The sequence below is a fragment of the Enterobacteriaceae endosymbiont of Donacia cinerea genome, assembly GCF_012569925.1.
Classification (GTDB): Bacteria; Pseudomonadota; Gammaproteobacteria; order Enterobacterales; family Enterobacteriaceae.
The window spans coordinates 175,328-354,720 of the sequence record NZ_CP046204.1 but is presented as its reverse complement, the minus strand read 5'-3'; the positions used below and the strand labels follow the sequence as shown (position 1 = coordinate 354,720).

Annotated in this window: 160 protein-coding genes, 18 tRNA genes, 2 rRNA genes, 1 other RNA gene and 1 pseudogene (1 of these 182 cut by a window edge); 136 read left to right on the top strand and 46 right to left on the bottom strand. The window is 20.9% G+C overall.

Going from position 1 to position 179,393, the window contains the following annotated elements; genetic code table 11:
• The first annotated feature begins 98 nt into the window (after positions 1-98).
• From GJT94_RS01755 to crp, 7 genes are all read left to right on the top strand, one after another.
• Positions 99-3,035, top strand: a 23S ribosomal RNA gene (locus GJT94_RS01755).
• A gap of 61 nt (positions 3,036-3,096) precedes the next feature.
• Positions 3,097-3,213 (top strand): 5S ribosomal RNA (gene rrf, locus GJT94_RS01750).
• A gap of 50 nt (positions 3,214-3,263) precedes the next feature.
• Positions 3,264-3,336, top strand: a tRNA-Thr gene (locus GJT94_RS01745).
• 51 nt (positions 3,337-3,387) lie between these two features.
• Positions 3,388-3,469: transfer RNA gene (locus tag GJT94_RS01740), tRNA-Tyr, on the top strand.
• A gap of 47 nt (positions 3,470-3,516) precedes the next feature.
• Positions 3,517-3,587, top strand: a tRNA-Gly gene (locus GJT94_RS01735).
• Positions 3,588-3,637: 50 nt separating this feature from the next.
• Positions 3,638-3,711 (top strand) — tRNA-Thr (locus GJT94_RS01730).
• A gap of 56 nt (positions 3,712-3,767) precedes the next feature.
• Positions 3,768-4,397, top strand: coding sequence for a cAMP-activated global transcriptional regulator CRP (gene crp, locus GJT94_RS01725; RefSeq protein WP_168894415.1), 630 nt, complete (start codon positions 3,768-3,770; stop codon positions 4,395-4,397).
• Positions 4,398-4,428: 31 nt separating this feature from the next.
• Here crp and trpS read toward each other — a convergent pair whose 3' ends face one another.
• The 10 genes from trpS to rpsF form a co-directional block, all read right to left on the bottom strand.
• On the bottom strand, positions 4,429-5,424 hold the full coding sequence (trpS, locus tag GJT94_RS01720) for a tryptophan--tRNA ligase (RefSeq protein ID WP_168894414.1): 996 nt from the start codon (positions 5,422-5,424) through the stop codon (positions 4,429-4,431).
• A gap of 48 nt (positions 5,425-5,472) precedes the next feature.
• A complete protein-coding gene (gene rpe / locus GJT94_RS01715) occupies positions 5,473-6,141 on the bottom strand; it encodes a ribulose-phosphate 3-epimerase (RefSeq protein ID WP_168894413.1) in 669 nt (222 codons plus the stop codon).
• A 44-nt stretch (positions 6,142-6,185) separates the two neighbouring features.
• A complete protein-coding gene (gene aroB / locus GJT94_RS01710; protein ID WP_168894412.1) occupies positions 6,186-7,283 on the bottom strand; it encodes a 3-dehydroquinate synthase in 1,098 nt (365 codons plus the stop codon).
• Positions 7,284-7,301: 18 nt separating this feature from the next.
• A complete protein-coding gene (gene aroK, locus GJT94_RS01705) occupies positions 7,302-7,826 on the bottom strand; it encodes a shikimate kinase AroK (RefSeq protein ID WP_168894411.1) in 525 nt (174 codons plus the stop codon).
• Between the two features lie 262 nt (positions 7,827-8,088).
• A complete protein-coding gene (gene htpG / locus GJT94_RS01700) occupies positions 8,089-9,972 on the bottom strand; it encodes a molecular chaperone HtpG (protein ID WP_168894410.1) in 1,884 nt (627 codons plus the stop codon).
• Between the two features lie 76 nt (positions 9,973-10,048).
• The gene (gene dnaX / locus GJT94_RS01695; protein ID WP_168894409.1) at positions 10,049-11,152 is read right to left on the bottom strand and encodes a DNA polymerase III subunit gamma/tau; all 1,104 of its coding nucleotides are present in this window, start codon (positions 11,150-11,152) and stop codon (positions 10,049-10,051) included.
• A gap of 37 nt (positions 11,153-11,189) precedes the next feature.
• Positions 11,190-11,284: signal recognition particle sRNA small type (gene ffs / locus GJT94_RS01690), an RNA gene on the bottom strand.
• 74 nt (positions 11,285-11,358) lie between these two features.
• Positions 11,359-11,811 (bottom strand): 50S ribosomal protein L9, encoded by a 453-nt coding sequence (rplI, locus tag GJT94_RS01685; RefSeq protein WP_168894408.1) that lies wholly within the window; start codon positions 11,809-11,811, stop codon positions 11,359-11,361.
• Between the two features lie 58 nt (positions 11,812-11,869).
• On the bottom strand, positions 11,870-12,097 hold the full coding sequence (gene rpsR / locus GJT94_RS01680) for a 30S ribosomal protein S18 (RefSeq protein ID WP_168894407.1): 228 nt from the start codon (positions 12,095-12,097) through the stop codon (positions 11,870-11,872).
• Between the two features lie 52 nt (positions 12,098-12,149).
• Complete coding sequence (rpsF, locus tag GJT94_RS01675) at positions 12,150-12,515, bottom strand: 30S ribosomal protein S6 (protein ID WP_168894406.1); 366 nt, start codon at positions 12,513-12,515, stop codon at positions 12,150-12,152.
• Between the two features lie 141 nt (positions 12,516-12,656).
• On the opposite strand from rpsF, the gene ung reads away from it, so the two are divergent.
• The 30 genes and pseudogenes from ung (at position 12,657) to GJT94_RS01525 (ending at position 46,338) form a co-directional block, all read left to right on the top strand.
• On the top strand, positions 12,657-13,328 hold the full coding sequence (gene ung / locus GJT94_RS01670; RefSeq protein ID WP_168894405.1) for a uracil-DNA glycosylase: 672 nt from the start codon (positions 12,657-12,659) through the stop codon (positions 13,326-13,328).
• 210 nt (positions 13,329-13,538) lie between these two features.
• Positions 13,539-14,657: an aspartate-semialdehyde dehydrogenase gene (gene asd / locus GJT94_RS01665; protein ID WP_168894404.1), complete on the top strand. Its 1,119-nt coding sequence runs from the start codon at positions 13,539-13,541 to the stop codon at positions 14,655-14,657.
• Between the two features lie 149 nt (positions 14,658-14,806).
• The gene (fkpA, locus tag GJT94_RS01660) at positions 14,807-15,661 is read left to right on the top strand and encodes an FKBP-type peptidyl-prolyl cis-trans isomerase (protein ID WP_168894403.1); all 855 of its coding nucleotides are present in this window, start codon (positions 14,807-14,809) and stop codon (positions 15,659-15,661) included.
• 61 nt (positions 15,662-15,722) lie between these two features.
• Positions 15,723-16,133, top strand: coding sequence for a sulfurtransferase complex subunit TusD (gene tusD / locus GJT94_RS01655; protein WP_168894402.1), 411 nt, complete (start codon positions 15,723-15,725; stop codon positions 16,131-16,133).
• The gene (gene tusC, locus GJT94_RS01650; RefSeq protein ID WP_168894401.1) at positions 16,133-16,489 is read left to right on the top strand and encodes a sulfurtransferase complex subunit TusC; all 357 of its coding nucleotides are present in this window, start codon (positions 16,133-16,135) and stop codon (positions 16,487-16,489) included. Before tusD ends, tusC begins: the two co-directional genes overlap by 1 nt.
• Positions 16,490-16,510: 21 nt before the next feature.
• A complete protein-coding gene (tusB, locus tag GJT94_RS01645) occupies positions 16,511-16,810 on the top strand; it encodes a sulfurtransferase complex subunit TusB (protein WP_168894400.1) in 300 nt (99 codons plus the stop codon).
• 56 nt (positions 16,811-16,866) lie between these two features.
• Positions 16,867-17,238 (top strand): 30S ribosomal protein S12, encoded by a 372-nt coding sequence (gene rpsL / locus GJT94_RS01640; RefSeq protein ID WP_168894399.1) that lies wholly within the window; start codon positions 16,867-16,869, stop codon positions 17,236-17,238.
• Positions 17,239-17,303: 65 nt separating this feature from the next.
• Positions 17,304-17,774, top strand: coding sequence for a 30S ribosomal protein S7 (gene rpsG / locus GJT94_RS01635; protein ID WP_168894515.1), 471 nt, complete (start codon positions 17,304-17,306; stop codon positions 17,772-17,774).
• 167 nt (positions 17,775-17,941) lie between these two features.
• Positions 17,942-20,059: an elongation factor G gene (gene fusA / locus GJT94_RS01630; RefSeq protein ID WP_168894398.1), complete on the top strand. Its 2,118-nt coding sequence runs from the start codon at positions 17,942-17,944 to the stop codon at positions 20,057-20,059.
• A gap of 49 nt (positions 20,060-20,108) precedes the next feature.
• On the top strand, positions 20,109-21,293 hold the full coding sequence (gene tuf, locus GJT94_RS01625) for an elongation factor Tu (RefSeq protein ID WP_168894397.1): 1,185 nt from the start codon (positions 20,109-20,111) through the stop codon (positions 21,291-21,293).
• Positions 21,294-21,433: 140 nt separating this feature from the next.
• On the top strand, positions 21,434-21,820 hold the full coding sequence (gene secE, locus GJT94_RS01620; protein WP_168894396.1) for a preprotein translocase subunit SecE: 387 nt from the start codon (positions 21,434-21,436) through the stop codon (positions 21,818-21,820).
• Positions 21,821-21,822: 2 nt separating this feature from the next.
• Positions 21,823-22,368, top strand: a complete 546-nt coding sequence (gene nusG, locus GJT94_RS01615; protein ID WP_168894395.1) for a transcription termination/antitermination protein NusG — start codon at positions 21,823-21,825, stop codon at positions 22,366-22,368.
• 24 nt (positions 22,369-22,392) lie between these two features.
• Positions 22,393-22,821 (top strand): 50S ribosomal protein L11, encoded by a 429-nt coding sequence (gene rplK, locus GJT94_RS01610; protein WP_168894394.1) that lies wholly within the window; start codon positions 22,393-22,395, stop codon positions 22,819-22,821.
• A gap of 3 nt (positions 22,822-22,824) precedes the next feature.
• A complete protein-coding gene (rplA, locus tag GJT94_RS01605) occupies positions 22,825-23,526 on the top strand; it encodes a 50S ribosomal protein L1 (RefSeq protein WP_168894393.1) in 702 nt (233 codons plus the stop codon).
• 76 nt (positions 23,527-23,602) lie between these two features.
• On the top strand, positions 23,603-24,091 hold the full coding sequence (rplJ, locus tag GJT94_RS01600) for a 50S ribosomal protein L10 (RefSeq protein ID WP_168894392.1): 489 nt from the start codon (positions 23,603-23,605) through the stop codon (positions 24,089-24,091).
• 48 nt (positions 24,092-24,139) lie between these two features.
• Positions 24,140-24,505, top strand: a complete 366-nt coding sequence (gene rplL, locus GJT94_RS01595; RefSeq protein WP_168894391.1) for a 50S ribosomal protein L7/L12 — start codon at positions 24,140-24,142, stop codon at positions 24,503-24,505.
• 104 nt (positions 24,506-24,609) lie between these two features.
• On the top strand, positions 24,610-28,635 hold the full coding sequence (gene rpoB / locus GJT94_RS01590; RefSeq protein WP_168894390.1) for a DNA-directed RNA polymerase subunit beta: 4,026 nt from the start codon (positions 24,610-24,612) through the stop codon (positions 28,633-28,635).
• 53 nt (positions 28,636-28,688) lie between these two features.
• Complete coding sequence (gene rpoC, locus GJT94_RS01585; protein WP_168894389.1) at positions 28,689-32,894, top strand: DNA-directed RNA polymerase subunit beta'; 4,206 nt, start codon at positions 28,689-28,691, stop codon at positions 32,892-32,894.
• A 265-nt stretch (positions 32,895-33,159) separates the two neighbouring features.
• On the top strand, positions 33,160-33,792 hold the full coding sequence (locus tag GJT94_RS01580) for an RlmE family RNA methyltransferase (protein ID WP_168894388.1): 633 nt from the start codon (positions 33,160-33,162) through the stop codon (positions 33,790-33,792).
• A gap of 45 nt (positions 33,793-33,837) precedes the next feature.
• A pseudogene (gene ftsH, locus GJT94_RS01575) lies at positions 33,838-35,640 on the top strand (ATP-dependent zinc metalloprotease FtsH); the annotation flags it as partial.
• Positions 35,641-35,882: 242 nt separating this feature from the next.
• Entirely contained in the window at positions 35,883-36,152 is a 270-nt protein-coding gene (gene secG, locus GJT94_RS01570) for a preprotein translocase subunit SecG (RefSeq protein WP_168894386.1), read from the top strand.
• Positions 36,153-36,162: 10 nt separating this feature from the next.
• Positions 36,163-36,250 (top strand) — tRNA-Leu (locus GJT94_RS01565).
• 54 nt (positions 36,251-36,304) lie between these two features.
• Positions 36,305-36,381 (top strand) — tRNA-Met (locus GJT94_RS01560).
• A gap of 249 nt (positions 36,382-36,630) precedes the next feature.
• Positions 36,631-38,133: a transcription termination factor NusA gene (gene nusA / locus GJT94_RS01555; protein WP_168894385.1), complete on the top strand. Its 1,503-nt coding sequence runs from the start codon at positions 36,631-36,633 to the stop codon at positions 38,131-38,133.
• Between the two features lie 29 nt (positions 38,134-38,162).
• The gene (gene infB / locus GJT94_RS01550) at positions 38,163-40,496 is read left to right on the top strand and encodes a translation initiation factor IF-2 (RefSeq protein ID WP_168894384.1); all 2,334 of its coding nucleotides are present in this window, start codon (positions 38,163-38,165) and stop codon (positions 40,494-40,496) included.
• A 63-nt stretch (positions 40,497-40,559) separates the two neighbouring features.
• Complete coding sequence (gene rbfA, locus GJT94_RS01545; RefSeq protein ID WP_168894383.1) at positions 40,560-40,916, top strand: 30S ribosome-binding factor RbfA; 357 nt, start codon at positions 40,560-40,562, stop codon at positions 40,914-40,916.
• A gap of 30 nt (positions 40,917-40,946) precedes the next feature.
• A complete protein-coding gene (gene truB, locus GJT94_RS01540) occupies positions 40,947-41,891 on the top strand; it encodes a tRNA pseudouridine(55) synthase TruB (protein ID WP_168894382.1) in 945 nt (314 codons plus the stop codon).
• A 30-nt stretch (positions 41,892-41,921) separates the two neighbouring features.
• The gene (gene rpsO / locus GJT94_RS01535) at positions 41,922-42,191 is read left to right on the top strand and encodes a 30S ribosomal protein S15 (protein ID WP_168894381.1); all 270 of its coding nucleotides are present in this window, start codon (positions 41,922-41,924) and stop codon (positions 42,189-42,191) included.
• 94 nt (positions 42,192-42,285) lie between these two features.
• Complete coding sequence (gene pnp, locus GJT94_RS01530) at positions 42,286-44,382, top strand: polyribonucleotide nucleotidyltransferase (protein ID WP_168894380.1); 2,097 nt, start codon at positions 42,286-42,288, stop codon at positions 44,380-44,382.
• 264 nt (positions 44,383-44,646) lie between these two features.
• The gene (locus GJT94_RS01525) at positions 44,647-46,338 is read left to right on the top strand and encodes a DEAD/DEAH box helicase (protein ID WP_168894379.1); all 1,692 of its coding nucleotides are present in this window, start codon (positions 44,647-44,649) and stop codon (positions 46,336-46,338) included.
• A 49-nt stretch (positions 46,339-46,387) separates the two neighbouring features.
• Here GJT94_RS01525 and pgi read toward each other — a convergent pair whose 3' ends face one another.
• Positions 46,388-48,010 (bottom strand): glucose-6-phosphate isomerase, encoded by a 1,623-nt coding sequence (pgi, locus tag GJT94_RS01520; protein WP_168894378.1) that lies wholly within the window; start codon positions 48,008-48,010, stop codon positions 46,388-46,390.
• 155 nt (positions 48,011-48,165) lie between these two features.
• Here pgi and GJT94_RS01515 point away from each other — a divergent pair, with 155 nt between their 5' ends.
• A complete protein-coding gene (locus GJT94_RS01515) occupies positions 48,166-48,954 on the top strand; it encodes an alpha/beta fold hydrolase (protein ID WP_168894377.1) in 789 nt (262 codons plus the stop codon).
• A 15-nt stretch (positions 48,955-48,969) separates the two neighbouring features.
• Positions 48,970-49,482 carry a flavodoxin FldA gene (gene fldA / locus GJT94_RS01510; protein WP_168894376.1) on the top strand — a complete coding sequence of 171 codons (513 nt, stop codon included), beginning with the start codon at positions 48,970-48,972 and terminating at the stop codon, positions 49,480-49,482.
• A gap of 48 nt (positions 49,483-49,530) precedes the next feature.
• Here fldA and glnS read toward each other — a convergent pair whose 3' ends face one another.
• Entirely contained in the window at positions 49,531-51,192 is a 1,662-nt protein-coding gene (gene glnS, locus GJT94_RS01505) for a glutamine--tRNA ligase (protein ID WP_168894375.1), read from the bottom strand.
• 99 nt (positions 51,193-51,291) lie between these two features.
• Between glnS and GJT94_RS01500 the strand changes: the two genes are divergently transcribed.
• The 13 genes from GJT94_RS01500 (at position 51,292) to GJT94_RS01440 (ending at position 65,257) form a co-directional block, all read left to right on the top strand.
• Positions 51,292-51,367, top strand: a tRNA-Met gene (locus GJT94_RS01500).
• A 15-nt stretch (positions 51,368-51,382) separates the two neighbouring features.
• Positions 51,383-51,468, top strand: a tRNA-Leu gene (locus tag GJT94_RS01495).
• Between the two features lie 12 nt (positions 51,469-51,480).
• Positions 51,481-51,552 (top strand) — tRNA-Gln (locus tag GJT94_RS01490).
• A gap of 52 nt (positions 51,553-51,604) precedes the next feature.
• Positions 51,605-52,945, top strand: coding sequence for a tRNA (N6-isopentenyl adenosine(37)-C2)-methylthiotransferase MiaB (gene miaB, locus GJT94_RS01485; RefSeq protein WP_168894374.1), 1,341 nt, complete (start codon positions 51,605-51,607; stop codon positions 52,943-52,945).
• 17 nt (positions 52,946-52,962) lie between these two features.
• Positions 52,963-53,421, top strand: coding sequence for an rRNA maturation RNase YbeY (gene ybeY / locus GJT94_RS01480; RefSeq protein ID WP_168894373.1), 459 nt, complete (start codon positions 52,963-52,965; stop codon positions 53,419-53,421).
• Between the two features lie 103 nt (positions 53,422-53,524).
• Entirely contained in the window at positions 53,525-56,074 is a 2,550-nt protein-coding gene (leuS, locus tag GJT94_RS01475) for a leucine--tRNA ligase (RefSeq protein ID WP_168894372.1), read from the top strand.
• Between the two features lie 62 nt (positions 56,075-56,136).
• Entirely contained in the window at positions 56,137-57,129 is a 993-nt protein-coding gene (gene holA, locus GJT94_RS01470) for a DNA polymerase III subunit delta (protein WP_168894371.1), read from the top strand.
• 33 nt (positions 57,130-57,162) lie between these two features.
• On the top strand, positions 57,163-59,037 hold the full coding sequence (mrdA, locus tag GJT94_RS01465) for a penicillin-binding protein 2 (RefSeq protein ID WP_168894370.1): 1,875 nt from the start codon (positions 57,163-57,165) through the stop codon (positions 59,035-59,037).
• A gap of 23 nt (positions 59,038-59,060) precedes the next feature.
• Positions 59,061-60,167, top strand: coding sequence for a rod shape-determining protein RodA (gene rodA / locus GJT94_RS01460; RefSeq protein ID WP_168894369.1), 1,107 nt, complete (start codon positions 59,061-59,063; stop codon positions 60,165-60,167).
• 42 nt (positions 60,168-60,209) lie between these two features.
• Complete coding sequence (serC, locus tag GJT94_RS01455) at positions 60,210-61,304, top strand: 3-phosphoserine/phosphohydroxythreonine transaminase (protein ID WP_168894368.1); 1,095 nt, start codon at positions 60,210-60,212, stop codon at positions 61,302-61,304.
• 48 nt (positions 61,305-61,352) lie between these two features.
• Entirely contained in the window at positions 61,353-62,645 is a 1,293-nt protein-coding gene (gene aroA, locus GJT94_RS01450; protein WP_168894367.1) for a 3-phosphoshikimate 1-carboxyvinyltransferase, read from the top strand.
• 257 nt (positions 62,646-62,902) lie between these two features.
• Entirely contained in the window at positions 62,903-64,558 is a 1,656-nt protein-coding gene (rpsA, locus tag GJT94_RS01445; RefSeq protein WP_168894366.1) for a 30S ribosomal protein S1, read from the top strand.
• 54 nt (positions 64,559-64,612) lie between these two features.
• Positions 64,613-65,257, top strand: coding sequence for an MBL fold metallo-hydrolase (locus GJT94_RS01440; RefSeq protein WP_168894365.1), 645 nt, complete (start codon positions 64,613-64,615; stop codon positions 65,255-65,257).
• 60 nt (positions 65,258-65,317) lie between these two features.
• Here the strand turns inward: GJT94_RS01440 and GJT94_RS01435 are convergent, their stop codons facing one another.
• From GJT94_RS01435 to rmuC, 3 genes are all read right to left on the bottom strand, one after another.
• Positions 65,318-66,532 (bottom strand): porin, encoded by a 1,215-nt coding sequence (locus GJT94_RS01435; RefSeq protein WP_168894364.1) that lies wholly within the window; start codon positions 66,530-66,532, stop codon positions 65,318-65,320.
• 96 nt (positions 66,533-66,628) lie between these two features.
• Positions 66,629-68,029 (bottom strand): asparagine--tRNA ligase, encoded by a 1,401-nt coding sequence (gene asnS / locus GJT94_RS01430; RefSeq protein ID WP_168894363.1) that lies wholly within the window; start codon positions 68,027-68,029, stop codon positions 66,629-66,631.
• Between the two features lie 842 nt (positions 68,030-68,871).
• Complete coding sequence (rmuC, locus tag GJT94_RS01425) at positions 68,872-70,212, bottom strand: DNA recombination protein RmuC (RefSeq protein WP_168894362.1); 1,341 nt, start codon at positions 70,210-70,212, stop codon at positions 68,872-68,874.
• Positions 70,213-70,344: 132 nt separating this feature from the next.
• On the opposite strand from rmuC, the gene GJT94_RS01420 reads away from it, so the two are divergent.
• Positions 70,345-70,418 (top strand) — tRNA-Ile (locus GJT94_RS01420).
• Between the two features lie 11 nt (positions 70,419-70,429).
• Positions 70,430-70,502: transfer RNA gene (locus GJT94_RS01415), tRNA-Ala, on the top strand.
• Here GJT94_RS01415 and GJT94_RS01410 read toward each other — a convergent pair.
• Positions 70,484-70,765, bottom strand: coding sequence for an oxidative damage protection protein (locus GJT94_RS01410; protein WP_168894361.1), 282 nt, complete (start codon positions 70,763-70,765; stop codon positions 70,484-70,486). The genes GJT94_RS01415 and GJT94_RS01410 overlap by 19 nt on opposite strands.
• A gap of 77 nt (positions 70,766-70,842) precedes the next feature.
• On the opposite strand from GJT94_RS01410, the gene trmB reads away from it, so the two are divergent.
• Entirely contained in the window at positions 70,843-71,544 is a 702-nt protein-coding gene (gene trmB, locus GJT94_RS01405) for a tRNA (guanosine(46)-N7)-methyltransferase TrmB (RefSeq protein WP_168894360.1), read from the top strand.
• On the opposite strand, the gene hemW is transcribed toward trmB, so the two are convergent.
• The 3 genes from hemW to ruvX are packed head-to-tail and all read right to left on the bottom strand — an operon-like array spanning position 71,537 to position 73,724.
• Positions 71,537-72,685 (bottom strand): radical SAM family heme chaperone HemW, encoded by a 1,149-nt coding sequence (hemW, locus tag GJT94_RS01400; protein ID WP_168894359.1) that lies wholly within the window; start codon positions 72,683-72,685, stop codon positions 71,537-71,539. The two genes, trmB and hemW, sit on opposite strands and share 8 nt — an antisense overlap.
• Before the next feature lie 11 nt (positions 72,686-72,696).
• Complete coding sequence (locus GJT94_RS01395; RefSeq protein WP_168894358.1) at positions 72,697-73,257, bottom strand: hypothetical protein; 561 nt, start codon at positions 73,255-73,257, stop codon at positions 72,697-72,699.
• Between the two features lie 32 nt (positions 73,258-73,289).
• Positions 73,290-73,724 carry a Holliday junction resolvase RuvX gene (ruvX, locus tag GJT94_RS01390; protein WP_168894357.1) on the bottom strand — a complete coding sequence of 145 codons (435 nt, stop codon included), beginning with the start codon at positions 73,722-73,724 and terminating at the stop codon, positions 73,290-73,292.
• A gap of 221 nt (positions 73,725-73,945) precedes the next feature.
• On the opposite strand from ruvX, the gene rpsJ reads away from it, so the two are divergent.
• Genes rpsJ through rplQ form a run of 28 tightly spaced genes read left to right on the top strand, consistent with a single transcriptional unit; the run spans position 73,946 to position 87,574 of the window.
• A complete protein-coding gene (rpsJ, locus tag GJT94_RS01385; protein ID WP_168821827.1) occupies positions 73,946-74,257 on the top strand; it encodes a 30S ribosomal protein S10 in 312 nt (103 codons plus the stop codon).
• 53 nt (positions 74,258-74,310) lie between these two features.
• Positions 74,311-74,946, top strand: a complete 636-nt coding sequence (gene rplC / locus GJT94_RS01380; protein WP_168894356.1) for a 50S ribosomal protein L3 — start codon at positions 74,311-74,313, stop codon at positions 74,944-74,946.
• Between the two features lie 39 nt (positions 74,947-74,985).
• Positions 74,986-75,591, top strand: a complete 606-nt coding sequence (gene rplD, locus GJT94_RS01375) for a 50S ribosomal protein L4 (RefSeq protein ID WP_168894355.1) — start codon at positions 74,986-74,988, stop codon at positions 75,589-75,591.
• On the top strand, positions 75,588-75,893 hold the full coding sequence (gene rplW / locus GJT94_RS01370) for a 50S ribosomal protein L23 (protein WP_168894354.1): 306 nt from the start codon (positions 75,588-75,590) through the stop codon (positions 75,891-75,893). Before rplD ends, rplW begins: the two co-directional genes overlap by 4 nt.
• 18 nt (positions 75,894-75,911) lie before the next feature.
• Positions 75,912-76,733 carry a 50S ribosomal protein L2 gene (gene rplB / locus GJT94_RS01365; protein WP_168894353.1) on the top strand — a complete coding sequence of 274 codons (822 nt, stop codon included), beginning with the start codon at positions 75,912-75,914 and terminating at the stop codon, positions 76,731-76,733.
• Positions 76,734-76,758: 25 nt separating this feature from the next.
• Positions 76,759-77,046: a 30S ribosomal protein S19 gene (gene rpsS / locus GJT94_RS01360; RefSeq protein WP_168894352.1), complete on the top strand. Its 288-nt coding sequence runs from the start codon at positions 76,759-76,761 to the stop codon at positions 77,044-77,046.
• A 46-nt stretch (positions 77,047-77,092) separates the two neighbouring features.
• The gene (rplV, locus tag GJT94_RS01355) at positions 77,093-77,428 is read left to right on the top strand and encodes a 50S ribosomal protein L22 (RefSeq protein ID WP_168894351.1); all 336 of its coding nucleotides are present in this window, start codon (positions 77,093-77,095) and stop codon (positions 77,426-77,428) included.
• Between the two features lie 17 nt (positions 77,429-77,445).
• Complete coding sequence (rpsC, locus tag GJT94_RS01350; protein ID WP_168894350.1) at positions 77,446-78,156, top strand: 30S ribosomal protein S3; 711 nt, start codon at positions 77,446-77,448, stop codon at positions 78,154-78,156.
• Between the two features lie 19 nt (positions 78,157-78,175).
• Complete coding sequence (gene rplP, locus GJT94_RS01345) at positions 78,176-78,577, top strand: 50S ribosomal protein L16 (RefSeq protein ID WP_168894349.1); 402 nt, start codon at positions 78,176-78,178, stop codon at positions 78,575-78,577.
• A gap of 12 nt (positions 78,578-78,589) precedes the next feature.
• Positions 78,590-78,784, top strand: coding sequence for a 50S ribosomal protein L29 (gene rpmC / locus GJT94_RS01340; RefSeq protein ID WP_168894348.1), 195 nt, complete (start codon positions 78,590-78,592; stop codon positions 78,782-78,784).
• A 4-nt stretch (positions 78,785-78,788) separates the two neighbouring features.
• Entirely contained in the window at positions 78,789-79,043 is a 255-nt protein-coding gene (gene rpsQ / locus GJT94_RS01335) for a 30S ribosomal protein S17 (protein ID WP_168894347.1), read from the top strand.
• A 38-nt stretch (positions 79,044-79,081) separates the two neighbouring features.
• Positions 79,082-79,453 (top strand): 50S ribosomal protein L14, encoded by a 372-nt coding sequence (gene rplN, locus GJT94_RS01330; RefSeq protein ID WP_168894346.1) that lies wholly within the window; start codon positions 79,082-79,084, stop codon positions 79,451-79,453.
• A 25-nt stretch (positions 79,454-79,478) separates the two neighbouring features.
• Complete coding sequence (rplX, locus tag GJT94_RS01325; protein ID WP_168894514.1) at positions 79,479-79,796, top strand: 50S ribosomal protein L24; 318 nt, start codon at positions 79,479-79,481, stop codon at positions 79,794-79,796.
• Between the two features lie 20 nt (positions 79,797-79,816).
• On the top strand, positions 79,817-80,356 hold the full coding sequence (rplE, locus tag GJT94_RS01320) for a 50S ribosomal protein L5 (protein ID WP_168894345.1): 540 nt from the start codon (positions 79,817-79,819) through the stop codon (positions 80,354-80,356).
• Positions 80,357-80,369: 13 nt separating this feature from the next.
• The gene (gene rpsN / locus GJT94_RS01315) at positions 80,370-80,675 is read left to right on the top strand and encodes a 30S ribosomal protein S14 (protein WP_168894344.1); all 306 of its coding nucleotides are present in this window, start codon (positions 80,370-80,372) and stop codon (positions 80,673-80,675) included.
• Positions 80,676-80,706: 31 nt separating this feature from the next.
• Positions 80,707-81,099, top strand: a complete 393-nt coding sequence (gene rpsH, locus GJT94_RS01310; RefSeq protein WP_168894343.1) for a 30S ribosomal protein S8 — start codon at positions 80,707-80,709, stop codon at positions 81,097-81,099.
• A gap of 16 nt (positions 81,100-81,115) precedes the next feature.
• Positions 81,116-81,649 carry a 50S ribosomal protein L6 gene (rplF, locus tag GJT94_RS01305; protein ID WP_168894342.1) on the top strand — a complete coding sequence of 178 codons (534 nt, stop codon included), beginning with the start codon at positions 81,116-81,118 and terminating at the stop codon, positions 81,647-81,649.
• A gap of 29 nt (positions 81,650-81,678) precedes the next feature.
• Complete coding sequence (gene rplR / locus GJT94_RS01300; protein WP_168894341.1) at positions 81,679-82,032, top strand: 50S ribosomal protein L18; 354 nt, start codon at positions 81,679-81,681, stop codon at positions 82,030-82,032.
• Between the two features lie 20 nt (positions 82,033-82,052).
• Complete coding sequence (rpsE, locus tag GJT94_RS01295; protein WP_168894340.1) at positions 82,053-82,583, top strand: 30S ribosomal protein S5; 531 nt, start codon at positions 82,053-82,055, stop codon at positions 82,581-82,583.
• On the top strand, positions 82,567-82,746 hold the full coding sequence (gene rpmD, locus GJT94_RS01290; RefSeq protein ID WP_168894339.1) for a 50S ribosomal protein L30: 180 nt from the start codon (positions 82,567-82,569) through the stop codon (positions 82,744-82,746). The genes rpsE and rpmD overlap by 17 nt, the downstream gene beginning before the upstream one ends.
• Before the next feature lies 1 nt (position 82,747).
• Positions 82,748-83,176, top strand: coding sequence for a 50S ribosomal protein L15 (rplO, locus tag GJT94_RS01285; RefSeq protein WP_168894338.1), 429 nt, complete (start codon positions 82,748-82,750; stop codon positions 83,174-83,176).
• 7 nt (positions 83,177-83,183) lie between these two features.
• A complete protein-coding gene (gene secY, locus GJT94_RS01280) occupies positions 83,184-84,512 on the top strand; it encodes a preprotein translocase subunit SecY (RefSeq protein ID WP_168894337.1) in 1,329 nt (442 codons plus the stop codon).
• A gap of 32 nt (positions 84,513-84,544) precedes the next feature.
• Positions 84,545-84,661, top strand: a complete 117-nt coding sequence (gene rpmJ, locus GJT94_RS01275) for a 50S ribosomal protein L36 (protein WP_168894336.1) — start codon at positions 84,545-84,547, stop codon at positions 84,659-84,661.
• Positions 84,662-84,712: 51 nt separating this feature from the next.
• Positions 84,713-85,069, top strand: coding sequence for a 30S ribosomal protein S13 (gene rpsM / locus GJT94_RS01270; RefSeq protein ID WP_168894335.1), 357 nt, complete (start codon positions 84,713-84,715; stop codon positions 85,067-85,069).
• 25 nt (positions 85,070-85,094) lie between these two features.
• Positions 85,095-85,463 carry a 30S ribosomal protein S11 gene (rpsK, locus tag GJT94_RS01265; RefSeq protein ID WP_168894334.1) on the top strand — a complete coding sequence of 123 codons (369 nt, stop codon included), beginning with the start codon at positions 85,095-85,097 and terminating at the stop codon, positions 85,461-85,463.
• A gap of 41 nt (positions 85,464-85,504) precedes the next feature.
• Positions 85,505-86,125 (top strand): 30S ribosomal protein S4, encoded by a 621-nt coding sequence (gene rpsD, locus GJT94_RS01260; protein WP_168894333.1) that lies wholly within the window; start codon positions 85,505-85,507, stop codon positions 86,123-86,125.
• 22 nt (positions 86,126-86,147) lie between these two features.
• Positions 86,148-87,167: a DNA-directed RNA polymerase subunit alpha gene (locus tag GJT94_RS01255; RefSeq protein WP_168894332.1), complete on the top strand. Its 1,020-nt coding sequence runs from the start codon at positions 86,148-86,150 to the stop codon at positions 87,165-87,167.
• Positions 87,168-87,187: 20 nt separating this feature from the next.
• Positions 87,188-87,574, top strand: coding sequence for a 50S ribosomal protein L17 (gene rplQ, locus GJT94_RS01250; protein ID WP_168894331.1), 387 nt, complete (start codon positions 87,188-87,190; stop codon positions 87,572-87,574).
• Here the strand turns inward: rplQ and fmt are convergent.
• Positions 87,567-88,544, bottom strand: a complete 978-nt coding sequence (gene fmt / locus GJT94_RS01245) for a methionyl-tRNA formyltransferase (protein ID WP_168894330.1) — start codon at positions 88,542-88,544, stop codon at positions 87,567-87,569. The genes rplQ and fmt overlap by 8 nt on opposite strands.
• Positions 88,541-89,077, bottom strand: coding sequence for a peptide deformylase (def, locus tag GJT94_RS01240; RefSeq protein WP_168894329.1), 537 nt, complete (start codon positions 89,075-89,077; stop codon positions 88,541-88,543). The genes fmt and def overlap by 4 nt, the downstream gene beginning before the upstream one ends.
• A 122-nt stretch (positions 89,078-89,199) precedes the next feature.
• On the opposite strand from def, the gene tsaC reads away from it, so the two are divergent.
• The 5 genes from tsaC (at position 89,200) to GJT94_RS01215 (ending at position 93,078) form a co-directional block, all read left to right on the top strand.
• Complete coding sequence (gene tsaC, locus GJT94_RS01235) at positions 89,200-89,760, top strand: L-threonylcarbamoyladenylate synthase type 1 TsaC (RefSeq protein ID WP_168894328.1); 561 nt, start codon at positions 89,200-89,202, stop codon at positions 89,758-89,760.
• A gap of 2 nt (positions 89,761-89,762) precedes the next feature.
• Complete coding sequence (gene aroE, locus GJT94_RS01230; RefSeq protein ID WP_168894327.1) at positions 89,763-90,587, top strand: shikimate dehydrogenase; 825 nt, start codon at positions 89,763-89,765, stop codon at positions 90,585-90,587.
• A gap of 28 nt (positions 90,588-90,615) precedes the next feature.
• Complete coding sequence (locus tag GJT94_RS01225) at positions 90,616-91,227, top strand: Fe-Mn family superoxide dismutase (RefSeq protein ID WP_168894326.1); 612 nt, start codon at positions 90,616-90,618, stop codon at positions 91,225-91,227.
• 136 nt (positions 91,228-91,363) lie between these two features.
• Complete coding sequence (locus GJT94_RS01220; RefSeq protein WP_168894325.1) at positions 91,364-92,278, top strand: ABC transporter ATP-binding protein; 915 nt, start codon at positions 91,364-91,366, stop codon at positions 92,276-92,278.
• Positions 92,279-92,304: 26 nt separating this feature from the next.
• Positions 92,305-93,078 carry an ABC transporter permease gene (locus tag GJT94_RS01215; RefSeq protein WP_168894324.1) on the top strand — a complete coding sequence of 258 codons (774 nt, stop codon included), beginning with the start codon at positions 92,305-92,307 and terminating at the stop codon, positions 93,076-93,078.
• A gap of 45 nt (positions 93,079-93,123) precedes the next feature.
• Here GJT94_RS01215 and dksA read toward each other — a convergent pair whose 3' ends face one another.
• The gene (gene dksA / locus GJT94_RS01210) at positions 93,124-93,576 is read right to left on the bottom strand and encodes an RNA polymerase-binding protein DksA (protein ID WP_168894323.1); all 453 of its coding nucleotides are present in this window, start codon (positions 93,574-93,576) and stop codon (positions 93,124-93,126) included.
• A gap of 297 nt (positions 93,577-93,873) precedes the next feature.
• On the opposite strand from dksA, the gene trxA reads away from it, so the two are divergent.
• The 5 genes from trxA (at position 93,874) to GJT94_RS01185 (ending at position 96,083) form a co-directional block, all read left to right on the top strand.
• Positions 93,874-94,206 carry a thioredoxin gene (gene trxA, locus GJT94_RS01205; RefSeq protein WP_168894322.1) on the top strand — a complete coding sequence of 111 codons (333 nt, stop codon included), beginning with the start codon at positions 93,874-93,876 and terminating at the stop codon, positions 94,204-94,206.
• A gap of 186 nt (positions 94,207-94,392) precedes the next feature.
• Positions 94,393-95,652: a transcription termination factor Rho gene (gene rho / locus GJT94_RS01200; protein ID WP_168894321.1), complete on the top strand. Its 1,260-nt coding sequence runs from the start codon at positions 94,393-94,395 to the stop codon at positions 95,650-95,652.
• A 148-nt stretch (positions 95,653-95,800) separates the two neighbouring features.
• Positions 95,801-95,874 (top strand) — tRNA-Arg (locus GJT94_RS01195).
• A 49-nt stretch (positions 95,875-95,923) separates the two neighbouring features.
• Positions 95,924-95,996, top strand: a tRNA-His gene (locus GJT94_RS01190).
• Between the two features lie 13 nt (positions 95,997-96,009).
• Positions 96,010-96,083, top strand: a tRNA-Pro gene (locus tag GJT94_RS01185).
• Between the two features lie 24 nt (positions 96,084-96,107).
• On the opposite strand, the gene ribB is transcribed toward GJT94_RS01185, so the two are convergent.
• Complete coding sequence (ribB, locus tag GJT94_RS01180) at positions 96,108-96,755, bottom strand: 3,4-dihydroxy-2-butanone-4-phosphate synthase (protein WP_168894320.1); 648 nt, start codon at positions 96,753-96,755, stop codon at positions 96,108-96,110.
• 186 nt (positions 96,756-96,941) lie between these two features.
• On the opposite strand from ribB, the gene GJT94_RS01175 reads away from it, so the two are divergent.
• Positions 96,942-98,165, top strand: a complete 1,224-nt coding sequence (locus GJT94_RS01175) for a multifunctional CCA addition/repair protein (RefSeq protein WP_168894319.1) — start codon at positions 96,942-96,944, stop codon at positions 98,163-98,165.
• Between the two features lie 23 nt (positions 98,166-98,188).
• Here the strand turns inward: GJT94_RS01175 and GJT94_RS01170 are convergent, their stop codons facing one another.
• Positions 98,189-98,995, bottom strand: a complete 807-nt coding sequence (locus GJT94_RS01170; protein ID WP_168894318.1) for an undecaprenyl-diphosphate phosphatase — start codon at positions 98,993-98,995, stop codon at positions 98,189-98,191.
• A gap of 54 nt (positions 98,996-99,049) precedes the next feature.
• On the bottom strand, positions 99,050-100,066 hold the full coding sequence (gene tsaD, locus GJT94_RS01165; protein ID WP_168894317.1) for a tRNA (adenosine(37)-N6)-threonylcarbamoyltransferase complex transferase subunit TsaD: 1,017 nt from the start codon (positions 100,064-100,066) through the stop codon (positions 99,050-99,052).
• Positions 100,067-100,203: 137 nt separating this feature from the next.
• Here tsaD and rpsU point away from each other — a divergent pair, with 137 nt between their 5' ends.
• The 3 genes from rpsU to rpoD all read left to right on the top strand — a co-directional run bounded on the left by rpsU (position 100,204) and on the right by rpoD (position 104,147).
• Positions 100,204-100,419, top strand: a complete 216-nt coding sequence (gene rpsU, locus GJT94_RS01160; RefSeq protein ID WP_168894316.1) for a 30S ribosomal protein S21 — start codon at positions 100,204-100,206, stop codon at positions 100,417-100,419.
• A 51-nt stretch (positions 100,420-100,470) separates the two neighbouring features.
• Positions 100,471-102,201, top strand: coding sequence for a DNA primase (gene dnaG / locus GJT94_RS01155; RefSeq protein ID WP_168894315.1), 1,731 nt, complete (start codon positions 100,471-100,473; stop codon positions 102,199-102,201).
• Between the two features lie 143 nt (positions 102,202-102,344).
• On the top strand, positions 102,345-104,147 hold the full coding sequence (rpoD, locus tag GJT94_RS01150; RefSeq protein WP_168894314.1) for an RNA polymerase sigma factor RpoD: 1,803 nt from the start codon (positions 102,345-102,347) through the stop codon (positions 104,145-104,147).
• A gap of 53 nt (positions 104,148-104,200) precedes the next feature.
• Here the strand turns inward: rpoD and map are convergent, their stop codons facing one another.
• Complete coding sequence (gene map / locus GJT94_RS01145; protein ID WP_168894313.1) at positions 104,201-104,989, bottom strand: type I methionyl aminopeptidase; 789 nt, start codon at positions 104,987-104,989, stop codon at positions 104,201-104,203.
• A gap of 176 nt (positions 104,990-105,165) precedes the next feature.
• Here map and rpsB point away from each other — a divergent pair, with 176 nt between their 5' ends.
• The 11 genes from rpsB to tilS all read left to right on the top strand — a co-directional run bounded on the left by rpsB (position 105,166) and on the right by tilS (position 118,831).
• Positions 105,166-105,876: a 30S ribosomal protein S2 gene (gene rpsB / locus GJT94_RS01140; RefSeq protein ID WP_425482913.1), complete on the top strand. Its 711-nt coding sequence runs from the start codon at positions 105,166-105,168 to the stop codon at positions 105,874-105,876.
• A 9-nt stretch (positions 105,877-105,885) separates the two neighbouring features.
• Positions 105,886-106,692 (top strand): translation elongation factor Ts, encoded by an 807-nt coding sequence (gene tsf / locus GJT94_RS01135; protein ID WP_168894312.1) that lies wholly within the window; start codon positions 105,886-105,888, stop codon positions 106,690-106,692.
• A gap of 60 nt (positions 106,693-106,752) precedes the next feature.
• Positions 106,753-107,481, top strand: a complete 729-nt coding sequence (pyrH, locus tag GJT94_RS01130) for a UMP kinase (RefSeq protein WP_168894311.1) — start codon at positions 106,753-106,755, stop codon at positions 107,479-107,481.
• A gap of 28 nt (positions 107,482-107,509) precedes the next feature.
• Complete coding sequence (locus GJT94_RS01125; protein ID WP_168894310.1) at positions 107,510-108,064, top strand: ribosome-recycling factor; 555 nt, start codon at positions 107,510-107,512, stop codon at positions 108,062-108,064.
• 77 nt (positions 108,065-108,141) lie between these two features.
• Positions 108,142-108,879, top strand: coding sequence for a polyprenyl diphosphate synthase (gene uppS / locus GJT94_RS01120; RefSeq protein WP_168894309.1), 738 nt, complete (start codon positions 108,142-108,144; stop codon positions 108,877-108,879).
• Positions 108,880-109,022: 143 nt separating this feature from the next.
• Complete coding sequence (gene rseP, locus GJT94_RS01115; RefSeq protein ID WP_168894308.1) at positions 109,023-110,375, top strand: RIP metalloprotease RseP; 1,353 nt, start codon at positions 109,023-109,025, stop codon at positions 110,373-110,375.
• Complete coding sequence (gene bamA, locus GJT94_RS01110) at positions 110,356-112,842, top strand: outer membrane protein assembly factor BamA (RefSeq protein WP_168894307.1); 2,487 nt, start codon at positions 110,356-110,358, stop codon at positions 112,840-112,842. The genes rseP and bamA overlap by 20 nt, the downstream gene beginning before the upstream one ends.
• 41 nt (positions 112,843-112,883) lie before the next feature.
• A complete protein-coding gene (locus GJT94_RS01105; RefSeq protein WP_168894306.1) occupies positions 112,884-113,402 on the top strand; it encodes an OmpH family outer membrane protein in 519 nt (172 codons plus the stop codon).
• 79 nt (positions 113,403-113,481) lie between these two features.
• Positions 113,482-113,922, top strand: a complete 441-nt coding sequence (gene fabZ, locus GJT94_RS01100; protein ID WP_168894305.1) for a 3-hydroxyacyl-ACP dehydratase FabZ — start codon at positions 113,482-113,484, stop codon at positions 113,920-113,922.
• A 5-nt stretch (positions 113,923-113,927) separates the two neighbouring features.
• Positions 113,928-117,458: a DNA polymerase III subunit alpha gene (gene dnaE / locus GJT94_RS01095; RefSeq protein ID WP_168894304.1), complete on the top strand. Its 3,531-nt coding sequence runs from the start codon at positions 113,928-113,930 to the stop codon at positions 117,456-117,458.
• A 41-nt stretch (positions 117,459-117,499) separates the two neighbouring features.
• A complete protein-coding gene (tilS, locus tag GJT94_RS01090; RefSeq protein ID WP_168894303.1) occupies positions 117,500-118,831 on the top strand; it encodes a tRNA lysidine(34) synthetase TilS in 1,332 nt (443 codons plus the stop codon).
• Here the strand turns inward: tilS and GJT94_RS01085 are convergent.
• The 3 genes from GJT94_RS01085 to GJT94_RS01075 form a co-directional block, all read right to left on the bottom strand.
• A complete protein-coding gene (locus GJT94_RS01085) occupies positions 118,806-120,560 on the bottom strand; it encodes a proline--tRNA ligase (RefSeq protein ID WP_168894302.1) in 1,755 nt (584 codons plus the stop codon). The genes tilS and GJT94_RS01085 overlap by 26 nt on opposite strands.
• 53 nt (positions 120,561-120,613) lie before the next feature.
• On the bottom strand, positions 120,614-121,504 hold the full coding sequence (locus GJT94_RS01080; RefSeq protein ID WP_168894301.1) for a homoserine O-succinyltransferase: 891 nt from the start codon (positions 121,502-121,504) through the stop codon (positions 120,614-120,616).
• 121 nt (positions 121,505-121,625) lie between these two features.
• Positions 121,626-122,201 carry a NifU family protein gene (locus tag GJT94_RS01075; RefSeq protein WP_168894300.1) on the bottom strand — a complete coding sequence of 192 codons (576 nt, stop codon included), beginning with the start codon at positions 122,199-122,201 and terminating at the stop codon, positions 121,626-121,628.
• 186 nt (positions 122,202-122,387) lie between these two features.
• Between GJT94_RS01075 and GJT94_RS01070 the strand changes: the two genes are divergently transcribed.
• From GJT94_RS01070 to dapE, 6 genes are all read left to right on the top strand, one after another.
• The gene (locus tag GJT94_RS01070) at positions 122,388-123,170 is read left to right on the top strand and encodes an inositol monophosphatase family protein (protein ID WP_168894299.1); all 783 of its coding nucleotides are present in this window, start codon (positions 122,388-122,390) and stop codon (positions 123,168-123,170) included.
• A gap of 59 nt (positions 123,171-123,229) precedes the next feature.
• Positions 123,230-123,514, top strand: coding sequence for a BolA/IbaG family iron-sulfur metabolism protein (locus tag GJT94_RS01065; RefSeq protein ID WP_168894298.1), 285 nt, complete (start codon positions 123,230-123,232; stop codon positions 123,512-123,514).
• A gap of 53 nt (positions 123,515-123,567) precedes the next feature.
• Positions 123,568-124,206: an ATP-dependent Clp endopeptidase proteolytic subunit ClpP gene (clpP, locus tag GJT94_RS01060; RefSeq protein ID WP_168894297.1), complete on the top strand. Its 639-nt coding sequence runs from the start codon at positions 123,568-123,570 to the stop codon at positions 124,204-124,206.
• A 57-nt stretch (positions 124,207-124,263) separates the two neighbouring features.
• Positions 124,264-125,523, top strand: a complete 1,260-nt coding sequence (clpX, locus tag GJT94_RS01055; RefSeq protein WP_168894296.1) for an ATP-dependent Clp protease ATP-binding subunit ClpX — start codon at positions 124,264-124,266, stop codon at positions 125,521-125,523.
• A gap of 76 nt (positions 125,524-125,599) precedes the next feature.
• Positions 125,600-127,933, top strand: a complete 2,334-nt coding sequence (gene lon / locus GJT94_RS01050) for an endopeptidase La (RefSeq protein WP_168894295.1) — start codon at positions 125,600-125,602, stop codon at positions 127,931-127,933.
• 24 nt (positions 127,934-127,957) lie between these two features.
• The gene (gene dapE, locus GJT94_RS01045) at positions 127,958-129,115 is read left to right on the top strand and encodes a succinyl-diaminopimelate desuccinylase (protein WP_168894294.1); all 1,158 of its coding nucleotides are present in this window, start codon (positions 127,958-127,960) and stop codon (positions 129,113-129,115) included.
• Between the two features lie 98 nt (positions 129,116-129,213).
• Here the strand turns inward: dapE and lpdA are convergent, their stop codons facing one another.
• From lpdA to rpiA, 12 genes are all read right to left on the bottom strand, one after another.
• Positions 129,214-130,626 (bottom strand): dihydrolipoyl dehydrogenase, encoded by a 1,413-nt coding sequence (lpdA, locus tag GJT94_RS01040; protein WP_168894293.1) that lies wholly within the window; start codon positions 130,624-130,626, stop codon positions 129,214-129,216.
• Positions 130,627-130,682: 56 nt separating this feature from the next.
• Positions 130,683-132,155, bottom strand: a complete 1,473-nt coding sequence (locus tag GJT94_RS01035; RefSeq protein ID WP_168894292.1) for a 2-oxo acid dehydrogenase subunit E2 — start codon at positions 132,153-132,155, stop codon at positions 130,683-130,685.
• Positions 132,156-132,168: 13 nt separating this feature from the next.
• Entirely contained in the window at positions 132,169-134,832 is a 2,664-nt protein-coding gene (gene aceE, locus GJT94_RS01030; protein ID WP_168894291.1) for a pyruvate dehydrogenase (acetyl-transferring), homodimeric type, read from the bottom strand.
• 122 nt (positions 134,833-134,954) lie between these two features.
• Complete coding sequence (gene parE / locus GJT94_RS01025) at positions 134,955-136,874, bottom strand: DNA topoisomerase IV subunit B (protein ID WP_168894290.1); 1,920 nt, start codon at positions 136,872-136,874, stop codon at positions 134,955-134,957.
• A gap of 354 nt (positions 136,875-137,228) precedes the next feature.
• Positions 137,229-138,371 (bottom strand): cytochrome d ubiquinol oxidase subunit II, encoded by a 1,143-nt coding sequence (cydB, locus tag GJT94_RS01020; protein WP_168894289.1) that lies wholly within the window; start codon positions 138,369-138,371, stop codon positions 137,229-137,231.
• Positions 138,372-138,380: 9 nt separating this feature from the next.
• Positions 138,381-139,949, bottom strand: coding sequence for a cytochrome ubiquinol oxidase subunit I (locus tag GJT94_RS01015; protein WP_168894288.1), 1,569 nt, complete (start codon positions 139,947-139,949; stop codon positions 138,381-138,383).
• Positions 139,950-140,059: 110 nt separating this feature from the next.
• Entirely contained in the window at positions 140,060-141,235 is a 1,176-nt protein-coding gene (gene sucB / locus GJT94_RS01010; protein ID WP_168894287.1) for a dihydrolipoyllysine-residue succinyltransferase, read from the bottom strand.
• Between the two features lie 9 nt (positions 141,236-141,244).
• Complete coding sequence (locus tag GJT94_RS01005) at positions 141,245-143,956, bottom strand: 2-oxoglutarate dehydrogenase E1 component (RefSeq protein WP_168894286.1); 2,712 nt, start codon at positions 143,954-143,956, stop codon at positions 141,245-141,247.
• A gap of 721 nt (positions 143,957-144,677) precedes the next feature.
• The gene (gene corA / locus GJT94_RS01000; protein ID WP_168894285.1) at positions 144,678-145,634 is read right to left on the bottom strand and encodes a magnesium/cobalt transporter CorA; all 957 of its coding nucleotides are present in this window, start codon (positions 145,632-145,634) and stop codon (positions 144,678-144,680) included.
• Between the two features lie 88 nt (positions 145,635-145,722).
• The gene (locus GJT94_RS00995) at positions 145,723-147,915 is read right to left on the bottom strand and encodes a UvrD-helicase domain-containing protein (RefSeq protein WP_168894284.1); all 2,193 of its coding nucleotides are present in this window, start codon (positions 147,913-147,915) and stop codon (positions 145,723-145,725) included.
• A 32-nt stretch (positions 147,916-147,947) separates the two neighbouring features.
• Positions 147,948-148,772, bottom strand: a complete 825-nt coding sequence (dapF, locus tag GJT94_RS00990) for a diaminopimelate epimerase (RefSeq protein WP_211080456.1) — start codon at positions 148,770-148,772, stop codon at positions 147,948-147,950.
• A 42-nt stretch (positions 148,773-148,814) separates the two neighbouring features.
• The gene (gene rpiA / locus GJT94_RS00985; RefSeq protein ID WP_168894282.1) at positions 148,815-149,480 is read right to left on the bottom strand and encodes a ribose-5-phosphate isomerase RpiA; all 666 of its coding nucleotides are present in this window, start codon (positions 149,478-149,480) and stop codon (positions 148,815-148,817) included.
• A 195-nt stretch (positions 149,481-149,675) separates the two neighbouring features.
• Between rpiA and GJT94_RS00980 the strand changes: the two genes are divergently transcribed.
• From GJT94_RS00980 to lysS, 4 genes are all read left to right on the top strand, one after another.
• Positions 149,676-151,127: a Do family serine endopeptidase gene (locus GJT94_RS00980; RefSeq protein WP_168894281.1), complete on the top strand. Its 1,452-nt coding sequence runs from the start codon at positions 149,676-149,678 to the stop codon at positions 151,125-151,127.
• A 62-nt stretch (positions 151,128-151,189) separates the two neighbouring features.
• Positions 151,190-151,262: transfer RNA gene (locus GJT94_RS00975), tRNA-Ile, on the top strand.
• Positions 151,263-151,392: 130 nt separating this feature from the next.
• Positions 151,393-152,494 (top strand): peptide chain release factor 2 gene (gene prfB, locus GJT94_RS00970; RefSeq protein WP_168894280.1). Its coding sequence is split into 2 segments (ribosomal slippage): positions 151,393-151,467 and positions 151,469-152,494, totalling 1,101 coding nucleotides; the frame shifts between segments, so codons are not numbered across the junction.
• A 22-nt stretch (positions 152,495-152,516) separates the two neighbouring features.
• A complete protein-coding gene (gene lysS, locus GJT94_RS00965) occupies positions 152,517-154,037 on the top strand; it encodes a lysine--tRNA ligase (protein ID WP_168894279.1) in 1,521 nt (506 codons plus the stop codon).
• Here the strand turns inward: lysS and tpiA are convergent.
• Together tpiA and GJT94_RS00955 are read right to left on the bottom strand one after the other, a co-directional pair.
• On the bottom strand, positions 154,023-154,805 hold the full coding sequence (gene tpiA / locus GJT94_RS00960; RefSeq protein ID WP_168894278.1) for a triose-phosphate isomerase: 783 nt from the start codon (positions 154,803-154,805) through the stop codon (positions 154,023-154,025). The genes lysS and tpiA overlap by 15 nt on opposite strands.
• Before the next feature lie 26 nt (positions 154,806-154,831).
• Entirely contained in the window at positions 154,832-155,581 is a 750-nt protein-coding gene (locus GJT94_RS00955) for an FAD-binding oxidoreductase (RefSeq protein ID WP_168894277.1), read from the bottom strand.
• Positions 155,582-155,846: 265 nt separating this feature from the next.
• On the opposite strand from GJT94_RS00955, the gene GJT94_RS00950 reads away from it, so the two are divergent.
• From GJT94_RS00950 to GJT94_RS00905, 10 genes are all read left to right on the top strand, one after another.
• Positions 155,847-155,919, top strand: a tRNA-Trp gene (locus GJT94_RS00950).
• A gap of 157 nt (positions 155,920-156,076) precedes the next feature.
• Positions 156,077-157,738 carry an acetolactate synthase 2 catalytic subunit gene (ilvG, locus tag GJT94_RS00945; protein ID WP_168894276.1) on the top strand — a complete coding sequence of 554 codons (1,662 nt, stop codon included), beginning with the start codon at positions 156,077-156,079 and terminating at the stop codon, positions 157,736-157,738.
• Entirely contained in the window at positions 157,739-157,972 is a 234-nt protein-coding gene (ilvM, locus tag GJT94_RS00940) for an acetolactate synthase 2 small subunit (protein WP_168894275.1), read from the top strand.
• Between the two features lie 44 nt (positions 157,973-158,016).
• Positions 158,017-158,946, top strand: a complete 930-nt coding sequence (locus tag GJT94_RS00935) for a branched-chain amino acid transaminase (protein ID WP_168894274.1) — start codon at positions 158,017-158,019, stop codon at positions 158,944-158,946.
• A gap of 35 nt (positions 158,947-158,981) precedes the next feature.
• Entirely contained in the window at positions 158,982-160,838 is a 1,857-nt protein-coding gene (gene ilvD, locus GJT94_RS00930) for a dihydroxy-acid dehydratase (protein WP_168894273.1), read from the top strand.
• 288 nt (positions 160,839-161,126) lie between these two features.
• Positions 161,127-162,623, top strand: a complete 1,497-nt coding sequence (gene ilvC, locus GJT94_RS00925) for a ketol-acid reductoisomerase (protein ID WP_168894272.1) — start codon at positions 161,127-161,129, stop codon at positions 162,621-162,623.
• 220 nt (positions 162,624-162,843) lie between these two features.
• Positions 162,844-163,989, top strand: a complete 1,146-nt coding sequence (carA, locus tag GJT94_RS00920) for a glutamine-hydrolyzing carbamoyl-phosphate synthase small subunit (protein WP_246208900.1) — start codon at positions 162,844-162,846, stop codon at positions 163,987-163,989.
• 2 nt (positions 163,990-163,991) lie between these two features.
• Positions 163,992-167,216 carry a carbamoyl-phosphate synthase large subunit gene (carB, locus tag GJT94_RS00915; protein ID WP_168894270.1) on the top strand — a complete coding sequence of 1,075 codons (3,225 nt, stop codon included), beginning with the start codon at positions 163,992-163,994 and terminating at the stop codon, positions 167,214-167,216.
• A gap of 64 nt (positions 167,217-167,280) precedes the next feature.
• Positions 167,281-168,291 (top strand): CAF17-like 4Fe-4S cluster assembly/insertion protein YgfZ, encoded by a 1,011-nt coding sequence (gene ygfZ / locus GJT94_RS00910; protein WP_168894269.1) that lies wholly within the window; start codon positions 167,281-167,283, stop codon positions 168,289-168,291.
• A gap of 154 nt (positions 168,292-168,445) precedes the next feature.
• Positions 168,446-169,777 (top strand): OmpA family protein, encoded by a 1,332-nt coding sequence (locus GJT94_RS00905; protein WP_168894268.1) that lies wholly within the window; start codon positions 168,446-168,448, stop codon positions 169,775-169,777.
• Between the two features lie 94 nt (positions 169,778-169,871).
• Here the strand turns inward: GJT94_RS00905 and GJT94_RS00900 are convergent.
• A tRNA-Phe gene (locus GJT94_RS00900) sits at positions 169,872-169,944 on the bottom strand.
• A gap of 298 nt (positions 169,945-170,242) precedes the next feature.
• Here GJT94_RS00900 and GJT94_RS00895 point away from each other — a divergent pair.
• Together GJT94_RS00895 and groL are read left to right on the top strand one after the other, a co-directional pair.
• Entirely contained in the window at positions 170,243-170,533 is a 291-nt protein-coding gene (locus tag GJT94_RS00895) for a co-chaperone GroES (RefSeq protein ID WP_168894267.1), read from the top strand.
• 74 nt (positions 170,534-170,607) lie between these two features.
• Complete coding sequence (groL, locus tag GJT94_RS00890) at positions 170,608-172,251, top strand: chaperonin GroEL (RefSeq protein WP_168894266.1); 1,644 nt, start codon at positions 170,608-170,610, stop codon at positions 172,249-172,251.
• A 118-nt stretch (positions 172,252-172,369) separates the two neighbouring features.
• Here the strand turns inward: groL and GJT94_RS00885 are convergent, their stop codons facing one another.
• The gene (locus tag GJT94_RS00885) at positions 172,370-173,347 is read right to left on the bottom strand and encodes a KamA family radical SAM protein (RefSeq protein WP_168894265.1); all 978 of its coding nucleotides are present in this window, start codon (positions 173,345-173,347) and stop codon (positions 172,370-172,372) included.
• Positions 173,348-173,412: 65 nt separating this feature from the next.
• Between GJT94_RS00885 and efp the strand changes: the two genes are divergently transcribed.
• Positions 173,413-173,979 carry an elongation factor P gene (gene efp, locus GJT94_RS00880; protein ID WP_168894264.1) on the top strand — a complete coding sequence of 189 codons (567 nt, stop codon included), beginning with the start codon at positions 173,413-173,415 and terminating at the stop codon, positions 173,977-173,979.
• A gap of 18 nt (positions 173,980-173,997) precedes the next feature.
• Positions 173,998-174,972 (top strand): elongation factor P--(R)-beta-lysine ligase, encoded by a 975-nt coding sequence (gene epmA, locus GJT94_RS00875; protein WP_168894263.1) that lies wholly within the window; start codon positions 173,998-174,000, stop codon positions 174,970-174,972.
• A 19-nt stretch (positions 174,973-174,991) separates the two neighbouring features.
• Here the strand turns inward: epmA and asd (GJT94_RS00870) are convergent, their stop codons facing one another.
• A complete protein-coding gene (asd, locus tag GJT94_RS00870) occupies positions 174,992-175,864 on the bottom strand; it encodes an archaetidylserine decarboxylase (protein ID WP_168894262.1) in 873 nt (290 codons plus the stop codon).
• 108 nt (positions 175,865-175,972) lie between these two features.
• Here asd (GJT94_RS00870) and orn point away from each other — a divergent pair, with 108 nt between their 5' ends.
• From orn to miaA, 4 genes are all read left to right on the top strand, one after another.
• Positions 175,973-176,518, top strand: a complete 546-nt coding sequence (gene orn, locus GJT94_RS00865; RefSeq protein WP_168894261.1) for an oligoribonuclease — start codon at positions 175,973-175,975, stop codon at positions 176,516-176,518.
• A gap of 74 nt (positions 176,519-176,592) precedes the next feature.
• Positions 176,593-176,666, top strand: a tRNA-Gly gene (locus GJT94_RS00860).
• A 37-nt stretch (positions 176,667-176,703) separates the two neighbouring features.
• Positions 176,704-178,425, top strand: a complete 1,722-nt coding sequence (gene mutL / locus GJT94_RS00855; protein WP_168894260.1) for a DNA mismatch repair endonuclease MutL — start codon at positions 176,704-176,706, stop codon at positions 178,423-178,425.
• Positions 178,426-178,433: 8 nt separating this feature from the next.
• On the top strand, positions 178,434-179,393 hold the 5' portion of the coding sequence (gene miaA, locus GJT94_RS00850; protein ID WP_168894259.1) for a tRNA (adenosine(37)-N6)-dimethylallyltransferase MiaA. It continues 9 nt past the right edge of the window; 960 of the gene's 969 nt are visible here — the first part of the coding sequence; it begins with the start codon at positions 178,434-178,436; the stop codon falls past the right edge of the window.

The following is a 179,393-nucleotide window of genomic DNA, read 5'->3' as shown; positions in this document are numbered from 1 at the left end:
ATGTTCTTTCAAAATTAGGTAAAATAATAATTTAATAAAAAATAATATTTTAATTATTTAATTAATATTAAATTTATTTAAACGATTGTGGGTTGTAAGGTTAAGTAAATAAGCGTATATGACGGATGCCTTGGCAGTCAGAGGCGATGAAGGACGTGTTAATCTGCGAAAAGCATCGATAAGTTGATTTAAAGCATTATTAGTCGGTGATATCCGAATGGGGAAACCTAATATATATAATTATATATTATCGTTATTTGAATACATAGAATAACGAAGCAAACCAGGAGAACTGAAACATCTAAGTATCCTGAGGAAAAGAAATCAATAGAGATTTCCTTAGTAGTGGCGAGCGAAAAGGAAAAAGCCCAGAGATATACATATTTGTTATATTAATAGAAATAACTGGAAAGTTATACAATATAGGGTGATAGTCCCGTATACTAAAATATAATAATTATATTCTCGAAGAGTAGAACGAAACACGTGAAATTTTGTTTGAATATAGGGGGATCATCCTCTAAGGCTAAATACTACTGACTGACCGATAGTGAACTAGTACCGTGAGGGAAAGGTGAAAAGAACCCCGGTTAGGGGAGTGAAATAGAACCTGAAATCATATACGTACAAGCAGTAGGAGCATTTTGAAAAAAATGTGACTGCGTACCTTTTGTATAATGGGTCAGCGAGTTATATTTTGTAGCAAGGTTAACTGTATAAGGAAGCCGTAGGGAAACCGAGTCTTAAAAGGGCGTTTTAGTTGCAAGATATAGACCCGAAACCCGGTGATCTAACCATGGGCAGGTTGAAGGTTTGGTAATGCTTACTGGAGGACCGAACCGACTAATGTTGAAAAATTAGCGGATGACTTGTGGTTAGGGGTGAAAGGCCAATCAAACCGGGAGATAGCTGGTTCTCCCCGAAAGCTATTTAGGTAGCGCCTCGTGTAATTCATATTCGGGGGTAGAGCTCTGTTTCGGTTAGGGAATCTTCCAGATTTACCAATCCGATGCAAACTTCAAATACCGAATAATGTTATCACGGGAGACACACAGCGGGTGCTAACGTCCGTTGTGGAGAGGGAAACAACCCAGATCGCTAGCTAAGGTCCCTAAGTTATAATTAAGTGGGAAACGAAGTGGGAAGGCATAAACAGCCAGGATGTTGGCTTAGAAGCAGCCATCATTTAAAGAAAGCGTAATAGCTCACTGGTCTAGTCGTCCTGCGCGGAAGATATAACGGGGCTAAATTATACACCGAAGCTGCGACAATAAAGAATTTATTTATTGGGTAGGGGAGCGTTCTGTAAATTGTTGAAGATAAATTGTGAAGTTTGTTGGAAAGATCAGAAGTGCGAATGCTGACATGAGTAACGATAAAATAGGTGAAAAACCTATTCGCCGAAAGACTAAGGGTTCCTATCCAACGGTAATCGAGGTAGGGTAAGTCGAAACCTAAGATGAGGCTGAAAAGCGTAATCGATGGACAACAGGTTAATATTCCTGTACTCATTATTATTGCGAAGGGGGGACGAAGAAGGTTAGGTTAGCCAAGTGATGGTAGTCTTGGTTTAAGCGTTTAGATGAATTATTTAGGAAAATCCGAATAATTATAAACATTAAGGCGTAATGACGAGATACTTTATTGTATTGAAGTAATTGATACCCTGCTTACAAGAAAATCCTCTAAGCTTTAAATAATATTGAATCGTACTCCAAACCGACACAGGTAGTCAGGTAGAGAATACTAAGGCGCTTGAGAGAACTCAGGTGAAGGAACTAGGCAAAATAGTGCCGTAACTTCGGGAGAAGGCACGCTGATTGTAAGTAGAGAAATTTACTTTCAAAGCTGAAATCAGTCTAAGATAATAGCTGACTGCAACTGTTTATTAAAAACACAGCACTGTGCAAACACGTAAGTGGACGTATACGGTGTGACGCCTGCCCGGTGCCGGAAGGTTAATTGATGGGGTTATTATTTTTAAATAAGAAGCTCTTGATCGAAGCCCCGGTAAACGGCGGCCGTAACTATAACGGTCCTAAGGTAGCGAAATTCCTTGTCGGGTAAGTTCCGACCTGCACGAATGGCGTAATGATGGTCAGACTGTCTCCACCTGAGACTCAGTGAAATTGAAATTGCTGTGAAGATGCAGTATACCCGCGGCAAGACGGAAAGACCCCGTGAACCTTTACTATAGCTTGATATTGAATAATAAATATTAATGTGTAGGATAGGTGGGAGACAATGAAATATTAACGCTAGTTAATATGGAGTCAATCTTGAAATACCACCCTTTAATATTTATTATTCTAACCTTGGCCCGTTATCCGGGTCAGAGACAGTGTCTGGTGGGTAGTTTGACTGGGGCGGTCTCCTCCTAAAGAGTAACGGAGGAGTACTAAGGTCAGCTAATCACGGTCGGAAATCGTGAGGTTAGTACAAAGGCAAAAGCTGGCTTAACTGTGAGAATGACAATTCAAACAGATGCGAAAGCAGGTCTTAGTGATCCGGTGGTCCTGTATGATAAGGCCATCGCTCAACGGATAAAAGGTACTCCGGGGATAACAGGCTAATACCGCCCAAGAGTTCATATCGACGGCGGTGTTTGGCACCTCGATGTCGGCTCATCACATCCTGGGGCTGTAGTAGGTCCCAAGGGTATGGCTGTTCGCCATTTAAAGTGGTACGCGAGCTGGGTTTAGAACGTCGTGAGACAGTTCGGTCCCTATCTGCCGTGGGCGTTGGAAGATTGAAAGAATTTGCTCCTAGTACGAGAGGACCGGAGTGAACGTATCTCTGGTGTTCGGGTTGTTATGCCAATAGCATTGCCCGGTAGCTAAATACGGAAAAGATAAGCGCTGAAAGCATATAAGCGCGAAACTTATCTTAAGATTAATCTTCCCTGAATTTTTGTTAATTATTTACAAAAATTCCTTAAGGGACGTTAAAGACTATGACGTTGATAGGCTGGATGTGTAAGCATAGTAATATGTTAAGCTAACCAGTACTAATAAACACCCGTGAGTCTTAACCTTACAACACCAGAATCGTTTAGATTTAATTGTTAATTAATTATTTATAATTTAATAAAATATTCCTGGTATAAATAACGCAATGGTACCACCTGAATCCATTCCGAACTCAGAAGTGAAACGTTGTAGTGCCAATGGTAGTGTGAGGTTTTCCTCATGTAAGAGTAGGTAAATACCAGGATAAAATCTTCAAAGTTTTTGTAAAATATTTAGTTTTTTATAAAAGATAATGCCGGCTTAGCTCAGATGGTAGAGCAACTGACTTGTAATCAGTAGGTCACCAGTTCAACTCCGGTAGCCGGCAATGTATATCTTTTAATATATATTAAAATTTTATTTATTAAAATATTAAAATGGTGGGATACCCAAGTGGTTAACGGGAGCAGACTGTAAATCTGTCGTCAAAGACTTCGAAGGTTCGAATCCTTCTCCCACCATAATTTTTTGTATATAATAATTATAAATATTATATATATTTATAGCAGCAGACATCGTATAATGGTATTACTTCAGCCTTCCAAGCTGGTAATACGGGTTCGATTCCCGTTGTCTGCTTGAATAATTTTTAATTTGTAAAATATTAATAATAATTCACATATATTTTAGCTGATATAGCTTAGAAGGTTAGAGCACATCCTTGGTAAGGATGAGGTCCCCAGTTCAATTCTGGGTATCAGCATATTTTTTATATTATTTTATTTTTAAATAAAAGATAATAGAGGGAGATAATTATTAATGTTTCTTAAGTTACAAAGAGATGCTACTTTAGAATGGTTTCTTTCTTATTGTCATATTAATAAATATCCAGCAAAAATGATTTTAATAAAACAAGGAGATATTTCTAAAAATTTATATTATATATTAAAAGGAATTGTTATTGTTTCTATTAAAAATAAAAATGGAAAAGAAATAATAATTAATTATTTAAGTTCAGGTCATTTTATTGGAGAAATTGGAATTTTTAATAATTCTTATAAAGAAATTACATTAATAAAATTAAAAACAGAATGTGAATTAGCAAAAATTTCATATAAAAAATTTTTTAATTTAATTAAAATTAATAATAATATTATTATGAAAATTTCTTCACAAATTGCTGATAATTTAAAAATTACATTTAAAAAAATTAATAATTTAGTTTTTTTAGATGTTACACATAGAATTTCTAAAACATTATTAAATTTAGCTAAATCTCCAGAAGCAATAACTCATCCAGATGGTATGCAAATTAAAATAACTAGACAAGAAATAGGAAAAATTGTTGGTTGTTCGAGAGAAACAGTAGGTCGTACTCTTAAAATTTTAAAAAAACGTAATTTAATTTATGCTCATGGTAAAACAATTGTTATTTATGGTACTAGATAAATAAAATATGTGATTTTTTATAAAGATGTATTTAAATATCTAAACCAATAACATTGTATACTTTTTTTAATGTAATATTAGCATATTTTTTCGCTTTTTCTGCCCCATTAGTAATAATACTTTTTAAGTATTTTTCATTTTTTCTATAAAAAAAATATTTTTTTCTTAATTTATTTAAAAATAAACATAAATTAATAACAATTGATTCTTTAAAAGAATTATAATTCTTGTTTTGAAAATCTTTTTCTAATTTTTCTATAGAAAATTCAGTTATATTAGATAATATAACTAATAAATTAGAAATACCTGGTTTATTTTTAAAATCATATTTTATAATAGGGGGATAATTAGAATCGGTAACTGCATTTTTAATTTTTTGTTTAATTATAGAATCATTATCAAATAAACTAATAATATTATTATTATTAGTATCAGATTTAGACATTTTTTTATTAGGATTTATTAATGACATAATACATGAACCATTATAATTAAGTATTTTTTCAGGAATAGTAAATATATTTCCATAAATTTTGTTAAATCGATAAGCAATATCTCTAGCTAATTCGATATGTTGAATTTGATCTTTACCTACTGGAACCTTATTTGTTTGATATAATAATATATCTGCTGCCATTAATATTGGATAATTAAATAAACCAACGTTAATATTTTTATTTAAAAATATTTTTTCTTTAAATTGTGTCATTCTTTTAATTTCCCCGAAATTAGTAAAACAATTTAAAATCCAATTTAATTGAGAATGTTGAGGAACATGAGATTGTATAAAAATAATACTTTTTTCAGGATTAATTCCACATGCTAAACACATAGCTAAAACATCTAATATATTTTTATTTAAAATATTTTTTTTTTGATGTATAGTTAAAGAATGTAAATCAGCTATGCAATAAATGCAAAAGTATTTTTTTTGTAATTTTTTCCATTGTTTTAAAGCTCCAATATAGTTACCTAAAGTTAATAATCCTGTTGGTTGTATTCCACTAAATACTATTTTTTTTTTCATAATGTTTTTTACAATTTTTCTATATTTTAAAGAAATTAAATATTTATTTTAAAATATAGTATTTAACTTTAATCTTATATTTTTTATAGTTTTATAATATGGCATTTTATTTTTAAATATAGCTGAACCTATTACAAACACATTTGCTCCAGAAATAGCTATTTTTTTTATATTATTAATATTTATGCCTCCATCTACTTCTAATAAAATGTTTTTTTTATTAATAATTTTTTTAATTTGAAAAATTTTTTCATAAATATGATTTAAAAATTTTTGTCCTTCAAAACCAGGATTAACAGACATAACTAATATTAAATCTAATTTATGTATTAAATATTCTAAACAATTTAAAGAAGTAGAAGGATTTAATGCTAAGCCTGCTTTACATCCATAATTTTTTATTAACGAAATACTTTTATCTAAATGATATGAACTTTCTGGATGTATAATAATACTACTTGCTCCTGATTTTATAAAATCAATTATTAAATTATCTATATTTTTTGTCATTAAATGAACATCAATTAGACATTTAATTCCATTTTCTCGTAAAGATCTTAAAACTAAAGGACCAATAGTTAAATTAGGTACATAATGATTATCCATAACATCAAAATGTATTATATCAACACCAGCTTTAAGAACATCTTCAATTTCTTTACCTAAATATGTAAAATTAGCAGATAAAATAGATGCGGCAATCAAATTATTTTTCATTTTATTTAAATTTATTATTATAAATAATTGTTTTTAAAATTATACTAGAAAATTAAATTTTTATTTGCGTTAATAGCGCTAGAAATAATTTTTTCAGAAATATTTTTACATATAATTGCTTTACCAATTTTAACTGGAATAATAATATTAATTTGATTTTTATTTATTTTTTTATCCCTATAAATATGTTTAAAATATTGTTCTATATTCATATTATTTGGACTTTGAATTGGTAAATTACATTTTTTAAATAAATTAATAATTCTTATTATATCTTTATTGTTTATTAAATTAAGTTTTTTAGATGTTAAAGAAGCAATAACAATACCGACTGAGATAGCTTCTCCATGTAACCATTTACCATATCCTAATTCAGACTCAATAGCGTGTCCATAAGTATGTCCTAAATTTAATAATGCTCTTTTATTCTTTTCATATTCATCTTCATAAATAATTTGAGCTTTTAATTTACAGCATTTATTTATACAAAAAATTATAGATTCTTTATCTAAATTAAATAATTTAGTAATATTATTTTCTAGCCAAGAAAAAAATTTTTTATCAAAAATAATACTATATTTTATTACTTCAGCTAAACCTGCAGAAAATTCTCTTCTGGATAAAGTATATAAACAACTTAAATTAATTAATACAATATTAGGTTGATAAAAACTACCTATCATATTTTTTCCTAAAATATGATTAACAGCTGTTTTACCACCTACAGAAGAATCTACTTGTGCTAATAATGTTGTAGGTATATGTATAAGTTTTACCCCTCTTTGATAACTAGATGCAACAAATCCTGTTATATCACCTATTACGCCTCCTCCTAAAGAAATTAAAGTAGTATCTCTATTATGTAAATTTTGAAGTAATGCTGTAAAAATAATATTTGCAGTAATTAACGTTTTATGTTTTTCACCATCAGGAACAATAACATAATTTATTCTTACACCTATATTATTAAGTTGATTAGATATTTTTTTAAAATATAAAGAAAAAATTATTTTATTAGTTACAATCATAACACTATCTCCCTTTTTTAAAAAAGGTAAAGATAATGGCTTATCAAATAAATTGAAATCTATAATAATAGAATATTTTTTTTTTTCTGTTGAAACTAAAATAGTTTTTCCCATATATAATATTATGTCCTTTTAATTTTTTTCTAATAAGTTAATTAATTGATTAGCAACAACTTTAGCACTTTGTTCATCTGTTTTAATTATAATATCAGCAATTTCATTATATAAACGGTTTCTCTTTTTAGCTAATTCTTCTAATATTTCTTTAGCTGATTTATTTTTATTTTTTAATAAAGGACGTTTTTTATCTCTTTTGGTACGATTTAATTGTTTTTCTATCGTAGTTTGTAGGTATACTACAATACCTCTAGAGGAGAGAAATTTTCTTGTTTCTTTTGATTGAATAGAACCTCCTCCAGTTGCTAATATAATGCCTTGTTTTTTAGTTATTTCATCAATAATTTTTTTTTCACGTTTTCTGAAACCTTTTTCTCCCTCTACATCAAATACCCAATTTATATCGGCTCCTGTACGATTTTCAATTTCTTGATCTGAATCAAAAAAATCCATTTTTAATAAATTTGAAAGATGACGTCCAATTGTACTTTTTCCTGCTCCCATAGGGCCTATTAAAAATATGTTTCTTTTTTCTGCCATTTTTTTATATTATTAATTTATTAAAATTGTAAATAGAATTCTTATTTTTTTAAAAAAAATAAGATATATATTTTTATATAAAATTTTTTAAAAAAATTTTATATATTTTTATTAAATCATAAAATGATTTTTCGAAATAGTAAATAGTTTATTATAAATAAAATATTATTTTAAATAAAGAAACTAAAAAACGAATTAAAAATTATTTCTTTTCTTATTAAAAGATAAGATAATTATTAAGATAATTATCTTATCTAAATATTTATATTTTAGATAAAAAAGTATTTATACGATTAATAAATTTATGTGGATTATCTAAAGTACCCTTTTCTGCTAAAATTGCTTCTTCTAATAATAAAAAAATAAATTCAGAAAAATACTTTTCGTCTTCTATTTTTAATATTTTTTTTATTAAAACATGATTTGGATTTAATTCAAAATTATATTTTATTTCTGGAGTTTCTTGTCCTGCTGCAGCAAATAGTTTTGCCATTTGAGTACTCATTTCATTTATATCTGTAGTAACAATAGCAGGTGTATTAATTAATTTATTTGTTAATTTTACTTTTTTTATTTTATTTCCTAATATTTTTTGTATTTTTTTTAAAAAAGGTTTAAACTCTTCTTTTGTTTCATTTTTTATAATGTTATCTTTATTTTTAATAAATTCATCTAATGAATCATCTTGTTTACTAATAGATTGAAAATTTTTTCCTTCAAAATCTGTAATATAACTCATCATCCATTCATCAATATGATCTACTAATAATAATACTTCAATACCTTTTTTAGAAAAAAATTCTAAATGAGGACTATTTTTTGCAGATATATAATTATCTGATGTTAAAAAATATATTTTATTTTGTCCTTTTATCATTCTTTTTGAATATTCTTCTAAAGATACATTTTGTTCTGAATTATTATTATATGTTGAAGAAAAACGTAATAATTTTATAATAATATTTTTATTACTTATATCTTCTGCAGGACCTTCTTTAAAAACTAAACCAAATTTTTTCCAGAAATTATTATAATCATTTTGATTTTTACTAAGATTCATTAACATATTAAGAACTTTTTTTGTTAATGTTATCTTCATATTACGAATAATATTATTTTTTTGTAAAATTTCTCTTGAAATATTCAAAGGTAAGTCATTAGAATCAACTAAACCCCTTACAAATCTCAAATACTTAGGTAATAATTGTTCTGCATCTTCCATAATAAATACTCTTTGAACATATAATTTTAATCCATTTTTATAATCTCGATTACGTATGTCCCATGGAATATTTGAAGGGATATATAATAAACTAATATATTCTTGTTTACCTTCTACATGATTATGACTCCAAGTAATTGGATCAATATTATCATATGTTAACTGTTTATAAAATTCTTTATATTCTTTTGTACTAATTTCTGATTTATTACGTAACCAGAGTGCTTGTGCTTTATTAATTTGTTCCCAATAATATTTTTTTTCTTTCTCATTATACATTTCTATTTCTATAGGTAAATTTATATGTTCTGAATATTTATTAATTATTGTTTTTATACGCCACGTATCTAAAAACTCATCATATTTAGGACGTATATGTAATATAATTGTAGTACCTCTTATTTTTTTATTAATATTAACTATAGAATATTTTCCTTCACCTGTAGATTCCCAAAATACTCCTTCATTTACAGGAGTACCTGCTAATCTAGTTTTAACTGAAACTTTATCTGCAACTATAAAAGCAGAATAAAATCCTACTCCAAATTGACCAATTAATTGGGAATTTGTTTCTGATTTTTTATCAGAAGATAAATTTAAAGATTTTATAAAATCTTTAGTACCAGATTTTGCAATTGTCCCTAAATTTTCAATTACTTCTTTACGAGACATACCAATACCATTATCTTTAATACTAATTAATCTTTTTTCTTTATTTATAGTAATTTGTACTTTTAATATTGAATTATTCTCATATAAATTAGGATTAGATAAAGTTTTAAATTTTAATTTGTCAACAGCATCAGAAGAATTAGAAATTAATTCTCTTAAAAATATTTCTTTATTAGAATAGAGTGAATGAATCATTAAATGTAATAATTGTTTTACTTCAGATTGAAAGCTTTTAATTTCTTTTTTTTGCATAAATAATTTTCTCTTTTTTATATAAAAAATCAAAATAATCTTAAATAAATATTTATCTTTTATATTTTAAATACAATTAATATTTATTAAAATATATTAATATTTCTAATATAATCATTTCAAAACCTATTTTAGGGTTTGGTGCTAAGTACAAATTTTTTTTACCTGTGTTAAAAAATTTATATAGGAATTTTAATTCATTTTCTGAGAAATTATTAAATATTTTTTGATAAAATCTTACTACATTTTTTTCAAAATTTGAATTTTTAAAAAAATCGTCAGAATTACAATTTAAAATTTTAATTTTTAAAATATTATGTAATAATATCATTATTTCTGTAATAATATTATCCCAATTAACATTAAACATAGAAATTTTATCAATTAAATTAAAAATAAAATTATTTTTTTTTGTTTTAAAATTACATATTAATAAAAATAAATATTTTTTTTTTACTAACCCTAACATCAAATAAGTATTATCTACAGTTAATGAACCCATAGAGATTAATTGATCTGTTAAACTTAATGCATCACGCATACTACCATATGATACATTTGATAATATATCTAATGCTTTTTCATTATATATAATTTTTTCTTTATTTAAAATTTTTTTTAATTGATTTAAAATAATATTTTTTTTTATTAATTTTAAATTAAATTGCATGCATCTAGATATAATAGTCATTGGTATTTTTTGTAATTCTGTTGTTGCAAATATAAATTTTATATATTCTGGTGGTTCTTCTAATATCTTTAATAAGGCATTAAAACTATGCTTTGATAACATATGAAATTCATCAAAAATATATATTTTATATTTTCCTTTAACAGGAGGATAATTAATAATTTCTAAAATTTCTCTAATATCTTCTACTTTAGTTTTAGATGCAGAATCTAATTCAATTAAATCTAAAAAAGAATTTTGTTTTATAGACATACAATTATCGCATGATCCACATGGATTTTGTGTTATACCTTGTAAACAACTTAAACCCATTGCAAAAATGCGTGCTATTGTCGTTTTTCCAACTCCTCTACTTCCAGATAAAATCCAAGCAGGATGAATTCTTTTTGTAGATAAACTATATTTGATAGCTTGTATTACATGATCTTGACCAATAACATCATCAAAAGATTGGGGGCGCCATTTTATGGCTAAAACGTGAGAATTCATTTTTATGACATATATTTTTAAAAAATTAATTTAATAGAACATGACCATTTTTTTACACATATTATATTTACTACAGCTGCTTCCTTCCAGACCTGACTGGATTCATAAAATAATATTGTTTAAAATAATCATGTTCCATATGTAGTGATTATACATAAAAAATTATTAATTAGTCAATAATTTAATTTTAAATTAAATAAAATTTATTATTCATCATTTACAATATAAATTGTTTTTTGAACTGAAACTTTTTCATGAAATTGAAAAAGAATATTATATTCTCCTATTTTTTTTAAACTTCCTTTCGGTAATTTTATTTCTTTTTTTAAAATATTAAATCCAATTTCTTTTAATTTTTTTATAATATCATTTTTATTAATTGATCCAAATAATTTTCCATTTTTCCCTGATTTAGCTTTAATTATTATTTTATTTATACGATTAAATTTTTTTAGTTTTAATTCTGCTTTATTAAAAATATCTAATAATTTAGATTTTTTTTCTAAAAGTTTATTTTTTAAAAAACTAATATTATTTTTTGTAGCAATAATACATTTATTTTTAGGTATTAAAAAATTACGTGCATATCCAGGTTTAACATTTATAATTTGAGATTTTTTACCTAAACCTAAAATAGAATCTAATAAAATTATTTTCATTATTTAATACTCTTTATCATTTATACTTTTATTAAAACAAAATAATAATTTTTTAAATTTATTTATGATGATCAGTATAAGATATTAAAGATAAATATCTTGCTAATTTTATAGCTTTAGTTAATTGACGTTGATATTTTGCTTTAGTACCAGTAATTCTACTAGGTACAATTTTACCACTTTCAGTAATAAAATTTTTTAAAATATATATATTTTTATAATCAATTTCTTTAATACCTTCTGCTGTAAAACGACAAAATTTACGACGACGAAAATAACGTATCATTAATTAATAACCTCTAATATTTATATTATTAGTATGTTTATAAAAATTTATATTATATTGTTTTTATAACATCATGACGTTTTTCTTGAAATTCATCTCTTGATTTTAAAATACAAGATATATTTTTTCTTTCTGTTTTGGTTCTTATTATGAGATATCTTATAATATATTCATTAATTCTTAAACTTTTTTCAAGATTTTTTATTATATTAATATTATTTAATGTAATATTCATTAGTATATAATGAGCTTTATGTAATTTTAGTATAGGATAAGATAATTGTCTTCTCCCCCAATCTTCAAATCTTGAAATAAAACCATCATTTTTTAAAATAAATTTTTTATAATATTTAATAATATTATTTATTTGATCACTTTGATTTGGATTAATCATTAAAACTATTTCATAATAGTTCATTTTATACTCCTTAAAATTATAATTTTTAATAAAATATTAAAAACAAGGATTAAAATATAAAAAATTTGTTTTTTACAAAAATATTATATAATATTTTTGTAGAATTACATAAATTTATATTTTTACAAATTAAATATTATTATGAATAATAAAATTTTTATATGGAAAAATTTTTTTCAACAAGAAAAAAAAAAACATTATTTTATAAAATTAATTCAAAAAATTAATAAAGATATTAAAAATAATAAAATTATTTATCCTAAAAAAAAATATATTTTTAATATTTTTAAAAAAATAAATTTTAATAATTTAAAAGTAGTAATTATAGGTCAAGATCCTTATTATGGTTTTAATCAAGCTAATGGTTTTGCTTTTTCAGTTATGCCTAATATAACTATTCCTCCTACATTAAAAAATATTTATAGAGCTTTAAAATTAGACATACCTGAATTTATAATTCCTAATCATGGATATTTAATAAATTGGGTTAATGAGGGAGTAATGTTATTAAATTCAATACTAACTGTAGAAAAAAATAAACCTCAATCTCATGCTAATATTGGTTGGGAAATTTTTACAAATAATGTAATAAAAATAATAGATATGAATTACAATAACATTGTTTTCTTATTATGGGGGACATATGCTAAAAAAAAAATAAGTTTTATAACATCAAAAAATTTAGTTTTAACTACGTCACATCCATCTCCTTTATCATTCTATAAAGGGTTTTATTTTTGTAAACATTTTTCTAAAACAAACAAATATCTTATTTTAAAAAAAAAAAAACCAATTAATTGGAAGATAAATTAAATAATTTTAGTTTAATAAAAAAATTTATTATAAATTTTTTAAATATTTATTTTTTTAAAATAAATTTAACAAATTAAAAAAAATACTTATTTATATTACATATTTCTTTTAATGTTTTATTATATTTAATATTCTAATATTAGAGAATATTTTTATATAACATTAACATAATAAATTAAACAACAAAATATGATTTTATAAGAGGGAATAATGAAAAAAGTTGGGTTTATTGGTTGGAGAGGGATGGTAGGATCAGTTCTTATAAATAGAATGTTAAAAAAAAAAGATTTTAATAATATTAATGCTATTTTTTTTAGTACTTCTCAATATGGAGAATATATTAATCATTTTAATATAAAAAATAAAAATATTAAATTAGAAAATGCTTATGATTTTGAAAAATTATTTGAATTAGATATAATTGTAACATGTCAAGGAAGTGAATATACAAATAAAATTTATTTTAAATTACGTCAAATAGGATGGAATGGTTATTGGATAGATGCGGCTTCTAATTTAAGAACCTTAGAAGATGCCGTTATTATTTTAGATCCTGTTAATTTAGAACATATACAACAAAAATTAAATATGGGAGTAAAAACTTTTGTAGGAGGAAATTGTACTGTTAGTTTAATGTTAATGGCTCTAGGAGGGTTATTTAAAAATAATTTAGTTGATTGGATTTCTGTATCTACATATCAAGCAGCATCAGGAGCTGGTGCAAAATTTATGAAAGAGCTTATTTTACAAATGCAATATATATCTAAAAATATAACTAATTTAATTAAAAAAAATTCTTTTAATGATAATATTCTAAGTATAGAACAAGAAATTTCAAAACAAATGTATTCTTCTAAATTTCCTAAAAATTATTTTCATGTTCCTTTAATTAATAATGTAATTCCATGGATAGATAAAAAAATAAATAATAGTGGACAAACAAAAGAAGAATGGAAAGGACAATTTGAAACTAACAAAATTTTAAACACAACAAAAATCATTCCAATTGATGGATTATGTGTTAGAGTTGCTACTTTACGCTCACATAGTCAATCATTTACAATTAAATTAAATAAAAATTTATCTATAGATAATATTCATTATCTTATTAATTCTCATAATAAATGGATTAAAATTATATCAAATAATTTTGATGATACTATTAATTATCTTACTCCTTCTTTTATTAATGGTAAATTAGATATACTTGTTGGCAGAATAAAAAAATTAAATATAGATAAAAATTGTTTCTCAATTTTTTCAGTAGGTGATCAATTACTTTGGGGGGCATCAGAACCATTAAGAAGAATGTTAAAATTATTAATTTAATTTTTTATAAAAATTAATATTTTAACTTGTTTTTTAATTCTATTAAAAGTAATATTTATATAAAATAAGATAATTTATTATCTTATTTTATATATATATATTATAATGTACTATTATTTTTAATCTTACCAAAAAATTTTGGAGAAAAAATGAAATTTTTTACTAAAAAAGTATCAATATTTATTATATTGCTTTTAAGTATCGGATTAAATATATCTACTACAAATGCAAATGCATTTACATTAAATAATGTGTCATGGTGGAATAAAAATAAATCTAAAAATATTATTAAAAAAAAAATAAAAAATCAAAAAAAAAAACAAAATATAAAAAAGAAAAAAAAAGAAATCTTTTTTAAAGATGATAATGATAAAATTTCCTATGCTCTAGGAGTTATAATAGGAAAACATTTAACTAATACATATCAAACACAAAAAATATTAAAAATAATATTAAATAGAAAACTAATTCTTCAAGGTGTATCTGATTCTTTAGATGGAAAATATAAACTTTCTGATAATGAAATTGATATAGCCTTACAATTATATGATTCACATACAAAAGATGTTATGACTCCAGATGAAACTCAAGATGAATCTAAAATAAATGAAAAAATAGGTCAAAAATATATTAAAAAATTTTTAAAAAGAAAAAATGTAAAAAAAAGTAAAAGTGGATTAGTATATAAAATTAATAAAATGGGTTCTGGTAAAAAAATTACAAATAATAATCAAATTATTGTTATTAAATATACAGGAAAATTAATTGATGGCACTGAATTTGATAATACAGAACCAAACAAACCTTTATTTATTATTTTACAACAAGTAATAGATGGTTGGAAAGAAGGTTTAAAATATATTAAAAAAGGTGGTAAAATAACATTAGTTGTACCTCCAAAATTAGCTTATGGTTCAGAAATAATTTCTGGAATACCAACTAATTCTACCTTAATATTTGAAATTGAACTTTTAGATATTAAAGATTCAATATCTAAAAAATAAATATTTTAATATTTATTTAAAATAAATTTTAATATAAAAATATTTTTGGATTTTTAATAACATGATCTTTGTAATATTAGTTACAGAAGCTCCATATAGTAATCAGAATGCTTATTCTGCATATTTATTTACTAAAGCAGTAATACAAACAAAGAATATAGTAAAAAATATTTTTTTTTATCGAAATGGAGTATGTAATGCTAATAAAAATATAAAATTTAATAATGATGAATTCAATTTAATTAATTCTTGGAAAAAATTAAGTATAAAACATCATATTAATTTATATATATGTATTACTTCTGCTAAAAAAAGAGGTTTAATTTTAGAAGAAAAAAATAGTTTTTATAAAAATAATTTTTTTGGTTTTAAAAAAGAAATCAATAATATTATTGATACTAACTTTAAAATAACTACTTTAAGTACATTTACAAAATTAATATTAACTTGTGATCACTTAGTTCAATTTTAATGAATAAAATAGCATTTATATTTTCAACATCTCCTTATGGAAATAGTCTTGGTAAAGAAGGACTTGATACTGTAATTTCTATATCCTCATTAACTGAGGATATAGCTTTATTTTTTATAGGAGATGGGATTTTACAAATAAAAAAACAACAAAAACCAAAAGAATTTTTATTAAAAAATTATAATATTAGTTTTAGTATTTTAAAATTATGTAATATTAAAAAATATTTTGTTTGTTCAAAATCTTTAAAAATATTAGGATTAAAAAATAATAACTGGATTATACCAGTTAAAATTATAGATCCATTAATATGGTACAAAAAAATTAATAATTATAATATAATTCTTAACTTTTAGTTCAATAAAATCTTTTTTTATATGTTATATACCTTATTTAGTTCACCAGCATCTTGTAATTTTTCTTTATTATTAAATATTCTAAATAAAAATGATAACTTATTATTAATTCAAGATGGAGTATTAGCTGGATTAAAAAATAGTATTTTTATGAAAGAAATCATTAAAAAAAAACAAAAAATTAAAATATTAATATTTGCAATAAATGATGATATATTGGCCAGAGGTTTGAGTTTAAATATTTCAGAAAAAATTATAAGAATAAATTATATAAAATTTGTTAGTTTAATTATAAAAAACAAAAAACAAATAATATGGTAATTATTTATAATAAAATATTTAATATTAAATATAATATTTTAAATTTAGGAAAAAATATGGCAACAATTAATCAATTAGTTAGAAAAAATAGAAAACGAAAAATAGTTAAAACAAATGTACCTGCTTTAAATTCTGCACCTCAAAAAAGAGGTGTATGTACAAAAGTATACACAACAACTCCCAAAAAACCAAATTCTGCTTTACGAAAAGTATGTAGAGTAAGATTAACAAATGGTTTTGAAGTAACTTCTTATATTTCAGGAGAAGGACATAACTTACAAGAACACTCTGTAATTTTAATAAGAGGAGGTAGAGTAAAAGATTTACCTGGAGTTAGATATCATACTGTTAGAGGCGCTTTAGATTGTACTGGAGTAAAAGATCGAAAACAAGGTAGATCAAAATATGGAGCAAAAAAACCTAAATAAAATTATTAAATATCATTTTTTATTTATATTTATTCAAGTGTTATTAAAAAATGGAGTCAATTTCTATGCCTCGTAGAAGAATAATTAGTCAGAGAAAAATATTACCAGATCCTCAATTTGAATCAGATTTATTAGCTAAATTTATTAATATACTTATGATAAATGGTAAAAAATCTATTGCAGAGTCTATTGTTTATTCTGCATTAAGTATAATAAAAAAAAAAATAGGTAAAAAAGAAATAGATGTTTTTCTAAATGTATTAGAAAATGTAAAACCTATAGTTGAAGTAAAATCCAGAAGAGTAGGTGGATCAACATATCAAGTACCTGTTGAGATTAGACCAATAAGAAGAAATACTTTAGCTATGCGTTGGTTAGTTAATGCTGCAAGGAAAAGACATGAAAAATCTATGATTTTAAAATTAACTAATGAATTATTAGATGCTTTAGAAAATAAAGGAAATGCTGTTAAAAAACGTGAAGAAATACATAAAATGGCAGAAGCTAATAAAGCTTTTGCTCATTATCGTTGGTAAAACATTAATTTAAAAGAAAATTTAAATAATTTAAATTTAAAATAAAATGAATCAATTAATCAATAGAATATGCGTAGCTAAATCAATATTTAACATTTAATATTTTATTAAAATAATATTATTATAATTTTAAATTTTTTTATATAATAAAATAGAGGAATAAATATATGGGTCGAAAAACTCCTATAACAAGATACCGTAATATTGGTATTAGCGCACATATTGATGCTGGAAAAACAACTACAACAGAAAGAATTTTATTCTATACAGGAGTAAATCATAAAATAGGAGAAGTTCATGATGGTGCCGCTACAATGGATTGGATGGAACAAGAACAAGAAAGAGGTATTACAATTACTTCAGCTGCTACCACAACTTTTTGGTCAGGAATGTTTAATCAATATAAATCACATAGAATTAACATCATTGATACACCGGGACATGTAGATTTTACAATTGAAGTAGAACGCTCTATGAGAATATTAGATGGAGTTGTTATGATTTATTGTGCTGTAGGAGGAGTACAACCTCAATCAGAAACAGTATGGAGGCAAGCTAATAAATATAAAGTACCTAGAATTGCTTTTATAAATAAAATGGATAGAATGGGGGCAAATTTTACAAAAGTAATTCAACAAATAGAAAATAATTTATTAACAGAAACTGTTCTACTACAATTACCTATAGGTTCTGAACAAAAATTTACCGGTATAATTGATTTAATACAAATGAAAGCTCTAAATTGGAATGAAAAAGACAAAGGAATAAGTTGTAATTATACAAATATACCTTTAAATATGAAAAAAGAAGCTGAATTTTGGAATCAAAAATTAATAGAAACAGCTGTAGAATCTAATGAAATATTATTAGAAAAATATTTTAATGGAAATCAAATTTCCATACAAGAAATTAAATCTTCTTTAAGAAAAAGAGTTTTAAATAATGAAATTACTTTAATAACATGTGGTTCTGCTTTTAAAAACAAAGGAGTACAAGCATTATTAGATGCAATAATTGATTATTTACCATCCCCTAAAGATATTCCTCCAATTCAAGGAATATCTAATAATGAAAAAAAAATTCTTGTAACTCGTGATACTGATGATAACGAACTATTTTCTGCATTAGCTTTTAAAATTGCTAATGATCCTTTTGTTGGAAATTTAACTTTTTTTAGAGTATATTCTGGAACTATTAGTAGTGGAGAAACTATATATAATTCTATAAAAAAACAAAAAGAACGTATTGGTAGAATTGTTCAAATGCATGCTAATAAAAGAGAAGAAATAAAAAAAGTATATGCTGGAGATATTGCGGCAGCAATTGGATTAAAAAATGTAACAACAGGAGATACATTATGTGATATTAATAAATGTATTATTTTAGAAACTATGGAATTTCCAGAACCTGTTATTTCTATTGCAATAGAACCTAAAACTAAAATAGATCAAGAAAAAATGGGTCTAGCTTTAAATCGTCTTATTAAAGAAGATCCTTCATTAAAAAGTTGGACAAATGAAGAAACAAATCAAACAATTATTGCTGGTATGGGTGAATTACATTTAGAAATTATTGTAGATAGAATGAGAAGAGAATTTAATGTATCTGCCAATATTGGAAAACCACAAGTTTCTTATCGTGAAACTATACAAAATAACATAAATAATATAGAAGGAAAATATATTAAACAAACTGGAGGAAGAGGACAATATGGTCATGTAGTAATAGATATTGCTCCATTAAAATCCCAAAAAAATAATATAGGTTATTTATTTACTAATGATATAAAAGGTGGTGTAATACCTAGTGAATACATTTCAGCAATAGATAAAAGTATTCAAGAACAATTAAAATCTGGTCCTATGGCAAGTTATCCTGTGGTAAATATTTCAGTAAGACTTCATTATGGTTCCTATCATGATGTAGATTCTTCTGAATTAGCTTTTAAATTAGCTGCTGCAATTGCATTCAAAAATGCATTTAAAAAAGCTAATCCTATTCTACTTGAACCTATAATGAAAGTAGAAGTTGAAACTCCTGAAGAATATATGGGAGATGTTATTGGAGATTTAAATCGTAGAAGAGGAATTATAGAGGGTATGAATAATATTCCTACTGGAAAAACTATACGTGCTTGTGTCCCTTTATCAGAAATGTTTGGTTATGCTACTGATTTACGTTCTTATAGTCAAGGAAGAGCATCATATACTATGGAATTTTTAAAATATACTAAAGCACCTGATAGTATTGCAAAAATAATTATTGAATCTAGATCTAAATCATAAAATTTTAATAATATTTAATATATTAATTTATTTAGAAGGATATTAATCTGTGTCTAAAAAAAAATTTGAACGTTCTAAACCACATATTAATGTTGGTACTATAGGACATGTTGATCATGGAAAAACAACTTTAACAGCAGCAATAACCACTGTTTTATCTAAAAAATATGGTGGATCAGCAAAAGCTTTTGATCAAATTGATAATGCTCCAGAAGAAAAAGCAAGAGGTATAACAATCAATACATCCCATGTTGAATATGATACTAAAAATAGACATTATGCTCATGTAGATTGTCCAGGACATGCTGATTATGTAAAAAACATGATTACTGGAGCAGCACAAATGGATGGGGCTATATTAGTAGTTGCAGCAACAGATGGTCCTATGCCACAAACTAGAGAACATATTTTATTAGCAAGACAAGTAGGAGTCCCCTATATTATAGTTTTTCTTAATAAATGTGATATGGTTGATGATGAAGAATTATTAGAATTAGTAGAAATGGAAGTACGTGATTTATTAACACAATATAATTTCCCCGGAGACACTACTCCTATTATTCAAGGATCAGCTTTGAAAGCTCTTGAGGGTGATAAAAAATGGGAAGAAAAAATTATTGAATTAACAAATTCTTTAGATACTTATATTCCTAATCCTATAAGAGCAATTGATAAACCTTTTTTATTACCCATAGAAGATGTTTTTTCAATATCAGGTAGAGGAACAGTAGTAACAGGAAGAGTAGAAAGAGGTATTATAAAAGTAGGAGAAGAAGTAGAAATTATAGGTATTAGAAATACTATAAAATCTATTTGTACTGGTGTAGAGATGTTTCGTAAATTATTAGATGAAGGACGTGCAGGTGAAAATGTGGGGATTCTTCTTAGGGGTATTAAAAGAGAAGATATAGAAAGAGGACAAGTTTTAGCTAAACCAGGATCAATTACCCCACATATTAAATTTGAAGCAGAAGTTTATATTTTATCTAAAGATGAAGGTGGAAGACATACAGCCTTTTTTAAAGGATATCGTCCTCAATTTTATTTTAGAACTACAGACGTAACAGGAACTATAGAGTTATCTTCTAATATAGAAATGGTTATGCCTGGGGATAATATTAATATGATTGTTACATTAATTTATCCTATAGCAATGACTAATGGTTTACGTTTTGCTATTCGTGAAGGAGGTCGTACAGTTGGTGCTGGAGTTGTTACTAAAGTTTTACAATAAATAATAAATATAAAAGAAGATAAGGGAAAATACTCCCTTTGATTCTTTTTTTTAAATGTTAAAATAATTAATAAATTATTAGTAAAGTTTCTTTATAATTTATATATTATTCTATATTAGTTTTTTTTGGTTAATATATAATGAATATTATAGAATTTAAAAAAAATGTAAATAAATATGTTACAGATACCATAAAATGGTTTATTAGTATAATTTTATTAATTACTATTTTAGTATTAAATTATAATTATCAAAATATAAATTTATCTATTCGTTTAGTTTGGGTTTTTTCTATATTAACATTAATAATATTTATTATATCATTTACAAATACAGGTAAAAAATTATTTTCTTTTATATATTATGCACGAATAGAAGCTCGTAAAGTTATATGGCCTTCTTATAAAAATACCTGGAATACATCATTAGTAATAATATTAATTATTACAATAATTTCTATTATTTTTTTTATATTAGATAATTTTTTAATTTATTTAATATCATTTTTAACTGGAACGAGGTTATAATAATGAATAAATCTTTAAAAAAAAAATGGTATGTTATTCAAGCTCGTTCTGGTTTTGAACATCGTATAGTTCAATCATTAAAAGAATATATTAAAATTCATAATATGGATAATTATTTTGGTAAAATTTTAGTTCCTACTGAGGCTATAGTTGAAATACGTGGAGGTCAAAAATATAAAAGTGATCGAAAATTTTTCCCAGGATATATATTAATTCATATGATGATGCAAGAATTAAGTTGGCATTTAGTACGTAGTATACCTAAAGTTTTAGGTTTTATTGGAGGAAAATCTGATAACCCTTTACCTATTAGTGATAAAGAAGTAAATATAATTATAAGCCGTTTACAAAAAATTGGAGATAAACCTAGACCAAAAACAATATTTGATCCAGGAGAAATAATTAGAGTAAAAGATGGACCTTTTTCTGATTTTAATGGAACAGTAGAAGAAGTAGATTATGAGAAAAGTAGATTAAAAGTTTCTGTATCAATTTTTGGAAGATCTACTCCTGTAGAATTAGATTTTCGTCAAGTAGAAAAAGGATAAATATTAATTAACTGAGAAAAATCTATGGCAAAAAAAATTAAAACTTATGTAAGATTACAAGTACCAGCTGGTAACGCTAATCCTAGTCCACCTATTGGGCCTGCATTAGGACAACATGGTGTGAATATTATGAATTTTTGTAAAATTTTTAATTCAAAAACTAGTAATTTAGAAAAAGGTATGCCTATACCAGTAGTAATTACAATTTATGTTGATAAAACTTTTACATTTATTACTAAAACTCCTCCAGTATCTGCAATAATAAAAAAAATACTTGGAATTAAAAAAGGATCAAATAAACCAAAAATAGAAAAAATTGGTGTAATTACACAAGATCAAATTCGTAAAATTGCTGAAATTAAATATATTGATATGAATGGAGTAAATATTAAATCTATGATGTCTTCTATAAAAGGTACCGCACTTTCTATGGGATTAATTATTGAGGATTAAATAATGGGAAAATTAACAAAACGTATGGATTTAATGTTAAAAAATATAAATTTAAAAAATCAATTTTCTATTGAAGATGCTATTAATAATTTAAAAACTTTAAGTAAAGTAAAATTTATTGAAAGTATTGATATTTCTATTAATTTAGGTATAAATACAAAAAAGACAGAACAAAATATTAGAGGGAATGTTAGTTTACCTTATGGTAATGGTAAAAAAATAAAATTTGCAGTTTTTGCTAGTGGTAAAGAAGCAATTAAGGCAAAAGAATTAGGAATAGAATTAATTGGAATGAATGATTTATCAAAAAAGATTACTAATGGTGAAAAGAATTTTGATATAGTAATATCAACACCAGAAGCTATGGATATTGTTAGTAAATTAGGACCTATTTTAGGACCTAAGGGTTTAATGCCTAATCCTAAATTAGGAACAATAACAAATAATGTATCTAAAATAATAAAAAAAATATGTAATGGACAAATTAATTTTCGTAATGATAAAAATGGTATTATTCATGTAAGTATAGGAAGAATTAATTTTGAAAATAATAAGATTAAGGAAAATTTACAAACTTTATTAAAAATCTTAAAGAAATATAAACCAACACAATTAAAAGGTAATTATATTAAAAAAATATATATATCATCAACTATGGGTATTTCTATGGAAATTACTAAAGATTGTATGAATTTAATCAATTAATATTTTACTTTACAAAAATTTTTTTTATATTACAATCATAGTTTTTACTAAAAAATAGGAGTGCAATAATTTTAGAATGTCATTAAATATTACAAAAAAAAAAATGATTATTGCAAAAATAAGTAAAATAAATAAACATGCTTTATCAGCTGTAATTGCTGATTTTTGTGGTGTTAATAGTAATAATTTAAATGAATTAAGGAAAAAAAGTAGAAAAAATGATATTATCATAATTATTGTAAGAAATAAATTATTAAAATTAATTATTAAAAATAGTAATTTTCAATGTTTAGAACCTTTAATAAGTGGTCCTATATTAATTGCATATTCACTTAAACACCCTGGAGCTGCTGCTCGTTTATTTAATGATTTTTGTAAATTAAATGAAAATTTTAAAATTAAAGCAGCAGCATTTGAAAATAAAATAATAAATAGTGAAGATATTAATCTTTTAGCTAATTTACCTACATATAAAGAAGCTATAACACGTTTTATAATAATTATAAAAGATATTTCTATAGGGAAATTTCTTCGAATTTTAATTGCAATTAAAAAGATTAAATAAATTTATTTTATTTTAAAAAATATTATTATTATTTTTAGGAAAGTATTTATGTCAATAACTAAAGAACAAATTATAAAAGCTATAGAATCTATGTCAATTATGGATTTAATGGAATTAATAAGTTCTATAGAAAAAAAATTTGGTGTTTCTAGTATAATAAATGAAAAAAACAATAATCAAGAAAAAGAAGAAAAAGAAGAACAAACAGAATTTAATATCTACCTAAAAAGTATAGGAAAGAATAAAATTTCTGTTATTAAGGCGGTTAGAAGTATCATGGGTTTAGGATTAAAAGAAGCTAAAGATTTAGTTGAATCTGCTCCTGTAATATTAAAAGAATCTATTAATAAAACAGAAGCATTAGATTTAGAATCTAAATTAAAAATTTCTGGAGCAGAAATAGAAATTAAATAATTTTTTAATAATCTAAATAAAATTTATTTATATAAAATAATATTTAATAACATAAATATTAATTTAATTAAATTGTTTAATTGATCAGATAACTGAGGAACCATATGGTTTATTCTCAAACTGAAAAAAAACGTATTCGTAAAGATTTTGGAAAAAGACCTCAAGTTTTAAATATTCCATATTTATTATCTATTCAAATTGATTCATTTAAAAAATTTATAAAAAAAGATCTTACAGGACAATATGGTTTAGAAGCTGCATTTAAAAGTATATTTCCTATAACTAGTTATAGTGGTCATGCTAAATTAGAATATGTAGATTACCGTTTAGAAAAATCTCTTTTTAGTGTAAAAGAATGTCATACAAGAGGAATGACTTATTCTGCTCCTATAAAAGTAATATTACGATTAATTATTTATGATAAAGAAAAACCTGGATTATTAGTTAAAAATATAAGAGAACAAGAAGTATATATGGGGGAAATACCATTAATGACAAAAAATGGTACTTTTATAGTTAATGGTATCGAACGTGTTGTTGTTTCACAATTACATAGAAGTCCAGGTGTTTTTTTTGATAGTGATAAAGGTAAGACACATTCTTCAGGAAAAATATTATATAATGCTCGTATCATTCCTTATAGGGGTTCTTGGCTAGATTTCGAATTTGATCCTAAAGATAATATTTTTGTACGGATAGATAGAAGAAAAAAATTACCGGTTACAGTTATTTTACGTGCTTTGGATTATGATATAGAAGAAATATTAAATATTTTTTTTGAAAAAGATACTTATAGAAAAAAAAATAATCAAATAGAAATGATATTAATACCAGATAGATTAAGAGGAGAAACAGCATTTTTTGATATTAAATTTAATAATATTATTTATGTAAAAAAAGGTAAAAGAATTACAATACGGCATATTAATATGCTAAAGAAAAAAAATATAAAATATATAAATATTCCTATAGAATATATGATAGGAAAGAGAGTTGTAAAAGATTATATTAATCCAATAACAGGAGAAGTAATTATTTCTGCAAATTATCCTTTATCGATAGATATAATTAATCAAATTTTTAAAAATGATAATGTTATTGAAACTATTTTTACTAATGATTTAGATTATGGTAATTATATTTCAGAAACTTTAAAAATAGATGATACAGTTACACGTCTAGATGCTTTAGTTGAAATTTATAGAATGATGCGTCCTGGAGAACCTCCTACAAAGGAGGCTGCAGAAATCTTATTTAAAAAATTATTTTTTATGGAAGATCGATATGATTTATCTCCTGTCGGAAGGATGAAAATTAATCTTTCATTATCAAGAACATCTATTCTTGGTACTGGAATTTTAAGTAAAGAAGATATTGTTGATGTTATTAAAAAATTAATTAATATTCGTAATGGTACTGGAAATATTGATGATATTGATCATTTAGGAAATAGAAGAATTCGTTCAATTGGAGAAATGGCAGAAAATCAATTTCGTATAGGTTTAATACGTGTTGAAAGAGCAGTAAGAGAAAGATTATCTTTAGGGGAAATAGAAACTTTAAAACCTCAAGATATGATTAATGCTAAACCAATTTCTGCAGCTTTAAAAGAATTTTTTTGTTCTAGTCAATTATCACAATTTATGGACCAAAATAATCCATTATCAGAAATTACACATAAACGTCGTATTTCTGCTTTAGGTCCAGGGGGATTAACTAGAGAAAGAGCTGGTTTTGAAGTTAGAGATGTACATCCTACTCATTATGGTAGAATATGTCCTATTGAAACTCCAGAAGGACCTAATATAGGATTAATAAATTCTTTATCAGTATATGCGAGAACAAATCAATACGGATTTTTAGAATCACCATATAGATTAGTAAAAAATGGATTTGTTACTAATAAAATTAAATATTTATCTTCAATAGAAGAAGGTAATTTTATTATTGCTCAAGCTAATACTAATATTGATAAAAAAAAATATATTATAGATAAATTTATTACATGTCGCTATAAAGGAGAATCAGGTTTATTTAAAAAAGAACAAGTCCATTATATGGATGTTTCTACACAACAAATTGTTTCTATAGGTGCTTCTTTAATTCCTTTTTTGGAGCATGATGATGCTAATCGTGCTTTAATGGGTGCAAATATGCAGAGGCAAGCTGTTCCTACATTAAAAACAGAAAAACCTTTAGTAGGAACTGGAATGGAAAGAATTGTAGCAGTTGATTCAGGTGTTACCATAATTGCAAAACATTCTGGAATAATACAATATGTAGATGCTTCTCGTATTATAATAAAAAGAGATAGTAATAATATAATTAATACTAAAAATGATATAGAGATATATCATTTAGAAAAATATATAAGGTCTAATCAAAATACATGTATTAATCAAATTCCATCTGTAAATTTAGGAGAATTAGTAAAAAAAGGAGATGTTTTAGCTGACGGTCCTGCTACAGATTTAGGAGAATTAGCATTAGGTCAAAATATGAGAGTAGCTTTTATGCCATGGAATGGTTATAATTTTGAAGATTCTATTTTATTATCAGAAAAAGTAGTTCAAGAAGATAAATTTACTACTATACATATCCAAGAATTATCTTGTATATCTCGTGATACTAAATTAGGTCAAGAAGAAATTACATCTGATATACCAAATGTAAGTGAATCTTCTTTATCTAAATTAGATGAATCTGGTATTGTATATGTTGGAGCTGAAGTAAAAAATGGAGATATCCTTGTAGGAAAAGTAACTCCTAAAGGAGAAACACAATTATCACCAGAAGAAAAATTATTACGTGCTATTTTTGGTGAAAAAGCTTCTGATGTAAAAGATACTTCTTTACGAGTTCCTAATGGTGTATATGGCACTGTTATTGATGTACAAATTTTTACAAGAGAAGGTGTAAAAAAAGATAAAAGAACTATAGAAATTGAAGAAATGCAATTAAAGCAAGTAAAAGAAGATTTTTTTTCTGAACAAAAAATTTTTGAACAAAATATATTGTTAAATACAAAAAATTTTTTATTAAAAAATAATTTTCTTAAAAAAGAAAATATTAAAAATTTTGATATAAATTTTATTATTTCATTGCAAGAAACACTTAAACATCCTCAATTAAACTATTTTATTAAACAATATAAAGAAATAAAAGATACTTTTAAAAAAAAAATTAAATTGCAAAAGAATAAAATCGTACAAGGAAATGATTTAGCTCCTGGTATTTTAAAAATTATTAAAGTAAATTTAGCTGTAAAAAGACAAATCCAATCAGGTGATAAAATGGCAGGAAGACATGGAAATAAAGGAGTTATTTCTAAAATTTGTCCTGTAGAAGATATGCCTTATGATAAAAATGGGGTTCCAATTGATATTATTTTAAATCCGTTAGGAGTCCCATCTAGAATGAATATAGGACAAATTTTAGAAACCCATTTAGGTATGGCCGCAAAAGGAATTGGAAATAAAATTAATATTTTATTAAAAGAAAAAAAAAAAATAGATAGAATACGTAATTTTCTTTATAAAGCGTATAATCTCGGTGATAATATATACCAAAAAATAGATTTAGAGAATTTTACTGATAATGAAATAATTACATTAGCAAATAATTTAAAAAAAGGAATGCCTATTGCTACTCCAGTTTTTGATGGTGCTCAAGAAAAAGAAATAAAAGAATTATTAAAATTATCAGGTTTACCAACATCTGGACAAATTAAATTATATGATGGGCGTACAGGAGAAGCTTTTGAAAGACCAGTTACTGTAGGGTATATGTATATGTTAAAATTAAATCATTTAGTAGATGATAAAATGCATGCTAGATCTACAGGTTCATATAGTCTTGTAACGCAACAACCATTAGGTGGAAAAGCTCAATTTGGTGGACAAAGATTTGGGGAAATGGAAGTTTGGGCCTTAGAAGCATACGGAGCAGCATATACTTTACAAGAAATGTTAACCATTAAATCTGATGATGTAAATGGTAGAACTAAAATGTATAAAAATATTGTTGATGGGAATCATCAAATGGAAGCTGGTATTCCAGAATCTTTTAATGTTTTATTGAAAGAAATACGATCATTAGGTATAAATATTAGTTTAGAAAATACAGAATAATTATTTTATATTAAAATTTTGCTAATTTATAATATAATTGAGGTAATAAATTTGTGAAATATTTATTTAATTTTTTAAAATCACAAAAAAAAATAGAAGAATTTGATTCAATAAAACTTTCTTTAGCTTCTTCAGATATGATAAAATCTTGGTCTTTTGGAGAAGTTAAAAAACCTGAAACAATTAATTACCGTACTTTCAAGCCAGAAAGAGATGGTTTATTTTGTGCTCGTATTTTTGGACCTATAAAAGATTATGAATGTTTATGTGGTAAATATAAACGTTTAAAACATAGAGGTGTTGTTTGTGAAAAATGTGGTGTTGAGGTTACACAAACTAAAGTTAGACGAGATAGAATGGGGCATATTGAATTAGCGTCTCCGATTGCTCATATATGGTTTTTAAAATCTTTACCTTCTAGAATAGGTTTATTACTTAATATGCCTTTAAGAGATATAGAAAAAGTTTTATATTTTGAATCTTATGTAGTAATTAAAGAAGGTATGTCTTCATTAAGAAAAAAACAAATTTTATCTGAAGAACAGTATTTTGATTTATTAGAAGAATTTGGAAATGAATTTGAAGCTAAAATAGGAGCTGAAGCAATACAATATTTATTAAAAAATATTAATTTAAAACAAGAATGTAAGTTATTACGTCATGAATTATATAATACAAATTCGGAAACTAAAAGAAAAAAAATAGCTAAAAGAATTAAATTATTAGAATCTTTTATACGTTCAGGAAATAAACCTGAATGGATGATAATGACTATATTACCTGTTTTACCTCCTGATTTAAGACCTTTAGTTCCTTTAGATGGAGGTAGATTTGCAACATCAGATTTAAATGATTTGTATCGTCGTGTTATTAATCGTAATAATAGATTAAAACGTTTATTAGAATTATCAGCTCCTGATATTATAGTAAAAAATGAAAAAAGAATGTTGCAAGAAGCTGTTGATGCGTTATTAGATAATGGTAGAAGAGGAAAAGCTATTACAGGTTCTAATAAACGTCCTTTAAAATCATTAGCAGATATGATTAAAGGCAAGCAAGGAAGATTTAGACAAAATTTGCTAGGTAAAAGAGTTGATTATTCTGGGAGATCTGTTATAACAGTAGGTCCTTATTTACATTTACATCAATGTGGTTTACCTAAAAAAATGGCATTAGAATTATTTAAACCATTTATATATGGTAAATTAGAAATTAAAGGCTTTGCAAATACCATTAAAGCTGCAAAAAAAATGGTAGAAAAAGAAGAATCAATAGTATGGGATATACTGGATGAGGTAATTAAAGAACATCCTGTATTATTAAATAGAGCACCTACTTTACATAGATTAGGAATACAAGCTTTTGAACCTATTTTAATCGAAGGTAAAGCAATACAATTACATCCTTTAGTTTGTGCAGCTTATAATGCTGATTTTGATGGTGATCAAATGGCTGTTCATATTCCTTTGACATTAGAAGCTCAACTAGAAGCAAGAATTTTAATGATGTCTACTAATAATATTTTATCACCAGCAAATGGAGAACCAATTATTGTTCCATCACAAGATGTAGTATTAGGAATATATTATATGACTAAAGATAAAATTAATGCATATGGTGAAGGAATGATATTAACAGGTCCTAAAGAAGCAGAACGTGTCTATAATGTAGGACAAGTAGATTTACATGCTCTTGTTAAAGTTAAAATTAAAGAATATACAAAAAATTTATTAACAAATCAATGGATTAAAAATCATATTATTGTAGATACTACAATTGGCAGAGCTATTTTTTGGAACCAAGTACCTAAAGGTATACCATATCATATGATAAATAAAACTTTAGGTAAAAAAGATATTTCTAATATTCTTAATATATGCTATAGAATTTTAGGATTAAAAGCTACAGTTATTTTTGCTGATCAAATAATGTATACTGGATTTAAATATGCTACTAAATCAGGTTCTTCTGTTGGTATAGATGATATAGTTATTCCTAAGAATAAAACTGAAATTATTAATGAAGCAAAATTAGAGGTTAATGAAATTCAAGAACAATTTCAATCAGGTCTTGTTACTTCTGGTGAAAGATATAATAAAGTTATTGATATTTGGGCTGCTGCTAATGAAAAAATAGCTAAGTCTATGATGAAAAATTTATCAGTAGAAAAAATAATTAATAAAAAAGGTAATTTAATTAAACAAAGTTCTTTTAATAATATTTTTATGATGGCAGATTCTGGTGCTAGAGGTTCTGCAGCACAAATTAGGCAATTAGCTGGAATGAGAGGTTTAATGGCAAAACCTGATGGTTCTATTATTGAAACTCCAATCATTGCTAATTTTAGGGAAGGTTTAAATGTTTTACAATATTTTATTTCTACTCATGGTGCTAGAAAAGGATTAGCAGATACTGCTTTAAAAACAGCTAATTCTGGATATTTAACTAGAAGATTAGTAGATGTAGCACAAGATTTAGTTATAACAGAAAATGATTGTCATACTCTAGGAGGAATAAGAATTTCTTCTGTTATTACAGGAGGAGACATAAAGGAATCATTAAGAGAAAGAGTTTTAGGTAGAGTAACAGCAGAAGATGTAGTAAAAACAGATGGTAAAACAATTTTAATTAGTAAAAATACCTTATTAAATGAAAAATATTGTGATATTTTAGAAAAAAATTCAATTGATAATATTAAAGTAAGATCTGTAGTTAGTTGTGAAACTTCTTTTGGAGTATGTTCATATTGTTATGGTCGTGATTTAGCCAGAGGTCATATTATAAATAAAGGAGAAGCAATAGGGGTTATTGCTGCCCAATCTATAGGAGAACCTGGTACACAATTAACAATGAGAACATTCCATATTGGAGGAGCTGCTTCAAGATCTGCGGCAGAATCTAGTATACAAGTTAAAGATAATGGAATTATTAAATTAATAAATACAAAATCAGTTATAAATACAACTAATAAATTAGTAGTAATTTCTAGAAATGCTGAATTAAAAGTTATTGATCACTTAAATAAAATTATAGAAAGTTATAAAATACCATATGGTGCTATTATAACAAAAAAAAATGGATCTCATATTATTGCTGGTGAAATAGTATCATATTGGGATCCTCATACTATGCCAATTATTACTGAAGTTAGTGGAAAAATAAAATTTATTGATATGTTAGAAGGACAAACTGTTATAAAACAAACTGATGATTTAACAGGATTAATATCTATTGTTGTATTAGATACTTCAGAAAGACCTTCTCTAGGTAGAGATCTTAGACCTATGATTAAAATTTTAAATGAGAATAATGAAGATATAATTATACCTGGTACAGATATGCCAGCACATTATTTTTTACCTAATAAATCTATAATTCATTTAAAAGATGGAAGTATAATTAGTATAGGTGATGTTTTAGCAAAAGTACCTCAAGAATCTGGAGGAACTAAAGATATTACTGGAGGACTTCCAAGAGTAGCAGATTTGTTTGAAGCAAGAAAACCTAAAGATGCAGCTATTTTAGCCGAAATTAGTGGTATTATTTCATTTGGTAAAGAAACAAAAGGAAAAAGAAGAATAATAATTACTCCTATGAATTCAGATATAGAACCATATGAAGAGATGATCCCGAAATGGAGACAATTAAATATTTTTGAAGGTGAAATAATTAATAAAGGAGATATTATTTCAGATGGGCCAGAATCTCCACATGATATCTTAAGATTAAGAGGTGTAAATGCTGTTACTAATTATATAATTAATGAAGTACAAGATGTTTATCGATTACAAGGTGTAAAAATAAATGATAAACATATAGAAGTAATTATACGTCAAATGTTACGTAAAGCTACTATAACAAAAATGGGAGATTCTAGTTTTTTAGAAGGTGAACAAGTAGAAGTTTTTAAAATTATTATGGAAAATAAAAAATTAAAAGATCATGGAAAAACCATAGCGTTATATAATCGTGATCTATTAGGTATTACTAAAGCATCTTTAGCAACTTCTTCTTTTATTTCAGCTGCTTCTTTTCAAGAAACCACAAGAGTTTTAACAGAATCTTCTGTAGCAGGAAAAAGTGATAAATTAAAAGGATTAAAAGAAAATGTAATTGTAGGTAGATTAATTCCTGCAGGAACTGGATATTCTTATCATACAAATCGTATTAATAAAAAGAACATTGATAAAAAAACAAATAATATTTCTTCGGCAGATTCTGCAGCTGCTAATTTAACTGAATTATTAAATGCTAATTAAAAATTGTATTTAAAAAAAAAAATTTATTTTTTATATTTAATCCATACAAAATTTTAAAAAAAGTTTTAATATTTTTTTATATAAATAATTCTGTCAAAAAATTTTTTTTAAAAAAATATTATTCTTAAAATATAAATAAAATTTTAAAAGTGAATAATATTTTTAAGTTTATTTATTACAAATTGTAAAATTTAAAATTTTTTGATATTATTATTAACAATTATTTCATGAAATGAATATTTAATTTTTTAAAATAAATAATTTTATGAATTACAAAAAAAATAAAAAATCTAAAATATGGTTAAAACATAATTTTAAAGATTTTTATATAAAAAAAGTTCAAAAAAATATTAATAAATATAGATCAAGATCATGGTTTAAATTAGCAGAAATAGAAAAAATAGATAAAATTTTTAAAAAAGGTATGACTATAATTGATTTAGGATCTTCTCCTGGAGGGTGGTCCAGTTTTGCTTCATTAAAAATTGGTAATAAAGGAAAAATTATAGCATGTGACATATTACCAATGAATAATATTAAAAATGTTAAATTTTATCAAGGTAATATATGTAATTCTATTTTTTTAAATAAAATTTTAACAAAACTTAATAAAATAAAAGTACATATGATAATGTCAGATATATCTCCTAATATTTCTGGTATAAAAGAAATAGATATACCTCAAATTATTTATTTAAATGAACTAACATTAAAATTATGTTATTCTTATTTAAAATATAATGGAGTTTTTTTAGTAAAAACTTTTCAAAATAAGGAATTAATCCGGTATTTTAATAAAATTAAATCTATATTTAAAGTAGTTAAGATTAGAAAACCTAATGCTTCAAGATATAAATCGAGTGAAATTTATATTGTGGCAAAAGAATATAAAAATTAATATATAATATACTATAAAGTTACAAGGGGTTACTTTTTGAAAGATATGGCAAAAAATCTAATTTTCTGGTTAGCAATTACAGTCATATTCATATCTGTTTTCCAGAGTTTAAATCCAAATAAATTTTATAAAAAAAATCAAATTTCATATTCAACTTTTTTATCTGAAATTAAACAAAATAAAATAATTAAAACAAGTATTAATGGTAGAAAAATTCATGTTTTTAGAAAAAATAATAGTAATTATACTACTTATTTACCAATGAATGATCCTAATTTATTAAAAGTATTATTTTTAAAAAAAATTAAAATATTAGGAGAACCTCTTCCAAAACCTAGTATACTATTATCTATTTTTATTTCATGGTTTCCAATGTTCTTATTAATTGGAATTTGGATTTTTTTTATTCGTCAATTGCAAAATAGTAGTAAAGGAGCTTTGTCTTTTGGTAAAAGTAAAGCACAGATTTTAACAGTAGATCAAATAAAAATTACATTTAATGATGTTGCAGGATGTGATGAAGCAAAAGAAGAAGTTAGAGAATTAGTAGATTATTTAAAAGAACCTAAAAAATTTCAAAAATTAGGAGGTAAAATCCCTAAAGGTATTTTAATGGTTGGTCCTCCAGGAACCGGAAAAACTTTATTAGCTAAAGCTATTGCAGGAGAATCAAAAGTACCATTTTTTATTATTTCAGGTTCTGATTTTGTAGAAATGTTCGTAGGTGTAGGTGCTTCAAGAGTTAGAGATATGTTTAATAAAGCTAAAAAATTAGCTCCATGTATTATTTTCATAGATGAAATAGATGCAGTAGGAAGACAAAGAGGAGCAGGATTAGGAGGAGGACATGACGAAAGAGAGCAAACATTAAACCAAATGTTAGTCGAAATGGATGGTTTTAATAATAATGAAAGTATTATAGTAATTGCAGCAACTAATCGTCCTGATGTATTAGATCCTGCTCTTTTAAGACCTGGACGTTTTGATCGTCAAGTTATAGTAGGTCTACCAGATATAAGAGGAAGAGAACAAGTTTTAAAAATACATATTAAAAATATACCTATTTCTAAAGAAGTTGATTTAAAAATTTTAGCTAGAGGTACTCCAGGTTTTTCAGGAGCTGACTTAGCAAATTTAATAAATGAAGCAGCTTTATTAGCAGCTCGTCAAAATTATAATTTTGTTTCTATGTTAGAATTAGAAAAAGCAAAAGATAAAATTATGATGGGGGCAGAAAGACGTTCTTTAGTAATGACAGAAAAACAAAAAGAAGCAACTGCTTATCATGAGGCAGGTCATGCAATTATAGGGAGATTAGTTCCAGATCATGATCCAGTACATAAAGTTACAATTATTCCTAGAGGGAGAGCTTTAGGAGTTACATTTTTCTTACCTGAAATTGATATTATTAGTATTAGTCGTCAAAGGTTAGAAAGTAAAATATCTACATTATATGGAGGTAGAATTGCTGAAGAAATAATTTACGGAGAAAAATATGTATCAACAGGATCATCAAATGATATTAAAGTTGCAACTAATATTGCAAGAAATATGGTAACACAATGGGGTTTTTCTAAAAAATTAGGACCTTTACTATATACAGAAGAAGAAGAAGAAATTTTTTTAGGAAGATCAGTTGCTAAAGCTAAACATATGTCTGACGATACAGCTAAAATTATTGATCAGGAAGTAAAATATTTAATAGAAGAAAATTATAATAGAGCATTTAAAATTTTAAAAAATAATATTGATATTTTACATAAAATGAAAAATATATTAATAAAATATGAAACAATAGGTTCAATTCAAATTGATGATTTAATGAATAGAAAAGAAGTTAGACCTCCAGAATATGATAAAAAAGAATAAAATTTTAAAAATCAATAATTTATGATATTTTATAAAAAAAACAAGGAAATTTTATAATATGAAATATCATAAATATTTTGGAGTAGATTTAAAATATTTGAAGTAAACCTCAGATACTAATAATTTTATTATAAAATTAAAAATTATATTGCAATTATTATTAATTCATATATAATTAGATAATCAATATTTAATTAAAAAGATGTTTTGTTAACTTTTTTATGTATAAATTATTATTAGTTTTGTTTATTTTTATTTCAACAATCTTAGTCGGTATTATCATGTTTCAAAATAATGATGATATAGATATTAGTGCATCATCAAGTAATACAAAATCACCTTTTAATACAAATATGTCTAATAAAATACTAACTAGAAGTATTATTCTACTTGCATCTTTATTTTTTATTATTAGTTTATTACTTAGTAATATTAATGTAAAAAAATATATAAGAAATATTAAATTACATAATATAAAAAATAAAATATAAGTATAATTTTACCGAGGTGGTGAAATTGGTAAACACGCTACCTTGAGGTGGTAGTGCCCTGTAATTTGGGTTTACGGGTTCAAATCCCGTCTTCGGTAGTAAAATTGTTATTGCATTATTTATATTTTTAGCATATCATATCATTAAGTAGACGCGGGGTGGAGCAGTTTGGTAGCTCGTCGGGCTCATAACCCGAAGGTCGTTGGTTCAAATCCAACTCCCGCAACCAAATACCACATTATATTTAATCCTAAATTATATTTTATATATAAATAATTAAATTTATAATATCCAAAATAATTTTTTATATATAATTATAAATTATATAAAAAAGTATTAATAAATTAATTTTATTAAAATAATTATATTTATATTTAAATAATAAAATATTTATTTAAAAAATAAACATACTAATATTAATGTTTTAATATAATCTAGTTTTCTAATTTTAAGAATTAAATATTTAAGGATAACTAGGATGAATAAAGAAATATTAGCTGTTATTGAAGCCGTTTCTAATGAAAAATCTTTACCTCGTGAAAAAATATTTGAAGCTATGGAAAGTGCTTTAGCTAGTGCTACAAAAAAAAAATATGAACAAGACGTAGAAGTATTAGTAAATATCGATCGTAAAAATGGAAATTTTAATACTTTTAGAAGATGGTTAGTTGTAAAAAAAGTTCATTATCCTACAAAAGAAATTACATTAGATGCAGCACGTATTGAAGATAATACTCTAAATTTAGGAGATTATATTTATGATAAAATTAAATCTATTGACTTTAATCGTATAACAACACAAACTGCTAAACAGGTTATTGTACATAAAGTCAGAGAAGCAGAAAAAGCTATTACTATTGCTCAATTTAAAAAGCAAGAAGGAAAAATTTTAAGTGGTATTGTTAAAAAAGTAAATAGAGGACATCTAAATTTAGATTTAGGACATGGTGCTAATGCTGTTATCTTACGTTCTGATATGCTACCAAGAGAAAATTTTAGATTAGGAGATAGAATAAGAGGTTTATTATTTTATATAAAAGAAGATATTAAAGAAACACAATTATTTATAAGTAGATCTAAAATACAAATGTTAATTGAATTATTTAACATTGAAGTACCTGAAATAGGAGAAGGATTAATTGAAATTAAAGGTGTTGCACGAGATCCAGGATCTAGATCAAAAATTGCTGTTAAGACAAATGATAAAAGAATTGATCCAGTAGGTGCCTGTGTTGGAATGAGAGGAGCTAGAGTCCAAGCAATTTCTAATGAATTAAATGGAGAACGAATCGATATTGTCTTATGGAATTCGAATCCTGAAAAATTTGTTATTAATGCTATGTCACCTGCTGATATATCAACAATTATTTTAAATGAAAAAAAACATATTATAGATATTGCTGTTGAAGAAAATAATTTAGCTCAAGCTATTGGAAGAAATGGGCAGAATATTCGTTTAGCATCACAATTAAGTGGTTGGGAATTAAATGTTATGACTAAACATGATTTACATTATAAATATAAAAAAGAAAAAGATAATATCATAAATATGTTTATAAAATATTTAAATATTAAATATGAACTATCAAAAAAGATAGTTGAAGATGGAAAAATATCTTCTTTTAAAGAATTAATATCAATGACAGATGAGAAATTAAATAAAATAACTAATATTTTTAGTATAAAAATTAATGATTTAAAAAAAATAAAAAAATTAGCAGAAAATATTTATAAAAATTTATCTCTAAAAAAGAGAAATAATATTAATTATAAATTTAAAAAAAAATTATTAAAATTAAAAGGAATGAATCATGAATTATCTGAGTCTTTAATAAATAAAGGAATTTTGACTATTGAGAAATTAGCAGAACAAAGTATTGAAGATTTATCTGATATAGATAATCTAAATAGAATAAGAGCAGGAAAAATAATTATGTCTGCACGTAATATTTGTTGGTTTAATAAAAAAAATGATAATTAATTAATTTTGACAATAGAGGAGTAGACAGCATGATAGATGCTGTTATAACTATAAAATTATTAGCTAGTAAAATTAAAATTTCAGTAAAAAATATAATTAAATATTTTTCTGATATAGGTATTTCTAAATTAGAAAATGATACAGTTAATAAAGAAGAAAAAAAAAAATTTTTAATATATTTAAAAAATAAAAAAATAAAAAATTTTAAATTATTAAATATAAATAATAAATCTAATATGTTAGATAACAAGAAAAATCTTTTATTTAAAGATAAAAAAAATAATTTAAAACAAAAACCATTAAAAATTAATAATTATCTTGTATCTAAAAAAAAAAAATTGAAAAAATTCAAAACATTTATTAAAAATAATGATAAAAAAATATATAATATAGATTATAAAAAAAATATAGAATTAAATAAAAAAAAAATAAATAAAAAATACTATAAAAAAAAAATAAACAATAAAAAATTTAATCATGATTTTTTTAATAAAAAAAAATATAAAAATAATAAAGAAAATAAAAAAAAAATTATTAATAATAAATATAAGAAAAAATTTTCTAAATTATATCAAAATTTTAAAAAACCAATTAAAAATATTAATCGTAATATCGTTATCAACGATACTATCAGTATAATTGAATTATCAAATAAAATGGCTGTTAAAAGTTCAGAACTTATAAAAATTATAATTAATATGGGAGAAAAGTTTACTAATATTAATCAACTTTTAAATCAGGAAACAGCTCAATTAATAGCAGAAGAAATGGGACATAAAGTTATCTTACGTTGTGAAAATGATATAGAAAAATCATTAATTAATAATGAAGATAAAATTAATAAAATACCTGTCATAAGACCTCCAATAGTAACAATTATGGGACATGTAGATCATGGTAAAACTTCATTGTTAGATTATATTTTTTCAAGTAATATAATTTCAACAGAAGTTGGAGGTATTACTCAATATATCAATGCATATCAAATAAAATTTAATAATAAAAAAATTACATTTTTGGATACTCCAGGACATGAATCTTTTACCTCAATGAGGTTAAGGGGTATTCAAATTACAGATATAATAGTTTTAGTTATTGCAATTGATGATGGAGTAATGCCACAAACGATAGAAGCAATTAAACATGCTACAAAAACAAAACTATCAATAATAGTTGCAATTAATAAAATTGATAAAAAAATTTCAAATCTTGAACAAATAAAAAATGAATTAAGTAGATATGATATTATTTCTGAAGAATGGGGGGGAAATAATATTTTTGTTAAAGTTTCAGCTAAAACAGGAGAAGGAATAAATGATTTATTAAATGCTATTTTATTACAAGCTGAAATATTAGAATTAAAAGCTATTAATAAAGGTGTTGCAAAAGGAGTTGTGATTGAATCTTATTTAGATAAAGGTCAAGGACCTATAGCTAACATTTTAATTAAAGAAGGTATGTTAAAAAAAGGTAATATAGCACTTTGTGGATATACTTATGGAAAAATAAAAAGATTAATAAATTATAAAGGTTTAAATATTTTACAAGCAGGTCCATCGACTCCTATTAAAATAATAGGTTTATCAGAAATTCCACATACTGGAGATGATTTAATAGTAGTAAAGAATGAAAAACAAGCTAAAGAAATAGCATTATATAGAAAAAACAAATACCGAGAAATAAATTTATCCAATAAACAAAAACAATTCAAAAAAATTTTCTTAAATTTAAATAATAAAAATATTTATGAAATAAATATTTTATTAAAAGCTGATGTACAAGGTTCTTTAGAAGCTATTAAAACTACATTAATTAATTTATCTAATAATAAAGTAAATATCAAAATTATTTATTCTGGTGTTGGAGAAATTACTGAAACAGATATTTCAATGGCAATTGCTAATTCTGAAAAACATGTAATTATTATTGGTTTTAATGTTAAAGCAAGTAAGAATGTGAAAAATATAATAAAAATAGAAAATATAAAAATTAAATTTTTTATGATTATTTATGATTTAATTAATTATATGAAAAAACATATACAAAAAATCTTAGTTCCTGAATATAAAGAATTTATTTTAGGATTAGCTGATGTTAGAAGTATTTTTACTATTCCTAAAATTGGGGTGATAGCTGGATGTATAGTTACATATGGAGTAATTAAACGTAATAATTTAATTAAATTATTTAGAAAAAATAAAATTTTTTATAAAGGCATTATAGATTCTTTAAGAAGATTTAAAGAAAGTGTTAATGAAGTACGTAATGGTATGGAATGTGGTATTAGTATTAAAAATTTTAATGATATTCATATAGGAGATAAAATAGAAATTTTTGAAAAAAATGAACTTATAAAAAAATAACTATATAAAAATAATTTAATATTAATAATAAAATTATTAAATATATAAAAAAGGAGTACTTTATTGTATCGAAATCTACGTATTTCATATGAATTAAAAAAACAAATAGCAAAAATATTACAAAATAATATTAATGATAAAAGAATAAATAAATTTAGTAATATTACTGACTTAGTAATATCTAAGGATTTTTCATATGCAAAAGTCTTTATAATTTTATCATATAAAGAAGAAAAATTAGAAAATAAAAAAAATTCACTTTTTTATTTAAATAAAACTACAGAATATATTAGATATATTCTTAGAAAAAAAATAAATTTACGTAAAATACCAAAAATAAAATTTTTTTTAGATTATTCTTTTAAAAAAGGTAAATATATTAGTAATATTTTAAATAATTTAAAAATTAAAAAAAAATAATTATTATTTAAATTATAACTGTTTAAAAAAATGTTAAAAATCAAAAAACAAGAAACAAATGGTTTATTATTACTTGATAAATCTATCGGATTAACATCTAATCAAATTCTTCAATATATTAAAAATATTTTTAATGTAAAAAAAGCAGGACATACAGGTACTTTAGATCCTTTAGCTAGTGGTTTATTACCAATATGTTTAGGACAATGTACTAAATTTAGTCAATACTTAATAAATTCAAATAAAATTTATTTAGTTACTGCTATTTTAGGTGAAAAAACAAATACTGCTGATAAATATGGTTTCCTTATTAAAAAAAAAAATGTTAATATATCAATAAAAGATCTCATTAGAGTAATAAATTTATTTAAAGGAAAAATTAAACAAAATCCTCCTATGTATTCTGCAATAAAATATAAAGGAATACCTCTTTATAAATATGCTAGATCAGGTATCATGTTTTCTCATTTAAAAAAAAGAAAAATTACAGTTTATCAAATTAAATTATTAAAATTTTATGAAAATAAAATCAAGTTAAAAATTAATTGTTCTAAGGGAACATATATTCGTAGTATTATTGATGAATTAGGAGATAAATTAAATTGTGGAGCTCACGTAATTAAATTACGAAGAATACATATATCACATATTTCTATTTTACATAAAAATGTAATAACTATTGAACAATTAAAAACATTAATTATAAATTATCAAAATAATAAACTAAATATTTTTTTAATAAAAAAATTATTATTACCTATTCATTATATAATGAAGAACATACCAAAACTATATTTATCTAATTTTATAATAAAAAAAATAATAAATGGTGAAAAAATAAAAATAACATCTATAATAGATAAAAAAATATTCTGTATATTTGAAAAAATATTTCATAATTTTATTGGTGTTTGTCATCTTAATGATAAAGGTTATATAATTAAATGTAAATTATTAAATTTTATTAATTTATAAATTTATAAATGATTTAATGGAGTTAAAGTTATGTATTTTAATACAGAAAGAAAAATAAAAATTATAAAACAGTATAAAATAAATCCTAAAGATAAAGGATCAACAAGAGTACAGATCGCTTTACTAACATTTAAAATTAATTATCTACATAAACATTTCGCTATTCATAAAAAAGATCATCATAGTCGTCGAGGCCTTCTTCATATGATATCACAACGTAGAAAATTATTGAATTATTTAAAAAAAAAAAAATTACATGATTATAATATATTAATTGAAAATTTAGGATTAAGAAGATAAAAATATTTTAATGTAACATATATTAATTATAGATTTTCAAATAAATTTATTTTTTTAATATAAAAAAAAGTTTTTTATTTAAAGGATATTTATTTTGTTAAACCCGATTATTCATAGATTTTGTTATGGTAATAATACTGTAACTATTGAAACAGGAATGATAGCTAGACAAGCAACATCTTCTGTAATGGTTAGTATTGATGATACAGCTGTTTTTGTAACCTTAGTAGTAAATAATGAAGTAAAATTAGAACAAAATTTTTTCCCTTTATCAGTACATTATCAAGAAAAATTATATGCTGCTGGTCGTATTCCTGGAAATTTTTTTCGAAGAGAAGGACGTCCAAGTGAAAATGAAATATTAATTTCTCGTTTAATTGATCGTCCTATAAGGCCTTTATTTAAAAAAGGTTTTTTAAATGAAACTCAAATTATTGCAACTGTAATGTCTTTAAATCCTGAAATAAACCCAGATATCGTAGCTATTATTGGGGCATCTACTGTTTTAAATTTATCTGGCATTCCTTGTAATGGTCCCTTTGGAACTGCACGTGTTGGATATATTAATAATAAATATATATTAAATCCTAGTATAAAAGAAATGGAAAATAGTGAATTAGATTTAATTGTTACTAGTACTAAAAAAGCGATTCTAATGGTAGAAGCTAAATCTAATTTATTAACTGAAGATAAAATTTTAGATGCAATAATGTATGGACATAATCAACAACAAATTTTAATTAATAATATTATTAAATTATCAGAAAAAGTAAAACAAGAATCTCGTGAATGGATTTTATATCCTTTAAACGAGAAACTTAAAGAAAAAATATTTTTTTTATCATATAAAAAATTAATAAAAGCATATAATATAAAAAAAAAACAAGATAGAGTTAATATAATTAATTCTTTAAAATTAAAAATTCTTGAAGTAATTAAAGAAGAAAAAGAATATGAAAATATTTCAATTTATTATTTAAATGAAATTTTTTATGACTTAGAAAAAAAAATAGTTCGTAAAAATATTACAGAAAAAAATCTTAGAATTGATGGACGTGAACATGATATGATACGTAATTTAGATGTACGTATAGGAATCCTGCCTAGAACTCATGGTTCGGCTTTATTTACAAGAGGAGAAACACAATCTTTAGTTACTGCTACATTAGGAACAACTAGAGATGCTCAATTATTAGATGATTTAGTCAATAATAAAACAGATAATTTTTTATTTCATTATAATTTTCCTCCTTATTCTGTTGGAGAAACTGGGATAATCAGTTCTCCTAAAAGACGTGAAATTGGTCATGGTAATTTAGCTAAAAAATCTCTAATACCAGTAATGCCTAATTTAGATATTTTTCCTTATACAATTCGTATTGTATCTGAAATTACAGAATCTAATGGTTCATCATCTATGGCTTCAGTATGTGGAGCATCTTTAGCAATGATGGATGCAGGAATTCCAATTAAAAATGCTGTGGCAGGGATAGCAATGGGATTAATTAAAGAAAATAATGATTTTATAGTATTATCAGATATTTTAGGTGATGAAGATCATTTAGGTGATATGGATTTTAAAGTAGCAGGCACTAAAAATGGCATTACTGCTTTACAAATGGATATGAAAATAGAAGGAATTACATATAAAATAATAAAATTAGCTTTATTTCAAGCAAAATTAGCTAGATTACATATTTTAAAAGTAATGAAACAAGCTATTGCCTTCCCTAGAAGGAATATTTCAGAATTTGCACCAAGAATTCATACAATAAAAATAAATCCAGAAAAAATTAAAGATATGATAGGTAAAGGAGGATCTGTTATTAGAGCTTTAACAGAAGAAACTGATACAATTATTGAAATAGAAGATAATGGAATTGTAAAAATTGCAGCGAAAAATAATGAAAAAATTAGATTTGCAATTAGACGTATAGAAGAAATTACTGCAGATATTATTGTGGGACAAATATATAATGGTAAAGTTGTACGTATTGTTGATTTTGGTGCTTTTATTTCCATAGGAAACGGTAAAGAAGGATTAGTACATATTTCTCAAATTACACATAAACATGTAAGTAAAGTTAGTGACTATTTACAATTATTACAAAATGTACTTGTTAAAGTCATGGAAATTGATAAACAGGGAAGAATTAGATTAAGCATAAAAGCTGTTATTGAGAAAAGTTAATTTTTCAAAATTTATTTTTATAAAAAATTATTTACAAATAATTATATAAATTATTTTAATAAATAATATTTTAAAAATATAAATATTTACTAATATAGTAATTTATAAAAAATTAATTGTAAAATTATTATTTATATTAAATAATTTTTATTATTTGTAATTATGTTTATAATAAAACATAATTACAATTTAATTTTATAATCCCATCTAATAATTATTACATAATTAATTATATTTTACATTTTAAATAGGCATATATATTATATGATAAATCTTACTTTCACTAAATTTGGTCTAAATAAGTTTCTTTTAAAAGCACTAGATGATATAGGATATGTGAAACCATCTCCTATTCAGAAAAAATGTATTCCATATTTATTATTAGGGAAAGATGTATTAGGTATAGCACAAACAGGTAGTGGTAAAACTGCTGCATTTATGTTACCATTATTAAATAATTTAAATTTATCTATTAAAAAAACTCAAATTTTAGTTTTAACACCTACAAGAGAATTAGCAATACAGGTAACTAAAGAAACTTCAATCTTTTCAAAATATATAAATGGAATTAGTGTTTTAGCGTTATATGGAGGTCAATCTTATAACATACAATTTAAACGTTTACATTTGGGAGTTCAAATCATCGTAGCTACTCCAGGACGTTTATTAGATCATATTCAAAGAAAAACTGTTAATTTGTCGAAATTAACTAGTTTAGTAATAGATGAAGCAGATGAAATGTTAAGAATGGGATTTATTGAAGATGTAGAAAAAATATTATCTACAATACCTAAAAAATACCAAACTTCATTATTTTCGGCAACTATGCCTAAAAGAATTAAAAATATAACTAAAAAATTTATGATTCATCCATATGAAATATTTATTAAAACAGATGTTAAAACAGTTCCAGATATTAATCAAAATTACTGGTTAGTACATGGTAAAAAAATAAATGCTTTAATGAAATTTCTAGAAACGGAAGATTTTAATGCAGTTTTAATTTTTGTAAAAACTAAAACTTCAACTATAGAAATAGCTGATATATTAAAAAAATTTAATTATAATAGTGCAGCGTTAAATGGAGATATGAATCAAAATAATAGAGAACAAACATTAGAAAAATTTAGAAATGGGAAATTAGATATTTTAATTGCCACTGATATTGCTGCAAGAGGATTAGATGTAACTAGGATAAATTTAGTTATAAATTATGATTTACCTATGGATATAGACTCATATATTCATCGTATTGGAAGAACAGGAAGAGCAGGAAGACAAGGTAAATCTTTAACATTTATTGAATATAGGGAAAAAAGATTACTTAAAAACATTGAACGTAGAATAAAATGTAATATTCAGGAAATATTATTACCTAATAATAAAATTTTATGTCAAAAAAGACTAGAAAATTTAACTAAAAAAATACAAAAAGAATTATATTTAATAAATAATACAGATTTAATTAAATATAAAAATATTATATCAACACTAATTATTAAAAGTAATATTAGTGAAGAAAAATTAACAATAATCTTATTAAAATTATCTCAAAATAAAAAACCTTTGATTTTATCCCCAGATCCTATTAAAAAAAAATTATATAATAAAAAATTAAATTTTTTTAAAAATAAATATATTAAAAAATACAAAAAAATAAAAAAATATATGGATACATATCGTATTAATATAGGTAAAAATGATAAAGTAGAAGTACGTCATATTGTTGGAACTATTATTAACGAATTTAAAATAAATAGTAATACTATAGGTAATATAAAATTATTTACTAATTACTCTACGATTGAATTATCTCCTACAATAAAAAAAATTATGACAAAATATTCTAAAAATATTAAAATTTTAAATAAAAACATTAACTTTGAACTAATATTTAAATATCAAAAATCTTATAAAAAATTATATTCAAAATCTAAAAAAAATAATTATATATGATCAAATATTTTAATATAAAATATATTATAAAAATTTTTAAAAATTAACTTTAATTAAAAGATTTATAAAAATTAATTAATCCTTGAGATGAGCAATCATATTGAGTTAAATTTTGAATATTTCTATCTATATTTTTAACTAAAAAATTAGCTATTTTTTTTCCTAATTCAACCCCCCATTGATCAAAAGAAAATATATTTAAAATTACTCCTTGTATAAAAATTTTATGTTCATAATATGAAATTAATAATCCTAAACTATAAGGAGTTATTTTTTTTAAAAAAATAGAATTACTTGGTTTATTTCCAAAACAACATTGATATAAGTTTTCTTTACAAGAAAAAGTATCGAGATTACCAAAAGCTAATGCTTTTGTTTGTGCAATATAATTTGCAATAAGTTTAGTATGATGATCTTTATAATTTTTATTATCAGATATAGCAGTAGCTATAAAATCACACGGTATTAATTTAGTTCCTTGATGTAACATTTGAAAAAAAGAATGTTGTCCATTAGTTCCTACGTCTCCCCATATAATAGAACTAGTTTGATATTTTATTTTATTACCATTTCTATCTATAGATTTACCATTAGATTCCATATTTAATTGTTGTAAATATAATGGTAAAAAACACATATTATCACAATAGGGAATTATTGCCTCTGTTTCTGTATTCCAAAAATTATTATACCAGATACTAATTAAGGCCATAATAATAGGAATATTTGTATTTATAGGAGTAGAAAAAAAATGATGATCCATTTTATTTGCTCCTTGTAATAATTTTTTAAAATTATTAAATCCAATAGATAAAGATATTACTAATCCAATAGATGACCATAAAGAAAAACGTCCTCCTATTTCAGATAATAATGGTAAAATATTTTTTTCATCTATACCAAAATTTATTGCGGCATTTATATTATTTGTAACTGCAATAAAATGTTTTGAAAAAATATTTTTATTAAAAGTTGTATTTATATTTTTTATAAACCATTTTTTTATACTTAAAGCATTAGATATTGTTTCTTGTGTACTAAAAGTTTTTGATGCAATAATAAATAAACTTTCTTCTGGTTTGATTTTATTAATAATATTTATTAATTTATTTGAATCAATATTAGATAAAAAAAATAAATTTAATTTATTTTTATATGATTGTAATGATTTTGTAATCATTAAAGGTCCTAAATGAGAACCTCCTATTCCTATATTTACTATGTTTTTAATTTTTTTATTTGTATAACCTTTCCATTTTTCTAAAATTATATTATTAGAAATATTTTCAATTTTTTTTAAAATCTTATCTATATTATTATAAATTTCTTGATTTTTTAAAAAATAATTATCATAATTACGATTATATCTTAATGCTGTATGTAAAACAGCCTGTTTTTCTGTAATATTAATTTTTTTACCATAAAACATTGAATGAATGGCATCAATACATTTAGTTTCCTTGGCTAAATTTATTAAATAATGTAGAGTTTTTTTATTAATAAAATTTTTTGAATAGTCAAAAAGAATTATATTTTCAAAATTAATTGAAAAATTTTTAAATCTATTTTTATCAATTTTAAATAAATCATTAATAGTAATTTTTTTCATTTCCTTTAAATGATTTTTTAAATATTTCCAAGAAATAGTTTTTGTAGGATTAATATTTTTCATATAATATCATTAGTTAATATTTAATAAAAAAATTTTAAAATATTTTTAAAAAAATATATTATTTAAATTAATTATATCATAATTTTAAATTATATTAAAAATTCAATTTTTTATTTTATGTGATAAAATATTTTTTTTAAATAAATTTATTTTATATGATTCTTAATTATTTAATTATTCCAAATAATAATTTTCTTATTAAAAAAAAATATACAATTATTATATTACATGGATTATTTGGAAATAAAAAAAGTTTATATTCAATGGGAAAATTTTTAAATAAATATTTAAAATATCAAATTATATTATTAGATATTAGAAATCATGGTTTATCACCACAAAATAAAAAGATGAATTATATTTCCTTATCTAAGGATGTATTAGATACCTTATATTTTTTAAATATAAAAAAAAATATTATCCTGATTGGACATTCTATGGGTGGTAAAATAGCTATGAATATCACTCAATTTAAATTATTAAATAATATTAAAACTATTATTATATTAGATATTGCTCCTGTAAAATATCAATTTTCTAATAAAAATATATTTTTTGCATTAGAACAAATTTATAAAAAAAAATTTTTGACCAGAAAAAATGCATTTTATATAATGAATTTATATATTAAAAATAAATATATAATCAATACATTATTAAAAACGTTTATAAATGGTAAATGGGAATTTAATTGGCCAATATTAAAAAATGAATATCAAAAACTTTTAGATTGGGATTTAATTCCTAAATGGTATGGAAATATTTTTTTTTTCAAAGGAGAAACATCAAGTTATATAAATAAAAATTATTATAAAAATATTTTTTCTCAATTTCCTAATGCTAAAATATATAATATTAAAAATGTTGGTCATTTATTACATATTGAAAATACGAAATTAGTATTTAATTTAATATTGAAAATATGTTATAAACAATATTTTTAGAGAAAAATAATAAAAATGTCAAAAATTGGTATCTTTTTTGGTAGTGATACAGGAAATACTGAAAATGTTGCTTTTAATATACAAAAAAAATTAAGTAAACAAATTTCTTCAGTATTTAATATTTCTGAAGTAGAAAAACAGGATATTGAAAAATATAATATTATTTTATTAGGAGTACCAACATGGTATTATGGTGAAGTACAATGTGATTGGGAAAATTTTCTACCTATTTTACAAAAAATAAATTTTAAAAACAAATATTTAGGTTTATTTGGTTGTGGTGATCAAGAAGATTATGGAGAATATTTTTGTGATGCTATAAAAGTACTTTATGATATTGTTAAAACTAATAAAGCTCAAATTATAGGATATTGGCCTACTAAAGGTTATTATTTTAATGATACTAAAAGTTTAAAAAATAAGAAATATTTTTTAGGATTAACTATAGATGAAGATAGACAACCAGAATTAACTAATTTACGTATTAATACTTGGACTAAACAAATATCTAAAGAATTAAAAATTTAATACTTATTATAAAATCAATTATATTTAAATATAATTGATTTTATCTATTTATTTATTTTTTTTTTTTAATGATAAAATTCTATTAAAAATTATTTTATTTTTATTTGAATATTTTTTATCAAAATAAAAATATCCTTCTCTTTCAAATTGAAAATGTAGATTTTGATTATTTTTTAGTAAATTTTTTTCTATAAAACCATCATATATTAATAATGATTTTGGATTTAAAAATTGTAAAATATTATCATTATTATTAATATTTTTTTTTATAAATAAATTATCATATAAATAAAATTTAGCTGGTTGAGCATATGCACAAGATATCCAATGAATTATTCCTTTTATATTATTTTCTTTTTTATTTATTTTAATTCCTAATGTGTCTTTGTAATATATACAATGTATACAAAAAATATTATTCTTTTTATCTTTTACAATTTTTTTTGCTTTAATAACAAAAGAATATCTTAATCTTACTTTACTTCCTAAAATAAGCCTTTTAAAATCTTTTTTTTCTAATTCAGAAAAATCTAAAACATCTATATATATTTCTTTAGTAAAATAAATATTTTTATATCCCATTTCCTGATTTTTAGGATGATTAGGAACTATTAATTTTATTTTTTTCTTTAAGGGAAAATTATCAATAATAATTTTTAAAGGTCGTAATACCGCCATTGCTCTAGGAGCTGATTTATTTAACTCTAATTTTATACAAGATTCTAAAAAAGATATTTCTATAATATTACTTTGTTTAGTTACTCCTATTTGATAACAAAAATTTTTTAAAGATAAAGCTGTATATCCTTTTCTACGTAATCCAGAAATAGTTAATAAACGAGGATCATCCCATCCACTAACTATTTTATTTTTTATTAACGTATTAATATTGCGTTTTGAAGTTATTCCATATTCTATATTTAATTTTGAAAATTCATATTGTTTAGGACGATTTTTTATACTGATATTATCAAGTATCCAATTATATAATATTCTATTATCTTGAAATTCTAATGTACATAAAGAATGTGTAATTCCTTCAACTGCATCAGATATACAATGGCTAAAATCATAAGTTGGATATATACACCATTTCTTATTAGTTTGATGATGTTTTTGAAATTTAATTCTATATAATACAGGATCTCTCATTATAATTATTTTTGATTTCATATTTATTTTTGCTCGTAAAGATAAACTACCTTCCGAAAATTTACCTAAACGCATTTTTTCAAATAATTCTAAATTTTCTTTTATTGAACGATTTCTATATGGACTATCTATACCAGATACTAATAATGTACCTCTATAATTTCGAATATCTTTTATACTTAATTCATCAACATAAGCTAAATTTTTGTTAATTAATTCAATAGCATATTTATATATTATATTAAAATAATCAGATGTATATTTTATATTTTGATCCCATTTAAATCCTAACCACATTAAATCTTTTTTTATAGATTTAATATATTTTATATTTTCTGTTGAAGGATTAGTATCATCAATTCTTAAAAAAAATTTTCCCTTATAAAATTTTGCAATTGAAAAATTTAAACAAATAGATTTTATATGTCCTATATGTAAATAACCATTTGGTTCTGGGGGGAATCTAGTACATATCAGATTATATTTTTTATTTTCTATATCATGTTCAATAATTTTAAAAATAAAATTTTTTTTATAAAAATTACTATACTTATACATATTTTTTACTCTTTTCACAAATTTAATTTAAATATAAAATTAAATAAATAAATTAGTTGACGTTGCAATTTATTATTTACATAATATATAATAATTATTAGCTACGTAGCTCAGTTTTGGTTAGAGCACAGCACTCATAACGCTGAGGTCATGGGTTCAATCCCCATCGTAGCTAAATGAAGAATAATTTGCGGGAGTGGCGGAATTTGGTAGACGCACCAGATTTAGGTTCTGGTTATTTTATTTATAATACGAGTTCAAATCTCGTCTTCCGCAAAATTATAATAATGGGGTATAGCCAAGTGGTTAAGGCACCGGTTTTTGATACCGGCATCCCTGGTTCAAATCCAGGTACCCCAGTTTTACTTTTTTTACAAAAATTAATAGAAGATACATTATCAGTTACTTAAATATGTTAAATGATAAATTATATATTAAAACTTGGGGCTGTCAAATGAATGAATATGATTCTTCTAAGATAGCTGATATTCTGGAAAGTAAATTAAATTGTAAAATTACTAAATCTATAAAAAACGCAAATATTTTAATATTAAATACCTGTTCTGTTAGAGAAAAAGCACAAGAAAAATTATTTCATCAATTAGGAAGATGGAAAATTTTAAAAAAAAATAATCCAGAAATTATCATTGGAGTAGGAGGCTGTGTTGCTACCCAAGAAGGTAAAAAAATATTAAATAGAGCAAATTATGTAGATATTATTTTTGGTCCTCAAACTTTTCATAGATTACCTCAAATGATATATAAAATACGTAAGTTTAAAAAATATTTAATTGATATTAGTTTTCCTAAAATTGAAAAATTTAAGTTTTTTCCTATAACAAAAAAAAAAAATATAAGTTCTTTTATTTCAATAATAGAAGGTTGTAATAAATATTGTACCTATTGTATAGTACCTCATACTAGAGGAAAAGAAATTAGTAGACCCTATCAAGATATACTTTTAGAAATTAAAAACTTATCTATTCAAGGAGTTAAAGAAATACATTTATTAGGACAAAATGTTAATTCTTATAATTATTTTGATAATAAAAATAAAAAATATTATAATTTTACAAAATTATTAATATTAATTTCTAAAATAGAGAATATAAAAAGAATTAGATTTACCACAAGTCATCCAAAAGATTTTTCTGATGATTTAATTAATATATATAAAAAAATTCCTAAATTAGTAAATTATGTACATTTACCAGTACAAAGTGGTTCTGATAAGATTTTATCTTTAATGAAAAGAAGATATACTATATCTGAATATAGTAAAATTATAAATAAACTTAGAATTGTTAGACCTAATATTCACATTAGTTCTGATTTTATAGTTGGATTTCCCGGAGAAACTGAAAAAGATTTTAAAAATACTCTTTCTCTGATTTTAGATCTAGATTTAGATATGGGTTTTAGTTTTATTTATTCTCCTAGACCCAAAACTCCTGCTAGTAAAATAAAAGATAATATAAATATTTTAGAAAAAAAAAGAAGATTATATTTATTACAATATTATATAAAACAACAGACTAAAAAATTTAGTTCAAGAATGTTAAATACAATACAAATTATTTTAGTAGAAGGTGTATCGACACAAAATAATAAGTATTTTGGAAAAACAGAGAATAATAGAATAGTTTTTTTTATAAGTGAAAAAAATTATATTGGTAAATTTATTAATGTAAAAATTATTGATTCTTATATATATTCTTTATATGGAAAATTTATATCTCTTTATAAAAATTAGTTTTATTCCAGGATTTTATGAAATTAAATATACTTTTAAATTATTATAATTTTTGTAAAAATAATAATAATTTACCTTTAAAAAATGATATTTTATATTGGCTATATAAAGTTTTTTATAAAAAAAATATTTACAAAATTGAATTAAATATTTCTATTGTAGAAAAAGAATTTATTTTAAAATTAAATAAAAAATATTTAAATATTTCTAAACCAACTAATGTTTTATCTTTTTTATTAGAAAAAAATTTTTTTAAAAAAACATTATTAGGTGATATTATTTTATGTAAAGAAATTATTGAATATGAATCTTTTTTACAAAAAAAAATATTAAAATCTCATTGGGCACATATTATTATACATTCATGCTTACATTTATTAACATATAATCATAAAAATATAAAAGAAACATGTATAATGCAATTAAAAGAAATAAAAATACTTAAATTACTTGGATATAAAAATCCATATTTTTAAGTAAATTTTATATAAAATTATAATTAATAAAAATTTTTTGTAATATAATTAATTATTTTAAATAAACAAAATATTAAATAATATATTCAGGAATTATTTTTGTATGAAAAAAGAATACTTTCCTAAAAAAATAGAATCTTATGTACAAAAAAAATGGGAACTTAAAAAAACTTTTAAGGTAATTGAAAATTATAAAAAACAAAAATTTTACTGTCTTTCAATGTTACCATATCCTTCAGGAAAATTACATATGGGACATGTACGTAATTATACTATAGGAGATGTTATTGCAAGATATCAACGTATGTTAGGTAAAAATGTTTTACATCCTATTGGATGGGATGCTTTTGGATTACCAGCCGAAATAGCTGCTCATAATCATAATATATCTCCTAATATATGGACTAAAAATAATATTTTATATATGAAAAAACAATTAAAATTATTAGGATTTAGTTTTGATTGGAATAGAGAAATTACAACATGTGATCCTAATTATTATCGTTGGGAACAATGGTTTTTTTTAAAATTATATAAATTAGGCTTAGCATATAAAAAAGATGATATAGTTAATTGGTGTCCTATAGATAAAACTATATTAGCTAACGAACAAGTAATTAATAAATGTTGTTGGAGATGTAATAGTACTGTTACAAAAAAAATAGTTCAACAGTGGTTTTTAAAAATTACTAATTATGCTGAAGAATTACTTAATGATTTAAAATTTTTAGATGGTTGGCCTAAAAAAGTAAAAAATATGCAAAAAAATTGGATTGGTAAAATAGAAGGAATAGAAATAATTTTTAAAATTTATAATATTAATTATACATTTAGTGTATTTATAGAAAAAAAATATTATTATATTATTAATAATATTTCTTTTATTAAAATTTTATACAATCATCCAATATGTAAAAAATTTATAGATAATAAAAAAATTAAAAAATATATTAATAAATATTCATCTAAATCTTATTTAGAAAATAATAATTTTTTAATTAATAATATAAAATATATTAATAGTGAATTATTTGCACAGAATACTATTTTAAAAAAAAAAATACCAATAATAATTGTAAATTATTTGTCTAATTATAATGAAATTAAAGCTACTATTAGTAATCCAAAAAATAATAAACAAGACTATAATTTTATAAATAAATATAATATATCGGTTATAAAAAATAAAATATTAAATTTATCTAATAATATTAAAAATAATAATGAATTAATTATTAAATATTTAATTTTAAAAAAACAAGCATTTTATAAAAAATATTTTAATTTAAAAGATTGGAGTATTTCAAGGCAACGTATATGGGGAACACCAATTCCTATAATTATTCAAAAAAATAAAAAATTTATACCATTAAAACAAAAAGATTTACCGCTTATTTTTCCAGAAAAATTATTCAATAAAAATATTAAAGAAAGTTATAGTAAAAAAATTAAAAATAATTTAGATTGGTTTCAATATAATCATAACGGAATAATAGGTCAAATAGAAACAGATACATTTGATACTTTTATAGAATCCTCATGGTATTACGCAAGATATACTTGTACTAATGAAAAAAACAATATGATAAATAAAAAAACTGCTAAATATTGGTTACCTGTAGATCAATATATTGGTGGCATAGAACATGCTACTATGCATTTAATATATTTTCGTTTTTTTCATAAATTAATGAGAGATATAGGATTATTACATACTAATGAACCAGTTAAAAAATTATTATGTCAAGGAATGGTATTAGCTAATTCTTATTATTATATAGATGAAAAAAAAAAATATCATTGGATTAACGAAAAAAATATTTTTTTTGATAAAAAAAATAATATTTTTATTAATAATGAAGGAAGAAAAGTAATTAATAATGGTATGATTAAAATGTCTAAATCTAAAAATAATGGTATTGATCCTCAAAATATTATTGAAAAATATGGAGCAGATTCTTTACGTCTTTTTATTATGTTTGCAGCTCCTCCAACAATGGATTTAGAATGGCAAGAAACGGGAATTAAAGGAATGTATAGATTTTTAAAAAAAATATGGAAATTTATTTATAAATATAGAAAATTATCTAATAATTATCAAAAAATTAAAAAAACTAAATTATCTTTTTCTTATAATAAAAAACAACTAATAATACAAAATTATATAAATGAAATTATTATTAAAGTAACAAATAATTTTGAAAAAAATCAATCTTTTAATACAGCAATATCATCAATTATGATTTTATTTAATAAAATTTTAAAATATAAAATATATAATAATATTGATTATACTATTATTTTTAATAGTATATTATCTATATTAAAAATGCTTTATCCTTTTACTCCACATATTTGTTTTGTCTTATGGAAATATATGGGTAATAAAAATAATATAGATTATGAGTTATGGCCTATAATTTCAAAAATTGATACTAAAAAAATAAATAATAAATTTAACATTGTAATTCAAATAGATGGAAAAAAAAAATATATTATATCTATGCTAAATAAATATAAAGATAATCAAAATTATATTAAAGAATATATATTACTACATAATAAAATATCTAAACTTTTAATAAATACTAAAATTTTAAAAATAATATATATACCACAAAAGATATTTAATATAGTAACAAAAAAAAAATAATAATATTTTTTTATGTTTATAAAATAAAAATATTCTTTAAATAAATAATTTTAAATAAAAAAATGAATAAAATATTATTAAATAATTTTAATAAAAATATTTATAACAAAAAATATTTTTGTTATATTCTCACAGGAGATGAAATTTTTTTTATTAAAAAAAGTATAAATCTGTTATTTAAAAAATTAATAAAATTAGGTTATCTTAAAAATAAGATAATTATCATTGATAATGATACTATCTGGGATGATATTTTTTCTAAATTTATTATAACTGATTTTTTTTATAAAAAACAAATAATACATTTAATTTGTTTAAATAAAAAAATTTTCTTTAAATTTAAAAATAATATTATTAATTTAATTTATTATATAAATATCAATAATATTCTAATTTTAGAAATTCATGATTATTTCAATTTATATACAGAAAAAATTATAAAAAATTTTATAAATAATAAATATTTAATATTTTTAAAATTTAATAAATTAAATAATAAACAACTAACTAATTGGATTTATTATCGTTTTAAAAAATTAAATTTAATTATAAATAAAAAAAATTGTAGTTTTTTAAAAAATTTATATTCAAAAAATTTAATGTTATTAAATCAAATTATAGAAGATATTTATATACATGATAAAAACCAAAACTATTTAAGTAATATTTCTTATATAAAAGATAATAATTTAATTAATTCTATTTTATTAGGTAATGTAAAAAATAGTTTTGAAATTATTAAACAAATGAAAAATAACAAACAAAATATTTTTTTAGTTTTTAATAAATTACAAAAAACTATTTTTTTAATTTTTAAAATATATAGAAATTTAAAAAAATATCCTTTAAATATAATTTTAAAAAAATTTCTAATACCTTTATCTAAAGAATATTTTTATAAACAAATATTAAAGAAAATAAATAATAAAAAATTATATTTAATATTTAAATTATTATTAGAAATTGAAATAAACATGAAAAGTTTTATAATAAATGATTATACAGAAAAATATTTTTGGATTGATTTAGAAAAATTAATTTTTTTAATTTCATAAAATATTTTGAATAATATAGGTATAAAAATAATAATGAGTATAAAATATAATTTTTTACAAAATTATACAATAACATTAAAAATTTTTTTACAAAGGATAAAATTTTTAATTAAAGTATCTTTAATATTACTGTCTATTCTAATATATAATTTATATTATTTACAAATAAAATCTTATAAAGCATATAAATTACAATCTGAAAAAAATTATTCTAGTTTTTTTTTTTTAAAACCAAATAGGGGATTAATTTATGATAGAAATGGGATAATCTTAGCTAAAAATAAAAGTTTTTATCAAATTAAAATTAAACTTAATAATAATGATACTTTTTTAACAAAAATTATAAATTTAAAAAAATTATTAAACTTAAAAATTGATAAATATAATTTGATAAATTTAATAAAAAAAAGAATAAAAAATAATTCATTAAAAAATATTATTTTAAAAATAGATTTAAATAATATTCAAGTATCCAAATTTTTAGTAAATAAATATAAATTTCCTAAAATATCTCTTAAAATTTATCAAAAACGTTTTTATCCACAAGGAAGTTTATTTGCACATATAATTGGATATATTAATTATCATAATATAAAAAAGAAAATTATCTTTAGGAATAAAAATTCTGTAAAAAATTTTACTGACAAATCATCAATAGGAATGAATGGTATTGAAAAATATTATCAAAAAAAAATATATGGTATTCCTGGTTATCAAAAAATAGCTATAGATAATAAAGGTTTTTATAAATATAATATTTGTAAAAAAGAAGCATATACAGGGAGTGATCTTTATTTAACAATTGATTATAATTTACAAAAATATATTTATTTATTAATGAAAGATAAAAAAGGAGTTGTTATCATTAGTAATCCTAGAAATGGTGAAATTTTAGCTATGGTTTCTACCCCAAGTTTTAATCCTAATTTATTTATTAATAATAATGAAAAAAAAAAATTAATTTTTTTATTAAAAAATAATAATAAACCTCTAATAAATAGAGCTATTCAAGGTATTTATCCCCCGGCTTCTACTATTAAGCCATATATAGCTTTGTTAGCATTAAATTTAAATTTAATCAATAAAAATACAATATTATTTGATCCAGGATGGTGGAAAATTCCTAAATTTAACCAAATTTATAAAGATTGGAAAAAAAATGGACATGGTTATCTTAATATTAATAAAGCATTACAAGAATCATCAGATTCTTTTTTTTATCAATTAGCCTATAATATAGGTATTAATAAAATTCATAAATGGATGAACAAATTTGGTTATGGGAAATTAACAAATATAGATCTTTTTAATGAACAATTAGGTAATATGCCTACAAAAAAATGGAAATTACAAAATATAGAAAATCCTTGGTATATAGGAGATACTATTTCAGTTGGGATAGGACAAAGTTATTGGAACGCTACTCCTATACAAATACATAACGCCTTAACTATATTAATTAATAATGGTGTTACTAAAACTCTTCATCTTTATAAAATGGAAAAATTAGACAATATTTTTAAATATTATTCTTTTCCAAAATATAAAAAAATAGTAAATTTACCTTTCCAATATTGGAATATAGTAAAAAAAGGAATGTTTAATGTAGTAAATAAAAAAAATGGTACTTTATATAAATATTTTTCTAATGTAAAAAATTATAATGTAGCAGCAAAAACTGGAACTGCACAAGTTTTTAACTTAAAAAATAAAAAAAAATATAATATAAATACAATAGAAGAAAAATTAAGAGATCATAAGCTTATAATAGCTTTTGCTCCCTTTAATGATCCTAAAATAGCTATTACTATTATTATAGAAAATAGTAATAAAAATATATTAATTGGAGATATTTTAAGAAAAATTTTAGATTATATTTTTGCTAACCAAAAAAAATTTTTAACGTAAAAATTTAATTATACGATTTTATTATGAAAAAAAAAAATTTAAATTATTTTATTCATTCTGTATTACATATAGATTTAATCTTATTATTATTAATTATATTAATTTTAATAATTAGTTTATTTATAACATGGAGTGTAACAGATATACAAAATCATATTTTTTTTAAAAATAAATTAATACAAATTGGTATAGGTTTTACAATTATGTTGATAGCAGTACAAATTCCTCCAAATATTTATAAAAAATATTCTTTTTTATTTTATGTATTTTCTATCTTTTTATTAATTGCTGTAGAATTTGCTGGTCATACAACAAAAGGAGCTAAAAGATGGTTAAATCTTAATTTTTTTAAATTTCAACCATCTGAAATAGCTAAAATATCAGTTCCTTTAGTTGTTGCAAGTATTATAGATGATGCTAATTATTATATTACTACAAAAGTCTTCTTAAAAGCAATGATTCTTATATTAATACCTACTATATTAGTTGCGAAACAACCAGATTTAGGTACTGCTATATTAATTGGTTTATCTGGTTCTATTATCCTATTTTTAGCAGGACTATCTTGGAAAAAAATTTTGAATAGTATTATCTTATTTATAATGTTTCTTCCTTTTGCATGGGTTTTTTTATTACATGATTATCAAAGAGAAAGAATGTTAATGTTATTAAAAACTCATTATGATTTATTAGGTAAAGGATATCATATTTTTCAGTCTAAAACAGCAATCGGGTCTGGAGGTTTATTTGGTAAAGGATGGCTACATGGAACGCAATCACAATTAAATTTTTTACCAGAAAAACATACTGATTTTATATTTTCTGTATTTGCCGAAGAATTTGGTTTTGTAGGAGTATTATTATTAATTATTTTATATATATTATTAATAGGAAGAAGTTTATTTCTATCATTAGAATGTCATGCTCTTTTTAATAAAATAATAATTGGAGGTATAATATCAGTATTTTTTCTATGTACATTTATTAATATGAGTATGGTAAGTGGTTTATTACCTATTGTTGGAATCCCGTTACCATTAATTAGTTATGGTGGAACATCTCTTGTAGTTATTATGACCAATTTTGGTATTATAATGTCTATGTATACTAACAATACACAATTGAAATAAAACTATTATATTTTAACTTCAATTTTTTAGGATTATATAATCATGCAAAATATATTTAATTTTAGTCCTGGTCCTGCTTCATTACCTCATGAAGTTTTAAAAAAAGCACAAAATGAGTTAATAAATTGGAATAATTTAAATGTTTCTGTTATGGAAATTAGTCATCGTAGTGATGATTTTATAAATTTAATTGAAAATATAAAAAAAGATTTACGTGAATTAATTAATATTCCATCACAGTATACAATATTATTTTGTCAAGGAGGAGCTAGAACACAATTTTCAGCTATACCAATGAATTTATTATATTATAATGAAACAGCCGATTATGCAAATATTGGTCACTGGTCTTATAAAGCAATAGAAGAAGCTACAAAATATTGTAAACCCAATATTATTAATCCAGTAAAAAAAAAAAATGGAATATATTATATTCAAAAAATGCAATATTGGAAATTAAATAATAATTCAAAATATATACATTATTGTCCTAATGAAACAATAGAAGGTATTGCAATAAATGAAAAACCTATATTCAACAATAAAACTATTATTGCAGATTTATCATCTTCTATTCTTGCAAAAGAAATTAATATTAAAGATTATGGAATGATATATGCAAGTGCACAAAAAAATATTGGTCCAGCAGGATTAACTATTTTAATTATAAAAAAAGATTTAATTTTAAATAAAAATAAAAAAAGAAAAGAAATACCTTCAGTATTAGATTATACAGTTATATTTAAACATAATTCAATGTTTAATACTCCTCCTACTTTTTCTTTATATTTATCAGGATTAGTTTTAAAATGGTTAAAAAAAAAAGGGGGTGTTAAATATATTAGTAAAATAAATAAAAAAAAAGCAGAATTACTCTATTCTACTATAGATAAAAGTGAATTTTATATAAATAAAATTAAACATTGTAATAGATCTATAACAAATGTTGTTTTTCATTTAAAAAATCCAGAAAAAGAAAATTTATTTTTACAAAAATCACAAGAAAATGGATTATTTTATCTTAAAGGTCATAAAATTATAGGAGGTATAAGAGCTTCTATATATAATGCAATGCCTATAGAAGGTGTTAAAAAATTAATAAATTTTATGAATGATTTTGAAAAAATATATGCATAAATGATATGATTATTTTAAAATTTAATAAAAATAAGAAATAATATATATATGAAAAATATTTTAACCATAAAACCTATTCATAAAATTCAAGGTTCTATATTTTTACCTGGATCTAAAAGTATTTCTAATAGAGTACTTTTATTATCAGCTTTAGCTAAAGGTAATACTAAAGTAATAAATTTACTTGATAGTGATGATATTAATCATATGTTAAATGCATTAAAAAAATTAAATACTAAATTTATTTTATCAAAAAATAAAAAAGAATGTTTAATTATAGGAAATAATGGAATTTTTAAACCTAAAAAAAAATTAAAATTATTTCTTGGAAATGCAGGAACAGTGATCAGACCACTAACAGCTATATTATCATTAAGTAATAAATGTGATATTATTTTAACTGGTGAACCAAGAATGAAAGAAAGACCGATAAAACATCTTGTAGATTCATTAAAAAATGGTGGAGCTATTATAAAATATTTAGAAAAAAAAAATTTTCCTCCTATCCATATAAAAGGAGGTTTTCAAGGTACTAATTTTCTTAAAATAGAAGGTTCTATTTCTAGTCAATTTTTAACATCATTACTAATGATAAGTCCTTTAATAAAAAAAAATACCTTAATTAATATTACAAATAATTTAGTATCAAAACCATATATTGATATAACTATTAAATTAATGAAAATTTTCGGTATTCATGTAGATAATTATAATTATCAGCAATTTAAAATTTCTGGACAACAAAATTATATTTCTCCTGGAGAATATATTATAGAAGGAGATGCATCTTCTGCATCATATTTTTTATCTGCTGCAGCAATTAAAGGAGGTACAGTAAAATTAAAGAATATAAATAAAAATAGTATTCAAGGTGATGTTAAATATGTTAATATTTTACAGAAAATGGGGGCGATAATAAATTATGGTAAAAATTATATTAGTTGTACAAAGAATACTTTAAAATCAGTAAATATGGATTTAAATGATATCCCAGATGTAGCTATGACTCTAGCCGTTACTAGTTTATTTGCAAAAGGAATTACAACTATAAAAAATATATATAATTGGAGAGTTAAAGAAACTGATCGTTTAAAAGCAATGTCTAATGAATTAAAAAAAACTGGTGCAAAAATTATTACTGGTTATGATTATATTATTATTTCTCCTCCTAAATATATAAAAGAAGTTATAATTGAAACATATAACGATCATCGTATAGCTATGTGTTTTTCATTATTATCATTATCTAATAACTCAGTAAATATTATTAATCCTAATTGTACTAGTAAAACATATCCAAATTTTTTTAAAGAATTTGAAAAAATTAGTATTTATAATTAAATCAGTTATAATTATTTATTTTAATAATTAAAAAATTTTATTTTTTAAAAAATAGAATTAAATAGATTGACGATATATATATTATATAGTTGCAGAAAATTTTTATTAATGTTAATTTTATATGAATATTTATATTCAATATAATATAATATTATATTTAAATTTCTCTCATAAAAGGAATATATGAGTTTTTTAAAAAATAATACTTAATATGATTTAAGTGGATATTTATTATAAAATATTTCAAAGTTACTAATATGAATGAATGTTTTGCAGAGTTATTTGAAAAATCATTAAAAAATAAAATTATTAATTTAGGATCCATAATTTCCGGAATTATTATTTCTATTGAAAAAGATATTGTTTTAGTAGATGCTGGATTAAAATCAGAATCTTGTATTCCTATTTCACAGTTTAAAAATTCTCAAGGAAATATTGAAATTAAAGTAGGAGATATTGTAGATGTATCATTAGATTCAATAGAAGATGGATTTGGTGAAACTATTTTATCTAGAGAAAAAGCTAAAAGACATGAATCTTGGTTAATTTTAGAAAAAGCTAATCTAAATAATAATAATATTAAAGGAATTATTACTGGTAAAGTAAAAGGAGGTTTTACCGTAGAACTTAATAGTATTAGAGCTTTTTTACCCGGATCTTTGGTAGATATTAGACCAATTAGAGATACTTCTCATTTAGAAGGTAAAGAATTAGATTTTAAAGTTATAAAATTAGATAAAAAAAGAAATAATGTTGTTGTATCTAGAAAAGCTGTTATTGAATTAGAAAATAGTGCAGAAAGAAATCATTTACTTAATACTATATATGAAGGGATGGAAATTAAAGGATTAGTTAAAAATCTTACTGACTATGGTGCTTTTGTTGATTTAGGTGGAGTAGATGGATTATTACACATTACAGATATGGCTTGGAAAAGAGTTAAACATCCAAGCGAAATTGTTAATATTGGTGAAGAAATTAAAATTAAAATATTAAAATTTGATAAAGATAAAACTCGTGTTTCATTAGGATTAAAACAATTAGGAGAAGATCCTTGGAAGTCTATATCAACACGTTATCCTGAAAATAGTAAATTATTAGGAAGAGTAACAAATTTAACAGATTATGGTTGTTTTGTTGAAATTGAAGAAGGAGTAGAAGGATTAGTTCATGTATCAGAGATGGATTGGACAAATAAAAATATACATCCTACAAAAATAGTAAATGTTAATGATAAAGTTGAAGTTATGGTTTTAGATATTGATGAAGAAAGAAGAAGAATTTCTTTAGGTATTAAACAATGTACAATTAATCCTTGGTTAGAATTTTCAAAAAATTATGATAAAGGTGATCATGTTCAAGGTAAAATAAAATCCATAACAGATTTTGGTATTTTTATTGGTTTAACTGGTGGTATAGATGGATTAGTTCATTTATCTGATTTATCATGGATAAATAACGGAGAAAATGAAGTTAATAAATATAAAAAAGGTAATGATATTACAACTATAGTTTTACAAGTAGATTCTGAAAGAGAAAGAATTTCTTTAGGTATTAAACAATTAACAGAAGATCCTTTAAATACATATTTAGTAGAACAAAAAAAAAATAATATCGTAACAGGTATTATTACCGATATAGATAAAAAAAATATTAAATTAAAATTTAAAGATGGCATATTAGGAAATGTTAAATTAACTGAATATAAAAATCATAAAATTGATAACATTTTAAAATATTTTAAAAAAGGACAAAATATAGCAGGTAAAATTAGTAATATTGATCGTAAAAATAGAATAGTTTATATAACTATTAATTTAAATATTATAGAAAATAAAATTATTAAAAAAAGTAAAAAAAATAATTTTTCTAATGTAATGACAGAAGCTTTTAAAGCAGCAAAATGTGAATAATATACATTATTATATTAATTAAATAATACAAAGAAGTTAATAAATATTATTATTATGAACTATATTATTATTACTGTTACAAATTTTAATCAAAATTGTTATATTATATGGTGTAAAAAAACATTAAATGCAGCTCTTATTGATCCTGGCGGGGAATATTTAAAAATTTTAAAAATTTTAAATAGATATAATTTAAATATAACAAAAATTTTAATAACTCATGGTCATTTAGACCATATCGGTGCAGCCTATAATTTATCTAAAATTTTAAATATTCCTATATTAGGTCCTCACAAAAAAGATATTTTTTGGATAAAAAATATAGAATTACAAAATAAATTATTTCAACTTCCATATTGTATATTTAAAAATAATATATGGTTGAAAAATAATCAAAATATTTATATAGGAGAAATTATTTTACAAACTTATCATTGTCCCGGTCATACTCCAGGTCATGTAATTTTTTTTAATAAATTAAATAATATTTTAATATCAGGAGATACTATTTTTAAAAATAGTATAGGTAGAACAGATTTACCAAAAAGTAATTTTAACATTTTACTTTATTCTATAAAAAAAAAAATTTTTTCTTTAAATAAAAATACTATAATTTTACCAGGTCATGGAGAAAAAACTAATATTAATGATGAAATTATAAATAATCCTTGGTTACAAAAAAAAACTAACTATTTCTAAGATTTATTTTTTATAAAATTATTAAATTTAAGAAATAGCTAGCAAGTAATAATTTATTATTTAAAAATTATAAATTATACCTATCCCAAAAAGATTTTTTGTAAAAATATCATTTGATTTTATGTATCTATCTTTTTTGTTTAATAAGTTAATACGATAATCAAAATAAGCAGATAAATTTTTACTAAATTTATAAATTGTATTAATTGATATATATTTTAAAAAATTTATATTTCCACCTAAATAATGATATCCAGCAGGAATATTATTTCCTTCTGTTTGAACATAAGAAATAGTAGCTTTTAAATTATTATCAAATTTATATTGTCCAATAATTTCTAATTTTTTAATTTTATGAGCAAAAGAATAACTATGTTTATCTAAATATGTTAATGAATTTTTTGCTTTACTAAATACAGTAGCTAAATAAATATTATTTTTTTCATATTTAGCTCCAATTGAAAAAGCATTTATATTATCATCATTTTTATGATTTGTATTTTTTATAGAAAAAACTTTTTTTAATTCATCATTTTTATCAATTATTTTGGAAGAATTAAAATAAGATCCTGTAATACTTACTCCAGAATTTCCTATTTTATATCCAATTGAAGCACCCCATCCTTTTTTATTTTTTTCTTTTTCTACAAAAATATCACGATTTTCATCATTATTATGTTCATCATAAAACACATTATCTTCAGTATAAAAATGAGGACTTTTATACTGCAATGCAATTTCTAATCCTTTAATTAAACCAAAAAAATTTTTATTTCTATATGTTAAGAGATTATTTGTTCTTCCAAACATAAATTTATCATTATAATTATACATTAAATCATCTGTAAAAAAAGAATCTTTTTTAATATAGGAAGTTGTATCATACAATATTCCATAATTTCTACCAAAATCTAAAGAACTGTTACCATGATTAAAATTTAAACCTATTAAACCTAAACGTATAGACGGAAAAATATTTTTATCTATTTCAGTATTTTGATTTATTGGTAAACTAAATTCAAATTGAGTATAACCATACACATCATTAAAAATATTAGTTTTTCCTTTAAGACCAATAATCATATTTGATATAATATTTTCATATTTTTTAGGAATATCTTCTCTATCTTTAGAATATGCTTTTTTAATATCTAAAAATCCATATAAATCTATCTTTTCTCCATTTTTATTATAAATTTCACTAGCATTAGTAATATTAATATTACTAATTATTAGTAAAAAAGGTATTAAAAATTTTAATATATTATATTTCATAATTTTTTATCCTTACCTTTGATAATAATTAATATTTATATAAAATATATAATAAAACTTATAAAAAAATTATTTTTCGATATTTATAGAAAATTTTTAAAATTTTGCATTATAAGGAGTTCTTGGAAATGGAATTACATCTTTAATATTATATATTCCTGTAATATATGATATTAATCTTTCAAAACCTAAACCAAATCCAGAATGAGGAATTGTACCATATTTTCTTAAATCACGATACCACCAATAATCATTTTTATTAAGTTTAAATTCTTTTAATCTTTTATCTAATATATTTATTCTATTTTCTCTTTGAGAGCCTCCTGCAATTTCACCTATATCAGGTAACAAAACATCCATAGATGCTACAGTATTTTTATCATTATTTAAATACATATAGAATGCTTTAATATTTTTAGGATAATTATATATTATTACTATATTATTAAAATATTTATTTGTTAAATATTTTTCATGTTCTATTGAAAGATCTTCACCCCATATAATTAAATGAGAAAATTTTTCTTTACAATTTTTTAAAATATTTATAGCTTCAGTATATTCAATTACATTAAATTTATTTAATAAAACTTTATTAATTTTATTAAATAGATTTTTATCAATTTTTTTAGATAAAAAAGAAATTTCGTTTTCATGAAAATTTAAAACGTATTGAAAAATATTTTTTAACATTTTTTCTATAAAATTAATAATATATTTTAAATCAGAAAAAGCTATTTCTACTTCTAACATCCAAAATTCAGCTAAATGACGTTTAGTATTTGAATTTTCAGCTCTAAAAGTAGGTCCAAAAGTATAAACTCTAGACATAGAACAAGCATATGTTTCTAAATTTAATTGTCCAGAAACAGTTAAAAATGCTTCTTTACCAAAAAAATCTTTTTTAAAAATATTTGTATGTTTTTTATATTCAAGTTTTGATAAATCTAAAGTTGATACTCTAAACATTTTTCCTGATCCTTCTGTATCTAATGTAGTGATTAAAGGTGTATTTATCCAGAAAAAATTTTTTTTATGTAAAAAATTATGTATATGTAACGCTATATTATGTTTAATTCTTGTAATACAACTAATTATTTTTGTTCTAGATCTTAAATGAGAAACTTCTCTTAAATATTTTAAACTATGTTTTTTGGGAGAGATAGGATATTTCCCAGGATTATTAATCCAACCTAAAATTTCTATTTTTAATGCATAAATTTCATAAATTTGTAAATTTTTAGGTGAATATTTAAATATTCCTTTAACTTTTAAAGAACATCCACTAGTAATGGATAAAATTTCTTTTTTATAATTATTTAATTTATTATTTGCAATAATTTGTATATCATGTATACATGAACCATCATATAAATTAATAAAAGAAATACCTAATTTAGAATGTCTTCTATTACGAACCCATCCTCCTATAGATATTTTACTATTAATTTTTATTTTTCCAGTCATTAATTGAGATATACTAGAAACTAAATACATTATTTTTTTCTCTTAATTAAAATTATAAAAATATTATTTTGAATTTCATAACTAATATTTATTTAATAATAAATAAAGTTTATTCTAATTTATAAAATTAATAATTTCAATTATTTTATTTAAATTTAAAATATTAAACTAGTTTTTTTATTTACATATTTAAGAATGAATATTTTTTTAAAAAATTAGGTAATAATAAAAGTTTATTTTCCCCTCTTTAATTTTTTATAGATTTTATTATATGTTTCTTTAAAAAAGAAAAATGGAGAATCAGTTCCAATTAATAATTTTTTTTAGGAATTAATCTTATTGTTTTTAATTAGAGCATTTTCTATATTTTTTATTAAAAAATAATTTTGTTATACTGATTGATTAAAATATTTATATCTAAACATTTTTTTAATTCATATTAATTTCCAGAAAAACAATATATTATAATTAATTTTAAAAATTTTATTCTTCTAAACTTTTAATATTTTAAAAAAGTTTTAAAAGAATTACTGTAATGTAAACATACAGGAAGAGAATAATATGATGTTAATATAAGTTGTTTATGAAAAGATAATAATTTTTTTATTATATTAACATGTAATTATTCCTAAGTTAGCATAATAATAAAAAATATATATTTATTATAAACCAACAAACAGTTATTTCTATATTTTTTAATTATTTTATAAGTATTTATACTATCTTGAATAGTAATATTCTGTAAATAATATTTTATATATATTATTTTTAATAACTTTAGTAATAAAATTACTATATATATCTTTTTTAAATTTTTTGTTTGTTAAATATTCAGATTAAAAATAAATAAAGTATTCTTTATATATTTTATTTTAATTTTTATTTATAATATTTTTATTAATTTTATTTATTACTTCTATACCTAAATCACGAAAATGTTCAGCTTGAGAAATTATATTTCCTTTTCCTTTAAATAATTTTTTAATAGCTGAATTATAACTAATTTGTAGTTTATTAAGATGTTTTTCTAAAGTATATATGTCTTCTACGAATAAACGAATTTTATTATATAATTTTGTAGCTTTATTAGCAATAACTAAAGAATTTTTATTTTGCTTATCAAAACGCCATAAATTTTCTATAGTTCTTAAAGAGATCATTAATGTTGTAGGACTAACTAACATAATATTTAATTTTAATGCTTCATATAATAAAGAAGGTTTAAAATTCATTGCTAATGAAAAAGCAGATTCAATTGGAATAAACATTATAATATAATCTAATAATTTTAATCTGAATGCATACTGATATTTTTTACTACTTAATATTTTTAAATGATTACGAATAGCTAATATATGATCATTTAATGCTTTTTTTTGTTTGTTTTTATCATTAGTATTAAAATAACGTTCATATGCTATTAAAGTCATTTTAGAATCTATAATTATTTTTTTATTATAAGGTAAATTAATAATGACGTCTGGTTGTATTTTTTTTTCATTTTTTAGTTCAATCTTTTTTTGTGTTTCATATTCATATCCATTCCTTAATCCAGAAGATTCTAAAATTTTATTTAATACTAATTCTCCCCAAATACCTTGAATTTTATTATTTCCTTTTAAAGCATTAGTAAGATTTATAGCTTCTTTAGAAATATGTATATTTAATTTTTTTAAATTTTTAATTTCATTAGTTAATATATTTCGTTCTAATGATTCTTGATTTAAATTTTTTTGTAATTGTTCTTTTAAAGATTCTAATTTTATATTTAGAGGAGAAATAATATTTTTTATGTTTTGATTATTATATTGATTTATTCTTTTTTCACTTTTTTCTAAAATTTTATTAGCTAAATTTTGAAATTCTATATTTAAATAATGATTATTATTTATAATTAATTTTTCTTTTTTACTAAAAAAAACAATATTATCATTTAATTTTGTTTTAATTTCTTTAACTTTTATTTTTAAATTAAGAATAACTTCCATTTGATTAGATATTATTTTATTTAAATTTTTATTTTCTATTTTTAAATTTTGTAAAAATTCTATTTGTTCTGTTTTTTTTATTAATTTAATTTCTAGTTGTATATTTTCTTTTATTTTTTTTGTTAAATATTTTTTAATTTTTTCTATTTTTTTATAATAAAAAAATAAAATAATAATTAATAAAAACTGTGTAAAAAAATAAATGAAATTTTTATAAAAAGACATAATATTTATAACCTTTTGAAAAAATTAAAATTATAATTTAAAAAAAAAGAAAATTTATATTTTAAATATATAATAGTTGACATTTATTCTAAAATATGAATTAATTAAAATATATTTTCTTTTATATATAAAAGGCTTGTAGCTCAGATGGTTAGAGCACACCCCTGATAAGGGTGAGGTCGGTGGTTCAAATCCACTCAAGCCTATAAAATTTTTAGGGGCTATAGCTCAGATGGTAGAGCATCTGCTTTGCACGCAGAGGGTCAGCGGTTCAATTCCGCTTAGCTCCATAGTTTTTTTTATTAAAAAATAAAGTTTTATTATTTTTAAATAAAAAATTAATCATTTCTCTTTCTAAAAAGAGAATATGTTTTTCTTTTATCATATTTAATTTTCTTTCATTAATTAATTTAGTTTGATAAATTAACCATTTACTCCATGCTTCATAAGAAATATGATTATAAATAATTTCTCCTATATCACCTGGATATACTTTATAATTTAATTTAATCATTTTACATTGAAAATAAATACAAAAAATTTTTTTTGACATAAATTTCTTCTATATTTTATTTTTAATTATATAATATATAATTACTATTTTAAAAATTATTTACTTATATATAAAGTATGAATAACAATATAAAAAGTTTTACTTGTCGTTATAGAAAATTAAAGAAATCTAAACAAATAATTTTTAATAAATATTTTAATCTTTTTAATATTAATTATGAAAATAAATATTTAAATTTTTCAGATATTTTTGATAATAAATTATCAATTATTATTGATATTGGTTTTGGAATAGATAACAATATTATTAATTTTGCAATGAAAAATGTTAAATATAATTTTATTGGGATAGAAGTATATTTACCAGGAATTATAAATTGTCTTCAAAAAATTATAGAAAATAAAATTAAAAATTTAAAATTAATTTATTATGATGCTTTTTTTGTTTTAAAAAATATGATACCTGATTATTCAATTAAATTAATTCAATTTTATTTTCCAGACCCTTGGCCAAAAAAAAAACATAAAAAAAGAAGACTACTAAAACAAGATTTTTTAAAAATTATTTTTTTAAAATTAAAAAATAATGGATTATTATATATAATAACTGATTGTCAAGATTATAAAAATAATATTATTTTAAATATAAAAAATATTAATAATAATAATAAATTTATGATTTTAGAATCTAATCAATATAATAACATATATAAAAATTTAAATTTTTATTTAAAAAAAACTAAATTCTTAAATAAAGCTCAAATTAAGAAAAAGAAAATATATTATATAGAATATAAAAAAATTATAATTTCTAAATAAAAATTTCTAATAAGTCGTTTAGATATAAATAACCTTGATTAGTTATAATCCAATAATCATTAATTTTCTTTAAATAACCTATTTTTAATGCTTTTTGAATTAAAGGTATAATTTTTATTACTTTTATTCCTGTTACTTTTTGAAATTCCTTTTTATGTATTTTTTTATATAATCTAAAACGATTTAAGAAAAATTCAAATATTATATCCTTATGTGAAATTATTTTTATAGAATTAAAAAAATTACCATTTATATATTGTTGAATATTATTATTTTTAATAATTCTAATAATTTTATTATTTAATAAAGTAATTTTACTATGAGAATTACAACCAATACCTATATAATTACCAAAATACCAATAATTTAAATTATGTTGACATATAAATTTTTTGTTTTTAACAAAGGAAGAAATTTCATATTGTAAATATTTATTTTTAAAAAGTATTTTTTTACCTTGCAAGAATATTTTCCATAATAAATCATCATTTAACCAATTTTTTGGTTTAAATTTTTCAAAAATTGTATTTTTTTCAATAGTTAATTGGTACCATGAAATATGATTAGGTTTAAATGAAATTGCTTTATATAAATCATTATAAGAATCTTGTAAAGTTTGCCCAGGTATACCATAAATTATATCTAAATTAAAATTTGATATTTTTTGTTTAATTAAAATATTAATAGCATTAATAGCTTCTTTAGAATTATGTATTCTTCCTAAAATTTTTAAACTTTTATCATTAAAACTTTGAATTCCAATTGAAAAACGGTTAATACCACTATTTAAATAACTTTTGATTTTTTTTTCAGAAATGGAAGATGGATTAATCTCAATAGTAATTTCAGCTGATTTCAAAACATAAATTTTTTTTTTTATTTCATGTAAAAGGAAAAATATTAATTTTTCATCTAGTAAGCTTGGAGTACCTCCTCCTAAAAAAATACTTTTAATATAAATTTTCTTTTTAATAAAAAATAGAGTTTTTTTTAAATCTAATAATAAATTTTTTATATATTGTTCTTGTATTTGTTTATTATTTTTTATAAAAATAGTTGAATAAAAGTCACAGTAAGGACATTTTTTTAAACACCAAGGAATATGAATATATAAACTATAATACTTATTAAAAGCAATCATGTAATTTATTTTTATATTAAACACCAAAATTGTGGAAATAAATCCATAAATAGATTATTTAAAAAATATAAAATTATATTAATAATAAATAAAATAATATTTATATTATAAAAATCCTTAAAAAAAATTTTTATAATTTTGAGAATTTGATTTATAAAAATTTCTAAAATATTATTTAAATCATTATTCATTATACGAAAAATATTAAATATTAAATATATTGTAATTAACCAAAAAAATAAGTATCCAAAAAACTTTAATAAAGTTAATATACTAACAAATATAAAAAAAAATAAACTATGAAAAAATAAATTTTTACTTTGTATTAAAATTAATATTGGATATTTTAAAAATATTAATATTAATATTAAAATAAATGATAAAATTTCATTTTTATTGTTTTTAAAAAAAAATTTTTTAATATTATTTAAAATAATATTTGTTAATAAAATAACATATTTTACAAAAAAATTATAATAATTATGAATAGAAAAATATATCCATAATCTCAATAAAAAAATTAGAATAAAAACATCTATTAAATGTTTTAAAAAACATATAATTGTTACCATAAAAAATAACCTCAAATTATATAAAAATTATTTTATTTATTATGTTCAAACCAACTTTGCAAAATAATACATGCTGATAAAGAATTAATATCACCTTTTTGTAATTTTTGCCATCCTCCTTTTGAAAATAAAATATATTTAGCTTCAACTGTACTTAATCTTTCATCATGGAGAATTGTTTCTATATTAAATTTTTTTTTTATATGAAAAGCAAAATTCTTAGCTAAAATAGTTGTACATTGTTGACTACCATCCATTTTAAGTGGTAACCCAATTATAATTTTTTTAGGTTCCCATTTCTTAATTAATTTATAGAATTTTAACCAATTAATGCCTCCTGATTTTTTATTTTTAATAACTTTTAAGGTATATGCTATACCTATAAAACTTTGACCAATAGCAACTCCTATATTTTTAGTTCCATAATCGAAAGCTAATAAAGTTATATTATTATTTTTTTTTATCATTTGATTTATATAAAAATACTTAAAAAATTAAAATTTTAAATTTTATAATCAATATTATATAGTTTTCAAAGTTTTATATATATAAATATATTGCTTTATTTATACTTTATAAGTCATAATAATATGATTTTTATTTTTTTATCTAATTAAATAAATTCAGGTTCTCTTAATATATATTTTATAGAGAGTTATTTCAATTTTAAATAAGAGGTTCTAGTCAAATGCAGAACCAAAGAATACGTATTCGTTTAAAAGCTTTTGATCATCGTTTAATTGATCAATCAACAGCAGAAATTGTTGAAACAGCTAAACGTACTGGAGCTCAAGTTCGTGGTCCAATACCTTTACCTACTCGTAAAGAAAAGTTTACAATATTAATATCACCTCATGTTGATAAAGATGCTAGAGATCAATATGAAATCCGTACTCATAAACGATTGGTTGATATCATAGAACCAACAGAAAAAACTGTAGATGCATTAATGAGATTAGATTTAGCAGCAGGAGTTGATGTACAAATAAGTTTAGGTTAATAAAATTTATTATATTTTTAACATAATTAATTAAGTAGAGTATATATAAATATATGATTGGATTAATAGGAAAAAAAATGGGTATGACTAGAATCTTTACCGAAGATGGTATATCCATACCAATAACTGTTATACATTTTAATACTATTCGTATTACTCAAATTAAAACTGTTTTACATGATGGATATAATGCTATTCAAATGACTACCGGATTTAAAAAAACAAGTCGTATGAATAAAGCTGAAATAGGACATTTTAAAAAAGCAAAAACAGAAGGAGGATATATTTTATGGGAATATCGTCTTAAAAATTCTAATCCTGAAAATTTTCATATAGGACAAAAAATAAATATTGATATTTTTAAACAAATAGTTAAGGTAGATATAACAGGTATATCAAAAGGAAAAGGATTTTCAGGAACAGTAAAAAGATGGAATTTTAAAACTCAAGATGCTAGTCATGGAAACTCACTCTCACATAGAGTACCTGGATCTATTGGGCAAAATCAAACTCCCGGTAAAGTATTTAAAGGTAAAAAAATGGCTGGACAATTAGGTAATAAAAAAATTACTATTCAAAATTTACATATAGTAAAATTAGATTTTATAAAAAATTTATTGTTAATAAAAGGAGCTGTTCCAGGATATACTGGAAGTAATGTAATTGTTAAACCAGCAATAAAAATTTAATTTTAATATAAATAAACATATTATTAGTTAGGGATTATAATGGAAATTATAACAGAAGATACTAAAGATATAGTTATAGTTTCAGATATTGTTTTTAATAGGAATTATAACAAACCATTAATACATCAATTAATAGAATCTTATAGAACAATAGGAAGGCAAGGTACTAAAGCACAAAAAACAAGAGGAGAAGTAAAAGGATCAGGTAAAAAACCATGGAAACAAAAAGGTACAGGAAAAGCTAGAGCAGGGTCTTTTAAAAGCCCAATTTGGCGCTCTGGAGGAGTTACTTTTGCAGCAAAAAATAAAATATATAATAAAAAAATTAATAAAAAAATGTTTCGTAATGCATTAAAAAGTATTTTTTCAAAATTAATTAAAGAAAAAAGATTAATTTTAGTTAAAAAATTTAATATTAGTAAACCAAAAACTAAAATTTTAATTGAAAAACTAAAAAAATATTTATCAAAAAAAATAATGATTATTACAACATTGATTGATAGAAACTTATTCTTAGCGTCTAGAAATTTATATAATATAAAAATTAAAAATTCAATTAATATAAATCCTATTTATTTAATTAATGCTAACAAAATTATTATAACTGTCAATGCTATCAAACATATAGAAGAGATCTTAACATGATTCAAAAAGAATATAATTTTAAAATTATAAAAGGACCACATATTTCTGAAAAATCTTCTTTTGTTGCAGAAAAAACAAATACTTTGATTATAAAAGTTTTAAAAAAAGCAACTAAAATAGATATAAAAAAAGCAATAAAAAAAATTTTTAATATAAAAGTTAAAAATATTAATACTTTAATTATAAAAGGTAAAAAAAAAAAAAATAAGAAATATAATTTCCAACGTAGTAATTGGAAAAAAGCATATATAATTTTAGAAAAAAATCAAAAAATTGATTTTAATATAAACAAAAATTTATAAGGATTAAATTTATAAAAAATGACAATTAAAAAATATAATCCCACTTCTCCTGGAAGACGTCATATGGTTAAAACCCTCAATTATTCCTTATTTAAAGGTAGACCTCTTTCTTCTAAAATAGAAAAAAAAAATAAATCAGGAGGTAGAAATAATAAAGGTCGTATTACAACTCGTCATATTGGAGGAGGACATAAAAGATTATACCGTATTATAGATTTTAAAAGAAATAAAGATAATATTCCTGCTACAGTAGAAAGAATAGAATATGATCCAAATCGTTCTGCTCATATTGCATTAATAAAATATAAAGATGGAGTTAAAAAATATATTTTATCTCCTAAAGATCTTAAAATTGGTGATACTGTAGAATCAGGAATTAATGTAAATATAAAAATTGGTAATACACTACCATTAAATAATATTCCTATTGGAACTATATTACATAATATAGAAATGAAACCGGGTAAAGGTGGACAAATTGCTAGATCAGCTGGAACATATGTGCAATTAATTTCAAAAGAAAAATCATATACAATCTTAAGATTAAAATCAGGAGAAATACGAAAAATTCAATCTAATTGTAGAGCTACATTAGGAGAAATCGGAAATAATGAACATATGTTAAAATCTTTTGGTAAAGCGGGAGCAAAAAGATGGAAAGGAATTAGACCAACAGTTAGAGGTACCGCAATGAATCCTATAGACCATCCTCATGGTGGTGGAGAAGGAAAAAATTTTGGAAAACATCCAGTAACCCCATGGGGGGTACAAACTAAAGGGAAAAAAACAAGAAATAATAAAAGAACAGATAAATATATTATTAAACATCGTAATAAGTAATTTTATTAATCAAAGGTAATAAAATATGCCACGTTCTTTGAAAAAAGGTCCGTTTATTGATCAACATTTATTAAAAAAAGTTGAAAAATCAATAAAAAATAAAGATAAAAAACCATTACGTACTTGGTCTAGACGTTCAACTATTTTCCCTAATATGATCGGATTAACTATTTCTGTACATAATGGTAGACAACATATTCCAATATATATTTTAGATGAAATGGTAGGTCATAAATTAGGTGAATTTTCTCCGACACGTACGTATAGAGGACATACAGCAGATAAAAAAATTAAAAAAACTTTAAAAAAATAAATATATATTTATTAATAAAATATAATATATTTAATTAAGGATAAAAATGGAAATTATAGCAAAACATAAATATGCCCCTTCCTCTGCACAAAAATTAAGATTAGTAGCTAATATTATTAGAGGATATAAAATATCTAAAGCATTAGATATTTTAAATTTTTCTAATAAAAAATCTTCTTTTTTAATTAAAAAAGTATTAAATTCTGCTATAGCTAATGCTGAACATAATTACGGATTAAATATAGATAATTTATTTATATTTAAAATTTTTATAGATTTAGGAACAAATATGAAACGTATTATGCCTAGAGCTAAAGGCAGATCAGATCGAATTTTAAAATATACCAGTCATATTACTATAATATTATCAGATAATATATAAAATTGGAGAAAAAATTAATGGGTCAAAAAACACATCCAAATGGATTAAGATTAGGAATTACAAAGGTATGGAATTCTATTTGGTTTGCAAATACAAAAAATTATGCAAATTATTTGCATAGTGATTTTCAAGTAAGAGAATTTTTAAATAAAAAATTAAAAAAAGCTTCTGTTTCTAAAATAACAATAGAAAGACCTTCAAAAAGTATTAGAGTTAATATTCATACATCACGTCCTGGTATAGTTATAGGTAAAAAAGGGGAAGATGTTGAAAAACTTAGAAAAAAAATATCTGAAATTACAGGAGTTCCAGCTCAAGTTAATATAACAGAAGTTAGAAAACCAGAATTGGAAGCAAAATTAGTAGCTGATATTATATCAGCACAATTAGAAAAACGAATAATGTTTAGAAGAGCGATGAAAAGAGCAGTACAAAATGCTATGAGATTAGGTGCCAAAGGGATAAAAGTAGAAGTAAGTGGTCGTTTAGGTGGTACAGAAATTGCACGTACAGAATGGTATAGAGAGGGTAGAGTACCACTACATACTTTAAGAGCAGATATTGATTTTAGTTTATCAAAAGCACATACTACATATGGCATAATAGGAGTAAAAGTATGGATTTTTAAAGGAGAAATATTAAAGAATAATTTTAAAAAAAAACTAATTTTTACCAAACCTATTACTAATCATCCTTATCGATTACAACGTAATAAGGGACGTAAATAAAAAAAGAGGTTTTTATATAATGTTACAACCAAAACGTACGAAATTTAAAAAAATGCATAAGGGAAGGAATGGTGGTGTCATTATTGGAATGAATATTAATTTTGGAACTTATGGAATAAAAGCAATAAATAGAGGAAGAATTACTTCTAAACAAATAGAATCAGCAAGAAGAGCTATTAGTCATTTTATTAAAAGACAAGGAAAAATATGGATTAGAATTTTCCCAGATAAACCTATAACAAAAAAACCTTTAGAAGTTAGAATGGGAAAAGGAAAAGGTAATGTAGAATATTGGGTTGCTTTAGTACAACCTGGAAGAATTTTATATGAAATTGATGGAGTTTCTGAATTAATAGCTCGCAGAGCATTTAAGTTAGGTGTAGCTAAATTACCTATTAAAACTATTTTTTTAAAAAAGTAAAATATATATTATATGAAAATAAGTGAAATTATAAAAAAAAATAATACAGATTTAGAAAATGAATTATTAAGTTTATCTAGAGAACAATTTAATTTAAAAATACAATTAACAGCAAGAAATTTAAAACAAACTCATTTACTTAAAAAATCAAGAAAAAATATTGCAAGAATAAAAACAATTTTATCACAAAGAAAAAAAAGGTCATAAAATTATGCAAAAAAAAACAAAGCTCTTGAAAGGAAAAGTAATCAGTAATAAAATGGAAAAATCAATAATTGTAAGTATTAATAGGTTAATAAAACATCCTATTTATGGTAAATATATCAATCGTACTACGAAATTACATGTTCATGATGAAAAAAATATATGTAATATTGGAGACATGGTTGAAATTAAAGAATGTCGTCCATTATCCAAAACTAAATCTTGGATTCTAGTTAAGATTATAAAAAAAATAGTAATTTAATTATAAAATTTAATATTTATTTTTAAATAGAGATATATATGATACAGGAACATACAAAACTAAATATAGCAGATAATTCTGGCGCAAAAAATGTTATGTGTATTAAAGTTTTAGGCGGATCGAGACGTCGTTATGCTAATATTGGAGATATTATTAAAGTAACCGTAAAAGATGCTATTCCTCGAGGAAAAGTAAAAAAAGGTGATGTATTAAAAGCTGTTATAGTTAGAACTAAAAAGGGTATAAGACGTTCTGATGGTTCTATAATAAAATTTGATCATAATTCATGTGTTTTATTAAATGATACTAATGAACAATTAATAGGCACAAGAATTTTTGGTCCTATTACTAGAGAATTAAGAAATGAAAAATTTATGAAAATTATTTCATTAGCTCCAGAAGTTATTTAATAAAGAAAAGAGATATAAATATATGATACATAAAAAATTACATCTTAATGATGAAATAATAGTTTTAACAGGAAAAGATAAAGGTAAAAAAGGAAAAATTAAATCTTTTATAAAAAAAGAATTCGTAAGAATTAAAGGAATAAATATTGTTAAAAAACATAGTAAACCTAATCCTAGAATATCACATACAGGTGGTATTATAGAACAAGAAGCAAATATTCATATTTCTAATATTGCTATTTTTAATAAAAATACAGGTAAATCTGACCGTATTGGCATTAGATATAATGATAAAGGAATAAAAAAAAGATTTTTCAAGTCTAATGGTAAAAATATAAAATAAATTAATAGAGATAGTATTTAATGTCAAAATTATATAATTTTTATAAAAATAAAATAATAAAAAAATTAATGTTAAAATTTAAATATACTTCCATAATGCAGGTTCCTTGTATAAAAAAAATTACCTTAAATATGGGAGTAGGTAAAGTTATTTCTGATAAAAAATATTTAGATAATGCTATAAATGATTTAACTATTATTAGTGGTCAAAAACCAATAATAACAAAATCACATAAATCAATAGCTGCTTTTAAAATAAGAAAAGGATATCCAATTGGATGTAAAGTTACTTTAAGAAAAAAAAAAATGTGGAATTTTTTTGAACGTTTATTATGGATAGTAATACCAAGAATTAGAGATTTTAGAGGTTTATCTAAAAAATCCTTTGATAAGGATGGTAATTATAGTATAGGAATAAAAGAACAAATAATTTTTCCTGAAATTGATTTTGACAAAATAAATTATATACGTGGATTAGATATTACAATAACAACTAATCAAATATCGAATGAAGAAAGTTATGCTTTATTTAAAGCTTTTAAATTTCCGTTTAAATCATAAAAAGGTTGTAGAAATGGCAAAAGAATCTATTAAAGCACGAGAATTAAAAAGAATAAAATTAGGAAAAAAATTCTTTTTAAAAAGAATAAAATTAAAAAAAATTATTTCTGACATAAACACTTCTGATAAATTAAGGTGGAATGCTGTATTTAAATTACAATCTTTACCAAGAGATTCTAGTTTATCACGACAAAGAAATAGATGTAAATTAACTGGTAGACCACATGCATTTTTAAGAAAATTTGGATTAAGTAGAATTAAATTAAGAGAAGCTGCAATGAAAGGAGATATTCCAGGATTAAAAAAATCTAGTTGGTAATTTATTATAAAATTATATAGGAAATGTTAATATGAGTATACAAAATCCAATTGCGGATATGTTAACACGTATACGTAATGGACAATCATCACGTAAATCAAAAATTTTAATGCAATATTCAAAAATAAAAAAATCTATTGCTAATATTTTAAAAAATGAAGGATATATTAATAATTTTAATCTTATTAAAGGAAAAAAAATTTTATTAGAAATTACTCTAAAATATTTTAAAGGCAAGGGAGTTATAGAAAAAATACATTGTGTTAGTCGTCCTGGATTAAGAATTTACAAAAAAAAAAAGTTTTTACCTAAAGTTATGGCTGGTTTAGGTATTGCTATTATTTCTACATCTAAAGGGATAATAACAGATTACACTGCACGTTATTATGGAATAGGTGGAGAAATCATATGTTATGTATCCTAAAAAAGGTATATGAATAATGTCTAGAATAGCTAAAAAATTTATTATTATTCCAAATAATATTAAAATCACTATTAGTAAACAAAAAATAAATATAAAAGGTAATAATGGAATACTAGAAAATACGTTTAATAAAAAAGTTAAAATAATTTTTGAAAAAAATAAATTATTATTTAAACCAAAAAAAAAATGTAGAGAAAATTGGGCTCAAGCTGGTACTGCTAGTTCTCTTATGAGATCTATGATTATTGGAGTTACAATAGGTTTTACAAAAAAATTAATATTATTTGGTGTAGGATATAAATTTTCCATAAAAAATAATATACTTAACCTCATATTAGGTTTTTCACATCCAATAAATTTTAATTTACCTAAAGATATTACAGGAAAATGTTTAAATCCAAATGAAATAATTTTAACAAGCACAAATAAACAACTCTTAGGTCAAGTAGCTGCTAAGATCAGATCTTATCGTCCTCCGGAACCATATAAAGGTAAAGGTATTCGTTATAGTAATGAAATAATTAAAATTAAAGAAACAAAAAAAAAATAAGATAAATAAAAAGGTTTCAAGAAAAAATTATGAATATTAAAAAAATCGCCCGTATACGTAGAGCAACTAAATTTCGAAAAAATTTAAAAAAATTTAAAATAATACGTTTGTCAATACATCGTACTTCTCGTCATATATATGCACAAATAATTTCTATAAACAATAAAATTTTAGTAACAGCTTCTACTTTAGAAAAAAAAATAAAAAAAAAATTAACATATACTGGAAATATAAAAGCTGCTATTTTCATAGGAAATAAAATAGCTAATAGATCTATTAAAAAAGGTATTTTAAATATTTCATTTGATCGTTCAGGTTTTAAATATCATGGACGTATTCAAGCATTAGCAGATGCTGCACGCAAAACAGGTTTAAACTTTTAACATTTTTTTAAAAGAAAATTATGAATATTTATAGTATTAAACATCAAAACAATGAATTAAAAGAAAAATTAATTTCTGTTAATAGAGTATCTAAAACTGTTAAAGGAGGACGTGTTTTTTCTTTTACAGCTTTAACTGTAGTTGGTAATGGAAAAGGGAAAATTGGTTTTGGATATGGTAAAGCTAAAGAAGTTCCTAATGCAATACAAAAAGCTATGGAAAAAGCTAAAAAAAACATGATAAATATTATTCTTAATAATAATACAATTCAGTACCCTATTAAAGGGTATCATACTGGATCTTTTGTATTTATACAACCTGCTTATGAAGGAACAGGTATTATTGCTGGTGGAGCTATGAGAGCTGTACTAGAAGTTGTAGGTATATATAATGTTTTAGCTAAAGCTTATGGTTCTACTAATCCTATTAATATAGTTAAAGCAACTATAAAAGGATTATCAAGCATCCATTCATTAAAAATGATTGCAGCTAAAAGAAATAAAACTATAGAAGAAATAAAAAGGAACATGAATAGTGTTAAAAAATATTAAGATTAAACAAATTAAAAGTTCTATAGGTAGATTACCCAAACATAAAGCAATTTTAATTAGTTTAGGATTGAGACATATTGGACATACTGTTATTAAAAAAAATACACCTAGTATTTTAGGAATGATTAAAAAAATATCTTATATGATAAAGGTTATATATTAATATGAATTTAAATAATTTATTTTCTAAGATTACAAATAATAAAAAAAGATTAGGTAGAGGTATTGGATCAGGAAAAGGTAAAACAAGTGGTAGAGGTCATAAAGGACAAAAATCTCGGTCTGGTTATAATATTAATAAATCATTTGAAGGAGGGCAAAGTCCTTTACATAGAAGATTACCTAAATTTGGATTTAAATCAAAAAAAAAAAAAATTTTTAAAGAAATTAGATTAAGAGATTTAGAAAAAATAAATAGTAATTACATTAATTTAGATGTTTTAAAATCTTCTAAAATAATTAGTAAAAAAATTAAATATGTTAAAATTATTAATAAAGGAAATATTATTTCTTCAAAAAAAATTATTAAATTAAAATGTACAGAAAGTGTTAAATTAATTATAAAAAAATTAGGTGGTATAATTGAGGAATAAATAATACATGATTAAATCACTTAAACAATTAAATTTTCAAAGTACTAAAAAAGGTTTTATTGAATTAAAAGAGAGATTTATATTTTTAATAACTTCTATAGTTATTTTTCGTATAGGTTCATTTATACCTATTCCAGGAGTTAATATTAGTATTTTACATTCTTTAATTGTAAAACAACATGGCACAATTATTGATATGTTTAATATGTTTTCTGGAGGTGCGTTAAGTAGAGCATCAATTTTTGCATTAGGTGTTATGCCGTATATATCTTCATCAATTATCATGCAACTTTTAACAGTAGTTCACCCATTTTTTATTTCTTTAAAAAAAGAAGGAGAAGAAGGTAAAAAAAAAATTAACAAATATACTAAATATAGTACATTAATTTTAGCTTTTATTCAATCTATAGGAATAACTACTGGATTACCTAATCTACCAGGTATGAATAATTTAGTACTAAATCCTGGTATTAGTTTTTTTATAATTTCTAATTTAAGTTTAATTACAGGTACTACATTTTTAATGTGGTTAGGAAGACAAATAACAAAAAGAGGTATTGGAAATGGAGTTTCTATTATAATAGTGATTGGTATAATTACTACTCTACCTTATAACATAGGTCAAATTATTGGGCAAATAAAACAAGGAGATTTAAGTTATTTTATTTTTTTTATTTTATTATTTTTAGTATTTTTAATAACTTTATTTATTATATTTATTGAAAAAGGACAAAGAAAAATTAATGTTCAATATGCTAGAAGATATTATGGAAAACAAATATATCATACACAACAAAATACTCATTTACCATTAAAAGTTAATATGTCTGGAGTTATCCCCGCAATATTTTCTTCTAGTATTATTTTATTTATTTCTACTATATTTTCATGGTGTAGTAATATTTCCAATTGGAATTGGGTTAAAAATATTGCTATATCTTTACAACCTAGACAGCCAATATATATTGGTTTATATATTTTAGCAATTATATTTTTTTGTTTTTTTTATACTCTTTTAGTTTTTAATCCTCAAGAAACTGCAGATAATTTAAAAAAATCTGGTGCATATATCTCAGGTATTAGACCTGGAGAACAAACTGCTAAATATATAAAAAAAATAATTATGAGATTAACATTTACTGGAAGTTTATATATTACATTTATTTGTCTTGTACCAGAATTTTTACGTAATATAATTAATGTCCCATTTTATTTAAGTGGTACATCATTACTTATAGTAATTGTTGTCATTATGGATTTTATTACACAAATTCAAACATTAATTATGTCTACTCAATATGAGTCTATACTTAAAAAAATTAATTTTAAAGGATAATATTTATTAAATAATTTTGGAGATATAATATAATGAAAGTTCGTACTTCAATAAAAAAATTATGTCGTCATTGTAAAATTATTCGTAGAAATAGAGTAATATATGTGTTTTGTAAAATAGATCCTAAACATAAACAACGTCAAGGATAATTATTTTATTTATTTAAAGAATATATTATAAAAATTAAGAAAGGATTTAAAATGGTTCGTATAGCTGGAGTTAATATTCCTGATAATAAGCGTATAATAATAGCATTAAAATATATTTATGGGATAGGTACATCTCATGCAATTCGTATATGTAAAATAACTAATATTTCTCAAAATATCAAGATTAATAAACTTACAGAAAAAAAAATAGATTTATTAAGAAATATTATATCAAGATTTAAAGTAGAAGGAGATTTAAGAAGGGATATTAATTTAAATATTAAAAGATTAATTGATCTTGGTTGTTATCGAGGATTACGTCATAAGAAAGGATTACCTGTTAGAGGACAACGTACAAAAACTAATGCACATACTAGAAAAAAATTATATAAATATTTTAAAAAATAATATTCTAATTAACGGTTGGTACATAATGAAAAAAAAATCTAAAAAACAAATTATAGATGGTATTGCTCATATACATGCTTCTTTCAATAATACAATTGTAACTATTACTGATAGACAAGGTAATTCTCTAGGATGTGCAACAGCAGGAGGTTCTGGTTTTAGAGGATCAAGAAAATCTACTCCATTCGCCGCACAAATAGCCGCAGAAAAATGTGCTGAAATTGTTAAAAATTATGGTATTAAAAATTTAGAAGTTATGGTAAAAGGACCAGGTCCTGGTAGAGAATCTACTATTAGAGCATTAAATAATGCTGGTTTTAAAATAACAAATATTACAGATATTACTCCTATTCCTCATAATGGATGTAGACCTCCTAAAAAAAGAAGAGTATAAAGAATTTTTTTTATTAATTTAAATATTTCAGGATTAAATCAATGGCAAAATATTTAGGCCCAAAATTAAAATTATCTCGAAGAGAGGGAACTGATTTATTTTTAAAATCTAATGTACGTTCTATTGATACAAAATGTAAATTAGAACAAGCACCAGGAGAACATGGTATAAAAAAATCTAGATTATCAGATTATGGAATTCAATTAAGAGAAAAACAAAAAATACGTAGATTATACGGTATATTAGAACGACAATTTCATAATTATTATAAAAAAGCATCACGTATAAAAGGTAATACTGGATTTAATTTATTATGTTTATTGGAAAAAAGATTAGATAATGTTGTTTATAGAATGGGTTTTGGTGTTACAAGAGCAGAAGCTAGACAATTAATTTCTCATAAATCAATAAAAATTAATAATTTTATTGTAAATATAGCTTCTTATCAAGTATCTTTAAATGATAAAATTTCTGTATGTGAAAAATCTAAAAAACAATTAAGAATTAATGCTTCAATTGATTTATATTCGCAAAGAGAAAAATCAAATTGGTTAGAAGTAAATAGTAAAAAAATGGAAGGTATTTTTAAAAAACTTCCTGAACGTTCTGATTTACCTGCAGATATTAATGAACATTTAATTATTGAGTTATATTCAAAATAATTTTTTATAAGAGAGTATATAAATGGATCAAAATTCTGTTACAGAATTTTTAAAACCTCGATTAGTAAATATAGAACATACCAACATCAATACTATAAAGGTTACTTTAGAACCTTTAGAACGTGGTTTTGGCCATACTTTAGGTAATGCATTAAGACGTATTTTATTATCTTCAATACCTGGTTATGCAGTAACAGAAGTAGAAATAGAAGGAATATTACATGAATATAGTATTAAAGAAGGTATTAAAGAAGATATTATTGAAATACTATTAAATTTAAAAAAATTAGCTGTAAAAATAGAAAATAATAAAAAAGAGGTAAATTTAACTTTAAAAAAAACTGGTATTGGAATTGTAAAAGCTTCTGATATTGATCATGGTAATGATGTAGAAATTATAAATAAAGAACATATTATTTGTAATATTACTAATGTAAATACATCGATTAATATGAAAATAAAGATAGAATTAGGAAGAGGATATGTAGCTGCCCATACAAAAATAAATAATAATAATTTTCAAAATGATCATAAAATAGGTAGATTACTAGTAGATGCATCTTATAGTCCTATAAAAAAAATTATATATAATGTCGAAGCAGCAAGAGTAGCACAAAGGACTGATTTAGATAAGTTAATAATAGAAATGGAAACAAATGGAACAATTGATCCAGAACAAGCCATTAGAAAAGCAGCTACTATTTTATCTGAACAATTAGCATCTTTTGTTAATTTACAGGATATTAAACAAGAAAAAGTAATTAAAGAAGAAAAACCAGAATTTGATCCTATTTTACTACATTCAGTAGATGATTTAGAATTAACTGTACGTTCTGCAAATTGTTTAAAAACTGAATTAATTCATTTAATAGGTGATTTAGTACAACGAACTGAAGTAGAATTATTAAAAACTCCAAATTTAGGAAAAAAATCATTAACAGAAATAAAAGATATATTAGCTTCAAGAGGATTATCATTAGGAATGAGATTAGATAATTGGCCTCCAGTTATAAATAACAATAAAAAAACAATAAATAATTAATTTTAAATTAGGTAAAAAAAATGCGTCATCGTAAAACAGGTCGTTATTTAAATAAAAATAGCACTCATCGTAGTGCAATGTTATTTAATATGGTTAATTCATTAATTAATAATGAAATTATTAAAACTACTTTAGTAAAAGCTAAAGAACTTAGAAAGATAATAGAACCAATAATTACTATTGCTAAAAAAAATACTATTTCTAATAAAAGATTAATAAGATCTAAATTAAATAATAAAAATAATATTATAAAACTTTTTAATATTATTGCTCCTAAATTTAAAAATAGATTAGGAGGATATACACGTATAATAAAATGTGGTTTTCGTAATGGGGATAAAGCACCTATGGCATATATAGAATTAATAGAAAGAAAAATAGTTTTAAGTGATAAAAAAATTAATTAATTATATTATTTTTTTTAAATATAATTTTATATTGGTTAAAATTTAAAAAATTTTGAATATTCATTTGTTTTTTCCCACTAGGTTGAATAATTTGAATATTTAAAATTCCATTTATAGTATTTATTTGTATACCATATTTATTAATAGATAAGATTGTTCCAGGTGTTTTATTTATGTAATCATTATTAAACTTATTAATTACTTCTGCTTGCCAAATTTTGAATCTTTTATTTTTTAATATAAAAAAAGCCCCTGGTCGAGGATTAAAAGCACGAACCATACATTCTAATTTTTGAGCTGGTAAATTCCAGTTTAATTTACATTCTATTTTAGATATTTTTTTTGCATATGTAGGTTTTATCATGTTTATATTTTGAGATTTAAATTTTATTTGTTCTCCCTTAGAAATTTTTTTTATTATTAATAATAAACCTTCTAAACCTAATATAGCTAACTTTTTATATAATGATCCGTATGTATCATATAATAAAATATTATATTCTATTTGATAAATAATATCACCTTGATCTAAAAAATTATTTATTCTTATAATACTAATACCTGTTTTTAAATCATTTGCTAATAAGGCTCTTTGTATAGGAGCAGCACCTCTCCATCTAGGTAATAATGAAGCGTGTATATTCATACAGAATAATTTAGGTATATTTAATATTTTATTTGGTATTAATAAACCATAGTCTACAACTACTATAATATCGCATTGATAACTAATAATATTTTTAATTAATTTTAAAGAATTTAACGATTCTGGTTGTAATATATTAATTTTATATTTTACTGCTATTTTTTTTATAGAATTAAAAGTTAATTTATATCCTCTATTAGCATAAGTATCTGGTTTAGTTATCACACAGGATACTATATTATCATTATTATTTATTAAACCTTTTAAATGATAAGCTGCAAATTTTGAAGTACCCATAAAAATAATTTTTATTTTTTTTTTCATTTTATATAATTCTGTTTTTTTAATAATATTATTTTATGATTAAGTTTATTTATTTTATCACAAATTCTTTGATATTTTAAATTTGATAAATAGTCAATAAATAGAATACCATTTAAATGATCAATTTCATGTTGTATACAAAAAGATAATAAATTATATGCTTTAAATTCAATAAATTCATTCATTAAATTTTGAGCTTTAATTTTTATTCTTTTAGATCTTAAAACAAAATATCTTTGTTTAATAGGTATAGAAAGACAACCTTCATTACTATTAATTTTTAATTTATCAAATTGTATTATTACAGGATTAATAAGAATAAGAGGATTATTTTGTTTTTTAGTTATATCAATAACAATAATTCTTTTATTTATTCCTATTTGTGTTGCTGCTAATCCAATACCATTATAAGAATACATTATTTCAAGCATATTATTTCCTAATAATTTAATATCATTATTAATATTTTTAATGGATTTAGCTATATTTCTTAATTTTTTATTAGGAAAATATAATAATTTAATTATAGACATAATAGATATCTTTTTTTAAAACAATCTTTGTAATAAAATAGAATTTTTTTTAATCTTTAAAATACTCATATTATTAATATATAATTCATTTATAATTATATCAAACTATTTATAAAAAAATTATGGATATAAAAATTTTTATTAATGCATTAAAAATGGGTAAAATTATAGCTTATCCTACTGAATCTGTATTTGGATTAGGATGTGATCCAGATAATAGTAAAGCAGTAAATGATTTACTAAAAATAAAAAAACGTAGTATAAAAAAAGGATTAATTTTAATTGCTTCTAAATATACTCAATTATTAAAATATATAAATGAAAAAAAAATTCTTAAAAGTCAAAAAAAAAAAATTTTATCTACCTGGCCTGGTATGATCACATGGATTATGCCTATTTCAGTAAATACTCCTTATTGGTTAACTGGAAATTTTAAATCTATAGCTGTTCGTGTAACTAATCATTATTTAATGAGTAAATTATGTAATTATTTTGGAAAACCTATTGTTTCTACTAGTGCAAATATTTCAGGAATGAAACCATGTTTAACTTATCAAGAAGTATTATATCAATTTAATAATATAAAAGAACATATTTTTATTTTAAATGGGGAAACAGGTGGATATTTAAAACCATCAGAAATTAGAGATAGTTTTACAAATCTAGTTATTCGTAAAGGATAAATATGAAAACATTTGCTGTATTTGGTAATCCTATAAAACAGAGTAAGTCTCCAATTATACATAAATTATTTGCAAAACAAACAGGAATATTACAAAATTATATAAAAATTTATGTTGAAAAAAATAATTTTAATAAAAAAATTTTTAATTTTATTCAAAATGGAGGTATAGGTGCAAACATTACAATTCCTTTTAAGCATGAAGCATATAAATTATGTAATATTTTAACAAAAAGAGCACAACAAGCTGGTGTAGTTAATACAATAAAAGTTATTAATTCTAAAAAAATTTTAGGTGATAATACTGATGGTATTGGTTTATTAAAAGATTTAAGAAATTTAAAATTTATAAATCCTACAAGTAATATTTTATTAATAGGTGCTGGTGGAGCTGCACAAGGAATTATACTTCCATTAATTAAATTTGGTTGTAATATTACAATTATTAATCGTACTTATGAACGTGGTAAAAATCTTATTAAATATTTTAATAATATAAAAAATCTTAATTGTCTTAAATTAGAAGATTTATTTAAAAAATATGATAAAATTAAGTATAATTTAATTATTAATGCTACATCTACTAGTCTTATGGGGAATATATTTAATATTCCTGTATCAATTATTAATCCTGATGTTTTTTGTTATGATCTTTATTATAATTTTAATATCACACCATTTTTAAAATGGTGTACTCTCCATGGAGCTAGAAAAATATCAGATGGTATAGGTATGTTAATTGAACAAGCAGCATATTCTTTTTATTTATGGCATGGTATTATGCCTAATACTAAAAAAATAATTAAAAAATATAAAAAATATAATTAATATTTAATATTATTTTTAAAGGATTTATATGACTTATAAATTACCAGATTTATTATATAAATATTCTGATTTAGAACCATTTTTTGATACAAAAACAATGGAAATACACCACCAAAAACATCATCAAAATTATATTAATAATACAAATTTAATACTTGAAAAAAATAATATACAAAGCATTAAAATTAATACATTAATATCTAATTTAGATAATTTATCCATATCTAAATCACAAAAAATTTTTTTACGTAATAATGCAGGAGGACATGCTAATCATAGTTTTTTTTGGAAAATTTTAAAAAAAAATACTCAACCTAATAATATTGTCTTAAATTTTTTAAAAAAAGATTTCGACAGTTTAAAAAATTTTAAACAAGTTTTTGAGAATATAGCTTTAAATTTTTTTGGATCTGGATGGATCTGGGTAATTAAAAAGAAAAATTTATTAAAAATAATTACTACAATAAATCAAGATAATCCGTTAATGAATAATAAATCAATTGGATATCCTATAATAGGATTAGATTTATGGGAACATTCATATTATTTAAAATATCAGAATCAAAAAAATTTATATATTAAAGCTTTTTGGAATGTTATAAATTGGGATAAAGTCGCACAATTATTATTGAATAAATAATTATTTATGATGTATTTTATTTTAAAATAAAGTACATCATGTGTTAAAAATTTTATTTTTTAATTTATATAATAAAATATGCAATATTATAAAATTAAAAAATATTTAACAATTTTAATTTGAAAAAAATATTATTATGTCTTATGCACTAGAAATTAAAAATTTATCTAAAATTTATCCTAATAACTATCAAGTTTTAAAAAATTTTAATTTAAAAATTAAAAAAGGAGATTTTTATGCTTTATTAGGACCAAATGGAGCTGGTAAAACAACAATTATAGGTATAATTACTTCTTTAATTAATAAATCTTCAGGAAAAATAAAAATTTTTGGATTAAATATTCAAAAAAATACATTTAAAGCTAAAAAACAAATAGGGTTAGTTCCTCAAGAATTTAATTTTAATCCATTTGAAACAGTATTACAAATATTAGTCAATCAAGCTGGATACTATGGTATAAAAAAAAAAAAGGTTATTACAAAAATTAAAAAATATTTAAAAATATTAAAATTATGGAAAGAAAGAAATCAAAAAGCAAAAAATTTATCAGGAGGGATGAAACGTTGTCTTATGATAATAAGAGCATTGATACACAGTCCAAAATTATTAATTTTAGATGAACCTACTACTGGTATTGATATTAAATTACGTTATTATATATGGTCTTTTTTTAAAAAAATAAATCTTAAAAAGAAAATTACAATTATTTTAACAACTCATTATCTGGAAGAAGCTGAATTTTTATGTCGACATATTGGTATTATAAATAATGGAATATTAATAGAAAATTGTGCTATAAATCAATTATTAAATAAATTAAAATTTGAAGTTTTTATTTTAGATTATATAAAAATAAATAATATTATTCCTCAGATAAGTGGATATAAATATAAAATTATTAATAATTCTCAATTAGAAATTAAAATAAAACAAAATCAAAATTTAAATAATATTTTTATACAATTAATAAAACAAAATATTAAAATTATAAGTATAAAAAATAAATATAATAAATTAGAAAAATTATTTATGGATTTTACTAAAAATTAAAATTTTTTATAGTAAGGATTATTAATATGAAATTACATCCATATTTAATTATATTATATACAATCTGTAAAAAAGAAATAAATAGATTTCTGCGTATTTGGATACAAACTATACTACCTCCTATTATGAACATATCTTTATATTTTATAATATTTGGTAAATTAATTAATTTACATGTTAATAAAATATTAGGATTTAGTTATATACAATTTATTATACCTGGATTAATTATGATGAGTATTATTAATAATTCATATTCTAATGTAGCTTCATCTTTTTTTGGATCAAAATTTCAACATTATATAGAAGAACTATTAATAGCTCCAGTACCAACTAACCTAATTATATTAGGTTATATTAGTGGGGGTATAATGAGAAGTCTTATTATTTGTATTATTTTAACTTTAATTTCTACATTTTTTATTTCTTTACATGTATATTCATGGTTATTTTTTATAATTATTGTAATATTAACATCTATTTTGTTTTCTCTCGCTGGATTATTAAATGCTATCTTTGCTAAAGATTTTGATGATATTAATTTTATACCTACATTTATATTAACGCCTTTAACATCTTTAAGTGGTGTATTTTATTCAACATTAAGTTTACCTATTTTTTGGCAAAAAATATTAAAAATAAATCCTATTTATTATATTATTTCTGGATTTCGTTATAGTTTTTTAGGTATAAAAACAGTATCATTATTTACAACTATAAATATTTTATTTTGTTTTATTATTATTTTATATTTATTTATTTTTATTTTGCTTACAAAAGGTATAGGAATACGTAAATAAAAAATTTTTAAAAAAATTAATAATAATATATATATTTAATGAATTTTATTCAGCTATTTGTTTTGCTCTGATTTCTGCTAAAGTTTTACAGTCAATACATAAATTTGCTGTTGGATGTGCTTCTAGTCTTTTTAATCCAATTTTAATTTCGCAACAGTCACAATAACCAAAATTTTTTGTATTAATTTTATTTAATGTTATTTCTATTTTTTTTATTAATTTTCTTTCTCTATCTCTATTACGTAATTCTAAATTAAACTCTTCTTCTTGTGAAGCTCTATCTATTAGATCAGGAAAATTAGATGCTTCATCTTTTATATAAGATGACATATTATTAATTTTACTATTTATTTTATTTTTCCATGATTCTAAAATTTTTTTAAAATGTGATAATTGTTTTTTATTCATATATTTTTCATTAATTTTTAATTTATATGGAGATACTCCTGCAAGAGATAAAATATTTAAAGATGATAAAAAATCATTACTTTTTTTCATTAGTTCTCCTAATAATCTGTTAATAAGAAAAAAATTTGTTATATTATAAATAATAATAAAATTGATTTAATAGATAAACAATATTAACATATTAATAATAATATTATTATTTATATTTATAAAACATTATTTATTATCTTGTAATATAATTACTATTAATATATAATAAAAATAAGATTTTATTTAAGTGTTTTTGAAAATTAATTTATTCAAAAAATTTATTTTAAAGTTAAGATATTTATAAATTTTTTGTAAAAAATAATTAGATAATAATATTCATATAGGAATGTTAAATTCATGCAATATAAAACCAATGTTCTAATAAATTTAAATAATGAAAATTTTCAATCTGAAATAAAAAAAAATGATTTAGTTTTAGTTGATTTTTGGGCTGAATGGTGCAACCCATGTAAAATGTTTTCTAAAGTATTAGAAGAAGTATCTTTAAAATATAAAAATATAATTTTTACTAAATTAAATATTGAAAAATATAAAATTATTGCAGAACAGTATAATATTCGCAGTATACCTACAATTATATTATTTAAAAACGGTAATATTATAGATAAAATAATTGGTTCTATAAATAAAATACAATTAGAAAATTTTTTAAATAAGAATTTAAAATAATTTATTTTTATATTTTATTATTATGTTTTTTTTACAAAAGGAAAAAATATGATTATTAGTGTTATATTGTTAAATAATAAAAGTAATTAAGTAATTTTATTATTTTTTTAAATATAAATGTTATTATATTTTTTAAAATTTTATACAAATATTTAAGAATTATTCAAAGTTTAAGACCTCACCATTATGAATCTTACCGAATTAAAAAATAAACCAATATCAGAACTTATAGATTTGGGTGAAAATATTTATCTAGAAAATTTAGCTAGAATGCGTAAACAAGATATTATTTTTACTATATTAAAACAACATTCCAAAAGTGGAGAAGATATTTTTGGTGATGGAGTATTAGAAATATTACAAGATGGATTTGGATTTTTACGTTCTTCTGATAGTTCTTATTTAGCAGGACCTGATGATATATATGTATCTCCAAGTCAAATTAGGCGTTTTAATTTACGTACAGGAGATACTATTTCTGGAAAAATACGTCCTCCAAAAGAAGGAGAAAGATATTTCGCATTATTAAAAGTTAATCAAGTAAATTTTGATAAACCAGAAAATGCAAGAAATAAGATTCTTTTTGAAAATTTAACTCCATTACATGCTAACTCTAGATTAAGTATGGAAAGAGGAAACGGTTCTACAGAAGATTTAACAGCTCGCGTTTTAGATTTAGCTTCACCAATAGGAAGAGGACAAAGAGGACTAATAGTCGCTCCACCAAAAGCGGGAAAAACTATGTTATTACAAAACATAGCACAAAGTATAGCATATAATCATCCTGATTGTGTACTAATAGTATTACTCATTGATGAACGTCCAGAAGAAGTTACTGAGATGCAAAGATTAGTAAAAGGTGAAGTGATAGCATCTACTTTTGATGAACCTCCATCTAGACATGTACAAGTATCTGAAATGGTTATTGAAAAAGCTAAAAGATTAGTAGAACATAAAAAAGATGTTATAATTTTATTAGATTCCGTAACACGTCTAGCTAGAGCATATAATACTGTTGCCCCTGCATCTGGAAAAGTTTTAACTGGAGGTGTTGATGCTAATGCATTACATCGACCTAAACGTTTTTTCGGAGCAGCAAGAAATGTTGAAGAAGGAGGTAGTTTAACTATTATAGCAACAGCATTAATTGATACAGGATCTAAAATGGACGATGTTATTTATGAAGAATTTAAGGGTACTGGTAATATGGAATTACATTTATCACGTAAAATAGCTGAAAAAAGAGTATTTCCTGCTATAGATTATAATAGATCTGGGACAAGAAAAGAAGAATTATTAAGTTCACAAGAAGAACTTCAAAAAATGTGGATTTTAAGAAAAATAATACACCCTATGAATGAAATAGATGCAATGGAATTTTTAATAAATAAATTGTCAATGACAAAGACTAATAATGATTTTTTTGTTATGATGAAAAGATCTTAACATTATTATATTTATATTTTTTATCAAAAATTATATTGAATTAAATTATTTAATATGTGTTATTTTTTATAAATATAAAAATTATTAAGAATTTTTTATAAAAAAACTAGACATTAAAGATATGAATTTGTAATATAATATATTAATTACACCCGTAGCTCAGTAGGATAGAGTGCTGTTTTCCGAAAACAGAGGTCTCAGGTTCAATTCCTGTCGGGTGTAAACATAAAAGTTATAAATTATTGTAACTTTAAATTAATTAATTTTAATGGTGGTTATAGCTCAGTTGGTAGAGCACTGGATTGTGATTCCAGTTGTCATGGGTTCAATTCCCATTAACCACCCATAAGTTTTATGCGGCGAGTAGCGCAGTTTGGTAGCGCAACTGGTTTGGGACCAGTGGGTCGGAGGTTCAAATCCTCTCTCGCCGATAAAATTTTAAAATTTATAAAAAATTAAATATTAATATTATTTTTAATAATATATTTTTTTAAATCATTAATAGTAATTACAACCATTTTATTTTTTTTTGCAAAAGATATTGTATCAAATATTTTTGCCATAGATCCATCTTCATTAGTTAGTTCACATAATACTCCAGTGGGTTTAATATTTGCAATTTTTAATAAATCTATTGTAGCTTCAGTATGTCCTGGCCTCTTAAAAACTCCTCCATTAACAGCTCTTAACGGAAATACATGTCCTGGTCTATTTAAATCTTCAGGAACAACATTATTAGCAATAGCTGTTTTAATTGTTGTAAATCTATCTTTTGCTGATACTCCAGTAGATATACCTTTAGCTGCTTCAATAGTAATTGTAAATCCAGTTTTATAAAAACTAGTATTTTTTTTTACCATCATAGGTAATTTTAATTTTTTACGTAAATCTTCTGTAATACATAAACATACAATACCACTACCGTATCTAATTGCGAAAGCTATATCTAATATGGATACATTTTCTGCTGAAAATACTATATCACTTTCATTTTCTCTATTTTTATCATCTAAAATTAAAATTCCATATCCTTTTTGTAAAGAAAAAATAGCATTTTTAATACGTACTTCATAATTACCAAATTCTATATCAAGTATATTCATAAAATAATATTTATATTATAATTTAATAATATTATATATTAATATATTAATATTTCTTATTTATAAAAAAAATAAATAATTTAAATATTTTAAAAATTTTGTAAAAATTTTTTTCAAAAATATTAATATATAATATTATGATAATTTATCATTTAAATATATTATTAATTTTATGGAGTAATAAAGTTGAAAACTTATTTAGTTGGTGGAGCTATACGTGATTACCTTTTAAATATAAAAGTAACAGATAAAGACTGGGTTGTTGTAGGATCAAATATTAATTCAATGTTAAAATTAGGTTTTAAATTAGTTGGTAAAGATTTTCCTGTTTTTTTACACCCTAAAACTCATGAAGAGTATGCTTTAGCTAGAACAGAATATAAATTTGGACATGGATATAAAGGATTTAAATATTGTGCATCTTCTAAGATTTCTCTTAAAGAAGATTTATTGCGTAGAGATCTTACTATTAATGCTATTGCACAAGATGAATTAGGAAATTTTTATGATCCATATAATGGATTAAAAGATCTTAAAAATCGTTTATTAAAACATGTTTCATCATCATTTAAAGATGATCCTTTAAGAGTTTTACGTGTAGCTAGATTTGCAGCTAAATTAAAATATTTAAATTTTCGTATTCATGATACGACATTAAAATTAATGAAAATTATGAGTCATTCAGGAGAATTATTATATTTAAAACCAGAAAGAATTTGGAAAGAAACACATAATGCTCTTCAATCAACACATCCACATGTATTTTTTCAAATTTTAAAAAAATGTAATGCTTTATCTATTATTTTTCCAGAAATAAATAAATTATACGGCATACCAGCTCCTTTAAAATGGCATCCAGAAAAAGATACAGGTATACATACTATGCTTACATTAAAAATAATATCTAAACTTACAAAAAATGTATCAACAAGATTTGCAGCATTATGTCATGATTTTGGTAAAGGATTAACTCCACGTAAATTATGGCCAAGACATCCAGGACATGGTAAAGCAGGCATACCTTTAATTAAGAATTTATGTAAAAAATTAAAAATTCCTAATAATATAAAAAATTTATCTGTATTAGCTGCTAAAATACATGATATTATTCATGATATATATAATCAAAAACCACAAGATATATTAAATATATATAATATAATTGATGCTTGGAGAAAACCAGAAAGAGTAAAACAAATAGCATTAATTAGTGAAGCTGATGCAAGAGGAAGATTAACATTAGATGATATAGAATATAAACAAGGAAAATATTTTATTAAAATGTATAAATATATTTCTAAATTAAATATCAAAAATATAGTTAATAATTTAGAAGGTAGTGATATATCTCAAAAAATTAAGTGGGAAAGATTAAAACTAATAAAATGTTTTTTAAAATTAAAAAATTAAAATTTTATTTATAGAATACATTATTAATTAAAAATTAGTAATAATAATATTATTATGAATAAACGATATAAGGTAAACCATTGTAAAGAAATATTATTTATTATATAAATAAATTTTTTAATAAAAATGAAACTTATAATAAATGAAATAAAAAAACCGATAAAAAATATTTTTATATTATTAAAATTTATTACCGAATAATTTTTATATATTTCTAATAAATTTGCTCCAAAAATAACAGGTATAGATATTATAAAACATAATTCAGTTGCAATAATACGTTTAATTCCTATTAATAAACTTATTGATAATGTTGATCCTAATCTTGAAATTCCTGGTAATAAGGCTAAACATTGAAAACATCCAATAAGGAAAATATTAATAAATGATATATCATTCATACTATTAATAGTATATTTTTTAGGTTTGAATTTTTCTGAAAAAAATAATAATATTCCTCCAAAAAATAATCCAAAAATAATAAATTGAATATTATTTATTATTTTAATTTTATCATAAAAAATTAATCCAATAACTACTACTGGTAGTACGGATACTACCATATGTAATAAATTTATTTTTTTATAATAAAAAAAATTATATTTAATTGTATTAAATATAATTTTTTTTAGTTTTTTCCAAAAAAATATTATTATTGCTAATGTAGATCCTAATTGAATAATTATTTTAAAAGTTTGTAAATTATCATTTTTTATAATATTTAATATTTTAGAAAAAATAATAATATGAGCACTTGAAGATATAGGTAAAAATTCAGTTAAACCTTGAACTATGCTTAATATTATATAAGAAAAATAATTTAATAACATTATTAAATATCTCAATTATTAAAAATTATTTTAAAATAATTTTTTTAAAAAAATTTAAATCTTATCTTCTAAAGATAGTTTAGAATTTATATAAATATTTTTTAATATATATTTTTTATTTTTTGGAGAAAAATTTTTTGCTCCAATGTAAGCAATCATAGCTGCATTATCAGTACATAATTTTTTATTACTATAAAATAATTTTATATTATGTTTTTTTAATTTTTTATGTAAAAATATTCTTAATTTTATATTTGCACTAACTCCTCCTGCAATTATCAATTGATTAATATTATATTTTTTTAAAGCTCTTAAACTTTTAATATAAAGAGTTTCTATTACTGCATCTTCTAATGCACATGCAATATCTGCTCTAATTTTAAAATTTTTTAAATTTTGTTTTTTTATAAAATTTATTACGAAAGTTTTTAATCCAGAAAAACTAAAATTTAAATTATTTTTTTTTAGTATCATAGGTCTGGGAAACACAAATTTTTTGGGAGTACCATATTTAGATAATTTAAATAAATTTTTACCACCAGGGTAATCTAATCCTAAGAGTTTAGATATTTTATCTAAAGTTTCCCCTACAGCATCATCTATATTTTTTCCTAATATTTTATATTCTCCAAATTTAGATGTATAAATTAACTGAGTATGTCCACCAGAAATTAATAAACCTATAAAAGGATAGGTAGGTTTATTTTTTTGTAACATTATAGAAAACAAATGTCCTTCCATATGATTTACTGGAATAATAGGAATATTTAAAGAAAAAGCTAATGTATGTGAAATAATTGCTCCTATTATTAAAGAATTTATTTGTCCTGGTCCTGATGTATAAGCTATTGCATTGATATCACTTAAATTTTTTTTTATTTTAAATAAAGTTTTTTTAATTAGAGGAATAATTATTTTTAAATGATTTCTAGCTGCTAATTCAGGTACTACACCTCCATATTTAGAATGTATTTTTTGAGTATAAATATTATTACATAATATTCCTAAATTATTGTCATAAATTGCTACTGATGTATCATCACATGATGTTTCTATTCCCATAAAAAGCATATTTAACCTTAAAAAATTAATTATTTTTTAATATAAAGTAATATAAAAAATTTATTTATATATTTTATATTATATACTATAATATATAAATTATTATTAAAAATTAAATAAATATAAAATAGGGGAATTTTTATATTATGCCTATTATAAAAGTACGTGATAATGAACCATTTGACTTAGCTTTAAGACGTTTCAAACGTTCATGTGAAAAAGCAGGAATTTTAGCAGAAGTAAGACGTAGGGAATTTTATGAAAAACCAACAACAGAGAGAAAAAGAGCGAAAGCGTCTGCAATAAAAAGACATATAAAAAAAATATCTAGAGAAAATGCTAAAAGAATACGTTTATATTAAAAAAATTATTATTTATTTATAAAAAGTAATAAATTATGAAAAATTATTTTTATGATTAAATATGTATCTCGTATATTTATTAATAATTTATTAGATCAAATAGACATTGTATATCTAATTAAAAATAAAATCAAATTAAAAAAAAAAGGAAAAAATTTTTTTGGAATTTGTCCCTTTCATTTAGAAAAAAATCCTTCTTTTGTAGTTAATTCTGAAAAACAATTATATCATTGTTTTGGATGTGGTGTACATGGTAATATTATTGATTTTATTATGTATTACGATAATTTATCTTTTCTTGAAAGTATAGAATTACTATCAAATATGTTTAGTATACCAATTATAGATAATAATTCAAATACATTAAAAAAAGTATCTAAAAAAAATAATATTTATTATAAATTAATTTTTAGTTTAAGTACTTTTTATACAAATGCTTTATTTAATATTTCAGGAAAAAAAGCTTATAAGTATTTATTAAATAGAGGATTTAATTTATATATTATAAAATATTTTGCTATTGGTTTTTCTCCTTTATATTGGACCAATAAAATTTTAAACAATACTAAAACTATCAAAATTTTATATGAAAAACTAGGTATTTTAAGAATAAATGAAAAAAATAATAATTTTTATGATATTTTTTATAATAGAATTATATTTCCAATTAAAAATATAAAAGGTTTTGTAGTTGGTTTTGGTGGAAGAGTTCTAAAAAATAAACCTCCTAAATATTTAAATTCTTCAGAAAATGATATTTTTCATAAAAGTAGTGAATTATATGGATTATATGAAACAAAAAAAGAAAATAATATTATAAAAAAAATATTAATAGTAGAAGGATATATTGATGTAATTAGTTTATTTCAATTTAATATAAAATATGCAGTAGCTATATTAGGAACTTCTATTACTAATAAACATATGAAAAAATTATTTAGTATAACAAACAAAATTATTTATTGTTATGATGGAGATAAATCAGGTATAGATGCACAATGGAAATCTTTAAAAATGAGTTTACCTTATTTAATTAATGGTAAAGAAGTTAAATTTATGATTTTACCAAATAAAGAAGATCCAGATAGTTTAATTAGAAAAGAAGGACAAATGTTTTTTGAAAAAAGAATTAATAATTCTTTATCATTTTCAAAATTTTTTTTTAAACAATTATTTTTAAAAAATTTATTTACTTCTTGTGAAGAAAAAACTTATTTTATTCATAAAGCTTTGTCATATATTAAATTAATTCCTAATTATCTTTTTAGAATAAATTTAATTCAACAATTAGGAGAAAAAATAGGTATTATTAATTTTCTTGATATATATAATCCAATAAAATATAAAAAAAAAACAATTATAAATAATAATTTTAAAAAAACTACTATTCGTATATTATTAAGTTTATTAATACAATATCCAAAATTAATAAAATTTGTTCCAAAATTAAAATTTTTTAAAAGTTCAAATATAGATGGTTTATTTTTTTTTATAAAATTTGTAAATTTTTATAAAAATAAAAATACAACAACAGTGAAAATATTAGAACAATATAGAGGTACTAAATTAAAGAAAATTCTTGAAATTTTAGTAACATGGAACCATATGATTCCTGATAATAAAATAGAAAAATTTTTTATAAATTTAATAAAAAAATTAAAAATAAATATATTAGAAAATAGAATAGAATATTTAATATCATTAGATAGAAGAGAAGGATTAAATTATAAAAAAAAACAAGAATTATGGTCTTTAAATAAAATATTAATTCAAAAAAAATAATTTAAAAAATTTGATAAAATATATTTAAAATATTATTAATAATATATATGTAAAAATTTTATTTATTTAATAAATAATTTGTGTGAAATGTTATTTAATTAAAATTTATTTAAATATTAATAAATAAAAGTATGGAATTGTTTATGGATCATAACTCAAAATCACAACTTAAATTTCTTATAAAACGTGGAAAAGAAAAGGGTTATTTAACTTACTCAGAAATTAATGATCATTTACCTGATAATATTATAAGTTCTAATCAAATAAAAAATATTATTCAAATGATAAATGATGTGGGTATTCAAGTAATGGAAGAAGCTCCTGATAATGATGATTTAATATTAAATAATAATACAAATAATTTAACAGAAGTAGAAGATGAAGTACAAGTATTATCTAATGTAGAATCAGAAATGGGGAGAACTACAGATCCAGTACGTATTTACATGAGAGAAATGGGTACTGTAGAACTTCTAACAAGAGAGGGGGAAATTCATATAGCTAAACGTATAGAAGAAGGTATTAATCAAGTACAATCTTCAATAGCAGAATATCCTAATTCTATTAAATATTTATTAAAAAAATATGATAAAGTTCAATCTGGTAATCTTCGTTTATCAGATTTAATACGTGGTATTATTAATTTTAATATTAAAGAAAAAATTATAATTTCTAATCATCAAGAATTATCTAATAATATTCAGACAGAAAATAATGAGAATATTATAGATAATAATTTAGCAAAAAAAAAATTTTTAGAATTAAAAAAACAATATTATATAACATCAATTTTTATTAAAAAAAAAGGTAGAAATCATCATAAATCATTAATTAAATTAAAAAATCTTAAAAATATTTTTAAACAATTTCGGTTAGTATCTAAAGAATTTAATTATTTAGTATCTAAGATGCGTTCTATAATGTTTCGTATACGTACAGAAGAATATAATATATTAAAAATATGTATTAAAAAATATAATATATCAAAAAAAAAATTTACATATATATTTTATAATCATGAAACTAATAAAAATTTATTTTTAAAAAAATTAAAAAAACTTAAATTAAAAAATAAAAATTATTTACATAATGATGATATTTTTTTTAATAAAATAAATAAAAGTTTTATAAAATTAATTAATATTGAAAAAGAAACAGGATTAACAATAAAAAAAATTAAAAATATTAATAAAAATATCTCTATAGGTGAACTAAAAACTCAAAAAGCAAAAAAAGAAATGATTGAAGCTAATTTAAGATTAGTTATTTCTATTGCAAAAAAATATACAAATAGAGGATTACAATTTCTTGATTTAATCCAAGAAGGTAATATAGGTTTGATGAAAGCAGTAGATAAATTTGAATATAGAAGAGGTTATAAATTTTCTACATATGCCACATGGTGGATTAGACAAGCAATAACAAGATCTATTGCAGATCAAGCTAGAACAATAAGAATACCTGTTCATATGATTGAAACTATAAATAAACTTAATAGAGTTTCTAGAAAAATTTTACAAGAATTAGGAAGAGAACCTACCCCAGAAGAACTATCAGAGTACATGCTTATACCTGAAGATAAAATTAGAAAAGTTTTAAAAATAGCTAAAGAACCAATTTCTATGGAAACACCTATAGGTGATGATGAAGAATCACATTTAAGTGATTTTATCGAAGATAATACTTTAGAATTACCATTAGATTCAGCAACTTCAGAAAGTTTAAAAACAGCAACATATAATATTTTATCTAGTTTAACTCCAAGAGAAGCTAAGGTATTAAGAATGAGATTTGGTATTGACATGAATTCTGATCATACTTTAGAAGAAGTAGGAAAACAATTTGATGTAACTAGAGAAAGAATTAGACAAATAGAAGCAAAAGCATTAAGAAAATTAAGACATCCTAGTCGATCAGAAATTTTAAAAAGTTTTTTAGATAATTAAATTTTGATATAGTTAAGTAATTAAAAATTTTTAATTACTTAACTATATCAAATTTATATATATTTAAAATGTATTTTTTCTTCTTTTCTTAAAGTTAAAATTTTTCTTCCAAAATTAGTAATAAGTACAGTATGTTCATATTGTGCTGAATTAGTTTTATCTTTAGTTTTGACAGTCCAATTATCTCTTGTTAAATATACATCATGATGTCCTATATTTATCATAGGTTCAATAGTAAATATCATACCAGGTTTTAATAAAATACCATAATCATATGATTTATAATGTAAAATTTGTGGATCTTCATGAAAATTTTTACCTATACCATGTCCACAATAATTTCTTACAACAGAAAATTTTTTTGATTCTACATAATTTTGTATTACTTTCCCAATTTTATATAATCTAATACCTGGTTTTAAAATATTAATAGCTTTATATAAACTTTTTTGAGCAGTTAAACATAATAATTTAGATTTTTTAGAAATTTTATTACCTACAAAAAACATTTTTGATGTATCACCATAATAATTATTATATAAAATAGTTACATCTATATTAACAATATCACCATTTTTTAATATATCATTTTTATTTGAAATTCCATGACATACAATATCATTTTTAGAAATGCATACAGATTTTGGAAAACCATTATATCCTAAAGTAGCAGGTATAGCTTTTTGATTTTTTGTAATATAATTATGACATATATTATTTATTTCTTCAGTACTAACTCCAGGTAATATATATTTTTTAATCATTTCTAATACTTCTACTGCTAATTGACAAGATTTATAAATTTTTTTTATTTCTTCCGTATTTTTAATTATAATTTTCATTATTTTCTTTCTATAAATTTATTAATTATATAATAATAAATGTTATATTATAAATAGTTAAATTAAATTTAAATAATATCTAAATTAATTTAATATAATTAATCAAATACTTTTTTGTATATATAATAATTATATAATATTATTTCTATAATATAAAAAATAAGGATAAATAAATTATGTCTATTTCTATTAATGAAATGTTCAAAGTAGGAGCTCATTTTGGACATCAAACTCGTTATTGGAATCCGAAAATGAAAAAATTTATTTTTAAATATAAAAATAAAATACATATTATAAATTTAGATAAAACTATTATTATGTTTAATAATGCTTTAAAAGAATTAAAAAAAATAAGTTCTCGTAAAGGTAAAATCTTGTTTATTGGAACTAAAAAAGCAGCATCTAATCTTATAAAAGAAACTGCAATTAATTGTAATCAATTTTTTGTAAATCATCGTTGGTTAGGAGGTATGTTAACTAATTGGAAAACTGTAAAAAAATCTATTAAAAAATTAAAAGAATTAGAATTACAAAAAAAAAATGGAATCTTTAAACAATTAATAAAAAAAGAAATTCTAACACGTAATAGAGAATTATTAAATTTAGAAAAAAGTTTAGGTGGTATAAAAAATATGGGAGGATTACCTGATGCAGTATTTGTTATTGATGTAAATCATGAAAAAATTGCTATTAATGAAGCTAAAAAATTAAATATTCCTATTTTTGCTATAGTAGATACTAATTCAAATCCTGAAGGAATTAATTTTGTTATACCTGCTAACGATGATGCTATTCGTGCAATTAAATTATATTTATATTATGTAACTAAAACTATTATTAATAATAATTTAAAAATTAATAATAAAGATAATTTAAAAATTAATTAGGAGATAATATTGAAAATTGATATTAATAAAATTAAAAAATTAAGAAATATAACAAATATTAGTATTATTGAATGTAAAAAAGCATTAACAAAAACAAAGGGAGATATTAATCAAGCTCTAGCTTATATAAAAAAATATGAAAAAATAGAATCTATTAAAAAATCTAAAAATAAAACAAAAGAAGGAGTAATTTTAGATTATCTTGTTGAAGATTTTGGAATATTATTAGAAATAAATTGTCAAACTGATTTTGTAACAAAATCAGTACAAATCATAAATTTTGGAAATAAAATTTTAAAATATATAATTAAAAATCACCAAACAGATATATCTTTTATAAGAAAAATTTTTAATAAAGAAAGAATAGAATTAATTGGAATATTAAAGGAAAATATATATATTAATCGCTTAAATTATATTAAAGGAAAATTTATAGGAAAATATATACATCATAACAAACGTATTGGTGTAATGATTAAATCTAATGTAAATAATAATTTATTAATGAAACAAATTGCAATGCATATAGCAATGTTAAAACCTAATTATATTAATGAAAAAGACATTCCGATAAATATTATAAAAAATGAATATCAACTACAAAAAAAAATTGCATTACAACATAATAAATCTAAAATAATTGTTAAAAAAATAATAGAAGGACGTTTAAGAAAATTTATAAATAACATTACTTTATATAATCAAAAATTTTTATTAGATAATAACAAAACGGTATTTAATTTTTTAAATGAAAATAATATGCAAATTTTAAAATTTATATGTTTAGAATTAGGTACAAATATTGTTAAAAATTAATTGTTTTATTTATTTATTTTAATAAAATATATTTTATATAAAAAATATAATAAGTGTTATATGAATATTCAATCAAAAATAATTTATAATCGTATTATATTAAAAATCAGTGGAGAATTTTTACAAGGTAAAAATTTATCCGGTATAGATAATAAATTATTAGATTATCTTATAAAAGAAATAAAAAGTATTTTACCATTAGGTATTGAATTAGCTATAGTAATAGGAGGAGGAAATCTATTTAGAGGTAAATATTGTGAAGGTAATAATAATTTAAAAAGAGTATTAGGTGATCAAATTGGTATGTTATCAACTATAATTAATGGTTTATTATTATATCAATCAATTAAAAATAAATTAATTAACGTTTATTTAATGTCATCTTTTCCAATTCAGGGTATATGTCAAGGATATAATGCTTTTAAAGCAATTGATTTAATTAAAAATAATATAATTATATTAACAGGGGGAATAGGAAATCCTTTATTTACTACAGATACTACGGCATGTTTAAGAGGAATTGAATTAGAAGCTGATGCCGTATTAAAAGCAACAAAAGTTAATGGAGTATACTCAAAAGATCCTTTAATTTATCCTGATGCTAAATTTTTTAATAAAATAGAATATGATTATGTAATAAAGAAAAAAATAAAAATTATGGATAATACAGCTTTTATCTTAGCACGTGATTATAATATACCTATACATATTTTTAACATTCAAAAACCAGGATCACTTTATAGAATATTGACAGGTAAAATAGAAGGAACAATAATTAAAAATAATTAAATAAAATAATATAATTTAAGGAATTTATATGTATAATTCTATTATAGATAATAATAAAAAAAATATGCAAAAATGTTTAAATATATTTATTGATAAAATTAATATTTTATCAAGTAATAGATTATCTCCTCATTTATTAAATAATATTTTTTTAAAATTAAATAATAAATTAATATTAATTAATCATATATCTTCTATAATTGTAGAAAATTATTCTACTTTAAAAGTAACTCCATTTGATTCTACAATACTAAAAAATATAGAAAAAAGTATTGTACTTTCAAATCTAGATGTAACAACAAAAATAATAGGTGATAGTATTTATGTAAATATACCTCCTATTACGGAATTTAGAAAAATAAAAATTTTAAAGAATATTAAAATAGAAGCAGAATTAAATAAAATTAGTATTCGTAATATACGTAGGAAAACAAATAATAAAATTAAGTTTTTTTTTAAAAAAAAACAAATAAGTGAAGACCAAGAGAAAAAATTATATAATCTTATTCAAAAACAAACAATATTATATATTAGTCATATAAAAGATTTTTTAAAAAAAAAAGAAAAAGAATTGTTTAATTAAATAATTATTTTTTAAAAAAATTTATAATTTTTTTATACTTAATTTTTAGTTAAAATTTAAGATTTAAATTTTAAAAAATGAAAGCAAATAACATTAGTAAAAAAAAAAATAATATTACTATTAAACCTAATCATATTGCTATTATTATGGATGGTAATAGAAGATGGGCAAAAAAAAACAAAAAATTAAATTTTTTAGGTCATAAAGAAGGTGTAAAAACGGTCAAAAAAATAATCGGTCTATCACTAAAATATAATATAAAAGCATTAACTTTATATGCTTTTAGTAGTGAAAATTGGAAAAGATCTAGTGATGAGATAAAATTTTTGATGAATTTATTTAAAAAAATTTTAGATGTTGAAACAATCAATTTGAAAAAAAAAAAAATACGTTTAAAAATTATTGGTAATAAAAACAAATTTAATTTTTCTTTACAAAAAGCAATTATTAAAGCAGAAAATTTAACAAAAAATAATAATAAATTATTATTAAATATAGCAGCTAATTATGGTGGTCGTTGGGATATTGTAAATAGTATAAAAAAAATTGCTTTAAAAGTTTATAAAGGACTTTTAAATCCTAAAAATATTAACGAAAATATTGTAAATAATCATATTTGCTTAAATGATATTTTTCCTGTAGATTTAGTAATAAGAACAGGTGGTGAATATCGTATAAGTAATTTTTTGATTTGGCAGATTGCATATTCAGAATTATATTTTACTAAAAAATTATGGCCTGATTTTAATAAAAAAGATTTTCAAAAAGCATTAAATTCCTTTACAAAAAGACATCGTCGTTTTGGTGGAGATTGAATAAATTTTTAATAAAATTTATTTATTTAATTTTTTTTACAAAAAATTTTTTTTAAATAAAATAAATTATTTATTTTACAGATAAATTTTAATTTAATATTATTTATATTAATTAATTAATAATAATTTTAGGAGTTCAAATTTTGTTGAGTATTTTATATGATATAATAATATTTATTATAACTATAAGTAGTTTAGTTATAGTTCATGAATATGGACATTTTTATATAGCAAGATTATTTAATATTTATATAGAATGTTTTTCTTTAGGTTTTGGTAAAAAAATTTTTCAATATCGTGACAAATACGGAACTAATTATATATTAAGATTAATTCCATTTGGAGGTTACGTTAAAATTCCTGATTATATTCACAATAGTAATATTAAATACGTAAAAAAATTTAAATTATTATTTTTTGATCAAATAAATTTTTTAAAACAAATATTAATTATTTTAGGTGGACCAATTGCGAACATTATTTTTGCAATAATAATTTATTGGATCATTTTTTTTATTGGTTTACCAATAAAAAAAAATATTATTAATGAAATTAATTATATTTCAATTGCTAATTTAATTGGTTTAAAACCTAATTTTGAAATTAAAAAAATCAATGGTATGAATATTAATAATTGGAATTTTTTAAATATATCATTAATTAAAAATATTAATACACATCATAAAATAAATTTGGAATTAAATTCTAATTTTATTAAAAGTAAAAAATTAAATATTGATAACAATTTTTTAAAATTTTCAAAAGAAAAAAATTTAATATTAATGTTAGGAATTTTACCTAAAGGATTAAAAATTAATCCTACTATTACATACATAATACCTGGATCACCTGCAGAAAAATCAAAACTACATGTAGGAGATAAAATTATAAGTGTAGAAGGAAAAAAATTTATTAATTGGTATAATTTTCAAAAATTTATTTATAAAAACCCAAATAAAATTATTCATATAAATATAAAAAGAAAACAAAAAAATATAGATTTTAAGATCTTAAGTTCTTTTAGAAAATCAAAAAAAATAGGTTTTTTAGGTTTTTTACCCAAAATAATAAATATTAAAAATGATTCAAAAAGCATATATAGGTTAAATTTTATAAAATCATTTAAAAAATCAATTAGTGAAACATTTAAATCAATTAAATTAATCTTAAATTCATTTATTTATTTATTAAATAGTAAAAAAAATATTTACAAATTAAATGGCCCTCTTTCAATAGGACATATTGCAAGTATATTAATGCGTAATAACTTTATTTATTATTTTATGTTTTTATCTTTAATAAATATTAATTTATGTATAATTAATTTATTACCTATTCCAATTTTAGATGGTGGACAATTATTACTTTTAATTTTTGAAAAAATTATTGGTAAAAAATTATCATATAAAATTAAGCAAATAATATATACTATTAGTATTATTATTTTAATTATAATTATGGGGTTTACATTAATAAATGATTTTAAACAATTTTAAAAAAAAATATTTTATAAAAAGTATTAAATATTTTAAATATATATTTATTTTTTTATTAATTTTTCATACAAATATTATTTGTTATGCAACTCTTTTAAAGAAAAATAATTATTGTATTAAAAATATAATATTTTTTGGTCTTAATAAAATTAAGTTACAAAACCTTAATATATCTTCTTATATAAATAAAAAAAATTGTCTTTCTTTAAAAGAAATATCTAAAATAATATATATTTTATATAATACTAATATGGTTAATAGTGTTAATGTTTTTCAAAAAAAAAATTATTTTTTTGTAGAAGTTATAGAAAAACCAATTATTAATAATATAATAATTAAAGGGAATAAAATATTCAATAGTAATGATATTAATTTTTTATTAAATAAATTACAAATAAAAAAGGGTCAAATATTGAATAACAATTCATTATTTTTTTTTCGGAAAAATATAGAATTAGTTTTTTTAAAATACTCAATGTTGTCTTCATTTATTAAAATAAAAGTTCAAAAAGATGTAAATAATAAAGTAAATATTTTAATAGTTTTTAAGGAAGATAATTTTACCAAAATTAAACAAATTAATATTATAGGTAATAATGTTTATACAACAAATTTTTTATTAAATTATTTAAAAATAAATAATAATTTTTTATTTATTTTTTCAAAAAAAAATAAATATGAAATTAATTTCATTTTAAAAGTTTTAAATAATTTAAAAAATTTTTATATAAATAAAGGATATGTAAATTTTAAAATTAAAAATGTTACACAATATTTATCACTTAATAAAAAAAATATTTATTTAGTAATTAAAATTGAAGAAAATAAAAAATTTTTTTATAATGAAATTTTAATAAATATTGATAAAAAAAAATATTTTAAATATATTAAAAATATAATTAATATTATTCCTGGGGAAGTTTATCAAAATAATAAAATTCTTACTTTAAGAAATAAAATAAAGAAAATTTTAGAAAAAAATGGATTTTTAAAACCTGAAATTATAATAAAAACAATTTTAGATCAAAAAAATAATAAAATAAATATAATCTTTAATATAAAAACTAATAAAAGATATTTTGTAAGAAAAATAAATTTTTTAGGGAATAATTTTACTAAAGATTATATTTTAAGAAATGAATTATTACAAATAGAAGGTAATCCGCTTAATATTGAATTAATAAAAAAAACTAGAGAAAGATTATATTCTTTAGGATATTTTAATACAGTGGAAATATTTTTACATAAAAATAATGATCCAAATAATACATTAGATATTACATATCAAGTAGATGAAAAAAATCAAGGATCTTTAAAATCAGGATTAGGAATGATTAAAGGAGGTTTATTAGGATTTAATACTGTTTTACAACAAAATAATTTTATAGGTACTGGGTATGATATAGATCTTAATTTTAATAAAGATTTTTACCATTCTTATTTAGAATTTTTTATAATGAAAAATCATGTTTTTTTTAAAAAAATTAATGCTGGTATAAAAATATTTTTAAATACAATAAATGACGATAATAATTTTTTTTATAATTATATAAATAAGAATAAAGGCTTTTTTGGAATTTTAAAATTACCAATTAATAATAATTTTATTATTACAAATAATATTGGATTTATACAAAATCAAATTAGTAATATTGAACCACAATTATCTTTATGGAATTATCTTAAATATGTAGGATATCAAAGATATAAAAAATCACATAATAGTTATTTATTAGATGAATTTATAATTAATTATACTTTTTCATATAGTAATTTAGATAATTCAAATATTCCATCAGATGGTATTTTTAGTTTTCTAAATACATATTTTTCCATACCCTGGTATAGTAAAAATCGTAATTATAAAATTAATTTTAATTATTCAAGATATATTCCTTTAAATTTACAAATATTTAAAAATTTTTTACAATATTCTCCAGTATTTTTATTTAAAAGTAATTTTGGTTATGGTAATGGTTTTTTAGGTGGTAAATATCCTTTTTATAAAAATTTTTATTTAGGAGGGTCTGATACAATTAGAGGTTTTAAAAATAATAGTATTGGTCCTAAAGGAATTTACTATAATTCAAAAAAATATCATTGTGATAATGGAAAAACTATTTGTTTATCTGATAATCCAATTGGAGGTAATTTTTTATTTAATTTAAATAATGAGTTAATTTTTCCTATTTCATTTTTAGATAATAATTATATAAAACAAATAAAAACTTCTATTTTTTTAGATATTGGTAATCTAATAGATACTTCATGGAAAAATAATTATTTATTTAAATTATATAAAATTCCTAATTTTAATTTTTTTTCTCAAATAAGATCTTCAATAGGTTTATCTTTTCAATTTCATACACCATTTGGAGATATTACTATATCTTTAGCATATCCATTTAAAACTTATAAAACAGATAAAATTCAATTTCTTCAATTTAATTTTTCAAAAGAATGGTAAATTTTATTTAAAATTAAAATAAAAAGGGAGATATATTTAATATGAAATATTTTTTAAAAGTAACATTATTAATAATGATATTAATCACACCATTTAATGGTGCTTATTGTTGTTCAAAAATAGTAGTAATAAATATTGCAAAAATTTTTAATGCAATACCTCAAAAAGAAAAAATATCTAAAGAATTAGAAAAAGAATTACATTCAGATTTTTTAGTAATAGAAAAAATGAAAAAATCATTTTTATATAAAATACAAAAATTAAAAAATACAAAATTGTCAGAAAAAGCTAAAGAAGAAATAAAAAAAGAAATTATATATGAAAAAAAAATATTATTAAAAAAAATAGAATATTTTACAAAAAAAAATAATCAAAGACAAGAAAAAGCACGTAATAAAATATTATTTTTTATAAGTAAATTAGTTAATATTATTGCAGAAAAAGGAAATTATAACCTTGTTTTAGATATTTCTACTATAGCTTATATAAAAGATGTTAAAGATATAACAAATGATGTTATTGATTTAGCAATACAACAGAATAATATTTTATTTATATAACATGATTAATAAATTTTATTTAATAATTTTAAAATTATATAATAAATTTATTTTTATAATTTGAAATTATTAAAATAATATGTTAAATATAAATGAAATTTTATCTGTCTTACCACATAGATATCCATTTATTTTAGTAGATAGAATCGTAGCATTTAAAAAATTTAAATTTTTAAATGCTATAAAAAATATTTCTATGAATGAACCTTGTTTTCAAGGTCATTTTCCTGGAAACCCAATTTACCCTGGAGTATTATTATTAGAATCTATGATACAAACTACAAGTATTTTAATATATAAAAGTATAAATAATATAAAATTAGAAAAAAAAATATTTTATTACCTTGTAGGTATTGATCAAGCTCGTTTTAAAAAACCAGCTTTTCCTGGAGATCAAATAATAATAAAAAGTACTTTAGAAAAAGAAAAAAATCTTTTACTCTATTTTAGTAGTAAAGCAATTATTAATAAGAAAATTATTTGTAAATCAAAAATTATGTGTATGAAAATTTTAAAATAAAAAACATGAATGATCCAAAATTTATTCATCTACATGTACATAGTGATTATTCCATTAAAGATGGTCTTGCTAAAATTAAACAACTTGTACAAAAAAGTGTATTATTAAATATGCCCGCAATGGCTATTACTGATCTTAATAATATATTTGGTCTTGTAAAATTTTATAAAATATCTCATAAATTAGGGTTAAAACCTATAATTGGAGTAGATTTTAAAATAAAAAATTTAAGTAATATTAATTCGAATAAATATTCTACATTAACTATATTAGCTAAGAATAATATTGGTTTACAAAATATTAAATTATTAATTTTTTATGCTTATAAAAATGGATATAATAATAATTTAGGACCTATCATAACATATGATTTATTAAAAAAATATAATAAAGGATTAATTATATTATCTGGTGGTTTACAAGGTGAAATTGGTACAAATATTTTACAAAAAAATATTTTTTTAGTAAAAAAAATAATTTGTTTTTTTAAAAAATATTTTTATAATTGTTTTTATTTAGAAATTACTAGAATTAATTATATTTATGAAGAAACTTACATTAGTTTAATATTAAATTTATCTAGTCATTTTTCTATTCCTGTAGTTGCTACAAATAATGTACGTTTTTTAAATAGGGAAGATTTTTATACACATGAAATTCGATTAGCGATTAATAAAGGATATAATTTAAATAAAAATTATAAAAAGTCTAATTATAGTGAAGAACAATTTTTAAAAAACACAAAAGAAATGTGTTCTTTATTTAAAGATATACCTGAAGCACTATATAATAGCGTAGAAATAGCTAAAAGATGTAATGTTTTTTTATTACTTAATAAACATTTTTTACCTAAATTTTATATAAAAAAAAATATAACACCAGAGCAATATATTATTAAAAAATCTTATATAGGTTTAGAAAAAAAATTAAAAATTTTATATCCAGAATTAAATTTATTTAAAATAAAAAAAAAAATATACAAAAAAAGATTAGATGAAGAATTAAATATTATTAATAAAATGGGTTTTCCTAGTTATTTTCTTATAGTTATGGAATTTGTACAATGGGCAAAAAATAATAATATTCCTGTAGGTCCAGGTAGAGGATCTGGAGCTGGTTCTTTAGTATCTTATGTTCTAAATATTACTAATCTAGATCCTATAAAATTTGATTTAATTTTTGAAAGATTTTTAAATATAGAAAGAATATCATTACCAGACTTTGATATTGATTTTTGTATGGAAAAACGTGATTTAGTAATTAATCATGTGAAAAAAATATATGGTCAAGAATCAGTATTTCAAATTATAACATTTGGAACTATGACAGCAAAATCTGTAATAAGAGATGTAGGTAGAGTTTTAGGTTATCCATACGATTTTATTAATCGTATTTCAAAGTTAATTCCTTTTGATTTAGGTATTAATTTAAAAAAAGCATTTATGAATAATAAAAAATTATCTGATTTATATAAATCAGATATTAATATTAAAGAATTAGTACTTACTTCTTTAAAATTAGAAGGAACAATAAAAAATATTGGTAAACATGCTGGAGGAATTGTTATATCTCCTAATAATATTATTAAATACACAACAATATATTGCGATTATAATGGAGAAAATATAGTTACTCAATTTGATAAAAATGATATTGAAGATATTGGTTTAGTTAAATTTGATTTTTTAGGTTTGAGAACATTAACCGTTATAAATCATACTTTACATATGATTAATAAAAAACTTATTAAAAATAATAAAAAATTAGTTAATATTAATAATATTAAATTAAATGATAAATTAATTTTTGATTTTTTAAAAACTGCAAAAACTACAGGTATATTCCAATTAGAATCAAAAGGTATTAAAGAATTAATTAAACAATTAAAACCAGATAATTTTGAAGATTTAATAGCATTATTAGCTTTATTTAGACCAGGACCTTTACAATCAGGTATGGTCGAAAATTTTATTAATCGAAAACATGGGAAAGAAATTATTTCATATCCTGTTAAAAATTGGCAGCATAAAAAATTAAAACCAATATTACAATCTACATATGGAATTATTTTATACCAAGAACAAGTAATGAAAATAGCTCAAGTATTAGCAGGATATAGTTTAGGAGAAGCAGATATTTTAAGAAGAGTAATAAGTAAAAAACAACATAAAGAAATGGGAGAACAAAGAAAACGTTTTTTACAAGGAGCAAAAAAATTAAAAATTAGTAATACTTTATCTATGAAAATTTTTGATTATTTAGAAAAATTTGCTTCTTATGGATTTAATAAATCTCATTCTGCTGGATATGCTTTAATATCTTATCAAACTTTATGGTTAAAAAGATATTATCCTGCAGAATTTATGGCAGCAGTTTTAACATCAGAAATGGACAATACAAATAAAATTATTCATTTGATAAATGAATGTAAAAATATGAAAATTAACGTTTTACCACCTAATATTAATAATAGTTTATATAAATTTCATGTTGATAAATATAATAATATTATATATGGATTAGGAGCAATTAAAGGTATTGGTGAACAACAATCCCATAATATACTTGATGCTAGAAATAGAATAGGTTATTTTAAATCTATATTTACTTTTTTTACTGAAATAAATTTTAAAAAGATAAATAAAAAAATTATAGAAGTATTAATATTATCTGGATCATTAGATTGTTTTAATTTTAATAGAGGATTATTAATCAATAATTTAGAAAAAATTATTAAAATTATTAATAAATATTTAGAAGAAAAAAAAACAGGTCAAATAGATTTCTTTAATAAAGATAATAAAATTTTATTACAAGATAAAAAATATATTTATAATGATATAAATTTAATGTGGACTAAAAAAGATATTCTTATAAAAGAAAAAAATATTTTGGGTTGTTATTTGACAGGACACCCAGTAAGTATTTTTTTAAAAGAAATTTTATTTTATACACAAGAAAATACTATAAATAATATTTTAATAAAATATAAAAAAAATTCTAAATTACCTATAAAAGTAACAATAGGAGGAATTATTAGTAATATACGTACTTTTTATGACAAAAAAAAACAAAAATTTTTATTTTTTAATTTAGATGATAGTTCTGGTATTATTGAAATACATTTATCATTAGATATTCTAAATAATAAAAAAAATATTATTACAATAAATAATATTATTATAATAAATGGGATGTTATATTTTAATAATTTATTAAAATTATTTATATGTGATGTTAATCATATAATGGATATTGTTACTTATAGAGAAAAATACTTAAATAGTTTAAATATTATTTTTATACATAAGAAAATTTTAAAAAATAAAATTTTTTTTAAATTTTTAAAAACTTTTTTATTTTTTAAAAAAGATAAAAAGAAAAAAAATATACAAATATATTTCTTTTATAAAAATTCAAATATTAAAAATAGAATTTATGCTACTAAATCTTATTTTATTTCTACTGATACAAATAATTTTAATAAGTTTATTAATTTATTAGATAATAATAATATTAAATTAGAATTTAATTAATAATTTTATCATTTAAATTTTAAAATAAAAAATATTTAAATATGTTAATAGAAAAAAAAATACAATTAATGTTACAAAAATTTAAAAAAATATTAATAGCATATAGTGGGGGAATAGATTCTACTGTGTTATTATATAATTTATTTAAATTAAGGAAAAGATATCCTTTATTATTAAGAGCCATTTATATTAATCATAATTTGCATTATAAATCAAATAATTGGATGAAAAACTGTTTTTTACAATGTAAAAAATGGAATATATTATTTATACATAAAAATATAAATATTAAAGAAAAGAATAATGTAGAACAATGTGCTAGAAAAAAAAGATATCAAATTTTTCAAAATATTATTAAAAAAAATGAAGTATTATTAACCGCTCATCATTTAGATGATCAATGTGAAAATTTTTTTTTATTTTTAAAAAGAGGTAGTGGACCAAAAGGTTTATCTGGAATATCTAAAATCAAAATTTTTAAGAAAATTATATTATTTCGTCCATTAATTAAAATAAGTAAAAAAAAAATAATTGATTATGCTATAAAGAAAAAATTAAAATGGATAGAAGATCCTAGTAATAAAAACATAAAATATGATCGTAATTTTTTACGTCATATTATTTTACCAAAAATAACTCATAGATGGCCTTTTTTTAAAAATTCAATTATGAGATCAATTAAAAACTGCCAAGAACAAGAAGAATTACTAACAGATTTAATAAATCCAATATTAATAAAATTAATACAAAAAGACAAGAGTTTATTTATTAAACCTTTACATAATTATAGTATTTCAAAAAGAAATTTTATTATTAGAAAATGGATAGAATATAATAAATATTATTATATGCCTTCTAGAAAAATATTACTCATTATTTGGAATGAAATTATATGCTGTAAAAATAATAACAATCCTCAAGTTAAAATAGGAAAATATATTATTCGAAAACATAAAAATTATTTATTTTGTATAAAATATTTTCCTTATTTAAAAAATATTATTTTAACTTGGAATAATTTTAAAGTTCCTCTTTTATTACCTAATAAATTAGGAAAATTAATAATATTATATATAAATTTAAATTATAAAAATAAATCGATATATATTAGAAAACCTAAGTATAATGAAATTATATATATAAAATTTAATATTTCAGAAAAATATTATTTAAATAATATTAAAAATTTAATAAATATTAATAATATATGGAAAAAATTATCTATTCCTAAATGGAAAAGAGAACAAATCCCATTACTATTTTATAACAATACATTAATTGCTGAACTAGAAAACAAATTAGTTACTAAAGAAGGTAAAGCAACCTTGTTAAAAAAAGATAATTTTTTTATTTTTTGGAATAAAATATTTTAGAAAATTTATTTAATTTAATTTTATGAAAAATAAAATCAATAATTAAATTTATAGAGATAATATTTTTAAATCCTGTTTTTCTATTTTTATATTCAACGTTATTATTAATTATATTATTATTATTAATAATAATTATATGTGGTACCCCAATTAAATCTATATCTGCAAACATAACTCCAGGAGTTTCATTACGATTATCAAAAATAACATTTATTCCCAATAATTTAAATTTTTTATAAATTAAAAAAGAATATTTTTCAACCATAGAATATTTATACATATTAATTGGAATAATAGCTACTAAGAAAGGAGCTAAAAACTGATTTGGCCAAAAAATACCCTTTGAATCATAATTTTGTTCTATTATAGCAGCAATTAGTCTTGATATTCCAATCCCATAACAGCCCATATGTATAAATTTTTTAATTTTATTTTTATCATATATATATGTATTCATTATTTTTGAATATTTTTTACCAATTTGAAAAATATGAGCTATTTCTATAGTACGTTTAATTTTTATTAAATTATTACTATCTGAAGTTAAATCATCGTTAATAATATAACGAATATCCTGAATATTATCAGGAATAGGTAAATTAATTTTCCAATTTGTATTAATAAAATATTTATCTTTAATATTAGCTCCTATAACAAAATTATACATATTAATTATAGAATAATCTCCTATAATAGGGATTTTTAAATTAAAAGGTCCTATCGAATTTGTATTTATTTTAAAAATTTGTTCTATTTCTATATTTGATAAAATTTTTGTTATTTTATTATTAATTTTCTTAATTTTATGCAAATTTAATTCATAATCAGCTCTAATTAATAAAGCGATAAAAGGATTTTTTTTATCTAATGTTTGAACAATAATTGTTTTAATAATATTTTTTATTGATAAATTACAGTTTTGAGCTAATTTTTTATAATTTAAACAATCTTTAAAAATTAGAATTCTTCTTGTAAGAAATTTTTTTTTATTTAAATTATATTTTTTATAAAAAAAATATTCTCTTAATTCTTTATTTGAAATATATTTTTTATCTTTAGATAAAACAATTGAATTTTCTCCATTTTTAGATAAAATATGAAATTCATGAGAAATATCACCACCAATAATATTATTATCAGCTTTTACAATTAAATATTTTATATTCATAAAATCAAATATTTTTTTATAAGTTCTTAACACAATATTATAAGTTTTTTTTAAAGAAATATCATTAATATGAAAAGAATAACTATCTTTCATTAAAAATTCTTTAGATCGTATAACACCTAAACGAGATCTTATTTCATCTCTAAATTTGGTTTGTATTTGATATAAATGAATAGGTAAAGATTTATATGATTTTATTTCATTATTTATTAAATAGTTAATAACTTCCTCATGTGTAGGTGCTAAAACAAAATTATGTTTTTTACGATCTAAAATTTTTAATAATTCATTACCGTATTCATTTATACGGCCACTAGTTTCCCAAACTTTACTAGGATGTAAAATAGGTAATAATAATTCTATTGCCCCTATATCTTCCATAAAATAACGTATTATTTTTGTAAAATTATTAATTACTCTTAAACCAGTTGGTAACCAAGTATATATTCCTGAAGATAATTTTCTTATCATTCCTGATTTAAGCATTAAAAAATAACTATTAATATTATTATCACATATTTTATTTTTAGATGTAAAAAATAAGTATTGAGTAGTTAACATTAAAACTCCTTTTAAAAATTAAATATTTTTAAAAATTTATAAAAAAGTATCTCTTATTTATAAAATAAATAATTTAACCAATTTAAAAATAATAAATTACCATGACTTCTCCAATTAATTTTAGGTATTAATTTCTTATTATTTAAGGGATAATAATTATGTGGTATATTAACATGTAAGTTATTTTTTGTAGCATTTAAATATTCTTCATTTATTGTTAATGCATCGTATTCCGGATGACCAGTAATAAAGATATATTTATTTTTATTACTTGAAAAAATATATACACCTGCTTCTTCTGAATAAGAAATAATTTTTAAATCAGTATAATATTTTATAAATTTCAAAGAAAAATTAGAATACCTAGAATGAGGAACAAAAAAATAATCATCAAATCCTTGAACTAAAAAATTATTTTTTAATAATATTTTATGTTTAAATATACCTAATAATTTTGATTGATTAATTTTTTTTGGAATATTATATATTATATTAAGTATTGCTTGTACAGACCAACATATAGATAAAATAGAATTTACATGTTCTTGTGCCCAATGTATAATTTTTACAAATTCTTTCCAATATCTTATATCTGTAAAATTAATTAGTCCTAAGGGAGCACCTGTAATAATTAAACCATCATAATATTTATTATATATTTGATCTAAATTTAAATAATATTTATTAATATGATTAATAGATAAATTATTAGAAGATTTATTATCACGTACACATAATAATGATAAATCTATTAATAAAGAAGAATTTGATAATAATCTAATAATTTGATTTTCCGTTTCAATTTTTTTAGACATTAAATTTAAAAAAAGTACTTTTAATGTATTTGAATACTTTTTATATTTTTGGGATCTTATTAATAAAGATATATTTTCTTGTTTTAAAAAATTAATAGCAGGTAATTTTTTGGGGACTATTACAGGCATATATTTTTATTCCTTATTTAAATATTTGAATATATAAATATTTTTTAAATTATTAAATTACTTAATATATATTTTTAAAAACTATAAAATATTTAAATAAAAAATAATATTTTATCGATTATTAATAATAAGATAATTCATTTTTTTTATGTAAAGTTACATCATGTACTTCTTTTATTTCTGGAAAATTACATAATATTTCTTTTTGAATCCAATTTTGAAGAGTATAATTACTCATTGAGCATCCTTGACATCCACCATGAAATTCTATTAATAGAATATTATTAATTGTTATATTCTTTAATAGAACAAATCCTCCATGATTTAATAATTTAGGATTAATTATATTTTTTAAAAAATTATTAATATTTTTTTTTAAATTTAGTGTATTTTTTTTAATTATAATATTTTTTTTATGTAAAACTATAAATTTTAATTTTTTAGATAATTTTTTTTTTATAACATCTATTTTAATATTTTTTAAAAAATTAAAACTATTAAATTTTATAAATATATTTAATTTTTTAAAATTTAATTTAATATCATTATTTTTAATTTTTTTTATATCACAAAAAGCAACATTACCTTTAAATATATTATTTTTTATAAAAACAGAAATTCTAATACATATATTTTTCTCTTTTTTAGATAATAATTCTAAAAAGTATTTCTGAGCTGATTTTGTAATTTTTAACATGATTAATAAAAAATTAATATTTAAAATATTTATATTAAATAATATATGTTTTATTTTAAAAAACAATATATTTAATAAAAAATTTTTAAAAAAATTAATATTTAAAATATTTATTTTTTATTATAAAATAAAAATATTATTTATTTAGTTTATAATATAAAAATGAATATAAATGAGAAATAATATATGCGTTCTCCAATGCTTAATATCGCTATACGTATAATACGTAATATTGGTAATATTATTATAAAAAATTATGAGATGCAGAATGCAAATATATATAATAATAACTATGATAATCGTCTTTTTATAAAAAAAATTAATCAAAACTTAATTAATATAATTACTAAAATATTTTATAATATATATTCAAAAAATATTGTTATTTTAAAGAAAGAAAATTTTTTTATTTTTAAATATAAAAAAACTATATGGATTATTAATCCTATAGATGGAATTATGAATTTTTTAAAAAAATTACCTCATTTTTCTATTTCAATAGTTATTCGTATAAAAGGAAAAACAGAAATTTCTTTAATATATGATCCATTAAAAAATGATTTATTTACCGCAATAAGAGGACAAAATGCACAATTAAATGGATATAAATTACGTTGTGATACATATAAAAAAAAATTTTTAATATTTGCTTTAAATACTAATTATATTTTTTTAAAAAAAAAAAATGTTAACTTATTTGAATTATTTAAAAAAAAATTTATTTCGATAAGAATTAGTGGTTCTATATCTTTGGATTTAGCTTATTTAGCATCGAATAAAATTGATTGTTATATTAATAATGATGTACAAAATTTTAATTATTTACTTGCTGGAGAATTAATAATAAAAGAAGCAGGTGGATTAATAACAGATTTTATTGGACATTACAATTATAAAAATTCTTCAAATATATTAGCTGGAAATTCTAATATTATAAAGTTAGTAATTTCTAATATTAAAAATATTTAATAACATTTTATTTATAATATAAAAAATATATTTTTTGTTATAAAAATTAAAATTTTTGGATGTATAAAATAATGATTATAGAAAAAATAAAAAATAAGATAATATCTAAGTTACAACCTATATATTTAAAAATTAATGATACTAGTAAAAAACATAATCATGTAAATAATAATATAAATAATTTAATAACTCATTTAGAAATTATTATTGTAAGTAATTTATTTACTAATAAATCCTTAATTACTCGTCATAGGTTAATATATCATATTATAGGCAATAAATTTAAGAATATTCATTCATTATCATTAAATACTTATACATTACCTGAATGGAAAAAAATTTAAAAATATATAAAAAATTTAAGATTAAAATTATAAAATTTTATACAAGGATTATAATGTTATATAAAAAAAATAATAAAAATATTAAACAAAATCAAATTCATACAATTCCGATTGTAATTGAACATACCTCTAGAGGTGAAAGATCATATGATATTTTTTCTAGACTTTTAAAAGAACGGATTATTTTTTTAACAGGACCTATTGAAGATAATATGGCAAATTTAATAGTTGCCCAAATTTTATTTTTAGATTCAGAAAACTCAAATAAGGATATATTTATTTATATTAATAGTCCAGGAGGTGTAATTACATCAGGAATGTCTATTTATGACACAATACAATTTGTAAATTCAGATGTTAGTACACTTTGTATAGGACAAGCATGTTCTATGGCTGCTTTTTTATTAGCTTCTGGAAAAAAAAAAAAAAGATTTTGTTTACCAAATGCTAGAATAATGATACATCAACCATTAGGAGGTTATCAAGGACAAGTAACAGATATAGAAATTCAAACTCAAGAAATTTTAAGAATTAAAAATTTTATAAATAAACTTATGTCATTACATACAGGTAAATCTATTGAAACTATTGATAAAGATACAAACAGAGATAAATTTTTATCTGCTCAAGAAGCAATAGAATATGGATTAGTAGATAATATTATTTTTAATAAAAAAAATGTTAATATTTAAATTTATAAAAATATTTTTAAAAAATTTATTGTTTTATTTATTTAAATGAGGTTTGTAATGATAGATAAAAAGGAAAATTTAAATACAATATTTTGTTGTTCTTTTTGTAAAAAGAATCAAAATGAAGTAAATAGATTAATTTCAGGAGGTACATCAATTCTTATTTGTGATAAATGTATTAAATTATATAATAATATTTTAGAAAAAAAAGATATAAATAAATATAATGATTTTTTTAATAATGAAAATTTTAAATTAATAACACCACATAAAATTTTCGATTATTTAAATAAATATATTGTTAGTCAATCAAAAGCTAAAAAAATACTTGCAGTTTCTGTATATAATCATTATAAAAAATTAAATAATTATAATAAAAAAAATAATATACTTGAAAAAAGTAATATTCTTTTATTAGGACCTACTGGAAGTGGAAAAACATTATTAGCGGAAACATTAGCACGTTTTCTTAATGTACCATTTGCAATTACAGATGCAACTACTTTAACTGAAGCTGGGTATGTAGGAGAAGATGTAGAAAATATTATACAAAAATTATTACAAAATTCTGGTTATGATATAAAAAAAACACAGTATGGTATAATATATATTGATGAAATTGATAAAATTGCACGAAAATCAGAAAATGTTTCTCTCACTAGAGATGTTTCAGGAGAAGGAGTTCAACAATCTTTATTAAAGTTAATTGAAGGTACTATTTCTTCTATACCTCCAAAAGGAGGACGTAAACACCCCCAACAAGATTTTATACAAGTAAATACTAAAAATATTTTATTTATTTGTGCTGGATCTTTTTATGGATTAGAAGATATTATCTCTAATAGGATTAATACTTCTAATAAGATAGGATTTCACTCAAAAATAACAAAAAATATTAATAGAATTACAAATAAAGATAAACTTCTAAAACAAGTACTTCCTGAAGATTTAATTAAATTTGGATTAATACCAGAATTTGTAGGACGTTTACCTATTATAGTTTCATTAAATCAATTAGATGAAAAAAAATTAATACAAATTTTATTAAAACCTAAAAATTCTCTTATTAAACAATATCAAATTTTATTTGAATATGAAAATATTAAATTAGAATTTGATAAGAATGCGATTGAAGAAATTGCTAAAAAAGCTATTTTATTAAATATTGGAGCTAGAGGATTAAGATCTATTTTAGAAAAAATATTATTAGATATAATGTATGATATACCTTCAATGAAAAATATTTATAAAATTAAAATTAATAATAAAGTTATTAATAATTTATCTAAACCTATTATAAAATATAAAAAAAATTAATTATAATAATAATATTAACTATTTTATATATAAAAATATATTTTCTAACATGTTATAATAATAAAGAGAGAAATCCATGAATTCTCAGAATTCAGAACATATTATAATACCTGTATTACCTTTACGGGATGTAGTTGTATATCCTTATATGGTAATTCCCTTATTTGTCGGAAGAGATAAATCTATTCGTTGTTTAGAAGCTGCTATGAATAATGATAAGAAAGTAATGTTAGTAGCACAAAAAGAAGCTTCTAATGATAATCCTAGTATTAATGATTTATTTACTGTTGGAACAATTACTTCTATTTTACAAATGTTAAAACTACCTGATGGTACTGTTAAAATTTTAGTAGAAGGATTACAAAGAGCTAAATTAACTAATTTAATAAATAATGATAATTATTTTACAGCACAAATAGAATATTTAGTTTCTCCTATACTTAAAATAAAAGAACAAGAAGTTTTAATAAGAACAGCTATTAATCAATTTGAAGTATATACAAAATTAAATAAAAAAATTCCTCCAGAAGTATTAAGTTCATTAAATAATATTAATGATGTTGCTAAATTAGCAGATACTATAGCTGCCCATATGCCATTAAAATTATCTAATAAACAATTAATATTAGAAATGTCTAATGTTGATAAGAGATTAGAATATTTAATGGCTTTAATGGAATCTGAGATTGATTTATTACAAGTAGAAAAAAAAATTCGAAATAGAGTTAAAAAACAAATGGAAAAAAGTCAAAAGGAATATTATTTAAATGAACAAATGAAAGCTATTCAAAAAGAATTAGGAGAAATAGATGAGCATCCTGATGAAAATGAAATTTTAAGAAAAAAAATAAAATTAGCAAAGATGCCAAAAGAAGCAAAAGAAAAAACTTTTTCTGAATTAAGAAAATTAAAAATGATGTCTCCTATGTCAGCAGAAGCAACTGTTGTTAGAGGATATATAGAATGGATGATACAAATTCCTTGGAATATAAAAAGTAGATTAAAAAAAAATTTATGTAAAGCAAAAAAAATATTAGATCAAGATCATTTTGGTTTAGAATCTGTAAAAGAACATATTTTAGAATATTTAGCGGTACAAAATAGATCAAATAAAATTAGGGGACCTATTTTATGTTTAGTAGGACCTCCAGGTGTAGGAAAAACTTCATTAGGTAAATCTATTGCTAGAGCTACAGGAAGAAAATTTATTAAAATAGCATTAGGTGGTATCAGAGATGAAGGAGAAATAAGAGGACATCGTAGAACATATATTGGTTCTATGCCTGGTAAAATTATTCAAAAAATGGCAAAAGTAAAAGTACAAAATCCATTATTATTACTAGATGAAATAGATAAAATTTCATATGATATGAGAGGAGATCCTGCTGCAGCTTTATTAGAAGTTTTAGATCCAGAACAAAATATTGCTTTTAATGATCATTATCTTGAAATAGATTATGATTTGTCAAATGTAATGTTTGTAGCAACTTCAAATTCTTCTGCACATATACCATTACCTCTTTTAGATAGAATGGAAGTTATTAAAATTACTGGTTATACAGAAGATGAAAAATTAAATATAGCAAAAAAATATTTATTACCTAAACAATTTAATCGTAATGCTTTAAAAAAAGAAGAATTAATTATTAATAATAGAGCTATTATAGATATAATTAGATATTATACTAGAGAATCAGGAGTTAGAGGATTAGAAAGAGAATTATCGACATTATGTCGAAAAACCGTTAAAGCTATTTTAATAGAAAAAAATATAAAATCTATTAATATAGATCATTTAAATTTAAAAAAATATTTAGGTGTAAAAAAATTTGATTATGGTAAAGCAGAAAGTGAAAACTTAATAGGACAAGTTACTGGATTAGCATGGACAGAAGTAGGAGGAGAATTATTAACTATTGAAACTGTATGTATACCAGGTAAAGGAAAATTAACATATACAGGGTCTTTAGGTGAAGTTATGCAAGAATCAATACAAACAGCTTTAACTGTAGTAAAAGCAAGAACAAAAAAATTAAATATTAATACTGAATTTTATAAAAATATAGATATTCATGTACATGTTCCTGAAGGAGCTACACCAAAAGACGGACCAAGTGCTGGTATATCTATGTGTACAGCTTTAGTATCTAGTTTAACTAATAATCCTGTAAAAGCAAATGTAGCAATGACAGGAGAAATTACATTAAGAGGTCAAGTTTTAGCTATTGGTGGATTAAAAGAAAAATTATTAGCTGCTCACAGAGGCGGTATTAATATTGTTTTAATACCGGGACAAAATAAAAAAAATTTAGAAGATATACCAAAAAATATCATTACAGATTTAAAAATTTTAACGGTAAAAAATATTGAAGAAGTATTATTAATAGCTTTACAAAATAAACCATTTTAATATAAAATTTAAAATAAAAATTATATGTTAGAAAAAATAATTAATTTAACTAAAAAACTTGTAGAATGCCATTCTATTAGCCCTATAGATTCCGGATGTCAAAATATTTTAATAAAAATTTTAAAGAAATTAAATTTTAATATTGAATTAATGAATATTAAAGATACAAATAATTTTTGGGCAATTCATAATAATAAATTTATTACTAAAACTTTAGTTTTTGCTGGTCACACAGATGTAGTACCACCAGGAGATGTTAAAAAATGGTTATTTGACCCTTTTAAAGCTATTTTAAATAATAATATTTTATATGGAAGAGGTGTTTGTGATATGAAAGGTTCCTTAGCCGCAATGATTTTTGCGGCTAAAAAATTTATTAAAAAATATCATAATTATAATGGTCGTATAGCTTTTCTTATTACTTCTGATGAAGAAGGAACAGCAACAAATGGTACTATTCAAGTTATTAATAATTTATTAAAAAAAAAAGAAAAATTAAATTTTTGTATTTTAGGAGAACCTACAAGTAATAAATTTATTGGAGATAATATTAAAAATGGGAGAAGAGGTTCATTAAATATTCAATTAAAAATAATAGGTGTTCAAGGACATGTTGCTTATCATGACTTAGCAAAAAATCCAATTCATATGGTAATACCATTACTTAATAAATTATTACTAATAGAATGGAGTAAAAAAAATAATCTATTTCCAGCAACTAGTATGCAAATAACAAAAATTCATTCGGACATAGCAAATAATAATATAATACCAGGAAATATTATTATTTATATAAATTTTCGTTTTAATAATGAAATATGTTATAAAAATATATTACAGATTTTAAACAATATTATAAAAAAATATATTATTAATTATAAACTTACATGGCAATTATCTGGTTTACCTTTTTTAAGTATTAATAAAAATTATATGAGAGAAAAAAATTTAGTAGAAATAGTAAAAAAAAGTATTTATTCAATTAATAATATATATCCATCATTAATTAATGATGGAGGTACTTCTGATGGACGTTTTATAATAAAAACAAATGCACAGATTGTTGAATTAGGTTTAATAAATTCAAGTATTCATAAAATTAATGAATGTGTTAAGATAAATGATTTATATATTTTATATAAAATATATTATCAAATAATAAAAGAAATTTTTCTTTCTTAAAATTATGAAAATTAATTCATATTTAAAAAATATTTATTAAAATAAATATTTTTTGATATAAAATTTTATAATATAAGTATATTTCTTTTTATAAAAAATTATTTATTATTCATAATATCTGTTGCTGATCCTGTATATATTTCTGCAGCTATACCAATAGATTCATAGAAAGTTGGATGTGCATGAATAGTTAATGCAATATCTTCTATATCACATCCCATTTCAATAGCTAAACTTATTTCTCCTAATAATTCACCTGCATTATAACCAATTATACTACCTCCTATAATTCTATTAGAATCTTTTTCTATAATTAATTTAGTTAATCCATCTTCTTCATTAGAAGAAACTGCTCTTCCTAATGAATTCCAGGAAAAAGAAGAAGTTTTATATTTTATATTTTCTTTTTTAGCATCTTTTTCTGTTATTCCTACCCAAGCTATTTCTGGATTAGTGTAAGCTATAGATGGAATAATTTTAGGAACAAAATAATGATTTTTTCCAGCAATAACTTCTGCAGCTAAATGTCCTTCATGAATACCTTTATGTGCAAGCATAGGATTTCCAGTAACATCTCCTATGGCAAATATATTAGGAATATTAGTTCTCATCTGACTATCTACATTAATAAAACCAAAATTATTAATTAAAATTTTATTAAATTTTTTATTAATATAATTAGCATTAGGTTTTCTACCGATAGCTATAAGAATATTATTATATTCTTTAGAATATATGGATTGATTATTATCACTTGTCATATGTACTTGTAATAATTCTTGATTATTATCTATTGATAAAACTTTTGTTCCTAGTATAAAATTAAATTTATTTTTAATATTTTTTTTATAAACATTAATAATATCATCATCAACTTCTGATAAAAAATTATTTGAAATATCAACTATATCTATTTTAGAACCAAAAGATTGATATATTGTTGCCATTTCTAAACCAATAATACCACTTCCTAAAATCATCATTTTTTTAGGAATTTTTTTTAAAAATAATGCATCTGTAGAGTTCCAAATTCTATTATCTTCATAAGGAATAAATGGTAATTTAATAGGACGTGAACCAGTAGCAATAATTGCATTTTCAAAAATAATTTGAATTTTATTTTTATTAATAACATTTAAACAATTTTCTGTTTCAAAAAAACTAAGACCATTTATAACATCTACGTTACGTTTTTTTGCAAGAAAATTTAAACCATTAGTTAATTTATTAATAATATTTTGTTTAAATTTAATAATATTATTAACATTAATTTTCGGTTTACTATCAAATATTCCTTGATGAAAAAGATTTTCATTTTCTTTAATAATTTTTGCTATGTGTAATAACGTTTTAGATGGTATACAACCAACATTTAAACACACTCCTCCTAAATTTTCATAATTTTCTACTATTATGGTTTTTAAACCTAAATCACTACAACGAAAAGCTGCAGAATATCCTGCAGGACCTCCTCCTATTACAACAACTTGAGTTTTTATTATATTTTTCATAAATTAACCTCTATTTAATATAAATATTAATAAAATTAGATTTTAATCTAAAAAAATTATATTAATATATTTCTAATATCAGATATTAAAGTACATATGTAATTTAAAAAATTAATAGCTTCAACACCATTAATTACTCTATGATCGTAAGATAATGATAATGGTAACATAAGTTTTGGTATAAATTTATTATTTTCCCATATTGGTTTAATATTTGCTTGAGATATACCCAAAATTGCTACTTCTGGAGCATTAATTATCGGTGTAAAAAAACTACCTTTAAATTGTCCTAAATTAGATATTGTAAAACAACCTCCTTGCATATCAAGAGGATGTAATTTATTATTTTTTGCTTTATTTACTAAATTATGTAATATTTCAGATAAGTTATGAATATTTTTATTTAAAACATCAAATATTACAGGAACAAATAAACCTTTTTTTGTATTAATAGCTATACCAATGTTAAAATATTTTTTTATTATTAAATTTTCATTAGAATCAGATAAAGAAGCATTAAAATTAGGATATTTTTGTAAAGCATGTGCACATATTTTAATTAAAAAACTTAATAAAGTTAGCTTTATATTTTTTTGTTTTTTATAAAACTCATTATTTTTTTTAACTCTAAATTTTTCTAATTCTGTGATATCAGTTTCAATATGTTGAGTAACATGAGGAATATTTTTCCAATTATTGGATAAATTTTTACTAGAAATTTTTTGTATATTATTTAAAATAATTTTTTCACAAGAACCAAATTTTTTATAAATTGATGAAAAGTTTTTAAAATTATTATTTTGTAAATTATTTTTATTATATTTTAATAAATCTTCTTTAGTAATTCTATTTTTTAAACCACTTGCTTTTATATTTTCTAAATTAATATTTAATTTTCTTGCCATTTTCCGTATAATAGGTGAAGCATGTATATTATTATTAATATTTAAAATATTATTTTTTTTAAAATTATTATTTTTAATAAATGTATTTATTTTATAATCTTTTTGTTTTGTTGATGAAATATACATAAAAATACTGTTAGTGTATACACTATCATTTATTTTTACATTAATTTTTTTAACTATCCCTTCATATAAAGAAGCTATTTCAAAAATATTACTAATATTATTAATTATTATTAATGATTGATTTTTCTTAATTATATGGTTTTCTTCTACTAAAATACTAGAAACTTTCATTTTTTGACTTCCTATATTAGGAATTAATAATTCCTTTAATTTTATTTGATCTTGTTCTAATATTTTTTTAGAATTTTTAATTGAATTATTTTTTTCATTATTTAATATTTCTAGAATTATATCTCCTTTATAGATTTTATTTCCTATAGATACTAAAATTTTTTTGATTATACCTTTTTGGTTAGAAGGTATTTCCATAGATGTTTTATCACTTTCTACTGTAATAATAGGTTGTTCTTTTAAAATTTCTTCTCCCTCTTTTACTAAAATATCAGTAATTTTCATCTCCTCTATTCCTGTATCAGGAAGTATTATTTTTTTATACATATTATCTCTTTTTCTATGAAATTCTAGGATTATTTTTATTTATATTAATGTTATATTTTTTGATAAAATGTAAAACTTTTTTTATACTAATTAAATTTAAATCTAAAAATATATTTAATACAGCAAGTACTACGTATAATTCATTAATTTCAAAAAAATCACGTAAATTTTTACGACTATCAGATCTACCATAACCATCAGTTCCTAATACAAAATAATGATTTGTGGGTATATATTTACGAATTTGCTCAGCAAAAATTTTCATATAATCTGTAGCTGCTACTGTTGGATAATTTTTCATTATACTTGTAATATAAGGAATACGACGTTTTTCAGAAGGATGTAATAAATTCCAGTGATCACAATCTTGTCCTTCTCTAGCAATTTCAGTAAAAGAAGTGACACTAAAAATATCTGAATTGATATCATATTCATTATGTAATATATGTGCAGCTTTAATCATATTTCTTAATATTGATCCTGAACCTAATAATTGTATATGTGTTTTTTTGAGATTATTTTTAACTGAAAAAATTTTATATATTCCTTTACAAATACCATATTTAGATGCTAAATTCATTGCAGGCATATTATAGTATTCATTCATAGTAGTTATATAATAATATATATTTTCTTGTTTTCCATACATTCTTTTTAACCCATCATGTATAATAACTGCTAATTCATATGCATATGTAGGATCATATGAGATACAATTAGGTATTGTTAAAGCATGAATATGACTATGTCCATCTTCATGTTGTAATCCTTCTCCATTTAAGGTAGTACGTCCAGAAGTAGCTCCAATTAAAAATCCTCTTGCTTGTTGATCTCCTGCTGCCCAACAAAAATCACCAATTCTCTGAAAACCAAAAATGGAATAATAAATATAAAATGGGATCATGGGTAAATTATTTGTTGAATAAGAAGTCGCAGCTGCTAACCATGATGCAAAAGCCCCAGATTCATTAATACCTTCTTGTAAAATTTGTCCTTTAATATCTTCTTTATAGTATGTTAATAATGATTTATCTTGAGGAGTGTATTGTAATCCATTTGAATTATATATTCCTATTTGTCTAAATAAACCTTCCATTCCAAATGTACGAGCTTCATCAGCTATAATTGGTACTATTCTAGTATTAATATTTTTATTTCTAAGTAAAATATTTAATATACGTACAAATGCAATTGTTGTAGATATTTTATTTTGTTTTTTAAATAGAATTTTAAAATCTTCTAATTTAGGTAGAATTAATTTCTCCGTAAAATTAATTCTTCGGAATGGAATATATCCTCCTAATTTTTTACGTTGTTTATGTAAATATTGATATTCTAAAGAATTTTTTTTAAAAGAAATATAAGGTAATTTATGTAAATCTTCATCATTTATAGGAATATGTAAATTATTACGTATATATTTAATTGTATTAATATCGATTTTTTTAATTTGATGGGCAATATTTTTGCTTTCAGCTATTTTACCTAAACCAAAACCTTTTATTGTATGAAATAATATTACTATAGGTTTATTTTTAATTTTGTAAGCTTTTTTAAAAGCTGTATAAATTTTTTTAGGATCATGACCTCCATAATTTAACAGTTCTATTTCTCTATCAGTTAAATTTTCAACAAGTTTTAATGTTTCTGGAAACTTTCCAAAGAAATTTTTTCTAATATAAGATCCATTTTTAGAATTAAAATTTTGAAAATCTCCATCTAAAGTATTATTCATTAATTGAATTAATTTACCAGTTTTATCTTTATATAATAAATTTTCCCAAGTATCTCCCCAAATAACTTTAATAACTTCCCATCCGGCTCCTTTAAAAAGACTTGATAATTCATTAATAATTTTACCATTTCCATATACAGGTCCATCTAATCTTTGTAAATTACAATTTATTACAAAAATTAAATTATTAAGTTTTTCTCTTGAAGCTATATTTAAAACTCCTTTAGATTCTGGTTCATCCATTTCTCCATCACCTAAAAATGCAAAAATTTTTCTATTTGTTTTTTTTTGTAATTCTCTATTTTCTAAATATTTAATAAATTTTGCTTGATATATTGCAGATATTGCTCCTAATCCCATAGATACAGTAGGAAATTGCCAAAAATTAGGCATAAGTTTAGGATGTGGATATGATGATAAACCTTTACCAAATACTTCTTGACGAAAATTATTTAAATAACTAGGATTTATACGTCCTTCTAAAAATGATCTAGCATATATTCCAGGTGATATATGTCCTTGGAAATAAATAATATCTCCATTATCTTTATTATTATATGCTTTAAAAAAATGATTAAAACAAACTTCATAAATATATGAAGATGATTGATAAGAAGAAATATGACCACCTAAATCTAGATTTTTTTTAGAAGCTCTTAAAACAATCATTATTGCATTCCATCTAATAAAAGATCTTATTTTTTCTTCTAAAATTAAATTTCCAGGATATATATTATCTTTTTCTCTAGAAATAGAATTTACGTAATTGTTATCATGTATATTAAAAATAATTCCTTTATTATTAAGATGTGTTATAGTTTTTTTTAATAAAAATTTAGCTCTTTCAATTCCTTCTTCTTCTATTACAGAATCTATTGATTGTATCCAATCACTTGTTTCAATTGGATCCACGTCATTATAAAATATATAATTATCTGACATGGTTATTATTCCTTATTTTAATAAAAATTAAATAATATATAATTGAATTTTATTTATTTATTTTACTTTTGTAATTAATTTTTTAAAAAAAATATTATTTATAATTTTATAAATATTTTTTATTAAATATTTATTATTGTTGTAATATCACCTTTTTTTTGTAACCATTTACGACGATCTTCTGCTCTTTTTTTTGCTAATAACATATCCATAATAGAAAATGTTTTTTTTATTTCTTTTTCAGTATTATTTATTATTAATTGTATTAATCGGCGACTAATGGGATTAAAAGTTGTTTCTCTTAATTGTGTGGGATTCATTTCACCTAATCCTTTAAATCTTTGTACATTTGTTTGTTTATTATTATTTTTACTATTATTTTGTTTTAAAATTTTGCTTTTTTCATTTTCATCTAAAGCATAAAAAGTTTTTTTCCCTATATCTATACGATATAAAGGGGGCATTGCAACATAAATATGTCCTTTTTTTACTAATGGTAAAAAATGTTTTATAAATAAAGCACATAATAAAGTAGCAATATGTAATCCATCTGAGTCAGCATCTGCAAGAATACAAATTTTGTTATATCTTAATTTTTTTAAATCTTCATTATTAGGATAAATTCCTATTGCTAAAGAAATATCATATATTTCTTGTGAAGATAAAATTTCTTCAGAATTTATTTCCCATGTATTTAAAATTTTTCCTTTTAATGGCATAACAGCTTGAAAATTTTTATTTCTTGCCTGTTTTGCTGATCCTCCTGCAGAATCACCTTCTACTAGAAAAAGTTCTGTTTTTTTTTTGTCATGAATAATACAATCAGATAATTTGCTAGGTAAAATTGAATTTGTATTATAATTTTTTTTTTTTATAAATTTTTTAGATTCTCTAATACGTTTTTGAGCATTTGTAATAAAAATATCAACTAAAACTGTACTTATTTTAAAATTTTGATTTAACCATATAATAAAAGCATCTCTCACTATGTTTGCAACAAATACAGTACATTGTCTAGAAGATAAACGTTCTTTTGTTTGTCCTGTAAATTGAGGATCTTGAATTTTAATAGACAAAACATAAGAACATTGATTCCAAATATCTTCTCCTAATAATCTTATATTTCTAGGTAATAAATTATGAAAATTACAAAAATGACGTATTGCATCTAATAATCCTAGACGTAATCCATTTACATGTGTACCGCCATAAGTAGTAGGAATTAAATTAACATAACTTTCAGTAATAATATTATGATTATTACTTGTATTCCAAAATAATGCCCAATTTAAATGTTTAGTTTCATTAAAATATTTACCTACAAAGGGTGAAACTGGAATAGTAATTATATTTTTTAATGAATTAATTAAATATTCAGATAATCCATTTTTATAATTCCAGCAATAATTATCTTTATTATTTTTATTAGTAAAATATACTGTTAAATTCGAACATAAAACTGCTTTTGCTTTTAATAAATTAATTAAACTAGAAACTAAAAAAGTATGATGTTCAAAAAATTTTTCATTTGGCCAAAATCTAATTTTTGTTCCATTTTTTTGACTATTTATATTTTCATAAAAATTTAAGTTTTGTATTTTATATCCATTTTCAAAAATTATTGTATAAATTTTTTTTTTATGAAAAATACTAACTTCTAATCTTTTAGATAAAGCATTTACAACGGAAATACCTACACCATGTAATCCTCCAGAAAAATTATAATTTTTATTAGAAAACTTTCCTCCAGCATGTAAACGACATAAAATAAGTTCAATAGCAGGAATCCCCTCTTGAGAATGTATATCAATAGGCATTCCTCTGCCATCATCAATAACTTCTAATGATTGGTCTTTATATAAAGTAACAAAAATATTTTTTGCATAACCTGCTAATGCTTCATCTACACTATTATCTATTACTTCTTGAGCTAAATGATTAGGTCTAGTAAGATCAGTATACATCCCAGGTCGGCGTTTTACAGGATCTAATCCTTCTAAAACTTCTATAGAATCAGCATTATATTGATTTAAATGGTTCATTTTATTAAGTATATAATAATTTTATATTTAAAATATAAAAAAAATCCATTTTAAGTCAATTGATTTTAACAAATATTTATTTTATAAAGAAATAATCTAATATTATCTATCATATTATTTTAATATATAAAGTAAAAACTCAATATTTTTTATTATAACATATTTTCCTTTAAAAAATATAAACTATTTTTTTGTTATTTTAATATTAAATAATCTTAAAATATTTATTTTTATATTTTTTTATATTCTTTTTTTAAGGTTATTATAATAGTAAGAATAGATGAGAATAATATCATTAATAACCATATTAAATACCACATGAATTTATATCCATTTTAAAATTTTAAATAATTTTTAATAAAAAAAATCAGATTTTTTTTTAATTTCTTCTTTATTAATATAAAAAAACATTTTTTTATAACACCAAAAAGTATAAGTTAAAACAATAGGCATAAATATAATTACTACATATAACATTATATTTAATGTTAGCTGACTTGATGTAGAATTCCAAATAGTTAAACTTTGATAGTATTTTATATTTGAAGGAATAATAAATGGAAACATTATAATCCCGATAGTTGATATCATACTAATAATAGTAAAAATAGAAAAAATAAATGTTATTATTTTTTTTTTATATATAGATGCTAAAATTATTAAAAATGGTAAAATAATACTTATTATAGGTATTAAATATAAGTATTTAAAATTTTGAAAATTATTCATCCATGCTTTTTTTTCATATAAAATACTATTATTTTTATAAATTATACTTGTTTTTTGATTAATAAGAGTATTAATTTTATAACCTTTTATAAAAAACAAAATATTAATAAATGATAAGGTAAAAAAAATTATTAATAATATGGAAGATATTTTTAAAATTAAATTTAATCTATGATTAATAACAAAATCTTTTATTCTTATTTGTAAATAAGTAGCAGCATGATTTATAAATAAAATTATAGTTGTTATACTAATCATAATACTAGATAAATTAAATAATTTTAAAAAATGTCCTTTAGAATAAATATGATAATATTCATCAATATAAAAAGGGATACCTTTTAATATATTACCTAATGCTATTCCAATTATTGCGGGAGGTATTATACTTCCTATGGAAATAAATATATCACATGTTTTTTGCCATATTTTATTTTTAATTTTAGATCTATATTCAAAACCTATAGGTCGTAAAAATAATGATATTAATAGTAATATCATGGCTATATAAAAATGAGAAAATATTGTCGCATAAACAATAGGCCATGCTGCAAATAATGCCCCTCCAGTTGTAATTAACCATACTTGATTACCATCCCAATGAGGAGCAATAGTGTTTATCATAATTCTACGTTCAAGATTATTTTTACCTATTATAAATAATAATATCCCAACCCCCATATCTAATCCATCAGTAATTATAAATCCTGTAATTAATATACTAATTATTATTGACCAAATTAAACATAAAAATTCGTAATTTAACATTAAAATAACCTAATTAATTTTTTTTTTTTTAATATTTTTTTCAAAAAAGTATTTACCAGTTTTTAAAATACTTGGTCCTATACGAGATATTTTATACATTAAATATAATTCTATTATTAATAAAATTGTATAAAAAATAAAAATTGTTATTAATGAAAATAATACTTCTGCTAATTGTAACGAAGATCCAGCCATATATGTAGGTAATATATCTTTTATAGCCCAGGGTTGTCTACCATATTCAGCAACAAACCATCCTAATTCAGAAGCAATCCATGGTAAAGGAATTATATATAAACATATTTTTAATAAATATTTTTTTTTTTCAATATTATTTTTTATAATACTATAATAGAAAACTATTATTAATATAATTAATAAAATAAAACTAGATAAAACCATAATTCTAAAAGAAAAAAATAAAGGACTTATCATCGGAATTGACATTTCAGCAACTTTTTTTATTTGTAAATTATTTATATTATAAATATCTTTATAATATTGTTGAAATAAAAATCCATATCCTAAATATTTTTTGTTTTTATTAAATATTTTTATATTGTTTATTTTTAAATCTCCATTTTTTATTTTTTTAAGAACAGTTAATGCTTTTAGTCCATTTTTAATTTTTAATTCATTGTTTTTAATTAAATCTTTTATACCTAAAATAGGTATTTTAGATGATCTTGTAGCAATTATACCTAGTAAATATGGAATTTTTATAGAATATTGATTTAATTCTTTTTTTTGATTAGGTAAACATATAATATTAAATGCTGCTGGTGGTTTTTGAGTTTCCCATTCTGCTTCAATAGCTGCTAATTTGGTTTTTTGTGTATTTTTTAATTGATAACCTGATTCATCTCCTAATATTATTACTGAAAGAATAGAAAATAAACCAAAACAAGAAGATATAATTATAGAATTTTTAGAAAATTCTATATCCCTTTTCTTTAAAAGATAATATGAACTAATTCCAATAATAAAAATTGAACCTGTTGTATAACCAGCAGTTATAGTATGAAAAAATTTTACTTGTGCTGTAGGATTAAAAATTAATTTCCAGAAATTATTCATTTCCATTCGCATACTTTGATAATTAAAAGAAGATGCAATAGGATTTTGCATCCATCCATTAGCGATTAAAATCCAAAGAGCAGATAGATTAGATCCGATAGCAACTAACCATGTTACAAATAAATGTTGTGTTTTATTTAAACGATCCCATCCTAAAAAAAATAGACCTACGAAAGTTGATTCTAAAAAAAATGCAACTAAACCCTCTATAGCTAGAGGTGCCCCAAAAATATCTCCTACATAATGAGAATAATATGACCAATTTGTTCCAAATTGAAATTCCATAGTTAAACCTGTTACTATTCCTAAGGCAAAATTAATTCCAAATAATTTCCCCCAAAATTGTGTCATATCTCTATATATTCTATTTTTAGATACAATATATATTGTTTCCATTATAGCTAATAAAAAAGAAAGTCCTAATGTTAATGGTACAAATATAAAATGGTACATTGCTGTTAATGCAAATTGTAATCTTGATAAATCAATAACATTAAACATTATAAATCCTTATATATTTAAAAATATTTATAATATTTTTTAAAATAAAATATAAAATATTTTAATTACTTTTTGTTAAAAAAATTTTAATAATAAATTTTATATAAAATTTATAAAAATAATTTTATAGGATCTTCCAACAACGTTTTTACTAACATAAGAAATCCTATAGCATCTTTTCCATCTATTAATCGATGATCATATGATAAGGCTAAATACATCATAGGCATAATACATATTTTATTTTTTATAACAATAGGCCTGTCTTTAATAACATGCATACCTAATATAGCACTTTGTGGTGGATTAATAATAGGTGTTGACATTAAAGAACCAAAAACTCCTCCATTAGTAATGGTAAATGTCCCACTGACTAAATCTTCAACAGATAATTTGTTTTTATTACTTTTTATAATTAATTTTTTAATTTTTTTTTCAATATCTATTAATGATAATTTATTTGTATTATAAATAATAGGTGTAATTAAACCTCTTTCTGTTGCAATTGCAATATTGATGTTATAATTATTATTATAAATAATATCTTCTCCATCAATAAATGCATTAATTTTTTTAAAATATTTTAATGCTTGCGTAATTGCTTTAATATGAAAAGAAGTAAATCCTAGTTTAATATTATAAGTATCATAAATAAAACTTTTATATTTATTTTTTATATTAATAATTTTTTTCATATTAACTTCATTAAAAGTTGTTAACATAACTGTATTATTTTTCGAATCCATTAATTTTTTAGAAATATATTTTCTTATTGGACTCATTTTTTTTTTTTCAAAATTATTATTTTTAAAAAATTGTTCTTTATTTTCTTTTATATTATTTATATTTTTATAATTTAAGTTAATTTTATTATCAAAATTATTTAATTTTTTTATTGAAAAATTTTTTTTTTTTATATTCCTTCTTATAGAAGGACTAAAATTATTTAATTTATTTAAAAATTTTTTTTGATTTTTAATAGAATTAAAAAATTCTGAGTGTTTAATAATATTTTTATTATTATTTTCTTTATTTTTTAAAAATTTTACTTTTTTTAAAATACCTATAATTTGTTGTGATTTTACTTTTTCTCCTTGTTTAATTAAAATTTTTTCTAGAATACCATCAATAGTTGATGGTATTTCTAATACTACTTTATCTGTTTCTAATTCTAAAAGAATATCATCAATTTTTACTTTTTCTCCTGGTTTTTTATACCATTTAATTATAATTGCATTATTTATTGATTCAGGTAATTCAGGAACAATAATATTAATGTTATCCATTTTTTATCCTTATAAACTAATTTTTTTATTTTTATTAATATTAAAAACAGAATTTATTATTTTTTGTTGTTGTTTTTTATAAATAGTAAAGTATCCTGTTGCAGTTGAAGCAGATTTGTTTCTTCCGATGTAATTAATATTACAATCTAATTTATTTTTAAAACAATTTTGTATATATATCCATGCTCCTTGATTTTTAGGTTCTTCTTGACACCAAAAAAATTTTTTTACTATTGTATATTTTTTAATTATTTTTTGTAATTTTTTTTTTGGAAATGGGTATAATTGTTCTATTCTAATAATAATATTATTATTATTTTTTGTAATATTTCTATGTTCTAATAAATCATAATATATTTTTCCAGAACAAAAAATAATATGTTGAATATTTTTCATATTTATTTGTATATCTATTTCATCTATAATTAGTTTAAAATAATTATTTACAAAATTTTTTAATGAAGAACAAGCTAATGGATGTCTTAAAAGAGATTTTGGAGAAATTATAATAAGTGGTTTTTTTATAGAATTGAATGCATGTTCACATAATAAATGATACATTTGAGCTGCATTAGAAGGAATACAAATTTTCATATTTTTTTCAGCACATAATTGTAAAAATCTTTCTATTCTTGATGATGAATGTTCTGGTCCTTGTCCTTCATGTCCATGTGGAAGAATAATTATTAATCCACTTTTATAATTCCATTTCTTTTCTCCAGAACTAATAAATTGATCTATAATAATTTGTGCTCCATTAATAAAATCACCAAATTGTGCTTCCCATATTGTTATAATATTATTTAAAGAATAACCATATTCAAAACCTAAAACTGCTTCTTCAGATAAAATAGAATTATAAATATAAAAATTACCTTGTTGTAATTGAATATTTTTTAAAGGTATATATGAAATTCCATTGTTTTGATCATATATAACAGCATGTCTATGAGAAAAAGTACCTCTTTTAATGTCTTCTCCTGATAAACGACAAGATATTCCTTGAGTTAAAATATTTGCATATGCTAAACTTTCTGCTGCACCCCAATCTAATTTTTTTTCTTCTTTACTCATCATAATTCTATCTAAATAAATTTTTTTTACTATAGGATGAATATTAAAATTTTTTGGGAAAGTACTAATTTTAAAAAGTAATTTTTTTAATTCATTAATTTTTATATTCTTATATATTTTTTCTTTATATTTTTCTTTAATAAAAATATTATATGTTTTAATAAAGCATTTATTTTTATTAAATAAATTTTGATATTTTTGATATAAATCTATTTTTTTTTGATTATTTATAATATTTTCTGATAATAATTGATGAAAATATAAATCTTGTATTTTTTTATGATTTTTAATATAACTATACATTAGTGGTTGTGTGATAAATGGGTCATCTATTTCATTATGACCATGTCTTCTATATGAAACTAGATCAATAAAAACATCTTTATGGAAGATATTTCTATAATTAATTGCTAATCTTGTTATAAATATAACACTTTCTAAATCATCGGCATTTACATGAAAAATAGGACATTGAATCATTTTTGCTATATCAGTACAGTAATAACTAGATCTCATATCGATAATTTTAGATGTAGTAAAACCAATTTGGTTATTAATAATAATATGAATAGTACCATCAACTCTATATCCTCTAGTTTGAGATAAATTTAAAATTTCTTGTATTACCCCTTGACCACTAAAAGATGCATCGCCATGTATACTAATAGGTAAAATATAAGTATGTTTTTTTTTTAAAATATCATTTTGACATCTAGCTATACCCATAGTAATACTATTAATGATTTCTAAATGAGAGGGATTAAATGCTAATTGTAATTCTATTTTTTGTTTGTTTATTTCAATAATAGAAGAATAACCTAAATGATATTTTACATCATCTATATTATTTTCTTTAAATAAAATATTTGAAAATTCATTAATTATATCTTGAATTTTTTTACCCATTATGTTTACTAAAAAATTTAATCTACCTCTATGTGCCATACCAAAAATTATTTTTTTTGTTTTATTTTTTAATGTACTTGTATAACGGATTATTTCTTTAATTAAAGGAATTAAAACATCACAACCTTCTAAAGAAAATCTTTTAGCTCCTGGAAATTTTTTTCCTATATTTTTTTCAAAAATTTCTGTTGCAATTAATTCTTCTAAAAACATTCTTTTTTCTTTTAAATGAAACTTGCATTGTGTAAATTCTATATTTTTTTGTATCCAATATTTTTCATTATCTAATAAATGAGCATATTCTATACCTATAGAATGACAATATTTTTTTTTAAAAAAATCATAAATATCAATTATTTTTTTATTTTTAACTAAATTATTTAATGTAATTTTTTTTTCTAAATCTTTTTCATTAAAATAATAATTTGGTAATTGTAAAATATTATTTAATTTTTTTTTATTTAAAATTAATGGATTTATATTTGCATCATAATGTCCTAAATTTCTAAAATTATTTATTAATTGATTAATTTTTTCTATTAAAATTTTTTCTTTATAAAAAAATTTTTTTTTTAATTTATCATTTGTATCTAAATTTTTATTTTTTTTCTGAAAATTTATAAAAATATCATACCAATCTTTATTTACAAAATTAGGATTTATTAAAAAATTTTGATATAATTTTTCAATATATAAAATATTTTCATATGAAATATTTTTTTTAAAATAATAATTATTCATGATAATCTCGAATTTAAATAAAATAATACTTATTTTATTTTTAAATAATATAAAAAAATATATATTAATATATGAAAATATAATTTATAAAAATATTTTTGTAAAATATTTAAAATAATTAATTAATTATATAAAACTAATTTTCTAAAATATTATTTTGATTAAAATGAATAATTATATAAATAATTATTTAATAAATTTATTAAAATTACAAAATTATATGATAAGTATCATACTAGATTTTTAATATTAAAAAGAGATAATAAATAAAAAAAATTTAAGTTTAAAATTTTATATAAATAAAATAAAATTATAAATAATATTAATAAATTACAAATATTTTTTATAAATGAATAATAAATTTTATGTAATTTAAAATTCTGATAATTAAATTTTATAATTATAGAAATAATTTATTATTTAATGAATATATCATATTTTATATATGATTAATTTTTAAAAAATTTTTATTTTTAATGTAATTTTAAAAAAAATATTTTTATATATATTTATCATAATTAAATATGAAAAAATTTTTAAAATTTTAAAAAAAAATATAGGTGAATTATAATATAATTAATTCACCTATTTAATAAAATTAAATTTTTTTTAAAATATATTTATTAATTAATATTAAAATTATTTATATTTTATATAATTTTGATAAATATTTTATTTTTTTTAATTATTAAAATTATATATATTAAAAAATATTTTTATATTATAACCATTTTTTTCTTTTAAAATAAAAATAAGGAGCTAAAGCTGAAATTACCATTATAACAATGGCATATAAATAACCATATTTCCATTTTAATTCTGGTAAAACAGAAAAATTCATACCATAATTAGATGCTACTAAAGTAGGGGGTAAAAAAATAACTGATACTAATGAAAAAATTTTTATAATTCTATTTTGTTCTATATTAATAAAACCCATTGCTGCTTGTACTAAAAAATTAACTTTTTGGAATAATGATTCATTATGAGGTAAAAGAGATTCAATATCTCTTGAAATTTCTCTAGCTTGTTCTATTTGAATTTTTGGTAATCTAGTTTTCCTCATTAAAAAATTTACTGCTCTTTGTGTATCCATTAAACATAACCTTACTTTCCATCCAATATCTTCTAATTCAGCTAAAGTAGAAAGTGCATTATTAAATTGATCATTCTTATGTTCTTTCATAATAATACAACTAAGTAATTCTAGATGACTATATATATTTTCTATTTCATCAGCTAATTGTTCAATTTTAGTATCTAATATATCTAATAATAATTCATAAGGATTTCCATAAATCATAGTATTATGTTTATGCATACGTATTCTATATAAACGAAAGGCAGATAATTCTTTTTCTCGTAAAGTATATAATCTACCATTTTTAATGGTAAATGCAACTGTAGTTGTACCAGCATGTTCATTTTTATTTTTATAAAAAAAGAAAGAATGTATATGTAATCCTTCTTGATTTTCAAAAAATCTTGCTGATGCTTCTATATCTTCTAATTCAGGTCTAGTAGCTAAGTTTTGTCCTAATAAATAATAAATTTTCTTTCTTTCAATATTTTCAGGTTTTATTAAATCAATCCAAATTGCATCTAAAAGATTATTATAATTATTATCTAATTTTAGATAAACTAAATGTTTGTTATATATTTTATATGCATTTAACATAATAACTCCTAATTAGGATATTATTTTAATTAATATTAAATAAATATATTTATTTTTTAAATTTTATTTTATAAATATATTTAATTTTTTATATATAAGATTGTATATAATTAGACATTATCCATTTTATTAGTGTATTATTAAATTTAATTTGTAACTTTTTATTATTTTTAATAATTTCTATTTTTAGAATAATTCCTTTACCAAAAATTTGATGATAAACTATTTGTCCTATAAAATATTTTTTTTTATTTACGAAATCATTACTATTTGATATAAAGGAAATATTTTTTTTCAAATAACTAATTTTTTTAATACAATTTTCTGGTAGTTCATTAATAAATCTTGATGGTATTGAATTAATTTCTTTACCATATAAATAACGGTTTTTTGTATAAGTTAATGTTAATTTTTTTTTTGCTCTAGTAATACCTACATAAGCTAAACGTCTTTCCTCATTTATATTATCATTAGTAAAAGAAATTTTACTAGGGAAAATACCTTCTTCCATACCTATTATAAAAACTTCAGAAAATTCTAACCCTTTAGATGCATGAATAGTCATCATTTGTATATAATTATTAGTATTTTGATTTATTTTATTCACATTAACATCTTCTTTTAATAATGTTTGTGAAAGAAAATCTACTAATAAAGTATTTTTAGAAAATAATTTATTTGTATTTTTTAATGAAATTTTTGTAAAATAAACAGCTGCATTAATTAATTCTTTTAAATTATTTATTTTATTAAAATTTTTTTCGGACAAACAACTTTTGTTATACATTTTCCATAATCCAGAATTTTTTATGGTTTCCTGAATAATTATTGGTAATGATTTATTCTTCAAATTATTTTTTAAAGATTTAATTAATATAATAAATTTTTTTAATGCATTAAATGACATAGTATTTAAATATTTTTTATTTTTCAAAATATAAAGACTAGATTTCCATAATGTTAAAAAATATTTTTTAGAAACATATTTTATTATACTTATTGTATTATCGCCAATCCCTCTTTTCGGAATATTTATAATTCTTTCAAAAGAATTATCATCATTATAATTAGATATAAATCTTAAATATGATATAACATTTTTTATTTCTTGACGTTCAAAAAAACGTATTCCTCCGTAAATTTTATAAGGAATACAAAATTTTAGCATAATTTCTTCTAAAATACGAGATTGAGAATTATTTCTATAAAGAATTGCACAGTTATCTAATTTTATATTTTTTTTTATAAAATTTTTATCTATATATTTTGCAATATATTGTGCTTCATCAAATTCATTTAATGCAAAATATATAGAAATAAGTTTTCCATTTTCTTTTTGAGTCCATAATTTTTTTTTTAATCTAATATTATTATGAGAAATTAATTTATTTGCAGCTTTTAAAATATTTGAAGTAGAACGATAATTCTGTTCTAATAAAATTGTTTTAACATTATCAAAATCTTTTAAAAAAAGATTCATATTTTCAATTTGTGCACCTCTCCATCCATAAATTGATTGATCATCATCACCAACAAGAACAATTTTAGTATTATAATATTTATTATATAATAAAGAGATAAATTTATATTGTATATCATTTGTATCTTGAAATTCATCAATTAAAATATTTCTAAATCTTTTTTGATATATTTTTAATATATGAGGATTATATAAAAATAATTTATATAAATATAATATTAAGTCATTAAAATCAATAACTTCTATAATTTTACAATAATTTTGATATTCACTATATATTTTAGATAAATTAATATTTTGTACATTATTCACATAAATATAATTTTTTTTCTTATTAAAAAAATTATTTTTAAAATTATTTATATATTTTAAAATATTATTTATTGAATAATTTTTATCTTGCAAGGATAATTTTTTTAAAATTTTTTTAATTAACATTTTTTGATCAGAAACATCTATAATCTGAAAATTTTTTGTTAATTTTGCTTCTATATAATGAATTCTTAATATATAATAAGCGAAACTATGAAATGTTCCTATCCAAATATCATTTTTTTTACAATTTTTTATTAATAATGTAATTCTATTTTTTAATTCTAGTGCTGCTTTATTTGTAAAAGTAACAGCTAAAATAGATTTAGGAGAACAATTTTCTTTATAAATTAACCATGCTATTCTACGAATTAATACAAGTGTTTTTCCACTACCAGCTCCAGCTAATATTAATAAATTTTTTCTAATTTCAGATACAACTTCTCTTTGTTTACTATTTAAATTTTTTAATAAATTAATATCTTTCATTTACTAATATACCATAATTAAAATAAAATTTATTATAGTATTATTTTACCATCATAAACATAACTAGCACTTCCCTCCATATATAATTTATTATTATTTCCTTTCCAGAAAACAGTTATCTTACCTCCAGGTAGATGAACAAAAACTTTGTTTAATAAAATATTTTTTTTAATTCCTATAGCAGCAGCTGCACAAGCACCTGATCCACAAGATTTAGTTTCTCCTACTCCTCTTTCAAAAACTCTTATTTTTATATTATTAACATTTAAATATTGCATAAAACCTACATTAATTTTTTTTGGAAATAATTTATAATTTTCAAAAAATGTACCTATTAATGATACTGCAGTATTTGATACATCTTTAACTTGAATAACACAATGTGGATTTCCTAATGAAACAACATTAAAATAAATATATTTATTTTGAAAAAAAAGTTTATAAGTATTTTTAATACTATTTGTAATAAATGGAATTTCTTTTGGATTAAATAAAGGAATACCCATATTTACAGAAATAATATTATTATTTAATAATTTTAAATATAATAAACGATTTTTTGTACTTACACATATTTCATTTTTTAATATTAATTTTTTTATTCTCAGATATAAAGCAAGACAACGTGCTCCATTACCACATTGTTCTACTTCGTTACCATCAGCATTAAAAATTCTATAATGAAAATCAATATTTTTATTTGATGATAATTCTACTAATAATAATTGATCAAATCCTATTCCTAAATATCTATTAGATAATTTTTGTATTATTTTTTTTTCAAAGAAAAAATTTCTTTTTATATTGTTTATAATAATAAAATCATTACCTAATGCATGCATTTTAGTAAATTTTATTTTCATATAATATATTTTAAATTTTAAAAAAAAAGAATAAATTTATTTTTTTTTATTTATTACGGATACTGTATAATTTTTATTTCCTATTATGATTATATCAGCACATCTTTTAGTAAATAAACCAACTGTTACAATTCCAGGAATATTATTTATATATTTTTCAATTTTAACAGGATTATCTAAATTTAAATTATATACATCTAATATTAGATTACCATGTTCTGTAACTGTATTTATACGAAGTTTTGCAATAGCTCCTATATAAGATAATTTTTTAATAATAAAATTTTTTGCTAAGGGTATAATTTCTATAGGAACCGGATGTATACCTAAATATTTTACATATTTTGATTCATCAACAATACAAATAAATATTTCTGATAAACTTGATATAATTTTTTCATTAGTTAGTGCAGCTCCTCCTCCTTTTATCATTTGCATTTTATGATTAATTTCATCAGCACTATCAAAATATATACCAATTTTTTTTATTTTATTAATATTTAAAATATTAAAATTATATTTTTTTAATTTTTTTGTAGAATTTTCAGAGGCAGATATTATACCTTTAATATTATGTTTTTCAGTAGATAAAAGATCAATAAAATGAGATATTGTTGTTCCTGATCCAATACCAATAATATTATTATTTTTAATATATTTTATTGCAACTTTAGCTGCAATCTTTTTTAGTTTATTAAACATATATATTTATATCTTTATATAAGATATAATCTATATTATATTAAGTATAATAATTTGTAAAAAATTATTTTATTTTAATTAAATTAGTTAAGACAATCATATAAAATTATAAATATATTATCATATATAACAATATATTTAAATTAATTAATTTTATATTAATTTTATTTAATAAATCATATTATGAGATTTTTTATGAGAAAATTAAAAAAAATTTTTTGTGTACTTTTTTTTCTTAGTATATTAACTATAACACATAAAAATATCAATGCTAAATTATTACCTTTTGGTTTAACTAAAAAATATGATAATCAATCATTGCCAAGTTTATCAAAAATATTATTAAAAGTTGTTCCTTCAGTTGTTAGTATTAATGTTCAAGGAAGTACTTTTGTATCACAATTTAATTTACCTTCTAAAATACAAGAATACTTAAATGAACATTTTTCATTATGTAAAGAAGGATCACCATATGAAAATACGCCTCTTTGTGGAAATAGTAATAATATTCTTGAACAAAAGTTTCATTCAATTGGATCGGGTGTTATTATAAATTCTAAAAAAGGTTTAATTATTACTAATAATCATGTTGTTGATCATGCTAATTATATTTTAGTAGAATTACATAATGGAAAAACTTATGAAGCAAAAATTATAGGAAAAGATCCACAAACAGATATAGCTTTAATACAAATTAAAGATAAAACAAAAAATTTAAAAGATATTAAAATAGCTAATTCTGATAATTTAAAAGTTGGTGACTATACTATAGCAATAGGTAATCCATATGGTTTGGGAGAAACTGTTACATCAGGAATTATATCTGGATTAGGAAGAACAGGACTTAATATTGAAAATTTTGAAAATTTTATTCAAACAGATGCCGCAATTAATAGAGGTAGTTCTGGAGGGGCATTAGTTAATCTAAATGGAGATTTAATTGGTATAAATACCGCTATTTTAACTCCTAATGAAGGTAATATTGGAATTGGATTTGCTATACCTAGCAATACTGTTATTAATTTAGTTAAACAATTCATTAAATTTGGTAAAGTTAAAAGGGGTTCTTTGGGAATTTATGGAGTAGATCTTGATCCTCAATTAGCTAAAGTTATGCATGCTTCTAATGTAAGTAAAGGTATTTTTATACGAAAAACTAAATCATTTAAAAATAATAAATTACAACCTGGTGATATTATTGTTACATTAAATGGTAAAAAAATATATAGTTTTACTTTATTAAGAGCAAAAATAAGTACCCTTATCAAAGGTACTATTATTCGATTAGGTATCGTAAGAAAAGGTGTTTTTAAAATAATAAAAATAAAATTAAATGATTATTGTAATGATGATTCTGAAAAAAATGCCATGTATTATGGAATAGAAGGAGGATATTTAAATAATATTATTTTAAAAAAAGAAATTTTCTTTTTTAAGAAATTTAAAAAAAATGCAGTAAAAGTTGTAAAAATAATCCCTAATTCTCCTGCATCAATGATAGGTTTAAAAAAAGGTGATATAATATTATCTATTAATAAGCAACGTACAAAAAATATAAAAGATGTAAAAAAAATTTTAGATAAACATCCATTATTAATTCTATTATATATTATGAGAGGAGAAAAAAGATTTTATTTACTTAATTAAAAAAAAATATAAATTTTATTGAAATAAATTTGAAAATATACCATACTATCTAAAGTAATAATGGCCCTTTAGCTCAGTGGTTAGAGCAAACGACTCATAATCGTTAGGCCGTTGGTTCAAATCCAACAAGGGCCAGATTATATTAAAATATATTTTTTGTTCATATTAATTTAAAATATAAGTAGATATACTATATCTTAGTGTTTAGCCGAATTAAATTTAGATTTAAATTAATTTTTATTTAAATTTAAAAATTAGGAAAAATATGTTAGAAATCCATTTAATACAAAATAAACTAAAAGAAATAAAAGAAAAAAATATTTTTATTAGGGGGTTTCTTTAATTATTCAAAATATCAAAAAAAATTATTAATAATAAAAAATAAACTTAAAAATCCCGATATTTGGAATAATATTTATTACACCCTTACTTTAAATAAAAAAAAAATAAATATAGAAAATTTATTATCATCATTAGATGAGATTAACCAAGAAATTATTGATATTAATGAATTAATTAATTTAGCTATTGATACTAATGATAAAAAAATATTAAAAGAATCTATAAAGATATTGTCTAATATACGAAATAAAATAAATATTTTAGAATTAAAAAAAATTTTTATTAAAAAAAATGATGAAAAAAATTGTTTTATTGATATACAAGCTGGATCAGGAGGAATAGATTCCCAAGATTGGGCAAAAATGATAATGAAAATGTATGTAAAATGGGCAGAAAAAAAAAATTTTAAAGTAAAGATAATACATGAATCTTCAGGAGATATTATAGGAGGAATTAAATCATCTACATTACATATTATAGGTCATTATGCTTTTGGATGGTTACGTACAGAAAATGGTATTCATCGTTTAGTTAGAAAAAGTCCTTTTAATTCAGCAAGAAGAAGACATACATCTTTTGTTTCAACATTTATCTATCCAGAAATTCAAGATAATATTAATATATCTATTAATTCAGAAGATTTGCGTATTGATGTATATCGATCTTCAGGAGCAGGAGGACAACATGTAAATCGTACAGAATCTGCTGTTCGTATTACACATATTCCAACTGGATTGGTAACACAATGTCAAAGTAATAGATCACAACATAAAAATAAAAGTCAAGCTATGAAACAAATAAAATTTAAATTATATGAATTACAAAATAAAACAAAACAAAAAATACAAAAAAAAATAGAAAAAAATAAATTTAATATTAGTTGGGGATATCAAATACGTTCTTATATATTAGATAACTCGAGAATTAAAGATATAAGAACAGGAATTGAAATTAATGATGTACAATATGTACTTAATGGTAATTTAGATAAATTTATTCAAGCTAGTTTAAAATTAGGTTTATAAATATAGAATAGGATTATTTATTATGTCTGAAAATAAAAAAAATTTTAATGATAATATTAAAAATATAAATAATAATGAAATAAAATTTCGACATAAAAAATTAACAGAATTAAGAAACAATAATAATATAGTTTTTCCTAATGATTTTAAAATTAATATTTCATTAAATGAAATATATAAAAAATATGATCATAAAAATCATTTTCTAAAAAAAAAATTATTTCATATTGCAGGACGTATTGTAAATTTAAGAATTATGGGTAAAGCTTCTTTTATTAATATTCAAGATTATACTAGAAAAATACAAGTTTATGTGTCTCAAAATAAAATTTCTTTAAAAGAATATAAAAAATTTTTAGAAAAATATGATATTGGAGATATTATAGGTGTAGTTGGTTATCTTTTTAAAACTAAAATTAATATTTTATCTATTTTTTGTAAAAAAATCTATTTATTAACAAAAGCAATTCGACCATTACCTGATAAATATCATGGTTTACAAAATAAAGAGATAAAATATAGAAAAAGATATTTGGATTTAATTGTTAATAAAAAAACACGTAATATTTTTCAAAAAAGATCTCAAATTATATTAAATATTCGTGATTTTATGTATAAACAAGATTTTATCGAAGTAGAAACACCTATGATGCATAATATCCCTGGAGGAGCTGTAGCTAGACCATTTATAACATATCATAATACTTATAATCAAAATATGTATTTACGTATTGCTCCTGAACTTTATTTAAAACGTCTTATAATTGGAGGTTTTAATAAAATTTTTGAAATTAATAGAAATTTTAGAAATGAGGGTATTTCAACTCAACATAATCCTGAATTTACTATGATGGAATTATATATAACATATTCCGATTATCAAGATTTGATGATTTTATTTGAAAAATTGTTTAAAACAATCTATAAAATAATATTTAAAAATTATTTATTAAAATACGATAATTATATTTTTGATTTAAAAAAAAAATTTAATAAATTAACTATGAAAGAATCTATTATATATTTTTATCCTGATTTTTCTTTAGAAAATTTAGAAAATACTAAAAAACTAATAAAAATTGCTGATTCATTAAATGTTAAAATAAATAAAAACTGGAGTCAAGGTAAAATTATTTCTGAAATTTTTGAAGAAAAAATTTCAGATAAAATTATAGAACCAACATTTATTACAGAATATCCCATTGAAATCTCTCCACTATCAAGAAAAAATGATTTAAATCCTTTATTTACTGATAGATTTGAATTTTTTATTTGTGGTATGGAAATAGCTAATGGTTTTTCCGAACTTAATGATCCCGAAGAACAAAAAAAAAGATTTGAAGAACAACAAAATTTTAAAGATATAAATAATGATAAAAATATTTATAAAAATTTTTATGATCAAGATTATATAGAAGCATTAGAACATGGACTACCCCCTACAGCTGGTTTAGGTATAGGTATAGATAGATTAATTATGTTATTTACTAATATAAAATCAATTAGGGATGTAATCTTATTTCCAATGTTAAGACCTATTTAGTAGACTTATTATTTTTTCAGTTTTTTTAACTAAAGCTATAAAATTTTCTATTTCTAAAGAAGCTTTACCTATTAAAAATCCATTAATAATGTTTTTTTTAAAAAAAGTATTTATATTAGAATAATTAACAGAACCACCATATAAAAAATATATATTTTTTGCTACTTGTTTATTTAAAGAAGATATATATTTTTTAATAAATAAAATAATTTTTTGTATTTCAGAAAAATTAGCATTTTTTCCGGATCCAATAGCCCAAACAGGTTCATAAGCTATGATTGTTTTATTTAAAATATTAATATTACTGTTTTTAATTATATTATTAATTTGTTGAATAAATATTTTTTCTGTTTGATTATATTTTTTTTGTTCTTCAGTCTCTCCTAAACATAAAATTGGAATTAATCCATTATTTTTAATCAAAATAAATTTTTGGGATACTAAATTATTACTTTCATTATGAAATAATCTTCTTTCTGAATGTCCAGTTATAACATATTTTATACCAATATCTTTTAACATTTTAATAGATGTTTCACCAGTAAAAGATCCTTGTAGGTGAATATCAACATTTTGTGCTGTTAAAGATATAGATGTATTTTTTAAAAAATTATTTATATAGTTTATATAAACATAAGGAGGAGCTATAGATAAATTACAAAAAGATAAAGAATTATCTATTTTTTTTGTCATTAAATTAATATTTTTATTAATAAATTTTAAATTACCATTTAATTTCCAATTAGCAATAATTAAAAATTTTTTCATCTTTATTCTCTTTATAATAAATTATATTACCAATATCTCTCGGATGTTATATTGCCATTTTTATTTTTTAAATTTTTAGAAAAACCTTTATTTTTTTCTAAAAAATCTTGTGTTTGTTTTATCATTTCTGGATTACCACATAACATTACATGACTATTATGAGAACTAATTTTTATTCCAATTTTCTTTTCTAGTTCTCCATTTTTAATTAAATTAGGAATATAACCATATAAAAAATTATTAATATTAATATTTCTAGTTAAAATAATTTGAATAATTAATTTATCAAAATAATTTTTTTCAATTTTTTTTACTAAATTTAAATAATTAAAATCTTCTATATATCTAACAGAATGTACTAAAATTATTTTTAAAAATTTTTTGAAACATACTTTATCTTGTAATATTGAAAGGTAAGGTCCTATACCGGTACCTGTTGATAACATCCATAAATTTTCACAAGGTTGAATATTATTTAAAATAAGATTACCTGATGCATGTTTAGAAATAAAAATTTTGTCGTTAATTCCCAAATTATATAAATATGGACTTAATTTTCCTTTTTTAATATTAGAAATATAAAATTCATAATTTTGATTACTTGGAGAATTAATATAAGAATATGCTCTTTTTATTTTTTTACCATTAATATCTAATGCTAATTTAGTAAATTGACCTGCATAAAAATTATGAATTTTTGCATTTATAATAATACTAAATAAATTTTTTGTCCAGTATTTTATTTTTTTTATTTTACCAATACTCCATTCTGTCATATTTTGCCTTTTATTTTATCAAAAATATTATTAAAAAATATATCATAAATAATATATATCATATATATTATATAAAAAAATTAATAAATAAAAACTTTTTATTAAATTTGAAAAATATTTCAACAAAATTTATTAATTTTATTAATCTTTTTTTATAAAAAATATTATTCATTTACATATTTTTTATATAAATTTTTTATTGAATCAAGTAATGTAATACATTACTATTAATAGTAGTAAATATATTTATTATATAAATAATAAAAGGGGTGTAGTTTAATTGGTAGAATATTGGTCTCCAAAACCAATGGTTGAGGGTTCAAATCCCTCCACCCCTGAAAATTTAAATAAATTTATATTAATATTTAATAATTTTCCAAAAATTTTAAATAACATATCAAATAAAATAAAAAATCATATTTTTAAAATTTTTTAAATTTAAATAAATTACGTTGAATTATGCATTTTATTTAATAAAATCAAAGAGGTTAAAATATGAATGGAGCACAATGTATAATTCAAGAATTAAAAAAACAAAATGTTAAAATAGTATTTGGATATCCTGGTGGAGCAATTATGCCTCTTTATGATGCATTATATGATGGAGGTATTGAACATATTTTATGTAGACATGAACAAGGAGCAGCTATAGCTGCTATTGGATATGCTAGAGTAACTGGAAAAGTAGGAGTTTGTATCGCTACTTCTGGACCAGGAGCTACTAATTTGATTACAGGAATTGCCGATGCTATGGTAGATTCCGTGCCTATTATTGCTATTACAGGACAAGTATCACTTTCATTAATTGGTACTGATGCTTTTCAGGAAATAGATATTATAGGTATGTCTTTATCATGTACTAAACATAGTTTTTTAATTACTTCATCACTAGAATTATCTTCAACAATACAAAAAGCTTTTTTTATAGCATTATCTAATAGACCAGGTCCTGTATTAATAGATATACCTAAAGATATACAATTATCTAATCTACCAAAAATTATTAAATTAAAAAATAAAAAAAATAATTTTATTAAAAAATTAAAATTTTCAAAAAAAAAAATTATTAAAGCTAATTACTTATTAAAAAAATCTAATATGCCTATATTATATATAGGAGGTGGTGTTAATATAGGTAATGCAGTTATAACATTAAGAAAATTTGTCAAAAATTCTAAAATACCTACAGTTGTAACATTAAAAGGTTTAGGTACTATAGATTATAATGATCCATATTATTTAGGAATGTTAGGTATGCATGGAAGTAGAGCTGCTAATTACACTGTACAAAAATGTGATTTATTAATAGCTATTGGAGCTAGATTTGATGATAGAGTAACAGGTAATATAAAAAAATTTGCCCCTTCTGCAAATATTATTCATATGGATATAGATCCTGCTGAAATTAATAAAATTTGTAAAGTAAAAGTAGAATTATTAGGAAATTTAAATCATTTAATTCCATTATTAGAAATTCCTCAAAATATTTTAAAATGGCAAAATTATATAAAAAAAATAAAAAAAAAATATTCCTATAAATATAATTTATTTACGAAAAATAATAAAATTTATGCTCCTTTTTTACTTAAAAAATTATCAGATATCAAAAAAAAAAATACTATTATTACTACTGATGTAGGACAACATCAAATGTGGGTAGCTCAACATATAACTTTTTCTAATCCTAAAAATTTTATTACTTCTGCTGGATTAGGAACAATGGGGTTTGGATTACCTGCAGCTATTGGTGCACAAATTGCTAAACCTAATAATAATGTTATATGTATTACAGGAGATGGTTCTTTTGTAATGAACATTCAAGAACTAAGTACAATTAAAAGGAAAAAATTACCTATAAAAATTATATTACTAGATAATAAAAGATTAGGCATGGTGAGGCAATGGCAACAACTTTTTTTCAGTAAAAGATATAGTGAAACTACTTTATATGATAATCCTAATTTTATAAAATTAGCTAAATCTTTTGGAATATCAGGACATAGTATCAGTTATACAAATGAAATTGAAGAAAGTTTAAAAAAAATTTTATTTATAAATAAACCTTATATATTACATGTTTCAATTAATGAATATGATAATGTTTGGCCCTTAGTTCCTCCAGGATATAGTAATGATAATATGATGGAGAAAGATTAAATGAATAAATATCAATTATTGATTAAAACAAATATGAGTCCTGAAATTAGTGAAAGAATAATAAGAATTATTCGTCATAGAGGATTTTTAATTAAAACTATAAATATTAATGTAGTAAAAAAATTAAAAAATATTAATTTTAAATTAATAGTAGAGAGTTATAAATCTATTAATTTTCTAGTTAATCAAATTAAAAAATTAATAGATGTATTAGATATAATAATAATATCATAGATTTTATGATAACATTATTTTAAATATAATAAGGAAATATAATAATGTCTATGAAAAAGGCAGATTTTATTTGGTTAAACGGTGATATTATAAAATGGAATGATGCTAAAATTAGTGTTATGACTCATGCATTACATTACGGAACATCTGTTTTTGAAGGTATGAGATGTTATAAAACATATAAAGGACCTGCTATTTTTCGTCATAAAGATCATATTATTCGTTTATATAATTCTGCTAAAATTTATCGTTTTCCATTAAAATTTACTATACAAGAGATAATGAATGCCGTTCATAGATTAATTAAGATTAATAATCTTGACGAAGCCTACATTAGAATTTTAGCATTTATAGGCGATGTTGGTTTAGGTATTAATCCACCTCAAAATTATTATACAGATATAATGATTAGTACATTTCAATGGGAAGATTATCTCGGTAATAATACAAAAAAAAATGGTATTCATGCTATGGTATCTTCTTGGAATAGAATGAAACCTAATACTATACCTAGTTTATCTAAAGCAGGTGGTAATTATTTGTCTTCTTTGTTAATTGGAAACGAAGCTCGTCGAAATGGATATGATGAAGGTATTGCTTTAGATAGTTTCGGTTTTGTTTCAGAAGGAGCTGGAGAAAATATATTTAAAATTAAAAATAATATTTTATTTACTCCTCCAATTACTTCATCTATCCTTCCAGGAATTACTAGAGATTCAGTTTTAAAAATAGCAAAGAATTTTAATTTAAAAATAAAAGAATGTTTAATTCTAAGAGAATCTTTATATTTAGCTGATGAAATATTTTTAACAGGAACAGCTGTTGAAATTACTCCTGTTTGTAGTATAGATAATATATCAATTAATGATGGTAAAAGAGGAAAAATTACAAAAAATATACAAAAAGCATTTTTATATTTACTTAAAGGAAAAATAAAAGATAGATGGAATTGGTTAGATCATATTAAAAAATAATTACTTTTTATTAATTTAAAAAAAAGAAGAATAGTATGCCTAATTATCGTTCGTTTACTACAACAAAAGGCCGTAATATGGCTGGAGCAAGAGCTCTTTGGAGAGCAACAGGAATGAATGATGAAGATTTTAATAAACCTATTATTGCTATAGTTAATTCTTTTTCAGAATTTGTTCCTGGACATATACATTTACGATCATTAAGCAAAATTATTGCTAATGAAATTAAAAACAATGGAGGAGTACCAAAAGAATTTAATACTATAGCAATAGATGATGGTATAGCTATGGGACATAATGGAATGTTATATTCTCTACCTTCTAGAGAACTTATTGCAGATTCTATCGAATATGTTATAAATGCACATTGTGTTGATTCTATGATTTGTATATCTAATTGTGATAAAATTACTCCAGGAATGTTAATGGCTAGTTTACGATTAAATATACCAACCGTATTTATATCTGGTGGCCCAATGGAAGCAGGAAAAATTAATATAAAAGGAACTAAAAAAATAAAAAAAATTGATTTAGTAGATGCTATGGTTCAATCGGGGATATCAGAAAAATCAAAAGAATATCTAAAAGATATTGAATTGAATGCATGTCCTACTTGTGGTTCTTGTTCTGGGATGTTTACAGCAAATTCTATGAATTGTATAGTAGAAGCTTTAGGTTTAGCATTACCTGGAAATGGATCTTTATTATCTACACATATCAATCGTAAAAAATTATGTATAAAATCTGCTCATAAAATAATAGAAATTACAAAAAAATTTTATTTAAAAAATAAAATTAATTTTTTACCTCAAAATATTGTTAGTCAAAAAGCATTTGAAAATGCAACAATGTTAGATATTGCGATGGGTGGTTCAACAAATACAATATTACATCTATTAGCTTTATCACAAGAAACTAAAGTACAATTTAATTTAAAAAAAATTGATCAATTATCAAAAAAAACACCATGGTTATGTATGGTGTCTCCAAGTACAAATAAATTTTATATAGAAGATTTTCATAGAGCAGGTGGAGTTATAGGAGTTTTAGGAGAATTAAATAAAATAGGATTAATAAATAAAGATGCTAAAAATATATTAGGATTAACAATAGAAGAAACAATTAATAAATATGATATAACAATTACAAAAAATATAAAAATAAAAAAATTTTATCAATCAGCTCCTGGTAATATAAAAACAATACATCCTTTTTCACAAAATAAAATATGGAATAACTTAGATATTGATAGAAAAAAAGGTTGTATACGTGCATATAAGTATGCATTTAGTAAAGATGGAGGATTAGCAGTCTTATATGGTAATCTTGCTAAAGATGGATGTGTTGTCAAAACTGCTAGTGTAAATAAAAAATTACTGATTTTTAAAGGTAAAACAAAAGTATTTGATAGTCAAGAATCAGCAATATATGCAATTTTAAATAAAAAAATTTTTCCCGGAGATATTATTATAATAAGATATGAAGGACCTAAAGGAGGTCCAGGTATGCAAGAAATGTTATATCCTACATCTTACTTAAAATCCATGAAATTAAATAATAGTTGTGCTTTAATTACTGATGGAAGATTTTCTGGAGGTACTTCTGGATTATCTATAGGTCATGTTTCTCCTGAAGCTGCAAGTAAAGGAATTATAGCTTTAGTAAAAAATGGAGATATTATTAATATTAATATTCCAAATAGATCTATAATTTTAGATGTTTCATCTGATGAATTAAATAATAGAATAAAGAAAGAAAAAAAAAGAGGTAATCTAGCCTATACACCTTTATTAAAAAGAAAAAGAAAAATTTCTTTTGCATTGAAAACATATGCTTATTTTGTTACTAGTGCTGATAAAGGAGCAGTAAGAGATAAGGATAAATTAAATTAATAATAATTAATATTTTTTTTAAAGAATAAATTAAATTATTTATTAATTAATATATAAATCTTTTTTGTAATAAAAAATATTTTTAAAATTTAAATTTAAAACTAAAAAAATTTTTATCAAAATTAATTATATTAAATAAATAATTAAATAATTTTAATTTAAAATATATATAAATTTTTTACTAAATAGTAAAATAATATTTATTCAGATTTAATAAATATTTTTGTTAAAAATGTTTATTAAACTAATCAAATATGAATTTTTTTTATTATAATAAAGGATTACTAAATGAATAATTATTTTAATAATTTAAATTTTCGTAAAAAATTAAAAAATTTACAAAAATGTAGATTAATGAGACTTGAAGAATTTATAGATGGTATAAAATATTTAAAAAATAAAAATATTGTTATTATAGGTTGTGGATCTCAAGGATTAAATCAAGGATTAAATATGAGAGATTCTGGACTAAATGTTTCTTATGCATTAAAAAAAGAATCTATAAAAAATAAAAATTTATCTTGGCAAAGAGCATATAAAAATAATTTTCATATTGGTTCATATAAAGAATTAATACCTGATGCTGATTTAATAATTAATTTAACTCCTGATAATAATCATCATAATGTTTTACAAAATATTAAACATTTAATAAAAAAAGGAGCTACATTAGGATATTCTCATGGTTTTAATATTATTGAAGAAGGAGAAAATATTTCTAAAGATATTACAGTAATTATGGTAGCGCCTAAGTGTCCTGGTACTGAGGTAAGAGAAGAATTTAAAAGAGGTTTTGGTGTACCATCCCTAATAGCTGTACATCAAGCTGTCCATCAAGGCAAAAATAATAATATTAATGGATTTAATATTGCTAAATCATGGGCTTTTTCAATCGGAAGTCATAAAGCTGGTGTATTAGAATCATCTTTTTCTGCAGAAGTAAAATCAGATTTAATGGGAGAACAAACAGTATTATGTGGAATGTTACAAACAACATCTATTTTATTATTTGATAAATTATTAAAATTAAATATTACTCCATCATATGCTTCACAATTAATTCAATTTGGTTGGGAATATATTACAGAATCTTTAAAACAGGGAGGTATTAGTTTAATGATGGATCGATTAGATAATTTTAGAAAAATACGTGCTTATGAATTATCATTAATTTTAAAGAAAAAATTAAAACCTTTATTTAAATTACATATTGATAATATAATTTCAGGTAAATTTTCTAAAGAACTTATAGAAGATTGGAATAATAATAATATTAATTTAATAAAATGGAGAAAAATATATAAAAATAATAATTTTGAAAAAACTGAAAATATTAAAACTTCTCACATAGAAGAACAAGAGTATTTTGATAAAGGAATTGTAATAATAGCGATTATTAAAAGTAGTATTGAATTATCATTTGAATTAATGATAGAATCAGGAATATCTGCTGCATCAGCATATTATGAATCATTACATGAATTACCTTTAATAGCTAATACTATTGCAAGAAAAAAACTATATGAAATGAATAAAGTAATATCTAATACAGCTGAATATGGTAGTTATTTATTTTCCAATAATGCAATTCCGTTATTAAAAAATTTTATAAATAATCTTACATCAGAAGATTTAGGTATTATAAAAATAAAAAACAAACTTATAAATAATAAATATTTACTTAATTTAAATCATAATATTAGAAATCATCCTATTGAAAAAGTAGGTTATATTTTAAGAAATTATATGACTCATATGAAATCTTTAACTAATATTAAAAAATAAAATAATTACTCTCTTTATTTTATAAAGAGAGTAATTTACAATTAAATAACGTTTTAATTAATTATTAATTATTTATTTTTAAAAAAATTATTATTTAATTTTAAATTTTATTTTATTATATAAAATTCTAATATAGAATATTTATATAAAAAAATAATATAAATATGTAAATAATACATAATTATTTTAATGTATTTTTATATGAATTATGGAGAATAAATTGAATAATAAAGCCATAATATTAATGGAAGATGGAACTAAAATTTTTGGAACATCTGTAGGAGTTAATGGAATAGTTATAGGAGAAATAGTATTTAATACTGCTATTACTGGTTATCAAGAAATAATTACTGATCCTTCTTATTATAAACAAATTATAACTTTTACATATCCCCATATTGGTAACGTAGGAACTAATTTAGAAGATAATGAATCATCAAAAATTTATTTAAAAGGAATTATTATCAATAATTTATCAAAAAAAGCAAGTAATTATCGTAGTACTGAAAATTTAGATATATTCCTTAAAAAAAATAATATTGTTGCTATTGAAGGAATAGATACTAGATATTTAACTAGATTAATATGTAATAAAAAAATTAAAAAAATAGCATTAATTGTTACTAAAGGATATTTAAATTATGAAAATATTATTAAAAAAATTAATAAATATAATGGACTACAAGGATTAAATTTAATTAAAGATATTACAACAAAAATAAATTATTCTTGGATTAAAGGTAATCAAGATACTAAATTAATTAGATATTACAAATTTTCTATGCATATTATAGTAATAGATTTTGGTGTAAAAACAAGTATTTTAAAAATGTTTGTAGATAGAAAATGTAAAATTACTGTTGTATCAGCTTTTACCAGTTATGAAAATATAATTTTATTAAATCCTGATGGTATTTTTTTATCTAATGGCCCAGGAGATCCTACTCCTTGTTTTTCTATAATAAATACAATAAAAAAGTTTTTAAAAATAAATATTCCAATTTTTGGTGTCTGTTTTGGTCATCAAATATTAGCTATTGCAAGTGGAGCAAAAATAAAAAAAATGGATATTGGTCATCATGGAAGTAATCATCCTGTTAAAGATTTAAAAAATAATAAAGTATTAATTACTACTCAAAATCATGGTTTTACTATTGACAAAAATCATATCCCTAAAAATATAGAAATTACACATAAATCTTTATTTGATAATACTATACAAGGAATTCATTTTATTAATAAACCATTTTTTGGTTTTCAAGGACATCCTGAAGCTAGTCCTGGACCACATGATGCATCTATTTTATTTGATTATTTTATAAAATTAATTCAAATATATTGTAAAAAAAAATATAAGAGATTATAAAAATGCCAAAACGTACTGATATAAAAAATATTATGATTTTAGGATCTGGTCCAATTATAATTGGACAAGCTTGTGAATTTGATTATTCGGGCACTCAAGCATGTAAAGCTTTAAAAGAAGAAGGATATAATTTAATTTTAGTAAATTCTAATCCTGCTACTATTATGACTGATCCTGATATTGCTAATATTACTTATATAGAACCTATGAATTGGGAGAGTATTGCTAAAATTATAGAGAAAGAAAAACCTGATGTAATTTTACCTACGATGGGTGGTCAAACAGCATTAAATTGTATTTTAAATTTAGAAAAAAATAACATTTTAAAAAAATTTAATGTAAATACTATCGGAGTATCTATTGAAACCATAAATAAAGCAGAAAATCGTTATTATTTTGCAAATTTTGTAAAAAAATTAGGGTTTAATATACCTAATTCTATTATTATTCATAATATTAATGAAGCATTAAATAATATTAAAAAAATTGGTTTTCCATGTATTATTAGACCATCATTTACTATGGGTGGTAGTGGGGGAGGAATTGCAAATAATATAACAGAATTTGAAAAAATTTGTAAAAATGGCTTAAGTTTATCTCCCAATCATGAATTAATTATTGATGAATCATTAATTGGGTGGAAAGAATATGAAATGGAGGTTATCAAAGATCAAAATAGTAATTCTATTATTGTATGTTCTATTGAAAATATAGATCCTATGGGTATTCATACAGGAGATTCAATTACAGTAGCACCAGCACAAACTTTATCTGATAAAGAATATCAAATAATGAGAAATGCATCCATATTAATTATGGATTCTATTGGTATTAAATCAGGAGGAGCTAATGTTCAATTTGCAATTAATCCAATAACAGGAAAATTAGTAGTAATTGAAATGAATCCTCGTGTGTCACGATCATCAGCATTAGCATCTAAAGCAACAGGTTTCCCAATTGCAAAAATATCAGCTAAACTTTCTATTGGATATACATTAGATGAATTAGTAAATGATATAACAAGTAATCACATTACTGCAGCTTTTGAACCTTCTATCGATTATATAGTTACTAAAATACCTAGATTTAATTTTGAAAAATTTCATAATGTTAATGATAGATTAACAACACAAATGAAATCAGTAGGTGAAGTTATGTCTATAGGTAGATCTTTTCAAGAATCACTTCAAAAAGCATTATGTAGTTTAGAAACAGGAATTAATGGTTTTAATCCTAAAATTAATATAATTAAAAATAAAAAAAATTTTAATTTAATTATAAAAGAATTAAAAAAACCAGGTCCTGATAGAATCAGGTTTATTGCAGATGCTATAAGATTAAATATATCAATAAAAGATATTTATTATTATTCAAAAATAGATAAATGGTTTTTATTACAAATAAAAGATCTCATTAATATTGAAAATAAAATAAAAATATTAGGTATTAAATATTTATATGATAGAGAAAATTTTTTTAATTTAAAAAAAAAAGGATTTTCTGATGCTAGATTAGCAAATTTATTAAATATATCTGAAAATAAAATAAGAAAATTACGATATAAATTAAATATACATCCAGTATATAAAAGAGTAGATACATGTTCTGCAGAATTTAAAACAGATACTGCTTATATATATTCAACATATGAAATAGAATGTGAAGCTAAACCTAGTAAAAATACAAAAAAAGTCATAATTTTAGGAAGTGGTCCTAATCGAATAGGACAAGGTATTGAATTTGATTATTGTTGTGTACATGCATCAGTAATATTACGTAAAAATAATTTTGAAACAATTATGATTAATTGTAATCCAGAAACTGTCTCTACTGATTACGATATTTCAGATCGTTTATATTTTGAACCTATTACATTAGAACATGTATTAGAAATTATTAGAATAGAAAAACCACAAGGAGTAATTATACAATACGGAGGACAAACTCCATTAAATTTAGCTAAAAAATTAAAAAAAGAAAATATTAATATTTTAGGTACTAGCCCAAGATCTATAGATCTTGCTGAAGATAGAAAAAAATTTCAATATATTATTAATTCTTTAAAATTAAAACAATCTCCTAATTATATAGTAAATAATTTAAATGAAGCTTTAATAAAAGCAAAAATTATAGGTTTTCCTATTATAGTCAGACCTTCTTATGTTTTAGGTGGAAGATCTATGGAAATAATATATAATGAAGATAATTTAAAAAATTATTATTTATTAAATATAAAAAATAATATTTCTGTTTTATTAGAAAAATTTTTACAAGATGCTATAGAAGTTGATGTTGATGCTATTTGTGATAGAAAAAATGTTTTTATAGGAGGTATTATGGAACACATTGAATATGTAGGAGTTCATTCTGGAGATTCTGCGTGTTCTTTTCCTACACGTACCTTAAGTAAAAATATTTTAAATAAAATTAAAATTCAAACTAAACAACTAGCTATTAGAATTAATGTATGTGGATTAATAAATATCCAGTTTGCTATAAAAAATAATAAAATTTATATAATAGAAGTTAATCCTAGAGCATCTAGAACAATACCCTTTATTTCTAAAGCAATAAATATACCATTAGCAAAAATGGGTGCATTAGTTATGATAGGTAAAACTTTATTAGATTTAAATCTTAATAAAGAAATTATTCCTCCATATTTTTCCGTCAAAGAAGTAATGTTACCTTTTAATAAATTTGATAATATAGATCCTATTTTAGGTCCTGAGATGAAATCTACGGGAGAAGTTATGGGTATAGGATTTTCTTTTGCTGAAGCATTTTATAAAGCAATGTTAGGAACTAAAGTTTTTATAAAACAAAAAGGCATTATATTAATATCTATACAAAACAAAGATAAAAAATTAATTTTACCAATAGTACAAAAATTAATAAATTATGGATTTAAAATCGAAGCAACAAATGGTACTGCTCAATTTTTACAAAAATTAAATATATTAGTGAAAAAAGTCAGAAAATTTAATGAAAAAAAACCAAATATAGTTAACTTTATAAAAAATAAAAGATATACTTATATAATAAATACTAGAGAAAAAAAACAGTGTACTAAAAATTCCAATTACATTGGAATTTTAGCTTTAAAAAATAATATTTATTATAATACAACTATTAATGGAGCTAAAGCTAGTGTAAATGCTATGAAAACTAATTTAAAAAAAAGAGTATTTTCTTTACAAGAATTACATAGTTATTTATTAAAATAAAAAATTTTATTATTTTAATAATAAATATTTTAATTTTTAGAAACATTATTTTTATAAAAATTATATGTTAAGTAATATAGAAAGAAAAAATATAAAAAAAAAAAATTATAATGTAAATAATTCATTAAAAATTTTTAATTTAAATAATTTACAAATTTTAAATATTAAAGGTCCTGATAGTAAAATATTTTTACAAAATCAATTAACTATTAATATTAATAAATTAGATAATAATAATTATTTAAATGCTTTACATTGTAATTCTCAAGGAAGAATATTAACAAATATGCATATTTTTAAAAATTCTAATAATTATTATAAATATATTATTCAAAAAAATATATTAGAAATATATTTAAAAAATATTAAAAAATATACTTCGTTATATAATATAAAAATTTTTTTAGATTCAAGAGAAACAATTTTTGGTTTATCAAGTAAAAATTTAAAAAAAATTGTTTCTGAAATTTTTAAAAAAAATAATGTTTTATTAAAAAATAAAACATTATTTTTTTTTAAAAAAGACATTTTTTTAAAATTTTGTTATTCTAATTATTATTATTTTTTAGTTTTATCAAAAAAAAATATTAAATTTTTTATGCAAGAATTTTATTCTAAAAAAATAATTTACACTATAAATAATAATATTTGGAATGAATTTTACATGAAAATAGGTTATCCTATTATTGATATTAATCATAATTGTAATTTATTTTTTCCTCAACAAAGTAATATGGAAACATTTAATGCTATTGATTTTAATAAAGGTTGTTATTTAGGACAAGAAATAATTAGTACTTTAAAGTTTAAAAACAACAAAAATAAGACATTATTCTTACTAGAAGGTAAAACTAATTTTTTACCATTATTTAATGATTTATTAGAAATTCAAAATAATAAAACCAAAAAATGGCAAATAATAAGAGGTAGTATTATTTTAAAATCACTAATACTTAAGTCTAACTTAATTTGGATACAAGTTATATTAAAAAATAATATTTTAAAAAATTCTTTGATTAGACTAAATAAAGATAAAAAAAGTATTTTTTCTATTATTAAAATTTTTAATAATTAAAAGAATATTTTAAAAGATATAAATTTTTATATTTTTTTTAATTTTACTTATATTAAAATTTTTTTAAATTTATAAATTTTTAAATAAATAAGTAAGATATATAAAATATAAATTTGAATATTATTCATTTAATAATAAAAGGTTTATATAAAAAATGAAAAAAATAACTATTATTTTTATGATGATTATCATGAATATTTATAATATTGCAAGTGCTGAACCTAATTTTCAAGATTATTGGTATTTTGGTTCTAAATTTGGTTTATCACGTTATGATCATATTAAATTATTCGGTAAAGATATTGATAACAAAGAATATAATATTTTTAACAAAATAGGAACTGGAGTATTTTTTGGATATCAATCAAATAATTTTTTAGGTTTAGAAATAGGTTTTGATTGGTTAGGAGCTGTTAAAAAAGATATTGAAGAAAAAGGAATTACAAATTTTTTTGAATCAAAAGGGTTACAATTAACATCTAATTTTAGATATCCTATATACAAAAATATATATTTATATAGTCGCTTAGGTGGTTTATTTACTCAATCAATTAATCAACAATATAATAAAAATAATTATTATAAAAAAAATATAAATAATATATCTTATGGGATATATCCATTAATAGTAATAGGAGGAGAATTTAACATAAATTATCATTTTTCAACAAGATTAGAATATCAATTCTCAGGTCATATAGGAAATAAAGATATTGATGATTTAGGACAAAAAACAAATAATTCCATGTTCACTATCAGTTTATTATATAAATTTACTGATAAATATCATGTTCCTTCAATTAAAAATTTAATACATAAAACTAAAAATCATTATTATAATAATTATGGTAATGATGACATATTATTATCAACAACAAAAGTTTATTTTAATTTTAATAAAAGTGTTTTAGGAAAACAAAATAAAAAAAATTTAAATAAAGTATTAGATGAAAATATTAAAAATAAAAATTTATCTAAAGATAATAGTATTAGAATAGTTATTCTAGGTCATTCTGATTATTTAGAAAAAGATAATGATAATAATTATATTTTATCACAAAAAAGAGCTCAAAAAATTGCTGAGTATTTATCATCAAAAAATGAAAATTTATTAAAAAAAATAATTATTATTAAAGGATTAGGAAGTAATTTATCAATTAATAAAAATTGTCAAAAAATAAAAAATTATAATAATTTAAAAAAATGTTTAGTTATAGATCGTTATGTAGAAGTAAAAATTTTAAAAATTCCTAAAGTTATTCAAAAAAATATGTTATGCAAAAACCATTTTTTAATGGGTCATAATTATGATTATGATGATTATTTAAATAATCAAATGAATAATAATTGTAATAATAAATTTTTTACATATAAAAAATATAACTATCAATACAATTTTTTTCCTAAAAATGAATTTAAAAAAATATATCAAATACAAAAAAATTTATATTTAATAAACAAAATAATAAGTAATTTTTTTATATAAATTAAAAATAAAAAATGCAGAAAATAAAAATCTTTCTGCATTTTTTTATTTTTAATAAAAAAATATAAAAAATATTTGAATAGTAAGATTAAAATGCCCGAAGGCGGAATTGAACCACCGACACGGGGATTTTCAGTCCACTGCTCTACCAACTGAGCTATTCGGGCATATATAAAAAAATATATTTTATTATGACAATATTTATAAGTAAACGTCAATATTTTTTATTAAAAAATATTAAATAATATTATTATATAAATGATTAATTATTATTAATTATGATAACATCATAATAATGTATTAATTGTTTTTTATTTTTTTTAAAATTTTATTTTTTCATAAATAAAATTTTTTAAAATAGTACTTGAAACATAGACTATATGTCCTTATCTTTCAGTTCACATTATTCAAAATAAATTAATATTAATTTATAATAGTTAGACTTCTTAAAAGGAGAATTATTAAATGAATATTCGTCCATTACATGATCGTGTTATTGTAAGAAGAAAAGAAGTTGAATCTAAATCTTCAGGTGGAATTGTCTTAACAGGTTCTGCTGCAGGAAAATCTACAAGAGGAGAAGTATTAGCAGTAGGAAAAGGACGTATATTAGATAATGGTGTTGTAAAACCATTAGATGTAAAAAAAGGCGACACAATTATATTTAATGATGGTTATAGTGTTAAAACAGAAAAAATTGATGATGAAGAAGTTCTTATAATGTCTGAAAGTGATATTTTAGCTATTATTAAATAATAAAATTTGTCATTAAATAAAATTTTTTAAAAAATTTTATTAATTTATGTAAATGAATTTAAGGAATATTTAAAATGGCAGCTAAAGATGTAAAATTCGGGAATGACGCACGCGTTAAAATGTTACGAGGTGTAAATGTACTTGCAGATGCAGTTAAAATTACACTTGGACCAAAGGGTAGGAATGTAGTATTAGATAAATCATTTGGAGCTCCAGCTATAACTAAAGATGGAGTAACAGTTGCAAGAGAAATAGAATTAGAAGATAAATTTGAAAATATGGGCGCACAAATGGTTAAAGAAGTTGCTTCCAAAGCTAATGATGTAGCAGGTGATGGAACAACTACCGCTAGTGTATTAGCTCAATCTATTGTAAGTGAAGGTTTAAAAGCTGTTGCTGCTGGTATGAATCCTATGGATTTAAAAAGAGGGATAGATAAAGCAGTTATTGCTGCTGTAGAAGAATTGAAAGTAATTTCTGTTCCATGTTCTGATTCAAAATCAATAGCTCAAGTAGGAACTATTTCTGCAAATGCAGATGAAACTGTAGGTGATTTAATTGCGCAAGCAATGGAAAGAGTAGGAAAAGAAGGAGTAATCACAGTTGAAGAAGGTACAGGATTACAAGATGAGTTAGATGTAGTTGAAGGTATGCAATTTGATAGAGGATACTTATCACCATATTTTATTAACAAATCAGAATCTGGAACCGTAGAACTTGATAGTCCATATATACTTTTAGTTGATAAAAAGCTCTCAAATATTAGAGAAATTTTACCAGTTTTAGAAATGGTTGCTAAATCAAGTAAATCTTTATTAATTATAGCCGAAGATGTTGATGGAGAAGCATTAGCTACTTTAGTAGTTAATACTATGCGTGGTGTAGTAAAAGTTGCTGCTGTTAAAGCTCCTGGTTTTGGAGATCGTCGTAAAGCTATGTTACAAGATATTGCTATCCTTACAGGTGGTAATGTTATTTCAGAAGAAATTGGTTTAGAACTAGAAAAAACTACATTAGAAGATCTTGGGCAAGCAAAACGTATAGTTATAAATAAAGATACAACTACTATTATAGATGGTACCGGAAAACAAAAAGATATTTCAGGACGCGTAAATCAAATAAGACAACAAATAGATGAAGCAACTTCTGATTATGATCGCGAAAAACTTCAAGAAAGAGTAGCAAAACTAGCAGGTGGAGTAGCTGTTTTAAAAGTTGGTGCTGCAACTGAAGTAGAAATGAAAGAAAAAAAAGCTAGAGTAGAAGATGCTTTACATGCAACTAGAGCTGCTGTTGAAGAAGGTGTTGTAGCAGGAGGTGGAGTTGCATTAGTTCGGGTAGCAGCTAAATTAATGAATTTAACTGGTCAAAATGAAGATCAGAATATGGGTATAAAAGTAGCCTTAAGAGCAATGGAAGCTCCTTTACGTCAAATAGTTTCTAATGCTGGAGAAGAACCATCAGTAGTTGCAAATAATGTAAAAGATGGTCATGGTAATTATGGATATAATGCTGCAAATGAAGAATACGGAGATATGATTAAATTTGGTATTTTAGATCCGACTAAAGTTACAAGATCAGCATTACAATATTCAGCATCTGTAGCAGGTCTTATGATTACAACAGAATGTATGGTTACTGATTTACCAAAAGAAGAAAAACCAGAAATATCTACACCACCAGGTGGTATGGGTGGAGGTATGGGCGGTATGATGTAATCTAAGCTGTTTAAAAAATTTAAATTTATTAAAACTATAATTTTATTAATATATTAATATAAGCTGTGCATTAAATAGCACAGCTTTTTTTATAATAAAATTATAATTTTTTGTTTTTTTAAATAATAAATTTTTTATTTTTACTTCCATAAATATCTTTAGTTAATTTAGGAACCAAAAATCCTGATAATGATAATAATATTTTTTTCATGATTTTTTTAGCTTTATTTTCAGAAACATTAAAATGCTTACTACCATTTACTTTATCTAAAAGATGTAAATAATAAGGAATAATTCCAATATTAAATAAAGTATTACTTAATTTAATTAAAATTTTATGATTATCATTTATATTTTTTAATAAAACACTCTGATTTAAAATAGTTATTCCTATTTTTTTTAAAAAATAAATTTTATCAGATAATTCTTCACTAATTTCATTAGGATGATTAATATGAGTAACTATTACGATATGAAATTTACATTTACTAAATATTTTTAATAAATTTCTAGAAATCCTTTCAGGAAGAATACTTACTAGTCTAGTATGTATTCTTAAGATTTTAATATGAGGTATTGTTTTTATATCATTAAGAAATAAACTAATTTTCTTATCATTTAAAATTAATGGATCTCCTCCAGAAAAAATAATTTCATTAATTTCTAAATTTTTTTTTATATAATAAATTATTTTATTCCAATCACATATTTTAATTGAATTAATCTTTTTAGTATTCTTTCGGAAACAATATCTACAATGTACTGCACAAATTCCTGTTATTAGTATTAATACTCTATTTTTATATTTATGTATCATCCCCGGAATAATAAATTGTTCATTTAATGGATTACTATTATATTTTTTATACTTAATTAATTCTTTTTTATTAAAAATAAATTGTAATAATATTGGATCTTTATAATTATTTTTTTCTATCCTTTTTATAAAAATTAAAGGTATTTTAACTTTAAAAAATATATTCTTTTTTTTATATAAAAAATGATAACTATCTTCTTTTTTAATTTTTATAATATTCATAAGATCATAATTATTATTAATAATATTAGATAATTGTTTTATCCATAATTCTTTCATAGAATAATTTTATTTTATAAATATAATATAATTATAAATTAATATTTATTCAAAAAAAAGAAAACATGATTAATTATTATAGTAATAATTTTAAGATTGGAATGAAATTTATATTTTTAAATCAACCCTATATTATAGAATCAAATGAATTTGTAAAACCTGGTAAAGGACAAGCATTTGTAAGAATAAAGATGAGAAATTTAATTACAGAAAAATTAATTGATAAAACATTTAAATCAACTGATAATTTAGATACCGCAGATATTTTAGAAAAAAAATTAAAATATTTATATAATGAAAAAAACTATTTTTATTATTTTATGGATAAAAATAGTTTTGAACAAACTGTTATTAGTTATAAAATTATTAAAAACAAAAAAAAATGGCTAATTTCTCAGTATGATTATACTATAACATTTTGGAATCAATTACCTATATTCTTAACATTACCTAATTTTATAAAATTAAAAGTAATAAATACAAGTATAATTTTAAAAGGAAGTATTATTAATAATAATAAAAAAGCTAAAATAAGTAATGGAGAAATAATAAAAGTTCCATCTTTTATTAAGATTGGAGATATAATTAAAATTGATACAAGAAAAAAAAAATATATTTCTCGATTTAAATAATAAAAAGTTTAAAATAATATGAAAAAATTTAATTACTTAACTAGTGCAAAAATTAATGATTTAATTCAACGTTCTAATATAATAAAAAAAATAAGAAATTTTTTTGATAAAAAAAATTTTATTGAAGTAGAAACACCAATACTAACTAAATTTGAAAATACAAATATTTATTTACAACAATTTAATACAAATTTTATTTATTTTGAAAGAAAAAAAAAATTATTTTTAATTACTAGTCCTGAATACCATATGAAAAGAATACTAGCATCTAAAATAAATAATTCAATTTATCAAATATGTCATAGTTTTCGTAATGGAGAATTTGGTAAATATCATAATCCAGAATTTACTATGTTAGAATGGTATCATAAAAATTATAATTTAAAACAATTAATGTCAGAAGTAAATAATTTTTTTGTAAAATTTGGATTTGATAAAATTAAAAAATATTCATATAAAAAAATTTTTTTAAAATATTTAAAAATAAATCCTTTTAATATAAATCAAAAAAAATTATTATTTTTAATTCACAAAATAGGTTTTATAAAAGAAAAAAAAAATAATTATCTCTTTATTAAAAATGATTATTTACAAATATTATTTGATTTATATATTGTACCCAAATTAGGATTTATATCTCCAATATTAATATATAATTTTCCATCATCACAAAAAACTACTGAAACTATAAATAAAAAAAATAAAAATATAGCAAACAGATTTGAAATATTTTTTAAAGGTGTTGAATTAGGTAATGGATTTCATGAATTAACTAATTATAAAGAACAAAAAAAGAGGTTTAATGAAGATAATAATAAACGAAAATTAATTGGTTTACCCCTTAAAAAGGTAGATAATTATTTATTAAAAGCAATGAAATATGGTATTCCAAATTATTCAGGTATGGCTATAGGTTTAGATAGATTTATCATGTTTTTATTAAAAAAAAAATCTATTCATGAATCTATTAGTTTTTCTATAAAAAATTCTTAATATATAATAATTTTTTATTTCAAATAATATATGCTAATAATTCTCCAATTTTAATTTTCATTCCTTTTTTTAAAATTGGATTAAATTTAATTGTTTTAGGAGGAAATAAAGTAATAACAGTAGATCCTATATTAAAATAACCCATTTCTTCACCTTTCTTTAAATAAATAAAATCTTTTTTATAAAAATTATTTATGTATGGCCAATTCCAAATTTTAATATTATTTTTTCTTGATGAAATAACTGAACCGTACCAAGAAGTATAAATACTTCCAACTATTTGAGCACCAATTAAAATTTTTATCATAAATCCAAAAGATGTTTTAAAAACAAAAATTACTCTTTCATTTAAAATGAATAAATTACATAAATTTTCGTATATTATATTATTAACTGGAAATAATTTTCCAGGAATATATATCATTTTTAATAATGTACCATTACAAGACATATGTACTCTATGATAATCTTTAGGTGATAAATATACATTTATAAAAAATCCATTAGTAAAAATTTTATTTATTTGGGAATTTTGTCCTATCAGATTATAAAGTGAATAATTACAACCTTTAAATTGAAAAAGTGTATTTTTTTTTATAATACCTAATTCGTTAATTATTCCATCTGTATTTTGAATAATATGGTTTTTATTATTATCAATTGGTCTTTTATTCATGTTTAATTTTCTTATAAAAAATTTATTAAAAGTTTTATAATAAAAAATATTAGGATATTTTACTTCTTTCATATTTATTTTATATATTTTAATAAATAAAAATATTAAAGAAGTAGTAATTATACTAAGTTTTTTTTTTGAAAAATAACTAAAAAAATTTGTAATTAAAAGTTGTGGTAATATATTTTGTATATACAAATAAATTTTTTTTTTCATTTTATAAATAATCTTTTATGTTATATTTAAATATAATACAAAAAAATATTATATAATAATATTTAAAATTGGAATTTTATAAAAAATTTAATATAAGGATATTATTTTGTGCAAATCAATGATAGTTTAGTATGGTTAGATTTAGAAATGACAGGTCTTAATCCTAAGATAGATCGTATAATTGAAATTGCAATTGTTATAACTAACTCTAATTTAGAAGTTATAAATAAAGGAATAGTTATACCAATATATCAAACAAATAATATTTTAGATACTATGAATTTATGGAATAAAAATATACATAAAAAAACTGGTTTAATTAAAAAAATTAAAAATAGTAAATTTAATGAAAAAAAAGCAGAAATATATATTTTAAATTTTTTAAAATTATGGATTAAACCTAAAAGTACACCTTTATGTGGTAATAGTATTTATAAAGATCGTATATTTCTATATAATTATATGCCTAAAATAGAAAAATATTTTCATTATCGAAATATTGATGTTAGTTCTATAAAAGAACTTGTTAAAAGATGGAATCCTCAAATCTATTCTAGATTAAAAAAAAAAAATAAACATAGTGCCTTTTATGATATATATGAATCTATAAACGAACTAAAATTTTATAGAAATTTTATTTTTAATAACAAATAATATTTTAAATAAATATATTGACAAATAAAACTTAAATTTCATATCATTAATAAAATTATTTATATTTATATTTAGCGGGAATAGCTCAGTATGGTAGAGCACAACCTTGCCATGGTTGGGGTCGCGAGTTCGAATCTCGTTTCCCGCTCTATTTTAAATAAATTTTTTTATTAATATTATAAATAATGCATATTAAAATTTTACCAAAAGATGTTATAAAAAGAATTGCTGCAGGAGAAGTTATAGATAGACCTGCAACTATAGTTAAAGAATTAATCGAAAATAGTATTGATGCAAAAGCTTCACAAATAAATTTATTTATAAAAAAAGGAGGAATTAAATATATTTATATTAATGATAATGGAATAGGAATGAATAAAAAAAATTTAAATTTATGTATAAAAAAACATGCTACTAGTAAAATATTTAGTTTAAATGATCTAGATTCTTTTAAAAGTTTTGGTTTTAGAGGTGAAGCTTTAACTAGTATAAAAGCTATATCTAGAATGACTATCACATCTAAAACATTAAAACAGAGAATTGCTTGGCAATTATATACAGAAGGATTTAATGAAAAAATAATTTATTTAAAACCAATTTCACATCCAACTGGAACAACCATAGTTTTATCTGATCTTTTTTATAATTTTCCTGCAAGAAGATTATCTCTTTCTAATGAAAGTATAGAATTTATTTATATTAAGAATATTATTAAAAAAATTATTTTAATGAGATTTGGTATAGGAATTACATTTAAATATAATGATAAAATAGTTTATAATTTTAAAAAAGTAACAGATAATATTTCTTATATAAATCGTATAAAAATAATATGTGGTAAGAATTTTTTAAAAAATTCTTTAAAAATTAATTGTATTAATAAAAAATTAGAATTATATGGTTGGATGATTATATATAAAAAAAAGAGTTTAATAAGTAATTTATTTAAGTATTTTTATGTTAATAATCGTATAGTGCGTACCAACTTTATTTATCGTATTCTCAAAGAGATATTGTACAATAAATTTAATAATAATTATAAATTATCTTTTATTTTTTTTTTAAACATAGCACCTAATCAAATTGATATAAACATACACCCACAAAAAAATGATATATGTTTTTATAATATATCAAAATTATATAATTTTATATTTAATAATATAACAAAATTATTATACAACAAAAATTTTATCAAAAAAATTAATAATAATATAAATATTAATTTAATAAAAAATAATAATAAAAATAAATTAACATCAAAAGATGTAGAATGTTTTTTTACTCAAAAAACACTTTCTATAAAAAATCAATTACTATTTAATAATATTAAAAAAAAAAACTTAGTATATTTAGATAATTTACCAATTTTTAATTTTAAAAATTTTGGTAAATTTTTAACAATTTTTAAAAATACTTATATTATTATAGAAAAAAATAATCTTTTATATTCTATTTTAATAAAGGAACTTTTTTCTTTATTATTAAAGATAAAATTTAAATTACATTTAGAAAATAAAAATATAATTAATATTATTAAAACTGATATTTGTATAAATATAGAAAAAAAAGAATATTTTATTTTATATAAAATAAAAAATTTTTTAATAAAATTAGGTTTTAAATTAAAAATAAATAAAAAAAACATAATATATATTTTATATATACCTATCTTTTTATCATTTTATGATGTAAAGAAATTTTTTTTATATTTATTAAAATATTTTTTAAATATAAAAAAAATTTCTTTAAATAAAATTAAAGAATGTATAATTAATTATTTAATTAATATAAATGAAGAATGGGATTCTTCAAAAATTATAAATTTATTGATGGAGTTAGAATTGTTAAAATTAGAAAAAAATAATTTTTCAATAAAAAAATTATTTTATATCATTAATATATAATTCATAATATGAATAAAAAAAATAAAAAATTACCAACAGCTATTTTTTTAATGGGAACTACAGCTTCTAAAAAAACTTATTTGGCTACTAGACTAGCTAAAGTTTTACCTGTTGAATTAATTAGTGTAGATTCTTCTTTAATTTATAAAAGATTAAATATAGGAACAGATAAACCAAAAAAAGATAATTTTTTTTATACCAAACATTGGTTAATTGATATTAAAGAACCTTATCAATCATATTCTGTAATGGAATTTTATAATGATGTTTTAAGTATTATGGATAAAATTACTAAAAAAGGGAAAATACCATTGTTAGTTGGAGGAAGCATGTTTTATTATAACACATTAATTAATACTATGTCTCCTTTATTACCTGCATCTAATTTTAAAATACGTAATATTATTATGAATAAAATAAAAAATAAAATATATAAATCATATCATGATATGTTAAAAACAATTGATATTATATCTGCAAATAAAATTCATTGTAATGATATACAAAGAAATTTAAGAGCTTTAGAAATATTTTTTTTAACAGGAAAAACTTTAAGTGAAATAAAAAAAATTCCAGGTAATAAAATTCCTTATAATATATATCAATTTGGATTAACATATTTTAATAAAACAATTTTACATAAAAATATAGAAGATAGAATTTTTAAAATGTTAGAATTAGGTTTTGAAGACGAGGTAAAAAATCTTATTAAAAACAAATATCTAAAAATTTACTTTCCTGCAATACGTTGCATTGGATATAAACAAATGTTTTTATATATTTTAAATAAAATTAATTATAAAGAAATGATACAAAAAACTACTATTGCAACACGTCATTTGGCAAAAAAACAATTAACTTGGTTACGTTATTGGAAAAATATATATTGGTTTGATAGTAATCATATTTATAAAGCTTATGATTATATTATAAAATTTATTGAAAAAAATAAGTTTATTTTAAATAAA

Excerpts from the sequence above, each read along its gene's own strand:
- crp (WP_168894415.1), top strand. The coding sequence starts at position 3,768 with ATGTTTCTTAAGTTACAAAGAGATGCTACTTTAGAATGGTTTCTTTCT.
- trpS (WP_168894414.1), bottom strand. The coding sequence starts at position 5,424 with ATGAAAAAAAAAATAGTATTTAGTGGAATACAACCAACAGGATTATTA.
- rpe (WP_168894413.1), bottom strand. The coding sequence starts at position 6,141 with ATGAAAAATAATTTGATTGCCGCATCTATTTTATCTGCTAATTTTACA.
- aroB (WP_168894412.1), bottom strand. The coding sequence starts at position 7,283 with ATGGGAAAAACTATTTTAGTTTCAACAGAAAAAAAAAAATATTCTATT.
- aroK (WP_168894411.1), bottom strand. The coding sequence starts at position 7,826 with ATGGCAGAAAAAAGAAACATATTTTTAATAGGCCCTATGGGAGCAGGA.
- htpG (WP_168894410.1), bottom strand. The coding sequence starts at position 9,972 with ATGCAAAAAAAAGAAATTAAAAGCTTTCAATCTGAAGTAAAACAATTA.
- dnaX (WP_168894409.1), bottom strand. The coding sequence starts at position 11,152 with ATGAATTCTCACGTTTTAGCCATAAAATGGCGCCCCCAATCTTTTGAT.
- rplI (WP_168894408.1), bottom strand. The coding sequence starts at position 11,811 with ATGAAAATAATTTTATTAGATTCTATTTTAGGTTTAGGTAAAAAATCT.
- rpsR (WP_168894407.1), bottom strand. The coding sequence starts at position 12,097 with ATGATACGTTATTTTCGTCGTCGTAAATTTTGTCGTTTTACAGCAGAA.
- rpsF (WP_168894406.1), bottom strand. The coding sequence starts at position 12,515 with ATGAACTATTATGAAATAGTTTTAATGATTAATCCAAATCAAAGTGAT.
- ung (WP_168894405.1), top strand. The coding sequence starts at position 12,657 with ATGAATAATAAAATTTTTATATGGAAAAATTTTTTTCAACAAGAAAAA.
- asd (WP_168894404.1), top strand. The coding sequence starts at position 13,539 with ATGAAAAAAGTTGGGTTTATTGGTTGGAGAGGGATGGTAGGATCAGTT.
- fkpA (WP_168894403.1), top strand. The coding sequence starts at position 14,807 with ATGAAATTTTTTACTAAAAAAGTATCAATATTTATTATATTGCTTTTA.
- tusD (WP_168894402.1), top strand. The coding sequence starts at position 15,723 with ATGATCTTTGTAATATTAGTTACAGAAGCTCCATATAGTAATCAGAAT.
- tusC (WP_168894401.1), top strand. The coding sequence starts at position 16,133 with ATGAATAAAATAGCATTTATATTTTCAACATCTCCTTATGGAAATAGT.
- tusB (WP_168894400.1), top strand. The coding sequence starts at position 16,511 with ATGTTATATACCTTATTTAGTTCACCAGCATCTTGTAATTTTTCTTTA.
- rpsL (WP_168894399.1), top strand. The coding sequence starts at position 16,867 with ATGGCAACAATTAATCAATTAGTTAGAAAAAATAGAAAACGAAAAATA.
- rpsG (WP_168894515.1), top strand. The coding sequence starts at position 17,304 with ATGCCTCGTAGAAGAATAATTAGTCAGAGAAAAATATTACCAGATCCT.
- fusA (WP_168894398.1), top strand. The coding sequence starts at position 17,942 with ATGGGTCGAAAAACTCCTATAACAAGATACCGTAATATTGGTATTAGC.
- secE (WP_168894396.1), top strand. The coding sequence starts at position 21,434 with ATGAATATTATAGAATTTAAAAAAAATGTAAATAAATATGTTACAGAT.
- nusG (WP_168894395.1), top strand. The coding sequence starts at position 21,823 with ATGAATAAATCTTTAAAAAAAAAATGGTATGTTATTCAAGCTCGTTCT.
- rplK (WP_168894394.1), top strand. The coding sequence starts at position 22,393 with ATGGCAAAAAAAATTAAAACTTATGTAAGATTACAAGTACCAGCTGGT.
- rplA (WP_168894393.1), top strand. The coding sequence starts at position 22,825 with ATGGGAAAATTAACAAAACGTATGGATTTAATGTTAAAAAATATAAAT.
- rplJ (WP_168894392.1), top strand. The coding sequence starts at position 23,603 with ATGTCATTAAATATTACAAAAAAAAAAATGATTATTGCAAAAATAAGT.
- rplL (WP_168894391.1), top strand. The coding sequence starts at position 24,140 with ATGTCAATAACTAAAGAACAAATTATAAAAGCTATAGAATCTATGTCA.
- rpoB (WP_168894390.1), top strand. The coding sequence starts at position 24,610 with ATGGTTTATTCTCAAACTGAAAAAAAACGTATTCGTAAAGATTTTGGA.
- GJT94_RS01580 (WP_168894388.1), top strand. The coding sequence starts at position 33,160 with ATGAATTACAAAAAAAATAAAAAATCTAAAATATGGTTAAAACATAAT.
- secG (WP_168894386.1), top strand. The coding sequence starts at position 35,883 with ATGTATAAATTATTATTAGTTTTGTTTATTTTTATTTCAACAATCTTA.
- nusA (WP_168894385.1), top strand. The coding sequence starts at position 36,631 with ATGAATAAAGAAATATTAGCTGTTATTGAAGCCGTTTCTAATGAAAAA.
- infB (WP_168894384.1), top strand. The coding sequence starts at position 38,163 with ATGATAGATGCTGTTATAACTATAAAATTATTAGCTAGTAAAATTAAA.
- truB (WP_168894382.1), top strand. The coding sequence starts at position 40,947 with ATGTTAAAAATCAAAAAACAAGAAACAAATGGTTTATTATTACTTGAT.
- rpsO (WP_168894381.1), top strand. The coding sequence starts at position 41,922 with ATGTATTTTAATACAGAAAGAAAAATAAAAATTATAAAACAGTATAAA.
- GJT94_RS01525 (WP_168894379.1), top strand. The coding sequence starts at position 44,647 with ATGATAAATCTTACTTTCACTAAATTTGGTCTAAATAAGTTTCTTTTA.
- pgi (WP_168894378.1), bottom strand. The coding sequence starts at position 48,010 with ATGAAAAATATTAATCCTACAAAAACTATTTCTTGGAAATATTTAAAA.
- GJT94_RS01515 (WP_168894377.1), top strand. The coding sequence starts at position 48,166 with ATGATTCTTAATTATTTAATTATTCCAAATAATAATTTTCTTATTAAA.
- fldA (WP_168894376.1), top strand. The coding sequence starts at position 48,970 with ATGTCAAAAATTGGTATCTTTTTTGGTAGTGATACAGGAAATACTGAA.
- glnS (WP_168894375.1), bottom strand. The coding sequence starts at position 51,192 with ATGTATAAGTATAGTAATTTTTATAAAAAAAATTTTATTTTTAAAATT.
- miaB (WP_168894374.1), top strand. The coding sequence starts at position 51,605 with ATGTTAAATGATAAATTATATATTAAAACTTGGGGCTGTCAAATGAAT.
- ybeY (WP_168894373.1), top strand. The coding sequence starts at position 52,963 with ATGAAATTAAATATACTTTTAAATTATTATAATTTTTGTAAAAATAAT.
- leuS (WP_168894372.1), top strand. The coding sequence starts at position 53,525 with ATGAAAAAAGAATACTTTCCTAAAAAAATAGAATCTTATGTACAAAAA.
- holA (WP_168894371.1), top strand. The coding sequence starts at position 56,137 with ATGAATAAAATATTATTAAATAATTTTAATAAAAATATTTATAACAAA.
- mrdA (WP_168894370.1), top strand. The coding sequence starts at position 57,163 with ATGAGTATAAAATATAATTTTTTACAAAATTATACAATAACATTAAAA.
- rodA (WP_168894369.1), top strand. The coding sequence starts at position 59,061 with ATGAAAAAAAAAAATTTAAATTATTTTATTCATTCTGTATTACATATA.
- serC (WP_168894368.1), top strand. The coding sequence starts at position 60,210 with ATGCAAAATATATTTAATTTTAGTCCTGGTCCTGCTTCATTACCTCAT.
- aroA (WP_168894367.1), top strand. The coding sequence starts at position 61,353 with ATGAAAAATATTTTAACCATAAAACCTATTCATAAAATTCAAGGTTCT.
- rpsA (WP_168894366.1), top strand. The coding sequence starts at position 62,903 with ATGAATGAATGTTTTGCAGAGTTATTTGAAAAATCATTAAAAAATAAA.
- GJT94_RS01440 (WP_168894365.1), top strand. The coding sequence starts at position 64,613 with ATGAACTATATTATTATTACTGTTACAAATTTTAATCAAAATTGTTAT.
- GJT94_RS01435 (WP_168894364.1), bottom strand. The coding sequence starts at position 66,532 with ATGAAATATAATATATTAAAATTTTTAATACCTTTTTTACTAATAATT.
- asnS (WP_168894363.1), bottom strand. The coding sequence starts at position 68,029 with ATGTATTTAGTTTCTAGTATATCTCAATTAATGACTGGAAAAATAAAA.
- rmuC (WP_168894362.1), bottom strand. The coding sequence starts at position 70,212 with ATGTCTTTTTATAAAAATTTCATTTATTTTTTTACACAGTTTTTATTA.
- GJT94_RS01410 (WP_168894361.1), bottom strand. The coding sequence starts at position 70,765 with ATGTCAAAAAAAATTTTTTGTATTTATTTTCAATGTAAAATGATTAAA.
- trmB (WP_168894360.1), top strand. The coding sequence starts at position 70,843 with ATGAATAACAATATAAAAAGTTTTACTTGTCGTTATAGAAAATTAAAG.
- hemW (WP_168894359.1), bottom strand. The coding sequence starts at position 72,685 with ATGATTGCTTTTAATAAGTATTATAGTTTATATATTCATATTCCTTGG.
- GJT94_RS01395 (WP_168894358.1), bottom strand. The coding sequence starts at position 73,257 with ATGGTAACAATTATATGTTTTTTAAAACATTTAATAGATGTTTTTATT.
- ruvX (WP_168894357.1), bottom strand. The coding sequence starts at position 73,724 with ATGATAAAAAAAAATAATAATATAACTTTATTAGCTTTCGATTATGGA.
- rpsJ (WP_168821827.1), top strand. The coding sequence starts at position 73,946 with ATGCAGAACCAAAGAATACGTATTCGTTTAAAAGCTTTTGATCATCGT.
- rplC (WP_168894356.1), top strand. The coding sequence starts at position 74,311 with ATGATTGGATTAATAGGAAAAAAAATGGGTATGACTAGAATCTTTACC.
- rplD (WP_168894355.1), top strand. The coding sequence starts at position 74,986 with ATGGAAATTATAACAGAAGATACTAAAGATATAGTTATAGTTTCAGAT.
- rplW (WP_168894354.1), top strand. The coding sequence starts at position 75,588 with ATGATTCAAAAAGAATATAATTTTAAAATTATAAAAGGACCACATATT.
- rplB (WP_168894353.1), top strand. The coding sequence starts at position 75,912 with ATGACAATTAAAAAATATAATCCCACTTCTCCTGGAAGACGTCATATG.
- rpsS (WP_168894352.1), top strand. The coding sequence starts at position 76,759 with ATGCCACGTTCTTTGAAAAAAGGTCCGTTTATTGATCAACATTTATTA.
- rplV (WP_168894351.1), top strand. The coding sequence starts at position 77,093 with ATGGAAATTATAGCAAAACATAAATATGCCCCTTCCTCTGCACAAAAA.
- rpsC (WP_168894350.1), top strand. The coding sequence starts at position 77,446 with ATGGGTCAAAAAACACATCCAAATGGATTAAGATTAGGAATTACAAAG.
- rplP (WP_168894349.1), top strand. The coding sequence starts at position 78,176 with ATGTTACAACCAAAACGTACGAAATTTAAAAAAATGCATAAGGGAAGG.
- rpmC (WP_168894348.1), top strand. The coding sequence starts at position 78,590 with ATGAAAATAAGTGAAATTATAAAAAAAAATAATACAGATTTAGAAAAT.
- rpsQ (WP_168894347.1), top strand. The coding sequence starts at position 78,789 with ATGCAAAAAAAAACAAAGCTCTTGAAAGGAAAAGTAATCAGTAATAAA.
- rplN (WP_168894346.1), top strand. The coding sequence starts at position 79,082 with ATGATACAGGAACATACAAAACTAAATATAGCAGATAATTCTGGCGCA.
- rplE (WP_168894345.1), top strand. The coding sequence starts at position 79,817 with ATGTCAAAATTATATAATTTTTATAAAAATAAAATAATAAAAAAATTA.
- rpsN (WP_168894344.1), top strand. The coding sequence starts at position 80,370 with ATGGCAAAAGAATCTATTAAAGCACGAGAATTAAAAAGAATAAAATTA.
- rpsH (WP_168894343.1), top strand. The coding sequence starts at position 80,707 with ATGAGTATACAAAATCCAATTGCGGATATGTTAACACGTATACGTAAT.
- rplF (WP_168894342.1), top strand. The coding sequence starts at position 81,116 with ATGTCTAGAATAGCTAAAAAATTTATTATTATTCCAAATAATATTAAA.
- rplR (WP_168894341.1), top strand. The coding sequence starts at position 81,679 with ATGAATATTAAAAAAATCGCCCGTATACGTAGAGCAACTAAATTTCGA.
- rpsE (WP_168894340.1), top strand. The coding sequence starts at position 82,053 with ATGAATATTTATAGTATTAAACATCAAAACAATGAATTAAAAGAAAAA.
- rplO (WP_168894338.1), top strand. The coding sequence starts at position 82,748 with ATGAATTTAAATAATTTATTTTCTAAGATTACAAATAATAAAAAAAGA.
- secY (WP_168894337.1), top strand. The coding sequence starts at position 83,184 with ATGATTAAATCACTTAAACAATTAAATTTTCAAAGTACTAAAAAAGGT.
- rpmJ (WP_168894336.1), top strand. The coding sequence starts at position 84,545 with ATGAAAGTTCGTACTTCAATAAAAAAATTATGTCGTCATTGTAAAATT.
- rpsM (WP_168894335.1), top strand. The coding sequence starts at position 84,713 with ATGGTTCGTATAGCTGGAGTTAATATTCCTGATAATAAGCGTATAATA.
- rpsK (WP_168894334.1), top strand. The coding sequence starts at position 85,095 with ATGAAAAAAAAATCTAAAAAACAAATTATAGATGGTATTGCTCATATA.
- rpsD (WP_168894333.1), top strand. The coding sequence starts at position 85,505 with ATGGCAAAATATTTAGGCCCAAAATTAAAATTATCTCGAAGAGAGGGA.
- GJT94_RS01255 (WP_168894332.1), top strand. The coding sequence starts at position 86,148 with ATGGATCAAAATTCTGTTACAGAATTTTTAAAACCTCGATTAGTAAAT.
- rplQ (WP_168894331.1), top strand. The coding sequence starts at position 87,188 with ATGCGTCATCGTAAAACAGGTCGTTATTTAAATAAAAATAGCACTCAT.
- fmt (WP_168894330.1), bottom strand. The coding sequence starts at position 88,544 with ATGAAAAAAAAAATAAAAATTATTTTTATGGGTACTTCAAAATTTGCA.
- def (WP_168894329.1), bottom strand. The coding sequence starts at position 89,077 with ATGTCTATAATTAAATTATTATATTTTCCTAATAAAAAATTAAGAAAT.
- tsaC (WP_168894328.1), top strand. The coding sequence starts at position 89,200 with ATGGATATAAAAATTTTTATTAATGCATTAAAAATGGGTAAAATTATA.
- aroE (WP_168894327.1), top strand. The coding sequence starts at position 89,763 with ATGAAAACATTTGCTGTATTTGGTAATCCTATAAAACAGAGTAAGTCT.
- GJT94_RS01225 (WP_168894326.1), top strand. The coding sequence starts at position 90,616 with ATGACTTATAAATTACCAGATTTATTATATAAATATTCTGATTTAGAA.
- GJT94_RS01220 (WP_168894325.1), top strand. The coding sequence starts at position 91,364 with ATGTCTTATGCACTAGAAATTAAAAATTTATCTAAAATTTATCCTAAT.
- GJT94_RS01215 (WP_168894324.1), top strand. The coding sequence starts at position 92,305 with ATGAAATTACATCCATATTTAATTATATTATATACAATCTGTAAAAAA.
- dksA (WP_168894323.1), bottom strand. The coding sequence starts at position 93,576 with ATGAAAAAAAGTAATGATTTTTTATCATCTTTAAATATTTTATCTCTT.
- trxA (WP_168894322.1), top strand. The coding sequence starts at position 93,874 with ATGCAATATAAAACCAATGTTCTAATAAATTTAAATAATGAAAATTTT.
- rho (WP_168894321.1), top strand. The coding sequence starts at position 94,393 with ATGAATCTTACCGAATTAAAAAATAAACCAATATCAGAACTTATAGAT.
- ribB (WP_168894320.1), bottom strand. The coding sequence starts at position 96,755 with ATGAATATACTTGATATAGAATTTGGTAATTATGAAGTACGTATTAAA.
- GJT94_RS01170 (WP_168894318.1), bottom strand. The coding sequence starts at position 98,995 with ATGTTATTAAATTATTTTTCTTATATAATATTAAGCATAGTTCAAGGT.
- tsaD (WP_168894317.1), bottom strand. The coding sequence starts at position 100,066 with ATGCTTTTTATGGGAATAGAAACATCATGTGATGATACATCAGTAGCA.
- rpsU (WP_168894316.1), top strand. The coding sequence starts at position 100,204 with ATGCCTATTATAAAAGTACGTGATAATGAACCATTTGACTTAGCTTTA.
- dnaG (WP_168894315.1), top strand. The coding sequence starts at position 100,471 with ATGATTAAATATGTATCTCGTATATTTATTAATAATTTATTAGATCAA.
- rpoD (WP_168894314.1), top strand. The coding sequence starts at position 102,345 with ATGGATCATAACTCAAAATCACAACTTAAATTTCTTATAAAACGTGGA.
- map (WP_168894313.1), bottom strand. The coding sequence starts at position 104,989 with ATGAAAATTATAATTAAAAATACGGAAGAAATAAAAAAAATTTATAAA.
- rpsB (WP_425482913.1), top strand. The coding sequence starts at position 105,166 with ATGTCTATTTCTATTAATGAAATGTTCAAAGTAGGAGCTCATTTTGGA.
- pyrH (WP_168894311.1), top strand. The coding sequence starts at position 106,753 with ATGAATATTCAATCAAAAATAATTTATAATCGTATTATATTAAAAATC.
- GJT94_RS01125 (WP_168894310.1), top strand. The coding sequence starts at position 107,510 with ATGTATAATTCTATTATAGATAATAATAAAAAAAATATGCAAAAATGT.
- uppS (WP_168894309.1), top strand. The coding sequence starts at position 108,142 with ATGAAAGCAAATAACATTAGTAAAAAAAAAAATAATATTACTATTAAA.
- bamA (WP_168894307.1), top strand. The coding sequence starts at position 110,356 with ATGATTTTAAACAATTTTAAAAAAAAATATTTTATAAAAAGTATTAAA.
- GJT94_RS01105 (WP_168894306.1), top strand. The coding sequence starts at position 112,884 with ATGAAATATTTTTTAAAAGTAACATTATTAATAATGATATTAATCACA.
- fabZ (WP_168894305.1), top strand. The coding sequence starts at position 113,482 with ATGTTAAATATAAATGAAATTTTATCTGTCTTACCACATAGATATCCA.
- dnaE (WP_168894304.1), top strand. The coding sequence starts at position 113,928 with ATGAATGATCCAAAATTTATTCATCTACATGTACATAGTGATTATTCC.
- tilS (WP_168894303.1), top strand. The coding sequence starts at position 117,500 with ATGTTAATAGAAAAAAAAATACAATTAATGTTACAAAAATTTAAAAAA.
- GJT94_RS01085 (WP_168894302.1), bottom strand. The coding sequence starts at position 120,560 with ATGTTAACTACTCAATACTTATTTTTTACATCTAAAAATAAAATATGT.
- GJT94_RS01080 (WP_168894301.1), bottom strand. The coding sequence starts at position 121,504 with ATGCCTGTAATAGTCCCCAAAAAATTACCTGCTATTAATTTTTTAAAA.
- GJT94_RS01075 (WP_168894300.1), bottom strand. The coding sequence starts at position 122,201 with ATGTTAAAAATTACAAAATCAGCTCAGAAATACTTTTTAGAATTATTA.
- GJT94_RS01070 (WP_168894299.1), top strand. The coding sequence starts at position 122,388 with ATGCGTTCTCCAATGCTTAATATCGCTATACGTATAATACGTAATATT.
- GJT94_RS01065 (WP_168894298.1), top strand. The coding sequence starts at position 123,230 with ATGTATAAAATAATGATTATAGAAAAAATAAAAAATAAGATAATATCT.
- clpP (WP_168894297.1), top strand. The coding sequence starts at position 123,568 with ATGTTATATAAAAAAAATAATAAAAATATTAAACAAAATCAAATTCAT.
- clpX (WP_168894296.1), top strand. The coding sequence starts at position 124,264 with ATGATAGATAAAAAGGAAAATTTAAATACAATATTTTGTTGTTCTTTT.
- lon (WP_168894295.1), top strand. The coding sequence starts at position 125,600 with ATGAATTCTCAGAATTCAGAACATATTATAATACCTGTATTACCTTTA.
- dapE (WP_168894294.1), top strand. The coding sequence starts at position 127,958 with ATGTTAGAAAAAATAATTAATTTAACTAAAAAACTTGTAGAATGCCAT.
- lpdA (WP_168894293.1), bottom strand. The coding sequence starts at position 130,626 with ATGAAAAATATAATAAAAACTCAAGTTGTTGTAATAGGAGGAGGTCCT.
- GJT94_RS01035 (WP_168894292.1), bottom strand. The coding sequence starts at position 132,155 with ATGTATAAAAAAATAATACTTCCTGATACAGGAATAGAGGAGATGAAA.
- aceE (WP_168894291.1), bottom strand. The coding sequence starts at position 134,832 with ATGTCAGATAATTATATATTTTATAATGACGTGGATCCAATTGAAACA.
- parE (WP_168894290.1), bottom strand. The coding sequence starts at position 136,874 with ATGAACCATTTAAATCAATATAATGCTGATTCTATAGAAGTTTTAGAA.
- cydB (WP_168894289.1), bottom strand. The coding sequence starts at position 138,371 with ATGTTAAATTACGAATTTTTATGTTTAATTTGGTCAATAATAATTAGT.
- GJT94_RS01015 (WP_168894288.1), bottom strand. The coding sequence starts at position 139,949 with ATGTTTAATGTTATTGATTTATCAAGATTACAATTTGCATTAACAGCA.
- sucB (WP_168894287.1), bottom strand. The coding sequence starts at position 141,235 with ATGGATAACATTAATATTATTGTTCCTGAATTACCTGAATCAATAAAT.
- GJT94_RS01005 (WP_168894286.1), bottom strand. The coding sequence starts at position 143,956 with ATGAATAATTATTATTTTAAAAAAAATATTTCATATGAAAATATTTTA.
- corA (WP_168894285.1), bottom strand. The coding sequence starts at position 145,634 with ATGTTAAATGCATATAAAATATATAACAAACATTTAGTTTATCTAAAA.
- GJT94_RS00995 (WP_168894284.1), bottom strand. The coding sequence starts at position 147,915 with ATGAAAGATATTAATTTATTAAAAAATTTAAATAGTAAACAAAGAGAA.
- rpiA (WP_168894282.1), bottom strand. The coding sequence starts at position 149,480 with ATGTTTAATAAACTAAAAAAGATTGCAGCTAAAGTTGCAATAAAATAT.
- GJT94_RS00980 (WP_168894281.1), top strand. The coding sequence starts at position 149,676 with ATGAGAAAATTAAAAAAAATTTTTTGTGTACTTTTTTTTCTTAGTATA.
- lysS (WP_168894279.1), top strand. The coding sequence starts at position 152,517 with ATGTCTGAAAATAAAAAAAATTTTAATGATAATATTAAAAATATAAAT.
- tpiA (WP_168894278.1), bottom strand. The coding sequence starts at position 154,805 with ATGAAAAAATTTTTAATTATTGCTAATTGGAAATTAAATGGTAATTTA.
- GJT94_RS00955 (WP_168894277.1), bottom strand. The coding sequence starts at position 155,581 with ATGACAGAATGGAGTATTGGTAAAATAAAAAAAATAAAATACTGGACA.
- ilvG (WP_168894276.1), top strand. The coding sequence starts at position 156,077 with ATGAATGGAGCACAATGTATAATTCAAGAATTAAAAAAACAAAATGTT.
- ilvM (WP_168894275.1), top strand. The coding sequence starts at position 157,739 with ATGAATAAATATCAATTATTGATTAAAACAAATATGAGTCCTGAAATT.
- GJT94_RS00935 (WP_168894274.1), top strand. The coding sequence starts at position 158,017 with ATGTCTATGAAAAAGGCAGATTTTATTTGGTTAAACGGTGATATTATA.
- ilvD (WP_168894273.1), top strand. The coding sequence starts at position 158,982 with ATGCCTAATTATCGTTCGTTTACTACAACAAAAGGCCGTAATATGGCT.
- ilvC (WP_168894272.1), top strand. The coding sequence starts at position 161,127 with ATGAATAATTATTTTAATAATTTAAATTTTCGTAAAAAATTAAAAAAT.
- carB (WP_168894270.1), top strand. The coding sequence starts at position 163,992 with ATGCCAAAACGTACTGATATAAAAAATATTATGATTTTAGGATCTGGT.
- ygfZ (WP_168894269.1), top strand. The coding sequence starts at position 167,281 with ATGTTAAGTAATATAGAAAGAAAAAATATAAAAAAAAAAAATTATAAT.
- GJT94_RS00905 (WP_168894268.1), top strand. The coding sequence starts at position 168,446 with ATGAAAAAAATAACTATTATTTTTATGATGATTATCATGAATATTTAT.
- GJT94_RS00895 (WP_168894267.1), top strand. The coding sequence starts at position 170,243 with ATGAATATTCGTCCATTACATGATCGTGTTATTGTAAGAAGAAAAGAA.
- groL (WP_168894266.1), top strand. The coding sequence starts at position 170,608 with ATGGCAGCTAAAGATGTAAAATTCGGGAATGACGCACGCGTTAAAATG.
- GJT94_RS00885 (WP_168894265.1), bottom strand. The coding sequence starts at position 173,347 with ATGAAAGAATTATGGATAAAACAATTATCTAATATTATTAATAATAAT.
- efp (WP_168894264.1), top strand. The coding sequence starts at position 173,413 with ATGATTAATTATTATAGTAATAATTTTAAGATTGGAATGAAATTTATA.
- epmA (WP_168894263.1), top strand. The coding sequence starts at position 173,998 with ATGAAAAAATTTAATTACTTAACTAGTGCAAAAATTAATGATTTAATT.
- asd (WP_168894262.1), bottom strand. The coding sequence starts at position 175,864 with ATGAAAAAAAAAATTTATTTGTATATACAAAATATATTACCACAACTT.
- mutL (WP_168894260.1), top strand. The coding sequence starts at position 176,704 with ATGCATATTAAAATTTTACCAAAAGATGTTATAAAAAGAATTGCTGCA.